The sequence below is a fragment of the Sporosarcina sp. BP05 genome, assembly GCF_014282005.1.
GTDB lineage: Bacteria > Bacillota > Bacilli > Bacillales_A > Planococcaceae > Sporosarcina.
Genome location: NZ_JACFTD010000002.1, coordinates 1 through 230,686, shown reverse-complemented (window position 1 = coordinate 230,686; position 230,686 = coordinate 1). Strand labels below are relative to the sequence as shown.

General features: G+C 40.6%; 205 protein-coding genes, 1 other RNA gene, 2 pseudogenes and 3 other annotated features (1 of these 211 cut by a window edge). Of the genes and pseudogenes, 24 read left to right on the top strand and 184 right to left on the bottom strand.

Going from position 1 to position 230,686, the window contains the following annotated elements; genetic code table 11:
* The 16 genes from H2672_RS02940 to H2672_RS02865 all read right to left on the bottom strand — a co-directional run.
* Nucleotides 1-2,289, bottom strand: partial view of a CD3337/EF1877 family mobilome membrane protein gene (locus H2672_RS02940; RefSeq protein ID WP_370569586.1) — the 5' portion only. 201 nt of this gene lie to the left of the window's left edge; only the first 2,289 of its 2,490 coding nucleotides appear in the window; the start codon lies at nucleotides 2,287-2,289; the stop codon falls past the left edge of the window.
* 88 nt (nucleotides 2,290-2,377) lie between these two features.
* Nucleotides 2,378-2,929, bottom strand: a complete 552-nt coding sequence (locus H2672_RS02935) for a hypothetical protein (protein ID WP_186668752.1) — start codon at nucleotides 2,927-2,929, stop codon at nucleotides 2,378-2,380.
* A 32-nt stretch (nucleotides 2,930-2,961) separates the two neighbouring features.
* Entirely contained in the window at nucleotides 2,962-5,550 is a 2,589-nt protein-coding gene (locus H2672_RS02930) for an ATP-binding protein (protein WP_186668750.1), read from the bottom strand.
* A gap of 72 nt (nucleotides 5,551-5,622) precedes the next feature.
* Entirely contained in the window at nucleotides 5,623-6,936 is a 1,314-nt protein-coding gene (locus H2672_RS02925; protein ID WP_186668748.1) for a hypothetical protein, read from the bottom strand.
* 26 nt (nucleotides 6,937-6,962) lie between these two features.
* Nucleotides 6,963-8,282, bottom strand: coding sequence for a TcpE family conjugal transfer membrane protein (locus H2672_RS02920; RefSeq protein WP_186668746.1), 1,320 nt, complete (start codon nucleotides 8,280-8,282; stop codon nucleotides 6,963-6,965).
* Nucleotides 8,283-8,392: 110 nt separating this feature from the next.
* A complete protein-coding gene (locus H2672_RS02915; RefSeq protein ID WP_186668744.1) occupies nucleotides 8,393-8,614 on the bottom strand; it encodes a hypothetical protein in 222 nt (73 codons plus the stop codon).
* A 61-nt stretch (nucleotides 8,615-8,675) separates the two neighbouring features.
* On the bottom strand, nucleotides 8,676-9,881 hold the full coding sequence (locus H2672_RS02910) for a conjugal transfer protein (RefSeq protein WP_186668742.1): 1,206 nt from the start codon (nucleotides 9,879-9,881) through the stop codon (nucleotides 8,676-8,678).
* 49 nt (nucleotides 9,882-9,930) lie between these two features.
* Nucleotides 9,931-10,152, bottom strand: coding sequence for a hypothetical protein (locus H2672_RS02905; RefSeq protein ID WP_099630314.1), 222 nt, complete (start codon nucleotides 10,150-10,152; stop codon nucleotides 9,931-9,933).
* Between the two features lie 170 nt (nucleotides 10,153-10,322).
* Entirely contained in the window at nucleotides 10,323-10,910 is a 588-nt protein-coding gene (locus H2672_RS02900) for a hypothetical protein (protein WP_186668740.1), read from the bottom strand.
* Between the two features lie 18 nt (nucleotides 10,911-10,928).
* Entirely contained in the window at nucleotides 10,929-11,372 is a 444-nt protein-coding gene (locus H2672_RS02895; RefSeq protein WP_186668738.1) for a DUF5348 domain-containing protein, read from the bottom strand.
* A 15-nt stretch (nucleotides 11,373-11,387) separates the two neighbouring features.
* On the bottom strand, nucleotides 11,388-11,762 hold the full coding sequence (locus tag H2672_RS02890; protein ID WP_186668736.1) for a hypothetical protein: 375 nt from the start codon (nucleotides 11,760-11,762) through the stop codon (nucleotides 11,388-11,390).
* Between the two features lie 18 nt (nucleotides 11,763-11,780).
* Complete coding sequence (locus H2672_RS02885; protein WP_186668733.1) at nucleotides 11,781-12,149, bottom strand: hypothetical protein; 369 nt, start codon at nucleotides 12,147-12,149, stop codon at nucleotides 11,781-11,783.
* 1 nt (nucleotide 12,150) lies between these two features.
* Nucleotides 12,151-13,212 carry a ParM/StbA family protein gene (locus H2672_RS02880; RefSeq protein WP_186668732.1) on the bottom strand — a complete coding sequence of 354 codons (1,062 nt, stop codon included), beginning with the start codon at nucleotides 13,210-13,212 and terminating at the stop codon, nucleotides 12,151-12,153.
* A 19-nt stretch (nucleotides 13,213-13,231) separates the two neighbouring features.
* Nucleotides 13,232-13,684 (bottom strand): metal-dependent hydrolase, encoded by a 453-nt coding sequence (locus tag H2672_RS02875; RefSeq protein ID WP_186668730.1) that lies wholly within the window; start codon nucleotides 13,682-13,684, stop codon nucleotides 13,232-13,234.
* Between the two features lie 660 nt (nucleotides 13,685-14,344).
* Entirely contained in the window at nucleotides 14,345-14,740 is a 396-nt protein-coding gene (locus tag H2672_RS02870) for a hypothetical protein (protein WP_186668728.1), read from the bottom strand.
* A 777-nt stretch (nucleotides 14,741-15,517) separates the two neighbouring features.
* Nucleotides 15,518-16,165 carry a MarR family transcriptional regulator gene (locus H2672_RS02865; protein WP_186668726.1) on the bottom strand — a complete coding sequence of 216 codons (648 nt, stop codon included), beginning with the start codon at nucleotides 16,163-16,165 and terminating at the stop codon, nucleotides 15,518-15,520.
* Between the two features lie 710 nt (nucleotides 16,166-16,875).
* On the opposite strand from H2672_RS02865, the gene H2672_RS02860 reads away from it, so the two are divergent.
* Complete coding sequence (locus H2672_RS02860) at nucleotides 16,876-17,076, top strand: hypothetical protein (protein WP_186668724.1); 201 nt, start codon at nucleotides 16,876-16,878, stop codon at nucleotides 17,074-17,076.
* Nucleotides 17,077-17,648: 572 nt separating this feature from the next.
* Here H2672_RS02860 and recD2 (H2672_RS02855) read toward each other — a convergent pair.
* From recD2 (H2672_RS02855) to H2672_RS02840, 4 genes are all read right to left on the bottom strand, one after another.
* Nucleotides 17,649-19,868, bottom strand: coding sequence for an SF1B family DNA helicase RecD2 (gene recD2 / locus H2672_RS02855; RefSeq protein ID WP_186668722.1), 2,220 nt, complete (start codon nucleotides 19,866-19,868; stop codon nucleotides 17,649-17,651).
* Nucleotides 19,865-20,794, bottom strand: a complete 930-nt coding sequence (locus tag H2672_RS02850) for a transcription termination/antitermination NusG family protein (protein WP_186668720.1) — start codon at nucleotides 20,792-20,794, stop codon at nucleotides 19,865-19,867. The genes recD2 (H2672_RS02855) and H2672_RS02850 overlap by 4 nt, the downstream gene beginning before the upstream one ends.
* 117 nt (nucleotides 20,795-20,911) lie before the next feature.
* Complete coding sequence (locus H2672_RS02845; protein WP_186668718.1) at nucleotides 20,912-21,079, bottom strand: hypothetical protein; 168 nt, start codon at nucleotides 21,077-21,079, stop codon at nucleotides 20,912-20,914.
* Nucleotides 21,080-21,287: 208 nt separating this feature from the next.
* Nucleotides 21,288-21,488 (bottom strand): helix-turn-helix domain-containing protein, encoded by a 201-nt coding sequence (locus H2672_RS02840; RefSeq protein WP_186668716.1) that lies wholly within the window; start codon nucleotides 21,486-21,488, stop codon nucleotides 21,288-21,290.
* Between the two features lie 172 nt (nucleotides 21,489-21,660).
* Between H2672_RS02840 and H2672_RS02835 the strand changes: the two genes are divergently transcribed.
* The 3 genes from H2672_RS02835 to H2672_RS02825 all read left to right on the top strand — a co-directional run bounded on the left by H2672_RS02835 (nucleotide 21,661) and on the right by H2672_RS02825 (nucleotide 24,768).
* Nucleotides 21,661-22,014, top strand: coding sequence for a helix-turn-helix domain-containing protein (locus tag H2672_RS02835; RefSeq protein WP_186668714.1), 354 nt, complete (start codon nucleotides 21,661-21,663; stop codon nucleotides 22,012-22,014).
* Between the two features lie 112 nt (nucleotides 22,015-22,126).
* Complete coding sequence (locus tag H2672_RS02830) at nucleotides 22,127-22,630, top strand: ImmA/IrrE family metallo-endopeptidase (RefSeq protein WP_186668712.1); 504 nt, start codon at nucleotides 22,127-22,129, stop codon at nucleotides 22,628-22,630.
* Between the two features lie 227 nt (nucleotides 22,631-22,857).
* On the top strand, nucleotides 22,858-24,768 hold the full coding sequence (locus tag H2672_RS02825; protein WP_186668710.1) for a recombinase family protein: 1,911 nt from the start codon (nucleotides 22,858-22,860) through the stop codon (nucleotides 24,766-24,768).
* A 135-nt stretch (nucleotides 24,769-24,903) separates the two neighbouring features.
* Here H2672_RS02825 and H2672_RS02820 read toward each other — a convergent pair whose 3' ends face one another.
* From H2672_RS02820 to hemW, 7 genes are all read right to left on the bottom strand, one after another.
* Nucleotides 24,904-25,644, bottom strand: coding sequence for a 16S rRNA (uracil(1498)-N(3))-methyltransferase (locus H2672_RS02820; protein ID WP_186668708.1), 741 nt, complete (start codon nucleotides 25,642-25,644; stop codon nucleotides 24,904-24,906).
* Between the two features lie 4 nt (nucleotides 25,645-25,648).
* Nucleotides 25,649-26,593: a 50S ribosomal protein L11 methyltransferase gene (gene prmA / locus H2672_RS02815; protein ID WP_186668706.1), complete on the bottom strand. Its 945-nt coding sequence runs from the start codon at nucleotides 26,591-26,593 to the stop codon at nucleotides 25,649-25,651.
* 15 nt (nucleotides 26,594-26,608) lie between these two features.
* On the bottom strand, nucleotides 26,609-27,724 hold the full coding sequence (gene dnaJ / locus H2672_RS02810) for a molecular chaperone DnaJ (protein ID WP_186668704.1): 1,116 nt from the start codon (nucleotides 27,722-27,724) through the stop codon (nucleotides 26,609-26,611).
* Nucleotides 27,725-27,981: 257 nt separating this feature from the next.
* On the bottom strand, nucleotides 27,982-29,808 hold the full coding sequence (gene dnaK, locus H2672_RS02805) for a molecular chaperone DnaK (protein ID WP_186668702.1): 1,827 nt from the start codon (nucleotides 29,806-29,808) through the stop codon (nucleotides 27,982-27,984).
* A 35-nt stretch (nucleotides 29,809-29,843) separates the two neighbouring features.
* Nucleotides 29,844-30,422: a nucleotide exchange factor GrpE gene (gene grpE / locus H2672_RS02800; RefSeq protein ID WP_186668700.1), complete on the bottom strand. Its 579-nt coding sequence runs from the start codon at nucleotides 30,420-30,422 to the stop codon at nucleotides 29,844-29,846.
* Nucleotides 30,422-31,471 carry a heat-inducible transcriptional repressor HrcA gene (hrcA, locus tag H2672_RS02795; RefSeq protein WP_186668698.1) on the bottom strand — a complete coding sequence of 350 codons (1,050 nt, stop codon included), beginning with the start codon at nucleotides 31,469-31,471 and terminating at the stop codon, nucleotides 30,422-30,424. Before hrcA ends, grpE begins: the two co-directional genes overlap by 1 nt.
* 95 nt (nucleotides 31,472-31,566) lie before the next feature.
* Nucleotides 31,567-32,700: a radical SAM family heme chaperone HemW gene (gene hemW, locus H2672_RS02790; protein ID WP_186668696.1), complete on the bottom strand. Its 1,134-nt coding sequence runs from the start codon at nucleotides 32,698-32,700 to the stop codon at nucleotides 31,567-31,569.
* A gap of 331 nt (nucleotides 32,701-33,031) precedes the next feature.
* Between hemW and norA the strand changes: the two genes are divergently transcribed.
* Nucleotides 33,032-34,195 (top strand): multidrug efflux MFS transporter NorA, encoded by a 1,164-nt coding sequence (gene norA, locus H2672_RS02785; protein ID WP_186668693.1) that lies wholly within the window; start codon nucleotides 33,032-33,034, stop codon nucleotides 34,193-34,195.
* A gap of 673 nt (nucleotides 34,196-34,868) precedes the next feature.
* Here norA and lepA read toward each other — a convergent pair.
* The 3 genes from lepA to gpr are packed head-to-tail and all read right to left on the bottom strand — an operon-like array spanning nucleotide 34,869 to nucleotide 38,659.
* Nucleotides 34,869-36,692, bottom strand: a complete 1,824-nt coding sequence (lepA, locus tag H2672_RS02780; protein WP_186668691.1) for a translation elongation factor 4 — start codon at nucleotides 36,690-36,692, stop codon at nucleotides 34,869-34,871.
* A gap of 55 nt (nucleotides 36,693-36,747) precedes the next feature.
* Nucleotides 36,748-37,572: a stage II sporulation protein P gene (gene spoIIP, locus H2672_RS02775; protein ID WP_186668689.1), complete on the bottom strand. Its 825-nt coding sequence runs from the start codon at nucleotides 37,570-37,572 to the stop codon at nucleotides 36,748-36,750.
* Nucleotides 37,573-37,615: 43 nt separating this feature from the next.
* Nucleotides 37,616-38,659: a GPR endopeptidase gene (gpr, locus tag H2672_RS02770; RefSeq protein WP_186668687.1), complete on the bottom strand. Its 1,044-nt coding sequence runs from the start codon at nucleotides 38,657-38,659 to the stop codon at nucleotides 37,616-37,618.
* A 350-nt stretch (nucleotides 38,660-39,009) separates the two neighbouring features.
* On the opposite strand from gpr, the gene rpsT reads away from it, so the two are divergent.
* Complete coding sequence (gene rpsT / locus H2672_RS02765) at nucleotides 39,010-39,261, top strand: 30S ribosomal protein S20 (RefSeq protein ID WP_186668685.1); 252 nt, start codon at nucleotides 39,010-39,012, stop codon at nucleotides 39,259-39,261.
* Between the two features lie 45 nt (nucleotides 39,262-39,306).
* On the opposite strand, the gene holA is transcribed toward rpsT, so the two are convergent.
* Nucleotides 39,307-40,323 carry a DNA polymerase III subunit delta gene (gene holA, locus H2672_RS02760; protein WP_186668683.1) on the bottom strand — a complete coding sequence of 339 codons (1,017 nt, stop codon included), beginning with the start codon at nucleotides 40,321-40,323 and terminating at the stop codon, nucleotides 39,307-39,309.
* Nucleotides 40,324-40,486: 163 nt separating this feature from the next.
* Between holA and H2672_RS02755 the strand changes: the two genes are divergently transcribed.
* Nucleotides 40,487-40,621: a YqzM family protein gene (locus H2672_RS02755; RefSeq protein ID WP_186668681.1), complete on the top strand. Its 135-nt coding sequence runs from the start codon at nucleotides 40,487-40,489 to the stop codon at nucleotides 40,619-40,621.
* A gap of 55 nt (nucleotides 40,622-40,676) precedes the next feature.
* Here the strand turns inward: H2672_RS02755 and H2672_RS02750 are convergent, their stop codons facing one another.
* From H2672_RS02750 to H2672_RS02700, 11 genes are all read right to left on the bottom strand, one after another.
* Nucleotides 40,677-42,968: a DNA internalization-related competence protein ComEC/Rec2 gene (locus H2672_RS02750; RefSeq protein ID WP_186668679.1), complete on the bottom strand. Its 2,292-nt coding sequence runs from the start codon at nucleotides 42,966-42,968 to the stop codon at nucleotides 40,677-40,679.
* On the bottom strand, nucleotides 42,965-43,528 hold the full coding sequence (locus H2672_RS02745; protein ID WP_186668677.1) for a ComE operon protein 2: 564 nt from the start codon (nucleotides 43,526-43,528) through the stop codon (nucleotides 42,965-42,967). The genes H2672_RS02750 and H2672_RS02745 overlap by 4 nt, the downstream gene beginning before the upstream one ends.
* Nucleotides 43,529-43,748: 220 nt before the next feature.
* Nucleotides 43,749-44,420 carry a helix-hairpin-helix domain-containing protein gene (locus H2672_RS02740; protein WP_222439288.1) on the bottom strand — a complete coding sequence of 224 codons (672 nt, stop codon included), beginning with the start codon at nucleotides 44,418-44,420 and terminating at the stop codon, nucleotides 43,749-43,751.
* A 46-nt stretch (nucleotides 44,421-44,466) separates the two neighbouring features.
* Nucleotides 44,467-45,207: a class I SAM-dependent DNA methyltransferase gene (locus H2672_RS02735; protein WP_186668675.1), complete on the bottom strand. Its 741-nt coding sequence runs from the start codon at nucleotides 45,205-45,207 to the stop codon at nucleotides 44,467-44,469.
* The gene (gene rsfS / locus H2672_RS02730) at nucleotides 45,204-45,551 is read right to left on the bottom strand and encodes a ribosome silencing factor (protein ID WP_186668673.1); all 348 of its coding nucleotides are present in this window, start codon (nucleotides 45,549-45,551) and stop codon (nucleotides 45,204-45,206) included. The genes H2672_RS02735 and rsfS overlap by 4 nt, the downstream gene beginning before the upstream one ends.
* Nucleotides 45,552-45,569: 18 nt before the next feature.
* Nucleotides 45,570-46,124 carry a bis(5'-nucleosyl)-tetraphosphatase (symmetrical) YqeK gene (gene yqeK, locus H2672_RS02725; RefSeq protein ID WP_186668671.1) on the bottom strand — a complete coding sequence of 185 codons (555 nt, stop codon included), beginning with the start codon at nucleotides 46,122-46,124 and terminating at the stop codon, nucleotides 45,570-45,572.
* Nucleotides 46,114-46,683 carry a nicotinate-nucleotide adenylyltransferase gene (locus tag H2672_RS02720; protein WP_186668669.1) on the bottom strand — a complete coding sequence of 190 codons (570 nt, stop codon included), beginning with the start codon at nucleotides 46,681-46,683 and terminating at the stop codon, nucleotides 46,114-46,116. The genes yqeK and H2672_RS02720 overlap by 11 nt, the downstream gene beginning before the upstream one ends.
* Nucleotides 46,684-46,698: 15 nt before the next feature.
* Nucleotides 46,699-46,989 (bottom strand): ribosome assembly RNA-binding protein YhbY, encoded by a 291-nt coding sequence (gene yhbY / locus H2672_RS02715; RefSeq protein ID WP_186668667.1) that lies wholly within the window; start codon nucleotides 46,987-46,989, stop codon nucleotides 46,699-46,701.
* Nucleotides 46,990-46,995: 6 nt separating this feature from the next.
* Entirely contained in the window at nucleotides 46,996-47,823 is an 828-nt protein-coding gene (aroE, locus tag H2672_RS02710; RefSeq protein WP_186668665.1) for a shikimate dehydrogenase, read from the bottom strand.
* Nucleotides 47,824-47,994: 171 nt separating this feature from the next.
* Nucleotides 47,995-49,095, bottom strand: a complete 1,101-nt coding sequence (gene yqeH, locus H2672_RS02705; RefSeq protein WP_186668663.1) for a ribosome biogenesis GTPase YqeH — start codon at nucleotides 49,093-49,095, stop codon at nucleotides 47,995-47,997.
* A gap of 2 nt (nucleotides 49,096-49,097) precedes the next feature.
* Nucleotides 49,098-49,616, bottom strand: coding sequence for a YqeG family HAD IIIA-type phosphatase (locus tag H2672_RS02700; RefSeq protein WP_186669560.1), 519 nt, complete (start codon nucleotides 49,614-49,616; stop codon nucleotides 49,098-49,100).
* A gap of 217 nt (nucleotides 49,617-49,833) precedes the next feature.
* Between H2672_RS02700 and sigK the strand changes: the two genes are divergently transcribed.
* Nucleotides 49,834-50,541 (top strand): RNA polymerase sporulation sigma factor SigK, encoded by a 708-nt coding sequence (sigK, locus tag H2672_RS02695; RefSeq protein ID WP_186668661.1) that lies wholly within the window; start codon nucleotides 49,834-49,836, stop codon nucleotides 50,539-50,541.
* 331 nt (nucleotides 50,542-50,872) lie between these two features.
* On the opposite strand, the gene mtnN is transcribed toward sigK, so the two are convergent.
* The 15 genes from mtnN to cymR form a co-directional block, all read right to left on the bottom strand.
* Complete coding sequence (gene mtnN / locus H2672_RS02690) at nucleotides 50,873-51,565, bottom strand: 5'-methylthioadenosine/S-adenosylhomocysteine nucleosidase (protein WP_186668659.1); 693 nt, start codon at nucleotides 51,563-51,565, stop codon at nucleotides 50,873-50,875.
* A gap of 33 nt (nucleotides 51,566-51,598) precedes the next feature.
* A complete protein-coding gene (locus H2672_RS02685) occupies nucleotides 51,599-52,369 on the bottom strand; it encodes a YrrS family protein (RefSeq protein ID WP_255485280.1) in 771 nt (256 codons plus the stop codon).
* Nucleotides 52,370-52,432: 63 nt separating this feature from the next.
* Nucleotides 52,433-52,909, bottom strand: coding sequence for a transcription elongation factor GreA (gene greA / locus H2672_RS02680; protein ID WP_186668657.1), 477 nt, complete (start codon nucleotides 52,907-52,909; stop codon nucleotides 52,433-52,435).
* Between the two features lie 105 nt (nucleotides 52,910-53,014).
* Nucleotides 53,015-53,653 (bottom strand): uridine kinase, encoded by a 639-nt coding sequence (udk, locus tag H2672_RS02675; protein WP_186668655.1) that lies wholly within the window; start codon nucleotides 53,651-53,653, stop codon nucleotides 53,015-53,017.
* Between the two features lie 62 nt (nucleotides 53,654-53,715).
* A complete protein-coding gene (locus H2672_RS02670; RefSeq protein ID WP_186668653.1) occupies nucleotides 53,716-54,351 on the bottom strand; it encodes an O-methyltransferase in 636 nt (211 codons plus the stop codon).
* Between the two features lie 25 nt (nucleotides 54,352-54,376).
* Complete coding sequence (gene mltG, locus H2672_RS02665) at nucleotides 54,377-55,501, bottom strand: endolytic transglycosylase MltG (protein ID WP_186668651.1); 1,125 nt, start codon at nucleotides 55,499-55,501, stop codon at nucleotides 54,377-54,379.
* A gap of 303 nt (nucleotides 55,502-55,804) precedes the next feature.
* The gene (locus H2672_RS02660; RefSeq protein WP_186668649.1) at nucleotides 55,805-56,110 is read right to left on the bottom strand and encodes a DUF1292 domain-containing protein; all 306 of its coding nucleotides are present in this window, start codon (nucleotides 56,108-56,110) and stop codon (nucleotides 55,805-55,807) included.
* A 10-nt stretch (nucleotides 56,111-56,120) separates the two neighbouring features.
* Nucleotides 56,121-56,540 (bottom strand): Holliday junction resolvase RuvX, encoded by a 420-nt coding sequence (gene ruvX / locus H2672_RS02655; RefSeq protein ID WP_186668647.1) that lies wholly within the window; start codon nucleotides 56,538-56,540, stop codon nucleotides 56,121-56,123.
* The gene (locus H2672_RS02650) at nucleotides 56,537-56,809 is read right to left on the bottom strand and encodes an IreB family regulatory phosphoprotein (protein ID WP_186668645.1); all 273 of its coding nucleotides are present in this window, start codon (nucleotides 56,807-56,809) and stop codon (nucleotides 56,537-56,539) included. The genes ruvX and H2672_RS02650 overlap by 4 nt, the downstream gene beginning before the upstream one ends.
* An 82-nt stretch (nucleotides 56,810-56,891) precedes the next feature.
* On the bottom strand, nucleotides 56,892-59,525 hold the full coding sequence (gene alaS, locus H2672_RS02645) for an alanine--tRNA ligase (RefSeq protein WP_186668643.1): 2,634 nt from the start codon (nucleotides 59,523-59,525) through the stop codon (nucleotides 56,892-56,894).
* A 479-nt stretch (nucleotides 59,526-60,004) separates the two neighbouring features.
* Nucleotides 60,005-62,455 (bottom strand): SF1B family DNA helicase RecD2, encoded by a 2,451-nt coding sequence (gene recD2, locus H2672_RS02640; protein WP_255485279.1) that lies wholly within the window; start codon nucleotides 62,453-62,455, stop codon nucleotides 60,005-60,007.
* A gap of 15 nt (nucleotides 62,456-62,470) precedes the next feature.
* Nucleotides 62,471-63,136: a tetratricopeptide repeat protein gene (locus H2672_RS02635; protein ID WP_186668641.1), complete on the bottom strand. Its 666-nt coding sequence runs from the start codon at nucleotides 63,134-63,136 to the stop codon at nucleotides 62,471-62,473.
* Between the two features lie 13 nt (nucleotides 63,137-63,149).
* The gene (gene mnmA, locus H2672_RS02630; protein WP_186668639.1) at nucleotides 63,150-64,271 is read right to left on the bottom strand and encodes a tRNA 2-thiouridine(34) synthase MnmA; all 1,122 of its coding nucleotides are present in this window, start codon (nucleotides 64,269-64,271) and stop codon (nucleotides 63,150-63,152) included.
* Between the two features lie 23 nt (nucleotides 64,272-64,294).
* Nucleotides 64,295-65,437 carry a cysteine desulfurase family protein gene (locus tag H2672_RS02625; protein ID WP_186668637.1) on the bottom strand — a complete coding sequence of 381 codons (1,143 nt, stop codon included), beginning with the start codon at nucleotides 65,435-65,437 and terminating at the stop codon, nucleotides 64,295-64,297.
* Between the two features lie 12 nt (nucleotides 65,438-65,449).
* On the bottom strand, nucleotides 65,450-65,869 hold the full coding sequence (gene cymR / locus H2672_RS02620; protein ID WP_186668635.1) for a cysteine metabolism transcriptional regulator CymR: 420 nt from the start codon (nucleotides 65,867-65,869) through the stop codon (nucleotides 65,450-65,452).
* A gap of 132 nt (nucleotides 65,870-66,001) precedes the next feature.
* On the opposite strand from cymR, the gene H2672_RS02615 reads away from it, so the two are divergent.
* Nucleotides 66,002-67,288 (top strand): replication-associated recombination protein A, encoded by a 1,287-nt coding sequence (locus H2672_RS02615; protein WP_186668633.1) that lies wholly within the window; start codon nucleotides 66,002-66,004, stop codon nucleotides 67,286-67,288.
* Nucleotides 67,289-67,551: 263 nt separating this feature from the next.
* Here the strand turns inward: H2672_RS02615 and H2672_RS19495 are convergent, their stop codons facing one another.
* From H2672_RS19495 to H2672_RS02600, 3 genes are all read right to left on the bottom strand, one after another.
* Nucleotides 67,552-67,785: a hypothetical protein gene (locus tag H2672_RS19495; protein WP_255485278.1), complete on the bottom strand. Its 234-nt coding sequence runs from the start codon at nucleotides 67,783-67,785 to the stop codon at nucleotides 67,552-67,554.
* 227 nt (nucleotides 67,786-68,012) lie between these two features.
* The gene (locus tag H2672_RS02605) at nucleotides 68,013-68,201 is read right to left on the bottom strand and encodes a hypothetical protein (RefSeq protein WP_186668631.1); all 189 of its coding nucleotides are present in this window, start codon (nucleotides 68,199-68,201) and stop codon (nucleotides 68,013-68,015) included.
* Nucleotides 68,202-69,120: 919 nt separating this feature from the next.
* On the bottom strand, nucleotides 69,121-69,858 hold the full coding sequence (locus tag H2672_RS02600) for a DUF4184 family protein (RefSeq protein ID WP_186668629.1): 738 nt from the start codon (nucleotides 69,856-69,858) through the stop codon (nucleotides 69,121-69,123).
* Nucleotides 69,859-70,053: 195 nt separating this feature from the next.
* Between H2672_RS02600 and tnpB the strand changes: the two are divergent.
* Nucleotides 70,054-71,204, top strand: a pseudogene (gene tnpB, locus H2672_RS02595) (IS200/IS605 family element RNA-guided endonuclease TnpB).
* A 393-nt stretch (nucleotides 71,205-71,597) separates the two neighbouring features.
* On the opposite strand, the gene H2672_RS02590 reads toward tnpB, so the two are convergent.
* From H2672_RS02590 to hisS, 5 genes are all read right to left on the bottom strand, one after another.
* A complete protein-coding gene (locus tag H2672_RS02590; protein ID WP_186668627.1) occupies nucleotides 71,598-72,419 on the bottom strand; it encodes a DUF6612 family protein in 822 nt (273 codons plus the stop codon).
* Nucleotides 72,420-72,560: 141 nt separating this feature from the next.
* Nucleotides 72,561-73,355 carry a tRNA threonylcarbamoyladenosine dehydratase gene (locus tag H2672_RS02585; RefSeq protein WP_186668624.1) on the bottom strand — a complete coding sequence of 265 codons (795 nt, stop codon included), beginning with the start codon at nucleotides 73,353-73,355 and terminating at the stop codon, nucleotides 72,561-72,563.
* A 95-nt stretch (nucleotides 73,356-73,450) separates the two neighbouring features.
* Nucleotides 73,451-73,631, bottom strand: a non-coding RNA gene (gene ssrS, locus H2672_RS02580) — 6S RNA.
* Between the two features lie 82 nt (nucleotides 73,632-73,713).
* Nucleotides 73,714-75,480: an aspartate--tRNA ligase gene (gene aspS, locus H2672_RS02575; protein ID WP_370569585.1), complete on the bottom strand. Its 1,767-nt coding sequence runs from the start codon at nucleotides 75,478-75,480 to the stop codon at nucleotides 73,714-73,716.
* 18 nt (nucleotides 75,481-75,498) lie between these two features.
* Nucleotides 75,499-76,773, bottom strand: coding sequence for a histidine--tRNA ligase (gene hisS / locus H2672_RS02570; RefSeq protein WP_186668620.1), 1,275 nt, complete (start codon nucleotides 76,771-76,773; stop codon nucleotides 75,499-75,501).
* A 244-nt stretch (nucleotides 76,774-77,017) separates the two neighbouring features.
* Nucleotides 77,018-77,253: a binding site (T-box leader), on the bottom strand.
* Nucleotides 77,254-77,402: 149 nt separating this feature from the next.
* On the opposite strand from hisS, the gene H2672_RS02565 reads away from it, so the two are divergent.
* Nucleotides 77,403-78,917: an N-acetylmuramoyl-L-alanine amidase family protein gene (locus tag H2672_RS02565; protein WP_186669552.1), complete on the top strand. Its 1,515-nt coding sequence runs from the start codon at nucleotides 77,403-77,405 to the stop codon at nucleotides 78,915-78,917.
* Nucleotides 78,918-79,195: 278 nt separating this feature from the next.
* Here the strand turns inward: H2672_RS02565 and dtd are convergent, their stop codons facing one another.
* The 7 genes from dtd to H2672_RS02530 form a co-directional block, all read right to left on the bottom strand.
* Nucleotides 79,196-79,636 (bottom strand): D-aminoacyl-tRNA deacylase, encoded by a 441-nt coding sequence (gene dtd / locus H2672_RS02560; RefSeq protein WP_186668618.1) that lies wholly within the window; start codon nucleotides 79,634-79,636, stop codon nucleotides 79,196-79,198.
* 16 nt (nucleotides 79,637-79,652) lie between these two features.
* Nucleotides 79,653-81,851, bottom strand: coding sequence for a RelA/SpoT family protein (locus H2672_RS02555; RefSeq protein WP_186668611.1), 2,199 nt, complete (start codon nucleotides 81,849-81,851; stop codon nucleotides 79,653-79,655).
* Nucleotides 81,852-82,010: 159 nt separating this feature from the next.
* A complete protein-coding gene (locus H2672_RS02550; protein WP_067208211.1) occupies nucleotides 82,011-82,523 on the bottom strand; it encodes an adenine phosphoribosyltransferase in 513 nt (170 codons plus the stop codon).
* A complete protein-coding gene (recJ, locus tag H2672_RS02545) occupies nucleotides 82,523-84,862 on the bottom strand; it encodes a single-stranded-DNA-specific exonuclease RecJ (RefSeq protein WP_186668609.1) in 2,340 nt (779 codons plus the stop codon). Before recJ ends, H2672_RS02550 begins: the two co-directional genes overlap by 1 nt.
* Nucleotides 84,863-85,013: 151 nt before the next feature.
* The gene (locus H2672_RS02540) at nucleotides 85,014-85,358 is read right to left on the bottom strand and encodes a LapA family protein (RefSeq protein ID WP_186668607.1); all 345 of its coding nucleotides are present in this window, start codon (nucleotides 85,356-85,358) and stop codon (nucleotides 85,014-85,016) included.
* Nucleotides 85,359-85,452: 94 nt separating this feature from the next.
* The gene (gene secDF, locus H2672_RS02535; protein WP_186668605.1) at nucleotides 85,453-87,723 is read right to left on the bottom strand and encodes a protein translocase subunit SecDF; all 2,271 of its coding nucleotides are present in this window, start codon (nucleotides 87,721-87,723) and stop codon (nucleotides 85,453-85,455) included.
* 181 nt (nucleotides 87,724-87,904) lie between these two features.
* The gene (locus H2672_RS02530; protein WP_186668603.1) at nucleotides 87,905-88,225 is read right to left on the bottom strand and encodes a post-transcriptional regulator; all 321 of its coding nucleotides are present in this window, start codon (nucleotides 88,223-88,225) and stop codon (nucleotides 87,905-87,907) included.
* A gap of 96 nt (nucleotides 88,226-88,321) precedes the next feature.
* Here H2672_RS02530 and H2672_RS02525 point away from each other — a divergent pair, with 96 nt between their 5' ends.
* Nucleotides 88,322-89,839, top strand: coding sequence for a putative polysaccharide biosynthesis protein (locus H2672_RS02525; RefSeq protein WP_186668601.1), 1,518 nt, complete (start codon nucleotides 88,322-88,324; stop codon nucleotides 89,837-89,839).
* Here the strand turns inward: H2672_RS02525 and H2672_RS02520 are convergent.
* The 39 genes from H2672_RS02520 to H2672_RS02330 all read right to left on the bottom strand — a co-directional run bounded on the left by H2672_RS02520 (nucleotide 89,833) and on the right by H2672_RS02330 (nucleotide 127,082).
* A complete protein-coding gene (locus H2672_RS02520; protein ID WP_186668599.1) occupies nucleotides 89,833-90,474 on the bottom strand; it encodes a DUF421 domain-containing protein in 642 nt (213 codons plus the stop codon). The genes H2672_RS02525 and H2672_RS02520 overlap by 7 nt on opposite strands.
* Nucleotides 90,475-90,611: 137 nt before the next feature.
* On the bottom strand, nucleotides 90,612-90,875 hold the full coding sequence (yajC, locus tag H2672_RS02515; RefSeq protein ID WP_186668597.1) for a preprotein translocase subunit YajC: 264 nt from the start codon (nucleotides 90,873-90,875) through the stop codon (nucleotides 90,612-90,614).
* A gap of 40 nt (nucleotides 90,876-90,915) precedes the next feature.
* Nucleotides 90,916-92,055: a tRNA guanosine(34) transglycosylase Tgt gene (gene tgt / locus H2672_RS02510; RefSeq protein ID WP_186668595.1), complete on the bottom strand. Its 1,140-nt coding sequence runs from the start codon at nucleotides 92,053-92,055 to the stop codon at nucleotides 90,916-90,918.
* A 1-nt stretch (nucleotide 92,056) separates the two neighbouring features.
* The gene (gene queA / locus H2672_RS02505) at nucleotides 92,057-93,106 is read right to left on the bottom strand and encodes a tRNA preQ1(34) S-adenosylmethionine ribosyltransferase-isomerase QueA (RefSeq protein WP_186668593.1); all 1,050 of its coding nucleotides are present in this window, start codon (nucleotides 93,104-93,106) and stop codon (nucleotides 92,057-92,059) included.
* A 29-nt stretch (nucleotides 93,107-93,135) separates the two neighbouring features.
* Complete coding sequence (ruvB, locus tag H2672_RS02500; protein WP_186668591.1) at nucleotides 93,136-94,146, bottom strand: Holliday junction branch migration DNA helicase RuvB; 1,011 nt, start codon at nucleotides 94,144-94,146, stop codon at nucleotides 93,136-93,138.
* Between the two features lie 247 nt (nucleotides 94,147-94,393).
* Nucleotides 94,394-94,999, bottom strand: coding sequence for a Holliday junction branch migration protein RuvA (ruvA, locus tag H2672_RS02495; RefSeq protein ID WP_186668588.1), 606 nt, complete (start codon nucleotides 94,997-94,999; stop codon nucleotides 94,394-94,396).
* Between the two features lie 215 nt (nucleotides 95,000-95,214).
* Nucleotides 95,215-96,450: an ATP-binding protein gene (locus tag H2672_RS02490; protein WP_186668586.1), complete on the bottom strand. Its 1,236-nt coding sequence runs from the start codon at nucleotides 96,448-96,450 to the stop codon at nucleotides 95,215-95,217.
* A 459-nt stretch (nucleotides 96,451-96,909) separates the two neighbouring features.
* Nucleotides 96,910-97,779: an aminoglycoside phosphotransferase family protein gene (locus H2672_RS02485; RefSeq protein ID WP_186668584.1), complete on the bottom strand. Its 870-nt coding sequence runs from the start codon at nucleotides 97,777-97,779 to the stop codon at nucleotides 96,910-96,912.
* A 7-nt stretch (nucleotides 97,780-97,786) separates the two neighbouring features.
* Nucleotides 97,787-98,974, bottom strand: a complete 1,188-nt coding sequence (locus tag H2672_RS19400; RefSeq protein WP_222439286.1) for a LysM peptidoglycan-binding domain-containing protein — start codon at nucleotides 98,972-98,974, stop codon at nucleotides 97,787-97,789.
* 579 nt (nucleotides 98,975-99,553) lie between these two features.
* The gene (pheA, locus tag H2672_RS02475) at nucleotides 99,554-100,444 is read right to left on the bottom strand and encodes a prephenate dehydratase (RefSeq protein WP_186668582.1); all 891 of its coding nucleotides are present in this window, start codon (nucleotides 100,442-100,444) and stop codon (nucleotides 99,554-99,556) included.
* A gap of 15 nt (nucleotides 100,445-100,459) precedes the next feature.
* The gene (locus H2672_RS02470) at nucleotides 100,460-100,915 is read right to left on the bottom strand and encodes an ACT domain-containing protein (RefSeq protein WP_067208168.1); all 456 of its coding nucleotides are present in this window, start codon (nucleotides 100,913-100,915) and stop codon (nucleotides 100,460-100,462) included.
* Nucleotides 100,916-100,972: 57 nt separating this feature from the next.
* Complete coding sequence (obgE, locus tag H2672_RS02465) at nucleotides 100,973-102,265, bottom strand: GTPase ObgE (protein WP_186668580.1); 1,293 nt, start codon at nucleotides 102,263-102,265, stop codon at nucleotides 100,973-100,975.
* A gap of 11 nt (nucleotides 102,266-102,276) precedes the next feature.
* Entirely contained in the window at nucleotides 102,277-102,795 is a 519-nt protein-coding gene (locus H2672_RS02460; RefSeq protein ID WP_186668577.1) for a Spo0B domain-containing protein, read from the bottom strand.
* A gap of 158 nt (nucleotides 102,796-102,953) precedes the next feature.
* The gene (gene rpmA / locus H2672_RS02455) at nucleotides 102,954-103,244 is read right to left on the bottom strand and encodes a 50S ribosomal protein L27 (RefSeq protein ID WP_186668575.1); all 291 of its coding nucleotides are present in this window, start codon (nucleotides 103,242-103,244) and stop codon (nucleotides 102,954-102,956) included.
* Nucleotides 103,245-103,259: 15 nt separating this feature from the next.
* Complete coding sequence (locus H2672_RS02450) at nucleotides 103,260-103,586, bottom strand: ribosomal-processing cysteine protease Prp (protein WP_186668573.1); 327 nt, start codon at nucleotides 103,584-103,586, stop codon at nucleotides 103,260-103,262.
* 6 nt (nucleotides 103,587-103,592) lie between these two features.
* Nucleotides 103,593-103,901 carry a 50S ribosomal protein L21 gene (gene rplU, locus H2672_RS02445; RefSeq protein WP_067208153.1) on the bottom strand — a complete coding sequence of 103 codons (309 nt, stop codon included), beginning with the start codon at nucleotides 103,899-103,901 and terminating at the stop codon, nucleotides 103,593-103,595.
* Between the two features lie 13 nt (nucleotides 103,902-103,914).
* Nucleotides 103,915-103,988 (bottom strand) — a sequence feature (ribosomal protein L21 leader region).
* A 42-nt stretch (nucleotides 103,989-104,030) separates the two neighbouring features.
* Complete coding sequence (locus H2672_RS02440) at nucleotides 104,031-104,642, bottom strand: M50 family metallopeptidase (RefSeq protein WP_186668571.1); 612 nt, start codon at nucleotides 104,640-104,642, stop codon at nucleotides 104,031-104,033.
* Nucleotides 104,639-105,190, bottom strand: coding sequence for a M23 family metallopeptidase (locus H2672_RS02435; RefSeq protein ID WP_186668569.1), 552 nt, complete (start codon nucleotides 105,188-105,190; stop codon nucleotides 104,639-104,641). Before H2672_RS02435 ends, H2672_RS02440 begins: the two co-directional genes overlap by 4 nt.
* 269 nt (nucleotides 105,191-105,459) lie before the next feature.
* Nucleotides 105,460-106,458: a nuclease-related domain-containing protein gene (locus tag H2672_RS02430; protein ID WP_186668567.1), complete on the bottom strand. Its 999-nt coding sequence runs from the start codon at nucleotides 106,456-106,458 to the stop codon at nucleotides 105,460-105,462.
* A 244-nt stretch (nucleotides 106,459-106,702) separates the two neighbouring features.
* Nucleotides 106,703-107,500 (bottom strand): septum site-determining protein MinD, encoded by a 798-nt coding sequence (gene minD / locus H2672_RS02425; RefSeq protein WP_186668565.1) that lies wholly within the window; start codon nucleotides 107,498-107,500, stop codon nucleotides 106,703-106,705.
* A 1-nt stretch (nucleotide 107,501) separates the two neighbouring features.
* The gene (minC, locus tag H2672_RS02420; protein WP_186668563.1) at nucleotides 107,502-108,173 is read right to left on the bottom strand and encodes a septum site-determining protein MinC; all 672 of its coding nucleotides are present in this window, start codon (nucleotides 108,171-108,173) and stop codon (nucleotides 107,502-107,504) included.
* Nucleotides 108,174-108,195: 22 nt separating this feature from the next.
* Entirely contained in the window at nucleotides 108,196-108,720 is a 525-nt protein-coding gene (mreD, locus tag H2672_RS02415; protein WP_186668561.1) for a rod shape-determining protein MreD, read from the bottom strand.
* Nucleotides 108,717-109,610, bottom strand: a complete 894-nt coding sequence (gene mreC, locus H2672_RS02410) for a rod shape-determining protein MreC (RefSeq protein WP_186668559.1) — start codon at nucleotides 109,608-109,610, stop codon at nucleotides 108,717-108,719. The genes mreD and mreC overlap by 4 nt, the downstream gene beginning before the upstream one ends.
* A 19-nt stretch (nucleotides 109,611-109,629) precedes the next feature.
* A complete protein-coding gene (locus H2672_RS02405) occupies nucleotides 109,630-110,646 on the bottom strand; it encodes a rod shape-determining protein (protein ID WP_067208132.1) in 1,017 nt (338 codons plus the stop codon).
* 146 nt (nucleotides 110,647-110,792) lie between these two features.
* Nucleotides 110,793-111,464, bottom strand: a complete 672-nt coding sequence (gene radC / locus H2672_RS02400) for a RadC family protein (protein WP_186669549.1) — start codon at nucleotides 111,462-111,464, stop codon at nucleotides 110,793-110,795.
* 16 nt (nucleotides 111,465-111,480) lie between these two features.
* The gene (locus tag H2672_RS02395; RefSeq protein ID WP_186668557.1) at nucleotides 111,481-112,095 is read right to left on the bottom strand and encodes a Maf family protein; all 615 of its coding nucleotides are present in this window, start codon (nucleotides 112,093-112,095) and stop codon (nucleotides 111,481-111,483) included.
* 95 nt (nucleotides 112,096-112,190) lie between these two features.
* Entirely contained in the window at nucleotides 112,191-112,838 is a 648-nt protein-coding gene (locus tag H2672_RS02390; RefSeq protein ID WP_186668555.1) for a hypothetical protein, read from the bottom strand.
* A 148-nt stretch (nucleotides 112,839-112,986) separates the two neighbouring features.
* Nucleotides 112,987-113,742, bottom strand: coding sequence for a prepilin peptidase (locus H2672_RS02385; RefSeq protein ID WP_186668553.1), 756 nt, complete (start codon nucleotides 113,740-113,742; stop codon nucleotides 112,987-112,989).
* Complete coding sequence (locus tag H2672_RS02380) at nucleotides 113,743-114,447, bottom strand: hypothetical protein (RefSeq protein WP_186668551.1); 705 nt, start codon at nucleotides 114,445-114,447, stop codon at nucleotides 113,743-113,745.
* Complete coding sequence (locus H2672_RS02375; protein ID WP_186668549.1) at nucleotides 114,444-115,028, bottom strand: PilN domain-containing protein; 585 nt, start codon at nucleotides 115,026-115,028, stop codon at nucleotides 114,444-114,446. The genes H2672_RS02380 and H2672_RS02375 overlap by 4 nt, the downstream gene beginning before the upstream one ends.
* Nucleotides 115,029-116,003 carry a type IV pilus biogenesis protein PilM gene (gene pilM, locus H2672_RS02370; RefSeq protein WP_186668547.1) on the bottom strand — a complete coding sequence of 325 codons (975 nt, stop codon included), beginning with the start codon at nucleotides 116,001-116,003 and terminating at the stop codon, nucleotides 115,029-115,031.
* A gap of 131 nt (nucleotides 116,004-116,134) precedes the next feature.
* Entirely contained in the window at nucleotides 116,135-116,578 is a 444-nt protein-coding gene (locus H2672_RS02365; RefSeq protein WP_186668545.1) for a prepilin-type N-terminal cleavage/methylation domain-containing protein, read from the bottom strand.
* A 143-nt stretch (nucleotides 116,579-116,721) separates the two neighbouring features.
* Entirely contained in the window at nucleotides 116,722-117,927 is a 1,206-nt protein-coding gene (locus H2672_RS02360) for a type II secretion system F family protein (protein WP_186668543.1), read from the bottom strand.
* Complete coding sequence (locus H2672_RS02355) at nucleotides 117,924-118,967, bottom strand: type IV pilus twitching motility protein PilT (RefSeq protein ID WP_186668541.1); 1,044 nt, start codon at nucleotides 118,965-118,967, stop codon at nucleotides 117,924-117,926. The genes H2672_RS02360 and H2672_RS02355 overlap by 4 nt, the downstream gene beginning before the upstream one ends.
* Nucleotides 118,968-118,990: 23 nt before the next feature.
* Complete coding sequence (locus H2672_RS02350; protein WP_186668539.1) at nucleotides 118,991-120,655, bottom strand: GspE/PulE family protein; 1,665 nt, start codon at nucleotides 120,653-120,655, stop codon at nucleotides 118,991-118,993.
* A gap of 19 nt (nucleotides 120,656-120,674) precedes the next feature.
* Complete coding sequence (locus H2672_RS02345; RefSeq protein ID WP_186668537.1) at nucleotides 120,675-122,012, bottom strand: VanW family protein; 1,338 nt, start codon at nucleotides 122,010-122,012, stop codon at nucleotides 120,675-120,677.
* Nucleotides 122,013-122,309: 297 nt separating this feature from the next.
* Nucleotides 122,310-124,034, bottom strand: a complete 1,725-nt coding sequence (locus tag H2672_RS02340) for a GGDEF domain-containing protein (RefSeq protein ID WP_186668535.1) — start codon at nucleotides 124,032-124,034, stop codon at nucleotides 122,310-122,312.
* A 26-nt stretch (nucleotides 124,035-124,060) separates the two neighbouring features.
* Complete coding sequence (locus tag H2672_RS02335; RefSeq protein WP_186668533.1) at nucleotides 124,061-125,764, bottom strand: sensor domain-containing diguanylate cyclase; 1,704 nt, start codon at nucleotides 125,762-125,764, stop codon at nucleotides 124,061-124,063.
* Nucleotides 125,765-125,876: 112 nt separating this feature from the next.
* A complete protein-coding gene (locus H2672_RS02330) occupies nucleotides 125,877-127,082 on the bottom strand; it encodes a bifunctional folylpolyglutamate synthase/dihydrofolate synthase (RefSeq protein ID WP_186668531.1) in 1,206 nt (401 codons plus the stop codon).
* Between the two features lie 62 nt (nucleotides 127,083-127,144).
* On the opposite strand from H2672_RS02330, the gene H2672_RS02325 reads away from it, so the two are divergent.
* Together H2672_RS02325 and H2672_RS02320 are read left to right on the top strand one after the other, a co-directional pair.
* On the top strand, nucleotides 127,145-128,011 hold the full coding sequence (locus H2672_RS02325; protein ID WP_186668529.1) for an ATP-grasp domain-containing protein: 867 nt from the start codon (nucleotides 127,145-127,147) through the stop codon (nucleotides 128,009-128,011).
* Nucleotides 128,008-128,805, top strand: a complete 798-nt coding sequence (locus tag H2672_RS02320; protein WP_186668527.1) for an ATP-grasp domain-containing protein — start codon at nucleotides 128,008-128,010, stop codon at nucleotides 128,803-128,805. Before H2672_RS02325 ends, H2672_RS02320 begins: the two co-directional genes overlap by 4 nt.
* A 360-nt stretch (nucleotides 128,806-129,165) precedes the next feature.
* On the opposite strand, the gene H2672_RS02315 is transcribed toward H2672_RS02320, so the two are convergent.
* From H2672_RS02315 to H2672_RS02140, 36 genes are all read right to left on the bottom strand, one after another.
* Complete coding sequence (locus tag H2672_RS02315) at nucleotides 129,166-131,004, bottom strand: autotransporter outer membrane beta-barrel domain-containing protein (protein WP_186668525.1); 1,839 nt, start codon at nucleotides 131,002-131,004, stop codon at nucleotides 129,166-129,168.
* A gap of 4 nt (nucleotides 131,005-131,008) precedes the next feature.
* Nucleotides 131,009-131,515, bottom strand: a complete 507-nt coding sequence (locus tag H2672_RS02310; RefSeq protein WP_186668523.1) for a PilW family protein — start codon at nucleotides 131,513-131,515, stop codon at nucleotides 131,009-131,011.
* A 13-nt stretch (nucleotides 131,516-131,528) separates the two neighbouring features.
* Entirely contained in the window at nucleotides 131,529-131,972 is a 444-nt protein-coding gene (locus H2672_RS02305) for a type IV pilus modification PilV family protein (RefSeq protein WP_186668521.1), read from the bottom strand.
* A 333-nt stretch (nucleotides 131,973-132,305) separates the two neighbouring features.
* Complete coding sequence (locus tag H2672_RS02300; RefSeq protein ID WP_186668519.1) at nucleotides 132,306-134,954, bottom strand: valine--tRNA ligase; 2,649 nt, start codon at nucleotides 134,952-134,954, stop codon at nucleotides 132,306-132,308.
* 139 nt (nucleotides 134,955-135,093) lie between these two features.
* Nucleotides 135,094-135,344: a binding site (T-box leader), on the bottom strand.
* Nucleotides 135,345-135,570: 226 nt separating this feature from the next.
* Nucleotides 135,571-136,146: a hypothetical protein gene (locus H2672_RS02295; RefSeq protein WP_186668517.1), complete on the bottom strand. Its 576-nt coding sequence runs from the start codon at nucleotides 136,144-136,146 to the stop codon at nucleotides 135,571-135,573.
* A 153-nt stretch (nucleotides 136,147-136,299) separates the two neighbouring features.
* On the bottom strand, nucleotides 136,300-137,592 hold the full coding sequence (hemL, locus tag H2672_RS02290) for a glutamate-1-semialdehyde 2,1-aminomutase (protein WP_186668515.1): 1,293 nt from the start codon (nucleotides 137,590-137,592) through the stop codon (nucleotides 136,300-136,302).
* Nucleotides 137,593-138,573, bottom strand: a complete 981-nt coding sequence (gene hemB / locus H2672_RS02285) for a porphobilinogen synthase (RefSeq protein ID WP_186668513.1) — start codon at nucleotides 138,571-138,573, stop codon at nucleotides 137,593-137,595.
* A gap of 2 nt (nucleotides 138,574-138,575) precedes the next feature.
* Nucleotides 138,576-139,334 (bottom strand): uroporphyrinogen-III synthase, encoded by a 759-nt coding sequence (locus tag H2672_RS02280; protein ID WP_186668511.1) that lies wholly within the window; start codon nucleotides 139,332-139,334, stop codon nucleotides 138,576-138,578.
* A complete protein-coding gene (gene hemC, locus H2672_RS02275) occupies nucleotides 139,327-140,256 on the bottom strand; it encodes a hydroxymethylbilane synthase (RefSeq protein WP_186668509.1) in 930 nt (309 codons plus the stop codon). The genes H2672_RS02280 and hemC overlap by 8 nt, the downstream gene beginning before the upstream one ends.
* 34 nt (nucleotides 140,257-140,290) lie before the next feature.
* Nucleotides 140,291-141,121, bottom strand: a complete 831-nt coding sequence (locus H2672_RS02270) for a cytochrome c biogenesis protein (RefSeq protein WP_186668507.1) — start codon at nucleotides 141,119-141,121, stop codon at nucleotides 140,291-140,293.
* A gap of 89 nt (nucleotides 141,122-141,210) precedes the next feature.
* Nucleotides 141,211-142,575, bottom strand: a complete 1,365-nt coding sequence (gene hemA / locus H2672_RS02265; protein WP_186668499.1) for a glutamyl-tRNA reductase — start codon at nucleotides 142,573-142,575, stop codon at nucleotides 141,211-141,213.
* A gap of 416 nt (nucleotides 142,576-142,991) precedes the next feature.
* Nucleotides 142,992-143,573 carry a ribosome biogenesis GTP-binding protein YihA/YsxC gene (gene yihA / locus H2672_RS02260; RefSeq protein ID WP_186668497.1) on the bottom strand — a complete coding sequence of 194 codons (582 nt, stop codon included), beginning with the start codon at nucleotides 143,571-143,573 and terminating at the stop codon, nucleotides 142,992-142,994.
* Nucleotides 143,570-145,894: an endopeptidase La gene (lon, locus tag H2672_RS02255; RefSeq protein WP_186668495.1), complete on the bottom strand. Its 2,325-nt coding sequence runs from the start codon at nucleotides 145,892-145,894 to the stop codon at nucleotides 143,570-143,572. Before lon ends, yihA begins: the two co-directional genes overlap by 4 nt.
* Nucleotides 145,895-146,018: 124 nt before the next feature.
* Nucleotides 146,019-147,284 (bottom strand): ATP-dependent protease ATP-binding subunit ClpX, encoded by a 1,266-nt coding sequence (clpX, locus tag H2672_RS02250; protein WP_186668492.1) that lies wholly within the window; start codon nucleotides 147,282-147,284, stop codon nucleotides 146,019-146,021.
* Between the two features lie 149 nt (nucleotides 147,285-147,433).
* Nucleotides 147,434-148,720: a trigger factor gene (gene tig, locus H2672_RS02245; RefSeq protein WP_186668490.1), complete on the bottom strand. Its 1,287-nt coding sequence runs from the start codon at nucleotides 148,718-148,720 to the stop codon at nucleotides 147,434-147,436.
* Nucleotides 148,721-148,833: 113 nt separating this feature from the next.
* Complete coding sequence (locus H2672_RS02240) at nucleotides 148,834-149,805, bottom strand: tetratricopeptide repeat protein (RefSeq protein ID WP_186668488.1); 972 nt, start codon at nucleotides 149,803-149,805, stop codon at nucleotides 148,834-148,836.
* Between the two features lie 399 nt (nucleotides 149,806-150,204).
* Nucleotides 150,205-150,468 (bottom strand): phosphocarrier protein HPr, encoded by a 264-nt coding sequence (locus tag H2672_RS02235; protein WP_186669547.1) that lies wholly within the window; start codon nucleotides 150,466-150,468, stop codon nucleotides 150,205-150,207.
* A gap of 34 nt (nucleotides 150,469-150,502) precedes the next feature.
* Complete coding sequence (locus H2672_RS02230; protein ID WP_186668486.1) at nucleotides 150,503-151,225, bottom strand: sugar isomerase domain-containing protein; 723 nt, start codon at nucleotides 151,223-151,225, stop codon at nucleotides 150,503-150,505.
* A 4-nt stretch (nucleotides 151,226-151,229) separates the two neighbouring features.
* The gene (locus H2672_RS02225) at nucleotides 151,230-151,949 is read right to left on the bottom strand and encodes a GntR family transcriptional regulator (RefSeq protein WP_186668484.1); all 720 of its coding nucleotides are present in this window, start codon (nucleotides 151,947-151,949) and stop codon (nucleotides 151,230-151,232) included.
* 14 nt (nucleotides 151,950-151,963) lie between these two features.
* Nucleotides 151,964-152,695 (bottom strand): glucosamine-6-phosphate deaminase, encoded by a 732-nt coding sequence (gene nagB, locus H2672_RS02220; protein ID WP_186668482.1) that lies wholly within the window; start codon nucleotides 152,693-152,695, stop codon nucleotides 151,964-151,966.
* A complete protein-coding gene (nagA, locus tag H2672_RS02215; RefSeq protein ID WP_186668480.1) occupies nucleotides 152,692-153,861 on the bottom strand; it encodes an N-acetylglucosamine-6-phosphate deacetylase in 1,170 nt (389 codons plus the stop codon). Before nagA ends, nagB begins: the two co-directional genes overlap by 4 nt.
* 400 nt (nucleotides 153,862-154,261) lie before the next feature.
* Nucleotides 154,262-155,590: an MATE family efflux transporter gene (locus tag H2672_RS02210; RefSeq protein WP_186668478.1), complete on the bottom strand. Its 1,329-nt coding sequence runs from the start codon at nucleotides 155,588-155,590 to the stop codon at nucleotides 154,262-154,264.
* A 115-nt stretch (nucleotides 155,591-155,705) separates the two neighbouring features.
* The gene (locus H2672_RS02205; protein ID WP_186668476.1) at nucleotides 155,706-156,260 is read right to left on the bottom strand and encodes a TetR/AcrR family transcriptional regulator; all 555 of its coding nucleotides are present in this window, start codon (nucleotides 156,258-156,260) and stop codon (nucleotides 155,706-155,708) included.
* A gap of 124 nt (nucleotides 156,261-156,384) precedes the next feature.
* A complete protein-coding gene (locus tag H2672_RS02200) occupies nucleotides 156,385-156,834 on the bottom strand; it encodes a GNAT family N-acetyltransferase (protein ID WP_186669545.1) in 450 nt (149 codons plus the stop codon).
* 907 nt (nucleotides 156,835-157,741) lie between these two features.
* Nucleotides 157,742-158,935 (bottom strand): chromate efflux transporter, encoded by a 1,194-nt coding sequence (gene chrA, locus H2672_RS02195; RefSeq protein WP_186668474.1) that lies wholly within the window; start codon nucleotides 158,933-158,935, stop codon nucleotides 157,742-157,744.
* 242 nt (nucleotides 158,936-159,177) lie between these two features.
* The gene (locus H2672_RS02190) at nucleotides 159,178-159,507 is read right to left on the bottom strand and encodes a YolD-like family protein (RefSeq protein WP_186668471.1); all 330 of its coding nucleotides are present in this window, start codon (nucleotides 159,505-159,507) and stop codon (nucleotides 159,178-159,180) included.
* Between the two features lie 10 nt (nucleotides 159,508-159,517).
* A complete protein-coding gene (locus tag H2672_RS02185; protein ID WP_186669543.1) occupies nucleotides 159,518-160,774 on the bottom strand; it encodes a Y-family DNA polymerase in 1,257 nt (418 codons plus the stop codon).
* Entirely contained in the window at nucleotides 160,774-160,995 is a 222-nt protein-coding gene (locus H2672_RS02180; protein ID WP_186668469.1) for a transcriptional regulator, read from the bottom strand. The genes H2672_RS02185 and H2672_RS02180 overlap by 1 nt, the downstream gene beginning before the upstream one ends.
* Nucleotides 160,996-161,112: 117 nt before the next feature.
* Entirely contained in the window at nucleotides 161,113-162,192 is a 1,080-nt protein-coding gene (xylF, locus tag H2672_RS02175) for a D-xylose ABC transporter substrate-binding protein (protein WP_370569584.1), read from the bottom strand.
* A gap of 5 nt (nucleotides 162,193-162,197) precedes the next feature.
* Nucleotides 162,198-163,745 (bottom strand): response regulator, encoded by a 1,548-nt coding sequence (locus H2672_RS02170; protein WP_186669541.1) that lies wholly within the window; start codon nucleotides 163,743-163,745, stop codon nucleotides 162,198-162,200.
* On the bottom strand, nucleotides 163,723-165,186 hold the full coding sequence (locus H2672_RS02165) for a sensor histidine kinase (protein ID WP_186668465.1): 1,464 nt from the start codon (nucleotides 165,184-165,186) through the stop codon (nucleotides 163,723-163,725). Before H2672_RS02165 ends, H2672_RS02170 begins: the two co-directional genes overlap by 23 nt.
* The gene (locus H2672_RS02160) at nucleotides 165,183-166,163 is read right to left on the bottom strand and encodes a substrate-binding domain-containing protein (RefSeq protein ID WP_186668463.1); all 981 of its coding nucleotides are present in this window, start codon (nucleotides 166,161-166,163) and stop codon (nucleotides 165,183-165,185) included. Before H2672_RS02160 ends, H2672_RS02165 begins: the two co-directional genes overlap by 4 nt.
* A gap of 122 nt (nucleotides 166,164-166,285) precedes the next feature.
* Nucleotides 166,286-167,461, bottom strand: a complete 1,176-nt coding sequence (locus tag H2672_RS02155) for a sugar ABC transporter permease (RefSeq protein ID WP_186668461.1) — start codon at nucleotides 167,459-167,461, stop codon at nucleotides 166,286-166,288.
* A gap of 11 nt (nucleotides 167,462-167,472) precedes the next feature.
* Nucleotides 167,473-168,993: a sugar ABC transporter ATP-binding protein gene (locus tag H2672_RS02150; protein WP_186668459.1), complete on the bottom strand. Its 1,521-nt coding sequence runs from the start codon at nucleotides 168,991-168,993 to the stop codon at nucleotides 167,473-167,475.
* 89 nt (nucleotides 168,994-169,082) lie between these two features.
* Nucleotides 169,083-170,189, bottom strand: a complete 1,107-nt coding sequence (locus H2672_RS02145; protein WP_186668457.1) for a sugar ABC transporter substrate-binding protein — start codon at nucleotides 170,187-170,189, stop codon at nucleotides 169,083-169,085.
* A 343-nt stretch (nucleotides 170,190-170,532) separates the two neighbouring features.
* The gene (locus H2672_RS02140; protein ID WP_186668455.1) at nucleotides 170,533-172,089 is read right to left on the bottom strand and encodes an ABC-F family ATP-binding cassette domain-containing protein; all 1,557 of its coding nucleotides are present in this window, start codon (nucleotides 172,087-172,089) and stop codon (nucleotides 170,533-170,535) included.
* A gap of 312 nt (nucleotides 172,090-172,401) precedes the next feature.
* Here H2672_RS02140 and H2672_RS02135 point away from each other — a divergent pair, with 312 nt between their 5' ends.
* Entirely contained in the window at nucleotides 172,402-172,908 is a 507-nt protein-coding gene (locus H2672_RS02135; RefSeq protein ID WP_186668453.1) for a YehS family protein, read from the top strand.
* A 226-nt stretch (nucleotides 172,909-173,134) separates the two neighbouring features.
* Here H2672_RS02135 and H2672_RS02130 read toward each other — a convergent pair whose 3' ends face one another.
* The 6 genes from H2672_RS02130 to H2672_RS02110 form a co-directional block, all read right to left on the bottom strand.
* On the bottom strand, nucleotides 173,135-174,574 hold the full coding sequence (locus H2672_RS02130; protein ID WP_186668451.1) for a cryptochrome/photolyase family protein: 1,440 nt from the start codon (nucleotides 174,572-174,574) through the stop codon (nucleotides 173,135-173,137).
* Nucleotides 174,575-174,739: 165 nt separating this feature from the next.
* Nucleotides 174,740-174,871 (bottom strand): hypothetical protein, encoded by a 132-nt coding sequence (locus H2672_RS19485; RefSeq protein WP_255485257.1) that lies wholly within the window; start codon nucleotides 174,869-174,871, stop codon nucleotides 174,740-174,742.
* Between the two features lie 399 nt (nucleotides 174,872-175,270).
* Nucleotides 175,271-176,320, bottom strand: a complete 1,050-nt coding sequence (locus H2672_RS02125) for an enoyl-CoA hydratase/isomerase family protein (RefSeq protein WP_186668449.1) — start codon at nucleotides 176,318-176,320, stop codon at nucleotides 175,271-175,273.
* A 90-nt stretch (nucleotides 176,321-176,410) separates the two neighbouring features.
* The gene (locus tag H2672_RS02120; protein ID WP_186668447.1) at nucleotides 176,411-177,868 is read right to left on the bottom strand and encodes a CoA-acylating methylmalonate-semialdehyde dehydrogenase; all 1,458 of its coding nucleotides are present in this window, start codon (nucleotides 177,866-177,868) and stop codon (nucleotides 176,411-176,413) included.
* A 26-nt stretch (nucleotides 177,869-177,894) separates the two neighbouring features.
* Nucleotides 177,895-179,091 carry an iron-containing alcohol dehydrogenase gene (locus tag H2672_RS02115; protein WP_186668446.1) on the bottom strand — a complete coding sequence of 399 codons (1,197 nt, stop codon included), beginning with the start codon at nucleotides 179,089-179,091 and terminating at the stop codon, nucleotides 177,895-177,897.
* A gap of 49 nt (nucleotides 179,092-179,140) precedes the next feature.
* Nucleotides 179,141-179,941 carry an enoyl-CoA hydratase gene (locus H2672_RS02110; protein ID WP_186668444.1) on the bottom strand — a complete coding sequence of 267 codons (801 nt, stop codon included), beginning with the start codon at nucleotides 179,939-179,941 and terminating at the stop codon, nucleotides 179,141-179,143.
* A gap of 472 nt (nucleotides 179,942-180,413) precedes the next feature.
* Here H2672_RS02110 and H2672_RS02105 point away from each other — a divergent pair, with 472 nt between their 5' ends.
* Together H2672_RS02105 and H2672_RS02100 are read left to right on the top strand one after the other, a co-directional pair.
* Complete coding sequence (locus tag H2672_RS02105; RefSeq protein ID WP_186668442.1) at nucleotides 180,414-181,010, top strand: TetR/AcrR family transcriptional regulator; 597 nt, start codon at nucleotides 180,414-180,416, stop codon at nucleotides 181,008-181,010.
* Nucleotides 181,011-181,253: 243 nt separating this feature from the next.
* The gene (locus H2672_RS02100; protein WP_186668440.1) at nucleotides 181,254-182,246 is read left to right on the top strand and encodes an NADPH:quinone oxidoreductase family protein; all 993 of its coding nucleotides are present in this window, start codon (nucleotides 181,254-181,256) and stop codon (nucleotides 182,244-182,246) included.
* 321 nt (nucleotides 182,247-182,567) lie between these two features.
* On the opposite strand, the gene H2672_RS02095 is transcribed toward H2672_RS02100, so the two are convergent.
* From H2672_RS02095 to H2672_RS02065, 8 genes are all read right to left on the bottom strand, one after another.
* Nucleotides 182,568-183,386, bottom strand: coding sequence for an enoyl-CoA hydratase/isomerase family protein (locus H2672_RS02095; protein ID WP_186668438.1), 819 nt, complete (start codon nucleotides 183,384-183,386; stop codon nucleotides 182,568-182,570).
* A gap of 39 nt (nucleotides 183,387-183,425) precedes the next feature.
* Nucleotides 183,426-185,042 (bottom strand): BCCT family transporter, encoded by a 1,617-nt coding sequence (locus tag H2672_RS02090; RefSeq protein WP_186668436.1) that lies wholly within the window; start codon nucleotides 185,040-185,042, stop codon nucleotides 183,426-183,428.
* A gap of 93 nt (nucleotides 185,043-185,135) precedes the next feature.
* On the bottom strand, nucleotides 185,136-187,250 hold the full coding sequence (locus H2672_RS02085) for an acetate--CoA ligase family protein (protein WP_186668434.1): 2,115 nt from the start codon (nucleotides 187,248-187,250) through the stop codon (nucleotides 185,136-185,138).
* Between the two features lie 201 nt (nucleotides 187,251-187,451).
* Nucleotides 187,452-188,414: an NAD(P)H-dependent flavin oxidoreductase gene (locus H2672_RS02080; RefSeq protein ID WP_186668432.1), complete on the bottom strand. Its 963-nt coding sequence runs from the start codon at nucleotides 188,412-188,414 to the stop codon at nucleotides 187,452-187,454.
* Between the two features lie 676 nt (nucleotides 188,415-189,090).
* Nucleotides 189,091-189,330 (bottom strand): hypothetical protein, encoded by a 240-nt coding sequence (locus H2672_RS19860; protein ID WP_370569583.1) that lies wholly within the window; start codon nucleotides 189,328-189,330, stop codon nucleotides 189,091-189,093.
* A gap of 578 nt (nucleotides 189,331-189,908) precedes the next feature.
* Entirely contained in the window at nucleotides 189,909-190,580 is a 672-nt protein-coding gene (locus H2672_RS02075) for an ABC transporter ATP-binding protein (RefSeq protein ID WP_186668430.1), read from the bottom strand.
* 3 nt (nucleotides 190,581-190,583) lie between these two features.
* Entirely contained in the window at nucleotides 190,584-191,651 is a 1,068-nt protein-coding gene (locus tag H2672_RS02070; RefSeq protein WP_186668428.1) for an ABC transporter permease, read from the bottom strand.
* A 30-nt stretch (nucleotides 191,652-191,681) separates the two neighbouring features.
* Complete coding sequence (locus H2672_RS02065; protein ID WP_186668426.1) at nucleotides 191,682-192,998, bottom strand: globin-coupled sensor protein; 1,317 nt, start codon at nucleotides 192,996-192,998, stop codon at nucleotides 191,682-191,684.
* A 173-nt stretch (nucleotides 192,999-193,171) separates the two neighbouring features.
* Between H2672_RS02065 and H2672_RS02060 the strand changes: the two genes are divergently transcribed.
* Both H2672_RS02060 and H2672_RS02055 read left to right on the top strand, forming a co-directional pair.
* On the top strand, nucleotides 193,172-194,170 hold the full coding sequence (locus tag H2672_RS02060) for an EAL domain-containing protein (RefSeq protein WP_186668424.1): 999 nt from the start codon (nucleotides 193,172-193,174) through the stop codon (nucleotides 194,168-194,170).
* A 112-nt stretch (nucleotides 194,171-194,282) separates the two neighbouring features.
* Nucleotides 194,283-195,200 carry a MerR family transcriptional regulator gene (locus H2672_RS02055; RefSeq protein WP_255485254.1) on the top strand — a complete coding sequence of 306 codons (918 nt, stop codon included), beginning with the start codon at nucleotides 194,283-194,285 and terminating at the stop codon, nucleotides 195,198-195,200.
* A 47-nt stretch (nucleotides 195,201-195,247) separates the two neighbouring features.
* On the opposite strand, the gene H2672_RS02050 is transcribed toward H2672_RS02055, so the two are convergent.
* Complete coding sequence (locus tag H2672_RS02050) at nucleotides 195,248-195,661, bottom strand: pyridoxamine 5'-phosphate oxidase family protein (protein ID WP_186668422.1); 414 nt, start codon at nucleotides 195,659-195,661, stop codon at nucleotides 195,248-195,250.
* A 104-nt stretch (nucleotides 195,662-195,765) separates the two neighbouring features.
* On the opposite strand from H2672_RS02050, the gene H2672_RS02045 reads away from it, so the two are divergent.
* From H2672_RS02045 to H2672_RS02035, 3 genes are all read left to right on the top strand, one after another.
* The gene (locus tag H2672_RS02045; protein WP_186668420.1) at nucleotides 195,766-196,227 is read left to right on the top strand and encodes a hypothetical protein; all 462 of its coding nucleotides are present in this window, start codon (nucleotides 195,766-195,768) and stop codon (nucleotides 196,225-196,227) included.
* A gap of 205 nt (nucleotides 196,228-196,432) precedes the next feature.
* Entirely contained in the window at nucleotides 196,433-197,572 is a 1,140-nt protein-coding gene (locus H2672_RS02040; protein ID WP_370569582.1) for a YibE/F family protein, read from the top strand.
* Entirely contained in the window at nucleotides 197,569-198,339 is a 771-nt protein-coding gene (locus H2672_RS02035) for a YibE/F family protein (RefSeq protein WP_186668418.1), read from the top strand. Before H2672_RS02040 ends, H2672_RS02035 begins: the two co-directional genes overlap by 4 nt.
* A 661-nt stretch (nucleotides 198,340-199,000) precedes the next feature.
* Here the strand turns inward: H2672_RS02035 and H2672_RS02030 are convergent.
* The 17 genes from H2672_RS02030 to H2672_RS01950 form a co-directional block, all read right to left on the bottom strand.
* Nucleotides 199,001-200,311, bottom strand: coding sequence for a vWA domain-containing protein (locus H2672_RS02030; RefSeq protein ID WP_255485252.1), 1,311 nt, complete (start codon nucleotides 200,309-200,311; stop codon nucleotides 199,001-199,003).
* A 147-nt stretch (nucleotides 200,312-200,458) separates the two neighbouring features.
* Nucleotides 200,459-201,634, bottom strand: a complete 1,176-nt coding sequence (locus H2672_RS02025; protein WP_186668417.1) for an AAA family ATPase — start codon at nucleotides 201,632-201,634, stop codon at nucleotides 200,459-200,461.
* Between the two features lie 448 nt (nucleotides 201,635-202,082).
* The gene (locus H2672_RS02020) at nucleotides 202,083-203,234 is read right to left on the bottom strand and encodes a thiolase family protein (RefSeq protein ID WP_186668414.1); all 1,152 of its coding nucleotides are present in this window, start codon (nucleotides 203,232-203,234) and stop codon (nucleotides 202,083-202,085) included.
* Between the two features lie 516 nt (nucleotides 203,235-203,750).
* Entirely contained in the window at nucleotides 203,751-203,900 is a 150-nt protein-coding gene (locus H2672_RS02015) for a hypothetical protein (protein ID WP_186668412.1), read from the bottom strand.
* 307 nt (nucleotides 203,901-204,207) lie between these two features.
* Nucleotides 204,208-205,535, bottom strand: a protein-coding gene (locus H2672_RS02010) for an IS3 family transposase (RefSeq protein WP_370569581.1) whose coding sequence is annotated in 2 segments (ribosomal slippage) — nucleotides 204,208-205,163 and nucleotides 205,163-205,535 — 1,329 coding nt in all. Because the reading frame shifts where the segments join, the coding sequence is not laid out codon by codon here.
* A 199-nt stretch (nucleotides 205,536-205,734) separates the two neighbouring features.
* Nucleotides 205,735-209,649, bottom strand: coding sequence for an S-layer homology domain-containing protein (locus H2672_RS02005; RefSeq protein ID WP_186668410.1), 3,915 nt, complete (start codon nucleotides 209,647-209,649; stop codon nucleotides 205,735-205,737).
* 103 nt (nucleotides 209,650-209,752) lie between these two features.
* A complete protein-coding gene (locus H2672_RS02000) occupies nucleotides 209,753-210,703 on the bottom strand; it encodes a GNAT family N-acetyltransferase (protein WP_186668409.1) in 951 nt (316 codons plus the stop codon).
* A 41-nt stretch (nucleotides 210,704-210,744) separates the two neighbouring features.
* Nucleotides 210,745-212,337: an FAD-dependent oxidoreductase gene (locus H2672_RS01995; protein ID WP_186668407.1), complete on the bottom strand. Its 1,593-nt coding sequence runs from the start codon at nucleotides 212,335-212,337 to the stop codon at nucleotides 210,745-210,747.
* A gap of 29 nt (nucleotides 212,338-212,366) precedes the next feature.
* Nucleotides 212,367-214,082, bottom strand: a complete 1,716-nt coding sequence (locus H2672_RS01990; protein WP_255485251.1) for an alpha-glucuronidase family glycosyl hydrolase — start codon at nucleotides 214,080-214,082, stop codon at nucleotides 212,367-212,369.
* 108 nt (nucleotides 214,083-214,190) lie between these two features.
* A complete protein-coding gene (locus H2672_RS01985; RefSeq protein WP_186668403.1) occupies nucleotides 214,191-215,165 on the bottom strand; it encodes a Gfo/Idh/MocA family protein in 975 nt (324 codons plus the stop codon).
* Nucleotides 215,162-215,884, bottom strand: coding sequence for a hypothetical protein (locus tag H2672_RS01980; protein WP_186668401.1), 723 nt, complete (start codon nucleotides 215,882-215,884; stop codon nucleotides 215,162-215,164). The genes H2672_RS01985 and H2672_RS01980 overlap by 4 nt, the downstream gene beginning before the upstream one ends.
* A gap of 13 nt (nucleotides 215,885-215,897) precedes the next feature.
* Complete coding sequence (locus tag H2672_RS01975) at nucleotides 215,898-216,740, bottom strand: sugar phosphate isomerase/epimerase family protein (RefSeq protein WP_186668399.1); 843 nt, start codon at nucleotides 216,738-216,740, stop codon at nucleotides 215,898-215,900.
* Nucleotides 216,741-216,764: 24 nt separating this feature from the next.
* A complete protein-coding gene (locus H2672_RS01970; protein ID WP_186668397.1) occupies nucleotides 216,765-218,327 on the bottom strand; it encodes an FAD-dependent oxidoreductase in 1,563 nt (520 codons plus the stop codon).
* Nucleotides 218,328-219,380, bottom strand: a complete 1,053-nt coding sequence (locus tag H2672_RS01965) for a Gfo/Idh/MocA family protein (protein WP_186668395.1) — start codon at nucleotides 219,378-219,380, stop codon at nucleotides 218,328-218,330.
* A 156-nt stretch (nucleotides 219,381-219,536) separates the two neighbouring features.
* Complete coding sequence (locus H2672_RS01960; RefSeq protein ID WP_186668393.1) at nucleotides 219,537-220,541, bottom strand: zinc-dependent alcohol dehydrogenase; 1,005 nt, start codon at nucleotides 220,539-220,541, stop codon at nucleotides 219,537-219,539.
* A gap of 12 nt (nucleotides 220,542-220,553) precedes the next feature.
* Nucleotides 220,554-221,609: a dihydrodipicolinate synthase family protein gene (locus tag H2672_RS01955; protein WP_186668391.1), complete on the bottom strand. Its 1,056-nt coding sequence runs from the start codon at nucleotides 221,607-221,609 to the stop codon at nucleotides 220,554-220,556.
* Nucleotides 221,610-222,626 carry an NAD-dependent epimerase/dehydratase family protein gene (locus tag H2672_RS01950; protein ID WP_186668389.1) on the bottom strand — a complete coding sequence of 339 codons (1,017 nt, stop codon included), beginning with the start codon at nucleotides 222,624-222,626 and terminating at the stop codon, nucleotides 221,610-221,612.
* A 264-nt stretch (nucleotides 222,627-222,890) separates the two neighbouring features.
* Between H2672_RS01950 and H2672_RS01945 the strand changes: the two genes are divergently transcribed.
* Nucleotides 222,891-224,246 (top strand): GGDEF domain-containing protein, encoded by a 1,356-nt coding sequence (locus H2672_RS01945; protein WP_186668388.1) that lies wholly within the window; start codon nucleotides 222,891-222,893, stop codon nucleotides 224,244-224,246.
* 67 nt (nucleotides 224,247-224,313) lie between these two features.
* Here the strand turns inward: H2672_RS01945 and H2672_RS01940 are convergent, their stop codons facing one another.
* The 4 genes from H2672_RS01940 to H2672_RS01925 all read right to left on the bottom strand — a co-directional run bounded on the left by H2672_RS01940 (nucleotide 224,314) and on the right by H2672_RS01925 (nucleotide 228,524).
* Nucleotides 224,314-225,105, bottom strand: coding sequence for a Gfo/Idh/MocA family oxidoreductase (locus tag H2672_RS01940; RefSeq protein WP_370569580.1), 792 nt, complete (start codon nucleotides 225,103-225,105; stop codon nucleotides 224,314-224,316).
* A gap of 132 nt (nucleotides 225,106-225,237) precedes the next feature.
* Nucleotides 225,238-226,044 carry a carbohydrate ABC transporter permease gene (locus tag H2672_RS01935; RefSeq protein ID WP_186668386.1) on the bottom strand — a complete coding sequence of 269 codons (807 nt, stop codon included), beginning with the start codon at nucleotides 226,042-226,044 and terminating at the stop codon, nucleotides 225,238-225,240.
* Between the two features lie 33 nt (nucleotides 226,045-226,077).
* Nucleotides 226,078-227,016 (bottom strand): carbohydrate ABC transporter permease, encoded by a 939-nt coding sequence (locus H2672_RS01930; protein WP_370569579.1) that lies wholly within the window; start codon nucleotides 227,014-227,016, stop codon nucleotides 226,078-226,080.
* A gap of 212 nt (nucleotides 227,017-227,228) precedes the next feature.
* Complete coding sequence (locus H2672_RS01925) at nucleotides 227,229-228,524, bottom strand: sugar ABC transporter substrate-binding protein (RefSeq protein ID WP_186668383.1); 1,296 nt, start codon at nucleotides 228,522-228,524, stop codon at nucleotides 227,229-227,231.
* 371 nt (nucleotides 228,525-228,895) lie between these two features.
* On the opposite strand from H2672_RS01925, the gene H2672_RS01920 reads away from it, so the two are divergent.
* Nucleotides 228,896-229,513 (top strand): YesL family protein, encoded by a 618-nt coding sequence (locus H2672_RS01920; protein WP_186668381.1) that lies wholly within the window; start codon nucleotides 228,896-228,898, stop codon nucleotides 229,511-229,513.
* 576 nt (nucleotides 229,514-230,089) lie between these two features.
* Here H2672_RS01920 and H2672_RS01915 read toward each other — a convergent pair.
* Nucleotides 230,090-230,503 (bottom strand): annotated as a pseudogene (locus H2672_RS01915) (group I intron-associated PD-(D/E)XK endonuclease).
* Between the last annotated feature and the right edge of the window lie 183 nt (nucleotides 230,504-230,686).

The window sequence follows — 230,686 nt, the reverse complement described above, 5'->3', positions numbered from 1 at the left end:
TAAACCGCGATCACCTAATGTATCCAGGGTTTGATTAATCATTTCGGTTGGCACACCTTTATTCGCAAGCTCATTTGTCACCATGGATTTATTCATATGAAGTTCATATTCCACTTCACCGTATACATCTTGCTTCTCTTTTTGTAGTTGAATCGTTTTTCTTTCATCCGCAATCCCTTTTGCAAATGTCGCAGCATAGTCATCATTCAATTCGCCTTGCGTCATCAATTTGTCGTGTTGCGAATGCAATTCTTTCGGACTTACATCGTGCAAACCTTGTTGATCTAAAGCAGTCATTGTTGCATCAACCATTTCTGAGGGGATTCCTTTGTCAGACAGAACTGATTTTGTTTGTTCACGTTTTTGTTCTCTTCCAGCAAATAATAAATCTTTTTCTTTTTCGATTGCATTGCTTCTTCGGTCATCTGAAATACCTTTAGCAAACGTTTGAGCAAAATTACCGTCCAAATCGCCTTTATTACTAATTTTCGTAAATTGTTCATTCAGTTCTTCATCACTTAAATTTGTTATTCCTTCTTTTTCAAGGGCTTCCTTCGTTTCCTCTTTCATTTCAGGGGTCAAGTTTTTGTCATCCATAAAACCGTCTAACTTACCCTTGTCAGTAGCAGAAAGCTTTGCAGCTTGTTGCGTTTTTGTCATCTTACTCAAGTGGGCAAGATGTTGGGCTTTCATCGCAGAGCCAGCAACGTCACTTATGCCACCTTCACCTGTTGCAACCTTACCAACAGATCCACCAATTGCCGCGCCTGTCATAGCACCAGCTGGACCTCCAACCGCAGCACCGGCAACAGCACCACCAACCGTAGCAACGTTTTGTACACCCTTTTTAAATGGAGCTGTGAACGTTCCAGAACTTTCTCTTAGGTCACGAATTGCATTCGATCCAGACGAGAATATATCTTTGATTCTGTTCCGTAGAATAAAAATTGTTCCGAACAATAATAAATTAAAGGTTGCTGCACCTACATAGCTATAAAATGGATTAGAAGCTCCATTTATCGATTTGAAATCACCAGCGTAAATAATATCTGAAATTACAAATACAATTAACGCAATGAATGAAACAAATATCTTCAAAGCTAATGGGATGCCTAACTCAATGAAATATCGTTTCAAAACATTAAATTGTCCTGGAATTGCACCAATCAGTAAAGCAAAGGGCGCAAGAGCTGCAATGACCATAAACCAGAACTGAAATAGAATTAAACAAAGTGACAATAAATAGATTGGTAGTGAGACTAACCCATTAATCATCATGTAGAAATATGAGAAAGCTAATCGGCTATTTACTGCGGAATACTTCATCATGTTGTTATCAAAGGTTATTTTGGAAGCTTCTTCTTCAATTACTTTTGTTTGCCGACCTTCGCCAATAGGTTCTTTTAAAATACTTTTAACTCGTTGAATTCCTCTACTTCGATCTCCATCACCCAGATCTGCCACGTCATGTGTACCATATTGCATATACAAGTAGGGTCTGTCGACAAACATTCCCCAAATACTATCTTTCATTTTTGTTTTTGGATCATTAATATTTGGTTCTGATTCATTAGATTGACTTGGAAGACTTACAACAAACCCACTTAAATCCGTGGTTATTTTGTTGGCTCCCGTTAAAAGCGTTGTGTAGTTAGCAAACATCAGGATTGCGATTGTCAACGCAATAATTGTTTGAAAAACCGTTGAAAACGATTCGAAGAAAGCTCGTTTTAGGATAAAAACATATAATGCATACATGCCAGTTATGATTGCTATAAGTTTTACAAGATTCCCAAAAAGACCATTTCCAATACTAAATCTCCCACCAGTAACACCTGTAATATTGGACATTAAAGAATCCAATTCCTCAATAATCTTTTCTGTGAAATCGGCAGTATAAGCTAAGTCATACATAACCAGCATCGTGTAGGTTAAAAACATATTTATATCAAAGACAATATTATTGATTAAATTAACCATTTCACTTAATTTGTTACCTACATTTTCTTTAACATCAGCCCACCCAAATAGTTTATCGTAAGTGTCAGCCCAGAACTTCTTACCTTCGTCAAAAGATTCTACATCCTTATCTGAAACCGCATCCAAGTGATAATAAGATTTTCCGTCATCTTTAAACTCACCATATTGATCCGTAATAATATCCATGATATCTGACATTTTATTAGTTCCTACACCGTCATCTGCTAATCCTGAATGAGTGACTCCCATACCGAAAAACAAAAATATCGTCATAAATACTAGAAATATTCTCAAGTTATTAGATTTCATATAATTTTAGGCAATAAAAATAACCCTATGCATAAAGCAAGGGTTACTTAAAGCCTGTTACCTCCTTCCGTACTTAACTAGAAAATGCCTATTGGACTTTCTCTTCTACTGGCAGTTCATGAAGCACTGTACCAGTTTCAGCATTTGAGTCATTGATTATTTCTGGTCTTGTATCAAAATATGATCTTACTTTCCAATCTTTTTCTTCATTCCGTGTCAAGATAATCCAATCGTTTACTAAGACCTCTCTATCATTAAATCTACTATATCTATAAAAGACTTCTCCGTTGTTATCATCATAAAAATTATCGTATCTTCTTAATTCATACATCCCATCAAGTTCTTCAAATTCATCGGGTAACCTATGTGTTTCAAGAAGGTAACTTGACTTTTCTTCTAATTCTTCAATTCCCTTTGTAGACATATATTTAAGAATTTCAGGATAATTTTGCTCTATCTTCAACTTTAAAAAATCATGCGCTATTTCATCAGTTTCTTTAAATACTTCTTCATATTTCTTCGCATTAGCATTTTCTCCTTTTTCTACCGTTTCACTTTCTTTCCCATCCGAATTACAGCCCGCAATTAGAAAAGTCATACCTAACACTGCTGCTAGGCTTAGGATACGTTTTTTATTCAATATGACACTTCCTTTCGTTGTGTTGTATATTATCATACTACTCTATCTTTTTCACGCTCTCTTTCCTCTTCGGATGATGTAGAAGAATCAAATGCATCTAATAACTCAACAAACACCGGATTAATTTTCACAACGGCAGAACGACCATAAATATCTTGAAATAAAGCTTCACCACGATCCAATGCTTTTAACGTTTCGATATTTGCATTTGTTTTGGGTAGGTTCAAGTAACTTAACATTTCTTCCGCTTCACTCGTTTTACGCAATCCAAAACTAAATTTCATCCCCATATTTGCAACATCATTACCGTGGTCAGAAGCATTTTGCGACCCCTTAATCAAAGTCGTATTATAGAAACGACCCATTCGGACGATAAAGTCCATTAATTCAGCTCCAATTGGACTTCGTTCGATTGCACTTGCTTCGTCTTGTAGAATGAACTTGTGTGTACCTCTATCGCTTTTAAACATGTATTGCTTTGTCCAAGCAGTGATTGAAATCATAATTGCTTCCGATATCTTGTGAATCGTTCTAGCGTTCTTCTTCTCACTAGATGATGGCAAGTTAAGGTTTTGAATCATAAGTACTTGAATCGGTTTGTCATGTTCTAGCACTTTAAAGTTTTGCCCCACTTCCCCAAATAGCAACATAGAGAGTTGATTGCGTTTCAATGTCTCTAGCGTACCTCTCAACCGTTCTAGTGCTTCATAGCGACTGTTCGACATACTTTCTGGACGACGGTCATACAACTCATGTAAATAGGTTAGAACCCTTCCAATACATGGATCATCTTCATTTGATACTTCTTCAACTGCTTCACTTAAAATATTGTAAGCATCTTCGTTCAAATTAATGTTTGCCAGATACGAAAGAATGTCCATAGTAATGTCTTTCGCTTCCTCAATACTTGTACTTGTTCTAAATGGGTCAAGTGAACCGGCATCGTCGGGGTCAGAACCGAGCGTCCAAACTTCTATGAACTCTTTCGGAATGAACGGGAGTCCCTTATCCCATCCTGTTCTATCTCCTTTAGGATCTATGATTAATCCTTTGGAGCCAGTAAGTGTTGCAAGGTAAATAAATAGATTCATAAAGAAAGATTTTCCTCGTCCTGTCATCCCAGCAACTAGAACTGATATTGAATCTACTACGTTACCAAGCCCATCAAATGCCTTGGCTGCTAAATCAGGCTGGATAAAGACTGGCTTTGAAAATTGCGAAGTATGTCCGATATAGAATCCTCGATTATCCCCAATGTTTGTTGTAGCACCGAACATCATTCCAGCTAAAACACCAGGAGCAACTTCCATCTTATAATCATCTTGATATTTTTTCGAACCAGGAATAGCTTCTAATAAGAAATGAACTTGCTCACCGTAAGGAGCGACAATTTTCAAACCGTACTTTGATAATTCATTTCTCAACAAACCAACCCTCGTCTTTAATTGTTCTTCAGATTCGGCAGTTACTTTAAAGACGAACGATACAGCAAACCCGGGAAATCCTGTTTGCTTAAAATAGTTTTCCATTTGAATCGTTCCACTTTGTGAAACATCGACACTCATATCAACATCTTGACCGCCCTTTTGAGCTTCATTACGTTGGTCTTTGAATTCCAACTTTGCATTACTTAATTTCTTCTTAATTATTTCATTCGGTTGATTTTCCGCACGAATCGAAACGGTTAACGGAAAAGGCATTCGCAATTGAATCCGGTATAGCCATTCACTACCCGGATGATGCTGAACATCGTCCATATATTCAATCGTTAAGTATTGGCAATACAAACTTTCAATCTCATTCGCGTCAGTAATCCGACTCAACATCAATGTCTTAGGACCAATTTCTTTGATATTCGTATTTTGCACATCAAAGAATTCCTTCTTATTATTACGAATCGCTTTATATTTCTTTCTTTGCTTATCTACCCCTTCAACTTCTTTACCAATTTCATACGAATTACGAAGCTGAACATCCGTATTATTATTTCTTGTACTGAAACTTTTTTCAATAATAAATACTAATTCCTCCGTCGTTACTTTTTGAATCCGTGAACCGAATGAGTTAGCTATTGTTGATTCGATTGACACGGCTTGGCTTTGAAAAGCTTTAATTTGGCTTTCTAAAATGTCATCGGGATACAATCCTACCGCTTGATATAACGGTGAACTGAATCCTTCAATAAACTTCTTAACAGATGTAAGGGCATTGATACCAGCATTACCTGAAGCATATTTATTTTTCTCGGGATCTAGTTGAATACCAATGTAGTGATGATACTCACTGGACTCATTCAATTCTCGTTCATTTTCTAAAGCTCTTTTTACTTGATTTATATACTGAATGCCATTTTCTTTCAACGGATAACTTTTCATATTCATTTCATTAATTGTAGCGTTCAAAATACCTGTAATATTCGTCGGATTAGGAACCACTAAATAATGTAAATCAAGACCGATGTTTGTTAGAAAAGACATCTGTTGTTGAAATGGGATTATTTTCTCATCGTCTTCTAAGAAGTCATAATTAAATCCGTCTATTTTGTAATATGCCCAAACTGTTCTATCATGGGCAAATATTAAATTATTTTCTATATGCTTAATCGGAAACTCGATTTTCAATGTGTACCACTTCCCTCATAGTTTTTTGAAAACAAAAGAAGCCGCAATTAAACACAGCTTCTTTCATTATCGTTATTCTGCATCTTCGTTCGGTCCGATAGAAATAACGGGTTCTTCTGGTTGTTCCGAATCAGTAGGGTTTGTCGGTTCTGCTGGTTCTGTATTTGGATTTCCAGGTTCTACTGGATCAGTTGGAAGTTCTGGTTCAATTGGGTCAATCGGTTCCATTGGGTCTTCTGTTTCTGTGGGAACTTCAGGATCGGTAGGTTCTACTGGAATAGTAGGTATTTCTGGTTCTGCCCGTTCCTCGGGATTAATTGGTTCAGTTGGATCCTCCGTTTCCTCTGGATCAGTCGGGTATTCGGGTTCAATAGGTTCTACTGGATTAGTTGGCTCTTCCGGGTCTGTCGGTTCTTCTGGTTCAGCAGGCTCTATTGGTTCCCCTGGTTCTGCTGGATTAACAGGAACTACTGGCTCCTCTGGCTCTTCTGGTTCCACAGGGTCCGTTGGGTCTTCTGGAATTATAGGCTCCTCGGGTTCTAACGGTACATCAGGTTCTACTGGATTCTCAGGCTCTGTTGGTACCACTGGATTTGTCGGAACTTCTGGTTCTTCAGGAATCACTGGTTTTATTGGATTTTCCGGCTCCACAGGATTCGTTGATTCTTCCGGAATTGTCGGTACTTCAGGTTCTGTTGGTTTTGCCGGAACTAGCGGTTTTTGCGGTACTGTTTGTTCTTCTGGATTCGCAGGTTCAGTTGGTTTTGTTGATTCTTCTTGCTCTACCGGTACCGAAATAACTGGATTAGATGGCTTCTCTTGCTCAATCGGCTTTTCCAAATCTACTGGTTTAGTTGATGGTACGGGTTCGATTGGCTTTTCAAAATCCGCGGGCTCCGTAGTTTCTTCTGGCGCAACGGAATCCTTTAGATTAGGTTCTATCATTGCTACATCGTCGGAAGCTATTTCAGTCATTTCATCTTTTGCAACAGCAATAATAGATTCATTCAGCTCTTTAAAGTCATCTTCCTCATCAAAGAAAGATATATTTTGCACATCATTTTTATGTGCATTCGCAATGGAATCGTCCAAATCCAAATATTCATCATCAAAGAATGTTACATCAGATTCTTTATTTTTAGTGGCCTGTGCAATCATCACTTCAAGGACATCTTCAGTTTCTGTTAATTCCTCGTCGAAAGTATAACTATCAACGACTTCACCATCATCTTTTTTCTTGATCTGTTCTTCATTTTTTTCTTCTGTGGTTTTTTCTTTCAATTTGTTATAACTGGTATATCCTACACCACTAGCTAAAACGGCTGACAAGGCAATTGCCCCAATCACCGTCACTTTCTTCTTCATATCTTTATTTTCAATTGACAAGTAAATTCCTCCTATGAAATGCTCATTTATGCTTTACCGTTAGATTCTTCAGCTTCTTTTTCTTTTTTCTCTTCTTCCAAGTCTTTGGCATCCGTTTTCTCCTCGATATATGAGTGTAATGAGTTGTCATCAATACTTTTCGCAAATTCAAGAGCCTCATCTTCACGTCCTAAAGCGATATAAGCATCAGCAATAATGTAAGCCCTTCTATCATCCATCTCCATTCTCTCTGCACTTTGAAATTCAATTACTTTTTCGTAATCGTTATTTAACGCAGCAACTTCAAATGTGATTAATGCCGACTCAGTTTGTAAATCTAGTAGTAACTTAAGGTCATTTTTTACGACATAGTAACCGACAATTGATTTATCAAATTCTGGAACATAATCTAATGCTTTTTGTGCATTACCTGACATTAAATACGTGAACAACACGGCATTTCTATCTGCTTTTTCCAACTCATCAAAGTTTAATTTATCGAAGTTTTTAACTGCATCACCGTATTTTTGAATGGCCGCAGCTCTTAAACCTAAAATGAGGTTTTCATCAATAGGCAAAACTATTTTTTCTGTACCATCCTTATTTGCCTCATGAGGCGAATCCAAATTGTTAGCGACGGCATTAGTTTCACCGAACTTAAAATCCGTCAATGTATAAAGGAAACCGAAAACCAATGCAACGCTTAGTACTATTGTGAAAAGAACAGTAATACCAGTTGTCACAAGTGGGCTCCGATTGATTCGCTTTCCGACTTTTTCCGGTTGCTTTCCTGTTTGTAATTGCTCCGTTTCTATTTCTGGTAGTTGTTCATCTGCCACCTTATCGACCACCTCTGTTTCATTATTTTTATGATTGTCTTGTTCCACACTAGCTATTTTTCCTTTATCTGAAATTCGCTTTATATATTCAATTGCGTTCTTTCGTATTTCATCAATCTCTGTTGCGATAGATATATCGTCACTTTTTGGATGTACAAGTTCATTAAAAGTAAAGTAGTTATGGAATTGATAATCCTTTTCTTTATCAACTTCTCTACCTCTATAAACCGAGCTGTCCTTTACCTTTCTTGCTTGATACAAAATAAACGAACGAAAGAAGTTTACGGGTGATCTACCTTCCGTTCCTACATCTGCGAGTAACCATGCCAATCCTATTGGTATAAGAATTAAGATCCCTACAGGTATCCAATTAATTAACCGCCCAATTACAGGGGTAAAATAGATAGTAGACTCCACTATTGCTATCACAAAGAAATACAAAACCGCTTTTAACCGGATTGGCCTGCCTAATTCTAACCCGAATATTTGATAGAGCTGACGTTCAAAACGAATGAAGTTATTCAGCACATATAACGGAATCTTGTTAATGTCTTTTCACCTCCAAGCTGTATCTTTCAAACTAAATAGCAAGAGGCACTTAATCTGTACAAGTCCTCTTGCATGTAGATCAAACAAATTTAGTTACCTAAATTCAACTTCTCAGCAATAAATTCAGATATGTTAATTAGAATGTCCGGTTGAACAATGAAGATTCCAATAAACGCAAGACCAAGAACTACCCCAATCATTGCAATCCATGCTCTCTTAAATGCTGTCACAATCAATGCAACAAAAAGAACGATGAATAATGCCCATTTGATTTCTTGTGAGAACCATGTAAATAATCCTTCTAAACTCATACAATTCACCTCCCTTTAAAATAAAAAAATACAGACACAATTGTCTGCACCTACATACTGCTTATTCATTTTCCGTATCATTTTTATCCACTTGATCACTTTCAGCATCGTGATTTTGATCCTGATTATCTTCCTCTACTTCTATAGCTTTTTCAATTTCTGCTTCTGCTTTTTTCTTATCCTTTAACTCATCAATGTATTGTTTATTGTTTATGAATAACACGGTGTAACGCATTTCCTTTTCAACCAACACAAGAATATAGGTAGATATAAATTCGATTCCTGTATTGGGTTCCGCCAATACAACCTCCGTTCTTACAATTTTCTCACTCACTTTCTTACCTTCAAATACTTCTGTATTCTTCAAGCTAACAAAATCCATTGTTTTATTAAGACCATTTTGATGTTTAGGGTCCTCAACGATGTAGGTTAACTTATCTTTTGCATCATTTGCATAGGCTTCAAAAAACGTCTCCATGAAGGCACGAATGTTTTGCATGCTTCCATTATTAATTGGTTTCAACCCCTCCGTTTCAGATTCAATACCTTTACCTACTATCTCTTCATTCATATACGTGAAGCTTGGAAGTTCATAAACTGCGAAACGACTTTCTTCACCGTCATATAAGATTGGAACAGATATATATTTTACTGCTTCAATTTTTTCAGGAACAACAGCTTCATTTTCTGTCGCTTTATCATTCTCCTTTTTTTCTTTACCGGTAGGATTTTCAAAACTTATTTTAACTTGAAAAATGACTCGTGCTCGGTTGTCCCCCAAATCTTCAACTTCTTTTAAAAGTATATTTTCCCGTAAAATCTTTGAACTCCACTTCTTATCACCTGTTGCGGCTAGATCACTTAACTTTTCGGGCAAATAAAAACTTAACTTCATTTTTCGTTGAGCACGATCTTCATTACCAATATTCCATGTGAAGTATTCTGCTACAAATCCTTTTGAAAACTCTACCCCCTCAGCTGCTAAAGCCTTATTCACCTGTAAATTTCCCGCCTCATTGCCGGCATTCGAACTCCCACTGGTTGAAAACACATTTACGAAAACAATAAAAAGCATAAACAAAAAAAGCATCCAGAAAGTAAATGCACCTAGCTTTTTGGCTCGATACCCTTTCGGTCTGCTTTTCTTTTCAAGTTTTCGCATATCTTTTTTACGTTTTTCATTTTCAGATGACTTTTTGAATACATCCATCGACTTTTTTACAATACCATCCTTTTTTCCATTGGATTTCCCTAACTTCTTCCGCAAGTTTTGTGGACCTCCTTCTTTTCTTTTTGTTCAAACTTTACACGACTCATCACATTCTTTTTGAACTTCCTACCATAATAAAAATAGCGACAATTAATAGCAGCGTTGTGATTGTCCCATATTTAACAAGGGATGATTCATAAAGAGTGCCGATGTGCATTTTCAGTTCCTCCCACAACGGGACTAAGGTTGGAAACTGTTCTAATAATAGACTACCGACAACAGCGATTAAGAATATCATTAGGATGATTCCGATAATTGTTTTAAACACGAATTCACCTCCCTTCAAGGAATTGCACGATGACTTGCCCTTTTATTAATATCAATTGTTTCCTATCTTTTAGGGGAGCCTGATCTATTTAGACTCTTTGCGATTAACGAAGCAAAAAATATCATGCTTATGAAACGACCAAAACGATTCAATTTCCTTGTTAGTCCTTCTTAATTTTCAAATCGTTTTTTTCGCTTAGTAGCATCTGGCTGGATATAGCTCGCATGTTCTTTCTTAAATAGTTTGATAGCGTCCTCTTCTGTTCTTACGCGCCCTTTCTTCATATACTCAATCATTTTCACCAACTTCTCTTTTGAATGATACAAAGGAATTAAAGTAGATTTAGTCATTAACGCATTTTCTACCGTCTTAATATTTGTTTGAAGCGCTGCTATATTTTGCTCAAAGAAAAGTGATGTTTCATTTGCTCCTGCTCTGGATTTGTTATATTTCCTAACAATAAAGTTGTAGGCGTAAATGAGCAAAACAATTATCGCTATATAAATTGCTGTATAGAACAGAAAAACAGGTGTGTAGATGAAAATAAATAGATCCACACCATTGCGAACGTAATTAACAAGCACCATGAAAATCGGCACCCATATGAAAAGGTGTTTTACCGTTTTACGTCCTGTTGCTTTACTTACGGTCCTTTCATCCATTGGATTCTTATAAGCTGTTTCCAATTCTACTAATTCATTTTCTAACATTTCTTTTAGTATCACAGTTCTATAGGTTTCTTCTATATTCAATAGCACGAGATTACTCCTTTCAATTTAAATTGATAATAATGATACTCTGTAACGCGCTTTCAATCCTTCTAATTTTACTTCTGGCATTTCTACGCAGTAATAATCTGTTCCGCGATGCTCAATCCTACAGAGCTTGTAATAGCCCCCTTCTTTCATTTCTAAATCCTCCTGCCAAAGATCAAGAAAAGCACCACTTGTTAATTCAAAGCTATTTAATTCATACCTGGCCCTACTGTTTTTCCGTAAATAGCCTTCAATTTGAATTTCCTTACTCAAATCAACAATTGATGTATATGCTTCTTCAAGTCCTAATTTAGCTTTATACAGCGTGAAATACCTTTGCACATCTTCCGAATTTAAATCGAAAATATTGATGTTATCCATCAGGTCATCCATTTCCTTCAAAAGCCGTTTTATTGTACTACCTGCTTTGCGGTAACTTTCTACGGTATCTTCTACTAATTTCATTTTAAAATCCCCCTCCTATTTATTCGAAATCGTTAATATGAACTCCCTAAATTCAATAACTGAGTGGAACCCTAATGCCTCTCTAATTTTCTTTTTTGTTACACCTTCTTCAAGCAGCGTTCGTATTTCTTGAATTGTAATCTCTTGTTTCTTTTCCAGAATCGCTTCAATATTCGTATCTGTATGCCATAGCTCGTCACCTACGCTCCGCATTCTTTTATAGTTGGGACAGCCACCACAAATTGTTTCGACAAGTGCCTTGATTTGTGAGCTATCCCCCGTCATTACTAAACTTCTATATTCACAGGAGTCACAAACTCTCAGCGTTTCAGATACTTTTAAAAACTTTTTCTTTTTTCTTGCACGCAATTCTTCTTTTGTCCTATCCATTTCAACACCTCCCTTTAATTAATCAAAATTAACACCAAAAGACGATAGCATCGCACTCGCGCTATCGTCAATCGCCTGTTCATTCATTTTATTGTCGTCAGGTTTGTTTACTTCTTCATTTTTAATTGCTACAGCATTCCCTATCTTCACTAGCAACTCTTGATGTTGCAATTCTTGATTTTCTTTTAATGACTTTATTTCAGCCAAAAGATCTTGGATTCCTTGCTCCGTTTTCTTTCCTTCCGACATCGTACGAAAGGCGAATCTCAGCATCTGCCGAATTGTTTCACTTCGCTTATTATCCGGAACTTGTTGAAGTAATTTATAAATTTCTTTATCCTCTTCTTGCAAACGAAAGCTATATCGCTTCTCCCAATTAACACTCATATCAAATCACTGAATTTCGACGCTCTAATTGATCAAATACTGATTTTCCTAATCTTAAATAACCGATGGTGTTTGCAAACTGGCTTTCAGTAATCTTTACCAATCGATTATCAAAGTGTGGCTGGATGAATGGCTCAAAGAGTTCTCCTCCACCACCGGCCAAGAATATCGCATCAAATAGATCAGATTCTTCAGCCCATACATTTTTTAATCGGTCAACAATATTAGTGGCTATGGATTTCTTACTAGACTGAATGATATTACTGAAATCAATTTTATTTCCTTTGTAAGTCAATTGTTCGTCTTTTAATATTCGGGAAATGTAATGTTCACTTAAATCCGCACCACCTGTTTTTGTTTTATAAGCTTGACGGATATCCCTATATAAATTGTTTACACCGTCGTCCACCGTTCCTGATAGCTTTGCTTTAGGAACAAATGAACCGTTCTGTTGAATCTCGACTACAACAAAGTCCGTTGTCCTAAATCCGATATCAACCAATCCGATAAGCGTTCCCTGATTCATTAGATGAGGATAGGTATATTTCCCGTCATGATTAATCAATGCTGAAAAGATAGCTGAAGCACCTTGTGGAAACACTAAGGCACGTTCAATATTTACTTGTTTAGCACCATCTATTAGTGGACCTGATTTCCATTCAATTTGGGATTGGATCCCCGTAATAGACGTTTGAAAATCCTTTGCCTGGGCTTGGTAGAAATCCAGTGGAAGTCCCGTTGACAAATTCACAGAACCCCCTCTTCCGTCGGTGACAAGTTGAATAGCCGTATTAAGTAGAATGTGTGTGTACATATGATTAAAGCGTTCACGTTCAAAGATACGAGATAAAGAACGTGATTCATTTGCTAGTTCTCCCACAAAATAATCTTCACCTTTGATTGATACATGTATATTCGCTAAGTCATTTGGCGTATCTCCGAGGATATTTGTAATTCCCCTGTCGTATCCTTTCCCAACCAACGAAGGAAAAATTATTCTCTTTCCTGATGATGAAATCGCTTTGACGTAGCCATAACCTAAATCCACTGCAACGTTTTCCAATTTTTGACCTCCTATAAATTCAAATTACTTTTTCAAGTACAACCCAACCTATCGCTATAACAAGCAACAGTCTCGTGATTCTGTCTATCCACATAAAACTGAATGAAGGAATTGCAATCCCGACAGATTTAGCTGACGGATAGAAGAGTTTCACTTTTCCGGTTAACATGTCTCCTGCAATATGGGCAAGTATCCCTGCACTTACTGACAAAGCTAGCCATAATTCTGTAAACGGGTATATAAAAATCCCTGCTAATAACGTAAATAGCAGGGAGTGTGTAAAAGTCCGATGACCAAATATAGAATTAAGTGGTATAGCTATAAAGAAGAACAACTTTCCAAACTTAGATTTCGGTTCATCAAGATCCGGTAGCACACCTGCAATTCCTCCTACCACCGCTCCTCGCCAATCACCCCCTGTAACTGTATATCCGGCTATCATTCCTGATAAAGCGTGTGTGGACCACTCCATGAATCAACCTCGATTCTAAATTATCGTTTACTTCTTTCATTTTTTCATATCCCAATTTATATCCCCTTCCTTCCAATTAGTGATTTTGTTCCTCTTAAAAACAACCGAAATATTTCGATTGCTTTTGACAGATACAAAAGTGGTTACGATTCGCATATGCCGTTCAGTTGTGTTGTACGAAATACTACTTAAGGAAAATTGAAGAGTGAAACATGGGATTTTTGCAACAAAAAAACACTGAAAATAATCAGCGTTTTTTGGTTATTATTTTATCGTGCTTCCTAAACAAACGCACCCTTGTGCTGAACATATACATCCATTTTCATGAATTCCTTCTGCCTAGCCCTTCGAGTAGAATACCAAAGCCAAACAAGATGATTCCTATTCCAAATGCATATTTAAAATAAATTGAGTCCGTTCCGCCAAGGGTATAATATAAACCAATCAAGCTTAAAATTATTCCCAATATGGTGCAAAAGCTCCCTATGAATTTCATACTTCCCCCCTCGAATGCTTGCTCATAGCTATTTAAAACATTCCTTGCTTGGTCAAGTTTTCATATAATTTAATTCCATTATCTGGCCCTATTGTTGAACGGGTGCAAATCCTTATTCCAGAATTGCACCCTATTATTTAACATCGGAACTTTTAGTCTAAGTATTATAGTCTATATGATTTTATTTCCATTACCTTTCCAGACTTTGCAGTGTTACTAAACATATATACATCGCAGAAATCAATTTTTGTTCCATTAGCTAATGAAATTACACCATTTATTGAAGCGAACTTCCCGTGAGTTATCACTTGATAAATTTCCAGGCAGTCAACGATGACTATATTTTTTTTTTGTAAAATAGTAATGAATGAACTCAGACCCTCTATTTTTTTATTATCTTTTAACTGATACCAAATGATAGCTTCATCCGCAAATTCCTTAATGATTTCATTTTGCTGTTTTAATATAGCTACTGTAAAATCAATAACTATTTGTTTCCTTGGAGCATTGTCACATCCCTTTGGAACGATAAGCTTCATTTCATTTGAAGAATTGTTCACTTAATCCAACCTCCTAAGAAAAATTTTCAGATTTACTTTCCTTAAACACGAAATAAGGCAATGTCATAAGGTCTACTTGCTACAGAATTTGGCCCGATTGTTGAACTTCAAGAACTTTTTTAATACTCAATATCATTATAGCAAAGATACCAAAAAAACCTTCCGAAAAAGGAAAAGTATTCCAGGTTCATGTAATTGAATCGTTACTTAAACTTTTATTCCACTCAACTGAACGGGTTTGATTCACATAAATATTCACTATAATAAATTTGGATCATGGCGTTGAATGCGTTAAAACAGGGGCTGAATAATTGAAGAGCTATAAGAGCAGACATCGCGATCCCTCACTTTTTTTCAGCCCAGGTTTTAATTCGTTCCAATTTCTATTTCCAAAACTACTGCAAAATAATAGGGTTTGCAATCTTTTATAAAACATACTGACATATCATACGCTTTAAATTACAACTACTTTCCTCCGAACTTTTCGCTCAAGATACAGGTGGAAATTCTAGTATGGCAGTTGTATATTTAAGAGTGAGATAGAGAGTCTTCCTGAAATTCCCCCAAAACCCTTTCACAACAACGTTTACACAGACTTTTACGTGTAGAGATTTATCTACACATGTGTAGAATTTTTTCGACACCCCTTTTTCATATTAATCCCTTTAATATGCGCATAGAAGGTGTAGATTTTTTTCGACACCCTCTAAAAGAAGTGTTGAAATTCTATATAAATCAACAATAATGGGTGTCGTATTTTCTCGACACCTCGCTAACTCATTTCAGTTTTTTGAATTCCAAATAACTTTTCCTGCTATACAACCTTCCGAACTCTTCTCCATTTTTTATCCATAACTTCCAGGAAAGCAATGCCTTCTTTCTTTCCAGTTTATCAAATTCGATAACCAATTTTGATAATGTAGCATTTATTCTATTTCGATCTCCGGCATAAATAATTTCGGGATTCATAAATAATGGTCTTCGAGTAACGCTTCTTTTATGTTCCTTAATCTCTTGTGAATCTACAAGTTCAAATAATATTCCTTTTACTAAAAGACTTTGGATTGTTGCACTAATTCCTGTTCGATCACGATTTAAATACTTTGCAATTTCTGAGACTGTCATAAATTGTCCGGATTCTCTATCGGTAATGCCATTTGAATGTAGTTGGACCAACGGCATCAATGAAAAAAGAAAACCTAATTCTGCATTTGTCAGGAATTCTTTCCTGATAAGCACATCGAGGTTTTCTTGAATTGTTTGAACAAATAATGCCTTGTTTTTATTTTTCAACTTGTAAAGAGCGTAACCTTGCACATTCGCTTTCTGTTCTTCTATTGCGACAGCAGCTACATCAACTAACTTCTCACCATCGCGAAGTCTAGCATGCTTCTCTGCTGCTTCTAAAGCGTTCTGCATGTCCATTTCTATATCACCCCCTCTCACCGCTTGCATTGCCCGTACTGAATCGGTTGTTATATTCGGTATAGTCTATTGATACATAATAAAATCCCTTTTTTAAAAGACTTCTCAATTTCTCATAAACTTGTATTAAAGATTGAAATGATTTTTGATGGAAAACTTGGAGGGGGAGGAAAAAAAAGATCCTGCTTTTCCTTGTGTCTCTGACGACTTTCAAAAGGTATTAAAAGCAGTAAATAAACTCTTATAAGTAGCGTTATGTCAACCTAGTGTGTATGGAGGAGACAAACCCACTCAGAAATCCATCTTGTTTCGGATGTTTGGGGAACAGTAGAGTTAAAAAACGAAGGGAAAAATAACAGCCCTTCGTTTTTTAATTATCCTAAGAAAAATATGCTATCGTCGCAATAGTAGAAACTAATAACACAACTAAAAAAATAACTAGGGATATTATTTTTAAAGCACCGTCCATTACTACATCTCCTTTAGATATTAGCATATCCAAATTGGAGAAAAATCAGGTGAAAAAAACGTGTTGAAAAAACTTCCAATAAGCCCGTTCAGCGATCGAATCGATGGGGTTTAGAAAGTAGACCGTTGAGTCTACAAATCTGGAGATGAAACACGGTAAAGCCCTTTCGACACAACTTTAAAAATTGATTCACAATGGTTTAAAAGTCCTGTATACTCTTTCAAAAGGGTGGGTGTTGTTAATGGATGATGAAGGAGTTTCTTTATACGATAGATTACCGTTAGAAATGTTAGCAGGATTTTATTATCATATAAACAAAAACATAGAGAATGGAATTTTAACTAATGCTATGTACCATGAAATAGATCTAATTAAACAAATTGCCACAAAAAAAGGTATCTCATTGACAGACCTGTATAATCAAGGATCACTTATGAAATGATATACATAAGTATCGTATACAAGCCCGTTCTGCGACCGAATCCATAAAATAAAAAACCACTGATTCAATCAGTGGTTTATATTACAGTCATCATGTAATATTTCGACAGTATTACCGTATGGACTATTTAATAAACACCTAATCCTACAATAATTTCCACTAACCTTTAACAGAGCCCACCACAAAAAGAGTGAACCAATAATTGGCTCGCTCTTTTTTATCGTCATCATTTTTCGTTTTACCATTCTTACTCATGTCTATTACACTGTCCACTGTATGATGGACTAAATCTCTAAGGAAAACTGCCGCACCTGTAAGGGGTACAGTCAGAGAAATGCGGATTTACAACGATAAGTAACTTACAGCAAAAAACCGATTCCCTTACAAACGTTAGGAATCGGTTTTTTCAAATTAGACTTATTAGGCAATCGTGCCCGTTTGTAGAATCATTTTTTTCCAAATTCTCTAATATAGAATATCAACATATACAACATAAAAAGTACATTAGCCAGGGCAGCAATCACGACGATAGAACCTGCTACAGTAAAGTTTGATAACATTATCTAACCACCTCATTCTGCAGTCTGGCCCGTTTGTTTAATTTTATCATCTCCCAATTCCAATAGAGTATACGAGGTGATACGATTTGATAAGCCGCTGTTTCTTTTTGTCAGTTTATTATTTCTTATGGAAATCTCCATCGCTTTTTCTGTACCAATCAAAACGATTCTTTCTTTTGCCCTAGTCATTCCTGTATACATTAAATTCCGCGCCAACATAACGTAGTGGCTTGTGGTAGCAGGGATTATGACAATAGGTGCTTCACCGCCTTGCGATTTGTGAATTGTGATTGCGTAACCTAATTCTAATTCTTTGGTTTCGCTTTTTTCGTATGATACTTTTATTCCCATGAAATCACATGTCATTTTCTCAACGGTCTCACTATTTTCAATTACTTCTTTTGAAATTTTAGTAATCACACCAATATCGCCATTAAAAACGCCTTTAGATTGATTATTTTTAATTTGAATAACTTTATCACCCAGCCTGAAAAGGTTTTTGCCTATCTTCCATTCATTTTTGGTCGAGTCAGCAGGATTTAAAGCATCTCTCAACTGATCATTCAATACAATTGTTCCAACAGGTCCCTTTTTCATGGGACTTAAAATCAAAATATCCGATATGGGATGACCTAATTCTTGAAAACGTAAAGCACTTCTTACAATATAGTCTGCGATTCGTTTTGGATCTTCTTGATGAATAAAATAAAAATCACCTTTATCGCTATCGATAAGAAGTGATTTACCTTGATTAACCCTATGAGCATTACTTATGATTTGGCTTTCTTGCGCTTGTCTAAATACTTCTGTAAGAGCCACTGCTGGTAATCCCGACTGAATCATGTCGCTAAGAACATTACCCGGATTAACCGATGGCAATTGATCCGTGTCACCTACAAAGAGAATTTTCGTATCATTTTCAAGTGCATCTATCAGTAAACTTGCTAACTGAACATCCACCATCGACATTTCATCAACGACTAACAAATCGCAAGAAAGTTTATCTTGCCAATTATAGGTAGGTATTTCACCTTGCTGATACCCAATGAGCCTATGGATTGTAGATGCGTCATGTCCAGCTACTTCTGACAATTGTCTACTCGCCTTTCCAGTCGGGGCCGCTAAGCATATAATCAATTCTGGATGCAACTCTTTATACATGTCAATCATGGCACGTATAACGGTTGTCTTACCTGTTCCAGGACCACCAGTGAGTATTAACATCTGTTCCTCAAATAACCGCCTAATCGCATCACGTTGCTTCTCAGCTAGGATGATTCCCTGCTTCTTTTGATAGTTGGTTATCCGTTTTTCTAACGAAGGCAATGCTACGCCATCCCGAGAACCCTTCATTTCTGAAAGTTTCCGAGCTAACCTGTCTTCATATGTGAATAAAAACTTTGGGTAAACGCAATTGTCTTCAATAACGATATGATTCTCTTCTAAACGGTAAATACTTTGTGCTAATTCATCCATCGAAACTTTGTTCTCTTCAATCGTATTATGGTTTAATGCACGTGCAGCTTCTGCAAGCAGACTTTCTTCCATCACATAACAATGGCCTGAATTGAAGCATGTTTCTTTTAGAACATAGTTCACACAAGCATCAATGCGGTATCCTGATAAGGGTGATATACCGATCTTTTGAGCAATTTCATCAGCCTTTAAGAACCCTATCAGGTTTAACTCTGTTAGCTTATATGGATTTTCTGTAACAACTGTTACCGTATTAGACTCATATTCTTTATACAGCCGCATCGCCATACGAGCGGATATGCCGAATACAAGTAGTTCCGAAATTATTTTCTGTACCTCAAACGTAGACCTGACGCTTTCTACAATGATACTAGCGCGTTTCTTCCCGATTCCTTTAATCCCTTGTAAACTTGCCTCACCTTGTTGGCTAATTAACATCAAAGCGTCTTCACCCAACTTTTCAGCAATGACCACTGACTGTTTCGGCCCACATCCCTTTATTAGAGGCGATGCTAGGAATGCAATCACTTGATCTTTCGTTTGCGGAATCGGCCTTTCCCAAAACTCTACAACAAACTGTTTCCCAAATTCCATATGATTTTCCCATGTCCCACGAACCTTTACTTCTTCACCTTTATTTACCCCGTAAATGCTTCCTTTAATTGTGAGTTCTTCATTATCCGTTTGCAATTTAGCAATCAGAAAATCCTCATTTCTATAAAGAACCTTTACAACTATTCCAATGAATTCATTCATTCCAAACTCACCATTTTATCGTCTCTATACAATATGGATCTAAAGCGTTTAAGAAATGCAAAAGAACTTTGGGCTGGGATAAGGTTTTGTACTTCAATATCATTATAAAGAGTCAAGAATAAATCCATAGGCATCACTACTGTTTGACGTTTACGACGAATAAACGCTTTACATCGTTCTACGTTTCTAATAACTGGGTTAGAGGAATTAATTTCATTTTTCATTTCATTTACAGAATCAACAACTTTAGTTGCAATAATATCAATTTTTTCGAGTAAAACTTTTTCTTCAACAGTACCAACTACTTTATTCGCTTCATGCAGGATTTCGTTTCTTGCTTCAACAAACTCTTCACTTGATAGAATTTCTTCAAATTGCATTTCCACTTCTGGTGTAATATCTACCTGTTGGAAGAAAGCATCGATTTCTTCTTGTGGAACATTGTACTTACTTGGAATTCCTGTTACGTTAGGCACCGATTTTACTAAGTGCCATAAATTATCTGGGAAGTAATAAAAATCTACATTTAACTCTACTAAAATATATCCGCTAATTACGCTACTTATTTTCTTCGTATTCTTTCGAACTTTCCTCAAGTCTTTGGAAAGTTCACGGATGCTGTCTTTGTATGTTTCAAGCAAGGCAAGAGAATTGGCATCATTGTATTCTTTCAGTTTGTCGCAAGCGATGCGAAGATTGTTCAAACCTGCTTGAATTCTCTTTACATACAAGTGTTCAGAAATGTCATTTGTGTTTAACCCAGAAAGATCAACAGCAGTATTGTTTTCACGAATGATTTCTGTGAATGTTTCCATTGCATAAATGGTTTTAACCATTGAATCCCCTGCTCTACTCAAAACAGTATTCAACATCTCTTTCACTTCAATTTCCGCTCCGCTACGAACCTGAACTACAAAGTAAGCCATTTCTACCTATCTCCCTTCTATTAATCCACTAATTGAGCGATTTGTCCCTATTCTGCCTGTCCTAGTCTTACAACTGCCACTGTCGAATATTGTGCCCTCCCTCTCGTTAAAAAAGATTCACTTTACCATCACAGTTTTTTCATTTCCAAATTTCTTTACCGGTGAAACCATGCATCCAATATTGAGGGGCTTCATCTGTTTAATCGCTGTATTCAGTTCTTCTTCTGTATGGATTCCATATTTAGACAATGCTTTCCAGATCTTTTGAAGCTCTTCCTGCTTCATCAGCTTCCCCATCCTTCCCGCCCTTATTGGGTTCTTTGTTTAACACCATTTGTCGCCGTTTTCGTAATACACTTGAAAGCTATTGTGACCAACACAATATTTTTCAACTGTTGGAAATGGGAATTGTAAGATTGACTGAAAGTTGTTGTACCATAATGATTCACCTCAATTTTAATTTTAATTTCATTATTATAAACTTTACGTTGAATCAATCTTCAAAAAAAATAGCAACAGGTACTTTTAATTGTTTTGCAATTACTTCTAATTCAGCAGTAGTAATTGGTCGTTGCCCCCTTTCCTTCATGCTGTAAGATTGTATCGTAATGCTAAGATTCTCTGCGATAACTGATTGATTTAAATTTAACTCCTTCCGGATAAACCTGAGTTTCTCATTTACGGACCTTGTCATTTATTCACCACCCAAACTTCATATTCAACGTAAAGTTTAATTTATATTCTAACCTTATTCAACTTTACGTTTATTGTCAAGTATATATTAAACTCTTGGTTGAAAAGACTTAACTTTACGTTGAGTTAGGGTATAATTACTTATAGAAAAGTAAAATGGAAATGGTGATCATATGAGTTTAGGCTTTCACTTAAAAAAGGAAAGAGAAAAAAGAAATTGGTCACAAGTAGAAGTAGCGAAGAAAGTCGGTATTACCAATGCTGTATTATCGAACTATGAAAGAGATTATCGAGATCCTGATACAGAGACATTAAAGAAGTTAGCGGATCTTTATAATGTTTCAACTGATTTCCTTCTTGGACGCACTGAAAACTCTTCTCCCATGAATAAGGATGAAGAGGCATTCCAAAAGGCTATTTCCGATCCCGATTTAAAACGTTGGTATTCCGAATTACCCAACTCTGATGAGGAAGACTTACAAAAGTTGAGAAAAATGTGGGATATTATTAAAAATGAGGACAAATGAAACACCTTTTAAAATATGAGTTACTAACCCTATCTTTTTATTCAAGATAGGGTATTATTATAAACAACTTGCGAACATATATTCCCTAAAATGTAAAGGTGTTGAATTAAATTTGAAAACATCATATCTATCTTCATTAGAAGAAAAGGTTTTTTCGATTTATGATTCTCTAAAGATATTAGAGCCATCACAGATTTATCATGTCAATCTTATCGAAGATCTTTCTACCATGTTAAAAATAAAAGTTTATTACTTTGATGAACCAAGTGAAGCAAATAATTTAGGTGGAGTTTATCGGATCTTTTTAAATGAAAACCAATCTAAACAGGCAATTTGGCAAGACTTTGCTCATGAACTGGCTCATATCTTGCGCCATGAAGGATATCAGTGGTCAATGAACAAGCCTTTCCGGGAGTATCAGGAATGGCAGGCAGAGCAATTTGCATTCCACTTCTGCATTCCAACGTTTATGTTGAATCATATAGAGTTACCAAGACTTAGATGCGAAGCTGTTGGATTTATTGCAACTTTATTCAATGTTGAACCTACTTTTGCAGATGCTAGATTGGAAAAGTGGTTACTGAATCAAGAAGTTTTTTATTTGGATAGGTTATAAAGTCATTTAATTTAAGGGAAAGTGTAAAAATGGTTGGATATTCCCCAAGTAAAAAATCAACCTCCTTCAACCTTATCAATCACAATGGAGCACATATCCATTGGGGGCTTCCCCCCGCCGTGTATTTCCATGCCATTATAAGAACGGTTGTTTCCTAAACTATCCTAATGTCTTAAAATCATATGACATCGCAGATACTTAAAATTTATTGTAAAGGAGAATTTGAAATGAAATTGAAAAAAGCAGCGTTATATGTCCGCGTAAGTACCCTGCACCAAATCGACAAAGATTCTTTGCCGTTTCAACGTCAGGAGCTTGAAAATTATGCGAAATACGTGCTTGGTATAAAGGACTTTGAAATATTCGAAGACGCGGGTTACTCCGCAAAGAATACAGACAGGCCAGAGTACCAAAAAATGATGAAGCGCATACGCGATGGTGAGTTTACGCATATGATCGTCTATAAGATTGATAGGATTTCTCGAAACCTTAAAGACTTTTCTGAAATGTACGAGGAATTGAAGGACTACAAAGTGACTTTCGTTTCAAGGAATGAACAATTTGACACTTCTAGTGCAATGGGTGAAGCAATGTTGAAAATCATTCTGGTGTTTGCCGAACTCGAACGAAAAATAACTGCTGAACGTGTATTTGCAATCATGCTCTCGCGTGCGGAAAAGGGCCTGTGGAACGGTGCGACTGTGCCCCTTGGTTACGTATGGTCAGATGAAATAAAATTCCCAGCCATTGATCCAGAGGAAGCAAAAGTTGTACAATACGTTTATAATTTGTACGAATCTTTACGATCGACGTTAAAGGTTGCGTATCGCTTGAACGATGAGGGGATTAATACCAAGCGTGGTGGTCGGTGGACGGCAAAAACGATCCGCGATATTCTAAGAAATCTGTTTTATATCGGTACATATCGTTACAACATGCGTGAGAGTGGTGGCAGTAGACGCCTGAAAAATAAAGACGAATGGGTAGTAGTGGAAGATAATCACCCAGCAATCATCGACAAGGAGCAGTCCAAACGCGTCAATCAGCTGCTGTCAGATAATTATCGAGGGTTAACGGATGTGCAACGTGCTGATATTCACAAACACATCTTTTCAAAAATGATCTACTGCGGTAAATGTAACGCGCTACTCACGTCTGGACTAGACTCAGCACGAAAAGACGGGTATCGTCCATCTCGCTACACTTGCATTACCTCCGGTGGCACGAAGCGATGTAGCAACTACGTGAGCGATATTATTATTGGACCATTTATCTTTAACTACGTTTCTAACTTGATTCGCTTACAAGAGAGAATGACGCCAAAACATTCAACGCGTGACATGGAGCGTGCACTTTTGCGCGGGAATACTTTTATTGATGTAGTGGGTGTAGATGACGCCGCATTAAAAGAAACGTATTTTGCGCTTACGAACGGTATGCCTGATCAAGAATACTTTTTGGTCACGGATGATGAAATAATTATGCCTAACTTAGAAGCCGAGCGATTGCAAAGAGAAGCGAAAAAATACGGAACTGCTTTATCTCGTTTGGAAGACTTATACTTATTCGGAGAGGACGGTATCAGTCAGAAGGATTATATTTTTAAGAAGCGTGATCTTCAGGAGCAATTGGAAGAAATCGAAACTGAGATTAATTCTTTACAACAAAAAGATGGCGATACAACAAGCGAGGTATTCGTTGATAACGCTCAACATTTTTTAATAACCAAAGAGATGCAGCAAGCTCGCCACGTAGATCATCGAGCCCTATCGGATATAGTCGGCCGCGAGGCATTATCTGATTTTGTTCACACGATAATTGATAATATCATTGTTTTGGATAAGCGTGTGCAATCCATTACTTTTAAAAACGGTATCACGCACACATTTGCGTATAGGTCTCTTTTGCAAAGTCAATCTACTGCACCAGCCAGGATGCAGTACAGGGATTATGAGGGAGCTATGCTGCAACACTTGAAGGTAAACGGACCAACTTCTCGAGTCAATTTGCAAAAGGCTACCAACATTTCTCGCGATGGAGTTTATAAACTATTGGCCGAATTAATCGAGCGTAGGCTTGTCGTAAAAACAGGTCAATCTACAATGACGCTCTATCGTTACAATGAAAAAACCACTTAAAATGTTAATTTTAAGTGGTTTTTGCCAAGCGCCTTAACCCTTACTGCCACAGGCTTCCGACGCAATCATATTTAAGTTTACTACCGCACAGCCCAACGTATGGAATGCGACCGAAGACACAACTGCTCACCACTTTCATTCAAATTCGTAAGACATTGTGGACAATAAATACAAAGGAGCCGTTTCCGTCCGCAATATGCGCGGACCTAATGCTATGGGTAAAAATCCTGCAGAACGTAGGGTTTCGGCTTCTGTCCTCGACAGCCCGCCCTCAGGTCCGAATACAGCAAGTACCGTTTGACCAGGTAAGACATTTTTTAGACGATCCGCAATTTTATGTGGATCTCCACTTTTCGCGTCTTCTTCATCAGCAAACAGAAGGACATCAAATTTTTCTGATTCAGCGATTAATTGCTTAACAGAGAATGGATTCCTTACTTCCGGGATAACTGTGCGATGACATTGCTCCGCAGCCTCTTTGGCAATTTTGCGAAGCCGTTCAACTTTTTTGTCACCTTTTTTGTCATCCCATTTAACTATAGATCTCTCGGCTTGAAATGGAAAAATCCCTGCCATACCGAGTTCCGTTCCTTTTTGAACGATTAAATCGAGTTTATCACCTTTTGGCAGACCACAAGCTACTGTTACTTTAACAGGCATTTCGTTTGACTGAAGTGGTTCTTCTTTGCGATGGATTACGACGCCGTCAGGTAAAATCACTGTAATTTGGGAAACGAAGGCTTCACCATTAGTAACAGCAATAATGTCATCATCAACAGTCATCCGCATGACACGCACGATATGTTTACCGTCATCACCAGTAATTAGTGCGTTTCCGTCTTCATCAAAAGGAGTTTGCAGAAAATAACGTTGCAATTCGTTACACGCTCCTTTTTTTAGCGATGATAGCAACCCAGTCTTCCATAAGAACAGATTCGACAATCTCAAATCCTTTGCTAATCAGATCGTCTTTAACTAAATCGCGTTTTTGGCCAATGATTCCCGAAACAATAAACAGGCCATTCTCCGGTAAAATTGAATACGCATCTTGTGAAAAGGACATGATCACTTCTGCCAGGATATTTGCGATGATGATGTCCGCGGGCTCTTTTACAGAGTCTAGAAGATTGCCATGCTTCACTTCTACCGTTTCTTCAACATGATTCAGCTCAATGTTTTCTTGTGCAGCTACAACTGCAACCTGATCCAAATCAAGTGCATGGACACGTGAAGCACCTAGAAGTGCCGCCCCGATAGATAACACACCAGAACCTGTTCCCACGTCTACAACTGTGTCTCCCGGCTTGACGTATTTCTCAAGCGCTTGTAGACACATAACCGTTGTAGGATGTGTTCCCGTTCCAAATGCCATCCCAGGATCTAGTTCGATAATCAATTCATCTGATTCGACAGGTTTATATTCTTCCCAGGTCGGTACAATTGTAAAGCGACCTGAAATTTTGACAGGATGATAGTACTTTTTCCAGGCAGTTGCCCAATCTTCTTCATCGACTTCATTTGTTTGAATGGCATTTTCCCCTGCATCTATTCCAAATTCCGATAAGCCGCTGATTGACTGACCTATATCTTTCACCGTTTCAATTAGAAAACTATTGACTGGTAAATAGGCTTTTAAGATAACGCCATCCACTGGGAAATCGTTCTTGTCAAGTGCCCATATTTCACCGAACCGGTCTTCGTGGACTCGATTTGGTTCTGCTGAATCTTCGATAACGACTCCACTTGCACCAGCTTCGTGTAAAATATTCGCTACTGCTTCAGTTGCTTCATGCGTCGTATGAATAGATATTTCCGACCATTTCAAATGAATTCATCCCTTTCAGTCGCCTTTAATTGACCGTTTGATTTTATCGAACAGTGAACTTGAATACTCATCGAGTGAATCTCCGCTAATTGCAGCAAATTCACGCATCAGTTCTTTCTGTTTTTCTGTCATTTTCTTAGGCGTCAACACTTTCACTACAACGTGCTGATCTCCAATTCCTCGGCCATGGACGTTTTTAACTCCTTTGCCTTTTAAGCGGAATCGCGTTCCTGTTTGCGTGCCTGCCGGAATTTTCAAGTTCACATTGCCTTGCACAGTCGGCACTTCGATTTCATCACCAAGTGAAGCTTGGGGGAAGGTTAGGTTAAGTTCCAAATAGATGTCGTCGTCTTCACGGATAAATTTCTCATGCGCCTTGACGCGGAATACGATATATAAATCGCCCGAAGGTCCACCTTTATGACCTGGTTCTCCCTGTCCTGATACACGAAGTTGTTGACCATCATCGACCCCCTCAGGAATCGTTACTTTAATTTTCTTCCTTTTGGTTACTTTACCTGCGCCGTGACAAGTTGAACATTTCTCAGGAATTATTTTACCAGTTCCTCGACAATGCTGACACGCTCGACGATTGACCATTTGGCCAAGTGGTGTGTTTTGCGTAACGCTGATTTGTCCCGAACCACCACAATGTGTACATGTCGTAGGTTTGGTCCCCTTTTTAGCGCCTGAACCATCACAAGTATCGCAGTCTTCCTCTCTCGGTATTTCAACTTCCGTTTCCTTCCCGAAAACAGCTTCCATGAAATCAATGTTCATCGAATACTGTAAATCGTCGCCTTTTCTAGGGGCATTCGGATCGCGTCGTCGTGTATTTCCTCCGAAAAATGAACTGAATATATCATCGAAGCCGAATCCGTCAGCTCCTCCACCACCACCAAATCCTTGGTTCGGATTGGTATGCCCGAATTGGTCGTAATTGGCTTTTTTCGAATCATCGCTCAGTATTTCAAATGCTTCAGTCACTTCTTTAAATTTATCAACTGCATCATCTGCTTTGTTCAAGTCTGGATGGAATTTTTTCGAAAGCGAACGATACGCTTTCCTGATTTCATCTTTTGAAGCCGATTTCGCTATACCAAGCACGTCATAATAATCTCTTTTACTCATTACTTCACTCTCCCGAAATACTTTGGATATTGCCTATTGTACCATTAAGAACTGAAAAGCGTAAGCGCCTGATCAGCCCTGAAAAGCGCTGAAAGACTTGAAGATAAAAGCGTTATTTGCCTTTATCAGCTAGACTGCATAACCAACTTCGTGTTGGCCTAGGGGCTAGGTGCTGAAATCAAGATCACCTAATAAAAATCGGAAAAGCCAAAGCCGGAATATCGGACTTTGACTTTTCCGTCAACGATCATTCTTATTTACTTTTTCTCGTCGATTACTTCTTCAAAATCTGCGTCGACGACATCGTCGTCTTTAGGTTCGCCTGCGTTTTCAGCGCCTTCAGCAGATTCAGCTGCTGCCTGTTCGTACATTTTCATAGTCATTTGTTGGATAATTTCATTCAACTTGTCTTTTTTAGTACGGATTTCGTCAAAATCAGCAGCTTCAAGCGCAGTTTTCAACTCTTCTTTTGCTTCTTCGACACTTTTCACTTCTTCTTCTGAAACTTTTCCTTCAAGATCTTTCAATGTCTTTTCAGCCATGAATACAAGTTGGTCAGCTTCGTTTTTCAAGTCTGCTTCTTCTTTACGCTTTTGGTCCGCTTCAGCATTTGCTTCAGCATCTTTCACCATGCGTTCAATTTCTTCGTCAGTTAGACCTGAGCTTGCTTGGATTGTAATATTATGCTCTTTTTGTGTTCCAAGATCTTTCGCTTTAACCGTAACAATACCGTTTTTATCGATATCGAATGTTACTTCGATTTGTGGAACACCACGTGGTGCTGGCGGAATGTCCGTCAATTGGAAACGACCAAGCGTTTTGTTGTCCACAGACATTGGACGCTCCCCTTGCAATACATGAATATCAACAGCTGGCTGGCTATCTGCCGCCGTTGAGAATACTTGTGATTTGCTAGTCGGGATTGTCGTGTTACGTTCGATTAGTTTAGTGAACACGTTACCCATTGTTTCAATACCTAGTGAAAGAGGTGTTACGTCTAGAAGTACAACGTCTGTAACGTCTCCGCTTAAGATTGATCCTTGAACAGCCGCACCAAGTGCAACTACTTCATCCGGGTTAACGCCTTTATATGGCTCTTTACCTGTTTCTTTTTTGATTGCTTCTTGGACTGCAGGAATACGAGTCGATCCACCAACAAGAATTACTTTGTCGATTTCAGATGCAGTAAGGCCAGCATCTTTCATTGCCTGACGAGTTGGTACCATTGAACGTTCAACAAGGTGAGCAGTCAATTCATCGAATTTCGCACGTGAAAGTGAAATTTCCAAGTGAAGCGGACCTGCATCGCCAGCTGTAATGAACGGCAATGAGATTTGTGAAGTTGTTACGCCTGAAAGGTCTTTTTTCGCTTTTTCAGCAGCATCTTTCAAACGTTGCATTGCCATTTTATCTTTCGACAAGTCAATGCCGTTGTCTTTTTTGAATTCTTGAACAAGGAAGTCGATGATAACATCATCAAAGTCGTCTCCGCCAAGCTTGTTATCACCCGCTGTTGATTTAACTTGGAATACTCCGTCGCCAAGTTCTAGGATTGATACGTCGAACGTACCGCCACCAAGGTCATAAACAAGAATCGTTTCGTCTTCATCCGTTTTGTCAAGACCGTATGCAAGTGCAGCCGCAGTTGGCTCGTTGATGATACGTTCTACTTCAAGGCCTGCAATTCTACCAGCATCTTGTGTTGCTTGACGCTGTGCATCACTGAAGTAAGCAGGAACTGTAATAACTGCTTTCGTTACTTTTTCTCCTAGGTACTCTTCTGCATAGCCCTTCAAATACTGAAGAATCATTGCAGAAACTTCTTGTGGTGTATATTCAGTGTCTTCCGCTTTCACTTTAAAGTCAGATCCCATATGACGTTTTACAGACATGATTGTGTTTGGGTTTGTGATTGATTGGCGTTTTGCTACTTCCCCTACTTGACGTTCGCCGTTCTTGAATGCAACAACGGATGGAGTTGTACGGTTACCTTCTGGATTTGGAATAACTTTCGGCTCTCCGCCTTCATAAATTGCTACTACTGAGTTTGTTGTCCCTAAGTCAATACCGATAATTTTACTCATAATCAAATTCCTCCTATATATATATGTTACATTTTTTATTCGTTTACTTTAACCATTGCTGGTCGCAATACACGATCTTTCAACATATAACCAGCTTGCATTTGTTCAAGTACGATGCCCGATGGTTTATCTTCATCTGAACCCGTCATAATTGCCTGATGGAAGTTCGGATCAAACTCCTGATCCAAGGCTTGAATTTCAACGAGACCTTCATCTTCAAGAGCTTGAACGAATGTACGGTAAATCATATCTAATCCCGTCATCATCGTTTGAGCCTCTTCAGTTTTTGCTTCCACAGTAAGTGCCCGTGCAAAGTTATCAAGAACTGGTATTAGATTCGTCACGACATTCTGTGCGCGATACTTCTGTAGCGCTTCTTTATCAAGCGAAGCACGTCTCTTGAAGTTTTCATAATCTGCAAGAAGTCTAAACCGCTTATTCTCTTCTTCTTGTAGCTTGTCAGTCAGTTCTTGCACAATCGTGTCTTCCCCGTTTTCAACGATTTCATTCTCCTCGGTATTTTCACCTGATTCGATTATGTCGTCTGTATTATCGGGCGTTTCAATTACTACTGCTTCTTCATTCTCTTTAAATTCATCGTTTACAGTTGTCATTAGTCGTTCCTCCCTGCTGTTCCGCCGATTGTCAGCCTCGCCAACTCTCTGGACAAATCACTGCTCATTAAATCAAGCATGGTGATGACTCTTGCATAATCCATCCGTTTTGGTCCGATGATTGCGATGGAACCCGTCATATTGTCGCCGGCCGAATATGTCGCTGTAATCACACTACAATCTTCCATCGCATTGTGATTGTTTTCAGAACCGATGCGGACATGAATACCTGTTATACCTTCCTGAAAAAACGTCATTGCTGGTGCGCCCTTGTCCATTAATTCAAAAATTGTTTTCATCTTGTGGATATCATTGAATTCGGGTTGCTTCATCATGTTCATTTTACCACCAAAAAACAGCCGTTCCTGCGGTTCGATTAAAATCGCCCGTTGGAATGAAGCAATCAAGTCGCCTGCATGATGAATATGACGTTCCAACACCGTTTTCGTCTCCTGAGCAAGTATCTTCTGAATATGGACAAGCGGAGTGCCAATAAGCCGCTCGTTCAGGATGTTAACCATTTTTTCAATATCAGACGCTGTAAAGCCTTCCGGTACATTGAAGAGCCTATTCTCAACACGTCCATTGTCCGTGACAATAATAGCGACAGCCGTCTTCTCATCTAATGGAACGATTGAAAAACGCTTCACTGCATGCAACGATGTATCGGGTCCAAGGAGAATCGAAGTATAATTTGTCAAATCGGACAATATTGTGGCCGACTTTCGTATTAACTCTTCAGTCTCCACAATTTTTTCCCGAAAAACCGAGCGCAGGTGAATGCTGTCTTCTGTGTTCAACTTTTCTTTTGTTAATAAATTATCTACATAAAACCTGTACCCTTTTTCAGATGGTATTCTGCCGGATGAAGAGTGGGTCTTTTCAAGATAACCCATCTCTTCTAGGTCAGCCATTTCGTTCCGTATTGTCGCTGGACTAAATGGGGCTTCCGGCTTTTTGGATAGCTGCCTCGATCCGACGGGTTGTGCGGATTCGATGAAATCGTCAACCGTCAGTTGCAATATAAGCAATTGTCTGTTCGTCAACATAGTCATCACTCCTGTTAGCACTCTATAACCGCGAGTGCTAATACTACTGATAATTTAACAAATGCAGATCGAAGTGTCAACGAATTGACTCAGAATTAGTTAAGAAATTGCTGAAATACATCGTTTCCTCTATAAACACCACGGTGCGTTAACTTAACCGTATCATCCAATCGCTCGACAAGCCCGTCTTTGATAAGCGAGTGCAATGTTTCCCCGTAAACCTCTTCAAGCGACTGTCCGAACTTCTCTTGGAATAAAGAGAGGGATACGCCATTTGATTTACGGAGTCCAAGGAACATTTCCTCTTCCATCGCTTCCGTTTCTGTCACTAGATGTGTCTGTTGGACAGGTCGTTCGCCCAATGCCGTTTTCTCCATATATTTCGCAATCGGTCCGATGTTCGAATACCGGATGCCATCTACATAGCCATGTGCACCTGCACCAACACCAGCGTACGTGGCATTTTCCCAATAGATGAGATTATGAATTGATTCGTGACCTGGAGTTGCAAAATTACTAATTTCGTAACGCTTGCGTCCTTTACTTTCCATTTGTTCAATCAACATCGTAAACATTTCCGTTTCGATGTCTTCACCCGGGAGCGGCAACTTGCCTTTATTCATCAAATTATAAAAGACCGTTTTTGGCTCAACAATAAGCGAGTACCCTGAATAATGGGGAAGATCGAGGGCAAGTGCTTTATCAAGAGTATCCTGCCATTGTGCAATTGTTTGCCCCGGCAACCCGTAAATCAAATCAATACTTAGGTTATCAAATCCAGCTTTTCTCGCTTCTCCAACAACACGTGCAGCATCGTCTGGACTATGCGTTCTACCAATTTTCTTCAATAAGTCCGCGTCGAATGACTGAACACCGATGCTCAATCGATCCACGCCGCCATTTTTCAGGACGATCAATTTGCCGTATGTTAGCTCGTCCGGATTTGCTTCCGTCGAAAACTCTTTCAATGAACTGACATCTACATATTCATGGATAATCTCAAGCAACCGTTCAAGCTGTTTTTCAGACAGTGAAGTCGGTGTGCCGCCTCCTAAGAAAACCGTTTCCACTTCTTTGAATGAAATACCTTCCTGCCGCATAATAGCCAATTCCTGACCCATTGATTCGATATACTCATCGACAGGCTGATTTTTGAAAAACACTTTATTAAAATCACAGTAATGACAAATTTGATGGCAAAACGGAATGTGGATATACATACCCCTCATACCGTCACTTCCTTCCTTTAATTAACACCTTGTTCAAGGCTTATGACCCCGAATTTCTAGGCGTTAGAGTCTATACATGGAAAAAAGAGGGCTCGACGCCCCCTTCTTCATTTATTAATTAATCCTCGTCCATCTCCAAGACAGCAATAAATACTTCTTGCTAATTGGATGTACTAACTTGTATCATACAGCATTATGGTGTATCGCACAAAGCTTAAATCCTGTTAACGACTACTCATTTCTTCAACATATTATAGTTATCAATTGTAAGCTTAATAAAATCAATTGAAAGAAGTGGTTTATAACAATTAAAATGTAAAGGAGTTTTTTTTTGAAAAATCAAAAAGTCACATTAGCCATTTTACTAATGAATTTATTTATCGCCTTTCTTGGTATCGGGCTTGTTATTCCCGTCCTCCCTACAATCATGAACGAGCTAAACATTAACGGTACGGTTGTCGGCTATATGATGGCGGCATTTGCGATTACACAACTTATCGTCTCACCGTTTGCCGGTAGATGGGCTGATAAATACGGTCGTAAAATTATGATCGTGCTCGGCCTGTTTGTATTCGGTTTCTCAGAGTTTTTGTTCGGATTTGGTAAAACAGTTGAGGTATTATTTATCTCACGCATGCTCGGTGGGGTCAGTGCAGCATTTATTATGCCTGCTGTAACAGCCTTTATCGCAGATATTACCACAAACGCCACTAGACCAAAAGCCATTGGCTATATGTCCGCCGCTATTAGCACAGGCTTTATTATAGGACCCGGGATTGGTGGGTTTTTAGCTGAGATTGGCACACGAGTACCCTTTTATTCGGCAGGTGTACTCGGAGCGGTTGCTGCGATTCTTTCACTTATTCTCTTAACAGAACCCGAACGCGTAGCTGAAGAAGCGCCTATCCCAGGACAAAAAACAGGCTTTCGTCGTCTTTTCATTCCGATGTATGCAATTGCGTTCATCTTAATTTTCGTATTGTCGTTTGGCCTCGCAGCGTTTGAATCGTTTTTCAGCTTATTCGTCGACCATAAATTCGGCTTTACTCCAAAAGATATCGCCATCGTCATTACGGGTAGCGGAATTGTAGGTGCTCTTGCGCAACTATTGTTGTTTGATCGCTTATCTAAAAGCATTGGTGAAATTAATCTTATTCGCTACAGCTTAGCCTTATCAGCGATTCTTGTCCTATTGATGACCTTCGTGAGCTCATACTTCACAATATTACTGACAACATTCTTCCTGTTTGTTGGATTCGATCTAATTCGTCCAGCCATTACATCGTATTTATCTAAAATTGCGGGCAATGAACAAGGCTTTATCGGCGGTATGAACTCAACCTTCACAAGTATTGGTAATATTTTCGGCCCGATTATCGGTGGTGTGTTATTCGATGTTAACTTAAACTATCCCTACTATTTTGCCGCAATCGTATTAGCAATCGGTACGATTATTGCACTGTTTTGGAAGAAGCCAAAGCATATAACATTATAAATTGATTTTCTTTTGGAAGAAATAAACGAAAAAAGGCGATTATTCCAGAATGGAATGGTCGCCTTTAATTTCATAGTTACCGCAAGCATTGCGATTTTTTCATTTTCCTCTTTTAAATTCCAATACGATTACCAGCCAAAATTACAAAAATTACAACGTCTACGACGATTCTCATTACAACGACCTCTTTCGTCGCGGTCGCGATTACAACGATTTCTATTATCAATGTCGCGATTACAATGACGTCTATTATCAATGTCGCGTTCAGACCTTACTTCCCGACACTTACAGACTAACTCTACCCGACGATTCCGATTCCGATTTTCAAAACACATACCCTATCCCCCCTTTGCTGTTCTTTAAAGCTGGCCAGCCTTCTACGTAGTATATGGACGAGTACGAGCAATGATTGGACGAACAGTCTGGTACAAGGGAGTATTTTATTTTTAGCACTTGTTAATTGTTATTGTAAAGGGGCATGTGTCTTGACTCAATCGAAAAAGCGTGATTAATTGTCTGTATCAGCTTTGTAGCTCACTCTATAGGACAATTTGACAAATTAAAAAGCACCGTATTAAGCTTATGAAAACAAGCTTAAATACGGTGCTTTTTATACTAAATCCAATCCTGAGTACAAGATTTGCAACAATCACAAACCCCATATCTGCAGCCTTTAATCCTCATCCATCTTCAAGACAGCCATAAATGCTTCTTGAGGTACTTCAACTGATCCTACTTGTTTCATACGTTTTTTACCTTCTTTTTGTTTATCAAGAAGTTTACGTTTACGGGAGATATCTCCTCCGTAACATTTAGCAAGAACGTTTTTACCCATTGACTTGATTGTCGAACGTGCAACAATTTTTTGTCCGATGGCAGCCTGTACAGGTACTTCAAACTGTTGTCTTGGGATTAGTTTACGTAACTTTTCAACGATCGCTTTTCCGCGCTCGTATGAGAAGTCTTTGTGGACGATGAAGCTGAATGCATCGACGTGCTCGCCATTCAAGAGGATGTCCATTTTGACGAGTTTCGATTGTTTGTAGCCAATCAGTTCATAGTCAAGTGATGCATACCCTTTTGTACCTGATTTCAATTGGTCAAAGAAGTCATAAACGATTTCTGCAAGAGGCAGTTCATAAATGATATTGACGCGTGTTGAATCTAGGTAATCCATTGTCATGAAGTTCCCGCGTTTTTGCTGGCACAGCTCCATAACAGAACCGACATATTCGTTAGGCACCATAATAGATGCTTTTACATATGGTTCTTCAACATAATCGACTTTTTGTGCATCCGGCATCATTGCAGGGTTGTCCACTTTCATTTCAGTACCATCAGTTAGAACTACATTGTAAATAACACTTGGCGCTGTTGTTATCAAGTCGATATTGAATTCACGTTCAATACGTTCCTGGATAATTTCCATATGCAATAAGCCTAGGAATCCGCAACGATAACCGAAACCAAGGGCTTGTGATGTCTCTGCCTCGTATTCAAGTGCAGAGTCATTCAACTCTAACTTTTCAAGTGCGTCACGCAGGTCATTGTATTTCGATGTATCGATTGGGTATAGTCCACAGAACACCATTGGATTCATTCGTCGATAACCAGCTAGTGGTTCACTTGCAGGGTTTTTCACGCTTGTAATCGTGTCCCCAACTCGTGTATCTCCAACATTCTTAATCGAAGCGGATAAATAGCCTACGTCTCCGACAGTCAATTCATCTCGGGGCGATATTTTTGGTGTGAAAACGCCTGTTTCAAGAACTTCGAAATTTTTACCAGTCGCCATCATATGAATCATATCGCCCGGCTTCACCGAACCTTGCATAATGCGGATATTAACAATAACCCCTTTGTACGGGTCATAGTGCGAGTCGAAAATTAGCGCTTGAAGCGGAGCATCTGGATCCCCTTGTGGAGCAGGAACCTTCTCAACAATCTGTTCCAAGATATCTATGATTCCAATACCCGCTTTTGCAGATGCAAGGACTGCTTCTGATGCATCCAGTCCGATAACATCTTCAATTTCTTTTCTCACACGTTCTGGGTCTGCTGCAGGTAAATCGATTTTATTGATAACCGGTAAAATTTCAAGTTCATTATCGATTGCCAAATAAACGTTTGCCAGCGTTTGCGCTTCGATTCCCTGTGCCGCATCGACAACAAGGATTGCACCTTCACAAGCTGCAAGGCTTCGAGACACTTCGTATGTAAAGTCGACGTGTCCTGGCGTATCGATCAGGTGGAATGTATATTCCTGCCCGTCTTTAGCTGCATACGTCAACTGCACCGCATTCAATTTAATTGTGATTCCGCGTTCCCTTTCAAGATCCATCGAATCCAACGTTTGCGTCTTCATTTCTCTTGCTGTTAACGTTTGGGTTTGTTCTAGAATACGATCCGCCAATGTTGATTTCCCGTGATCGATATGAGCGATGATGGAAAAGTTCCGGATATTCTTTTGACGTGCTGCTCTCTGTTCATGATTCATAGTCAGTTCACTCCTATTTTAGCTATATGAATTATAGCAGTGAACTGCGCATACTTCAATATTCGGCGCGATTTGAATTTTCAATGACAGTTGCAGCCGCCTTTGCTAAGACAGTAATTGTTCGATTTAGTTGATCTTCAGTGTTCCCGATTCCTCCAAGCTCCACGACAAGAAGAGACGGATCAAGGTCCTGATTGTACTTCCCATCGACGTTTGCTCCATGCTTCATGACTAGATTTCGTGTAATTCCAGGCACAAGCAGTTCCATTTCATTTTTCAGTAGCACTGCATTTGCTCGATTACGTTCAAAATTTTGGTGTTCCATGCCTATAACAAATGCTACTTTCGCATATTGTTCATCATTGAACGCAATAGTTGTTATATCCGGGCCAGCGGAATCCCTATGAAGATCGATTATCAAATCATACTTTTTTTCCTGCATTTTTTTTTTGACATGTGGTCTAATCGCATTATAGGCACCGGTATGGGGCACTTCTACAGCTAACATATCCGTTTCAATTCCATTGAATTGCAGTTGCGTTTTTAATTTTTCGCCAAACTTTGTAATGTTTTCAGTCTGGTGGGATACAGTGACTTTACCTTCTTTCGCTTGTGTCACCGGTTTAAAGGCTTCGTGGAAATGTGTAAAATAGAGTAGCGCTTTCCCTTCAGTTACTAAAGCTGGCTCTAGTGCTGGTTCTATTATTGTCTCTGGCACTGTTTCCTCTTCCAAAATATTCGCGGCGTATACCATGTAAGTAGACTCTTTCACGAGATTAGAAGATTTCGCCGACTGTCCCTTTGGAAATGTTGTTATAAGCATTGGAAACAGGAAGAGAAATAAGATAAGTGTGCCCCATATTTGCAGTGTTTTTTTCAAATGGCATCCCTCCGTGTTCCAACTATATGCGTTGGAACACGAGTTAATGACTGTTTTTTATAGTCGAAATCCAGTTCGTCAATGAATCGGCAAGTGTTTCCGCATAAAGAGAAACCCACGAATCAATCTCTTTCGGAGAAACGAATGTCCGTAATTCATGGTTCGTTAACACTTCTTCAAACAACTGGATACGATCTTCGTGTGGCCACGTCGCCCAATCGCCAAAAATCGGTAGCAGGTTGGCTCGGTCAGCATCTTTATTTTCAGTATGCAGCCAGGGAGTGACTGAAAGGCGCGATGAAGGGCTGTCCTTCTCCTCAATTTTCGAAGCAATATAACCAAACATTGAATTGATGGCATCCGCTATAAGTACAGGACCGTCAACTACAGTCGGAATTCCGATTGCGATTACAGGTATTCCAAGTACCTCTTTCGATATTTCTTTTCGGCTATTGCCTACGCCTGAGCCTGGATGGATACCCGTATCCGTCAACTGTATCGTTCGGCATAACCTGGAGCTATCTCTTGCCGCAAGTGCATCGATGACGATAAGTAGGTCTGGTTTTATTTCAGTAACAAGAGCTTTTACAAAGTCCGCTGTTTCCAAACCCGTCTGAATCGTCACACCGGGCGCATAGACGAATACTTCGCTGCCCTCTTCGGAATAATAGTCAGGAACAATATCACGCAGCCTGTCCATCGTCAGCGGGCCTACAGCATCGGGGGTGATGTCACGATTGCCAAGACCTATCAAAAGAATCTTTCCCGTATTGAGCGTTGTGATATCCACAAGGATCTCATCCAGTTTTTCAATTAACACACGCGCCATATCTGCAAGCCCTTCCCTATCATCCGCTGTTAGTGCTGGGACAGTCAGCGTAATATAGGTTCCTTGCTTCTTCCCGATTTTTTCCTCACCTTGCGCATCGACTTTTACAGAAGTCACGATGACCCGACCTAATCTTTTTTCACCAAACGAAACCCCATCCGATTCTTGTAACCTGTTTTTTTCATTTGCCGTTCGGTGACGGACCATTTCTTCACTCTCATCTAGAAGATCCGTTCGATAAAAATCATACTTCTCCATACAATCACCTCACCTTTAAGTTTGTGCGATGTGACTAGGAAATATTCTTTGTTCTTTGATTAATTATCCAGTATCCAGCGGCTATATGTTCAGAGGCCGGCAGAACGCCAGGAAATTAGGCCACCACTCCTTAAATTTTCTAGTCGCCAGGGAATTTATAAATCTCTTGACTTGTGGATATTTTCTAACATGGGGATTTCACGTCTAATACTTGGCGGCGCTGAACAGGTGCTTGCGCTTTTGTTCTTGCAATCTGGCGCTTGATTTGATAAAATAATGCTTGTTGTGAAAGTGATATCCTAAACTTCGTGGAAACACTCTTGCCTTACCTGAAATTGGAGGTGAATGAAATGCCAAACATTAAATCTGCAATCAAACGCGTAAAACAAAGCGCTGCTGCGAACGAGCAAAACTCGAATACAAAGCATGCGATGCGTACTGCTGTACGTAAAGCTGAAACTGCTCTTGACGCTAAAGACGAAAACGCTACTGGCCTACTAAGAGATGCGATCAAAAAAATGGATACAGCTGCACGTAAAGGCCTAATCCATAAAAACACTGCATCACGTCAAAAAGCACGTCTTACTAAAAAAGCACTTTAATTTTTAATCTAAGAAAGGCCGCCCGATTATCGGACGGCCTTTTTTTTATTTCCTTAAAGGCTCCATAAAGAACAACTCCAGAATTCGTTCCCTTTTTCCACTTGATGATTTCAATTTATAGTCAATGGCCGCGAGTTTACTTAAAATCAATAGTAAACGCTCAGAACTAGGCAGACTTCTATTCTCCATCATCAATTTCACACGGTACGGATGGACGCTTAACGTTTTTGCAATTTGATGTTGCTGGTATCCTTTTTTATGAAGTAAACCCACGTGTACCATGAGCCTTACCTGACTCGCAATTAATGAGGTCAACATGATTGGTTCCTCACCGTTACGTAATAAGTCATGGTAAATGGCTACAGTGTTCGACACTTTTCCAGAAACGTAGGCATCCGTTAATCGGAAGACATCCATTTCTGGTGTCCGTGGTACGAGCGACTCAATCACATCTGCCGTGATGTCCCCAAAACCATTCAAATATGTAGCCATTTTCCCAATTTCAGATGATAAAGTAAGCAAGTCATCCCCAGCCATTTTCACAAGAAACTCTGCGTCAGCGGATCCAATTCGTGACCCATTTGCGCCCGCTTCCTGCTGAATCCATGTGAACAGATCCTTCCCTTGCAGTCGTTTTGATTCAATGACAGTCGCATGTTCTTTAATTATTTTGGTAATCCGTTTTCGTGCATCCAGTTTTTCATAAGGTGCTATAAATACAACCGTTGCTGTCGGTGACGGATTTGCCAGCCATGCTTCCAACATCTCCAAATTATGTGTCACTTTTTCTCGGGTTTTATCCGACGCTTTTAAAAATGATGCGTTTCCAGCTATAATCAATTTACGGTCTTCGAGGAATGGTAGTGTATCTGCCTCTTCAATGACCACCTCTACAGGAGTCTCGTCCAAGTCAAACCGAATGACTGATGCAGCATCAATATCAGGTAATGCTTTTTTCAGCCGAGTAATTGTGGAGTCGAATAGATGTTGTTCGAGACCAGTCAATAAGTAGACCGGATCGATTTCCCCTGCGGCTATTTTCTTCCATATTGCATTCGCCACATTATCCACCTCTTTCGATTTAGTACATTCCAATTATACAGTATTGTAAAACGACTGTATGGACAAATTGTGTCAGTTCCAGCCAGACATGTTTAAAAAGTTGATTGCTATGGATTTTTGCTACGGAATCATCTATACTATAATGGAATCAGGAGGTGTAGCAATGAATGAGTTTGAACACGATGTACAGTCCAAACGTAATGATTTAATCGATTCAGGAATCGGCTTTATAGTCGCTTTCGTAGCATTCTCAGCTATTTTTGTTATTGCTACAATAATCGACGTAGTCGCTGGCTAATATGTTTTTAAAAAAACGGACAATACATCCTATCCAGGGTGTTGTGTCCGTTTTTTTACTTTTTCATGCTTGAGACTTCAAATTGATTTTTTTTAACAGTTACTGTAATCGATCCAAATTCGGCCGTTGACATCGTCGGTAACCCCTTTTTTTCAAACGTTTCAACTACCTCTGGATGAGGATGTCCGTATCTGCTGTTCCTGCCTGCTGAAAAGATGGTTAGCTCCGGTCGAAGCGCATCGACGAACGGCTCCGTACTCGATGTCCTGCTTCCATGATGCCCCGCCTTCAAAATGACGGGACCAAAATCAGAATGCCCATAGTCGCGAAGAAATTGAGCTTCTCCCTCTTTTTCCATATCTCCTGTCAATAAAAACGAAGGCCCCGATGTTTTCATGAATAAGACAAGTGAACTTGCATTCCCATCATATTTCCCTTCTTTAGGTGCCACATAATGAAAAGCCGAATTTCCTATTGTCCATGAGACTCCTTCTTTCATCGACAACATCGGAATGCGTTTGTCCCCTACAATCTGAATGATCTCTTTCATCGCTACTTCCAATTCACTTCCTGGTGAAATATGAATTTCAGCAACTTTCAGCTCTTCTAAAACCTCATCTACTCCTTCCATATGATCTGCATCTGCGTGAGAAATAATTAATTTGTCAATTGTTGTGATACCACGGCCTTTCAAATAAGGTACAACAATCTTCCTACCGACTTCAAACTGTTTTGAAGGTGTTTTCCAATTCGGCTCCCCGAATGTAATTGTGCCGCCTGTGTCTATCACATATACCGCTTGTCGAAAAGGTAATTCGATAACGATACTATCCCCTTGTCCGACATCCAGGAACGTTACCCTTAACGAGCTGTCCATATACGGTATGAAATGAATGACGAGTGCAGGCACGAGTACAATTGGCAACGATTTCAATACATTGCCACCTTCCTCACAGCGAATGAAAAACAGCAAGACTCCGGCTACAGCAAGAGAAGCCCAAAGCGCATCTGGTTTTCCAGGTGTCCATAGTTGATAGGGTAAAGATGAAATCCAACTGGTTACATCCCCTACGACCCCCCTGAAAGGCTCATATACCATGAATAATAGACCAGCTACCTTCGGCAACACTGATGTCATGATCAGTAAAACAATGTTTGCGGGTAAAATGATGAGCGAATACAGTGGAACATAAACAAGATTAACAACAAATGATGAAATAGACAGTTCATGAAAATGAACGAGTAAGACTGGATACAAAGATAGTTGGCTGATTGATGTGACGAGAAACGAAACTCCAATGGCAGTCTTTGCTTTAGCTAAAATACCAGAAGAGTAGATGAGTGAACAGGCTGCCAAATAAGAAAGTTGAAACCCTGGCTGAAATAGAACAAATGGTTGATAAAGGATAAAACAAGCCGCACTTATCGCCAGTGCATCATCCAGTCTCACTTTCACCCTTCCTGACGACGCAAGAAGGACGAGTATGGTCACCGATACCGCACGCCAGACAGAAGGTGCCCCTCCAGCCATAACGGCATACAGAGGTAACAGTGCCATAAGAAGTGTATCGATCGTTTCTTTCCTCATAGTTGCTCTAAGCAGCAATTCCCGCAACATGAATGTCAGCAGTCCGACATGCAACCCTGAAATCGCAAAGAGATGCGTAATGCCAAGCGTCCGATAATTTGACGCCATTCCTTCATCCATCCCGCTTCGATCACCAATGAGCAAAGCTTCTGCTTCTACTTTTAACGTTTCTGGGAATGTGGCCCCGATATGATTTTTCACTTTCCGTCTCTGTTCAGATAATCGTGTCAAGATGCCAGATTTTTTATCTGCATGAATAATCGTCTCAGATTCAAATAGCGCTGACGCCCCAAACATTCTCATATATTTCAACATGTCGAAAGAATAGTCATGTGAAGGGATATCCGGTTCGCGAAATGAACCAGACATCGTAAATGTCACGGACGGGATATTCATTTCAAGTAAACGAATTTTTTCTTGTTCACTGCTAATTGTATAGTTGGCATAAACAGTTTCGCCGGTGGAAGTTTTCGCAAATCCCTTCATCTTACTGCCGTCAATTTTCACATTATCTGTCCAAGTGAGGCTAAGAGTTGCTTTGCCGGTTTCTTCAATTATAGGAATGGTCGCTGAAATATAGAAAAAAGAGAAGAGAGCGGTCGCAACCGCGAGGATAGGTGTGAGGAAATCTTCTTTTTTGCTCAAGAAGATGGGAAGAAGAAACAGATTACAGAGTAGTAGATAAACCGGACCGTATGCAGCAAATGCTGATACGGCGACCGGAATTGCTAGATACATGAAACGTACACGTGAAATCATTTGTCGAATAAGCTATCCACCCTTTGTTTGTAAGGGGCGAGTTCTTCATTTCCAGCGCCTAATGCCTGCATTTTTAGCAGCATTTCATTGAAAAGTTCTAACTTACTCTCGCTGGAAAAGTCAACTTTCTTTTCATCAAACGGAATATGCAGAACGGAAACATCGGAATGCGCAAATAGCTTTAATGCATATTCGTCGTTTTTATAATCTGTTGCGTAGATGACATGCTTAATGCCTGCTTGAATAATTGCTTTCGAACATTGCAGACATGGAAAGTGCGTCACATACAGCGTTGATCCTGCAACAGGTATGCCATACTTCGAGCATTGCAGCAATGCGTTCATTTCCGCGTGGATAGTCCTCACACAGTGGTTCCCGACAACATAGCAACCGTGGTCGATACAGTGGTCTCCCCCTGATATGGAACCATTATAGCCGCCTGCAATGATTCGGTTATCCCTGACAATCGATGCACCGACGGAAAGTCTTGTACATGTACTTCGAACTGCTAATAGATGGCACTGGGCCATGAAAAACTGGTCCCACGTTATTCGCTCCATTGTGAATGCCTCCAATATTTATTTCGTTTATATATGTCAAAAATAAAGAACCCCAATGAATTCGCCGCGGCGCTCGGGGATGCCTCCTGCCATAAGCCAGACAGCTTCGCCGTCAGTCTTATGGCTTCGGCTACCCCTGTTAAGGCGCCTTCGCTTAGTTTATAGAGGTATTCACTTTTTCAACATATTTAGCACATTCTTATCCTAGATTGTACTTCAATCAATTCACTGTAATCTTAGGCTCTAGTTTTTCGAATGTTTTCTCGCCAATCCCAGACACTTCCATCAATGATTCAGGCGATTTGAAAGAACCTTTATCCGTCCGGTATTGAACAATTGCTGCCGCTTTTGACGGTCCTATACCAGGGATAGTCATCAATTCTTTTTCATCCGCGGTATTAATATTGACTTTTCCGTCATCTTGCGGCGCACTTGTCCCACTTATCGGGGTGAAGGAAATGGCTAGCACTTCTTCTCCCTCGACCGGGACATAGACGACAAATTCATCCGCCAGTTTCATAGCATGGTTCAGCATTCTGGAATCAGCGTTTGGCAAATAGCCTCCTGCTGCGTTAATAGCATCAATCAGGCGGTCTCCATCTTGCATCGCATAGACACCAGGGTGCCTAACAGCACCTTTCACATCGACAACGATGGGGGCTGGAGCAATTTGAACGCTATTTACAATTTCTTCTTCAATCTTTTCTTCAATCAATTCAGGGAATGGGTTTTGGTCGCTCATGACAAACGTATCATCGTCAGCCTGTCCTTTGGGGAAGAACAGAAAAGCGGATATGACAGCGATCGCTGCAATTGGGGTTATAATCTTACGCCATTTACCGGATACAAACGAAAGAAACAGTACAGTCACCCTTTCTTCGGCGGCATCCATATGGAGTTCATTCAATTATAAATGAATGCCGGCCAATTGAAAAGGTTTATTTTCTGACTTGAAAAAATATTCGTTCACTTTCTTCATGTGGCGCTTCATCTTCCCAATCTGCAAAAATCCGTTCAATCGAAAAACCTGTGTCCATAAGCATATCTGCGTAGTCACTTACTGGAAACGTTCGTTGCGTATGAACCTCATCAAAACGCCTATACAAACCACTTTCGCCCTTAACGAAAAAGGCCAGTTCAGAATAAACGGAGTGGTGTTCTTCGCCTTCTTCCGTTATCCATATGTATGTTATTCGACCATTATCAAACGTAAAAGGACCTTCCATGAAAATGACATCCGTTTTAAAAGTTGAATGGACATCAAAGATCAATTTTCCACCAACCGCAAGGGCCGAATGGATTTGACGAAATGTCGACAGCACATCTTCACGATTCGGTAAATAGTTTAATGAATCAATGGCGATGACAGCGACATCATAGTCCGCAAACCCCTCAAGCTGTTGCATAGGTTGTTCGATAAATTGCACAGGCAAAGAAAGCGACTTTGCACGTTCTTCTGCCACCACTAACATGTCGGCAGAAAGATCGATTCCAGTCACTTGTGCTCCTTGCTTAGCAAGTTTCATGGATAATAGGCCCGTTCCACATCCGATATCTAGTACACGTTTACCGTCAATCCCCCCTGCCGCTACATCAATAATATCAATGTAGGCGTCATAGGGAATGTCGGTCATTAGTTCATCGTAGACAGAAGCGAATTCGGAATAAGCCTGATTCATCTCTCTTCAGCCATGTCCAACATTGGTGCGTCTCCCCAAAGCTTTTCAAGGTTATAGTAACCACGTTCGTCTTTGTGGAATACGTGAACAACAACATCGCCTAGATCGACGAGTACCCATCTAGCCATGTCCATTCCTTCTATTCTTTTTGTGTTAAATCCAGCTTCAGAAGCTTTGTCAGCTACTTCTTTTGCAATTGCTTGAACTTGGCGTCCTGAATTCGCATGACAGATAATGAATTGGTCCGCGATAAGCGATACCCCTTCCATATTCAGTACTACGATGTCCTCGCCTTTTTTATCGTCGATTGCTTTATAAGCTGTTTCTAGTAATGTAGTAGTCATAATTTCACTGTTCCCTTCTTATTTAAGGTGCTCATTGTAACAGTCTATCGAGTCCGGAAAAACCGGTACTCTTTTATTCACAAGAAATTGCACTGACTGATAAATGCAAGCTTCCATTGCTGTATCTAGATTTTCTTCAGCTTTTTCTCTTAACTCATCCACTCCTGGAAAGCTGCGTCCAGGTTCAATCATATCAGAAACATAAATCAACTTTTCAAGCGGGGACATAGTTGCCCGACCGGTTGTATGATAGCGGATTGCGTTCAGGATATCCGCGTCGCTAATCCCAAATTCATCACGAGCGATAATTGCCCCGACTGGAGCATGCCACAACTCGTGATGAAATGACAAGAGCCGTGAATCTTCGTTTGCTGTGTTTAAAACGTGATGCAGGTCAGCCTTGTCCATGAATTTCGCAATATCATGGAATAGCGCCGCTTGCTCAGCTTTAACCACTGGAAGCTGGTACTTCTCAGCCAATCTTTTTGCCGTTTCCGTTACCCGTAAAACGTGTTCATAACGTCGTTTCGGCATACGTTTAGCAATTTCTATTTTCAGCTGTTCAACTTCCATACAAACCCTCCTTGCGAATAAAAGCTTCCACCGCAGGCGGGATAAGCAATTGGACGGCGCCATTGTCGGAAAAGCGTTGCCGAATCAATGTAGAAGACAACTCAATTTGTGGGATATCCACCATAATAATTGGGAAATCTGTTGTTCCGATAGTCCCTGGACGTCCAACACCTACGAAATTGACAAGCGTGACAAGTTCTTCAATACGGTGCCATTTAGGCAACAAATCAATCATATCACCGCCGATGATAAAGTAAAACTCACTTTGCGGTTCAATCTCTATCAATTGTTTCATCGTATCAAACGTATAGGAAACACCGCCGCGTTCCACTTCAAAAGCGGATACGGTCAAGCCATCAATAGCCTGAACAGCAAGTTCCACCATCTGCAATCGCTGTTCAGCAGTCGCATCACCAGGTGCAGTTTTATGCGGTGGAACCGCTGTCGGCATTAACCGAACTTCATCTAGACCGAGAGATTGCTTTACTTCATTCGCAACAATCAGATGTCCGATATGAGGCGGGTTGAATGTACCGCCAAGAATGCCAATCTTTTTCATATGGTGCTTACCTCCTTATGGAAGTTCGATCCGTTTTTTCTCAACTGATTCTTTATATAAAACAATGATTTTGCCGATAACTTGAACGACTTCAATTCCTACTTGTTCTTCAAGTTTCGCCGCAATTTCATTTTTGTCTTGGTCACAGTTTTGTAGAATTGTTACTTTAATAATTTCTTTTGCTTCAAGCGCTTCTTCAATCTGCGTGATAACCGATTCTGTCAATCCGCTTTTACCAATATGGACAAGTGGTTGTAGACGATTTGATTCGCCACGAAGAAAGCTTTTTTGTTTATTAGTTAACATAGTAATTTATCCTCCAAGAGTTGTCGTTATTTTGTCAATCATAAATCCTGTTTCAGGGCGTACTTCTGTCCAAGTCTCGAACGCAAGCGCTCCTTGATGGACGAACATGCCGACCCCGTTCAATGTGTGCGCTCCCCTTTTACGGGATTCTGAAAGGAATTCCGTTTCAAGGGGATTGTAGATAATATCAGCCACAACAGTTCCTTCAGAAACATTTCCCGGATTTAAAGGCATTCCTAGTTGCGAAAAGTTCATACCGACCGATGTCGTCTGGACGATCAAACCGAATTCAGATAGAGATAATTCTGCATCCGATACCGATAATACCGCCGAATTGGAAAGGTCATCTGCTAGTTGTATGGCTTTTTCAAGTGTACGGTTCGTGAAAAAGATAGGGCCATATCCCGCGGACTGAAGTGCAAAGGCGATACCGCGTGCAGCACCGCCCGCTCCGATAACGAGAACTTTTTTATCCTTACACTGCTCACCATAAGCTTCTTCCAACGAACGGACAAATCCCTTACCGTCTGTATTGGAGCCAACGAGCGTGCCATCCTCGAGTACATGGACAGTATTCACTGCGTTCATTTGTCGCGCGGAAGGATCTAACTGATTAAGAAACGGGATGATAGCACTTTTATGCGGAACTGTTACGTTCCAGCCTGAACAGCCCAAATTCTTCAAGCCCTCTACCGCTTCCCGCAGTCTGTCTGCTGTTACATGTATGGGAATATAGGATGCGTCAATACTTTCTTCATTAAACCAAGCTTCGTGCATACCCGGAGACATTGATTGTTTGATTGGATCTCCGATAACTGCATACCACTTTTTCATAATGAGTCCCTCCTTAGGTAAGGGTTCAAAAAGGAGGATGAAAAGAGCCGGGGAGTACTAGGTAGCGCAGCAACGGGCAGCGCAGCGTATGCACTCAATACGTGAGCAGCGAAGTAGCAAGCTGACAACGTAATCTGAAGACTTATTTTCACCGGACTTTTTGAACTTCCTCTAAATTAATGAAGGGCGTAGTACAACATCGACCCCACGAGGTGCATGTATTGCGACGACTACATTAGGATGCTGAATCGTGATCCAACCTAGCCCCGAAATAACAATGTCCGTTTTCGCTTTTTTTATCGAAAATTCATGACGCACAAATGGCGGTAGCGTTTCAAGCGATTCACCAGATGGCGGTGATAGCATTCCACCAAGGTGTTCTTTGTACAAATGATCCGCATTGGAAAGCTTTGTCCGGTGAATCGATAATTCATTCGAAACATGAATTGTAAACGACGAACGGGCACCAGAAATAAAATCAAAACGCGCAAGACCAGCGATGTATAATGTCTGTTCAGCGTTCAGCTGGAATACTGACGGTTTCAATTCCTTTTTAGGTGTGATTGCTTTCAAATCATTTGCATTTAAATGATGTGCTATCTGATGGTGATTAATAATCCCCGGTGTATCATAGATAGCTTTTCCATCCTCAAATGGAATTTCAACAAGATCTAAAGTTGTTCCCGGGAAATGGGAAGTCGTAATTACTTCTCCGATACCAGTCGCTCCTTTAATGATGCGATTGATGAACGTTGATTTCCCGACGTTTGTGCAGCCGACTACGTACACGTCTTTCCCACGGCGATGTTTATCAATCGCTGTGAGTGCTTCTTCCATCCCTTTTCCTTTATGAGCAGAAACAAGCAAAACATCAACAGGTTTCAAGCCAAGTTTAGCCGCTTCAGCTTTCATCCAGTTGATAAGACGGTTCGGGTTAATTGATTTCGGTAAAATATCTGCTTTATTACCAATCAATAAAATATCTTTAGCACCAACAAAGCGATGCAGACCGTTTATCCAGCTACCATTAAAATCGAAAATATCGACGATTTTAACGACCAATCCGTCTTTTTGACCAATACCATTTAAAATAGCAAGGAAATCATCGCCGGATAATGATACGGGTTGTAATTCATTATAATTGCGCAGTCGGAAACAACGCTTGCAAATAACGTCCTCTTTTTCTAAAGAAGCTGGCGGCGTAAAGCCTTCCAATTTCGGGTCTTCAGTCTGGATTGTTATTCCACAACCGATACATTTAATTTCTTCCAAGCTTATTCCTCCCACTTAATCAAGCCACGGCGTTTCAATCCCGCCATGATCCTTCTTTCAATCTTCCTGTTGAACTTCGTGATGGCGGCGTCTGACGTCGCAACTGGCACTACGAGTATCGTGTGTAATCCTTTTCTGTTACCGCCCAGTATATCGGTCAGTAACTGGTCACCGATGACGACGACTTCCTCTTTTTTGACATTCATAGAGCTAAGTGCCTTTTGGAATGATTTCCGCATTGGTTTGCGTGCATCATTTATAAATGGAATGCCGAGAGGTTCGCAAAAGGCTTTGACACGCATTTCATTGTTGTTCGAAACGATGGTAACCTGTATGCCAGCATCTTGCATTGATGTTATCCATTCGATGATTTCAGGTGTTGCATCAGGCCTGTCCCACGCGACTAGCGTATTGTCCAGGTCCGTGATTACCCCTTTGATTCCTTTATTTTTAAGTGCTTCAGGTTGAATATGAAAAATGTCTTTCACATACTCATCTGGTAAAAAATACTTATACACGATATCCACTCCGATATAGTACTTAATCTGAAACGATTATAACATAATAACGTAACTTACATGCATTGATACGGATGAAGCTCAATCTATCTCCGCTACATGACTCATATTAAGTTGGCCTAAACAAGGACATCCTTTATCGCCTGTCCGACTAAAAAAACGGTGATACGGCAAGACCCGACCGCATATGCTGTCATACAACGACACAGGAGGTGGCCCGATGAGCGGGTTTGTCATGGCGATTGTCCAGCTATGGCTCGAAATTCCTGCAGTGATTGGCTATATTAGAGGGCAGGCTTTCCAGCGCCCTCTATCCAAAGAGGAAGAAGCAGCTTGCCTGCAACGTCTTGCAGAAGGTGACGAGGATGCTAGGGATGAATTGATTGAGCGTAATATGCGGCTCGTCGCCCACATCGTAAAAAAATTCCACCCAAAACACGAACTACTTGATGATTATATCTCAATTGGAACAATTGGACTTATGAAAGCGGTGAACAGTTTCACTCCGGATCGCAAAACGAAACTGGCCACGTACGCCGCCCGCTGTATTGAAAATGAAATACTCATGTATTTACGAACACAGAAAAAGGTACAAAAAGACGTCTCCCTCTTTGATCCAATCGGCATGGATAAAGATGGTCAATCCTTACAAATTGCTGATTTGCTTCAGACTGATGATGACTCCCCGGTAGATGCCGTCGAAGAGAAAGAAAGAAAAGAAAGGCTGTACAGACACCTTGGAAAGCTTGATGGCCGGGAACTTGAAATCATTCAAAGACGATATGGCCTGTTAGATGACCTGCCTATGACGCAAAAAGAAATTGCCGAGCAGCTCGACATTTCGAGAAGCTATGTCTCTCGTATCGAAAAACGCGCAATCGTTAAACTGTACCAGTTATTCAAACATGAATACAATGATTTAAATTAAGGAACAAAAGCACAAGTGCCTGTTCAGCCCTGACAAGCGCTGGTAGGCCTGGAGTCTAGACGTAAAATCTCTACGTTACAACTTATCCAAAGTACGATATTATATTATTCCCCATGCAATAAAGAAAAGGCGTTTCCACGCGGGAGTGATCCCAGCATAGGAAACGCCTCTTCTTATACAGCTCAGTCCGCGCTAACCTCACGGGAGATGACAACTGCAATGATTGTTGTTGCGATAAACACGCCTGCCATTAAAAATAACATAGTAAAATCCCTCCTCGAAAAAGAATATCTGCAAGATCTATTCGTATACCTATCTTACCACGAAATGCTTAAAGTTTCGAGATGACTTTTAAAACAATATCTGTGGAATGACGTGCCGCAACAGGAAGGAACTCATCGAAACTAATTGATGACTCTTTTCCTGCAATATCTGATAGTGCACGAATGACAACGAACGGGGTACCAAACTGATGACACACTTGAGCGACAGCCGATGCTTCCATATCCGCAGCAATCATCAGTGGGAATGTCTCCTTCACTTTTTTAACATGATCAGCATTGCTCATGAACGTGTCACCCGAAGCGATGAGTCCTGTCGCGTGTGCATGTGCTCCGATTTCTTCGACAGTAGCACGAGCTACCTCCACAAGTCCTAAGTCTGCTGGATACGCTGCAGGTTGTCCTGGAACTTGACCATGCTCGTAGCCGAATGCAGTTACATCGACATCGTGATGACGCACTTCATTGGAAATAACGACCGTGCCGACTTCAAGTGACTCATGGAATCCACCTGCTGAGCCGGTATTGAGAACAACATCAGGCTTGAAATTGCTTAGCAAAAGCGTCGTTGCAATCGCGGCGTTAACTTTACCAATTCCACTTTTCACGAGTACAACGTTATGCTCCCCGATTTTTCCTTCGATGAATTCACACCCCGCAATTGTTATCGCTAGACCTGAATCGATTTCTTTACGTAAAAGTGTTACTTCTTCTTCCATTGCACCGATTATTGCTATCTTCATAGTATTCCCTCCACTACACTGCTTCATGTCAATTTAATACTTAAAGTCCAATGTCGTCAATTTATCCATTTTTACAGGTTTCCAGCCTTCGCCATCCACCCATTCGAGGTAGACACGGTATTTCTGTGAGCTATCCCTTGATGAAACGATTCCAATAGACTTCTGCGGTCCACCGCCGTTTTTAATCTTCCAAAAGATCATTGAGTCTTGTGATAGACCGGTTGCATAGGCAAGTGCTTGTTTTTTCTCATTCCAATCAACTGATTTGACATCGTACAGAGACACATGCTCACCCGTTTGTGTCGTACCAATAGGTTTCCATGCCGTGTCAGTTACCGTCTCGGCAATGATTGCGTCGTCTGAAGGAACTGATGTAACCGAACTAGGCTCATCACTATCGTCGCCAGTAGTTGTTTCATCTGCTTTATCAGTTTCTATCGTGTTTGCTGGTTCAGACGTCTCTTCCTCCGAAGTTGGTTTACTATCTTCTATGCCGTTATCCTTATCGTCATCTTTAACGTCTTCTGCCACATCTTCATTGACAGGACTACCATTTGCCGTTTCTTCAATACCGCTCGGTTCTTTATCACTCTTGTTGCCAGAGAAAATTGCTACTGTAGCGACAACAATAAGTACGACAACAACAGCAATCATACTATTCAATACTTTATTTCGATTACGACCTTTTTTCCGTTCTACTCTCGAAAGATCAGGTTCTCGTTCCGTCATAAGCATATCAACTCCAATTAAGATTTTGACAACTGCCAGTATGTAGTTGACGAGTAGCAACGAAATTTGTTCCATAAAGTTCTTCTGACTTATTAAATATGATAGCCGCCCTCACAATAGAGGGCGGCTATCAGTAAGTCATTTTATATCAAGAATAGTAACTGACATTTCTCCACCCGGTGTAATTATTCTAACTTGATCACCTTTAGAACGACCGATAAGGCCTTTTGCAATTGGTGAATCATTTGAAATAAGACCTTCGATTGGATTCGCTTCTGCAGAACCAACAATCGTGTACGTCTCCTCATCTCCGTCTGGCAATTCTTTGAACGTGACAGTTGTTCCAAGGCGTACTTCGTCAGTATTTAGTTCGTCTGCTGTGATGATTACCGCATTGCGGATCATCGACTCAATCGACACAATTTTACCTTCAAGGAAACCTTGGTCCTCTTTCGCGGAATCGTATTCCGAGTTTTCCGAAAGATCCCCGTGACTACGCGCGATTTTTATGCGCTCGACAACTTCTTTTCGTTTAACCGATTTCAGATAGTCTAGCTCTTCTTCTAATTTTTGTTTACCTGCTGCAGTCATTGGAAATTTCTTTTCTGTAATCATTACAACACCACTCCCTAATATTCCTGTTCATAAAAATACTATGCCACTCCTACGACAGGTATGCGACATAGTGCTAAATCTGTATAGAATTCTGTCATTATCATATTACAATTCTGTTCCAGATTCAAGAATTGTTTTTATTTTTGTAACCATTAGGTCAATTGCGACTTCATTATGGCCGCCTTCTGGAATAATAATATCGGCATACCTCTTCGTTGGTTCGATGAATTGATTGTGCATTGGGCGTACGACGGACAAATATTGCTCGATAACCGATTCAATTGTTCTACCGCGTTCATTAATGTCACGCATAATTCGACGAATAATACGCAAATCTCCGTCTGTATCGACAAATAATTTGATATCCATCAGCTCACGTAACCTTTCGTCCTCAAGAACCAAAATCCCTTCTAGGATAATGACATCTTTCGGTTCGATAATAATCGTTTCTTCAGACCGCGTGTGTAATGAATAATTATACACGGGTTTTTCCACGAGCTTTCGGTCAATAAGCGTTTCAACATGATGAATTAGTAGATCTGTATCGAATGCCAGTGGATGATCATAATTCGTTTTCAAGCGTTCTTCAAATTCCAAGTGAGACTGGTCTTTATAATAATAATCCTGTTCGATAACGACCACAGAATGCTCTTTAAACACATCGTAGATTGAATTGGTAACACTTGTTTTACCCGATCCTGAGCCACCTGCAATACCGATGACGAGAGGTTTTCTAGATTTCATTTCAAACTCCCTTTACGCATCAGAATATCCCTTTAATCTAGAATATCCACATTAATGTCTTATTATTTTTTTACCGCAATTAATAGCCCGTCTCCAACCGGAAGCAAAGACGTTTCGTACTCCTGATTATTCATAACCCATTCAGTGAATTCTTTCAAGTTGCGTATCATCGTACGGTTTCGCCTTGGGATATCCTTATCTTCGAGCAGCACTATACCATGCATAAACATATTGTCGCAATAAATAACGCCCCCAGTATTGAGGGTAGACGCATACTTTTCAAAGAATCGTTTATACTGCCCTTTGGCAGCATCAATGAAAAGCGAATCGTAAGTCTTATCGAGAACGTCAGCACTGTCCGTTAACAACGCGTCCGCTTCAATAATAGCAATCCGTTGTTCAAAACCACTCCGCGCGATATAGTCAACCGCTTTCAAATACCGTTCAGTGTCTCTTTCAATAGTCACAATTGAAGCCTTAGGCAGTGCCCCAGCAATCCGGATTGCCGAATAGCCGATTGCACTGCCGATTTCAAGGATTCGTTCAGGATTTTGAAGTCGTAATAGGCTAATAAATAAATCTATACCGTCATTATCCATGATTGGAACATGATGTTCAACAGCGAACTGTTCCATTTCGACAATGAGCGGATTTTTTTCTTTCACGAAACTTGCAACATATGTCTTATAGTTATCCATTGCGTTCATCTCCAGTTCAATACCGTCAATCCCCTGACAAATGAAGTGCCTTGTTTTTCAAATGTTGATCATAAGTATCCGTAAAATGATTGACACCTTTTTTATCAGCTAAGAAAAATAGATAGTTCGTTTTAGAAGGGTCTATAACTGCTTCAATCGAAGACCTTCCTGCTCCCGCAATCGGTCCAGGTGGCAATCCTTTGACGACATACGTATTATATGGATCGTCAATTTCAAGATCCTTATAAAGCACTCTATCTTTGTGCTCGCCTAGTGCGTAGAGAACTGTTGGATCCGTTTGAAGCGGCATATCTATCTTCATGCGATTGTAAAATACACTGGCAATCGTTTCTCTATCTGATTGCGCTGTCGCCTCTTCTTCAAGCAGTGAAGCGAACGTCAATAACCAATGAACCGATTTCTCATTGCTTTGAAGATAATCAAGATAAGGTGTTACATTAAGCGCAGTCCCTTGAAGCATCGCATCGACTATTGTTTCAATTGATGGTTTTTCTTCAAAAAACGGATAAGTCGCTGGGAATAAATAACCTTCCAACGGATATTTAATGGTTTCTGCTTTAATATCTTCTGTCAGGATTTTTGAATATTTCCCCATCAACATATTGATGGTTGCTTCGTCATTTACATAGACAAGGAATTCTTTTTCAGGAATTCCGGTACTTTTTTCGACAATTTTAGCAATTTGTTTCAATGTCAGTCCTTCTGGAACAGTCATTGTAAAGACAGGTTCTCTATATACTTTTCCTGTTTTTAAACTTTCAATGATTTCATCAAGCGTCATCGATTTCGTTAAGCCATACGTCCCTGCTTGAAACTGAGAATTATTATTGAACTTCACGTAATATTTGAACAGACGAGCATCTTTAACGATTCCTTTTGCTTCAAGTTTCGCTGCAATCGTATCTACGCCAGACCCGATTGGTATTTCCACTTCAATTACTTCTTCGGAATCCGGGTCGATGGGTTGAAGGGCCCCTGTTATGTATTTATAGACGTAGCGGCCACCAATTAAGCCAATAAGCACTAGAACGAGTACAATTACTAGTACGATCCTTCTAACGATTTTCACTTCTTTCTTCTTTTCACGCATTCGCTCGAACATGATATCTTTTTTCGAACCATTATCCATGCGTAATCCACCTCTTTCGTTCGAAGCATAATAAGAAATGTGCAAGGCGCCTAAAAGGAACGCAGCTTAAGTGCGCCACTTCCTGTGGCAACAGCTGCATGACCTACATCCTGTAGGCCCGCGACGGGCATAAGTCAATCTAGCGACGTGGCGCTCTTTGCCACATAGCTGGATTGCTTATGACCCGAGCGGCTGGCGCCTGGAGTCTAGACACCGCTAAAGGTTCTAAACCTACACTTTCTTATCTCACAATGAAAAAACGGAACGGCCTGTACCGCACCGTCCCGTCCGTGCACATATAATTTACTCTTCTTCTTCGTCTTCTTCGTCCTCTTCTGCAAGGAACGTGTTCAACATTTCTTCAATCATTTCCCACTCAGCGTCGTCTTCGATTGGCATCAATTCGCCGTCTTCATTGTCTTCAGAAGGTACGAAAGCAGATGCATGAATTTCGACTTCGCCGTCTTCATCCTCTTCTTGTCCATCAAGTACATGATAAAGTACATATGACTTACCAAATTCCTCTGAATCAAATGTGAAGATTACTTCACATACGTGTTCCTCGCCGTTTTCATCTACAATCGTCATTGTTTCTTGTCCGTGTTCCATTACGATCACCTCATCTGTTTTTTGAATCAAGATACCCTTGGAGTATCATGATTGCTGCCATCTTATCGATAACAGTCTTTCTTTTCTTACGACTGACATCTGCATCGATTAGCACGCGTTCCGCTGCCATCGTCGTCAATCGCTCGTCCCACAACGCAACAGGAAAGCCGAATGTTTGTTTCAAAAGTTCAGCATACTCTTGAGATGCTACCCCTCTTGGTCCGACTGTATTATTCATGTTCTTAGGGAATCCTACCACAAATCCGCTTACTTCGTATTCTTTCACGAGTTCCTGGATTCTTTCCATGCCAAAGTGGCCAGCACCTTCATCGACCTTAACTGTTTCAATGCCCTGAGCAGTCCACCCAAGGGCATCACTGATCGCGATGCCAACCGTTTTGGATCCAACATCCAACCCCATTGTTCTCACTTTGTTTTCCCTCCGTTTTCACGAACGTAAAACTTCACAAGTTCTTCTAGGATCTCGTCCCGTTCCAACTTTCGGATCAAATTACGTGCATCGTCATGACGTGGTATATAAGCTGGATCGCCCGAAAGAAGATAACCTACAATCTGATTAATTGGACTGTAGCCCTTTTCGTCAAGTGCCTTGTGCACATGAAGCATAACCTGCTTCACTTCTTGCTCCATTGACTCTTCAGGAAAGTTAAATTTCATCGTCTTATCGTATGATTCCATAATCGACACCCCGCTTTCAGATCATCCGTTTTATGAATCGGATATAATTACATTTCTAATTATACCCGATTTGATTCACCAGTTAAACAGATTTGACATAATCATACACGGATTGAAGGGCATCATCAAGTTTAGACACATCTTTCGCACCTGCCATTGCCATATCTGGGCGACCTCCGCCTTTTCCATCGCACTGTGTAGCTACGTGATTGACGATCTTCCCTGCATGATAGTTCCCTGATTTCAAATCTTCAGTCACGCCTGATACTAACATAACTTTGCCGTCTGCGGCTGCACCTAGGACAATGATTCCTTTTGACAACTTCTGTTTCATTTCGTCCATCATCTGACGAAGGCCATTATTATCTTTCACATCCACACGTGCAGAGATAACTGTAACGTCATCGATTTGCTGTGCAGAAGCCATGATATCCGCCACTTGACTATTTCCAAGTTTAGCAGAAAGTGATTCATTTTCACGTTGAAGTTCTTTCATGTCAGCTAACACTGATCCAATTTTCGCCACAACGTCTTTTGGATTCGATTTTAAAAGGCTTGCAGCATTAACCAGTACTTCCTCTTCATCTTTGAATGAACGGTAGGCCATCTGCCCCGTAAGTGCTTCAATGCGTCGTGTGCCTGCACCGATTCCACTTTCAGATACAAGTTTGAACAAACCGATAACAGACGTTGAAGCGACGTGACAGCCTCCGCAAAGCTCCAATGAGTAATCTCCAACTGAAACAACGCGAACCACTTTGCCATATTTTTCACCGAAGAGCGCCATTGCACCAAGTTTTTTGGCTTCGTCAATCGGTCTTTCTGCAATATCGACAGCGATGTCTTCCCAGACTTTTTGATTGACAATCTGTTCGATTTTCTCAAGCTCTTCTTTCGTCACTTGACCAAAATGCGAGAAGTCGAAACGCAGACGGTCAGGACCGACGTAAGAACCTGCTTGGTTAACATGTTCCCCGAGTACTTCTTTCAATGCTTTGTGTAGAAGATGTGTCGCCGTGTGATTTCGAACCGTTAGTTTGCGGGCCGCTTGGTTCACTTCCGCTTGAACGGCTGCACCTTTATGCATTTCACCTGAACGAATGATTGCCGTATGCAAGTTTTGACCATTAGGTGCCTTCTGTACGTCTTTGATATCTGCAACAAATGTTTCGCCGCTAATTGTTCCAATATCTGCTACTTGTCCGCCACTTTCCGCGTAGAACGGAGTACGATCCAAGATGAATTGAATTTCGTCACCTTCCGATGCATTGTCAACTAATGCACCTGCCTGTAAAAGTGCGACAACTGTTGCATCGCATTGCTGTTGATTGTACCCAATGAATTCGCTTGAATCGTGAATTTCACCAAGCACGCCCGACTGAACATGCATAGAATCAACGTCTTGACGAGCTGCACGCGCACGCTTACGCTGGCTGTCCATTTCCGAATCGAACCCAGCCCGATCAACAGTAACCCCTGCTTCTTCAGCGAATTCTTCTGTCAACTCGAACGGGAAGCCATATGTGTCATAGAGACGGAATGCGATAGCTCCTGGAACGATAGGGGTTCCAGATGATTTTGCAGTGTCAATCACACCTGAAAGGATTGTCATTCCATCCGTTAACGTTTCATGGAAGCGTTCTTCTTCATTTTTAATAACTTTCATGATGAACTCTTTCTTGTCAGTCACTTCGGGATAGAAGTCTTGCATGATTTCTCCTACAACTGGTACAAGTTCGAACATAAACGGCTTGTTGATGCCAAGCTGTTTCGCAAAACGAACTGCTCTGCGCAGCAATCTTCTAAGCACATAACCACGGCCTTCATTGGACGGAAGTGCTCCGTCACCGATTGCGAAAGCAACTGTACGAATATGGTCAGCAATTACTTTGAATGCCATATCTTTTTGTACATCTGCACCATATTTCTCTTCGGAAAACTTTTCGATGGCATGCATGATTGGGATGAAAAGATCCGTATCGAAGTTGGTCGGAACGTTTTGGATGACGGATGCCATCCGCTCAAGACCCATCCCTGTATCGATGTTCTTTTTCGGCAGAGGTGTATATGTATTATCCGGATTATGGTTAAATTCCGAGAATACAAGGTTCCATATTTCTAGGTAACGTTCATTTTCCCCGCCTGGATATAGTTCGGGATCAGAGAAATCGTCGCCGTATGCCGGTCCGCGGTCGTAGAAAATCTCTGAGTTCGGACCACTAGGACCTTCCCCAATGTCCCAGAAGTTTCCTTCAAGACGAATGATACGATCTTCTGCAATACCAACCTTATCACGCCAAATCACATATGCTTCTTCATCTTCTGGGTGGATTGTGATGGATAGAAGTTCTGGATCAAAACCAATCCACTTTTCATCTGTTAGAAATTCCCACGCATGGACGATTGCTTCTTCTTTGAAATAATCCCCAATTGAGAAGTTGCCGAGCATTTCGAAAAATGTATGGTGACGTGCTGTTTTCCCAACGTTTTCAATATCATTTGTACGGATTGATTTTTGTGCATTGACGATACGCGGATTTGTCGGAACTACCCGTCCATCAAAGTATTTTTTCAGCGTTGCAACGCCGCTGTTAATCCAAAGAAGTGATGCATCATCGATTGGTACAAGTGGCGCAGATGGTTCAACACTGTGACCGTGTTCCTTGAAGTAGTCCAAAAACATGTCACGAATTTGTGACGTTGTTAGTTTTTTCATGAGTGAATCCTCCTTTTTAATTGAAAACGTGTTGATTTCGGGTGTTAGCTTCTTATTGCAACTTTTGATTTCTAATTGCAACTCGGGATTTCCAATCGCGACGCGTAGATGTAATTGAAATCTAAGGAAGGCAGCCTTAGTGCGCGACGTCCTGTCGCAAAGGCTGAACACCCGCGTCCTGCGGGCGCAAAAAAATCCCCGCCCCTAATGCAAGGGACGAAGATTTTAGTCTCGCGGTACCACCCTAATTACCGGACGAATTGAATCCGGCATCTCTGGTTGCCTTAACGCGGCGGACGGCAGGAATGAGCTGCACTCAGGAGTAGCTTTTCAACATTTTTTCTCGAGAACCCTTTCAGCCAAGGGGCTCCTTTCTGGACGAGTAAACTTGCCTACTTTCTCCGTCAACGTATTACATATGATTGGTTTGTCTCGAATCAGCATTTCTAATTGGATTATAGAAAAGTTCCGCCTTATTGTCAATCTGAAGCTTCAAGAAACTCATAAGGTGTTACCCCTTTCATACCAATCAGCGGATCGATTGTCAGGAAAGTATCCATCGTAAGTGCAAAAATAATCGATTTCGAATCCACCGAACTTACATTCGACTCATTAGAAACTTCAGCATTTTTGTGTTCTGAAGCCTCCACAGCCACCGGTTCAACGACATCGCCATTTAGCCGTTCTTTTAGCGTCGTCTGTCTTTCCAATTCGTCCGTTCGCGCGATACCCGCCCTGAACTCTTCAGGCTCGCCGCATAGGATGAGGAAGTTTTTCGCACGGGTGATGCCTGTATACAGCAAATTACGTCGTAGCATTTTACGATGACCACGGACGATCGGCATTATAACAATCGGGAACTCACTGCCCTGGGATTTATGAATCGAACAGCAATAAGCAAGTGTCAGCTGGTTGAGATCATTGCGTTCATAGGTGACTTCAATGCCATCGTACGAAACCACTAGCAATTCTTTTTTATCGATGGTTTCTTTCGCTTTGATAATCGCAATGACTTCACCCATATCACCGTTGAAAACATTACTCTCAGGTTGATTGACAAGCTGTAGCACTTTATCACCAATTCGGTAAATCGCTTCACCAAAAACAACTTCTTTGCGTTTCGGTCCTGGCGGATTGACCATTTCTTGAATCATTTTGTTTAAACCATCAATTCCCGCCGGTCCCCTATACATCGGTGCAAGTACTTGGATGTCTTTAATGGGGTGACCTTTGGCGATGGCATTTTTCACAACTTGCTGGACAACTTCGAGTATTCGATCGCTGCCCGCTTTGATAAATGAACGATCCGATGTTTTCTTCGTAATGTCGTCTGTCCATTCTGACCTTTTAATCATATGAGCCATTTCGATAATTGACGAACCTTCACTTTGCCGGAATACTTCAGTCAGCTCAATTACAGGAACTTTACCAGAATCTAGCATATCACGGAGAACTTGACCGGGTCCAACGGGCGGTAGCTGGTCTTGGTCCCCAACAAATAACAATTGGACATCATTGGCAAGTGCCTTTAATAGCTGATGAGCGAGCCAAGTGTCGACCATCGACATTTCATCGATAATAATGAGGCGACCTTCAATTTCTCGCTCAGTTTCTTCTTCCTTTTCCAACCCATTGAATCCGAGCAACCGGTGGATTGTCATCGCAGGCAATCCAGTGGATTCCGACATACGCTTAGCTGCACGTCCAGTAGGCGCGGCTAATACAATCGGGAAAGGTTCTTTCTTTTTGGCATACTCTTTCGGATCGAGCGATAATCCATGAAGTTCTGCATACACTTCGACAAAACCACGAATAACAGTCGTTTTCCCGGTTCCGGGACCTCCCGTTAAGATCATTAATGGCGAATGAAGTGCAGTTTCAATCGCTGCCACTTGCGTCTCCGCATAATTGACGCCGAGCCGCTCTTCCACTTCCCCAACCGCTTTTCTTATTTCAGACACAGGAAATTGATCCGCTGTGTCATTTTCCATAATCCGCTCTAGCTTCGCAGCGATGCCGATTTCTGAAAAGTATAGGGAAGGTATGTATAATCTTCGTTCTTCAGCAGATAGTTTCCCTTCCTCGACAAGCACAATAATTGCCTGGGAAATATCAGCAAATGGAATGTCAATGCGCTGGCTCATTTCAAGCAGGCGTTTGACATCAGGCATAACGGCTTCCGCTTCAACGTATACATGACCCGCTGATTGCACGGCCTGGTTCATCGAATGAAGAATGGCTGCTTTGATTCTTGAAGGATGGTTTCCTGTAATGCCTAGATTCTTACCGAGTTCGTCCGCACGCTGGAAGCCTACCCCTTCGATTTCTTCAATAAGCCGATACGGATTTTCAGTCAGCAATGAAACCGATTCTTCACGATACTTTTGATAAATACGCATAGCAATTTGCGGTCCGAATCCCCATTCATTCAATTGGATAATTGTCCGCTCAAGCCCCATATTCTGCTCCAAAACGGAAATCAATGTCTCTTTCTTGTCATCCGCTAGTTTCGGAATCGTACCAAGGACAGATGGATCGTCAAGGATCTTTTTAATAGCATCCTTGCCAAGCTTTTTGACAATTGTTTGAGCTGTTTTCATACCGATGCCCGGAAATAAATCACCTGACAAATAATGGACCAGCCCTGTTTCAGTTGCAGGCATCTCTTTCGAAAAAGTATGCACATCGAACTGCGCACCGTATGTCGGGTGAGTAACGAGCTTACCTGTGAATTTGTAGTCATCTTCCGGATTTAGCTGTGGAAAACTGCCTTTAACGATGATTTCTTTATCTTCATTCCCACTATTGGTTTCACGAACTTTTAATTTCGCGATTGTAAAAAGGCTGTCGGGGTTATGGAAGATTGTCACGACTGGTCGTCCAATCAAAAAGATTTCATCCGCATTTCCCGCCATGTTGTTCCCTTCCATCACCGCCACCCCTTCTTATTTTCCTTCTTCGCCCAGCTTGATCATGTCATATATATAGCGTGCCTGAATATGCTCTGGATCGATTGTGAATGCTTTTTCTAGATGATCAAGCGCATCTTGTTTCTGTTCTGTCGACACTGCATATAAAAAACCTAGGTTATAATGTGCATCGGCACTTGAGTCGTCCTGTTCGATGATGAATTTGAATTCATTCCCAGCTTCTTTAAATAACTCCAAATTAGCGAGAACAATCCCGTATGATAACCGGATTTCAAGATCATCCGGTGCCAGTTCTGTCGCCCGTTGCAAATAAGGTAACGCTAGTTTCTCATTACTCGAACGTTCGAGACTCTTCCCGAGCATGAAATATGCGTCCGCCTCTTCAACACCTTGACGGATTGCTTTTTCATATAACTTTGCCGCCTCTTCAAAACGATCTTTATTGTAATAAAGATTGGCAAGACCGTAAAACGCAGTGCCAGCTTCAGCATCAAGCGTAATCGCCTTTTGGAAAAACGGTTCTGCCCTTTCAGCATCTCCAAGTGAAGCAAAAACATTCCCTAAATTGATATAACCGACTGCATTTTCAGGGTCCTTTTCGACACCTTGCATAAATGATTCGACTGCTTTTTCATATTCGCCATTCTGTAATGCGGCGATTCCAACTTCATTGTATTCCATAGTTAACTTCCCCTTATCCAACATAGTCAAGTTGTTTGCCGTTTTTGAAAACTGTATCGATTGTTCCCCCACCAAGACATTCGTCTCCGTCATAGAAAACGACGGCTTGTCCAGGTGTAATTGCACGCACTGGTTGTGCAAAGCGGACGATTGCATGTCCGTCTTCAGTCAGTTCAACTGTAACGTTTGTATCCGGTTGACGGTAGCGGAATTTCGCTGTACAACTGAACGTTTTTGGCAGTTCACGTACAGTCGAAAAACTGACGTCAATTGCTGTCAAACTGTCGGAATAAAGTGCATCGTTATCGAAGTTTTGACCAACTAGAAGAACATTTTTTTTCAAGTCCTTGCCGATAACAAACCAAGGTTCTCCGGCTCCGCCAATACCAAGGCCGTGACGCTGACCAATTGTATAGTACATAAGCCCATCATGACGGCCTACAGTTTCGCCTTCCATCGTCGTCATATCCCCTGGTTGAGCAGGAAGATATTGACCAAGGAATTCCTTGAAATTCCGTTCTCCTATGAAACAAATGCCCGTGGAATCCTTTTTGGCTGCTGTCGAAAGTCCTGCTTCAACCGCTTTTTCACGTACAGCACTTTTTTCCATATTACCAATTGGGAACATTACTTTTTGTAGCTGATCTTGTGTTAATTGATTCAAGAAATAAGTTTGGTCTTTATTTGCATCTTTCCCGCGCAACATTGACACGCCACCATCTACTTCTACGACTTGTGCATAATGACCCGTCGCTAAATAATCTGCACCGAGACTCATTGCATGTTCAAGAAACGCTTTGAACTTGATTTCTTTATTACACATGACATCAGGATTCGGTGTACGCCCCGCTTTATATTCTTCAAGGAAATACGTAAATACTTTATCCCAATATTGTTTTTCGAAATTGACCGCGTAATACGGTATTCCGATATCATTACAAACACTGATAACATCTTCATAATCTTCAGTCGCGGTACAGACACCAAATTCGTCTGTGTCATCCCAGTTTTTCATAAAAATACCAATAACTTCATAGCCTTGTTCTTTCAGCAATAGTGCTGCAACGGACGAATCTACGCCGCCCGACATGCCGACTACGACGCGAGTTTCTGCTGGTGATTTAATTGTTTTCATTCTATTTTTCATCCTTTATAGTTTCATTTCACAGACCGTTTGACGATTTCAGCTATTAGTTCGGCTGCTTCCTTAATCGTTTCCTCTGTAAGACCGAGGCCAAAACTAAATCGGACCGAATTTCGTAATTTGGAAGAACCTTCACCGAACATGGCAGTCAAAACATGCGATGGATCGAGTGAACCCGCAGTGCATGCAGACCCGCTGGACACGGCAATACCTGCCATATCAAGATTCACTAGAAGTGATTCAATATCTGTCCCTGGGAAGCTTATGTTCATTATTTGCGGAAGTTTTTCCGCAGTTTTCACGTTCATTTCGTAAGTGACATCTTGTTGATCCAACACGTCAGTCATAATGGCCGCGTAGTTAGAATAATTCGCAGTGTTTTGTTCCATCCCCTGTTGCGCAATTAATACCGCTTCAGCAAAAGCAACAATTGCTGGAATATTTTCGGTTCCTGCTCGCCGTTTGCGTTCCTGTTCGCCCCCGAAAAGTACTGGTGTTGTATCAAGTCCTTTACGCTGATAAAGGAAACCTATTCCTTTTGGACCGTTTAATTTATGAGCTGAAACGGATAACAGATCAACGCCGAGTTCATTTACATGAAGTGGAACGATTCCATATGCTTGAACAGCGTCCGTGTGGAAAACGGCTTGGTGTTCTTTCAGCAATGCCCCAATTTCACGAATCGGCTGAATGGTACCCACTTCGTTATTGCCATACATAATCGAGACAAGAACCGTTTTGTCTGTCAGTGCATTTCTCACTTGTTCCGCAGTTATTTGTCCGTTGTCATCGACTTCCAAGTAGGTTACTTCGAAACCTAGCAGTTCTAGTTGTTTACATGGATTTAAAACAGCGTGATGCTCACTATTCGTCGTGATAATATGGTTACCTCTAGCTTTCATCGCCATAACAGCCCCAAAAACCGCGGTATTGTCTGCCTCTGTGCCGCCCGACGTGAAAATGATTTCCGACGGCTCTGCATGGATGGACAGTGCCAGCGTTTTCCGTGCGTCATCAAGACATTTTCGCGCTTCTCTTCCAAAACTATGGATGCTGGAAGGGTTACCGAAAGTAGATTCAAGTGTTTCTATATAAGTAGCGATTACTGCCGGGTGAACCGGTGTTGTCGCCGCGTGGTCAAGATAAATTTTCTTCATAATAAGACTCCTTTAAATGTAAAACATATAACTATCGCGATCATCTTTTTCACCAGATTTCATCAAATCTTCAATCGTTGTTGTATCGAGGACACTTCGGACCGCTTCACCGATTCGTTTCCAAAGTTCTTGTTGTGGAATATCGGATCCCTCTAGCCCCTCTACAACTTGGATAGGTCCTTCAAGAATCCGGATAACATCCCCCGCAGTTATTTCTGTCGGCGGCTTAGCCAGCATATATCCGCCATAAGCGCCGCGAACACTTTTCACGATTCCACTGTTACGTAGCGGTGGAATTAGTTGCTCAAGATATGCTTCAGACAATTTCTGTTCTTCCGCAATTTTCCGTAGCGGTACTGGACCTTCCCCGAATTTAGAGCCTAGCTCAACAACGATTGTCAGTCCATATCTACCTTTTGTAGAAATCTTCATATCTATCCCGTCCTTTTTACGATTGCTTCAAAATATTATAGCATAACTGACCTGCAAGCTTCCTTAATATGATTTGCGTTTGTCTAACGTGTATAATAGAGGAACGGATGTACTAGGTCAGGAGTGAATTTTTTGCATAATGAGCCATTGGCGTTTCGAATGCGCCCTAGGACTATAGATGAAATTGCTGGACAAAAGGATATTATCGGTGAAAAGACGGCGCTTTACCGGATGATAAAAAACGGACATGTTCCTTCTATGTTGTTATACGGGGAACCCGGAATCGGTAAAACGTCACTTGCACACGCAATTGCCGGTACTAGCAATCTGCCTTTCATCGCCATGAATGCGACAGTTTCAGGAAAGAAAGATGTCGAAGACGTTGTGGCAGAATCGCGAATTACAGGGAAAGTTCTACTATTCTTAGATGAAATTCATCGTTTCAATAAATTACAGCAAGATACATTATTGCCACACGTCGAAAGTGGCGCAATCGTCTTGATAGGAGCGACAACTGAAAATCCTTATCACGACGTCAACCCCGCCATACGTTCCAGATGCGGTGAAATCCGGCAATTATCCAGATTAGAACCTGAAGATTTAATGGAAGTACTCAAAAATGCCATATCGGATGAAGAACGCGGGCTTGGAAAAATGGTAATTGACATAACCCCTGATCAGCTTACGTTGATTGCAGAAGGCGTCAATGGAGATGCACGCAAAGCGTTAACTGTTCTTGAATCTGCTGTTTCTGCCAGTGATGAAGTCGATGGCAAAATGGTCATTGAAGACTGGCTACTTGAAAACTTACTTGGGCGCATCGGTTTATTCGGCGATAAAAAGGGGTCACACTTTTATAATTTATTGTCCGCGCTTCAAAAATCGGTCCGCGGGAGTGACGTCAATGCCGCTATCTATTATCTTGCACATCTTCTCGAGACTGGCGATTTAGTAGCTGTAAATAGGCGCTTGCTGGTGATGGCCTATGAGGATGTCGGGTTGGCTTCACCAGAGGTCGGGCCACATGTACTGGCGGCTACAGAAGCTGCGGTGAAGCTTGGCATGCCAGAAGCGCGTATCCCTCTCGCAAGCGCTGTTATCGAAATGTGCCTGGCCTCTAAATCGAATTCAGCCTATAAAGCATTCGACGCGGCTGTAAAAGCTATCAACGAGGGAAAAGTCGGAGATATACCATTACATTTACGGGACGCACATTATGCGGGGGCGGCAAAGCTCGGCCACGTCGGCTACAAATACCCGCATGACACACCGCTCGGTTCGTTCGGAGGCTGGACTAACCAGCAATATTTACCCGATAAATTAAAAAATACGGAGTTTTACAAGCCCGTTATGGCAGGCGAAGAAAAAAAGATGGCTGCAATTTATGATCGATTGAAAGAATTTCGAAAAGAGAAATGAGTTAGTAAAACCCATCTTAAATGAATTTCCCTAGCGATATGAGACGCATACAAAACACTAGTTAGGCAGCCTGTTCTCTATAATCTAATCGAGAATAGGCTGTCTGTTTTTCTTGAATTTGATATCCATAATTAAGTCTTCATGCTCATTTCTGTATTCTCTGCACAGAAGGAAAACATCTAAAAATGTACATTTTACCAAATTCCCAATTAAACTGCCATTTAGTAAAAATGAGTAGTGCCGTATATATAGTTGAGGAATTGTTATTTTTTTAAGCTGTCTAACAAAATATAACCAAATACAACTCCGGCTATTGATGTAAATGTAGTATCTCCTAACTGCATAAATTCTTTTGCGAATAACAAATTCATCCCGAAATAAATAGCCAGAATTGGTATCATTGCTAAATATAGAGACGGGATTCCAATTGCAGCAACCTTAATCCAATCGAACGACCATTGCTTTTTTTCTTTAATCTCTATAATCAATTTAGGCAATCGTAAAAGAAATCCAATAAAAACAGGGAAAATAGTTGCAAATAGTATATAAGGCATTAAATTATATGTTGTTGCCGACTCTTCTCTTAATCGGACTTGATAAGCCATTCCTAGATAAAGAATAAATCCCATAACTACAGCTGAAACGAGATAAAATAAAAACCTTTTAATTTAAGACTCCCCCCTTCAACTTTTCACTTAATTATACAACACAGGAATAGCACTTATTAAAACGGTCCATTTTGTTGGTCATGCCGCGCCACTTCTCGTAGAGTATCGGACCCCGCTGAGTTCTGATTCAATGACTTTTCCTGTTCTTTAAAATCATATTTTCGCCCAGTTAAAAAATCCACAAGATGGCAGCCTATAAGTAAAGTTACAATGAAACCCCAGAAAACCCACATCACCCAATGCATCACATCTTCTCCCTTTTACAATATATGCGTAGCCTTTTGCTAAAAGTTACGTTTAATGAGCGTCCCCGCTTGATTTAGAAACGCACCCGTTAGTGCAACATATTAAATACTAAAGCAATTAGATAAAGTGGAACTCCGACAATTAACATCCCAGCAATAAGATAACAAATACACATGAAAATAAACTTAAAGACATCATAGATAGACCCAACTAAATCGTCAATAAACCTTGCCATTGCTTTCCCTCCATAGCCTGACTCGTTAGTAAAAAGGCATATCCACTTGTTGTAGAAATACACCCGTTACTAGAATAAGGAGAAATCTTACATACCACCCATTACTGAATTAACAATCTTAAGTTTTGTCCGAGATCTGCTGTCACTTTTAACATTGTGTCTTTTAAAACTAATTTCCCCCGCCATTTAATTAAATCCTTGTATTACTAGTACGGTTATCATGACTGAATAGTTTCATATATTAATAATGAACACTCTTTTCACTTTAGTTTACTGGTACAAAAAATTGGTGTTAACTACTGATAATTCCGTACTTCCGCTCTATACTGTAAGTAGAAAAGAGATGACAATATGTTTAAAAACAAAAAATACTGGATTCTTATGCCACCTTTTTTGATTCTTGGTATAGCTTTAATTACCTACCTACCAAAAAGGTATTCACCTTATTCATTTTTAGTAGTATTAACTTTTTGGGTTATTTACTATCTTTGGGATTATCTCGAAAAGAAGAATCTTACTAAAAAATGATGCCGTTCAATTAAAGTGAATTGCAACAAAAAAAGTCGAATTCCTTACTAAACAGGAAATCGACTTTTCGATTTATTCATGTTCTATGATTAAATGAATAAAACTCTGCAGAATCTATACTTACCCTCATGTTCCTAAAATCCGGGAAATACCAATTACAGTCGAACATATTTTATCAACAAAGAAATTAGGAATAAACTCAGGAAAAAAGAATCTATAATTCTAACGACCAATATCCCGTAACTGATAATCGAAACAGGGGCAATCAAATACCATATGAATACAAATAGTCCTGTTAAAAGGACTATAGCAGACCAAAAAACAAGTTTATGCTCAGGGGAAACAGGAGTATCGTTATGTTTCTTTTGAGATAAAGCCCTATAATACATGTAAACTAAAATCATTGTTATTCCAAATAATGTACTCCCATGTTGCAAAAGTTTATACAGAGGTATAGTAAAACCATACATACTATGGCCGTGAGTGAATAAAGCAGGGAATTTCAATACCATATATCCATTTATATGAGTGAAAGAATCCCATATAACATGAGTTAACATACCAAATAGCGCAGAATAACAAAATACAACAACCTTTACTCCAAAAGTTGAATCTACTTTTTTTGCATACGGATCTCGTAGAAAATTGGGTAAATGATTGAATAGAATTTGGTGTACAAATAAATGGTAAATAAAATAAATGAATGTCACCAAGGGTAAATTAAACAAAACGAACCCAGTAAAGGTATGTCCAATTTCCCCCATTGGTCGACCTCTCAAAAAATATTCAAAATCGGGAGCCATACTACCGAATACGAGTGCGGAAAAGTTAATATATTTACTTTTTCTTGAGAACGGAAGTATGGCTGCGGGGTGGGCAAAAGTTAGCGGCATGATAAACGCTCCTAGTTGATTTGTTCAATTTTATCATTTTCCGAAAGAAGACTCCCACTTCAATCGTGTCAAGGGCATAGCCCAACGATAAGCGGAAGATGAATTTCGGTTAGGCATAAGCCTAAAAGAATCGCTTTCAGGGAACGTACATTCTATAATAAGGATAGAAACTATGCTGAAGCGAGGTGTATGTCCATGCCCGTCAATAAAGCGTATAAGTTCCGTATCTATCCTACAAAAGTACAAGAAATCCTCATTGCCAAAACGATTGGCTGTTCACGTTTTGTGTTCAATCACTTTTTAGCCAAATGGAATGAAACCTACAAATAAACCGGTAAAGGTCTTACCTATAACACCTGTTCATCCCAATTACCCCAGCTTAAAAGTGAGCTTGATTGGCTAAAAGAAGTCGACAGCATTGCCCTTCAATCCTCATTAAGAAATCTTGCCGATTCTTATTCCCGATTCTTTAAGAAACAAAATCAGGCACCTCGATTTAAAAGTAAGCAAAACAATGTCCAAACTTATACGACAAAACACACCAATGGTAATATTGCGATAGCTGGAAATCATCTCAAGCTCCCCAAACTTGGCCTCGTCAAATTATCGAAGAGCCTAGAAGTAAAAGGGAGAATTATGAATGCTACGATCAGACGCCAACCGAGTGGAAAGTATTTCGTATCCATCTTAGTGGAGACCGAGGTAAAGGAAAAACAGAAAACTGGGTCTGTTGTCGGGATCGATGTCGGATTAAAAGACTTCGCTATTCTTTCATCTGGAATGGTCTATGAAAATCCAATTTTTTTCGTTCACTTGAAAAGAAACTAGCAAAGGAACAACGGATTCTTTCAAGGCGCAAAGAACAAGCGCTAAAACAACATAAACCATTACATGAAGCGAAAAACTATCAAATACAACGAATCAAAGTTGCTTGTATCCAGGAAAGAATCGCTAATAAAAGAGCTGATTTCTTGCATAAACTCTCTACTGAAATCGTCAAAAGCCACGACGTCATCGGTATCGAGGACTTACAAATTGCAAATATGCTCAAAAATCATACATTAGCAAAGGCAATCAGTGAAGTCAGTTGGTCACAATTTCGGACACTACTTGAATACAAGGCGAAATGGTATGGAAAACAAGTTGTCGTGGTCGCAAAAAACTTTCCCTCCAGCCAGCTCTGTTCAAATTGTGGTTACCGAAACAAAGATGTGAAGCATCTCGCCTTGCGTGAATGGGAATGTCCAACATGTAGCACGCAACATAACCGAGACGTGAACGCAAGTATCAATCTGAAAAAAGAAGCAATAAGTCTACTAACCGCAGGAACTGTGGGGCTAGCCTAACCTATAACTGAAGGTTACGTCGGTGATTTTAGGAATCCACCACTTCAAGTGTAAACTAAGTGGTGGTAGTTCAATCCAATTAAAAGTCGATAATCTTAATCCATCATAATAAACGTCAGAATTAACAATGGAGTAATCCCGCAATATAATCACTTATTGTTCAGTAAATATAACTATATATGTTGAACTTATGATTTTCTCGTAATCTCCAGCGAAGGCGCTTACTGGGGTGGCCGAAGCGGTAAGACTGACAGTGAACTTCTGTCTGGCTTATCGCGGGAGGCATCCCCAAGCGCCGAGCGTTGTTAGTGAGATTCTTTAGTTCAACATATCTAGATATGCAAAACCCTCCCTAAAAGTTAAACTTTCGGGAGGGTTTTTACTTAGTGACTGTTAGTTAGCTGTAGCTTCCAATACGTCTGCTGGAACCTTTACATCATCCACAATATCGTAGTGGCTATAAACTGCATTGATCGTTTGTTTAACTCGGTGGGAATTACCATCAACTCGTAACATTGAGTACGTTGTTGTATCGAGTGTCATTTTGAAATCAGTTACATAGAATGTTTTGCTATCGATTCCAATCACAATTTCGGATTTATTAATAAGTGGGAACTCACCGTCCAATATATCCGGATCAGTTTCACTGCCGTTGTTAGACAGGAATAGTATTTTTTTTAGTTCTTTATATTGTTCTCTTGATAATGACAGTCTTAAGTTATAACCGTAGTCAATCGGTTCTAACACAAAATCGTTTTTGAATCCGTTAAAAAATGCCAAATCCAGTGTTGGCTGTACGTTTTCAATCATCGAACCGAACAATTCGGCAATCGAACCGGATTGCAACTCTTCCCATGACTGTTTTTGCGTATTTTTGATGAAAACTCGGCCATCTACTTTATATAATTCTGCATCCCATGGTTCCCCATTCAGCAGTTGCGGTAGCACTTTTATGTCCTGTTTAACTATTTCTGGTTGTAACATCGTATCCGAAGTCATCTCATACTTAACACTATATCTTTCTTCAGGTACTGTTGTTGCCCAAAAATCATCATAAGAAATTTGTGTACGCACACTTTTCAATTTAGCGGATGCTTCTTTCGCTTTTTCAAAGATGTCTTGTGCCGTAATACCTTGTTTCGCTTCTACATTGCCGCATGCTGTTAATAAAAGGGCAACTAACCCAAAAACAAATACCTTAAACACTTTATTCACACATAAACATCCTTTCTAGCAATCCAAGTTCACTTTCATAAGCAATCACCCTATTATAACCTTAGTAATATTTTGGTGACAACCAAAAAGGAACTGCATCCTAAGTTCGCCACGTCGTTTCGCAACAAGGAGGGATGAAGTTCAATCCCTCCCTACGGCGCTTTCCGTTATAACTTTATCTTTCACTCGCCGGATAGGAATATCCGCAACGATATCATTCATTACCCAACTAGCGCAAACGAGGCCAGCAACAGATGGGACGAATGCGTTCGATGCAGGTGGCATTTTTGCTTTGCGGATGAAGGCATCAGGTTTACCCACTGTGGAAACAACTTCCGGCCTGACGACAATCGGGCTTTCATCTGAAAAGACCACTGGTACTCCTTTATAAATACCTTCTTTTTTAAGTCTGCGACGGATTACTTTCGCAACTGGATCTGTATGCGTCTTTGCAATATCTGCAATTTGGAAACGCGTTGGATCCATCTTATTAGCAGCACCCATACTCGATATAATTTTAACGCTACGTGCAACACATTCTTTAATTAAATGAATTTTATAGATGATTGTATCAGATGCATCGATGACATAATCAGGTTTGTAACTGAAAAACTCTTCCGCTGTCTCTTCCGTATAAAACATATGGAGAGAAATGACTTCACACTCTGTATTAATATCAGCAATGCGCTCTTTCATCACTTCTGCTTTAGAACGGCCGACTGTCGACAAATTAGCAATGAGCTGTCTATTAATATTTGTGATGTCAATATCGTCCTTATCGACAAGGATAATACGGCCAATTCCGCTTCGCGCACATGCTTCTGCAGCAAATGAACCGACTCCTCCAACACCAAGTATCGCGACAGTCATGTCCCGCATACGATTTACACCTTCTGTACCTATGGCTAATTCATTTCGTGAAAATTGATGTAACAAGAAAAACTCCGCCCTTCATTTTATAAAATTATAATTTTCCCCAATAAAAAACCCCTCCGCACGTAAGTCAGAGGGGTGTATGATCATTGTAAGTAACGAATCCCAAATGTGCCGTCTTTGTAGTATCGCTTTGAACCCGCTATCAGCAGGTGGGTGTCCTATCCGATTCTTTTGAGGTCCCGACTAAAGGCATGTCATCCAACTCGAAATACGGACTCCCGACGAAAAAATGTTCGGTCAAAACTGATTGGCAAATAACGAACACTTCAGGATTCGTATTACTTGTATAATAACATACATCATTAGTCAGTTCAACGATTTAACAGAAATAGTTTTCTCACTTTTCTAACTCAACTGATTACCGTTTACTTTTTGGCATCACACGGATTCCAAGTTCAGCTAGTTGAGTATCATCAACGCTGTCAGGTGCTGACGTTAACAAGCAACTTGCACTCGCTGTTTTCGGAAATGCAATTGTATCCCGCAAGTTTGTTGAACCAGATAATAACATAACAATACGGTCAAGACCGAATGCAATTCCGCCATGCGGAGGTGTCCCATAGTCAAATGCTTCAAGAAGGAATCCGAATTGTTCGTTCGCCTGTTCCTTACTGAATCCAAGAGCCTCAAACATTTTTTCCTGGACATCACGTTTGTAAATTCGAAGTGATCCACCGCCAAGTTCATAACCATTTAAAACAAGGTCATAGGCTTGTGCTTTAACTGTCTCAGGGCTTGTTACTAGTTCTTCCACATCTGCTGGCATTGTAAATGGATGGTGTGCTGCCTGATAGCGACGGGCTTCTTCGTTATATTCGAACAAAGGCCATTCAGTCACCCAAAGGAAGTTGAACTTCGATTCGTCAATTAAGTTGTGATCTTTTCCGAGTTTAGTACGTAGTGCTCCTAATGTATCTGCGACAACTTTATTTTTGTCCGCTACAAACAACAATAAATCTCCCACTTCAGCATCCGCTGCAGCTTTTAGTCCTTCGCCCTCTTCTCCTTCGAAGAACTTCGCGATAGGTCCTTTCAGACCTTCAGCATCGACTTTCAACCAAGCAAGTCCTTTCGCACCGTAGACTGCTGCAAACTCGCCAAGTGCGTCGATGTCCTTACGAGAATAGCTATCTGCTACTCCTTTTACATTGATGAGCTTAACTTGACCGCCTGACTCAATTGCTGCTGTAAATACTTTGAATGAAGAATCTTTAACGACGTCAGAAACATCTGTCAGCTCCAAAGCGAATCGCGTATCCGGTTTATCTGAACCATAGCGTCCCATTGCTTCGTCATAAGGCAGACGTTGAAATGGAATTTGAACATCAATTCCTTTTACATCTTTCATTACCTTTTGCATCATTCGTTCATTTAACTCAATAATATCTTCAATTGACATGAAACTCATTTCCATATCGATTTGAGTGAACTCGGGCTGACGATCAGCACGAAGGTCTTCATCGCGGAAACAACGTGCAATTTGATAATAACGGTCGAATCCAGCTACCATCAGCATCTGTTTAAATAGTTGCGGTGATTGTGGCAGTGCGTAAAATTCGCCTTCGTGAACACGGCTCGGTACAAGATAATCGCGCGCGCCTTCAGGTGTAGATTTCGTTAAAATCGGCGTTTCTACTTCGAAAAACCCTTCATCGTCAAGGAAATTACGAACTGTTTTAGTGATATCTGAACGCATTTTGAACGTATTCGCAAGTTTTGGACGACGTAAATCAAGATATCTATATTTCAGTCTAATTTCTTCATTCACGTCTGTCTCATCTTCAATCATGAACGGCGGGTTTTTCGCTTCATTTACAATGTTCAATTCAGTAACTTGAATTTCAATCGAACCTGTTTTCAAAAGCGGGTTTTTCTGGCCATCTGCACGCTCAACAACTAAACCTGTAAGCTCAATTACGAACTCATTGCGCAGTTTGTCCGCCGTAACAATTGCTTCGCTTGAAAAACTTGGGTTAAATACTGCTTGAACGATTCCTGAACGGTCCCGTACGTCGACGAAAATTAGTCCCCCAAGATCTCTTCTTTTTTGAACCCATCCTTGTAAAGTAACCGCTTGTCCGATTACCTCTTCTGTCAATTCACCACTATAATGTGTACGTTTCATTACCATCATCCGCCTCTCTTAGCCAATCAATGCTTCTTTAAGTTTTTGAACCAATTCATTAACAGGAACTTTTACTTGCACACCGTCAGCCATATTTTTTAATAAAGCAACGCCTTCCGCTACTTCATCCTCACCAATTAGTACGACTGTCCGTGCATTTAGTCTATCAGCTGATTTCATTTGCGCTTTCATTTTTCGGTCCATATAATCCATATCCGACCGAATGCCAGCTTCTCGAAGTGCACCAAGCAATTTAAAGCCTGGACGACGTGCTGTTTCTCCAAGTGTAACGATGTAAACGTCAAGTACTGGCTCAGCTTCAAACGATTTTCCTTCAGCAGCCATCGCAAGAAGTAAACGCTCAATACTCATCGCAAAACCGATACCCGGTGAAGAAGGTCCCCCAATTTCCTCAGCGAGACCGTTGTACCTTCCACCGCCACACAAAGTGGTAATCGCTCCGAATCCTTCAGATGTGCTCATAATTTCAAATGCAGTGTGGTTATAATAATCAAGGCCGCGCACAAGATTGGCATCGACTTCATAAGCAATTCCAGCATCGTCGAGATAACCTTTTACATCCGCAAAGTATTGGGCAGATGCTTCATTCAAATAGTCAGCTAATGATGGAGCTGTAGCGATGAGCGGATTACCGCTATCGACTTTGCAGTCCAGTATGCGCAATGGATTCTTTTTCAATCTAGACTGGCAGTCAGAGCAGAATTCTTCAATATGTGGGTTGAAGTGTGCAATGAGCGCTTCGCGATGCGCAATTCTGCACTCCGTATCGCCTAGTGAGTTAATGACAAGTTTCAACTTTGTCAATCCCACACGTTTATAGACGTCCAGTGCCAAGGCAATCACTTCTGCGTCAATCGCAGGATCTGCACTGCCGATTGCTTCTGCTCCAAATTGAACGAATTGACGATAACGTCCTGCTTGCTGACGCTCATAACGGAACATTGGACCCGTGTAGAAAAGCTTTACAGGCTGATCTGGGTAACCGAACATTTTATTCTCCACGAAAGAGCGGACAACAGCAGCAGTTCCTTCTGGTCGCAGCGTCATTGAACGATCGCCTTTATCCATAAAGGTATACATCTCTTTTTGAACGACATCGGTTGTCTCACCTACAAGGCGTTGAAATAATTCCGTTTGTTCAAAAATCGGTGTACGGATTTCTTTATAACGATAGATATCGCATACTTCGTTAATGATTTTTTCTGCTTGTTGCCATTTCCATGTTTCAGATGGCAAAATGTCCTGAGTTCCTCTTGGCACTTTAAAATTCATGTAAATTCCCCTTTCTAATGAAAAGCGTAGGGCGCCGTCCAGACGCGACAGGCATAAGACGGGCCGGCGACGCGGCGTACTTTGCCGCATAGCTGGACTGACTATCAATGAACCCAGCCTAAGTGCGCCGCGTCCTGCGGCAACGGCTGCGTAACTCACATCCTGTAAGCCCCCGAGCTTCTGGCGCCCGAAGCCTAGACACGTTTAGTCGAGACACAAAAAAAGACCCCCATCCCTTGCCTATGCAAGGGACGAGAGCCTTTATAGCTTCCGCGGTTCCACCCAAATTGACGCAAAAGTTTGCGCCCACTTTAAAACCGGATAACGGCCGGTTCCGTCTGTACTTACTGAATTGAAATCGTTCAGCACAGAGCCTCTATGGTGTTATTCATTGTAAACCGCTGTAGGATGGATTTCAGCCACGTCCGTCCCTCTCTTGTCAGTCAATTATACAATTACTTTCCATGTCGTTGGCATAAATATAAAAAAATTATTGTGTGAGTTAAATTGTTAATTAATCATCATCTTAATGATTCTGCGTCATAGTGTCAACCTTTTTCGATTAATTGTAGTTTTTTGTGGTGAAAACTTCTACAATGGACTATAGGGGGTATGATATTTTGTCGAAAATGAGCAAATGGATGATTGTATTTATACTTTTATTCAGCGTATTCCACGACATTCCAACGGCTAACGCCAATACGGAATCTGTCGTCGTTGATGCGCCATCAGTGCACATCCGGTCTGGTGCCGGGCTTACCTATGCTGTAACAGGATCGTTAAAAAAAGGTGATCAGGTAGAAGTTATTGCTGTTTCTGGGGACTGGTACCAAATCCAGCACGGCAACAGTTCTGGATGGATTGCCTCTTGGCTAACTGCATCCGCAGATAAATCTACTGGGACAAGTACTGCAGTCGTTTCACGCGTCAATCAGCTAAATGTAAGATCCAGCCCTTCCACCAATTCAGCTGTACTCGGTCGGATGGCCGCTGGAGATGAAGCAATTGCCACTGGCAATGACGGTGAATGGACTTCTATTACATTTAACGGCATAAACGGTTGGGTACATACGGATTATATTACAGCGGTAGCAAATCAAACTGCACCACAGGCAACCAATCAAGCTGCATCACCCGAGTCATTTACCGTTTCAGTTGATGCACTCAATGTCAGAAAGAATGCAGACCTTTCTTCTAAACGGATTGGCCTCATTAATCAAGGTGAATCCTATGATGTTAAGGAAGTAAACGGCAATTGGGTCCATATATCATTAGGTAATAACGAATCGGGTTGGGTCTACTCATTCCACGGTACGCTGTCATCGAATGGCAAAAAGGCTTCCGAAAGCTCCAATTTAGGAACGGTTACCATCCTGTCAAACGGGACGAATATTCGTGAAGCAGCCACGACTTCTTCAAAGATTGCTGCCCTTGCGGATGCAGGTGAAAAATTTCCGATTGTCAAACAAGATGGTGATTGGTATGAAATTTCTTTACCGACAGGAACTTCTGCATTTGTTGCCACATGGGTCGTGTCTACGGGCGATGAATCATTATTGACAGAACCCGTTATTAAAGAATCTATACCACGCGTTGCCGGCACTTTAAAGGGGCTTACTATCGTGATTGACCCTGGTCATGGCGGTAATGACCGCGGCACGACAGGTACGCGAGGGACTGACGAGAAGGATATTACAATTCTCACTTCTGAATTGTTAGTAGCTAAATTAAAAGCTGCAGGCGCGAATGTGATTACAACTCGTGAAACAGACACATATGTATCATTAAGAAAACGCGTCGCTATCAGTAATCAGCATGCTGCGGATGCCTTCATCAGTCTCCATTATGATGCCAATCCCGATTCTAGCGTAGCAGGCTTTACGACGTATTACTCACACGCACATCAACAAGCGCTTGCTTCTTCCGTCAATGAAGGACTTGCTTCATCAGTAAACCTGCGTAACCGAGGATCACAGCCCGGCGATTTCTTAGTTCTTCGTGAGAACAGGCAAAATGCAATTTTGATTGAACTTGGTTTCCTATCAAATTCTGCTGAGGAACGGGCAGTCACTAGCGACATGTTCCGTGAACGTGCAACGCATGGTATCTATCAAGGGCTTCTTGACTACTTCAACACTAATTAACTAGAAATGTTGAAATATAGAACCACATTGAATCCGCTATGGCGCTAGGGGATGCCTCCCGACCTAAGCCAAGCAGCTTCGCTGCCAGTCTTAGGTCTTCGGCTACCCCTTGTAATGCGCCTTCGCTCAATCTATATAGAAACCCAATCACCAGTAGCATGGAGAAAAATGCATTGTGGCAGCAGCTGGTACCACACACTGAATAAAAAAGATCATATCAAACACTCACCACAAGCAAAAAGGACCTTCCCAGGTATTGAGGAAGGTCCTTTTCCATGTTATTTTGAGTCTAGAATAATCGTTACAGGTCCATCGTTAACTAGCTCGACATCCATCATTGCGCCAAAAACGCCTGTTTGAACTCTTAATCCTTCTTCCTCCAATTTACGGTTGAAGTATTCCCATAGCGGTTTTGCCTGTTCGGGTCTCGCCGCTTCGATGAAACTTGGGCGACGTCCCTTTTTCACGTCCCCAAACAAAGTAAACTGGGATACTGAAAGAATATCCCCTCCCACCTCAAGGATTGAGTGGTTCATCTTGCCCTCAGTATCTTCCCATAAACGGAGACCCGCGATTTTCTTCGCCAGATAAGCAGCGTCTTCTTCGCTATCTGCATGAGTTACACCAACGAGGAGCACGTAGCCCTTGTCGATTGAACCCGTTGTCTCCCCTTCGATGCAGACAGTAGCTGGACCCGATCGTTGCAACACAACTTTCATCTGTTACACCTTCCAATCAATTAATGACACGTTCCACAGAATAGATATCGCGGATTTGTTTAATCCGATCAACAATTCTTTGCAAATGTGCAATATCCGTAATTTTAATCGTCATATGAATGCGGGCGATTTTGTCACGGTCCGCTTTGCCACTTACCGCAACCATAGGCGTTTTCGTATCGGCGACAACCATCATCACTTCATTCAACAACCCTTGACGATCGAATGCGGACACTTCTATATCAACCAGGAACTCTTTCCTTGAACTAGAAGGTCCAATTGCCCATTCCACGTCGATAATCCGCTCATTCTCGTCATCCCCGACCACAATATTAGGGCAGTCGGTACGATGGACGGAAACACCGCGTCCTTTTGTGATGAATCCTACAATTTCATCTCCTGGAACTGGATTACAACATTTCGATAGCCTGATAAGTAGATTGTCAATCCCTTTAACGATAACACCCGATTCAGTCATTTTTTCCGGTTGAGGTGATTTCATATCTGAAACGATTTTATCAATTGTATCTTGCTGTTCACGTACTTTTCGTAATTTTTCAGCTAGACGATTAACGACCTGCTGAGCGGTTATGCCATTGAACCCAACGGCTCCATACATATCATCTTCAGATGTGAAGCTGAATTTTTCGATAGTACGTTTAATATTCTCATGTGAAAGCACTTCTTTCAGATCAAAATCTTGTGATTTTATTTCTTTTTCAATCATTTCCCGGCCTTTTAGGATGTTTTCTTCCCGAAGTTGCTTCTTGAAAAACTGGCGAATTTTATTTTTAGCCTGAGACGTATTGGCAATTTTCAACCAGTCACGGCTCGGTCCAAGCGATTGCTTCGAAGTCAAAATTTCAATAATATCTCCTGTAAACAATTCAGTATCCAGCGGGACCATCTTGCCATTCACTTTTGCACCAATCGTCCGATTTCCAATTTCCGAGTGGACACGGTAAGCAAAATCAATTGGGACCGAACTTGCCGGCAGTTCAATAACGTCTCCATCCGGTGTAAAGACATAGACCATATCCGAGAACAAGTCGAATTTCAGTGATTCCATGAATTCTTCAGCGTTAGAAGATTCGTTCTGGAATTCAAGTATTTCCCTGAACCAAGTCAATTTCGAATCTATATTACTTGGGATTTCGGCTATCGTTTTCCCTTCTTTATATGCCCAGTGTGCTGCAACTCCGAATTCTGCAATTTTATGCATCTCTTCAGTTCGAATCTGTACTTCAAGCGGATCGCCAGCCGGACCTACAACAGTTGTGTGCAACGACTGGTAAAGATTCTGTTTCGGCATCGCAATATAATCTTTGAACCTGCCAGGCATCGGTTTCCATAGTGTATGAATAATACCAAGGACCGCATAGCAATCTTTAATGCTTGAAACGATAATTCGAACTGCCAGAAGGTCATATATTTCATTGAACTCTTTCTTTTGGATAACCATCTTGCGATAAATCGAATAAAGATGTTTAGGACGACCTGAAAGATCAGCCTCAATTTCCATCTCTCCAATTTCCGTCTTGACTTGGTCCATAACATTTACTAAATAGTTTTCTCGTTCGACACGTTTGCGCTTCATCATATTGACAATTCGATAATATTGCTGAGGATTCAAATAACGTAAAGCTGTATCTTCAAGCTCCCATTTAATAGCTGATATCCCTAACCGATGGGCAAGCGGTGCAAAAATTTCCAACGTTTCAGCTGCAACACGCCGTTGTTTTTCTTCTGGGACATGTTTTAACGTTCGCATATTATGGAGCCGGTCAGCTAATTTAATAAGAATGACACGGATATCCTGTGCCATCGCTACGAACATTTTACGATGATTTTCTGCCTGTTTTTCTTCTTTGGATTTATATTGTAATTTCTCAAGTTTCGTCACACCGTCGACAAGCATTGCCACTTCTTCGCCAAAATCACGGATGATGTCGTCCCTGCTGATGTCCGTATCTTCCACAACATCGTGAAGGAACCCGGCTGCAACTGTCGAAGGGTCCATTTCCAATTCGGCAAGAATACCCGCAACTTGGACAGGGTGAATGATGTACACTTCACCTGAACTTCTGTGCTGTCCTTCGTGTGCAGTCTTCGCTGCCTCATATGCTTTTTTGACGAACGCAACGTGTTCTTCATTCATATAAGAGGCAACAAGTGTGAATATTTCTTCCGCCGTCATGTCACGATTTTTCGCCATAATATTACCCCTTTCGACTTTATCCGCAAAAATGATTGTATTCCCTATTGTATGTATAAATACATGCTCATGTAAAGGGTTAGTATATGGAAATGTGGTTAGCACCTTCGTTCTAGGCATATGAAAAGATCCCCCGCTTATTATGGCGGAGGACCTTTTTCAATAGGTAATCAGTGAACGCATGTCATAACCTTGCAATTTTTCACGGCCGCTTAAATACGACAGTTCTATGATAAACGCACAGCCTGCAACAACTCCGCCTAGTTTTTCAACTAGCTCGACTGTCGCACCTACTGTACCGCCTGTCGCAAGAAGATCATCGACAATTAGTACACGCTGACCTGGCTTTATGGCATCTTTGTGAATTGTTAATGTATCTTTTCCATATTCAAGATCATATTCGACCTCAATCGTTTCTCTTGGCAACTTGCCAGGTTTACGGACAGGAGCAAATCCGACTTCCAGTGCATAGGCAACTGGGCAGCCAATGATAAATCCACGGGCTTCAGGGCCTACAATAATATCCGTATTAACTTCTTTCGCAAACTTGACGATTTCGTCTGTTGCGAATTTATAAGCTTGCCCATTATCCATGATTGTTGAAATATCCTTAAAGCTAATTCCTTTTTTCGGATAATCCGGTACAATCGTCACATATTCTTTCAAATCCATTAGTGTTCCTCCCTGTCGACAATTCCATTTCGCACAGTATCGAACCATTGTTTCAATTCCATATAAGGCGCATATAGCAGTCTTTTCTCAAGCTCAATTTGACGTTCGCGCTCTTTGTAAGCGGGTGCTTCCGTCAAATCGCGTTTACCGGCCGTTTCCTGAACGAAAACAAAACCATCTTCAATCTTAACAAATCCAAGCTCAGAAAACACCTTTGACATGAAATAAACCGTATCTTTTTTCCACGCTTTATGTTTTGTGAGCTGGGCTCCGTTCGTAACGAAGTCAAATTTCTCGCGTTTTTTCAAGAAACTGTAATACCAGCCAAACTGTTCGCGATCAGGAATCCCATCAAAATACCTTGATTCGGATGCGTGGAAATGCGCATAGACGCGGTCTGGCTGGACAGAATTCACAAGTTCTTCAAGTTGGGTAACATCGTCCGGTATATCCAAAAGCACGAGATTTTTCGCCTTCGTTATTGTTTCTTGTCCGAATAGAGTAATAATAATTCCCTTCATGGATGATTGGAAATGTGCCACCGTTTGTTCATGGAAAGCTACAAATAATGTATCGTCTAGCGGAATGGTTGGAAGCCATCTTGTTGCTTCACGCACACCGCGCAAATCGAACAGCTGCCACTCATCAGAACGTATATCGCTGATTAATAACTGAGGCTTCTTATTGCCGTTCCATTCATTCACCTGCAAATCACCCGTAACCGACAACTTTACGCCTGGCGTCAGTTGGTCAGCAATAGGACCGAGCCCGAATCCGATGGCATCAAGTGAAACGCCATTATCTGCTACTTCCAGCTTCATGTGATTCTTTGCCGCACCAATTTTCCGCACACTTGTGGCTGTAATGTTCTCTAGCATGTAAACTGGCTTTTCAAAAGCCATTCCAAATGGACGTAGCAGTTCCAGCGATTCCAAAACGCTGACATCAATTTCACTAATCGACAGTGGAACATCGATACGAACTTCAGGTGTAAGCATTTCTTCCGTCAACACTTGAACTGCCTGTTTATTAAGATTTTCACGTAGCGTGACAACGTCTGTAACTGCAAGAGACATACCGGCCGCCATCTGATGACCCCCAAAGTGAGGTAGAAGCTGTGCATTTTTAGAAAGCTCGGCAAACAGATCAAAACCAGTAATACTTCTTGCAGACCCTTTCGCAATTCCTGTTTCCCTGTCAATCGACAAGACGATGGACGGACGATAATATTTCTCAGTTAATCTTGAAGCTACAATTCCCACAACACCAGAATTCCAGCCTTCTCCTCCGATAACGAAAACGAGCGGAACTGTATCACCGTACATTTGCATAATCATGTCTTCCGCTTCTTTAGCTATTTCAGCTACAATCGCTTGCCGTTCTTTATTCAGCGTGTCGAGTTCTTTTGCCAACGTCATAGCAAGCGTTGTATCTTCTGTCTTCAATAGTTGAACTGCCGGGGTAGCATCACCTAGACGCCCAGCCGCGTTCAGACGGGGCCCAATCATGAATCCAATTGACTCCTCTGAGAGTGTTGCTTGTTCGGTGCTAGCGATGCGTGCGAGCGCCTGGATTGCAGGGCGCTTTGACACACGCATCTGCCTAATGCCCTCTTTAACGAAATATCTGTTTTCATCACGAAGCGGAACTAAGTCTGCAACTGTCCCGATAGCAACTAGTTCAAATAAATCTTCCGGAACATCCTCAAGTAACGCACACGCTAGCTTGAAGGCCACACCAACTCCAGCAAGCTCTCCGAACGGATACGCTCCTTCTGGATGTCGAGGATGGATGATGGCATCTGCTGCTGGTAGCACTTCACCAATTTCATGGTGATCTGTAATGATGATGTCCATACCAAGTGATTTTGCATATGCAATTTCATCGACGCCGGAAATGCCATTGTCAACTGTAATAATAAGCGAAGCCCCTTTTTCGTATAGCTCCAAGAAAAGGTCTTTATTCGGTCCATAGCCATGCTTGAACCGGTTGGGTATCGTATAGAACACATCTGCACCCATTCGCTCCAAGGCCGTTGTCAGGACCGTTACACTCGTCACGCCATCACCGTCATAATCGCCATAAACAGCAATTTTCTTATCTGTTGCGATTGCCGTTGTTATGAGTGACACTGCTTTGTCCATATCATATAGTAAAAAAGGGTCATGCATACTTGATGCATCCATATGTAAAAAACCTTTTGCCACTTCGGAATCTATTATTCCCCTTGAAGCAAGTATTTTTGCCTGGACAGATGAAATACCGAGATCCTTTGTCAACATCGCTACAAGTTCTTCATCCGGCCGTTCCACTTTCCATCTTTTCATTGATTCGATCAAATTTCTTCACATCCTTACGTTCATTATAGCGGATGGGCTACGACTCTAAAAGAAAAGACTGCTTAAATTCCACGAAGTAGAAGAACAAATTGATTTCGCTAACAAAATAGAGCATCTTCCCCGGTATTAGTAGCTGGAAGATGCTCTTCGCTTATACATTTTTGTTTTCGATAAATACTTCGTCATTGGATGGTAAGGCAGTGTACTTTTGCAGTTCTGCAATTTCATTCTGCTGCGCTGCAATTGTTAGCTCTTTGAGAGTCATTTCTTTTTGAAGCTCCTTAATGCGACGGTTTGATTGAAAGGACAGGAACATTGCGACAAACCCACTGACCATGGCACCAAGAAGGGCTGCACCTAAAATAATAAGAATAAGTGGCCACTGTGCTTGTCCAAACACATAATTGACTTGTACCGCATCAACATTGACGACAGCGAAGATAGCGATAATAATAGCGAATAAAAGACCTAACAGCAAATTCCATTGAAATTTCATATAGCTTTCCCCTTTCCTTAAGAAAAAAATAGAACAGAGTATACATAAAGTATACCCCGTTCCATGAATAACCGAAACTTATCATAATAGGTTCTTAAACGATAGGTTCGTCTGAGCCCCATTGCTTCTTCGTATCTTCTACTTTAATCGCGCCTTTTTTCTTCATTTCACGTTTTTTCAGATCAAACCAAATTTGAGCTGATATGAAAATCGAAGAATAAGTTCCTGCAAACAATCCAATCAGAAGGGCGATTGAGAAGGTTTGAATCGATTCTGCTCCGAATAGCATTAAGGCTACTACAACAAATATTACTGTAAGCACCGTATTTACAGAGCGGCCAAGTGTCTGACGTAATGATCTGTTGACGATGTCTGCCAGTTCTGCTTCATCGTCAATCCGGCCTCGATGATTAATATTTTCCCGTATACGGTCAAATGTAACAATTGTGTCATTGATAGAATAACCAACAATGGTCAAGACAGCCGCAATAAACGTGATATCAACCTCTAAACGCAGAATACTGAATATCGCGACCATGAAGAATGCGTCGTGGAAGAGCCCAATAATCGAGGCAACACCCATTCGCCATTCAAAACGGAATGCAACGTATATGATGATTCCAAGCGCTGCGATAAGAAGGGCGTAAATTGCATTTTTCGCCAATTCCTTACCGACCGTTGGTGAAACTGTTGAGATATTCGGATCGGAACCATATTCGGCAGCAAGATCCGTTTTAAATTTATTGACTTCCTCTTGTTTGAAGTCTTCTTTAAAGCGTATGACACCGATATTTTTCGTATCGCCAGAGATGACGATATCGTCTGTCGGGTGCCCAATTTTATCAAGATAAGTAGAAAGTTCATCTTTCGTCAATGAATGGTCAGCAAGCACTTCAACACGCGTTCCTTGTGAGAAGTCTATGCCAAGATTTAACTTGAATACACCAAGCATAGCGACACCACTTATTAGTAACACTGCCGAAATGACATAGAACTTTTTACGCGCTCCTACGAAATCGAAACGGTCAAATTTCGTAGTTAGCTCCAGCGTTTCAATTTGTTCTTCAGCTGGATGAATCCTACTTTTCGAAACACCGAATAATGCTGTTTTCCCATCAAACACACCACTATTGACAAGAAGTCCCAAGAGTATGCGTGACCCCCATACAGCCGTCAAGAAGCTGGCTAGAATACTGATGATCAGTATCGTCGCGAACCCTTTAACTGAGCTTGTCCCGAAACTGAACAAGACAACTGCCGCAAGAAGTGTCGTGATATTGGCATCAAGAATGGCAGTGAATGATGATTTCGCTCCAGCCATAAACGACGTCTTAACAGATTTACCGACACGCAATTCTTCTCGTATCCGTTCATACATCAAGATATTCGCATCGACGGCCATACCGACCCCGAGCATAAGTGCCGCAATACCTGGTAGCGTCAACACACCGTTAATAAGCGTGAAGACGAGCAATATAATAAAAATATAGACCGACAATGTAATAACTGCCACAAAACCTGGCAAGCGATAATACACAAGCATGAATAAGAAGATAAGCGAGATACCAATAATCCCCGCAAAGATTGTCTTATTAAGCGCTTGTTCACCGAACTGCGCGCCGACCGATGTCGAATAAACTTCTTCAAGGTGAACAGGTAGTGCGCCTGCGTTCAAAATTCCCGCGAGGCTCTTCGTCTCTTCTAATGAAAATGACCCTGATATTTCAACGTTCGAAGAGTTAATTGGGTTTTTCACATAAGGAGCAGAAACGAATTTAGGTTTCTCTTTCGTTACTTCCGCCCTAAAAGAATCTTCACCTTCTACAAAGTCTAGCCAGATGACCATTACGTTCTCTGGTGCTTTTTGTGAGATCAATGTTGTAACTTCGCCAAATTTAGTCGGCGATTTCATTTCAAGCGTAACGACAGGGTTACCATTTTCGCCGAAGTTCGCTTTCGCTTTTCCTTCTTTCAAGTCGTTTCCGTCTAAAAGCAGATTGTCATCAGCATCCCTAAATGTCAGGTTTGCCTGAGTAGAAAGTAGCTCCCTAGCTGATTCTTGGTCCTCTACTCCCGCAAGTTGCACGCGAATTCGATTACCCGACTCGATTTGGATACTTGGTTCACTTACTCCAAGTACGTCAATCCGGCTTGTCAGCGCATTCGCTGTATCTTTAACCATTTCTTCTGTTATTTTTGGGCCGCCTTCTTTCAAAGGCTTAACTTGATAAAGGACTTCAAAGCCGCCCTGTAAATCTAGACCTAGTTTTACATCTTTCACTATCGGATTTGCAGTCGTCCCAATCGTCAAGCCAAACACGACGATTAATAATAGAAACGCTACGATCCGTCCTCTTCTTTTCATAATCCAATTTCCCCCTCTAAATATGGAGCGCAACTGTACGGCATTTATCTATGTACATACTCCGAGAATAGCGACAGCGCCCCCGTGAAAATTGGCACTGAATACTACACAATTATAAAAACACAATATGTCTATTATGAAACACAGTCATTCATGTGTCAAATGACCGTGTTTCACCAAATCATAACTCACTTTTCGATTTTTGTGGTGTCAGTAAGATTTGTAGTTCTTCGCTGTTCAAGTCGGTAAACCAGTTGGCACCTCTTTGTTCTTCAATCTGTGTAAACGTCATATATTCTGCTGGTGAGATTTTGAGGATTCCATTTGCAATTTCATGCATCCCCATCTCCTCGATATTTTTTTTACGCCATTTCTTCTGGACACAAAATGCCCAAATATCCTCTTCAGTTACTGTTGTATAACCGTACAGATGAAATTCAGTCTTTTTGCTTTCAATTGCAGGCAGCATATGGGTGAACAGTTGTCCGTATCGTATTGGCATCTTTTCCATCCCTTTCCTGGACAGTCGTAAGTACGGATATTTCTGCATAGGTTTAGTGTATATGAAATGACCGGACTTGAGAAGGAGTTGTTTAAATTGTCTTCATTCATCCGCGGAACTGTCGTCCTGATGGTTGCCGTCTTCCTAACCAAGCTTTTAGGATTCGTCTTCCGGATTCAATTCATGCGGATTGCAGGCGAAGAGGCGGTCGGCATCTACATGACTGCTTATCCCGCCTTTATCTTTTTCCTGTCACTTGTCCAGCTTGGTGTACCGATCGCCATAGCAAAAGTGATTGCCGAACTCGAAGCGAAAGGGCAATCCGTAAGAATCCCTTCCCTAATGAAGACAGCTTCCTTCATCACCATTTTGACAGCAGTCGTATTTATCCCAGCATCTATCTTATTCGTTCCCTATTTAGCCGAAACACTTCTTGGCAATTCTGCTTCGTCCACTACTTTGTACGTCGGAATTGCAATCGTGCCAATCGCTGCCATTGGGGGTTTGATCCGTGGATATTTCCAAGGTATCGCACGAATCGAAGAAACAGCATGGTCACAAATCATTGAACAAATATGCCGAATTACGCTAATCACATGGCTTTTGCCGTATCTTCTTGTAGCTGACAATACAGCACTGAGTGCCGCATACGCGATGGGTATTACGCTTCTTGCGGAAATGCTATCAGTCCTATATTTGCTGTTCAAATACAAGCAACAGAAAAAACGCGGACCAAAACAGCAAGGGAAACTCAAGCGCTATCCTATGGAACCTCTGCTAGCCATCGCATTGCCATCATCTGGCAGCCGCCTGTTCGGTACGTTTACTTGGTTCCTAGAGCCGATTATCTTTCTTCGGGCACTTGCGTTTTCGGGGGTTTCAGCTGTAGCTGGTACAACGTTATATGGCATTGTATCTGGTGTACTCGTGCCGTTACTCCTATTCCCAGCTTTCATCCCATACGCCTTGTCTGTTGTCCTGGTTCCTGCTGTAAGCGGAGCAGTCGCATCAAATAATACAAGCAAACTGAAAGAACGGATTCATCTGTCCTTGCGCTTATCCGCTCTAACAGGTACGTTTGCAGCAACTGTGTTTTTTATTCACGGTGAGGATTTGGCAGTAAAGTTATTCCATGTTACTCAGGGTGCTTCCTATATGGCCTTACTTGCTCCTGTTTTTTTCTTTTATTATATTCAAGGACCACTTTATTCAATTTTACAAGCCACTGGCGATGCCAAGGCAGGGATGATGAACTCCGTATACGGCGGTATTGCAAAACTGGGGGTCATGTTCATCCTCGCCTCTCAACCCGGTCTACAGGTGACAGGGGCAGTCCTTGCAATCGGCTTCGGTGTGCTCATTACGTCATTCCTTCATATAGCAACACTTCGGAAAAACAAATCGACTGCTTCCGGCTTCACCATATTCGCTTTGCCCTATGCTTCCTTTATCATGACTTGTATTATGCGGCCCATTTTCATCCCGATTGGGGACTTCGGATTATTTATGGAATGCGCGATTACATCAATTTTCCTTCTTGCGATTCTTATTTTAACGGGTCAAGTTAAAAAAAGTGACCTATTCCTATTCAAGAAACTTTTGAAAAATCATTGATACTCGTCTTTCAACTGAAACTTCAGTTCATTATTCTCATATGAACAATAGAAAATCTGTTTCACATCATTCACTCCCAGTTGCTGGAGTCCTTTTACAAGCCATTCATCTGTCTTACCGATGAGTTCTACATGACTAGATTGAATAAAACCGTCTGAAATTAGCGCAAGAACAGGTTGGACATCATCGTGTTTGAAAACAGACAGATTTCCAGACGGCTCTAAATAAGCGAATGATACCTCATGAACGGAGCCAATTTGTTGCTCACGAAGCTGTTGGAATAAATCATCCAGATTGTAGCGCTGTTTTCGCATTTCCTGTTCTAGTATTACTCCATTTCTAATAATAAGTGACGGTTCACCGTCAACGATATCTCTGAACTTTTTACTTTTTAATGAGAAATAAGAAGAAACGAGTTGGATAACGAGCAGAACAAGCATTGGCACAATAGAGTGCATCAGTTTCTTATCAGGGGAGTCGAGTGCAAATGCAGCAACTTCCGCCATAATTACAAAGACAACAACGTCGATAATTCCAAGCTCACCGACTTCACGTTTCCCCATAATTCGTAAGATGATCAAAATAAGAATATACAGAAATACAGTTCGGAAACTGATTATTAGTAAATCATTCATAACTAAAATCTCTCCCTTTAAAGAAAGGATGCCCTTTACCCTAATGCTTGTATACATGCTCATTATCGAAAAAAAGGCGATTGCCTGAACGGGAAATTTCCCACTCAGCCAATCGCCTCTTCATATTCTTACAATACTTAAATTGATTCCGTTACACGTCCAACAGCTTGTCTGTCGAACTGCAAAGTCGTACCTTCAGAAACTTTAAGGAAAACCGATGAATCATCTACAGCGTCGATCGTGCCGTGAATGCCGCCGATTGTGATAACCTTATCTCCGCGTTTTAAATCTCCTTGCATCTGCTTCGTCGCTTTCTGTTTCTTTTGCGCCGGTCTGATAAGCAAGAACCACATCACTGCGAACATCGCAACGAATGGTAATAGTTGTGCTACTGAACCCATTTATATATCCCCCCTTCAATCAAGATTCATTATACAAGATTTAAAAGTTTTTTGCATTCGGTTTATTAAATCCGTAGCTTTCAAAAAACTCTTCACGGAAATCACCGAGTCGATCTTGGCGAATTGCATCCCTAACTTGCTCCATTAAATTAAGAAGGAAGTGGAGATTATGATAAGACGTCAATCTGATTCCGAATGTTTCATCCGCTCTAATAAGATGGCGAATGTAAGCCCGGCTGTACGTTTTACAAACATGGCAGCTACATTTTTCATCAAGAGGACGGAAATCACGTTCGAATTTCGCATTACGGATATTCAAACGTCCTTCACTTGTCATAAGCGTACCGTTTCGCGCAATACGAGTTGGTAAAACACAGTCGAACATATCAATACCGCGGATAGCGCCGTCAATAAGTGAGTCCGGCGAACCGACACCCATCAAGTAACGCGGCTTGTCCTGTGGTAGAAGTGGAGTTGTATGTTCTAGAATACGGTTCATAATATCTTTCGGCTCTCCCACAGACAAGCCACCGATTGCATAGCCTGGGAAATCAAGTGACACAAGATCTTTTGCGCTTTGAGCGCGTAAATCCTCAAATTCGCCACCTTGTACAATGCCAAATAGGGCTTGATCTGCCGGACGTGCATGTGCTCCTAGGCATCTTTCGGCCCATCTAGATGTCCGCTCAACGCTGGCTTTCATGTATTCATGTGTTGCAGGGAACGGCGGACATTCATCGAAAGCCATCATAATGTCTGCGCCAAGTGTATTCTGGATTTCCATCGCTTTCTCAGGGCTAAGGAACAGTTTACTACCGTTCAGATGATGTCTGAAATGGACACCTTCCTCTTCGATTTTACGGAATTCACTAAGTGAAAACACTTGGAAACCGCCTGAGTCAGTCAGAATCGGTCTGTCCCAGTTCATGAACTTATGTAGTCCGCCTGCCTCTCCAATGATATCCTGACCCGGACGAAGCCATAGATGATAGGTATTACTTAAAATAATGCCTGCTCCGACTTCTTTCAACTCTTCAGGTGACAATGTTTTGACAGTCGCCTGTGTACCAACTGGCATAAATGCTGGCGTTTCGAATGAACCGTGCGGTGTATGGACGATTCCAAGACGTGCTCCGGTTTGTTTACATGTTTTGATATGTTCGTATGTGACTGCTGTCATTTTATGATTCCTTCCTTTGTGACGGTTTAATGAACATTGCATCTCCAAAGCTGAAGAAGCGATATTTTTCCGCAACCGCCCGGTTATATGCTGCTAGAATATGCTCTTTAGTTGTTAGTGCTGAAATAAGCATGATCAACGTCGATTTAGGTAAATGAAAATTGGTTAATAGTCCATCCAAAATACTGAATTCATAACCTGGATAAATGAAAATCGACGTCCAGCCACTAGAAGGCACTATTTTACCGCCATTTTCCGAAGCGATTGTCTCAAGTGTCCGCGCAGACGTCGTGCCGACCGCGATAACACGCCCACCTTGTGCTTTTGCTTCATTTATTGCATCCGCTGTTTGTTCAGTGACATGATAGTATTCAGAATGCATCGTATGATCCTCAATCGTATCTGCACTGACTGGACGGAATGTGCCAAGGCCAACATGCAGTGTGATAAATGCAATGTTGACGCCTTTATTCCGTATACTTTCCAGGATTTCATCGGTGAAATGAAGCCCTGCAGTCGGCGCTGCTGCCGAACCCCGTTCTTTCGCAAACACAGTCTGATAGCGCGCTTGATCCTCCAGCGTTTCAGTAATATAAGGCGGTAGTGGCATTTGCCCAAGTTCATCTAGGATTTCATAAAAAATCCCGTCATAGATGAATTTGAATGTACGTCCGCCTTGTTCCGAAATGCCTGTGCACTCTGCCTTCAGACGTCCGTCACCAAATGTGACAATCGTACCAAGCTTCACACGTTTCGCAGGTTTCGCGAGCGTTTCCCACTCATCATCTGCCGTTTGCTTTAATAGTAACACTTCAATCATTGCCCCAGTATCTTCCTTCACACCCATCAATCGCGCCGGCAAGACCCGCGTATCATTCAGTACGAGCATATCTCCCGACTCAAGTTCATCAAGAAGATTGCTAAAATGACGGTGCTCCACTTCCCCCGTCTCTGGGTCAAGGACCATAAGACGGCTTGCTGTGCGGTCTAGCAATGGCGTTTGTGCTATAAGATTATCTGGTAAATCGAAATCAAAATCTTTTACATCCATCGTCTATAAATTCTCCCTTTATAATTGAATTAGAAATCGTTGTGCTCGGGAACGGGATAGCCGAAATGGTCGTATGCAAGACGAGTCGCAATCCGCCCGCGCGGTGTCCGCTGGATAAAACCGATTTGAAGAAGGTAAGGTTCATAGACATCCTCGATCGTTACCGACTCTTCGCCAATACTTGCAGATATCGTATCAATTCCAACAGGTCCGCCACGAAAGCGTTCAATCATTCCTGTCATTAACTTATGGTCAATATGATCAAGACCATGTGAATCGACTTGCAACATTTCTAGTGCTTCATTTGCCATTTCAATTGTAATGCTTCCATTGCCTCTTACTTGTGCATAATCTCGCACACGGCGCAACAGGCGGTTTGCAATACGTGGCGTTCCACGAGACCGGCGGGCAATTTCAACCGCGGCCTGCCCATCGATTGCCACTTCAAAAAGGCCAGAGCTACGTACTACGATCTCCTTGAGTGGCGCAACATCGTAATATTCGAGCCGCAGTGGAACGCCGAACCTGTCTCTTAGTGGCGCTGATAATGCCCCCGCGCGGGTTGTTGCCCCAATCAGGGTGAATGGCGGCAAATCTAGCCGGATAGACCGTGCTGAAGGACCTTTCCCGACAACGATATCCAGACAAAAATCTTCCATTGCAGGATACAACACTTCTTCTATTGCCCGGTTCAACCTGTGGATTTCATCAATGAATAGCACATCTCCCGGTTCAAGAGATGATACGACCGCTGCGAGATCGCCAGGGCGTTCAATTGCAGGGCCGCTGGTCATTCGTATATTGACGTCCATCTCATTGGCAATGACGGTTGCGAGCGTTGTCTTCCCGAGACCCGGTGGACCGTACAATAAGACATGATCCAAACTTTCGCTACGGCCTTTTGCTGCTTCGATGAAAATGCCGAGGTTTTCCTTCACTTTTTCCTGTCCGATATACTGACTCAGAAATTGCGGTCTAAGCGATTGTTCAAACCGTTCATCGAAATCCGATACTTCTCCCGAAATAACACGTTCCTCCATTGTCCGTCCCCCTTTCTGCTGTTGTTATATAGGTTGAAATAAAGAATTCCATTGAATTCGCTACGGCGCTAGGGGATGCCTCCCGACCTAAGCCTGACAAGCTTCGCTGCCAGTCTTATGGCTTCGGCTATCCGGTGTCCAGTTACTGACACAATTCACGTACTTCGAATTGTGACAGCAACTGGCATCCAATAGCGCCTTCGCTTAGTTTAAACACGGGATTCAATACTTCAATTTACACATACAATTAACCCTGCTTCAATAATAACCGAAGTGCCATTTTCATGTATCCTTCTGTATCCAGTTCTTCTATTTCTAATTTCGGCTTCACTTTCGTCAACTCGCGCTGAGAGTAACCGAGTGCTTCTAGTGCAAGTATTGCCTCATCAAGGGCACCATTTTCCACCATTGTCAGAAGGTTGACATCCTCATCCGGCATGTCCATTGCATTAAACAGATCATACAACTTCCCTTTCAAATCGAGGATCATCTGCCGAGCCGTTTTTTTTCCAACTCCCGGAAATTGAACAAGGAACGTTTCGTCCTCCCGTTCGATTGCACCAATCACCTGGGAAGGAATGCCGCTAGCGAGTATAGCCAAAGCACCTTTTGGACCAATACCTGATACGGTGATCAGCTTTTTAAACAATTCTCGCTGTTCCAAAGATTTGAAACCAAGAAGCAACTGGATATCTTCACGGACATGTAGATAAGTGAACACTTGTTGAATATCTTCTGTTTTATGAAAAGCATACGGATTGGGCGTCATGATGAGCCAGCCAATCCCACCCTGTTCGAGTGTGATATGTTCAGGTGTCACACGTGTGACTTGCCCTTTTATGTAGTCGTACACGCTACTCTCCCCCTATATATGTAGAATTAATTATACCATACGAACGCACTTTCTACCTTCAACTTGAATCAACCACAATTACGCCAAGCCGTAACTGATCTGAGTTTATCCTGCAAAAGAAAAGATGACCGCTTTGTTGGCGGTCATCAGTCATTTACTCGCATCAGTCTAGATTACACTTATCATAACAATTACCGCACCATTTATCAATACAGTTAGACCGGTATGTATAACAGAAATGTTGTTCCCTTCCCTACTGTACTTTTCACTTTAATTTCACCTTTAATATTCCTGATTGTGCTATAAACCATGAACATTCCAAGGCCAGTCCCTTCTTGTTTTGTAGAGTAATAAGGTTTTCCCATTTGTGAAATCCCTTCTCTTGTCATCCCGCTTCCACTATCTTGAATCTTTATCAAGATGTTCTTCTTGCGTTCCGTTACATCAACATAAAGCATGCCGCCATGGTCTTGCATGGATTCAATACCGTTTTTAACTAAATTAATAAGGCATTGTTGCATTTGATTTTCATCATATGTTGTTTTCAGTGTATTTGTAAAACGAACTAGGATTTTAACTTGATTCATCTTTGCATACGGTTGCATAATATTCTCAACATACTTTACATCTTTTTCAAAATCAGAGAAAACCATATTTTCACTCTGCGGTTTCGAAAACGTTAAAAAGTCACTAACAATAGTTTTTGCTCGTTCTAATTCTTGCAACGAGAATTCAATATATATTCTTTCAGCAGCGGTAATCGTTTTGGACTCATTTAACAGTTGAAGAAACCCGCTCGTTACAGTCAGTGGATTTCTGATTTCATGGGCAATACTTGCCGAAAAATGGCTAACGTCTCTCATTCTTTCTGCTTGCACATACATTTCGCGTCTTTTGAGGTTAGAGTTAATTTTCTCAATTAAAGCCATTAGTATAAAAACTGCCATTAGGTAAGTACTAAGCGTATAAAATGCTAAGTCCCAAAATTCACTTGTCAGTTTAGAAAATTTAAAGCTCAACGTGAAAAAATAATACGACATAGTAAGAAAAGTGACGCATATCGCATAAAAAATTCGCCCTCGTGAGTTTTGTTGCAAAAATTTCGCACTTAATAACGGTACCAAAATAAGGACCATTGTCGAGAGAGTAAGTGATTGAAAAATCCCATCTCCACCGATAAAGAACCGATAAGCATTTAAAGTGAAATAAAGTGGAAAGGCCATTTTGTACCCGCCAAAAAGGGCGACAATAATAAATGGAATATATCTCAAATCAACGATATACCCTAACTCCAATCTAACTGGGAAAGCCATACAAAAAATGAGCGTCACAGAGGACAGTAAAATAAACAGATATTTATTGAAATTAGTCAATCCATTTTCAATGAATATTACAGCAATTAGAATCGGAAAGAGTAAGAACAAAAAGTTCAACAATAATGTTTCAATCAAAAGAAATCTCCTTCCTACGACTCTAATTACGTAATTATTATTTTGCTTTATATTCGGCACTACTTATTTCGAATTAACTAGGTGGTATACCTCACCCGTATAAGGAACAAATCTAGCGAAAGAGTAATAAGACCAAGGAGTAATGCAGTTCAATCTCTACCCAGTGATCTTCTGGCGGGGTTATTGCGCATAGCCATCACCAAGCGGCTAAGCGGTGTTGGAATAACATTCTATTTGTTAAGTGCCTATTATATAGATGTACACACACAATTAGATTGTACACTATTTCACGGATCTATATGTATATATTTTTCACTGTTAATCTATCACAATAAATATCCATCCACCATTCTTAAACGGTGGATGGATAGTAGAATAAATCCTATTTAGAGGGACTAATCTTAGTCTTCCGCTTCGAGTGTCTATATCACGCTAAAAGTCCGACGATTATCTTTTCCACTATCTGTTAATCCGCTCTACATCATACCATAATTTAGGCCAATGCGAGAGTGCGGACTCGGTAAAGGGGACCAGTTGCTTCGCCTGTCTTTCTCTTCTAGATGGTGACAATGAAAAGAAATGAAGCCATTCACGAAGTATTTCATTCGGAAATAGGAGCAGTGTCTTAGAAGCATAATCTAATCTTCGCAACGAAGGCTGTTCTTCAAACAGAAAATCAATGTCATAATCGATTTGTGGTAGCACCCGATGAATCCAGAGCGCAATTTCAGTGCCGGCCGGTCCCGTGCTCGCTAGATCGAAATCAATGAAACGGATGATGCCATCTCTATCACGCAAGATATTATGATGGACGACATCACCGTGAAGCAATGTACCATCCAGATTATCTTTATAGGTTTTCTTCACTGCGCTAATCGCGTTCAATGCATAAAACAGGATTTCATCGACAAGGCCTTTTTCAATATACGCCTCACAAGCCCCGCTAATTTCACGGAAACGACTTATCCGGTCTCCCCACTTCGCGATAAGTGGGTACGGATGTAAATAAGGTGAGGCGTGCCAGTCGAGTTGTGCTTTGGTTTCATGAAGGGCATGAAGAGCAGCAAGTGAATCCGTCCGATCTGCCCTTTTCTTGAAGTTGACCGCCTTCGCGCCATCCAACCACGGCTGAACAAACATAAGTTTATTGTCTTGAGGCACGACATCTACAATATGCGGGAAAGAAACAGAATGAAGGGCGTCATGTACTCGTTGTACTTTCATCGCGGTGGAGTTGGAATGATATCGCTTCACCGAAAAGCGTTTGCCATCTTTCTCTAATTTCCACACATTATCTTTTATTTTTTCTAATTTCCCATCCAGCGCCATATGCCGGTCAATACGCTCCGAACCAGTTGGAACCTTGATTAGGAGGCATTCCAGAATAAGGAGTTGCCTGTTGCATGCATGAAGGGCAATTGCACGGTTGACCGTAAAATATCGGTATCATCATTTGCTGACGATGGGGTTGGTGTTGTTGCGGCCCGTCGCAACCACATCCACATCCGCCGCAACCTGGATGATGAACCGGGTGTTGCATTGCAGGATAACCGAATTGTGCAGGATTCCACTGACCTTGCATAGCTGGTGATATAGCCTGCGGCATGTAACCCGGCCCAGGCGGACACGGAGCAGACGGTTGCAGGTCAAATTCTGGTGATGCTTCTTGCATAAATTCTGGTGAACACTCAGCAGCTGGTTTCATAATCATTTCGGCTGTTTCTTCAAACATGAAATCAGGGGATTCGAGCAACTGCCACCCTTCTACCATAGGAATTTCTAAGGGAGATGTTGCAGGGCCCTGCCCAGAAAAGATCGGTGATTCTTGTTCATACATCGGTGGTTCTGAACTTGGCATCGCCTGAATTTGTCCCGAGTGCATGAACGGGAAACAATCTGCGTCAAAAATCGGCATCCATCCACATGGAATACCTATCATCGGATGCATTGGCATTGGCATCGGCATTGGCATTGGCATTGGCATCGGTATTTGCGCCTGCGGAGGCGCTGGCATCGGTGTCGGCGTCGGTAATGGTATCGGAGCCGGTACTGGTGTTGGTTTAGATGGTGGTACTGGCGTTGGTGGTCTCGGTGTTGGCATTGGCGGTCTTGGCGCTGGTGGTCTTGGTACTGGTTTCACCGGCCCCTTCCCGTGTTCAGGATGCTTGATATGCTCTGGATGCTTAACGTGCTCAGGGTGCTTGACGTGTTCAGGTTGTTTGACGTGTTCCGGGTGCCTGACGTGCTCTGGATGCTTGGCGTGCTCCGGGTGCTTGACGTGCTCAGGGTGCTTGACATGCTCAGGGTGCTTGACATGCTCCGGGTGCTTGACGTGCTCAGGGTGCTTGACGTGCTCATTCGTTCCATGATGCTGTCTTTTCGGCAAGAAAATTTTCATTCCAGGTACGATATAATCTGGATTAGCAAGATGCGCATTCACCCGCTTTAACTCTTCAAACGGGATACCGTATTGACGCGCAATCTTCCAAAGCGTATCCCCTTTTACAACAATATGGACTTCCACTTAAAAATTTCCCCCTTCCGTCAATCCATCGTATGAACGGACGCCCGTCTGTGTGACGCTCATCTTTAACGAGATATCCTCTCTAGCCATGTATATGCGGGAGTGGGTAGTTTATTCTAAAGAAAAGCTGGGGGTGGACACTATATATGTTGAAATAAAGAATTTCATTGAATCCTATTCGGCGCTTGGGGATGTATCGCGCCTGTTGATTAACCATTTATTTGAATGAAATACTGGTGACAAGAGCTCGATGACCTTCATTTTCACTGGACTATTTTCGGCCCGCTTACGGCTAACTATTCATGACAGATTTACTAAGGGGTCCTAGTGTGGCTAGAAGTAATTCCGTTGTAAATAATTGCCTGTGGCCTTCCTACACTATTCAAGTGAAAAACGCAGTTGTTTTGGAAGAAAAGAGTAGATGACTTTCTATAAAGATTGCAGGTGCCCGAAGATACAAGCGACAAAGCGGTGTTGGAAGTACATTCTATTTGTTAAGCGCCGACTATATAGCCATTTATTCACTATTTACAAGAAATTACCGAAGTGATTTGTTGCCCAATTAAAAAACCATCACAGTCATATTGAATGACGTGATGGCAGTTGGTCGTATATGAAATATGAACCGAATGAGCGAGCAGTACAATTCAGTGCGGCGAGTTCTTCCATCGCACCTTTCATCATCGGGTGTTCTTCGGATTCCATTACGTCGATAATGAAGAAATAATTGCCCAGTCCTGTTTTTAAGGGCCTTGATTCAATTTTACTTAAATTGAGTCTACGCCATGCAAAAACGGATAAAACCTGGTGTAACACACCCGAACGATCATCTTCTGGCAGTTTCACCATTAATGTCGTTTTTAGTTTTGCAGAATGGCCATTTGTTTCCAAACTTTCTTTTCGCAGGGATAATACGACGAATCGCGTATGATTAAAATGAAAATCGTGAATATTCTCTTCTGCGATATGTAGACCATATTTTTCAGCCGCCAACTTGTTTCCGATTGCCGCAACCTTCACATCTGGGTTTTCGGAAATATATTTGGCAGCCGCCGCCGTGGAAGTCGTCTGGATAAGCGGGACACGACGGTAATGGTACTGCAAATATTTATGGCATTGGGCAAGGGCATGGGGATGGGAATTGATGGATTCCATTTCAGCTATAAAAGGCACTTGCTTTTTATGGACCATTAGATGCTGTTCGATTGGTATTGATATTTCAGCATTTATGAACAAATCTGCCCCATGAAACAGATAATCAATGGTCATCGGAACGGATCCTTCCAACGCGTTTTCAAGCGGAACAATCGCATAGGCGACTCGCCCTTCTACCACAGCCTCTACACAATCCGGTATTGTAGGTTGAGGTATCAAACCCGAAGTTCCAAAAAGAGTGCTTGCCGCGACGTGCGTGAATGATGCTTCCGGCCCCAAATAAGCGACAGTAGGCGTATACCTATCATTTCCCATACTAGTATCCTCCCATCAGAGTGCACCTGAACTGATTAAGACTACCGAATCGACAAAGTCAGGTGCTTTTAATCGTTGCAGGAACTCTTCCATTTTTATAATCATTTCTGTCACATCGAGTGACAAGGTAATATTGGCCCGTGCTTGAACAGGAATTGTTTGGTGAATTGTTAAAACGTTACATTTCGACTCTGAGACGATTTGCAACAATGTCGCAAGCGATCCTTTCCGGTCTTCAAGTTGAATGAAAATCGTCAGGATACGCTCACGCGCAATGGATTCGAACGGGTAAACAGTGTCGCGGTATTTATAAAATGCACTACGGGATAGTCCTACCCTTTTCGTGGCATCTTGTATCGTCGATTCCTCTCCGCTCGCTAAAAGCCTTTTCGCCTCTAACATTTTCAGCATCGATTCTGTCAGTACGTCTTCCCTTACAAGATAAAACTGACCTTCCCCCAACTGCTTCATAGGATATCCCCCTTCGTGCGTACCTTTAGTCATTTTTTAGTCATTCATTCCAACTAATTAATCTACGAATTCAAATTCGAAGTCAAGAAGTCGCACTGTATCCCCATCTTTCGCGCCACGTTTACGGAGTTCATCATCTACTCCCATACCACGCAATTGTCTCGCGAATTTACGAACGGATTGGTCAAAGTTAAAGTCCGTCATCCTGAACAGACGTTCAATTGTATAGCCCGACAATACGAATGCGCCGTCATCATCACGTTCAACTTTAAACAACTCTGCTTCTCCATCATATTTGTACAGAACTGAGTTCTCTTTGTCTTCGTCCTCAATTTCATGCATTGGGAATTCCGGTGTCGTTTCAAGTAAATTCGCAACCGCATGTAGAAGTCCGTCAAGTCCAGTTCTCGTGAGTGCTGAAGTTGGGAAGATGAGTGCATTGCTGTCATTCAGTTTCTCCTTGAAGATTTTGAGATTCTCTTCAGCTTCAGGCATGTCCATTTTATTTGCAACAATGATTTGCGGACGTTCTGTCAAACGCATATTGTATTGTTCTAATTCCTCATTGATTGTCAGGAAATCCTCGTATGGCTCACGTCCTTCTAGGCCGGACATATCAACCACATGGATGATGACGCGTGTCCGTTCGATGTGACGTAAGAACTGATGACCTAGACCGACACCTTGGTGCGCTCCTTCAATCAATCCTGGAAGGTCAGCTAGCACGAAGCCGCGGTGATCATCCGTTTCAACCATGCCCAAATTCGGAACAAGGGTAGTAAAATGATAATCTGCAATTTTTGGTTTTGCAGCGGAAACAACAGATAATAGCGTTGATTTACCAACACTTGGGAAGCCGACAAGTCCTGCATCCGCTAGCACTTTCAATTCCAAGTTAATTTCTTTATTAGCGCCCGGCTCACCTTTTTCAGATAATTCAGGTGCAGGGTTTGATGGTGTCGCGAATCGGCTATTCCCGCGTCCTCCACGGCCGCCTTTAGCAATGATTGCTGTCTGACCGTGCTCAACGAGGTCAGCGATGATTGCACCATCTTCCGCGTCTGTCACAATCGTACCAGGTGGTACTTTGACAACTACATCCGTTGCGTTTTTCCCGTGCATATTTTTACTCCCACCGTGCTCACCGCGTTGGGCCTTGAAATGGCGCTGGTAACGGAAATCCATTAGTGTCCGCAATCCTTCATCCACAATGAAAACAACGTTAGCACCTTGTCCTCCATCGCCACCGGCTGGGCCACCATATGCGATATACTTTTCCCGACGGAAAGCAACCATTCCGTCACCACCGTCGCCGCCTTTTACATAAATCTTAACGTGATCGACAAACATTTATTTTCCTCCTATTGTCCACTGATCGTGAACGTCCATTGATTTTGTGAAAGTGTCTCTTTAATAGTAAAGTTTCCATCCGCTATCGGTGCCGGAAGTCTATTTTCCATCTGACCATGCACAGAAATAGTAATTGACCAACTTGTCGCTGTTGCCTGCACATCGATTTGTGTTTCATATTCGGATGTCGGCTCTAGTGTTTTTTCGGCTTCGCTAAACATTCGTTCTAAATAAGTTACAACTTCCTTATCGTCGGCTTCCCGGATTCCGGACGCTATTGTACACGTCATCGTTTTAGTATACGCACCGTACAACCAGTCGAACGTAGTAAGCCATGTCTCAACGGCTGGAAGCCCAAGCCTTTCTAACAATGCCACTTCACGCATACGATCGGTTGCTTCCAAGATCTTTTGTTTTGCTTCCGGTAGTTTATCAAGATCGATATAGAGCAATACTAATTGAAGTTCATTTAAAAAATCATGTCTTGCAAATTTCAGCGCTTTCGCCGTGGTTAGTTTACTGTTCCCCATTCCCATTCACCGCCAACAATTTTCATGTATACAGTATAGCATCTATATAGCTTATTTCGCTATTTGTGGCAAGCGTAAATAGGTATGACTTCTTTCTGTGTCTAAAAAAAGAAAAAAGGACTGCACATTCGTATGCAGTCCTTTCTGTCGTACGTATATTAAGCTTCCTGAACTTCAGGGTATACGCTAACTTTCTTTTTGTCGCGACCAAAACGTTCGAAACGAACGACGCCGTCAACTTTTGCAAAAAGAGTATCGTCACCGCCGATACCGACGTTTTCACCTGGATGAATTTTCGTTCCGCGCTGACGATAAAGGATTGAGCCGCCAGTAACAAACTGTCCGTCCGCGCGTTTTGCGCCAAGACGTTTCGAGTGTGAGTCACGACCGTTCCGAGTAGAACCTACCCCTTTTTTCGATGCGAAAAACTGGAGATCTAAACGTAGCATGTATGCCACCTCCTACTATTTAAGAATAATTTTTATATGTTGCCCATAGTCATTTTCAATCGTCTGCAATGAAACAATCATTGCCTTCACAATCAACTGTGTATCGTGATCGTTTTCTTCAGTATCCGGAAATATGACTTTCAAATAACCACTCTCAGATCCTTGTTGAATCTCAGGGGTTTTGCCTGTAAGTGCAATGATTGCATTGACAGCACCAAATGATACTGCTGATGCAGCTGCACAGACAAGGTCTTTTCCGTATTCTGCGAAATTAGCGTGGCCTGACATCTCAAAAGAGTTGATCCGACCGGATGATTGTTTCTTGATGATGATTTTGATCATGCCGGCTTACAGATTGATACCGTCAATGACGATTTTCGTGTATGGCTGACGATGACCTTGTTTTTTGTGATAGTTCTTTTTCGGCTTGTATTTGAAAACAGTGATTTTTTTAGCACGTCCCTGTTTTACAACAGTTCCTGTAACTGTAGCACCTTCCACGAATGGAACGCCTACTTTCACGTCTTCTCCACCTACGAATAGAACTCTGTTGAAAGTGACAACTTCGTCAGCTTCTCCAGCTACTTTTTCAATGTAGATTTCCTGGCCTTTTTCAACTTTGATTTGTTTTCCACCAGTTTCAATAATTGCGTACATACTTGCACCTCCTCTATAATTACAGACTCGCCTTCAAAGGTGATCCGTACGGATACTTGTACCTTATCAGTGCGGTTGTAGCACGGGTGCTACAAACATTAACTCTTGAATGATACCACGTATATTTTATTACGTCAATCTATTTAATTTCATTTCGGCAAATGCTTTTTCATATTTTCGGAATCGAAAAGCGGAAATGTTTTGAAGCAGGAGGAACGTTGCCAGGAGAATGTAGGGCAATGTCTTAGGCAAATCAGCTGATAACAGGATAATGCCAGCGCAAAGAAAAAGAATGGAATGGAGTAAGAAAAGAGCACGTGTGCGATAAACGGAACCGTCTGTTTCGAGCAGCGCACATATTGCCTGTCCACCATCAAGCGGTAGAATGGGAAGTAAGTTAAGCACTAGCAATGCGACTTGAATCCGGATAACTTGGTCGTCACCCGGAAATGGAATCCATATTGCCATTAATAAAAGAAGCAACGTTGCTAAAGGGCCGCTAAGCGCGACAAGGAGACGATCTCTTCTTGGTGCCATGTGTTTATTCCAAATAACGATTTCGCCACCGTATGGCATGATTGTACAGGATCGTATGCGCATTCCAGTTAGATAGGCAGCAAGGAGATGACCGGCTTCATGGATCAGAAGCGAAATAAAAATAATGGCATAGATCGAAATGCTGCCGGTCATGATTAAAAATATAAAAAAAGGCAAAAGAACAGGATGGAGCTTAAATTTCATTGTTCCTCGCCCAAAAGATATGTCGGTAATAGTGATGCATCCATTTTCACCCCATCACGCTTCACCTTCAGATAAATCGCCCCCTCATTCATTAGCGCCAGCGTGTCCCCTTTTTTCACAGCAGTATACGGCAGTTTGACAACTTTTCCAACATAACCATACGTCACTTCATCTCCACTATCATATAATACCGTGATAGTCTTACCCGATTCGCGCGTAAAACCTGTGAATATCACTAGCCCGTTTTCTTGTGCATCAATCGGCAATGGTTGCGTATAAGATACAATTACTCCCTCTTTATAGGGTTGCATTGATTCATACGCCGAAAATGGATCTTCCCGATGTGGATCTGCCATGACCGCAATTTTGTCGGCCCCAGGATCTTTAATCATCGTCGCAACCCATTTCTTCATCGCCAAAAAGTCCTTTCCAGACGTCACATACTGTGTAACAGGTTCCTGAATAACACCCGCATCCTCCAACTTCGCCACACCAATCACACCGAGCGTCAACACAATTGCCATCATCCACTTCGTTCTCCATTTCAACCGGTCACACCACCCGTTTTTTTTAGTATATGACGGAGATGAGGGGAATAGTATGGGCGGTTGGTTTGAATTATTGAAAGTGGATTTCGTATAGTTCGATTTCTGCGAGAAAATTTGGGCGGCAAATACCAGCGCGTTCTCTTTTATTGCAACTTTCGGGTTCTAATTGCAACCCTTAAGTTTTAACTGCAACTTTTGGATTCTAATTGCAACTTTCGAATTCTAACTGCGACTAGTCAAATCTAATTGCAAACCCGCCATTTCAACAACTAGTTTTTCAACTCTGCCCAAATAAATTCCGATAATAGATGTTTTTCATCGCTAATTTGAAATAATCGATACCTTGCCTTCGCTTTTTTTATTTCAGCATTATTATTAAGAACACGTATCGCAAAGTAAATGGAATTGTGCTGCATGAATTCAATCGCACTTCTACTTGTAATTTCCGGCCCAAATAATAACCGATATTCCTTCAAGGTATTGAGGTGAGCATCACGCGATTCCTTTCCACATTTCTCACAATACCATCGCGAATGTTTTCTTAGCATTGGAATGGTACTGCACTCCGGACATCTGACCCCTTTTTTCACTTTATCAATTGAAACATTATAAAAGTCGACGATGCTAACTAGTTCTTCCGGCCTATCTTCAGCTAATAGCTCCAGCGCCAAACGCTTGCATTTTTCAGTTGGCATCACGCGTTTAGTTCTGTTTTCTAAAAACTCAATATACTCCACCAGTGAATCAAGCGGAATCGTTTCCCGCTTTTCTGATGCTTGCATAACAATACCCGCACGGCTAACGAATACGATAAGTCCATTGGCGGACATCTCAATCCCTTTACCACGAAGGAATGAATTGATAATAGTTGTAGACCGACTTAGCTGCGATTCCGGGTTCCTCATTCCTTCCTTTTTCCCTACGTCGCTCAACCTATAAAAATGTTTATTAACGGGATCAAAATAAAACTCCCCCCGCATATTTTTTATTTCTATTATCATAATGAAATTGGGATGGATAATCACTGTGTCAATCTGAACTTCCTTTTTTCCAACCCTGATATTCAGATTCTGCAAAACGTAATAGGGCATCTTCAGTTCAAGCTCTTCCAAAAAATTATCAACCTTTAATTCACCCGCAAATCCTGCACGACTATTTTTATAATCAGACTTGATTCTTTTAAATACTTCATCAGATTCCGATATACGTGAAACAAGCGATGCTAACCCTGCAAAAGCCCCTGGAATACCTCGTTTTTTAATAATCAATCAAAATCTCCTCCTTTTTTGACTTTCTCATTGAAAAAGTACCGATATCTAACCCCATCGCGGAATCTAATTCATTTACTATCGCTAATTGCAAATTTCCATGTTTAATTGCAACTATGGAAACGTAATTGCAACTTCGCACGTTTAATTGCAACTTTCGAATTGTAATTTCAACTCTTCCTCCCTCCAACCGAAATTCCACAAAAAACCCCCAACACAAAAAATATGTGTCAGGGGTTTGGGGTTATCTCACAAAAATCGATTTAAGTTTACCGAAGAATCCAGGTTTCCCAGCGGCAAGTGACATGAGCGGAACGGATTCGCCGAGAATGCGACGGGCAATGTTGCGATAGCCCAATGCTGCAGGGTTCGCTGGATCCATGACGACTGGCTCCCCTTTGTTAGAGGAAGTGATAACGCTTTCGTCGTCTAGGACGATTCCAAGCAAGTCGATAGACAAGTGTGTCGTAATATCGTTGACATCAAGTGCATCTCCGTTAGTCATGAGATGCCGCCTGATGCGGTTGATGATCAGTTTCGGCGGTTCTATGTCTTCCTGTTCAAGCAAACCAATGATTCGGTCTGCGTCTCGGACGGCCGAAATTTCAGGTGTCGTGACAACAATGGCACGGTCTGCGCCGGCAATGGCGTTTTTGAAACCTTGTTCGATACCAGCCGGACAGTCAATCAATATATAGTCATAATCTCGTTTTAGTTCATTGACCAATGTTTTCATCTGTTCCGGATTTATAGCATTTTTATCAGTAGTTTGAGCAGCCGGCAATAAAAAGAGACCGTCCTCAAAGCGTTTATCCTTCACAAGTGCCTGTTGAACTTTGCAGCGCCCTTCAATGACATCCACTAAATCGTAGATGATACGGTTTTCAAGGCCGAGAATGACGTCTAGGTTTCGGAGACCGATATCAGTGTCAATCAGACACACTTTTTTACCTTGGAGAGCCAATGCGGTTCCAAGGTTTGCAGTTGTCGTCGTCTTACCGACACCACCTTTACCAGATGTTATTACGATTGCTTCTCCCACACTAGCTTCCTCCTTTAAATGATGACAGACCAGGCCGAAGAATCCGGAGTTCCTGCAGACGATCGATGGCGATGAAGCCGTTCGGATGCAAATAGGCACATTCCATTTCCGGTTGTTCCGACAAAATCGTTAACTCATCCGTCATCGTTTCCATTTTGTCCGCGATTATAAGATGTGTTGCTTCAAGCCAAGAAGCCGCAATAACAGCCTTCGCATTGCCGCTCGAGCCTGCATGAGCGATTCCTTTCAGCCTACCAAGAACATAGATGCTGCCTGCAGCGACCACGCGGCCATTGGGATTCACGTCACCAATGACAACGAGATCCCCTACTGCCTGCACAACTTGACCCGATCGCACGATACCGACGTAGGTTTCGGATTGGTTTTCAAGCACTTTTCTATTGCATTCTTCCATCGTGATAACATCACTTTGGATTTTTGATACACGTAAATTTGGAGAATCATGAATCGTATTCATAATTTCCCGCAATTCTTCTTCATTGCAGTAGCGACTACCTGTATGAACCTGCACTTCCGCAAGTCCCTCCAAGCCGTCTTCCTCCACTTTTCTACGGAGTTCGGCAATCATGTCCGAATAAGCGCATTTGTCGTCAAGCCGAAGAACAAGACCGTCCTTTGTCCCTTTTATCGTTACATATTGCTGTTTCGTCATTTGCGTCACCCCGCATTTTCTTTTACAAAGTTTCGCCTTGTCGCTCTACTACTCTTTTATAGATAAGAGTTTTGAAAAACCAGCCAAACATACCAACAAAAATTGAATTCGCAATTATCGTCGGAATAAGTCTCCCAGTAATGAATTCATCTAAGCCTATTGATGTCAATGAAACTAGACTAGCGAAAAAGTATGATAGCACTTCAAGCACGATAATCAGAAGTAACGCCAGGAACATCACCGTTACAATATGGCGATGGATTTGGCGAATAATTAGTGTTGCAATAAAGCAGATCAAAGGATAGAGAAATGCATATAATCCAATAATATCAATATGGTACATATCATACAAGAGTCCAAGCACAATTCCGTAAATGATTGCACGTTGTCTACTGTAATAGACTGCTATAAAAATAAGGTACACGACCACAAACCGCGGAACAAGTGTATAACTAGTACCACCAATATTCACGGGTGAAAACAGGCTAAAAACAGGCTCTAGGAAAAATAGCAATACAGCAATAAGAGGGATAATGGACCGGATCATGATCCATCCTCCCCCTCAGTATTTGTAGTATCGTTCCCGTCCGTACCATTAACATCAGTAATTGATGAGCGCTTGGTAATGATGACATGATCCAACAACGAGAAATCTGCTGCTGGACGAATATACGCCAACTTCGTCAGTCCATAATCATCTGTCGACACTTCTGTTACTTCACCGATCAAAAGACCCTTTGGAAAAATACCACCAAGACCAGATGTTATAACTTTCTGACCGACTTTGACTTCGAAACTAGAGTCAATTCGTTTCATTATGAGCTCACTGCGTTTCCGGTCATACCCCTCGATCAGTCCGTAAGTCTTTTCACCCGCAACGACTGCGGCAACACGTAAATTTCGGTTTTCAGTTGACAATAGTTCCACCGTTGAAGTAAAAGGTGTGACAAGGACAACTTTCCCAACCAGGCCATTCGCTGTAATAACCGCCATATTCTTTTTAATGCCGTGTTCTTCGCCCTTGTCGATGATGATTTTCTCTTCCCACTGATCAGGGTTCCGTGAAATGACCGTTGCCTGAACCGGTTCATACACACGCAAATCATCCTTTTTACCTACAACTTCGAGCAAACGTTCATTTTCTGCTTTAACATCCGCCAACTCTGCTTGTCCAGAGGCGTATTCGCTTAATCTTACTTTTAAATGTTTGTTTTCTTCGTATGTATTCAAAATCCCATCAATATTCCCAATGACGTTTGTTATGTAAAGCGCCGGCTTCGAGAATAGTGATTGCCCGAAGCCGACTACATCTTTCACAACTTGTTCTGGAAGGGAGGCATTCTGCCGGTCTTTGAGGGAGAATGAAATTAATGCCACAAGGATAATGACGCCCACGAGCAGTAATATCAAACGTTTATTTGAAAAAAATCGCGGCATTGCCCATGTCCTCCCTTACTTATCTACCTTGCATTTTTTTGATCAATTCAAAATTATCAAGTGCTTTACCTGTTCCGATGGCAACACAATCGAGTGGATCTTCAGCTATGAAAACAGGCATTTGTGTTTCATCAGAAATGACTTTATCAAGATTCTGAAGCAACGCACCACCACCTGTTAGCACAATTCCGCGTTCCATAACATCCGAAGATAATTCTGGAGGCGTTGTTTCAAGCGTCTTTTTCACGCCATCAATGATTTGTGCAATTGACTCACGCAGTGCTTCTGCGATTTCATCCGAAGAGATTTCAATCGTTTTCGGTAGACCAGTCAAAAGATCGCGTCCGCGAATCTCCATTTTCTGTGTATCACCAATTACTTTTGCAGAACCAATTTCAATTTTAATAGCTTCTGCAGTCCGTTCACCGATAGTCAAATTATACATTTTGCGGATATAGCTAATGATTGCGCCGTCCATTGTGTCGCCACCGACACGAATCGACTCGCTTGTTACGATACCGCCAAGTGAAATGACTGCAACTTCTGTCGTTCCGCCACCAATATCGACGACCATGCTACCAGTAGGTTCCCAAACAGGTAGATTTGCGCCAATTGCAGCCGCAAACGGTTCTTCAATTGTGAAAGCTTCTTTTGCACCAGCTTGACGTGAAGCATCAATAACCGCGCGCTGTTCAACAGAAGTAATTCCGTAAGGCACACAAATTAGGACATTTGGCTTTTTCCATGCTCCACCTGACGTTTTCGTTGCTTCTTTCATGTAATGCTCAATCATTGCTGTCGTAATTTCAAAATCAGCAATGACTCCGTCTTTCATCGGGCGTGTTGCCACGATCGATCCAGGTGTACGACCAATCATATTTCTTGCAGCGCTACCGACTGCAACAATTTCACCTGTATGTGTATTTTTTGCTACTACTGAAGGCTCTCTAAGGACAATGCCTTTTCCTTTAATGAAAACTAATGTATTTGCTGTGCCGAGGTCAATCCCGACATCTCTAGATCCAAAACCAAACAAATTTGTTCTTCCTTTCTGCTAAACCGTTAATTACGGCATTCATGAAATCATACACCATAGTATAACGGATAGAAGAGCAAATTCACAGCGTCACATGTACCCTGATTCATTTTTCGTGCCATTCGAAGCATTATTTCAGAATATAGTCACATGTATCCCTTCTCTTTTAAGCTTAAAAACTGGTGATCTCCGATGATAACGTGGTCGAGTACTTCGATGCCCATAATTGAACCCGCTTCAATGAGTCTCTTAGTTACTTCAATATCTTCCGGAGATGGTGACGGATTTCCGCTCGGATGATTGTGCGAAACTACTATGGACGCAGCAGATCGCTTTACTGCTTCACGAAAAATTTCGCGTGGATGAACTATGCTTGAGTTCAGGCTACCGATAAAAATAGTCTGTTTATGAAGGACTTCATTTTTAACATTCAAAAAGAGCACAACGAAATGCTCTTGTTTGAGTGAGGCCATATCTGTCATTAAATAGGCAGCGGCATCCTCAGGGGACCTTATCGTGTAGCGCCCCTCTGAATGCTTACGATACATCCGCTTGCCAATCTCTGCGGCAGCAAGAAGTTGGACCGCCTTCGCTTTGCCGACCCCTTTTACCAGTATCATTTCTTCAATCGTAGCGTCTTTCAAGTCTTGGATTTTATCGAAAGAGGATAGAATTCGATTGGCAAGAACGAGAACAGATTCCTGTTTTGTACCCGTGCGTAACAATATTGCAATCAGCTCTTGATTGGATAAACTTTCCGCACCTTGCCTAATAAGTCGCTCGCGCGGCCTGTCCGCTATATGTACGTCTCGGATCATCATTCCCGGCTGAGTATCAATTGTCAATGAATGATACACCGCCTTTCAATTCCATAAGGGACAGCTTCCGCATATACTCCGTCAACATTGCAATGGGCAAACCCATAACATTGTAATAATCACCTTCAATTTTTTCTACCAATAGTGCACCAGCCGTCTGAATACCGTATCCGCCAGCCTTGTCCATCGGATCCCCGGATTCCACATATGCGTTAATCAACATATCGTCAAGTTCTCGGAAAGTAACTTTTGTCTGGACGGAAAATGTACATATCTCATCACCCATATATAAACCGACGCCTGTTATAACTGTATGTGATTCACCAGAAAGCTCTTTTAAAAATGTTCGCGCTTGTTCTTTACTTTCTGGTTTCGAATATATTTTTCCATTATGCACAACAATCGTATCCGCTCCAATTACGATAGAACCCTGCTCTTCATTCGCAACTGCTTGCGTTTTCATCGCAGCGAGTTGCCGTGCATAGCTTTCAAAATCATTATTTCCTAGAGCTAAATCCTCAGGCACATTGCTTGGCACAACTGCGAACGGGAAGCCAAGCAAACTTAGAATTTCTTTCCGACGCGGAGATGCTGAAGCTAGAATAACTGGTTTAACAACTGTAAATTTCATTAGTAATTCCCCCTTTAGCCCATCATACTGGATAAAAGGATTTGTGAAAATTGTCTTAAAATCCTCAAAACTCAAATTTGACCCCTTTTTAATCCTTAAAAAGTGATTTTAACGCAGTTTTCTGTATGTGAATAATGGGAAAGAAGATGCAATCTGACGATACGTAAATCCTTCGTAAACGCTGTAATGGCGGTGATATTCTTGTAAAACGCCTTCGTCTTATCATCATCTTTCCCTTCCTTTTTAGTTTCGTCCGAATAATTAATTTTGGCTATTTCCGTTTGCTTGAGGACCTCGCGCAATTTCCCTGCACCGATTGCCCCGCAAGATGAGGTATCCGCCCTGAACGTTTTCCGATACGTACCTTCAGATTCACTAGAGTTAATCTCATTTTCCGCCAACCCAACTGCAGTCCAAACTAAGTATTTATCGCCTGCCTTTATGACGGCCGCTTTCGATAGAGTTGGATCTTCTGCAATAAATAGAGTTGCAGATTCCGAGGACGAGAATGCCCCATGCTGTTTCGCAAATAATTGTAACGACTCTTCAGCAGGCTTTGCTGAATTTTCAACAGCTGCTGGACCCGATGTAGGTAACTCTTTGCCGCTCGTCTTGCTGTCGTCTTCCCCTTTAGTCCCCATAAGCAGTAGACCAATCACCGCAACAGCCGCGACACCAATGAGGACACCATGAAGCATCGCCATGAAGACTGTCCCTTTCGAGTAGCGTTTTCCGAATTTCATTGTTGACCACCCCGTTTAAGTTTATCTAGCGCCTAGGTGCTGAGGGCATAAGTCAGCCCTTACCAAGGTGCTTTTATAGTTAACGGTATCAGAATGGACGTGAAAAAGAACAAGACGTATGTCGCCTTGTTCCACTAAATTTATCGACTTAATAGAATAGATTTCCATACCAACCGACAAAATCGGCACCCCAGAAATAAGCAATGACAGCAGCCACTGCAATTGAAGGACCAAATGGGATAGGTGTTTTTCGTCCTTGCCCCGTCCGTTTCAACATGATAAGCCCAGCAATAGACCCGATGAACGCCGCTAAAAACAGCGTCAAAAGCGTATTCGCGGTACCCAACACAAGACCGATAACGAAAAACAATTTGATGTCCCCACCACCCATGCCACCTTTCGACACAACCGCGATAAGATAGAGGACTCCGAAGCCCACTAGAGCCCCGAGCAGGCTATCCCACCACGGCTCCAGGGGAATGAACAGCCGAACCCCAAGCAACACGACAGCGAACGGCAGCAGCACCTTATTAGGGATAAGCATATAGGCGATGTCCGACACCGTAATGATGACAAGAAGCGACATGAACAAAATGGCGACGATAAGTTCTGCGCTAAAACCTAGCATATAAAACGACAGCGCAAACAGGCACCCCGTCACAAACTCCATAAACGGATAAATGGCACTGATTTTCGACCCGCACCCCCGACATTTCCCCTTTAAGAAGATGTAAGAAAGGACCGGCACCAGGTCAGGAACCCCCAGTTTTCGGTCACAAGTTGTGCAGTGGGAAGGCGGTGACACGATGGACTCTTTTTTCGGAACGCGTAAGCCAACAACGTTGAAGAAAGAGCCGAATACGATGCCGTAGGTGAAGAATAATACGAGAAGAACCATATCCATTTAGTTCGTCACATCCTCTGCGTAAAACGTCGTCAATTGAACTGTCACAGGTATTTTTTTATTTGGGTTTAGCCGTGTCAATTCCAATTCACCTGGCACTTGATCAATTATCACACCATCAATACGTACAATCCGCTCTATAGCCTCTATCTCTTGTAAAAAAGTCATCAAATGCGCCTCATCTACTACTTCCATTTCTAGCTCAAGTGACATCAGTTTCAACTCTTTTGGCAATGCCTCAATATTAATCGGCGTAACAGGTTTCTCGCCTTCCACTACCTCTTCAGTCGTGCTAGCCTCTGTTTGATCGGCTCCTTCTGCATCAGTCTCTTCCTTAGACTTTAGACTCTCTGCTTGCGCAACTTCTTCATCATAATTATTAAATGTCATCCTTACTATTTTTGATTCACTCATCACTTCGATTTCATGAATAGTTCGCAGTAAATTGTCCAATTCACGCTGGACAGGTAGCTTTTTACGCAGCTCAAAATCATTCGTATCTTCAGTATCCACCGCACCCAGCACAGCCACCTGTTGCTCCAAAGTAGTCAACTCCGTTTGCAGTTGACTAATCGCTTGCTCGGTCTGTTTTTCTGTTTCTATCTTAGGATAAATAAAATAATAATAAAATGCGCCTAGCAATAGAACGACAACAACACCTAAGAGAATCGCCAACGACTTACTTTCATTTAAAGATTGCTTCATCGTACAGCACCTCCCGTACGTAAATAGGTTGGATCAATGGTCACTGTAAAACGATTTGCAAAATGATCAACAACATCAAATGATTCAACCGCTCTATCTCCCTCTACCGGGACAATTGTTTCGACTTCTTCCACTTTCACATCTGCAAAGTAAGCACTACCTGTCAAATCACCGACATAGGTTGCCGTTTCTGGCATCGTTTCAAAGTCCATAACAAACTCAATTTCATTGTCAGTCAATATAAATTCACGTAAATAGACATCCTCACTCCGATAGAGATTCATTTCCTCTAGCAATGGCGACACTGGATATGTAATAGTTTCCAACACCCCCACAATTGTAGCTAGGTCCATTTGCTCAGGCTGTTCCAACGTAGCAATTTCAGCTTCAATTGTTGCTTTATCCGCCAGCAAAGCTTGCTGATAAGCCTGTAACGTCTTGACACTTTTCGTCAACGTAAAATAGTGAAAGGCTAAAAATGAGACGATGACAATAAAAGCCACTCCTACAAGTAGAGCTCCCCATTTGTTGCCCGCAGATCTCCGTTCCATTTGCGGCAGCAGGTTAATTTCAGGAACCATTTAAGAGCCCCCTTTCAAGGCAAGCCCAATAAGTGCCGCATGTTTGGCTTCAAACTGAGGATATTTTTTTTGGACAAACACATCGTCAATAACCGTAATCGGCGTATCAATAGCTGAACGCATTTGCTCGACTATGAAATCCATTTCAGGATGGTCACTCATCATTACAATCTCGTCGACAGACTTTTCACCTTTATGTAAGGAAAAACGATAGAAATTCAAAATACGGTCAATCTCTAATACCTGATTCGCGAGTGACTGATGATAATCTTCTATATGCCCCTCATACGAAAAGACATTGCGCTCCTTGCCATCCGACTCATAATGCCAATTACGCGATGATGTTTCCGTTGGCTGATAGCGCAGAAAATCGACATTTCCATTGGAATAAATACTGACGGACACCGCATCAATTGACCAATCTGCAATCAAATATGTCTTGCCTGGCGAAAAGGATGATGTGCTATCCAAAAAGCGAATATTGGACAAGGTACGCACATCCAAAATCGTCGGATGCATATGTACATCCGCGTATATATGCATCAGTTTAAAGACTTCTTCAGAAGGTGCCGCAAAAATGACAGCCTCCCCGTCATCCACTTTCGGATCATAGACATCTATAAGTGGCTCGTCAAACGGTAAATGGAGTGTACGTCCTAATTCCATTTCCACATAGCCTTTTAATTTATCGGACGGAATATCTTTTGGATGCTCAAATGTTCGCATCATAACAGAATGATCCTGCGCAAAAAAACGCACATCATGCTTAGCAATCTGCCAATCTTTCGCAAGCTCTTTCAACAACTCAAAAAAAGCCAATTCATCTTGGACCGTTTCATCCACGACCAAGCCAGTTGGTAGCGGAGATTCATAGACAGTCGCGTTCACCACATCGCCATCGTTCACAATGAAGGCACGGATTAGAAAATCATTTAGTTCAAGTGATACAACCCGATTCTTTTTTCTACCAAACATTTGATGGGCTCCTTTCAATCAAAGACAAGTCATTTCGTTAACCATTCAGCGCAATGATGGGTCATTACGCTGGATCAAAAACGAAAAGATGAGACTACAGCAGCGGGTGGGCCACTGTAGAATGAGAAAGATTATTTATTAAGTGCTTCGGTTAATTTAGCGTCAGTAATAGCAGTAGCTTTATATCCAACATATTTTTTAGTTTTCAACTCATCTAATTTATTATAAGTTATCGTCCATACACCCGCAGCTGTTCTTGTAGCTGAGTAAGTAGCCCCTACTTTCATACCTTCAACGTAATCTTGTAATCCAGGTAAAGCAGCATCTGAAGATACCACACAAGAAATCGCACCTGATGTGTCAGTGCATGCCCCATCAACGAGAGCAATTTTAGCACCTGATAAAATATTCGATGCATCAGCAAGTATTGCTTTGTCTTTCGAGTTATTAATCACATTTCCAATCGCCGGAACCGCAATCGCCGCAATAATAGCCAAGATAACAATAACTGCCAATAGTTCAATAAGCGTTAAACCTTTTTCATTTTTCATTTGTTTTTTAAATTTGTTCAACATGATAATTCCTCCATTTGTTTTTTATTATTGGTGCGTCTTGCATCTGTTTCCTCCCGACACTTTCCCAGGGTACCAGGTACTCACGCAATTCGAATTTCATGAATTATGCAAGTACCCGGCACCCTATCCAGTATCCTTACAACCTAGACTTGCTCATACAAACTAAACATCGGCACCATAATCGCCAACACAATTGTGCCGACAATCGCTGCTAAAAACACAATCATCAACGGTTCAATCAAGCCTTTCAGCGTATCTACGGTTCTGTCGACATCATCCTCGTAAAAGTCCGCAATTTTTTCCAACATATAATCAAGTGAACCCGTCTTCTCTCCAATCGCCGTCATTTGCGTGACGAGCGGTGGGAACAGCCAGCTTTTTTGCAACGGAGCCGATAGCGTGCTGCCTTTTTCTAAACTGGCTCTCGATTGCAACACAACTTGTCCCATAACGGGATTACCAATTACTTTTTCAACGATTGACAGTGCTTGTAATATGGGCACGGAACTGCTGAACAGTGATGATAATGAGCGCGACATGCGGGCAATTGCCGCTTTTTGCAGCAACTTGCCAAATATCGGCATGCGCAGTAACAGATAATGCACTTGATAATGGAACTGTTTGTTGTTTTTAAACAAATAGTTAAAACCAACGACTAGCCCCACCACAATGATGAGCATCAGCCACCAAAATGCTTTGATAAAATCACTGAGCCCCATAACAAACAATGTAATGCCTGGCAGTTCAGCATCAAAGTCGGCGAACATCGACGTAAATGTTGGCACAATTGTCAACATCAGAAAGACCACAACAATTATCGTCATTATAAATAGGATAAGCGGGTACATCATTGTCGATTGGATTTTCTTTTTCAAATTATGTTGTTTCTCATAATAGATTGCTAGTCTTTCCAATGTCTCATCCAAGTTCCCCGTCGCTTCACCCGCGCGGATCATATTGACGAACATCGGCGGAAACACTTTGTCACTTTTTGCAGCAGCACTTGAAAATGTTGTTCCTGTTCGAATATCTTCTTCGACTGCAAACAATGCTTTTTTCAGTACCTTGCTTGTAGTTTGTTCTGCCAATATCTTGGTTGATTCAACGAGTGAAACACCCGCACGGATCAGTGTGGCGAACTGCCTGCAATAGACGACGAAATCTTCATTTTTCACTTTTCCTCCAACTGCTAATTCTTTATGAAGAATACTGTTGGATTCCGCTATTTCCCTCGGATTAATGCCTTGCTTGCGTAGTTTGGCAACAGCAGCTACCTGTGTTTCGGCATCGATGACCCCTTTTTTCATCGCACCTGTAGATGTCCGACCGCTATATTTAAATACCGTCAAATGAATTCACCTTCATTCAAAAAAGGTTTGGCATCGTCATAGTGCAACATTCCACTTGCCATTAATTGTTGGATGGACGTTTCTAATGTATGCATGCCCAATTTCCGGCTCGTTTGGATAACGTTTTGGATTTGATGCACCTTCTCAGAGCGTATTAGATTGGCAATAGATGCTGTCTGAACAAGCACTTCCGTTGCAGCCACGCGTCCCTGCCCATCCTTTTTCACGAACAACCGCTGAGAAATAATCCCTTGCAAGACGTTAGCCAGTTGAATTCGGATCTGGCTTTGCTGATGCGGTGGAAAAACGTCGATAATACGATCTATGGTCGTCGCCGCACTACTCGTATGTAGGGTAGCCAACACAAGGTGACCTGTCTCCGCTGCCGTGATAGCCGTTGAAATCGTTTCAAGGTCACGCATTTCACCAACAAGTATAATTTCAGGATCTTGCCGCAATGCAGCCCTTAGCCCACTGGCGAAACTTTGTGTATCAACGCCGATTTCACGTTGATTGACGACGGATTTCTTATGCTGATGCAAATATTCAATCGGATCTTCGAGCGTAATAATATGTTTGGCATAATTGTCATTGACGTAGTCAATCATCGCCGCTAGCGTCGTCGATTTCCCGGAACCTGTCGGGCCTGTCACAAGAATGAGTCCTTGCGGTTTTTCAGCCAACTCAATTAGGACATCAGGCATCCCCAATTGCTGAATCGTCGGTATGTCGGCCGAAATGAGACGAGCCGCAATCGAAACTTGGCCACGCTGATGATATGCATTTACACGAAAACGGCATAGCCCTTCAAATGCGTAGTTGAAATCGGCTTCCCCAACGGACTCGAATTCGTCTTTTTTATTGGCAGGAAGAATGTGCTCTACCATCTGTTGCAATTCTGACGATGTATACGCACGTTCGCCGAGTTGGCGCAATTGCCCATCCACCCGGAAAACGGCTGGAATCCCGAATGAAAGATGCAAATCTGACGCTTTTTCTTCATAGGCTTTCGTTAGTAGTTGTACGATTATATTCGACATTCCATCACATCCTAATCCCAATCCTAATCAGATGTTGCTACACGCAGCACTTCTTCCGACGTAGTAGCCCCTTCGACTACTTTTTGTAGCCCATCTTCCAACAACGTCTTAAAACCTTGGCTTCTGGCATATTTACGTATCTCTGACGGACTATTTACGCCCATAATTTGTGCCTTGATTGTATCATCGATTGGCAGTATTTCATGAAGTGCTATGCGGCCACGAAAACCTGTTTCATTACAAGACGGGCATCCTTTCCCATAGGTAATCACTGGTATCTTCAAGCCATATTGAGTAAACAGCTTTGTTTCATGTTCGTGCGGCTTACGTACTTCACTGCAATCTCGGCAGATGCGCCGCACAAGCCGCTGAGCCATAACACCGACGAGTGATGAGGACAGTAAATAGGGTTCAACCCCCATATCAGTCAACCTTGAAATCGAGTCAATCGCATTATTCGTATGCAACGTACTTAACACAAGATGCCCCGTCAACGATGAACGAATCGCAATTTGTGCCGTTTCCATATCCCGGATTTCACCGACCATGATAATATCCGGATCTTGCCGAAGAATAGAGCGCAGACCTGCCGCAAATGTCAAACCCACTTCATCGCGAACTTGAATTTGGTTGACCCCTTGTAGCTGATATTCGACTGGATCTTCAACCGTAATAATATTCACTTCTTCATTGTTTAGATAGTTCAATCCCGCATAAAGCGTTGACGATTTACCTGACCCCGTAGGACCCGTTATTAAAATAATACCATTTGGCTTTTCAAGCATTTTTTTGAACAGTTGAAGATTTCCAGGGGCAAATCCAAGTCCATCCAAATCGTTTAAAGCCCTGCTTAAATCAAGAATACGCATTACAATTTTTTCACCGTAAATGGTTGGCAATGTAGACAACCGAATATCAATCGGTCTGAAGTTGACGACAGATTTAATGCGTCCATCTTGCGGAATACGATTTTCTGTAATGTTTAAATTCCCCATAATTTTCACACGTGCAATGATAATATTTTGCATATTTTTTGGAAGGGCACGCTCTTCACGCAGAATGCCATCGACACGGTAACGGATTTTTAATTCCGCCTCCTGCGGGTCAAAGTGGATATCACTTGCCCGTTGCGCGACACCATTGGCAATTATTTGGTTGACAAGCCGAACAATCGGCGAATCTTCGTCTGTTATTTGATTTTCGGTATCCAATTCTGTCGGCATAATGTCATCGAGTGCATCATCCATAGATTCTTGCAGATCATAATACTTGGTGATTGTTCGATAGATATCATCTTTAGCTGCGATACTTGTCTCAATTTGGTAGCCCGTTGTCATCCGCAATTCTTCAATTGCGAAGTAATCCATCGGGTCTGCCATTGCGACCAATAACTTATTGCGATCTTTCCGTACGGGCATAATCTGCGCACGCTTTGCCAATTCTTTTGGTACAAGCTGGATCAGTTCCGGTTCGATGGAATATTGGTTCAAATGAATATGCGGAATGCCCAGTTGCAGTTCAAGTACTTCAATAAGTTGCTGTTCGGTAATATGCTGTAGCCTGATTAAACAATCCCCGAGCTTCTCCTCCCGGCTTTTTTCTACCAGTACCTCATCCAACAGTTGGTGACTGATGAGGTTTGCTTCGACTAATAAATCCCCAAGCCTTTTGCGCGTTTTGAATTTCACACCGTCACCCCCATTTATTTTAGTGCGGATCAGACGTTATTACGTTTCCGCCTTTATCATAAGTGGCGCCCTCAGGAATAAGGACCGCACCTTCATGCCTCACCGTATTGCCATCCTCATCTTCAGTTATTGGATTAGCTGGTTTCGTATTATTTGTGTCGACCTGGCTCGTCGCACTACCTGAACCAGCGTTTGGATTTTGAACGATAGGGCTAACAAGTGTTGGTATAGAAGAAACTAAGACCACTTTATTTTTAGGTGGATAAAAGTCTCGACTAATGACGACATCCTTGTCAAATGATCCACCTGAAATCTTTTTATTTACTTGCACACGTAGACCGTCTTTACCCTCTTCTAGCACCTTTTCCTGCCCCGGCGACAAAGTGGAAGTCAGTCGGTAAATCGTTCTTGGTTTAACGTTTTCTATATTCGACACATCGTACGTAACCACGTTATCCGATTTTAACGAATACAGTTCAATTAATAATCGCTCATCTTTAATGGTTGCATAAATAATGATCGGACGATTGGTGTTATTAACAAAAGAAAAATCCTGATTCCTATTCGCATCCACTTTCACTTCTACTCCTGGAACTAAATAATCTGGGATGCGATTTTGGGAATGCCGTTCCAAAATTTCGATTTCAGAATTCAAAACAGCGCTATACAATGTAGATGCGATAAAATTAGCAGTGTCATCATTGTAAACACTATCCGCCTCTTTTAGTTTTTGCAGAAACGAGAATTGTTCACCGTTTAAAAGCGTTGTCTCATTTAATGTATGACTAATTTGCGAGAGTCCGTTGACATTGGCCTTAACGTCTTGAATTTCAAATGCTATTCTCTCTAACAGTTTTTTTGAAAGCGCCACTTCTTTTGCTTGGACAGGCCCTTGTTTTAAGTAGCCTGCATGATCTTCGATTGCCTTAATGGTTTCATCTACAAAAAACAAGGGATTACCTTTCAATAGTTCATTTACTTCCTCATCTATTGTAATTTCGAGTGGCAACTGAATTTTGTTCGCACTTCCCAAAATATTGTACCAAGGTTTAGATGACGCACTTACGTAATGCTTGACTGTTTTCTTAATATCGAATTGCACATAGTTACTTGGAATAACGATTTTTGCAGTCGTCCCTTGCACAATAATGTCGTTTTCTTTCCACTTCGCCACTTCCAAAGCCAATAGCGATTCAATTTCGGATTTTTTCTTTCCGTCAAGATTGATTGTCGCAATTGAGCCGTTTTCCGCATTCCCTTTTGCAGATACTATAGAAGATGGTGTAAAGACTTGATACAAAACAAACATGATTAAAACAAAACATGTAACAATTGGAAAATAAAATTTTATTGTCAAATCAAAACCCCCTTCGTCTAGATATGTATAAGTACTATATACTTGTACTCAATTTTCATTTCTGAAATTCCCCTCAGTAAATCCTATTAGTCTAAAATTATACCGCACCCTTAGGAATTAGCAACTAGATTCCCGCATTTACATATACATTTTTGTCGAAAATTATCACTTCGTGGGTTTTTATACTTATATATCTCCCATAAAAAACACATTACTTTTTTTCCAACAAATACCTACCGCAAACCACAAGGTACAATGGCTCATTTCCCACAACAAAAAAGACCAGTTTCCTGGCCCCTAAACAGTTATAATCTCACCTTTTGAATATACCCCTACCCGGTTTCTTCCGGCCTGCTTGCCACCTATATAAAGTGCCTGATCCGCATTTCGCAAAAGCAATTTGGCATCTCCTGCATCCTCAGGTACAGTTGCCACGCCGATACTAACCGTCATGTGGACATTCACAGGTTTTCGACTTACAGATAGATCCGGGATTACACGGAACTGGCATAACTCCACTTCTTCCCTGACGTTCTCGGCAATCTTGATTGTTTCATCTTTCCCCCTATTCGGTAGGATGAAAACAAATTCCTCGCCTCCGTATCTAGCCAATGTAACATTTGGACCTACATACGCCTTAAGAATCGTTGCAAGCGCACACAACAGGTCATTCCCGCTCTGATGGCCATATGTATCATTAATCAATTTAAAGTGATCGATATCGATGATAATTGCGGAAAGCGAATCGATTTTACCTGTATGATAACGAATGACCTCTTCATTTAATTTCGTGTCAAGATAGCGGAAGTTATGCAGCTGAGTCAAACCACATTGTTCACTTTGTTTTATGGTTTTTTCATACAGGCGGGCTTTCACGAGTGAAATTGCAAAGTATCCCGTCAAAACATCAACGATTTTCAAATCGAGTGCTTGAAATATTTTCTTACGCTTGGACGTTAGTATAAGGAATCCTTCCGTTCTCTGATTCCGCCGGATTGGAGCGGTCATAACGCATTCCACCGATTGTATAAATTCGAAATTTATTAGTGTATTCATTTCTTTTTTCGTCGAAAACAGCTTTGACATATCGATATCCAATCCATCATATATAGACTTTTCAGGTTTAAATGACAGGTCATTTATCTTTTTAGAAAGAACATTATTTTCAGAACCCATTAGTGTAATCAGGTGTTCTCCAGCACGCAGGTCCAGAACATATGCATTATCATAAGGCACTACATCCTTCAATTTCTTGATGAACGTTCGGACTACATCGTCAAAACCTAGTCTCTCGGCTAGTTCATGCCCGATAATACCAGCCGAAGAAAGTTTGTCGTTCATATTATTGGAATGATTATACCTTCTTGCGATTGCTAAAACGAGAAGGAATGGAATACCCATTAACATGATTGCATGATTGCCAAGATGTTCATATAGAATATACAGAGATAGGCTGAACGGCAGCAACATCATAGTAGTGACAAAATCCCATACTACGAATTTCTCTTTTATAGAATCTTTGCCAATTTCAAGATACAAATAGAGTTGCATTAAAACACTATTGATAACTGTATAACTCGTCGCGTAAAGAAGCCCAAATAGGCAGATGGTTAAAAAGTCTGTGGTCCCTACCACCCCACCCGCAAAATGAAATAGGGCACCACTCGCTAATGAAACAAGGGTGAAAATCATTGAATTCACGGCAAAACGCTGTACAATTGGCAAATCTGATTTTCTACTAAATAGCAAGATAATCATTGCAATCTGTGTAAAAGCAAATTCCGCAAATAACCCGTATTGGAAAAATATAGTGAACGTAATCCACCGTTCCAACGATACCGTGATTGTTTTCACCCGTAAAGGCATCTTCATCGTCACGACTAATAGCACAAACAGAATAGCCAAATTTAACCAATCTATTTCTTTCGAAGGAAATAAAATGAATGCAAGAAAGGTGCCCGCTGGAACGATAACAAGCCATATTAGTATAGTGATAATCTGAAACCTTCTAGATATACCCATCCATCCGACACCCTCCTTGAATTAATTCACTTCACATATTCAGCGACTCTGTTTCGTCCCGCCTGTTTTGCCCCCAAATAAAGGGCACGATCCGCATTGCGAAGAAGCGTCATCGCTTCATCTGTGTCAGCTGGAGCTGATGAAACACCCATACTGGAAGTGATTGTGATGCGAAGCGGATGCTTACCTTCTACTAAATCCGGAGTAATTGTAAAATCATGTCCTGCAATTGCAACTCGAAGATTTTCCGCAAATTCAGCCGCTTCAGCTTTTGAAACTCCAGGCAAAATATAGACAAATTCTTCTCCGCCATAGCGGCCAACTATTCCGCCAGCAGGAAGTTCGGCTTCAAGTTTACGAGCAAGCATATAGAGAATGTCATTGCCGCTTTGATGTCCATAGGTATCATTCACTTGTTTAAAATAATCAATATCAAGCAACACGACTGAAAGATTGTTTATTTCCTCGTTTCTTAGCCTGTCCATTTCGTGCATTAGCCGTTCTTCAAGATACTTATAATTATAAAGCTTCGTTAACGCACAACGCTCATTCTTTATAACCGCTTCTTGCATGTATCGTGCTTTCTCCACTGACACAGTGAAATAGGAACACAGTATGTCTAATATTTTCAACTGGTATCCGTCAAAGGAAGATTTTTTGTCTGAAGCCAAAAACAAAACCGCTTCGATTTCTTTGTTTCGTGAAATGGGGACACAAAGTACACTTTGCATATCATCAGGCGTATAATCTCTCGAAACCGCTTCCCACTCTTTCCTTTCCGAATAGATAATTGGCTTATTCCTCTCAAGAACCAAGCCCGCAATCCCTTGTCCAGCAGATAAAAGAGCAAAGTCTATATCGATGAATTTTTCATGTTCATAAGTACGAACAAGCTCAAGCCAACCATCTTGGTGGTCAAATAGATATGTAAACTCAGCGTTAAACATGTCCGATACGTTCATGACAAACTTGTCGATTACATCCTTTTCTGTCAATAGTTCTGACAGACCGTGACCGATATCGCCCGCTTGCCGCAATTGGTTGTTAATTCTTTCCGAATTATTATAAAGGCGGTTAATTAACGTTATAAAGAAATAGGGGATTCCTAGCAACAGAAATGCACCCGTTCCGATAAATTGCAATAAGTAGTAGAACGTGAGCGACAAAGGCAGGATAGCCAGGATCATTATATAATTCACCAAAATATCTTTCGAATAGAATTTGGAATCGATACCTTTGTACACCGCAAATAATTTCAGCACGATATCGTTAAATACTGTATGAACGAAATGGTAGCAGAATGTTGCAATAATAACGGGCCATAAATTAACTGAACCTAATTCCCCGCCTGCTAAATAGAAAACCAGGGCGGCGATAATCGATAAGAAGAAAAAGAGCGTCGAGTTAATGAAAAAACGTCGTATCAATGGCTGTTTACCAGGAAATATTAGAGTGACTGCAATGACAGTAATTTGCATCACTACTAGTTCAATTAAGAGTCCATACATTAAAAATGCGGGCACTGTCACCCACAGAACTAGGAACATAGGCGTGCCGTTCCTCACTATTGGATAATAAGCTGTAAGTGATCCAAATAATATAAAAAGAGCTATATGCATCCAGTTCACTTGCACTGGCGAATAGTTAAAAAAAATATAAACTAATCCCGGTGGAACAGTCAATAACCACAATACCGAATAACGTATAGTGGACCTATTCGCAACCATCATTCATCCACTCCTAAACTAATAAGTCTAAAAAAACAGACGTCTTCAAAAGTCTATCAAACCGAAATGTGTCTGTCACTATTATCCAAAAACGCTTTAGACAAATAACTACGAATTAGTCCATTAGACCACCCAGTAAATACAACGAACCTGTGACTATTAGCTTTCTATTTTCTTCCGTTACTAGTATTATAGTATCACTTCCAGCTATTGTCACTCTTTTTCTTTGATGGTGGCAATGTTCCATCAATTGTTCTCCCGTCGCCGCTTGCGGATGGGGAAACGTTAGAAATGTGAATGAGGCCGCAACTGGTATCAGTTCATTCAACGTGTTCTCAATATCTTTCCCCTTCAACATTCCTACAACAAAGTCCACTTTCTCACCCGGAAATTCAAAGCGAATCGTATCTGCAAGTACTTTAGCGGCTGCGGGATTATGTGCCCCATCCATAAATACACCAGGTGAAATCTCTTGAAAACGATGTGCCAGTTGCGTTGTAGCGACCCCCTTAGAGGCTGCTTCTTCAGTAAGTTGTATGCCTGCAACAAGAAGTGATTGAATCGCAACTGCGGCATTAACACCTTGGTGAGGCCCTTTCATCTTTCGTTCGGTCAACAAGAAAGTGGAAGTTCCGTTAAACATGTTATTCTTCATACCAAACTGCTCACCGTACATGAAAAGCGGGCTCACTTGCCGACTTGAAATCGCATGAACAACCTTAAGTGCTTCTTCAGGCAATGGCCCTATTACGACAGGTATTCCCTTTTTTATAATACCCGCTTTCTGCTCCGCCACTTCCGCAATGGTTCCCCCGAGAAATGCAGTATGATCGAGCGCGATCGAGGTAATCACAGAAACGAGCGGCACCACGACATTCGTACTGTCCAGCAAGCCACCCATACCCGTTTCTAGTAATACATAATCCGGTGCAAGCCTTCCAAATGTCAGGAATGCTGCAACAGTAAGTAATTCGAAATCTGTCAGTAACCCGCTTAACCCGGCTTCTTTCATCGCCCGGAACGATTTATCTAGTTCCTCTTCTGTTATCTCATCGCCATTCATACGTATCTGATCATGTATATCGATAATTGCAGGCGATGAAAAGACACCCGTAGAAAACCCGTGCTCTTTTAAAATCGCTTCCATAAATGCAATTGTTGAACCTTTTCCATTAGTCCCCGCAACGTGGATAACTTGTAATTCCCTTTCTAGGTTTCCCATCTTAGACAACGCTTCGCGCACCGCATCCAGACCAGGTTTTATTGAATTGTCACTATCAATTCCCCATCGCTCTTTATAGACATTCATTTTTGGAATCAAAACTATCCCTCCGTATGTTAGAATCTAGTTATCAAAAGTATATCATTCCCGGAGGGTTCCACATGAAAAGTTGTTGGATTATTTATAATGGAAGTTTAACAAGCGATAAATTCAAAGACCAAGCTGAGTTAATTAAGGAAGCGGCAGAACGTGCAGGTGTACACACTGAGCTTAAGAAAAACTATGAAGTAATAATGAATTTGGCAACAAATTTAGAGATTCGCCCTAATTTCGTTGTCTTTCTAGATAAAGATATTCTTCTCGCGAATTTCCTGAAAAATTCGGGAATCCCCGTTTTCAACGATCCCGATGTTATTGAAACCTGTGATAACAAAGCCATACAATATCTTCAACTTTCGAAGCAAGGCATTCCAATGCCTGAAACAATTATTGCACCAAAAGTATATCCGAATTTCACGATCAAAGATTCAGGTTACTACGAACAAGTGTTAGAACACCTTGGCTTACCGATGGTTATTAAAGAGGGGCACGGTTCATTCGGTATGAAAGTGTATTTGATTGAAACGGAAGAGCAGTTTTATGAAAAGACAGATGAGTTACGCGGCATCGACTATGTATTTCAGAAATTTATCGCAACGAGTAGAGGTCGTGATATCCGGGTCAACATCGTCGGGGGTGAAATAGTAGCAGCAATGTACCGTCACTCTGAAACTGATTTTCGTGCGAACATTACAAATGGCGGTGTGGCGACGGTAATCGAACTAACAGAACCACAAAAAGCGTTAGCTGTACAAGCTGCCCATGCAGTCGGTGCAGAGTTTGCAGGTGTCGACTTACTGTTCGGCGACAATGAAGAACCACTTGTATGTGAAGTGAATGCAGCTGCCCACATTCGTAATATTTACAACGTCACTGGGATTAATGTAGCAGATGCGATGATTGCGTATATTCTAAGGAAGCTCGAATGAAGGGATACGTTTACTATTCAGAAGCTGAATCAGTGAGGAATCATGCGTTTATTGATGATTTGATGGTCGAATCTGAGAAACTTGGGATTGAACTTCGATTATTAACTGGGGATGGACGGCCCGATTCAGATACTGATTTCATTCTTTTCCGGGACCGCGATACTGGGCGAGCTGCAAAGTTTGAGATGGAGGGTTCAAGGCTATTCAATCGTGCTGAAGTAAATCGGATTGCGAATGATAAATTGCAGACATTTGAACTGGCTACCCTGCTCGGTATTCCTGCCGTTCCGACGAATAGGATTCGTTCTATCGATGAAATCAGTGCGTATCCTTGTGTGTTAAAAACGGTCGATGGCCATGGGGGGAACGAAGTTTTTCTTTGTAAATCGGCTGCAGACGCGGAGTTGTTTTTCACCAATTTCCACGACCGAAAACTAATTGTCCAACCCTTCATCGAATCCGGCGCCCGAGATATACGCGTATTTATGATTGGCAATGAAGTTATCGGGGCTGTAAAACGCACTGGCAACGGTTCTTTCAAATCAAATTACACGCTAGGTGGCTCCGTCGAAAAATACATACTTTCCAATTGGCAGGAAAATGTTGTGAAAACTATTTCCCAAGCAATAAAAAGTGATTATGTGGGGATTGACTTCATATTGTTACCCGACGGAAGATGGCTGTTGAATGAAATCGAGGATCCTGTCGGGGCACGATCGCTGTATATAACGCATGAGTTTTCGGTGGCTGGAGAATTGATGAAGTATATCAAGGGGACGCTTTCTAGGGAATAGTTAGTGGTAAGTATTTTGGGAAAACATAAAGACAAACTCCTTGAGTAAACATGCAAAAGATCAGACATCTACGTAGATGTCTGATCTTTATTTTAATTGTGTGAGAGGTAATAGGAATTGCATCCTAGTGACTGGCTCCTGAAATTTTAGAAGTTCGAATGGTATTGGAAATAGCATCCGAGTGCCTGTCGCCACTCCCCCCCCCCACGACAACGTTCTTCACGTTGTCAAAATACAAACTCAGTAACAGGGAATACGGTGATTGACACTCTCGAATCAAAAACCCAATGAATTGTGTCTAAATTTCGGGGGTGACTGCACCGAAGATTTAAAAACTTCACATTAGTACCCCCACAAATATTAATATGTGACCTTATCCAGGACAGGAGATTTCCATTCAATCTTCCCAGATTGTTTTGAGTCTTCAGGTGTTGTCGAACTATTCATACCGCAAGTTTTTTCAAAATCCACGGATGATAGTTTAATAATATTGTTCTTTGTATGATTAGAAGTATTTGAATAGTATATTTTACTATCATCATCCATCATCAAACTTCTTACATTTAAATCTTTTGCACACACTTTAGAATTATTGAGTGTCATAATATCAGATTGTAAATATCCAGCACTTACGACTGAACCGTTCAACACTAATGGTGTACTTGCAGTAATCCTGCCAGCGACCATTAAACTATTGTTCACCGTACCACCATTACTTAAAGAAAGATTACCCGCAATGTTTAAATTTGTCTTGGCTAATTTAAATGCCGTGCTAGAAACGTAGTCTCCTAAAACATTCATATTTACTTGCTCTAAATTTGTTCCATTTGTAGCCGTTAACTTGCCCCCTACAAAGATATCGGAGTTTTCAGCATCTAGTGGTTTGGATGTATGCAAGAAATAGCCACCAATGTTCAATACAGAGTTTTTAATTGTCGAACCGTTATTAGTTTGGGCGTTTCCAACAATTTTCACATTCGAACCTTCAACGTAGAAAAGACCACCACCTGTATCAAGGTATCCACCTACTTCTAGGTTAGAGTTTTTAAAACTCGCACCGCCCGAATTATAATTAGTTAGGACTTTTAAATCTGTTTTATTGAAATCGGCTTGATTATTGGCTTTGTATATATTAGTACTAATTATAGAATTTTCGATATTTGCTGTTTGAAATACTAGCGAAGTCGTAATGTTCATTTGTGAATTGGTTATTAAACCAGTACCACCACTGTTATTGTATTCATTTGCATGTATTTTAGATTTATTGATGACCACAGCTCTATAGGCTTCAATCTTACCTCCAACAACTAACTCTGTATCTTCAATTTTAGATTCTGCTGGTGTAAAGTTCTTGCCAATATTCAAAATAGAATTTTCTAAACTAACGTTGCCCCATGAGTTAAGTGTATTATCAATAAATACATTGGATTTACTGATAGCATAAATAGCTTCACTTATACCTAAAGTATTACATTTCTGGTTATCGATTTTAGTACTAGAAGATGCACAGTTCGTCGATTGCTTACTTATTGCTACTATTGCAACCGGGCTTGCTGGTTTTTTAGGTTCCTTTAACGCTGGCATCATGACAAGACTTCCACCCGGTGATGTTACACCACCTGGATCAACCGAAGTACTACCATCTGCTAGCTGAACTTTAGGAAATACAAAAATTAGTTCAAATTCTAACTCTTTCTTTTTTCTTTGTTGTTGATCATTTTTCGGTAGTTCCCCTTCTACAGTACCTTTCACTGTAAACCAAATGTCCCCATTTAATTCTGTCTGCTCAACATTTGCAGCAACTAATTTGTGTTTGTAGTCACTAAACAGATCTGTTGCTCCCTCACCTATTAATGAATCCGCTCGCTTCGTTAACTCAGGTTTAAAATCTGATGCGATTTTACGTTGAATCCTATCATAATCAATTGGCGACTCCTTTGCCGCAATCGCGTCATTTACTAACTTAGTAAATTTAACCTCTAATAAATCCTTATCATAAACTTGTTTTAATTCCCACGAATAATATTCTGTACCTGATTCAGCAGACACAACAACAAGATTGTTTTCATCGAGAGTTTTTTCTTGGATTGCGTTGCTCAGCGCACCACGCAAAAAAACGGCCGTTATCACGGTGATAAAGACAATGGCAAATAAAACAATAATCAACGCATAACCTTTTTCATTGCTTTGATCATTCATATAGTCAGCTCCCTTCTTGCGCTTTGTTTGACTGCATAACATCGGTTAGATAACGGGAGATTGTAGTAGGTACTTTGACAGCCTTTTCTTCTTTATTTCTTTTCACAGGATCGATGACCACAAAATCAAAAAGCTCTAAATTATCTTTAGGTGAGATATATAACTTATTAATATAAGGAGATTCTCCACTGTCTTCAAACCGGTATTTATATTTCCCACTGATTACCCCGTCATATTTAGGTATACTTGTTTCAGTATCATTTTTACATTCTGCGACTTTGACTTCATCTCTAATTATGGTCAATCTATAGGAGTAGCAATGCCGATGAACTTGTTGTAATTCAGCAATAATATAGTTTGCTTCCTGCTGTAATCGTAGAGCAGAAGTTTCTGAGACATTAAACTTGGTGGCAATTGAAAGGGTAGTCCAAATTATACCGGTGATTAATGTCATAAGGAGAAGAGTAGCAAGTACTTCCACTAAAGTCATTCCATCTTCATTTTTCAGCATGGCAATCCCTCCTCTACTTTAATTCTAGATAACCAAACGTTTCACTGTTTAATTTGCCGTCTTTTTCTACTTTGATATGAATTTTGTATAATTTAGGTTTTCTGGCAGTCTCGCCCGTTCCACTGCAAGTCTGGGACTCTGTATTATAGCAATCCACTAGGATTTTATAGTTACCATCAGACAAGTCATATGTTTCGAAAAAGTAAGGACTCATACTACTTTGAATCCTTTTATCAGGATTTACTCGAGAAGGTGGACCCTTTAACTTTGCTAATTCTTGCTTAGCGATGTTCATCGTCACCAGCTTTGTCTCTGTTCTATTATTAATATTATTCATCTGAGGGAATATCGACATGAACCCAATAAACACAATACCTAAAATAACAAGTGCAGCCAACACTTCAACAAGTGATAACCCACCTTCCCCCATACCCCTCTTCAGTTTAAACTTCCCCATATCTATCATCCTTTTCATTCGAGTTAATTAGACATTTAATAAAAAATCGAAATAATGAGTAACAAAGAATTCTCAACCATTCCATTACTCCTATAAAACCAACACATTCTTAGTCTTTCATAGACTCATATAAACCTATACTACCACATTCGGCGATTTTTAATCAAAATTAAATTAGCGGTTATTCAGTTTACTAACCAATATGTATAAGCTAAATGGTAAACCACACAGGTGTTTTTCGACAGCACAATGACCAATTAATTCTTCATGCCCCAGATCAAAATTTATCAAAACAAAAAGACCCAATCGCAATCGGGTCTTTTCGTTTTGAAATCAAATTTCCTTCAATTCCTGCATACGACGCTCAACTGCCGCGTATTTTTCTAGATAGTCACTTTCTTTAGCTCGCTCTTCTGCCACAACTGCTTCAGGTGCTTTTGACATGAAGCGTTCGTTTGCTAGTTTGCCTTGAACGCGTTTCACTTCACCTTGCCATTTCGCAAGTTCTTTTGTCAGACGTGCGAGTTCTTCGTCGATGTTCAGCAAACCTTCAAGAGGTAAGAACAGTTCTGCTCCTGTAACTACCGCTGACATCGATTTGCCAGGTGCTGTGATGTTGTTGCCTAGCGTTAACGTCTCAGGGTTACAGAAACGTTCGATGTAGCTACGATTCGCTTCCAGCACGGCTACAGTTGCATCGTCTTTAGCTGAAATATAAAGTGGAACTTTTTTGCTAAGTGGTGTATTTACTTCTGCACGGATATTCCGTACTGCGCGGATGATATCCATCAGCAGTTTCATATCTGTTGCACGCGTTTTATCAGTAAGCGCAGGATCTGCAACCGGCCATGCAGCGATTGTAATTGATTCGCCTTCATGCGGTAAGTTCTGCCAGATTTCTTCTGTGATGAACGGCATGAACGGGTGCAGCAGACGCATCGTATTATCAAGTACGTATGCCAGTACAGAACGCGTCATTTTCTTCGCTGTTTCGTCTTCACCGTAAAGTGGCAGTTTCGCCATTTCGATGTACCAGTCGCAGAAATCATCCCAGATGAAGTTATAAAGTGCACGGCCGACTTCACCGAACTCATAACGATCTGCAAGTTTCGTAACTTGGTCGATTGTTTCATTCAAACGTGTCAAGATCCATGCATCTGCAACGGATTTTTCACCCGTTAAATCGATTTCTTCGTAGGTCATGCCATCCATGTTCATTAGCGCGAAACGAGATGCATTCCAGATTTTATTGGCAAAGTTCCAGATGGCTTCAACTTTCTCAGTTGAGTAGCGAAGATCCTGCCCTGGCGACGAACCTGTCGACAAGAAGTAGCGCAGTGCATCCGCGCCGTATTTTTCAATAACATCCATCGGATCGACGCCGTTACCAAGTGATTTAGACATTTTCCGGCCATCTTCTGCGCGTACGAGTCCGTGAATTAAGACGTCTTTAAATGGACGTTGTTCTGTAAATTCAATCCCTTGGAAAATCATCCGTGATACCCAGAAGAAAATGATGTCATAGCCTGTTACGAGTGCATCAGTTGGGTAATAGCGTTTGAATTCTTCGTTGTCAAGATCCGGCCAGCCCATTGTCGAAAACGGCCATAGCGCAGATGAGAACCACGTATCAAGAACGTCATTGTCCTGACTCCAGTTTTCGCTATCTGCAGGCGCTTCATTGCCGACATGTATTTCACCCGTTTCGTTATGGTACCAAGCTGGGATGCGGTGGCCCCACCAAAGTTGACGCGAGATACACCAGTCATGAACATTTTCCATCCAAGTTAAATACGTTTTTTCAAAACGGTCCGGTACAAAGTTCACTTTGCCTTCCGCTTCTTGTAACTTAATCGCCTCATTAGCTAGCGGCTGCATTTTAACGAACCATTGTGTTGATAAATACGGTTCAACGACAGCACCACTACGTTCAGAGTGACCGACAGAATGATTATGTTCTTCAACGTTGAAGAGAATAGCCATCTCTTGCAAGTCTTTAACAATTTCTTTCCGGCATTCGAAGCGGTCCATTCCTTCGTATTTACCGGCAAGCTTGTTCATTGAACCATCTTCATTCATTACAAGGATACGTGGAAGATTGTGACGGTTTCCAATTTCAAAGTCATTCGGGTCATGTGCAGGTGTTATTTTCACGGCACCACTTCCGAATTCCATGTCGACGTAATCGTCTGCAATAATCGGAATTTCACGACCAACGATTGGTAATTTAACTGTTTTGCCGATTAAATGTTTGTAGCGCTCATCTTCAGGATGGACTGCAACCGCAGTGTCCCCAAGCATTGTTTCAGGTCGAGTTGTCGCAATTTCGATACTGCCTGTTCCGTCTGCCAGTGGGTAACGCATATGATAGAAAGCACCCTGTATGTCTTTATGAATGACTTCGATATCAGATATCGCCGTTTTCGTTGCCGGATCCCAGTTGATAATGTATTCGCCACGGTAGATAAGCCCTTTATTATAGAGTTTAACGAAAACTTCCTGTACAGCTTTCGAAAGTCCTTCATCCAGGGTAAATCGTTCGCGTGTGTAGTCAAGACCCAAACCAAGTTTCGCCCATTGCGCACGGATATGTCCCGCGTACTCGTCTTTCCATTTCCATGTTTCTTCAACGAATTTTTCACGGCCTAAATCATAACGTGTCGTTCCTTCTTCACGAAGTTTTGCTTCTACACGAGCCTGTGTCGCGATTCCCGCGTGGTCCATTCCTGGAAGCCATAATGCATCATAGCCTTGCATACGTTTCATGCGCGTCATGATATCTTGTAGCGTTGTATCCCATGCGTGTCCTAGGTGAAGTTTACCCGTCACGTTCGGCGGTGGAATAACTATTGTATAGGGCGTTTTATCGCTTTCAGGTTGTGCTTCAAAGTACTTTCCTTTTAACCACCATTCATAGCGGCCTGCTTCAATTGTCTGCGGATCATATTTCGTAGGCATCGACGTGTTGTTTTCAGTTGACATGTTGTTTCCTCCTTTATTAGTTACAAAAAAAAAGCCTTAGCGGCTAATTGCTTAAAGATGGCAGCCTAAGTGCGCCACATCCTGTGGCAATGGCTGCCTGACCCACTTCCTGTGGGCCCACAAAAAAACTCCTATCGCCTTAAAGGACGAAGGAGCTGTTCGCGGTACCACCTTTATTCGTGCACACAAAAGAACTGTGCACCTCAAACTTCGATAACGGCTTCAAACCGGCTTCCGCTACTACGTTCAAAAAATGTCTTTCTTTTTGAACACACTTTCACGAAAACTGCTCATGGGTTACATTCCGTAAATAATCGACAGGTCCTTTCAGCACTCGAACCCTCTCTTTAGTCTAATCCATTCACATACTATCCCAATCATCGCATCCATATGCAGTTACCTTGATTGTAACGGAATTGCTTATCAATCGTCAAGTACATTACGAAAGGATGATGTCATGCGAAAATGCTACAACCCTTACTTATTGCCACCTTGGCTCCGGAAATGCAGATTTTATTGCAGAGGAATCATTATCCCGATTTGCATCTTTCAATTGATCCGATTATTGATCGTGCCAACTACAGGCGATTTTCTTCTGTTATGTTTACTTTGCGGTTTAGCCTTCGTTCTTTACAAAAACATCATTTGAACGGTAGGCTGTCGTCGATACCCCATCCGTGAGCTCTGCAATGAACGACAGCACTTCGTCCAGCTCGTCTAACGGAGTGCTGTTAATTGCTACTAACGGCGTCGCGACTACTACTTGCACTTCCTCAGGTTGTTCCACTAGGACAACTGCTTCTGTGTACGTACATTCTACATTCCAGACAACTCCGTAAGTACCTTGTCCGTCCGATTTACCTGTTGCATGCGTTGTTACAATGTCTAGTGGGCTCTCCGCTATTGAAGGTAGATCGATATTGAGCGGCACGGCATATTCAAAATAACCGTCTTTGCCATCCACTTCGACATCGTCAATGAGGATAAATGAATCATCCCATTCCTCCGCCCGAAACCCTTCATCAAATTCGACATTCGCCGCAATATGATAAATGCCTGTCAGCCGGACCGCATCTTCCGTACGCTCTTCAGTATATCTTGGTGTCACTGTGACTGACTGCACCCCAGTCGGTACGCCGGCATGTTCCGGGAAATAAAAGTTTTCCTGCATTGACCACTGTTTTTTCTCCATACTTGTTCCCTCCTTCTATTCCTTCACAAACAATTGTATGCGCGGCGTGGTTACAATAGAAGAATAATTAGAACGAACGCAAATATCCTCCGACTGACTTACTAGCCGGAGGATATTATATTGGTCATTTAAACAAACGTTAATGTAACATCTTTACGCGCGGAGTTTAGCAAATACCGTATGGAACGCTTCAATTGTCTTCTCAATATGCGCTTCTGTATGCGCAGTTGATAGGAACATGCCTTCAAACTGTGATGGGGGAAGGAAAATACCCTCTTCGGCCATTAAGCGGTAGTAATCAGCGAACAGTACAAGATCAGCTGTTTTCGCTTTATCGTAATTTGACACTTTTTCGTCGGTGAAGAAAAAGCCAATCATAGAACCTGCACGGTTTACTGTATGCGGAATATCAAACTTTTTTGCCGCTGCACGGAAACCGGCTTCTAGCTGATCACCCAATTTAATGAAATGGTCATAGGATGCAGGCGTTAATTTTTTCAACGTCTCAATACCTGCAGTCATCGCCAGTGGATTACCTGATAAAGTTCCTGCCTGATAAATCGTTCCTGCAGGAGCCATGTTTTCCATAATTTCACGTTTACCGCCGTATGCGCCAACAGGAAGTCCGCCACCGATTACTTTTCCAAGACATGTAATATCCGGTGTCACACCATAATAACCTTGTGCGCAATTGTAGCCAACGCGGAAGCCAGTCATGACTTCATCAAAAATAAGAAGCGTGCCGTTGTTCTCTGTCAACTCACGCAGCCCTTCAAGGAAACCTGGTTCAGGTGGAACAACACCCATATTGCCTGCGACAGGCTCAACAATGATTGCTGCCAAATCGTCACCAAATTCTTGAATGGCGACTTTAATGCTCTCTAAGTCGTTATAAGGTACTGTAATTGTGTTTTTTGCAACGGATTCAGGTACACCCGGGCTATCAGGTAGACCAAGTGTCGCAACGCCAGAACCCGCCTTAATTAGCAGTGAGTCAGCGTGACCGTGGTAACAGCCTTCAAATTTCAAAATCTTATTACGGCCTGTGTAACCACGTGCTAAACGCAGTGCACTCATCGTTGCTTCCGTGCCAGAAGACACCATACGAATCATTTCAATCGAAGGAACACGTTCAATCACAAGTTTCGCAAGTTCATTTTCCGCCAATGTTGGTGCACCAAAGCTTGCCCCAGTTTCTGCAACGCGCTTAATGCCTTCAACTACGTCTGGATCAGAATGTCCGAGAATAAGCGGACCCCAAGATAGTACATAATCGATGTATTCATTGCCATCGATATCTGTAATGATAGCGCCTTTTCCACTTTGCATGAAAATCGGATCCATATTGACAGATTTAAATGCACGAACAGGAGAGTTTACTCCTCCTGGCATAAGATTTACAGCTTCTGCAAATGCTTGTTTCGATTTGTCATAATTTCTACCCAATTAGTTCTCCTCCAGCCAGCGTGCCGCATCTTTCGCATGGTACGTCATAATAAGATCCGCACCCGCACGCTTCATACTTGTCAACGTTTCAAGAACGATTGCTTTTTCATCAACCCAGTCATTTTGCGCTGCTGCTTTAACCATTGCATATTCGCCACTCACATTGTACGCGACTACTGGCAATGTAAAATTATCTTTGACGTCACGCATAATATCGAGATATGAAAGTGCCGGTTTAACGATGAGGAAGTCAGCACCTTCCGCAACATCTGATTCCGCTTCACGCATTGCTTCTAGGCGGTTTGCAGGATCCATTTGATACGTTTTGCGATCGCCTGATTTAGGTGTAGATTCTGCCGCGTCACGGAAAGGTCCGTAATAAGCAGAAGCATATTTCACCGCATAGGACATAATTGGAATATCTTCAAAACCAGCCTCATCTAATCCTTGGCGAATGGCTGCTACAAATCCATCCATCATATTCGATGGCGCAATAATGTCTGCTCCCGCCTTCGCCTGGCTTACTGCAGTACGCGTCAGTAGTTCCAGTGATCGGTCGTTGAGTACTTTACCACCTTCTAGAACGCCGCAATGGCCGTGGTCTGTATATTGGCACAGGCACGTATCTGCGATGACGATAAGTTCAGGATAACGTTCTTTTGCAAAACGAGTGGCTTTTTGAACAATCCCTTGATCAGAATAAGCTTCCGAACCCTTATCATCTTTCGTTGCTGGAAGACCAAATAAAATAATTGATGGAATTCCAAGTGAAACAACCTCATCAAGTTCAATTGCAAAATGGTCAAGTGATTTCTGGAACACGCCCGGCATAGAAGCAATTGGATTATTGATGTCTTCCCCATCTATGACAAAAATCGGATAGATGAAGTCCTCTTTCCGCAGAACAGTCTCTCTTACCATAGAACGTAATGTAGTAGATGTGCGCAAACGTCTGTTACGTCTGAATTGTAAAGTATCCAAAATTACCCTTCCTTTCGCCCCGCCAATTTCTCGACGAGATCCATAAGTGTGTATGTATCGGGTCTAACATGAACGGCAGCACCAGCTTCTAGCAACGCTTTTTCCGTCACATGTCCGATTGCCCCGATTGTAAAGCCGTTCCACCCTGTCCGCGGAACAACTTCTTCGGCAAAAATTTCAACTGCCGAAGGACTTGCGAATAAAACGGTCAACTGCTGTTGTTGTTGCACTAAATTAACGAGTGAATCGATGGAGTCATTTGCACGCTCCGTCGTATAAACTGTCCATTCATCCACTTCAAAAGGGATTTCCTCTTTGATGGTGACGCCCGCAATTGATCCACGTAGAAAAAGAATGCGTCGGATATCCGTTTCAGCAGGGTTAAATTCCTTTACGAAAGTATCTGCACTAAACACGGTCGGAATGAAATCGACTGTAAAACCGATTTTTTCAAGTGCTTCTGCAGTTCGAGTGCCCACCGCTGCTATTTTCGCCGGAATTGATTGCGAAGAAACGCCATGACGAATGAGTTTAGCACCAAACGCCGCAACCGCACTTTGACTTGTAAATATTAACCAATCATACATTGGACAAGCAGTCAAACGAAGTTCATCTGTCTGTTCCACTAACTCCGCCACTTGAATAAGTGGCAATGAAATAGGCGTCCCTCCGTAGCGCTTCACCAATTCAAAGACATCTTCAGATTTAGGTGTCCCTGTAAAAATGACTGTTTCAGCTAACAGCGGTTGACGATCACGCATCCATATCCGCCTTCACTTTCTCAATCACTTCTGAAGCCCCTTCGGCACGCAATGTTTTCGCAACCTCCAGACCCGCTTCAACGGGGTCCGCGCTCGAGAAAGTCTTTTTAAATATTTGTTTTGCATCAGGTGAAGCGATATAGCCCGTCAATTCGACTTCGCTACCGTTATATTGCGCAAATCCGGCAATCGGAACTTGGCATGAGCCGTCCATTTCAGTTAGGAAAGTACGCTCTGCTTCAACTTCTTTCCACGTTTTTTCATCCGTTAATTTCGCAAGTTCAGCAAGCAACTCTTTATCGTCAATACGGCATTCAATTGCCAGCGCCCCTTGTCCTACAGCTGGAATACAATCTTCGACGGACATATATTCCGTAGTCACATCCGCGCTCCAGCCCATTCGTTTCATACCGGCAGCCGCAAGGAGAATCGCATCGTATTCACCGTCAACCATTTTTTTCAGACGCGTATCGATATTGCCGCGTATCCATTGGATGTTAAGATCTGGACGCAGAAGTAGCAATTGTGAACTACGGCGTAAACTAGACGTCCCGACTTTAGCTCCTACCGGTAAGTCCATGAATTTCACATGACCATTTGAAATGAATGCATCGCGCGCATCTTCACGGGGAGGAATACAACCGATAACAAGCCCTTCAGGAAGAACAGCTGGCATGTCTTTCATGCTATGTACAGCGAAATCGATTTCTTTATCGAATAATGCTTGCTCAATTTCCTTTACGAAAAGCCCCTTACCGCCGACTTTCGATAACATGACATCTAAGATTTGATCGCCTTTCGTAACGATTTCTTTCACTTCAAATTCAAACGGAGCTCCTGCAGCTTTCAACTGTTCGATAAACCAGTTTGTTTGTGTCAATGCAAGTTTACTTCTTCTTGAACCTACGATAATTTTTCTCATATTAATTAATCCAACCTTTCATTTATAACAAGATTTATAACCAGAAATGAAACTCAGATAACTTACTGCCAAGGAAAAAGTTAATAATTACAAAAAGGAATGCGAATACATTCGCCCATGCAAAGTCATTACCTGTTAGCTTGCCACTCCGCTTCAAAATTAATACAGAACCATAAACAGCAAGCAAGATAAATGACCCAATAATTTTCATATCCAAAAATGACCATACATCAAGCGCAACAATTGCCCACTGCACGCCGAGAACTAGACTGACAAATAGGAATGGGATGCCAGTGTAAAGCGATGCCTTCATTCCAAGATCCGTTTGATGAAGAGAAGGAAGCCTACTAAACTGTTTCGTCCATTTCTTTTTCTTCAATACTTTATAGACGAGAAGATAAAGTATCGAAAATACGAATGACATTGCAAATGCCGCATAGGACAAAATTGCGAATGTAATATGGATGAATAACAGCTCTGAAATAAGCGCTTCCCCTATCGGCGACTGTTCAATTTGTACTGGTCCAAATGTGTGAATCGTCATAAAGATGAATCCAATCACATTTAAGAAAAAGACGGCGTGACTAACTTTGTAAAACAGATGCAAGATAATTGATAAAGTAATTAAAAGCCAAGCATAAAAATAAATCCCCTCAAAAAGGGTGAGTACAGGGAACCTTTTCCATTCGTATATATACATCACAAGGAAGAATGTTTGTAGAAAGTAGACGACGGTTAATATCCAAAAAGCGCTTCGGTGTGCAAACGAATCCTTATTCAAGTAATCTATAAAATAAAAAACGAGACTTACTGCATAGAGCACGACCATAACTTCATGCAGCCTCGCCATCACCATATCAGCCATGATAACTTCTCTGCCTTTCCGAACTAATAGAGGCGTTTCCGCATCTATAGTGTATCACACTGATGCGGAAACGCCCCATTGACAACCGTTCAAAATGTCAAATCCGGTTGTGCCGTCGCATGTCTTTCTGCTCTGACCTTTAACCGTTCTTTCGCTTGTTTTGCAAGCATTTCTTTCTCTTTCACAACGTCGTCATCGATGCCGAATATTTGTTGGAAGAGCTCCAGTTTTTCGACTGATTTTGAATCCATCGCAAGTTCTTTCGCTTGTAAAATGGGGTCTTTCAGTAATTGATTGACAATCGATTTCGTGTGTTTGCTTAAGACTTTTTTCTCACGGTCCGTCAACTCAGGCATTTTGTTTTCAATACTCGCCATCGTTTCCATTTGGATACGGTGTGCTTTTTGACGAAGTGCCGAAATGACAGGAACCACTCCAAGTTGGGCAACCCACTCCTTGAACACGACTATCTCTTGTTCAATCATCAGACCAATTTCTTCGGCAGCCCGCTTTCTTTCCGCAAGATTTGCTTCCACAATCCCCTGCAAATCATCGATATCATACAGGAACACATTCGGTAAATCGCCAATTCGCGGATCCAAATCACGCGGCACTGCGATATCAACCATAAATATCGGCCTTCCCTTACGTAATCGCTCTACTAACTGCATAAGTTCGAAGTCGATAACGAAGTCGTTTGCACCCGTTGAACTGATTAATACATCCGCTTCTAGCAGTGTACATTGCAGTTCTTGCATTGATTTCGCAATGCCTCCGAATTTATCGGCAAGTGCTTCTGCTTTTGACAGTGTTCTGTTAACAACTGTCACTTTACTCGCACCACTTCCATGCAAGTTCTTAACTGCAAGTTCACCCATTTCGCCCGCTCCGAGAATAGCCACATGCTTTTTATCCAATGTGCCAAAGATCTTTTTTCCGAGCTCTACAGCTGCATAGGAAACGGAGACTGCGTTATCACCAATTGCCGTTTCCGTATGCGCTTTTTTCGCAAGTGTTACCGCTTGTTTGAATAACTCATTGAAAAAAGTACCTGTTGTACCAATCGTTTGGCCTTCAAGGAAACTGTCCCGCACTTGACCTAAAATCTGCGTCTCACCAAGAACCATGGAATCGATCCCTGCTGATACACGCATCAGATGCTCAATTGCACCATCATTTTCCATGATAATAAGATGCGATGAAAATGACTCAAGGGGCATATCGAACCATTCAGCCAAGAAGTTTTTCACATAATATCGACCCGTGTGCAGCTGATCGACAACGGCATAAATTTCAGTTCGATTACATGTCGATATAATAATATTTTCTAATATACTTTTTTGCTGTTGCAATGTTTGCATCGCCTGTGGCAGTTCTGACTCAATAAAAGATAATTTCTCCCTTATTTCAACAGGTGCTGTCCGGTGATTGACACCGATTACGATTGTATGCATCAGGTGTTCACACCTCTCACGTTCTATTTCACGCTTCCCATTATACCATATAGCTATCACTTTTCTTACTGGAAATTGTGAACAACATATGACTACTAACGGTTAAACGTAACTATTTATAATGATTACAATCTAAGTCTAACAGCCTTAGAATTCACATGCAATTAATGTGCAAGCCCAACCCAAATTTAGTGGAACTATTTTTTACCGTATCCTAATACTATACGACAGTTTGACTAAACTATACGCCAGAATCAGAAAATTGTACGAAGAAATCATTATAGTGTACGACTGAATAACAACATATTTTGATTCCAGCAAATCCGTTTTGTTCATTGAGATTTTATGCGACAACATACACTAAAAAACCCGGAAGACGATTTATATCTCGTCTTCCAGGTTTCCCAATTCTGCAGTTACATTCTACTTTCGATTTCTTTCCATGCTTCGTCCATACCAATTCCCTTTTCAGATGAAAAGACAATTAACGCATCGTATGGTCGCATTGCGAGTGTTTCACGAACTACTTTTTTATGCTTTTCCCATTTCCCTTTTGGAATTTTATCCGCTTTCGTCGCAATGATGATTGCAGGCATATTATTCTCTACAAGGAAATCGTACATAGCACAATCATCAGCACTTGGAGCATGGCGTAAATCAACAATTAGAATGACAGCACGAAGTGGTTCTCGTTCAGTCATGTATTGTTGAATGAATTTCCCCCATGTTTCACGAGATGACTTCGCTACTTTCGCATAGCCGTATCCCGGTACGTCGACGAAGAATACTTGCTCTTCGATTTTATAAAAGTTTAATGTTTGTGTCTTACCTGGCTTCGAAGAAGTTCGGGCAAGGCTTTTTCTACCAATCATCTTGTTTATGAAAGATGATTTACCGACGTTGGACCGGCCTGCTAATGCAAATTCCGGATACCCTTCAGACGGATATTGGTCGGGTCGTACAGCACTCATTATCATTTCTACGTTATGGACTTTCATTCGGAAGTCTCCTCCAATGCAATTTCGAGGACCTCTTCTGCGTCAGAAACAAGTTTAAATGTCAGTTCCTCCCGGACGCTTTCTGGAATATCTTCGATGTCGTGCTCATTGTCTTTTGGCAAGATAATCGTCGTCAAGCCAGCTCGATGTGCACTTAATGTTTTTTCTTTCACGCCACCAATCGGTAAAACTCTACCGCGCAGTGTAATTTCACCAGTCATCCCGACTTCACGGCGTACTGGCCGTTTCGTCAATGCAGAGACCAGTGCTGTAGCAATCGTCACACCAGCTGATGGACCATCTTTAGGAATTGCGCCTTCAGGTACGTGGATATGAATATCACACTTTTCATGGAAGTCCGGATCAATTCCGAATTTCACCGTTTTCGAACGCACATAGGACAAGGCAGTTTGTGCAGACTCTTTCATAACATCTCCAAGTTTACCCGTCAGGATAAGTTTACCTTTTCCTGGCGATAAAGAAACCTCGATCTGCAATGTATCTCCACCAACTTGCGTATAAGCAAGTCCTGTCGCCACACCTATTTGATTCACTGTTTCTGCTTGGCCGTACCTGTATTTCTTCTTACCGACAAGTGATTCCAGTGTTCTTGGACTAACCGTGATACTTTTCTTCTCACCAGTGACAATCAGTTTCGCAGCTTTACGGCAAATACCTGCAATTTGTCGTTCTAGGCCACGTACACCTGCTTCACGCGTATAATACCTTACAATGTCCTGAATCGCTGGATCATTGATACGCACTTGCGACTTGGTCAATCCATGCTCTTTCAACTGTTTCGGTATCAAGTGATTTTTCGCAATAGAGCGCTTCTCAATTTCTGTGTAACCGGCAATTGAGATGATTTCCATGCGGTCACGAAGCGGTCCCGGAATAGCACTTAAATCATTGGCGGTTGCAATGAACAAGACATTCGATAGGTTATAAGGTTCCTCGATGTAATGATCACTGAATTTATTGTTTTGTTCGGGGTCAAGTACCTCAAGCATAGCGGACGATGGATCACCCCTGAAGTCATTCGACATCTTATCGATTTCATCCAGTAGGAACACAGGGTTAATCTTACCAGCTTTTTTCATCGCCTGTATAATTCTTCCTGGCATCGCACCGACATAAGTCCGTCTGTGACCGCGAATTTCCGACTCATCGCGGACTCCGCCAAGTGAGATTCGAACAAATTTCCTGCCAAGAGATTCTGCAATAGATCTGGCTAAGGATGTTTTTCCAACACCAGGTGGACCTTCCAGACAAAGAATGGGTCCCCGTAATGAATTCGTTAACTGACGAACTGCCAAATATTCAAGAATACGTTCTTTAACAGCTTCTAATCCATCGTGGTCGCGATTTAATATTTCTTCCGAGCGACTAATATCAAGCTGGTCTTTTGACGCATCGGACCACGGCAACGTTACGAGCCACTCGATATAATTGCGGATGATTCCACTTTCAGCTGCAGCAGATGGTAGTTTTTCATATCTGTCAAGCTCACGCAACGCAGTTTCCTTAACCCCTCCCGGCATACCGGAACTTTCAATCTGCTTAGTCAAGTCTATAACTTCCAGACCTTTACCGTCTTTATCACCCAGTTCAGTCTGAATTGCCTTCATCTGCTCCCGCAAATAAAACTCTTTTTGCGTTCGTTCCATGGCTTCCCTGACACGTTCATTAATTTTCTTTTCAAGGTTAAGCACTTCTTGTTCATTATAAAGTCTACTCATAAGCCATTCAAGGCGTTCATTGACATTTTTTATTTCAAGCACTTCTTGCTTTGCAACCAATTTAAGCGGTAAATGAGAAGCAATCGTATCTGCCAGTCTTCCAGGTTCTATAATTGAAGCTACAGAATCATATGTTTCTTCTGTCACTTTTTTCGAGATTTTTGAGTACTTTTTGAAATATGTAAGTAGCGTTCTCATTAGTGCCTCTGATTCTGCATCAATTTCCTCATCATCTGGATAACCAATTACTTTAACCACGGGATAAAGATCCGCTTCCTCATAATCCGACCATTCTGCACGTTCAATTCCTTCAATAAGTATGCGATACGTCCCGTTTGGTAAATGTATCATCGATTTAACAAACGCCAATGTCCCTACTTTATACAGATCCTCCGGTTCCGGATTTTCTATACTTAAATCTTTCTGCGCAGCGAGAAAAATAAGGTTATCTTGTGCGATTGCGTGTTCAATGGCAAATACGGAGCGCTCTCTTCCAACATCAATATGTAAAATCATCGTAGGGTATACAAGTAGCCCACGAAGCGGCAACAATGGTATATTGTTCAATTTATTAGTTGACATGCGGAAGTCACCTCCATTAATTATGTATATCCAACTTTCAGGTTGATCAAAGGTTTAAAAAAAGCTAACATCCGAAGAGCGCATTTTCACACGCGTCATCGGAGTCAGCTTCATCCTTCAGGCGTTACGCCGAGTCTTTCTCATTATCCAGACGAACCCGGGTACCATCCGCCGTTAAAAGAATTGGATTTGATTGCCCCAAGACGGAGTCTTTAGTAATGACACACTCAGTCACTTCTTCAAGAGAAGGCAGTTCATACATTACGTCGAGCATGATATTCTCGATAATTGAACGCAGACCACGAGCACCTGTTTTTCGTGTGATTGCCTCTTTTGCAATTTCAAGCAAGGCATCATCTTCGAATCGCAGTGCAACATTATCAAGTCCAAACATTTTTTGGTATTGTTTCACAATTGCATTTTTCGGAAGCGTCAAAATCTGATACAGCGTATCTTCGCTTAACTGTTCCAAACTTGCAAGAACAGGTAATCGACCTACGAATTCCGGTATCAAACCAAAACGTTGAAGATCTTCCGGAATCAGTTTAGCAAGGTAAGAATCCTCTTCAATAACCAAGTTCGGCTCAGCACCGAAACCAATTACTTTTTGCCCGATACGACGTTTAATAATTTCTTCGATTCCGTCGAATGCTCCCCCTACAATAAAGAGAATATTCGTCGTGTCGATTTGGATAAATTCTTGATGTGGATGTTTACGACCGCCTTGTGGTGGCACGCTCGCAACTGTTCCTTCAAGAATTTTAAGAAGTGCCTGTTGGACACCTTCACCTGATACGTCACGTGTAATCGACGCATTTTCGGATTTACGCGCGACTTTATCGATTTCATCAATATAGATGATCCCTTTTTCCGCACGCTCCACATCATAATCTGCAGCTTGAATCAGTTTCAGTAGAATATTTTCTACGTCTTCTCCAACATATCCCGCTTCTGTCAAAGAAGTAGCATCCGCAATTGCGAAAGGTACGTCGAGGATTCTAGCAAGTGTTTGAGCAAGTAATGTTTTACCGCTCCCTGTTGGACCGATTAAAACAATATTGGATTTCGATAGCTCGACATCATCAATCTTACTGTTTGAATTAACACGTTTATAGTGATTATAGACAGCAACTGAGAGTGATTTCTTTGCACGGTCCTGTCCAATAAGGTATTCATCGAGTATACTTTGTATTTCTTTTGGCTTAGGAACGTCTTTAAGCTCGAAACCTTCTTCAAGTCCGACTTCCTCTTCAACGATTTCAGCACAAAGTTCAACACATTCATCACAAATATAGACGCCTTGACCAGCGACTAACTTACGAACCTGTTCCTGGGATTTCCCGCAAAAAGAACAGTTCAAGTTATCTTTTTCATCGTTAAATTTGAACATTATGCTCACCCCTATTCAAGTGACAATCTTACAAGATTCCCCGATTTTTATCAACTAATTAGAATTCTTCCCTATTCAAGAAGGTTGTTCTATGTCTTTCTATGAAAAACAAGGTACGGTATTCCGTACCTTGTCCTTATTTCACGTTATTATTCAGTAATCTTTGCGTTTTCAACAAGGAATTCAACCGTTTTATTGAAACGAAGGTCGTTTTCAAGAACTGAAGTTCCACCAAGTGTTGTTTTGATTTGCTCAACATCCATACCGAATTGCGCGGACATTTTTTCTAGTTCTGCATTCATGTCTGCTTCTTCAACTACGATGTTTTCAGCTTTACCAATCGCTTCAAGTACTAGTGAAACACGAACACGGTTTTGTGCATCGTCTTTCATTTGTGCGCGAAGTGCCGCTTCATCTTGTCCAGAGAACTGGAAGTAAAGCTCAAGGTTCATACCTTGTGATTGAAGACGTTGTCCGAACTCTTCCATCATACGTTCGATTTCAGAATTGATCATTACGTCAGGAATTTCGACTTCCATATTTTTCGCAGCTGCTTCGACAAGATCGTCACGCAGGGCTACTTCAGATGCCGATTTTTTCTCTTCCAAAGTAGCTTCTTTTAGCTTCGTACGCAATGCTTCAAGACTTTCTACTTCTTCGTCAATTTCTTTTGCAAGTTCGTCATCTAGCGTTGGAATTTCTTTTGATTTGATTTCATGAAGTTTCACTTTGAAAATCGCTGGTTTACCTGCAAGTTCTGCTGCATGGTATTCTTCAGGGAAATTCACTTCGACGTCTTTTTCTTCGCCATTTTTCATGCCGATCAATTGCTCTTCGAATCCAGGGATAAATGAACCTGAACCGATTTCAAGGTCGTACCCCTCAGATTTTCCGCCATCGAAAACTTCTCCATCAACGGAACCTTCGAAATCGATTTTCACTGTGTCGCCATTTTCAACTGCGCCATCTTCTTTAATAGCTAATTCAGCGAATTTTTGTTGACGCTCTTTCAGTTGCACTTCGATTTCTTCGTCAGTAACTGTTGTTTCCTGACGTGTTACTTCAAGGCCTTTATATTCGCCAAGTTTCACTTCTGGCTTCAATGTAACTACCGCTTTGAAAATAAGTTCTTTCCCTTTTTCCATTTGCTCGATGTCGATTTCAGGACGATCGATTGGTTCAACGCCTGCTTCGTCAAGAGCATTTGAATAAGCTTCTGGAAGGATGAAATCAAGTGCTTCATTGTAAAGTGATTCTACGCCATACATTTTTTCAAACATTTGACGCGGCATTTTCCCTTTACGGAATCCTGGTGCTTGTATTGTTTTCACAACTTTCTTGAATGCTTTATCAAGACCCACCGTTACTACTTCTGCGGGTACTTCTACTGTTAGAATCCCTGTGTTTCCTTCTTGCTTTTCCCATTTAACTGACATAATTAATTACCTCCGAATCGTTTTGGCCAATATCTTTTGTTACGTATATACTCCATTGACAACCATTTCAGTATATCATAGTCTCTTCATCTTTCAACAGATTTCGCACTTTGTTAAAGGTCCGAATCGTTGTCAATCTGTTGAATAAATAAGTTCAGTGCTGTCTTAGGTAACTGCTCACCGGAAAACAGACTTTCTATGTAGTTTACATAGGCTGTTGCGACTTCTTCTGCTTGATACGTCCCCCAGCCGAAAGGGAATGCAGTAATTGCAAATTTCTCTATGAGACCTTGCGCCATTTCTAATCTAGATGGATCCTGTAGTAACAGACGATCCACTGCTTCAAGAACTTGTTTCGTTAAATCATCTTGCCCAGGTAATGTCATAACTACTGGAACAACACACTTCTCCCAGCCAAATTTCCGCACTGTCAGTTCATCAGAGTGCCCTGTTTGATGCAGTAGCGTCAATGCGAACGTAATGGCTAGCGGTGCCACATCGTCCCGCACTACGATTTTCTCAAGTAAAGGGACTAAGTCAGTTAGGTCACTACCCTCAAGCGAAGCCAGCGCATACTGTTGTGCTAATGCATCCATCTTCATGAATTCGTCCAGTGTGAATAATTCCATTCGATAGCTGGACTCGTCTTGTACATAGCGCTCAGACAATCGACCATTCAATTCCCGCAGATAATTGAATTTGTTCAGCATGTCAGGCGAAACGATTCCTTCATCAATTAGCGCATCAATTGTCATTTCAACTTCATCGTACTCCTGCAGTTGAATGCTAATTGTCAAATACAGCTCCATTGCATCGACGTAATCGGCGGTTCCGCTATGAAGGAGCATTGCTGCAATTTCTTTTGCACGTTGAAAGTCTTTTGTTTCGTAAAGGGCAACAGCGTATGGTGCCAGAAATTCCGGATTGTCAGGTTCATATACAATCGCCTGGTTAAATGCTTCCACCGCTACTTCGTAGTTCTCCTGTTCAACGGCTACATGGCCATTTTCAACAAGCTTTTCAAATGTTCCTGGAAAGACGATAACATTTTCTGTCTTCCTGAGTCTTCCGTATTTCTTTCTCAATACGCACACCTTCTTTCATCATTTCTCACTATATCACAGCGATTTCTGTTTTAACATTGATAGTTGGTCAATTAGGTAAAAAAAGTCGATTGGCTATCCCGTAAAACAGTAAAGCGTCACCCGGCTAAAACTCGGATGACGCTTTCACAAGGATTTGAAACACTTTTGTTGTCTATGATGAAAAAAAGAATGCCATTGAACTCGCTTCGGCGCTCGGGGATGCCTCCCGCCCTAAGCCAGACAGCTTCGCCGTCAGTCTTAGGACTTCGGCTACCCCTTGTAAGGCGCCTTTGCTTAGCTTATATAGATATTCTATTTTGTTGAATACCGATAGAAGACAGATAGAAGCATTCAAAATGCAAAAGACTTCCGGAAGTGTAATGCCTTAAATCGTCGCTATTACTGACCGATACCTTCTGATTTCATTACTTCATCCACTCTAGCCATGAGTGCTTCTTCATCCTCGCCATCAGCGATTACTTTAATATCGGCTCCAGCTGATATTCCTAGCGACATAACGCCCATAATCGATTTCAAGTTCACTGTCTTGTTCAAGTACGCAAGTTTCACATCTGACGTAAATGGTGTCACCGCTGAAACTAATACGGATGATGGACGGGCGTGAAGTCCCTCGTTGCTAGTAACCTTGTAATTTTTCTCAATCATTTTAAACTCTCCCTTTTAATAAAGTAGTCTGTTAAAATTTGATTCGATTGCCATAAGTAGTAATCAATTGCTCATTATGTGCTGAGCTCTTATCCAAATTTGCGCTTTTAAATATTGGAGGTTCTATACCACTTTCAATCATCATACCAATCACGCGACTGAATGTCGCATGAAGAAGCATATTCCCAATGACGCCTGAAGCCGGAGCGTAAGACATTCCTTCCGATATCAGAAGCCCATCTCCAACCGGTACATGCGTATTCAAAACAGCTTCCGCTACATCTTCAAGTCGATTTCCTGAATGGTGTTTAGACGGCTGCTCAGACGTACTATAGTAAAGAGACTGGAGAGAAACTACATAAGCCCCGGACTCTTTTGCAATATACGCTACATCTATTGGTACCACATTTCGTCCTGAAGTTGAAATAATAATAACTACATCTTCAGGACGAATATCTAGCTGACCCGCAAATATTTGGGTAAATTCAGGGTCTTTTTCATTCGCAGAAGCCTGGGAAGCCCCATTATGAAGCATTAGCGACTCGACAATAATAGGACGTACAGGTACTAAACCGCCCGCGCGAAAAAACGGCTCCTCCGCGATTAAGTGAGAATGACCTGAACCGAATAACTGAACAATACCACCAAGCGAAAGGCGTTTCGTCATCTCTTCCGCAATTTTTTCAACAGATTGCTGTTCTTCATGAATAACTTTTTTCATCAACGATTCGATTTCTTTGAAATACGCATTCATACTATCATCTCCGAATCTCACTGATAAATTTATAACGATCTGCCCGATATGTACTTCGAACAATTTCAATCGGAACATCGTTCGTTAAATAACTGATTCGTTCTATCATCAAAACTGCTGAAGGCATACTAATTTGAAGGAACTCTGCATCTTCCTTTTTCACTAGCACAGCTTCCATGCGTTGCGAGGCATGGCTAATTATCAGTCGTTTATCCTTTTCAATAAACGAATAAAGTGATCCTTCTATGTTATTCAATTCAAGATCCGGGACGAGCTTGACAGGAAGATACGACCTTTCAATCGCCATCGGTTTATCGTCTGCATACCTAATTCGCTTAACGATGAATACTTCCTCACCCTTAGCTAACTGTAACTCCTGCGCAATATCTATTTCAGGTATCATTTTCTCAAAACTAACAAGTTTATTACTAGGTTTCATCCCACGTGACAGCATATCTTCTGTAAAGCTTGTAAGGCTAAGAGGCTGTTCAATCTTGGGCGTCGCCACATATGTACCACGTCCCTTTTCACGATAAAGGAGCCCCTCATTTACTAGATTCGTAATGGATTGGCGAACGGTCATGCGACTTACGCCGAACGTATCCGTCAGTTCACGTTCGGAAGGGATTGCCACACCAATTACAAACCCTCCCTGCAGAATTTGATTTTTCAAATAATCCTCGATTTGGGCATACATGGGTACCGGTGACTGTTTATCTAGCATAGTACTCACTTCCCTTATGATTTAACCAATTCATATGCATCCCGATCAACAATAAGTGTAACATTATCGTGATTCCATAAAATTGATGCCGGAAAACTTTCATTCACATCTTTACTTAACAATGTTTTCACAGCTTCTGCTTTATTTTTTCCGGATGCCATCAAAATAATTTTCTTGCTTTTCAATATCGATTTGATGCCCATTGTAATCGCGTGTGTTGGAACTTCATCAATCGAAGGAAAGAAGCGTGCGTTGCTTTCTCGGGTAGATGCAACAAGTTCCACGACATGTGTCAGACTTTTTGAATCTGTTCCTGGTTCATTAAAACCGATATGCCCATTTTTACCAATGCCCAATATTTGCAGATCAATTGGCCCTACACTATCAATCACTTGTTCATAACGCAGACATTCTTCCTCCGTTGAACCAGAAGTCCCATCCGGAATATACGTATTTTCGGTTACAATGTCAATCTTATCAAATAAGTTATCAGACATAAATGTCCGATAGCTTTCCGAATGCCCTTTATCAAGACCTAGGTACTCGTCTAGATTAATAGTGCGTACATTTTTGTACGCTATTCCACGTGATGTAACGCCTTCAACCAAACATTCATAAAGCCCTAGTGGCGTTGATCCTGTCGCAAGTCCAAGTACCGAGTGATCATTTCCAACAATTTGTGCCTCTACCAATTGTGCCGCCTTTTCACTTACTTCATCATAATTATCGCATACGATTACCTTCATCCCATTACCTCCTTAGTATAAGCAATGTTTCCCCTACAGATAGTCATCTGGACATTCCAGTCCTCATCGACGATTGTAAGATCTGCATCTTTTCCAGGCTCAATTCTTCCTTTATTAGAAAGACCAAGTTGATCGGCGGCATTTGTTGAAGTCATTGCAACAAGTTCGGCCAGTGTGCAATTTGTAATCGACTTCATATTTTTCGCTGCATTTTCCATCGTTAAGATACTTCCCGCAAGCGTGCCATCAGGCAGCCGTGCATCCTTATTCGTTACCTCTACATCCTGCCCGCCTAGATCATACGTCCCAGGAGGGAGTCCTTTTGCACGCATTGCATCCGTAATAAGAATGATTCGATTTGAACCCTTTTGACGATAAGCAAGTTCAACCGATTTCGGATGGCTATGAATACAATCGACGATAATTTCAACCGTCATAGAATCCTCTAAAAAGGCAGCTCCAACAACCCCTGGTTCCCGATGATGAAAAGGACTCATCTGGTTGTATAAATGAGTCACATGAGTAGCCCCCACTTCAATCGCATTTCGAACGACATCCGATGTTGCATCCGTATGCCCAAGTGATGCAATCACACCACTCGCTGTCAACTCTTCGATGAACACAAGACCGTTTTCCACCTCAGGAGCAACAGTTACAATTTTAATGCGGTTACCACTCAGCTCTTGCCATTGTTCAAAAAGGGCAAAAGACGGTGTCGTAATATGTTCGACCGGTTGTGCACCTGCTCGTATAGCTGAAATAAAAGGACCTTCCAAATGAACTCCTACCATTTCGGCTTGCCTTTCATCCGCATTGAATAAACTTGTATTATGTAACGCCCCTGCTATCGCTTCATCCGACTGCGTCATTGTTGTTGCTAAAAAACTTGTCGTCCCTTCACGGGGAAGCGCGCTCGCCAAACCATTTAACGCTTCCGGCGTCGCATCCATTACATCAAAACCTGAAGAACCATGAATGTGAACGTCAATAAATCCAGGCACAACAATCCAATCCTTACCCGCCGCATCGATTCGTATATCTGCAACTTTATTTATAGCAGTAGCAACTTCTATAATTTCGCCGTTTTCTATATAAATGTCTCCAGCTATACTGTCTTTTTTTGGATCGGCAATTGTAATATTTGAAATCAACAATGTCTTCATCAAATTCCTCATCCCTTTTGAGTATCCTACTTTAAATTAAAATAAATAATCCATTCAAATTCGCTGTGGCGCTAGGGGGTGCCTCCCGCCTTAAGCCAAGCAGTTCCGCCGCCAGTCTTGGGCTCCAGCTACCCCTGTTAAGGCGCCTTCGCTCGGTTTGTATAAGCGTTCATGCGTTCAACATATAAAGTATTCTCAATTTTCACTATACACTTAGTTGGTATAGTTGTCTATACCAGTTTAGAAATCTCGAAAAATCAATTGTATGTGCTCGTTGGACTGATTTATCCTAAAGGCATTGTTTGTCCTATGGCAAAAAAGTAGTGCAAACCAATCGCTTTGGTCCGCACTAATACTGGTAAATTTATGATTATGTCCCTAACAAAATGCTCATACCGTCATATCAATTGTTCCATTTTCTATGATAATAATAAATCGTCACCAACACAATAAATTCCGATGTCGGTATTGCGAGCCAGACGCCCGTTAATCCAAATAGCCGTGGCATAATAGCAAGCAAAATGAGCAAAACAACAATTTCCCTTGCCGCGGTAATCCACGTTGCCATACGGATCTGTCCGATGGATTGATAATACGTCATCATGACAAAGTTTGTACCCATGAAAAGATACCCGATAAAGAATAATTTAATACCCGGAATAGCAAGCGCCATCACTTCCTCTGGGAAATCGCCGAACATACTCGCAATTGGAGCCGCTGCAAATTGACCGACAAGTAGGAAGAAGATGCCCGCCCCGAACGCTGTCCCAATCGCCATTCGAACAGTCTTTTTCATCTTGACTTCACTTCCAGCGCCACGGTAATAGCTAATCAGTGGTTGAATCGCCGCCCCCATGCCTAAAAATAACAGCAGCATGACACTGTGAACATAATTCAATATCGTAAATGCAGACACACCCGCGGTTCCAGCGAGGTATTCAAACGTGATATTATGTGAGATTGTAAAGACCGAAAACCCGACTTCCGCAAGAAAACTTGGAAATCCAATTACTAATATTAGCAGGAAAAGCTTTCGGTTAAACTTAAAGCGCACGAAACGCAAATTACTTTTCTTTCTAAAAAAATGCGTGCTCAATATGACAAGTCCGACAAATGCTCCAATAACTGTTGCCGCAGCAGCACCCTCTACACCATAATCAAGAACGAATAAAAATACATAATTTAAGCCGATATTGACGACTGCCGTAGCAACAAGTGCAATCATTGACAAATTTGGTCCACCATCATTTCGCACTAAAATACTGAATGTGTTTTCTACAGTGAAGATGAATCCAAACAGCAACATGACCTTCATATAGCCTGCAGTGTACTCAAACGTATCGGCATTCGCGCCTAACAAATACGCAAGTTCCGTCCTAAACAGAAAAGCAATAAGCCCAATCATTATTGTCAAAATAAATATAGCAACAATGGCATGTGAAAAAATAACACGTGCCTCATCGGGCCGTTTAGCACCCATCTTTGCGGAATAACGGGTCGCTGCACCGATTCCAATCCACAGTGACATCGCGACAAAAATTGTATAAACGGGCGCTGCAATACCTACCCCAGCAAGAGCGACTGGGCCTAAACGATTGCCGACCATAATTCCGTCGACCACAATATTGATAGCCATCAGTAGCATCCCAACCATCGACGGGATTAAATACCTCACAAAGGATTTTCCAACAGACTCCGTATCTAAACGATTTATTACTTGTTCCTTTTTCATTACCAATTCAATTCCTTATCTTTTATCGTTTCATAAAACATGAAAACGATTTTAGTTTTTATAGTTTCTTCAATCAAAAAATAGACTGGCAATTGAAATGCCAGTAAGCTCAACTTTAATTTTCCTTCACCATACCTGTTAATAACACATCCACAATCGTCCCGTACGCTTCCGCAACAGAAATACTATGTTCTAAAAAAAACTGTCGATCGAGCGTTGCATTCGAAGCCTCGATAATCAGTTTCATCAGTAAATCGATATTCCGATCCACAATGACACCCGCTCGGATCCCTTCTTCAAGAAGCCCCTTTAGATCATCCCACTGATGCAGCTCACGATTCACTCGTTCCCACTGTTCAGGATAGGTCCGTTTTAATTGATTCAAAATCCGGAGATCGTAAAACTCATTGTATTTTGGCATGACGACAATCGCCTTACGAATTTTTTCTAACAGTGTGAGTTCAGGATTGTCAATTATACGACTTGTTTGTTCATCAAACTCAACGAGCGTCATATCAATAATTGAGTCAAGGATGTCTACCTTAGAAGAGTAATTTTCATATAACGTCCGCTTGCTAATTCCAAGACGCCTTGCTAAATCATCCATCGTGAACTTAATGCCATTATTTCGTGTTTCTTCAATAAATGCATTGATGATTCTTGTTTTCAAATTTCGACCTCCCCAAAAACTAAAAATCCGAATGTGGTTTTAATAGTTTCATTATACAACGTCTATGCGATGAATGTCCACGGAGGTAGGAAGGTCAGGTTTTTAACGATAAAACCAAAAGACATTATAACTTTTTCACCATTAACTTTTCATTATTACTATCCACTTCACCAGTGAACTGAAAGGAAAATTTCTGATACAAATGAAGTGCTCCTTGGTTATCAGCAATGATGCTTAAATAGATTTCATTACAACTATACTCATGTTCTAACCGTTGAATTAATGCGCTTAACATGATGCTTCCTAATCCAAGACCTTGATGTTTAGAATCGATTAAAAATCGATCCAACCACACTCGACCATTTTCTCCTTCTTCCGGAAAAAATCCATACATAGCAAAACCAACTAAACTTTTCCCCCAATAAAGTCCTACTGGTTTAAAGTTGCTGCATGCCTTTGCCTCATCTAAACATTGTTGCGGCGTTTCAATAAAAGACTGTTGCTCTTCATTTATACGCAATTTTAAAATATCGTTTATATTGTCTTTCGTAACTTCATTTATAATTACTGTCATCATTTTACTGTTAGCTACTCCTTCTATTGAACCTGCTTTAGGACTAAGGGATGCCTAAAGCCCCGAAAACCACAAAACTATAAAACCAATTACAGTTTTAATGGTTTTATTGTACACCATTTGCGCGGTGAATGTCTATCGAGTCGGATTGTAAAGGATAAAATGACAATAATACACGTCTGTTTATTAACCATTTATTCACACAAGGTACTGGTGAGAAGGGCTTGATATCCTCCATTTTCACTGGACCATTTCTGGCTCGCTTTCGGCGAAATATTCATGACAGTTTTACCGAGGGCATGTGCGGCTAGAATCGACTTCGTCACTTCTAGCCTCACTTTTTTCGGTCATCCTGTTGTAAATAATTGCCTGTCGCTTCCCTACAATGTTCAAGTGAAAAATGCAGTTGCTTTAGATGAAGAGAATAGAAGACTTTCTATAAAGATTGTAAGTCCCCGAAGATACAATTTCGGGCACTCTAGTACTTTGTACAATGTGTTCCTTGCTTACTTTTAGCAAAGAGTATGCATCTAGTCATGTGATGTCTTATAGAAAGTGACACTTCCTTAAAAGTAAAATAGAAAATACCATAGAGAAAACATCTGCCGCCAAAATTGTATCTTTGGCGGCTTTTATCCAAATAAGGAGCCAACTATTCTTTCGCTCCAAAAAGCTTTAGCATTTCGTGTACTTATGACTTTGGAAAGCGACGGATGAACGACCACCATTCGATTACCCAAAAAGATCTATAGGGATGCGACTTCGTCGCATCCCTATAGATCAAGATATCTCGGTAATGGTATAGGAATCATTTAATCCATAGCGATTCAACGCAACTGTACTCGGATAGCCTAGTGTTTGATTAAGTTATTTACTGATTGTTTTTGGTTAATCAACACGTGTGATTTCATAACATTGTCAGTAATGAACCAGCGATAGCCCCTGTAATCACAATAATCCAAGGAGGAAGCTTCCAATAGGTAAGCATACTAAACAAAAGTGCCGCTAAAGCAAAATCAACAGGTGCTATAATTGAACTCGTCCAAATAGGGAAATAAAAGGCAGATATTAATATTCCTATAACTGCTGCATTCACACCCATGATTGCCCCTTTAACTTTAGGATTGCTTCGTAAACTATCCCAAAAAGGGAGTGCTCCGAGAATAAGCAGGAATGCAGGTAGAAATACTGCAAACGTAGCTACTAAACCCCCTTGCCAACCCTTCATAACCGTTCCTAAATAAGCTGCAAACGTAAATAAAGGACCTGGTACCGCTTGTGTAGCACCATAACCAGCTAAAAACGATTCTTCGCTTATCCATCCAGTTGGTACAAATTCCTGTTCTAATAAAGGTAAAACGACATGACCGCCACCAAAAACTAAAGCACCTGAGCGATAAAAACTATCGAACATAGCTACCCAGTAAGATCCAGTTACTTCCCTGATGACGGGTAGCAGAAAGAGTAAACCGAAAAATAGCAGTAAACAGAACACTGATACACGCTTAGAAATTGGAAATTGCGAACTCTTTTCATCATTTCCCTTGTGCTGCTTGAACAGAAGGAACCCCGCGAATGCAGCGAGTAAAATGACGCCTACTTGAGCAAAAGCTGTTTGCAAAAATAGAGTACCTATTAACGCGAAAAGGGCAATGGATTTCCTTGTTAAATCTGGCGTCAAATTTTTAGCCATTCCGATAATAGCATGCGCAACTACCGCCACCGCTACGATTTTCAAGCCATGTATCCATCCAGCATTTCCGACGTCGAACCCCGTGAGCAACAAGGCAAATAAAATAAGTGCAATAACTGAAGGCATTGTGAACCCAATGAAGGATACAATCCCACCCAAAACGCCCGCCCGCATAACACCTACACCAATACCTACCTGACTACTAGCTGGACCGGGTAGAAACTGAGCCAATGCAACTAAATCTGCATAACTTTTTTCATCCATCCATTTTCTTCTTCGTACATATTCTTCATGAAAATACCCCAAATGAGCTGTTGGCCCGCCAAAAGAGGTCAATCCAAGTCGTGTTGAGACTAAGAATATTTCTAAAAGTGATTTTAATCCTCTATTTGGTTTAACTTTTTTCATATTAACTCCTCTTCTTCAGTCTGTTATTCCTTGGAAAAGCTCAATTGCCTTTTTTCTTGCTTCAATTCAGAACTATGTTCTCTGGACTCTTTCAACAAGACAAATATACCATTTCAACTAATACATTCAAGCGTTTTTACACACTCTTAACATGTTTTCACGATTACTTTTAGCCAAAGCCACGCTCGGCATCATGTGATTCCCTATAGATCAAGATATCTTAGTAATGGTATAGGCGTCGTTCAATCCATGCTTTGCACATTTATAATATCAGCTACCCGCATTATTTGTGTACCGAACGGAATTTTAAGTACAATGCACATCCTTTTCAAATCAATATCCTCAACTATTCCATGGTATTGAGTAATTCGCCCACTACCCCATGTTTTAATTTGCGTTTCACATTGCCGCTTATACGCTAATTCAAGCTCTTCTTGAATCGATTGAAGATCCCACTCATTTAGTTCTGGTCTTTCAGTATAATTATCCTGATCCACCCATTTTCGTAGTTCCCTTACATGCTCCGACAGCATCATCGCTGTCCATTTAATATTTCCTCGGTCTCTAATCATAATACCCCTCCTATCCTTGATGACCGCCGACTAATGTAGACCGCTTAATAGCTGTTCCTGCATCAGTAAGCGACACTGCCCTTAATATAGCGGTGGTGCCATACCGGCTACGAATAGTATCCATTGTTGTACCCAATTTTCGAACTTGCCATTTTTTCGTGTCAAATAAACTTAATTGCATTGAACGCTCATCTTCTAACTTCGTAATCGAAACGGATACTTGCCGAACGGCTTGACCGTTATAGTTTTCATCCAACAATTCTTTGCAAACGTCGTACATTTTCATCGTGTCATTTGTTGCCTCTTCAATAGTACGAGAACGACGGAATCCACCTCCGAAAGCATTTTTACTATATCCGATACCGAGGGATACCGTGCGTCCGGCCTTGTATTCTTCTCTTACCCTTCTGGCGATATCCTCGCATATCTCTAAAAGGACCACGTTTACTTCTTCCCGCAAATTATAATCACGCATAAGAATTTGACTCTTCCCATAACTAATCTGACCTTCAAGGATTGGGGCACCCATCTCAGAGAGGTCTATCCCCCATGCATGATGGAATAACTGGTTGCCCATTACTCCAAATTTCTTCTCTAGACTTTGCAAGTCGGCATGAGCCAAGTCACCAATCGAAAATATCCCTATATTGTTCAGATTTTTTTCCGTTTGACGACCAATCCCCCACATTTTACTTAATGGAGAAACTGGCCATAGTTTCTCCGGTACATCCTCAAAGGTCCATTTCGCAAAACCTGTATTCTTTGCTTCTAAATCGAGTGCTAGCTTTGCCATTAACATGTTTGGTCCCATACCAGCCGTTGAAGGTAAGCCTAGCGTCGCAACTATTTCTTGTTGAATAACTTTAACGGTTTGCGCTGGATCGCCCCATAACTTTTCGGTGCCAGTTAGATCAATAAAGCTTTCATCAACACTGTAGACATGAATCGCTTCAGCCGGAACGTATTTATGAAGTAGGCGAGTAATAGCCATCGACATTTCGAGAAAATAGCTCATTTTCGGATTGAATAGCCTGATGTCAGGATGCTGTGGTATTTCATACATACGTGTACCTGTTTTTACACGAAATCGCTTTTTCATTGGAGGCGATGCTGCAAGCACAACAGATCCTTTTCTTTCAAGATTCCCAACGACCGCAATCGGCACCTTTTGAACATCTAAATTATGCAATGAAGCCATACAACTAGCGTAAAAACTCACCATATCAATACAAGCGATATTTCGGTTTGGAAATTTACCGTAATCCATCATATAACAATCCGCTCTTTTGAAGTAATGGGAACGAGTGCAAGTATATTGTCGATTTTAAATGTACGATTGGATTTTCGTAAATAGCAATAAGCCCTAAATGAGACATCCCCTACTTGTAGTATTTTAATGCTTCGCTTGCTTATTGCACCGTCTTTCGCCATGTATATCATATCTAAGACGTGATTCCATTCCATTGACTTTATCAACTCAATACGCACATTCGTTCCCTCCTCTTGTAATTAGTATACAGAATAGATGTTCGTATTACAACGACAAATAAACACTTAACAAGAGTTACCAAAAGTGGTCTCTTTGTTAAGTGTTGGGCATCCGATTTACTCCGATATTGCTTCATACACATCTTTAAATGAATGAAACCCATCGAAAATCACCGTACTTTCTAGATTGTATTCATTTACAGCAATTGGTGTAAGTAACACAGAAGGAACTTCAATTTTTCCGTTATTAACTTTCTGTTCAGCAGACACCTTCTCACCTTTTGCCATCGCAACTGCTAATTTCGCCATTTCTTGTGTGAGCATTTTTATTGGCTTATAGACTGTCATCGTTTGTGTTCCAGTAACAATTCGCTGCACTCCTGCCAAATCCGCATCCTGTCCTGCAACTGGCACTTGACCTGCAAGCCCTGCAGCAGCAAGTGCTTGAATGGCACCACCTGCTGTGGCATCATTCGCAGCAATCACTGCATCAATCTGCTTGTTCGTTGTCCGAAGAGCTTCTTCCATATTGGCCTGTGCATTCATTGGAGTCCAATCCTCCGTCCACTGATCGTAGATAATCTTAATATCACCTCGTTCAATATATGGACGCAGTACAGTGAACACACCTTTTTTCAATAAATGTGCATTGTTATCGGTAATCGCGCCACCAATAATGACGTAATTCCCCTTAGGTACGAGAGCAGTGATGGCTTTCGCCTGCATTTCACCCACTTGTTCATTATCAAAAGAAACATACAAATCGAGATTCGCATTTTTGACGAGTCTGTCATAGGCAATTACTTGGATACCTGCAAGATGCGCCTTGTGCACAATCGCAGCTGTTGCCTCAGCATTATGTGGGACGATTACCAAGAGGTCGATTCCGCTTTGAATGAGCGCCTCTGCCTGGGAAATCTGAAGCGCATCATCTCCATTGGCGGCGACAATCTCAATTTCTGCTCCTAGTGCTTCGACCGCCTCCTTAAACAAATCACGGTCTCTCAGCCATCGTTCTTCAAGTAATGTATCCATCGAAAATCCAATACGGATTGGGCTGTCGATTTTACTAAGAGGTATTATTTCTTCTGACTTAACGGGTTCCAATGTCTGCTTCGGCGCAGCTATACAAGCAACTAGCAGAAAAGTCATCCCCAAAAACCACACGACAATAGCCAGTTGTTTCATCCACTTCACCCCTATCAGACTTCTACTTTTTTACTCAATAACGTTTTTCGGTATTCCTTCGGGGACACCCCGCACATTTTCTTGAACACCTTGCTGAAATAATTTGGCTCATGATAACCGACCTCAAACGTAATTTCTTTTAGGCTTAACTCTAGATCATTCAAAAGCTTCTTTGCTTTCTCAATTCGGCACTCCGTCAAAAAATCGATGTAGTTAATGCCCAACTTCTCCTTGAACATCTTACTAATATAAATCGGGCTTAAATCAACCTTTTCTGCAAGAATATTCAGTGAAATTTCCTTATGTGAATGCTCACTGATAAATTGTTTAATTTGATGTATCTTATCAGCCTCGACTCGTTCGTAATGCGCCTCGTAGATAGCATTCATTCGCTCGAGTAGCAGGAGCGTCTCTGTCCGTAATTGACGGTAGTCCTGTGCTTGAAACGAAAAAAACGGTGCATTCGCTTCCATTCCCATTTCATCCATCACTCGGTTCGCAATCCAAAGCAACTCAAGCATTCGCTGCTGCGTGTAAATAAGTGAATTCCCCTCGTTCTCATGCTGTTGAATCAAATCCAATATACCAGAACGAATGGATACCCAGTCCCCTAAACGAATTTGGTCAAAAAAGTCTTTCTGCTGCCGCTTGATAACCTGATTATCTGTCTCTAGACTAAGAGCTGGAGCGTCGGCGTAAAATCGACTCTTGACCACTAGCGTTGTATCCATGGTCGCAATAAGCGCTTCTTGGTACGACTGACGAATCTCGTCTAATGGCTCGCAAACTTGACCAATCCCTATAAACCAGCCTAAGCTCGTTTGTTCTTTGGCCAACGATAAAATTGCTTTGGCTAATGTTGTTGCTTGCGAACGAAAGGACTTCTTTTGATCACGAAACACAATGATAGGAAGCTGCCGTCCATATAACGCACCTACCCAAGCATTTCCGGCTTCACGCACCTTTTCCTTGATCCGCACATAATAGTGTTCTGCTCCCTCTGGCAACAAAACGACTACAACAAACTTTTCATGGGTAGAGCGAATATCTAGCATCTCAACGAGCATATCAATATGAACTTCATGGACATGGTCAAATAATAGCTGTGTCACAATATCTGTTTCCACTAATGTCAACGCCTTTTGCCACTTTCCATGCTGCACTTGGTTTGTAGCCTCTGCAATACGCTCCAGCCTGCATTCCTCTAATACTTTCCCCACCGTTGCAACAATCTCACTTGCTCTACTAGGTTTCAGCAAGTAGTCCTTCACGCCGAGCTTGAGCGCTTGTCTCGCATAATCGAACATATCAAAGGCCGTCACCATCACAAATTTGATAGTAGAATGCTCATCTTGTATCTTTTCTATGGCTTCAAGCCCTGTCATGCCAGGCATCTTAATATCCATTAAGACCAAATCCGGTTGAATCGTATCTGCTAATTCTACTGCTACCTCCCCATTTCTCGCTTGGTAAATGGTAAGTTCAGGGAACGCTTTTTGTAAGATTGCCTGCATACCTTCTCGCTCAATCGGCTCATCATCAACGATAAGAAGCTTCATCATCATTCCCCTCTTCCCTTGCACTCGGAATTTGTATGACCACCTTTGTCCCCCGACCTTCACTACTATCAATCGTGACCAAATCCTCGATTCCATAAAATAAATGCAATCTTTTCACCACATTTTGAAAGCCTATTCCTGTAGAATGTCCTTCGATTGGTACGATGTGCCCCTTCAGCAGCTGTTCCATTTTCTCTCGGGACATCCCTTGTCCACTATCCTCGATTTCAATGATGACCCATGGACCATCCTTCTTGATCCTGAACCAAATAGTGCCCCCATCCTGCTCCGGCTCAATAGCATGGATTACTGCATTTTCAATAATGGGCTGAAGGGTAAGTCCCGGAATTTTCACATCTAAGCAAGATTTGTCGATGTCAGACTTAAATTGTAAACGGTCCGTAAAACGTGCCTTTTGGATTTCCATATACTGATTCAAAACAACCACTTCTTCAAACAACGTCACAGAGCGGTCAATCCGCTTCAAATTATAGCGTAACAAGCCTGCTACACTAACTATAAGATCGCTCGTCTCCTCCGCACCATCTAAATACGCCTTTTTCGACAATGTGTTCAACGTGTTGAATAAGAAATGTGGATTTATCTGATTCTGCAAGCTTCTAAATTGACTCTCCTTCAACAACAACTTACTTTGCTGAAGCTCATGCTCGAGCTGAGCCTTTTGTTGGATTTCTACTATTAAATCATTAATATTTATCCGCATCTCATCAAAGGTCTGTGCTAAAAAGGCAATCTCATCATTGGATTTCACTTCAATCTGTTGATTAAAACGACCTTGAGACAATGCGTTAGCGGCTTTCGTGAGCTGATGAATCGGCCGCGTAATACTAAGTGAAAACCAGTAGGTAGCCAAAAGTAACACGACAGTAATCAATAGCAATAGCCAGATTCCTAGTTTTTTCAACTCCTCCGACTGCTTGATAATACCTCGATAAAACCGGTTAGAGGTCTTCAACTCTCGGTCTAGAATCGTCAAGGTCATTTCAGATATGTACATAGAAATGCGATTTGCTTCATTAAATTCATTGGTCGACCCTTCTATTTCGTGCTTTTCTGAAAACATAACGGAGCGATTCGCCGTCTCGATAAGGCTATCGATTAAATGAATATAATTAGTTACTGAAAATGCATTTTCCACGTTTCGCAGCTCTGTTACATCCTGTTGCACCGCTTCAATTACGACTATGCTTTTCTCTATCTGTTGTTTATGATTAGCTGTTGGCTCGAGCAAATAGTTATTTAAATTGGTAATTATTTGTTGGCTAGCAGTTGTCACTTCATTCATCCGCAAATAGCGCTGTAAAATATCATTGGATTGTTCCTGGGTCTTCTGATTATAGTGTGTAAGCGCCAGCCAAATAATCCCCATAATCAGCAACACAACGGAAACGAGTATCCATATTTTTTTTTGAATCGTCATCATGGTTCTTCACCTTCCGCCTTAACCATGCGTGTTTCGGTGAGATAACCATTTGAATCGAGCGGGACAGTCTCGCCTGAAATCCATTGCATCAACCGCTTCACACTTTCACTGCCCATCTCTTCTGGCTTTTGCGCCAAAATCCCATCGAGCATGCCTTGCTCTAAGAGGGCAGTTGACCCAACCCCATCATCGAAGGTATAAATATAATACGGCTCTACTTGAGTGCGTCTTCCGATTTCTTGAATCATCGGCCCTGCATAATTTGCATTGATGGCTATAAATGCAGAAGCTCGCGGCACTTCATTCATCAACTGTTGTGTCGTCGCCATTACTTGTTCCTTTGCATCTGCCGTCCCTCTAATAATCATTTCAATGTCTGGGTACTTACTTAATACATCCTCAATACCAGCTAGACGTTCTTTTTGATAATACGCTTGCTCTTGATCACCAAGAATAATCACTTCTCCTGTCGTGCCCATTTCTTTTATCAATTGCCGAGCAACCATTTCTCCTGCCTCAAACTGATCTGAACCAACATATGTTTTTCGCAAGCTCTCTTCCACTGGCACATCATTCGCGACGGTAATGACAGGAATCCCATAAAAAGCTGCCTTAACCTTTGTCAGCTCTTTAAATTCTTCGTTATCTAGGCCCTGTACGATAATTCCATCCACCTTTGAATGAATCGCAACCTCCATTGTCTTCAAAAAATCATCTTGGTTGTTGCCATAGCTTCCCCACACTTCAAGCTGCACGTTTTCTTTTTGTGCCTGCTTCAATGCCCCCTGGCCGACCTTATTCCAAAATGGAGTATCAAGCTCTTGCGTAATGAGTACAAGACGAATAGTGTCCGAGACAAAGGGAAGGTTAGCAGGCCTATCACTAGTTGAACGAAGCGCCTTAGTTGCGGACGCAATAGTCAAATAGCTAAAAATCATAATGAGTACGACAAGTATAAATACAAATTTTTTCCGCATATTCCTTACCCTTTCCTTAAGCCTGTTCCTATCATCTTATCACCTGTCAAGGAATTAACAATGACTTACAAATACATCAGGCACCCTACAAATAGGATGCCTAGTTATGCTGCTATTCTCTTTTAAGCCCGTTGCTTACGTGTCATAACGTCAAAGATTACTGCTCCAGCTAAAACACCACCGCGGATCATATATTGATAGGAAATTCCGACACCAAGTAAGTTCATCCCACTCGATAACGAGGCCATCACGATGGCACCAATAATAGCACCTGTAACTTTACCGACACCACCTGCAGAAGATACTCCCCCCACATATGCCGCCGCAATCGCATCAAGCTCAAAGAGAGTTCCAGCTGTGGTCGTTGCCGATTGGAGTCGAGATGTAAATAGAATTCCAGATAACGCCGCGAGCATGCCCATGGAACCGAAGACGATATATGTAATCTTTTGTACATTGATCCCACTTAAATGCGCGGCCTCCGGATTACTACCGACTGCATAAATGTGACGACCAAGTACTGTTTTAGTCGTTAAGAAGTGATAAATTAGGACAACGATTATTATAATGACAACCGTCCAAGAAAATCCGTTATAGCCAGCTAAAATCCAAGTAATGTAAGCAATAATTGCTGATATTAAAACAAGCTTTACGCTAAAGATTCCCTTAGACATTACATCAAAGCCATACGTCAATTTGTTGCGACGATTGGAGATTTCATTGTAAATATAAAATAGAACTCCGACGAATCCTACTAATAACGTCAGTAGATGCAAGCCATTAATTTGCATAATCGATGGAATAAATCCATTTCCAATCGCATTGAATTGTTCATCCCTAACAATAATCGTTCCCGTTTTTTCTGTGACCTGAAGGAGCGCACCGCGGAAAATCAACATCCCTGCCAACGTAGCAACAAATGATGGAATTCCAATTTTAGCTACTAATATCCCGTTAAATAATCCAATAATGGCACCTAATAGTAAAATTACTGGAATAGTGATCCATACCGATATGCCCATTTGTGTCAAGAAAATAGCTGTAATTGCACCTAAAAATCCCGCTAAAAAGCCAACCGATAAGTCAATATGACGAATGACGATAACTAGGGTCATCCCAACTGCCAAAACCGCAATATAACCGGCAGAATCTAGTAAGTTACTAATGTTTCGAGACGACATAAACAAGCCGTTCGTCATAATCGTAAATGTTAACAAAATAACGATTAACGCAATATACATCCCGTAATCTCGAATATTGGCTTTGACGAGCGCTTTAGTTTCTTTATAAAATTCCATCTTTATCCCCCCTATTGCGTCGCAAGTTCCATAATTGTTTCTTGTGTCGCTTCCTTCATCGTCAATTCTCCTTTGATGGCACCGTTTGCCATAACATAGATACGATCACTCATCCCTAGTACCTCACCAAGTTCAGAGGAAATCATAATAATACTCATACCTTCGTCAATCAGCTGATTCATAATCGTATAAATTTCAAATTTCGCCCCAACATCAATTCCTCTTGTTGGTTCATCTAAAATCAAGATCTTAGGTCCAGTAAACAACCATTTCCCGAGCGATACTTTTTGCTGATTTCCACCACTCAGTTTGCCAACTATTTGCTCTAGTGAACTCGCTTTAATATACAACGAGTCTTTGTACTCTTTTCCGACCTTCACTTCTTCATTTAAATTGAGAATACCCTTCGTCGAAATACCTTTTAGATGTGCTGCCGAGACATTGCTCTTAATATCCTGCAATAAAAATAATCCGTCTCCTTTTCGATCCTCTGTCACATACGCAATACCAGCCTTAATCGCATCACTTGTATGCTTCAGCACTTTTGGTTCCCCTTGAATTTCCAGATTCCCATGTAGTTTATAGTTTTTCGGATTCCCAAAAATGCTAAGGGCAAGCTCTGTACGACCGGACCCCATCAGACCGGCGATACCAATAATTTCGCCTTTTTTCACGTGAAGATCGATGTTTTTCACAACATTTCTTCCTAATTGCGTGTCATACGCAGACCAATTAGCCAACTTAAGGACCGTATCCCCAATTTTCTTATCTGGATGTTTTGGGTAAATGTCTTCAATTTCACGCCCTACCATGTTTTTGATAATGACATTTTCCGCTACTTCCCCTTTACTTGCATCTAGCGTACAAATCGTCTTTCCGTCCCGTAAAATCGTTACTTTATCCGCTATCTCGATAACTTCCTTCAGCTTATGGGAAATCATAATGCAGCTAATCCCTTGGCTTTTTAGTTCCTTTAGGAGTTTTAATAGATTTTCACTATCATCTTCATTCAGTGCTGCTGTCGGCTCATCTAAAATAAGCAAATTCACATCTTTACTTAATGCTTTGGCAATTTCAACTAGCTGTTGTTTTCCTACACTTAATTCCCTGATCAGTGTTTCCGGTGTCACTTTCAGCTTTACTTTTTTCAGTATTTGCGTTGCTTGAACGATCGTTTGATTCCAATCAACGAAAGGACCTTTCTTCACTTCGTTGCCAGCAAATATATTTTCATAGACAGCCAAATCAGGAAAAAGTGCCAACTCTTGATAAATGATGCCAATTCCAGCTTTCACACTGTCGCTAATCTCTTTGAACTGTTGAACTTGATCTTCAAATACGATATCTCCATCGTATGTGCCATATGGATAGACTCCACTCAATACCTTCATCAGCGTCGATTTTCCTGCACCATTCTCACCGACCAAACAATGAATCTCTCCTTTTCTCACCTTGAAATTCACGTTCGATAGGGCCTTGACTCCCGGAAACTCTTTAGATATATCATTCATCTCTAAAATATAGTCGCTCATTCCATCGCCTCCCTAACCCAACAAAATAGAAATGGAGAAATAGTGATAGATTACACTATCACTACTTTTCCTTTCCCAATGTGAAACGTTTACTTTAAGCCTGTGAATTCACTTGCCTCGTAGTATTCAGAATCAATTAGCTCGGATTTCACGTTGTCTTTATTCACCACGATGACGTTCGTTTGTTTCGCTTTAACTTCAATTGAACCATTATCATAAGAACCTGTAGTTTCTGGTGTATTGCCATCTAAGATTTCAACTGCCATTCCCATCGCATCTTTTACCAAAGAACGAACGTCTTTGAACACCGTCATCGATTGTTTTTCGTCGATGATGTATTGGATAGATGCTTTCTCTGCATCTTGCCCTGTCACAAAGTAGTTTGAAATTGCACTGTCAGAGGCAAATACGTCTGCGATTGACCGAGCTGTTCCATCATTCGGAGCTAGAACTGCAACATCACCTTTTAGGTCGTCGCTCGCAGCTGTTAAGTGTGTTTGCACTTTGTTTTTCGCTTCGTTTGCATCCCAGTTCGTTGTAATTTGACCAATAATTTTCCCTAATTGGTCACGCGAAAGATCCGATGAACCTTTTAATGCCTCTGCTTCACTTGAGTTGGCAACTTTAAAGGTACCATCTGCAATTTTAGGTTGAAGCACTTTCCAAGCTCCCTCGAAGAATAAGAATGCGTTGTTATCTGAAGCCGCTCCAGCGTAAAGGTAAAGTGGAACGTCAGACCCCTGTGTATTGTCTACTAAATACTGTGCTTGTGCAGCACCTACTGCTAAACTATCGAATGTTACATAATAATCCACTGCATCTGTATCTGTAATTAAACGGTCATATGCAATAACAGTTACACCTTCTTTTTTCGCCGCTTCTACAGCAGATGCAGCAGCCGCACCATCATGAGGTGTGATAATTAATACTTTGATGCCTTTATTTAATAATGCCTCTACGTTTTCTTTCTCTTTCGCTGAAGACCCCTGACTAAATAGTATTTCCGTTGAATAATCTGAATCTGCTAATGCATCCTTGAAACGTTGCTCATCCTGTACCCATCGAGGTTCATCCTTCGTCGGTAATACAATTCCTACATCAACCGAACTACCTCCATCATTGTTACATCCAGCGGCTACGAGTGCGAACACCATTAAGATTGCCAAAAATGTTAACCCCTTGAATTTCTTAAGCATTTTTTTACCCCTCTCTTTTTGAATAACAAGTAGTTACTACTTAATCATAAACTCTGAAAATTCAATATGAAAGCGCTAACAATAGCACTATTTTAACATTTACTATACTTTTTTAGCTTTTCGGGAAAAGAGGTGATTTTCGGCAAGAGAAAGGTATGCAATGGAGTCAATCCGTTTACGTAGATTGATGTTAGTTTGCGACTTGTACTATTTTATCGGTGCAAGTGAAGAGGTTATCAAAAACAACTAAACAAAAACCTCTTACAATTCGCAAATTGTAAGAGGTTTTTGTTTAGTTCATTTTCTGTTTCGAATTAATTTCACGTGCCTAAGTTCAAGCCAATCAAAACATCTTAGTCGTCCAATTTTCCCCGTTCCAAACATCAGTTACAAGTCCTTCATAAAAATCAGGTTCATGCGAAATAAGTAGTACGCTACCTTTATATTCTTTTAAGGCACGTTTCAATTCTTCTTTCGCGTCTCTATCAAGGTGATTTGTCGGTTCATCAAGGACGAGCAAATTCGTTTCGCTGTTGATTAATTTACAAAGACGTACTTTTGCCTTTTCTCCACCACTTAACACTTTCACCTTGCTTTCAATATGTTTGGTTGTTAATCCACATCGTGCAAGGGCAGCACGTACTTCGTATTGGGTAAAATGCGGAAAAGCTTCCCATACTTCTTCGAGGCAAGTATTGTTGTTTTCCGACTTCGCTTCCTGTTCAAAGTACCCGATTTCCAAATGGTCACCACGGTTAACAGAACCGGCAAGTGCAGGGATTTCTCCGAGAATACTTTTTAAAAGAGTCGTTTTCCCAATACCATTTGCACCCGACAAAGCAATTTTCTGCCCGCGTTCCATCGTCAGATCCAAGGCCTTCGACAACGGTTCCTCATAGCCAATCACGAGTTCCTTTGTTTCGAACAAATATTTCCCCGGAGTCCGTGCCTGTTTAAAGGAGAATTGCGGCTTCGGTTTTTCGGCATCTAATTCGATAACATCCATCTTATCTAGCTTCTTCTGCCTAGACATGGCCATTTTACTAGTCGCGGCGTTCGCTTTGTTACGTGCTACGAAGTCCTTAAGGTTTGAAATTTCCTTCTGTTGCTTCTTATAGGCGGCTTCCACCTGTTGCTTCTTCATCTCATGAACGCGCAAAAATTCATCATAATCCCCAGAATATCGACTGATCTGCTGATTTTCCATGTGGTAGATAAGCTGAATAACGCTATTCAAGAACGGTATATCATGGGAAATCAAAATAAACGCATTCGCGTAATTCTGTAAATAATTGCGAAGCCAGTCAATATGCTCAACATCCAAATAGTTCGTCGGCTCATCAAGAAGGAGAATGTCTGGTTTTTCCAATAATAACTTACCAAGCAACACCTTTGTCCGCTGCCCCCCGCTCAAATCATGAACGTCCCGATCCAGACCAAATTCATTCAATCCCAGTCCATTCGCTACTTCATCGACTTTGGAATCGACGATATAAAAATCATTGTTCGTCAGTTCTTCCTGCATCTGACCCGTCTCCTCTAGAAGGGCCTCCAGTTCATCTGCATCGACCTCAGCCATCTTGGCAAAGAGCGCGTTCATTTCCGTCTCCTGGTCATAAAGATATTGAAAAGCGGTCCGCAGCACATCGCGAATGCTCATCCCTTGTTTCAACGCAACATGTTGATCCAAATACCCGACCCGCACCCGCTTCGCCCAACTTACCGTACCTGCGTCTGGTTCTAGCTTGCGGGTAATGATGTTCATGAACGTTGACTTTCCTTCGCCATTGGCACCGATTAACCCGATATGCTCTCCTTGCAATAAACGAAAAGAGACGTCTTCGAAAATCGCGCGATCCCCGAAGCCATGGCTCAAATTTGCTACAGTCAATAAACTCATATGTATACACCTTTTCCTTCACTAAGAATAATTACCACTAATTTAACGCTGTCCGCAACCGGTACCAGCATTGAAGTTTCTACTATATTATATAGGGATTTCATTGATGAGGAAAGGCACGATTTTACACTCGCCTTATCCTACATCATTAATGAAGACAGGAATTCGTCTTTTTTCAAAGTCTGATATAACAAAAAAAAGGTTAAACTGCTTTTATGTGCTATTATTAAGTTAAATTCAATTGCCTTTTTCTTCGTTAAAAATGATAAAGCTGTTGTGTAAATGCGGAAATTTTACAGGAGGTTTTTTTAGATGAATAATAATGATATATTAATTAGATTAAGATATGCTCTAGATATAAAAGACACGATTATGGTAGAGATATTTAAACTTGGCGGCGTTGAAGTAACGCAAGAAGAAGTGTCAATGTTGCTCATAAAATCAGATGACAATTACCATAATGAAGCTGAAAATGAAGGGGCTTTAAAATGCAGTAATAGTATGTTAGATTCATTTTTAAATGGCTTTATTATTTTTAAAAGAGGGCAACAAGATTCAAAACCGGGACAAGCAGAAAAACCGGCACTGGCTATAAAGAATTATGAAAGTGTTAATAATATCCTTCTAAAAAAAGTAAAAATAGCACTGGAATTGACAAGTGACGATATGCTTGAAATATTAGAAGAAGCTGGAATCACTATAACAAAAGGTGAATTAGGTGCTGTACTAAGAAAAGAAGGACACAAGAATTATAAAGAGTGCCTGGATAGATATGCTAGGAATTTCTTAAAAGGATTAGCTATAAGATATAGGGTATAAGGAATTATCAGCATATAAAACTGGATTTTGTTTAAGTTGGATTGACTTGCAATTCAACTGGACTAACTATTAATGAACTTACAAACCCTTTTCTACCAGCACTGCCTACACAGATCTTGATGTATCACTTACCAATAGAATAGAATTGACATTAAAAATAACACCACTCAGATTTGCATGGTGTTATTTTTTTATATTTGGATAGCTACAAGAAACCGGTGCATTTTCAGGATTTATTTTTGACTTGTGCATATGCTTCTAACGCACGGATTCTGGCAAAAGAATGATCAATGATAGGGAACGGATACGTCTTCCCAAGTACGATGCCGGATTCATGTAGTAAATTTGTGGGTGCTTTCCAGGGCTGATGAATATACTTGGAAGGGAATTCTGCAAGTTCTGGAACCCATTTCCGGATGTATAGGCCATCCGGATCGAACTTTTGACTTTGTAGAATCGGATTAAATATTCGGAAGTACGGCGCTGCATCAATTCCTGAGCCAGCCACCCATTGCCAGCCCATTGCATTGCTAGCCGCATCAAAATCAACAAGTGTTTCACTGAACCACTTGGATCCTTCGACCCAAGAAATGAGCAAGTGTTTGACTAAAAATGAAGCTACGACCATGCGAACCCGATTATGGATTACACCCGTCTCCCATAATTCTCGCATTCCTGCATCGACAAGCGGATAACCCGTCAAACCTTTTTTCCACTTTGCAAATTCTTCATTGGACCCTTGCCACGGAAATACTGAAAATTTTTCACGTATAGGTGCATGTAACATTGTAGGGAAATGATTAAGCTGGTAATAAGCGAACTCACGCCATATTAGTTGCCTCAAAAAGGCATCGATGGATGAATGCATATATTCTTCCGATTCTACTTCAATCATTCCCTTAGCTGAATGCCAAACTGATCTAACACTAATATCTCCCCATGCTAAATGAGGCGACAAAAATGAAACCGAATTTGCAGAAGGGATATCACGGTCCTTAGCGTATCGGCTGAGACCTTCGCCGGTAAATTGTTCCCATATAGTAATGGCACCCTTTTCACCCGGCTCCCAGTACGTATGGAACTTTTCATCCCAACGATTCGCTGACAACAAACCAAGTTCTTCTACTCGTAAAGACGAAAGAACTTGGTCGTAAGGTACAATATCAACTGGTATTGGAAGTGGACGATTGACCGATTCACGCATCGTTCTTTTCCAGAACGCCGTAAATACTTTATAAGGTTCATTTTTTTGATTCAATAAGTCACTAGGTGTGAAAAGCAGATTTGAGGGAAATGAACGAACTTCCGTCCCATTAGAAAGTAGGTTTTTAATAATCGTACCATCCCTTCTAATTATCGAAGGCTCATATCTCTCGCAAAAAAAGACTGCATTTGCTTTCGTTTGTTTACAAATTGAAGAAAGCTCTTCCAAACTGTTGCCCCGTCTTATAGTAAGTGACAAGCCAATCGATTCAAGCTTTTTTTCCAAGGCAATCAATGAATGATGAAGCCACCATTTCCCCGCTTCACTCGTTGCGTTTTCGCGCTCTTCTTTTTCTGGCCAGATAAAAACAGGAATAATAATTCCTTGCTGGGCCGCTTCCCACAACGCCGGGTTGTCATGCAAACGTAAATCTTTTCTGAACCAAACGACTATTTTTTTCAACTACATCTCATCCTTCATATCAGTTACCAGTAGTATGTCCCATTTAGTTAATATTCTTTGGAGGCATTGGTACAAATTTAGGGTGGCGATTTCCTCCCAAAGATTCATTGTTAAAGAATACTTCTACAAGTTGGGGGGCAAAACCTTGTTTAAATAGCGGTACTGTTAAATTTCACATGCGGAAGGTGTATGATAACGTTCGTGCATACGTAAATCCATATTTGTTTTCATTACTTCTTTTAATTCTTGGATGGCTTGGTCTTTTTTGCTATGTAGCACGCCTACTTGCACGCTCATATCTAATGCCTCCCTTTTCATAAATGTTACCATCTATTATACAGGGAAGATAGTGGTTGCTCGATTCATCTGACCCTAACTTTTTTGTGCCAAGTATATAGCTTAATGAAGGTAACATTGTCAATTCGTTATTTTTATACGGAAAATCAGAGGGGCATCAGGCTAATAAAATACCTACATTATCCTTCGCTTATCAAAACCATCTAGCCCCGCCTGCGAAACGTCGAAGAACGGCATGTGGATGAGATGTTTCGCGGGATATTTTCAAAAGTAGTAGAACAGTATTTTGGAAACGAGTGACAAGAAAATAAGGTTCTCAATTGTTCTTGACTTTTGAGAACCTTTTTTAGAACAGTAGTAGAATTATGTTAATCCTTTATAATGATGGTTATTAATACTTTACGTGTTAACTAAAGAAAAATACCGTTCTATATCCGTATCAGTCACGGTTTCCAACGTTTCAGGAAACCATTTAGGAGAATGATCTTTGTCTACTAGCACTGCGCGGATCCCTTCGTAAAAGTCAGCTGTTTCCATGAAATGTATAGCCATCTTCTTTTCCATTTGGAGGCATTCATTAAGAGACAGACCTTTTCCATTTATTAATTGTTGTAATGTTACTTTTAGGGAAGTTGGCGATTTTGAGAGAAGCGTGTTTACCGCTTGTGCTGCCCACTCATTTCCTTCAGACGCCTCGTTTTGAAGGGATTTTACGATTTCCTCTATTGTTCCATATTTAAAATGACGATCTATATCTTCTTGCACAATTGATAACTGTGAAATACTTTGCAAGGTTGTGCAATTTGATTGGATAAATTCATCTAGTTCCTGCTGGATTGAATCATATGACCAATTCTTTTCTAGCAATTTCATTTGAATAGTTTGCCAGTTGCTACTTTCCATATAGTAATCAGCTGCGCCCACATAAATTGTGTCATTCGCTTTAATCACTTGTGCAGTTAACGCAAGATAACGTCCCGTATGTCCAGGTAGTTGATTTAGAAAATAGCTTGCCCCAACATCCGGGAAAAATCCAATGTTCATTTCAGGCATTGCCCATTTTGTCTTTTCAGTCACGATTCGGTGTGTTGCTCCGATAGAAAGACCAACTCCCCCCCCCATAACTATACCGTTCAAATAAGCCACAACTGGTTTTGAATACTGATGAATTAATGCATCCAATTGATACTCCGCGGAGAAAAATTTCTCGGCATAAGATACAATGTCCTCATTTCTTAAATCGTAAAACTTTCGCATATCCCCCCCTGCACAAAAACCTTTTTCACCTTCACCGTATAAACAAATAAAAATCACACCGTCATCATTTCTCCACTTCTCCAAAACATTGGTTATTATTTCAACCACTTCAAGATTGATAGAGTTCAACACTTTGGGTCGATTTAATTTTATCCAACCAATCCCATTCTTCACCTCTGCTATAACAACCACTTGCTACACCCCTTTAATCATTTGAGTGAAATCTGTAAGATTGAATTAAACACCAAAAAAGTCTACACAGACCTTTTTTGGTGTACCATTCTAATATCTTGCCGTCAGCATTTTTCTTCTTGTATAGAAATTGACACCATCTTTTCCGTTAGCATGAAGATCACCGTAAAACGAGTTTTTATGTCCCGAGAATGGGAAGAAAGCCATTGGTGCTGGTACACCTAGGTTCACTCCTAGCATGCCCGCATCCATTTCTTCTCTAAATTGTCTCACGGCCTTAGCACTATCTGTATACAGGCATGCACCGTTTGCAAATTCTGATTCGTTTGAAAGTGCAATTGCCTCATCTAAACTGCTCACCCGAACGATTGATAACACAGGAGCAAAGATTTCTTCTTTCCATATCTTCATGTCTGAATTAACGTGATCGAAAATAGTCGGTCCAACGAAATAGCCGTCTTCTTTCACGCTATCTTTGCGTCCATCACGAATGAGGGTGGCCCCTTCTTCTTCGCCTATACGGATGAAGCTTTCTGTTCGTTCCTTGTGTGAATCACGAATGACTGGACCTAAAAAGACATCTTCATCTAGTCCATTTCCAATTTTTATTTCATTTGAGGCTTTTACAAGTCTATCAACTAATTCATCAGCAACATTACCAACTGCTACAACTACAGAACATGCCATACAACGCTCCCCAGCTGAACCGAATGCTGCTCCAATAATATTAGTGACAGCGTTATCAAGATCGGCATCTGGCATAACAATAGAATGATTCTTTGCACCCGCTAATGCTTGCACGCGCTTATTATTCGCAGCAGAAGTTCTATAAACATATTCCGCAACCGGTTGTGATCCGACGAATGAAATCGCTTTAACTTCCTTACTCTCCATTAATCCATTTACTACATCATGTGCACCATGCACAATATTCAATACTCCGTCCGGAAGACCAGCTTCTTTAAATAACTCAGCCAAACGATTAGCTAGAAGCGGTGTACGTTCAGAAGGTTTTAATATAAATGTATTGCCTAATGCAATAGCAAGAGGGAACATCCAACAAGGAACCATCATTGGAAAGTTAAATGGTGTGATCCCGCCAACAACCCCTAATGGGTAGCGATACATACCTGACTCCACTCCCGTAGCGATGTCGGGTAATTGCTCACCCATCATCAATGTTGGTGCCCCGGCAGCAAACTCTACACATTCAATCCCACGTAGCACTTCCCCATATGCTTCGGCGTAGCTTTTCCCGTTTTCAATCGTAATAATTTTTGCTAGTTCGTCCCAGTTTTCAACTAAAAGTTGTTGATATTTAAACAAAATACGTGACCTTCTCGGTACTGGCGTTGTGCTCCAGGTTTTAAATGTCTCTTTTGCGATAGCCACCGCTTGATCTACATCTTTTTGTGATGAAATAGGTACGGTTGCAATAATTTCTCCAGTCGCAGGATTGGGCACTTCTTCGTATCGATCAGTTTCCGCTTCCACCCATTTACCGTTAATAAAGTTCTTCACTTTTTCGACACTCGTTTTTACTACCATTATTAAATCCCTCCTAGGTTAGGCTATTAAACTAACTGCATTTTGGCACTAAAATCATAATCGTAACATCGTTCGTACAATGCTTTTATCTCTTCCATCGTAGGTATTTTCGGAGTGTTAGCCGGGCTACCACTTTCAATTGCATCAGCAGCCATCTTTGATAGAGATTGAGTAAATAGTTCCTCGTCGATTCCGTACTTTTTCATGTTCGGAATGTTAAGGTCAAAACAAAGTTGCTTCAATTCATTTATTACACATATCGCTAATTCTTCATCAGAATAGTTGCCTGCATTCGCTATAATTTTCCTTCCAATCTGTGCAAGTCTTTCGATTGAAGCCTCCATTGTGAATTCTAGGACCGCCGGAAGAAGCATGGCATTAGAAATTCCATGTGGCGTGTGGAATAAGGCTCCAATCGGGCGTGACATACCATGAACAAGCGTCACGGATGAATTAGAGAACGCTGCGCCAGCAAGCATTGAACCTATTGCCATTTGTGCGCGTGCGTCAATATTCCCACCATCTTCATAAGCTGTTCGAATACTTCCCATAATATGTTCGATTGCCGTTAATGCCAATGCATCGGTCACAGGATGCGCTTTTCTTGATATATAGGCCTCAACTGCATGGCATAATGCATCCACACCAGTCGCAGCAGTCACACTTTTCGGACACGACGCAGTCAGGTTGGGATCGACAATCGCAACTGCCGGTAATAGGCTCGCATCCGCCAGCATCATTTTAATATTTGTTACAACATCTGTAATAACTGTCACCTTAGTTACTTCTGATCCAGTCCCTGAAGTCGTTGGAATCGCAATGACTGGTAGCGGTTTTTCCGTAATTTTTTTTCCTGTCCCAAAGTAATCTGTCATCGTGCCACCATTCGTTATAAGGACCGACACAGCTTTCGCGGTATCAATACAACTCCCTCCACCAATCGCAATAATATGATCACACAATTCTTCCGAACAAATAGCCATTGCTTCACTCACATGAATATTAGTTGGTTCTGAATCTACATTTAAATAGGTTACACATGCTAATCCACTTTCTTTTAGATGTTGCTGACACTCTTCAACATAGCCTAATTTATTCATGATGGGGTCACTGATAATTAATGCTTTCTTACCTAACTTCATCGCTTGTTTCCCTACTTCTTTTGCAGATCCACTCCCATAAAGGACTGTACCAGGCATGAGCAACTCATAAATACCATTCATTATTCCCACCCCTTTTAACTATTTGATTGTGTACTTATCCGTTGAAGACTTAACCTTTAAATAGCGGTTTACGTTTTTCAATAAAAGCATTGACGCCTTCTACCATATCCTCTGTTGTAAATAACTGCGCCCACTGCTCTGCTTCAATTTCCAATCCTTTGTCGAGTGTTGTTGCCATACCATTATTCACAGCAGTAATCGTTGCTTTTATGGATTGCGAACTTTTATTTAGGACAATGGACTCGGCAAGTTTCTTCGCTTCATCCATTAACTCTGCAAGTGGTACGGACTTATTGACAAGGCCAATTCCCACTGCTTCTTCCCCACTAATGAATTGACCAGTCAGTATTATTTCAAGCGCTTTTGCCTTATTTGTTAAGCGCGGAAGCCTTTGTGTTCCCCCAAATCCAGGTATCAGACCCAAGTTCAACTCCGGCTGTCCTAATTTCGCTTCATTTGCAGCAATTCGGAGATGACAACTCATTGCAAGTTCTAACCCTCCACCTAGACAAGCACCATTAATAGCTGCAATGACAGGCTTTGTTAACTGCTCAATTTTATTAAACACGGCTTGCGCATCAACAGATAGCGACTTCCCTTTTTCCTTATCATGAAAAGCATCGATGAATTCCTTTATATCTGCGCCAGCAACAAACATTTTCCCCTCACCCGTTATAACAACCGCCTTAATACTTTGATTTGTTTCGATGTAATCCATACACGCGGACAATCCGCTAATTGTTTTAGTACTTAATGTATTTGCTGGCGGGCAATTAATGGATACATACCCTACACCATTTTCCACCTTCAAATCAATATTTGTAAATTCTATAGTTTTCACGATTTCCATTAATTTGTTCACTCCATTTCAATGTAATGATTTTACGTAGTTCATTTGACTAGCAATTATTTACTTCACAAGTACTTTGATCCATAAAACTGATCTCTCGCCCCCTTTTAAAATCCTCAACGGATAACGTATTTTTAATTATCATAATTAAAAGATATCTATGCATTATTAGTGTAATACGTTTAACTTGTAACGTCAATAAAAATTTGACCGGACAGAATAAAACTTTTCAGTGTTATTAGTTATATTATAAACTCGAAGTATTGCCTCTGTTTTTCGCATTCACACAAGCCTTGTTAATCATTACATTTTAGTGATATGATTTAAAAGAAGGATAGTTGTCCTTAAGAATCAGGTTATGTTGATAATAGACTTTCCTATAACAATTTACTGGGATACCCTTCCCTAGTTGTAGTCAAGTACAAGTTATTTAATAGTACATTAAGGGTATAACAAAGGTAGGTGAGGATTAATGAACAATCGAGCGGAAGAACGAAGAAAACAAGTATTACGCGCAACACTCCAAGCGATTTGTGATAAAGGTTTTAGCGCTGTTACTCTTCAAGATATTGCTGACTATGCTGACGTTAGCAAAGGCGTTATTAGTTATTATTTTAAAAACAAAGAAGATGTTTTTTACCACTTACTTGAATGGATGACAGATCGAATTTTCCAAAGTGAGTATGCCGCTATACAAAAGGAAAGCAATGCAATTGATAAAATGCGAGCATATGTTAACGCAGCATTCAAGAATCCTGAAGATAACCGGATATTTTACAGAGTCTATCTTGAATTCCTTGCCCAAGTGAACCAAAATGAACGTTTCCGTGAAGTAAATAATACGTTCTATAAAAATTGTTGGTTCATAGGAAGTGAAATTATACAAAAAGGTAAATCAGAGGGCATCTTTACCAATGTAGAGATTGAAAGTGGAAGTCATATGATTCGAGCTTTAATTGATGGCTGTCTACTTCAATGGTTGATGAGAGACGACGAAACCTTGCACAGTTATTACCGTGACAATTGCTATGAAACGATTATCACCTATTTAAATAATAAAAAATCCTGATTTATGAAACTCAACAATTCGCAAAAAAAGATTGACCGGTCACATATCTACTGTATAATAGTGACTATACTTTAAAAATGCAAATTTAATGAAAATTCAAACAATGTTTCCTAGTAAACTCGGAAACATTGTTCCTTATTTTCTAGGTACATGTAATGCTTAAAAATCAGAAAAAATTTTCAATCAAAAAAGTCTGTCCGGTCAACTTTATTGTAAATAGAATTTAAATTGGAGGGAAAACCTATGAACAATCTAGACTTTCGAGCATTAGTAGTAAACAAAGATGAAGATACCTTCACAGTAAATGTCACAAATTTGACAGTAAACGACTTACCAGAAGGAAATGTTTTGATTAAAGTTGCATATTCCAGCATTAACTATAAAGACGGGCTTGCGGCAACACCAAAAGGGAATATTGTGACTTCATATCCTCACGTACCAGGTATTGATCTGGTAGGAACAGTAGTTTCCTCCCAAGATTCTCGCTATAGAGAAGGCGATGAAGTAATAGCAACTAGTTATGAAATTGGTGTTTCCCATTATGGCGGATTTAGCGAATATGCTCGAATTTCCGCTGACTGGATCGTTCCCTTACCAAAAGGCTTGTCTATGAAAGAAGCCATGTCTTATGGAACAGCTGGTTTTACTGCAGCACTATCCATTCAGCGACTAGAGGAAAATGGTGTGACGCCTGATAAGGGGCCAGTTCTTGTATCCGGGGCCACTGGCGGTGTAGGCAGTTCTGCAGTCTCCTTGCTGGCGAAACTTGGTTATCAAGTTGTTGCCAGTACCGGAAAAGAATCTGAACACGACTTTTTATATGAAATTGGAGCCAATGAAATTATTTCACGCCAAGAGTTACAACCTGAAAAAATCAGACCTATTGATAAACAACTTTGGGCTGCGGCAATTGACCCTGTTGGCGGTAATACTCTTTCTTATATATTAAGTACAATGAAATATGGTGGATCTGTTGCTGTCAGCGGCTTAACAGGTGGAGTCAAAGTTCCAACAACTGTTTTCCCTTTCATATTAAGAGGTGTAAATTTGCTTGGAATAGATTCCGTATTCTGCCCAATGTCAACCCGAAGTGCGCTATGGGAACGAATGGCAAACGATATGAAACTCGACAATTTGGATATAATTACAACCGAAGTGACACTAGATGAGTTACCAACTACATTACCACTAATTTTAGATGGAAAAATGAAAGGTAGAACAGTACTGAAATTATGACGTGTAATTCTTCTTACGAAATAATTGTCTGATAATATTCCAACAAAAAATGAATGATTGTTTATTAATGAGTTTTTGCAATAGCTCTTAATTGCCACCACATAGATGGAGCCCGAATTTATTCTGGCTCCATCTATGTGGTTTTTATGATGAAAATATGTGCATTCACTTCGTTTTTCAAAAACTCAAGATAGATAGTTTAACAGCAACAAAAAGCCGCTATGAAGTCATTCTCATAGTGGCTTTCCTTACTACATCTGGCTAAGTTGTTATCTTATATACTCGAATATACTTGTATACTATCTATTATCGTTCCCACTCCTAGACTTTCTGTGCTCCCTTTAAAAAGGCGCTCAAACCTTCCTCACGAATAATTCGACCTGCCTCTGCAAATTCCTGCTCCTGGCTTAAAAAGAACATAGAAATAGCCGTTTCAACGTTATAGTCAAGTGATTGTTTCAAATTCATCATTTCATACGTCTTATTAATTGTCATTTTCGTAATTTTTAGTGCGGACGGCGGTATCTTAACCATTTTCTCCGCCATCTTCATGGCTTCTTTCATCAACTGTTCTTGGGGAACTACCCGATTGTAAATCCCTAGACGATGGCCTTCTTCCGCATCAACGGAATCACCGGTATAAAGCAGTTCTTTTGCTTTTCTCATACCCACAATCCATGGCATCATTAATGTGGCCGGAGCTGCACCAAAACGAATCTCTGGTTCTCCAATAATAGCTTTATCAGAAGCAATCGCAAGATCGGCAGAGAACACCCAGTCAGCTGATACCCCGTAGGCATAGCCATCTACTGCTGCTATAACAGGCTTTTTCAGATCCCATAATTTTAATCCTACCCGTAAAAAGGTCTCTAATTGAGCACGATAAACCTCTGATGGCTCATCGCCAATGGGAGAAGGTAAGTCCATAGATTCTTTAAGATCCGCGCCCGCAGAGAAATTCCCACCTGCTCCCGTCAGGATAACCACCTTTACATTCGAATCCTTTTCCGCTTGATCTAATGCATCCCATACATCTATCGTCATTTGCTCCGTTACGGCGTTTAATTTGTTGGGACGATTTAAAGCAATAATAGCAACATTGTTTGTAACTTCATATAGAACTGTTTGATATTCTTTCATGTTTCCCATCCTTTCAAGTCTCAAGTTTAATATTCACGATTATCTAACAGGTGTTTCCTCTTCAATTTCAGTAACTAAACCTCGGTTTTCTTCTGGCAAACTCATATCGACTTTATCCATGGTTTCTGTTTCTGTATCAGAATTCTGATTCAGGTGCGCTCCTGTTTTCAGCATTCTCATTAAGGAAAGAACCAACAGTAGTATAACAAATATAAACGGGAGTGCCGTCAAAATCGATGCCGTTTGCAGCGTCTTCAGATCTCCTCCAAGGATCATCAGTGTCCCTGGTAAAATAAACAGCGTAAGAGCCCAAAACAAACGATTCCATTTAGCTGGTTCTTCATTAATCTTAATTCTCGGTGTAGTTGCAGAAGCCATCATATAAGCTGCCGAGTCAAATGTCGTTGCTAAAAAGATTAATGCAACAAAACTGAATACTAATACGATCAATGAGCCGAAAGGAAGTGTACTAATTACTTGAATGATTGTTGCGGGTGCACCTATCTGTTCTAATAAACCAGTGACTGATAATATGTTTTTCAATTCCAAATGCATTGCATAATTTCCTAATACAGTAAAATAGGCGGCGCATCCTAACGAACCCCATGCTAAACCTCCCAAAATCACTTGACTAATTGTTCTTCCCTTGGAAATCTTGGCAATGAATAAACCCATGAATGGGGTATATACAATCCACCAAGCCCAATAAAAAACAGTCCAGCCTTCTACAAACCCTGTATTACCAACTGGATCTGTAAACGTATTCCAACGAATAAAGTTATTGAACAATAATCCAATACTATTTGTTCCCATTTTTAAAATGAATTCGGTTGGGCCAACTATTAGGATGAAACTCAATAGTAAGATGGAACAAACGATTGCTATATCACTTAATACTTTTAATCCTCGTTTTAATCCTGAATAGGCGCTCCATGTGAATAAAGCTGTACATAATATAAGTACAAACACATTCATTGGTAGTGAGGCCTCAATTCCTGTCAACTTACTAATTCCCGCAGCTACTAATGGCGTACCCAATCCCAGGGAAGTACCCGCAGCCCCTAGAATTCCGAACATGAAAATAATGTCGATTATCTTGCCTAGAAGTCCGTCTGCGTGTTTCCCTATTACAATCCGACAAATTTCACTTAATCTTAAAATAGGTACTTTTAAAATGTAATAGGAATAAGCAATAGGAATAGATGGTAAGACAAAAAATGCCCAAGCCGATGGTCCCCAATGGAAAATCCCATAAGCAGCTGCTATCTCAGCAGCATCAACCGATCTTGCTTCAATTCCGTATGGGGGTGCCATGAAATAATATGCCCATTCAATCGTACCCCAGTATACTAATCCAGACGCAACACCTGCACAAAAAACCATAGCCCCCCAACTGAAGTTTGAGAATTCCGGTTTTTCATCTTTTGCTCCAAATTTGATTTTACCATATTTACTGAATAGTAAGTAGATTAGAAAGCCAAATCCTGCTGTTCCAGCCCATAAAAATACCATTCCGAACTTTTTCGTCACAAATCCATTTGCTGCGCTAACTAGTTCACTTCCCTTTTCTGGATAAAAAACCAAGGGCAGGCAAATAGCAACAATTAAAACGAATGTAGAGATGAAGATGAACCAATCAATTTTATTTTTTCCCAACATAATTCCCCCTTGGGTTAAATGTTAATTACATTCCTTACATCTCTGACATAGTCTAGTAAACAAATAAATTCAATATATGGCATAATGTGCTTACTTTATTAACTCACCACACTTCTCAATACTTACATTTTTTACCGATGCGAGCACATCAAGGGCAACAACCCCTTTTTCACGAACTGCTAACGGATTAATTTCAAATTCTACGATTTCTTCATATTTCTCCATTGCCGTCTTGCCCATCTGCACAATCGAAAGAATAAGTGCATCTAAATCCAGTGGTGGATTTCCTCGATAGCCTTGAATGTTTTTCCAAAGCATCGGTATACTGCGAACCATTTGCTCCGCTTTCTCATTTGAAATCGGAGGAACCGCCAGGACGACTTCCTTAAATAACTCGGTATAGATGCCCCCTAATCCAAATACAACCATCGGGCCATAATGCACATCCGTTTTATAAGCAAGAATTGTTTCAAAGCCATCTGTGACCATTTCTTGGATTAAATAAAATGGAGAATTTAGATGCGTCATTCCCTCCCATGCTTTCTTAAGTTCGTCCGCATTTTTGAGATTAAGCGCAACACCGCCAACATCCGTTTTATGTGCTAGTCCTTGAGCTTTTAACACAACCGGGTATCTAATAGCTTCTGCGTATTCAATTGCCCCTTGAAGGCAGGTCACTACTTGTTCCCTTGGTGAAGGGAACCCATTCTCCTCAAGGAGCTCTCGTCCTTCATCGTCGTGAAGCAAGGTCGGTTCTTGCTGTATTGACGGATTATTTACCGAATATATCGGTGTTTGATCTTTTCTCGCCAAGAATTCTGTGTACTGAAACAATGCCCGACATGCAATTAAAGCATTGCGGCTACCTTGTATGACGGGAATGCCAGCATCCTCCAAAATCGACAAGACACGCGGATCAAACTCAGTCTGAATATGACTAAAATACAAAAATGGTTTATCAGAGCTTTTTCGTAACTCAGCAAGATCTTTAGCTGGTGTTCCAGTAAAATCAAATTCGTGATCTCCTTGGCCAATTGGTGCATCGATTGCTACCGTAACAACTCCAATATTAGAATCCTTCGTTAAAGTAGCTAAACAAGTATTTGATACCTCGGAGAACTCTTTACTGCTTTTCCCCCAAATGTCGAGAGGGTTGGACAATGCTCCCAATTCAGGTAATTCCCTTCCTAGCTTCCAGTTAGTTTCCTCAGTAAAGTCAGCGAATTCAACGCCATAATCTTCGGCTAGATCAAGTAGTATTCCCGCTTGGCCCCCTGATACAGTAATCGCGGACACTGTATTTTTGGTAGGAAGGTATGGTTGCGATAATAATTGAGCTACCGCAACAGCCTCATCAATATCATCTACAAAAATAACTCCATGTTCTTCAAGAACCAGTTTTTCTATCTTGTAATCACCGGCAAGTGCTCCTGAATGCGCATTAGCAACAGCAGCTGATTTTGTCGTTCTGCCAACTTTCATTGCAATGACCGGTTTTTTATTTGCACTACATAGATCAAGTGCCTTCAAGAAGCTTTCATGATTCCGTACCGCTTCAATGTACAAGATAATTACGGATGTTTCAGGATCTTCTGCTAGCAAATTTATATAATCGTCCATTTTAACGTCCGCTTCATTGCCAGTAGAATAAATTTTATTTATACCAAGTCTGGAAGCAACAAAAGCATCATTAACTGAACCACTTTGTGAGATAATAGAAACAGGTCCTTTTTTAATGGGACGTAGTGGTCTATGCAAAGTACCAATGTATGGAGTAAAATGATTATGCATATCAAAATATCCCATACAATTCGGTCCAATTACTCTCATACCCGTCTTCGAAGCGCTTTCAAGAATGGCGTTTTGTATTCCTTCACCCTCCAGTCCACTTTCTCCATACCCACCACCAGGGATTACGAGAAGTTTAGCGTTGATTTTACTTGCATCACTAGCAACCTCAACCATTAGCCGAGGATTTACGAGCCCGACGACAATATCAATCTGATCTTCAATTTCAAAAAGTGATTGATAGCTTCGTATACCATCAATATTTTCATATCTTGGGTTTACCAGATAAATAGTTCCTTTAAACCCCATTTTATCTAAATTATCCAACATTACACGAGTTGCAAAACGATAGTTTGCTCCAACAATAGCAATGGTTTGAACTGGTTTTACTAACATTCGAAGATTCTGTTCCCTCATTCTTACACCTCTATCATTATTTTTTATTTTTCATGCAAATTTAAATTATTTGTTCCACGATTAATAGCACTACTAATATTCAGATAATTTATACTTATTAATCATATACTCTACATTTTGACCAGTCAATATAAAATTATGCCTTTAGTAAATAAATATACACTTACACATTGCTTTCGAATATTATCCAAGACTATTAAACTAAAGTTGTATCGACTTTAGTTTTTCAATTGTAATATTGGCCTCATTAATAATACTTCCTACAACTTGTTCAGCACCTTCAATCGACTTAATTAACCCTACTCCCTGACCAGCATTAACCCAACCATTTAAGAGGTCTCCTTCAATTGCTGCTTTTTTGTTAATAGCGCCACTTATAAAAGGCAATACTGTTTCCGGGGAGGAATCTGTATGGAGTATCTCCTGAATATTTGTAACGTATTCAGATTTAATGACACGCATAACTCCACCCATACTTCTAGTTAAAATAGTCGTATCATCGTCCATCGATTGGATCAGAAGTTGCTTATAATTTTCATGAGCCACGCACTCTGTTGTAGCAACAAATCGTGTTCCCATTTGAACTCCGTCCGCCCCCAAACTCATAGCAGCAATCATTCCTTCTCCATTAGAAATACCACCTGCAGCTATAACTGGGATGTTAACCTTTTTTGTGATTTGTGGAACCAAAGCGAAAGTTGTTAATTCTGCACCACCGTTATATCCGCCCGCTTCATATCCCTCACAAACAATAATATCTCCTCCAGCCTTTTCGGCTTTTTCAGCATGTTTTACTGACGAAGTTAGAATCATTGTTATAATACCCATTTTGCGGAAAATCGGTATATATGGAATAGGGTTACCTGAACTTATACTTATCGCTTTAATTTTTTCTTTATGCTTTTCAATTACATTTATATAGGGATTGTTGTCTTTATGCTCGCTTATTGGCAGGTTTACGCCAAAGGGGAATTTGGTTTGTTTAGCTGCAATCAAAATCTCTTCTTCGAAACTTTCAGGTGTTCTTCCCGCTGATCCAATTTGACCGAATCCTCCACCATTCGAAACAGCGGCTGCTAAAGAGCCGTTTCCTACATATGCCATTCCACCTTCAATAATTGGATATTTAATGTCTAGCATCTTACAAATTCGATTATTTTTCATAGTATCGCCTCTATCTATCATTGTTTTGGTTTTCTAGTTTTTAAACTTTCAAACGTCATAAACTTCGACACTACTTCCTTCAAAATACTTTTTCCCTTTTAAGTGAATTCCCCCTTTTTAAATCCTTCTTAACAACAAATATCTTGTGTATTCGCTTTGTTGATCATTCTGTGTATTATTTTTACATTCTTGGGCTTTGCGTTGAAAATCCGGGTTACAAGTTTAATAAACATTGCCTTATATAATCCAGGAATTAATATTCTGAATATTACAACCTAATTGTATTACACTTTTATTGACCAGTCAATCTTTTTTATTGCTTGAATACACCAGCTTTCAGCAAATCAGAATAGGCTGTTTTAACTAATCCAAATCTCCCCAAATAGAATTAACCCAATAGAAAAAGTCCTTTTTAGTGGGTTTGAACAGGTAGTTCCTGTACAAACCCACTAAAAAGGACTGACGCATGGAAATGAATACACTAAAAAACTTCATTTGATAAATGGGTTGGACCTATTAATTCAGAAAAACTTAGAAAATCTGTCGAAGCTCTTTTCCAAACGAGTTACTAAAATAATTTTATGTTTCCTGTAATGAACAGATTCAAATTGTCTGATCACTTCATCTGATTTCTGTTGAATAATTTTCCAAACCCTTTTTATCTATCAAATAGTATCTAAGGGTGATTTGTCTGGGTATAAATTTTACCATTTATCGGACTTCCCGCAACAATCAGAGATTCTCCCAAATCCACTAGAGTATTTCTCAACATCTCCATATCTATCTGTTCGCCTTTCATAAGCGCCTTTGTACAATACCTATAACTTAGATCTCCATTCTCATTCAAATAGAGACTATTATCCTTATATTCGACATCTGCAGACAGATAATCTATTTCTTCAACCTTCTTTTCCACCAGCACCTACAACAGAAGCATCTATTAATACTTTAAGTTTTACTGGCGTAGATTTTAATAATTGCGTGGCGGCCTTAAGCGAATGGGAAATAGTTGAGTAAAGTAGGTAACACATTCTTCAAGTAAACTTAGAGAGTTACTCCAGTCTTTCATGTCCAAAATAATTGTTCCCTTTACAGGATTGGAGATTGTCTTATATGCATAGATTACCGCACTATTCACTGCTTCAGAAAAAGCTGTTAACGCTACATTTGAAATCGAACCTAGCGCTTGTTTAGCGAAGACTTCATTTGTGTTTCTTCAATGTTGCTTGCATCGTAAACACCAAGTTCGTACCGGTATCACTGTCTGCTACTGAAAACATATTTATTATTAAGCTCATTCCTTTGTTTCATAATCCTATTTGCGCCTGGGACAATAGCATAATGTAGTTTCTCACTGTCCAAGTGCCTACTGTTCATTTGTCCTCACCACTGTTCCAAATTGTTTTTTCTATCCAGTTCATTTTCTTTGTCGCTTTATGGATGCCTTCATTCATGGTTAGGCATCCATTCATTTTTCAAGCATAATAGTCATCTCTATTTTTCTTGAACAAGTACACCGTCCGTCATTTTGTAAACCTTGTCGCAATAGTCCACCAGACGTATATCATGTGTGACGACAATGGTCGTAGTGTTTTTATTCTTCGTTTCATTTTTCAGTAGTTCCATTACTTCATAGGCACGATCTGAGTCTAGAGATGCTGTTGGTTCATCAGCTAAAATAATGGAAGGATTGCTGTATAATGCTTTGGCAATTGCCACCCGCTGACGTTCACCGCCAGACAAATCTGACGGATATTTAGTTCGTAAGTCACCAATACCCAAGTCTTCATATAACTCTTCTAGTTGTTTTTTTGTCATATTCTCTTTCTTTACTTGGTCCAATAATTTCAACTGATTGGCGACCGTTAAGAATGGAATTAGATTCGAAGCTTGTAAAATGAAGCCAATTTCCTTCAACCGAATTTTTGAGCGCTCTTTCTCATTTAAATCCCCTAAATTCTTATCATTAATGATTACTTCGCCTGAAGTCGGTGTAAGAAGCCCCCCAACAATCGTAAGGAATGTACTTTTACCCGAACCAGACGGACCGATAATAGCAATTAGCTCCCCCCTGTCTGCCAAGAAGTTTGTTACCTTCATTGCTTCTACTTGTTTATGGCCACTACCAAATGTCTTTTTCACTTGTTTTAATTCTAAAACTGCCATCCTTTACCCTCCTATCGCTTTCAATGGATCGATTCTAACAATTGTAAGAACTGAGAACACCGCACCCATTATCGCAACTGCAATCAGAACAATTCCGTAGATGAGCATCGTCACAAGATCGAATGCTACAGGAACCGCACTTGGTAAAAACGCACCGGTGATTAAGGTCAACACGAAACCTACAGCTACACCAATTGCGGCTAATATGAATGTTTGTGCAATGACTGATCGTGACAGATAACTATTCGAGATACCTTGTGCTTTCATGACGCCGAACATGCTGATTTTCTGGACGGTCAAAACGTAAAGGAAGATTGCTACAATGACCGCTGAAATACCAAACAAGAAATAAATCATGAAGTTTAATGTCAAATTCTGTTCCGTGTACCCTGGTAGATTCCGTATGAATGTTTCAATTTCAATTGATTCCAGTGAATCATTCTTAGTGATAGCTGTTAGTTCATCAGCACGAACGACTATTCCATTTATGCTTTCTTTATTTGCTTCGGCCGCTTCACCGAATTTCACACGATGGAAAGTTGCTAAATCCCCATACAAAACTGGGGCTGCATTAAACCTTGCTTTGTCTGTAAAACCTACAATTTTTAAAACTTGGGCAGATGAAGATAAGTGCAATTCATCGCCTACTTTAAATCCATCTTCTTTTAATGCATCACTGGCGATGACTTCATTGTCATCAACAAAAACCCCGCCTTCCGTCACTTTCGGCATAATGAATTCATCTTTTTTTATCCCAAAAATGGATACGTTCGTCTTTTGATCACCATTGCCAGCGACAGCATTTATTTGACCGATTACGGCAATTTCTACGGCATCTATTTCATTTACCTCTTCAATAGTTAGAGATGATTGATACATGCTTTTATCCGATTCCTCTGTCAAAACGATAGCTGTTGCTTTCCATTTATCAACTGATTCCCGATTCAGATTTTCCAATCCAGTTGCTAGACCAGATAAAAAGAATACTAAATATGATACAAGCATTAAAACACCGATAATTAACGTAAAGCGTAATTTATTTTTCTTAATTTCATTCAAAGCTAAAAACATTTTTTCACATCCTTCTCTAGTTTTTCGATTTTATAATTGTACCGCTGTTTGATGAAGTCTCACTGCTGTAGTTGCTACTTTCTTTGTATCATTTCCAATTTCTTTAATTACCTGAACTAGTTCAGTCACATCTACTTCTACTTGATTTATATGATGATCATTCTCTTCAATTGACTGCAGGATTTTCTTGAACTTTGACTGAGTTTTGATGGAACCGCGTAGCCCAAGGGCTACACTTTCTTTTACTTCTGTAATTGTATTCACTGCCTGATCAGTCAATCCAGTGGAGATTTGAACAAGCCCGGTAATCTGCTCTACAGACTGTTTGGATTGTTCAGCTAACTTACGCACTTCCTGTGCAACTACTGCGAATCCTTTTCCAGCTTCCCCTGCACGCGCAGCTTCAATTGAAGCATTCAGCGCTAACAGGTTAGTTTGTTCTGCAATTTGTTTCACCATTTCAATAATGCTAATAATCTGGATAGAGGATTGTTTTAGTTGGCTGACGATTTCCCCCATATGTTCTGTTCCTCCAGTAATAAACCTCATTTGGGACTCCAATTGAAGCACCACTTCATTACCTGCGGTTGCATCCAATTGAATCCGCCTGACACTTTCCACGTTTGAATGAATGCTCTCACGAATTCCGCTTGCGTTTGCATCTACGTTCCCGATGGAAGTGCTAGTCTCCTCCGTCAAAGTTGCAAGATCTTCGCTAATGGAAGAGATTTGATTTTTCAGCTCTAACTTGACAACCTCGTACTGTGAAACACGTAACTTCATATTTTCCTTTTCATACTCTTCCAAAACAATTTGCATTTCAAAGTTAATAAGCCTCGATACAATTAACATTGCTTTTTCTCGCTGGTTAGCAGATTTTAAATCTTTTGCAATTAATCGTACAATCACTTCTTGAATTTGCTGAAATGCACCCATATACCATTTGGGTTCCAATCCAATTTTGAAATGCATTTGTGCTAATTTCATTTTTTTCTGAATCGACTCTTCGTTTATTTCCCCGTCGAACATTCCAATAATGTAGGTCTTTATCAATTGCTTTAGCCGATCTACCTTCGTTCGTTCTTCTATTATTAACTTAAGGGAAGGAACCTCTAATACTTTTTCATAAAAGACCGATGCAATTTCATCTATTCCATCTTTTATATAGGGCTGAAATGATTTTACAACCGCCATGTCTTGCGCTGTAAATCCTATTAATTCCATCTGCTTTTTTAATTCCGGATATGTATGCAAATCTATCTTCGGTATTGGTAGAGGCTGTTTAAGTAGATCTGAATCCTGTGATTCCTGTGCATTATTTTTTACCCATTTCATTAATCGATTCAAAACTGATTCCCCCGTTCGTTACTATTCAAATGCATTCTATTTCTTAACTCTATTATTAACAGAGTAACAAGCACTTGTCAAACCCTTGTATAACCGTCTCAACCCAACCTTATACAAGGAGTGAAAATTGATATATACTAGGTTTAGATAGTTATCAATTAGGGGGAAATTCTATGCACAAATGTACTTCATGTAACCCAACAGAGCTTTTTTACAAAATCCTTATTTCTGGAGAAAATAATTTAGCACATCTTCCTCAACTTCAGTCCTATCTTAAATCAAACGACTTATTGGTCAATACACATGAAAATATCATTGTTGTAAGAGAAACTGCAGTTGCAGGCCTATATGATTATTTCAGCGACTTAATGGAAATACAGTATATTTATTTCAAAGTGGATGGTGGTGAATGGAACCCAATCAATGAAGTAATTGAATTACTAGAAATAAAGTGGATTGACCAGGTCATACTCAAAAACAACATCATATTCCACATACAGCCAATTGTAACAGGGAGACAGGAAGTCTTTGCTTATGAAATGTTGGCGCGATTCCGGGATGATGACGGAAATTCCGTGGCTCCTTATGAAGTATTTAAAGCTGCGAAAAAAAGAAACCGTACCTATGCGCTAGATCGCGTTTGCAGAATGACTGCAGTTAGGAACGCCGCCGCTATTCGGGAGAAAGTATTCATAAACTTCATCCCAACTTCAATCTACTCGCCAGAACATTGTCTAAGAACAACAGTGCAACTTGCAACTCAGTTGGGTATCCCCTTTTCTCAATTAGTATTTGAAGTAGTTGAGACAGAAAGCGTAGATGATATAGAGCATTTGAAAAAAATATTGACATATTACAGAGAAAGAGGCTTACATTATGCGCTGGATGATGTAGGAGAAGGCTTTAGTACAATTGAAGTACTTGAACAATTAATGCCTAATTATATGAAGCTAGATATGAAATTTGTACAGGGGGTTTCTGATGACCCCACTAAACAGGCAGCTGCCAAAAAGTTTTTAACGGCCGCGTTACAAGTTGGTGCGATCCCTCTTGCTGAAGGTATTGAAAAGTGGGCAGACTTCGAATGGTTGAAAGAAGTTGGATACGAATTATTCCAAGGCTATTTGTTTGGCAAGCCCAGTCCAATACCTGCAGTCCTAGCTAAGAAGTAGATTAATGCGCTATCGAAAATCCCCGTTGTACAATGTTAATAACTCAACGTTGTACAAAATCTCGATAATCCTTATACTTACACAAGGACTCATAGTTTGTCGAAAGGATGTAATGAACATCATGACTCCATCAGACTTAATTGGAATGTATTTTATTCAACAAGTTTCAGACATGACAGGTTTATCAAAACAAGTCATCCGCAAATGGGAAGAACGTTATAAGCTTGTACAACCCAAACGATTAGAAAACGGTTATCGAATATATAGTCAAGTAGATATCAACTCCCTGTTAAGCGTGAAGACTCTTTCCGGGCAAGGACATGCCGTTAAGCGTGCCGTTGAGCTTACAAAAGAAAGAAATACGCTGTTAGATACTGTTCAAGATACTTCCCAGTCCATTCAACATCAAGAAGTTCTAAATGATTATGTCTTTCAACTTCTAGAAAAAGGATCCCACTGTGATGAATTAGAATTAAGTCTAGTATTGCAACAGGCCTATCATTCTTTCGGATTAGCAGACTTTTTGGCAACCGTTATCGTTCCATTTTTAAATGAGGTCGGGAACAAATGGAACAGGAAAGAATGGAGCGAATACCAAGAGGCTGTCTCAAGCCTTGTCGTTCGAGACTTTTTAGTGCAAATTCGTCGTAACTACCAATGCCGTGAGGACGCTCCTTTGGTCGTGGGAGCTTGCCTCCCTTATGAACGTCATGAAATTCCATTGCACATACTCTTATTGCAATTTATGATGAAAGGCTGGAAAACAATATTGGTAGGTGCCTCACCTGCTCCCGGTTCTATTGAATCACTGGTAGAAAAATTGAAACCAACAAAAGTACTGCTATCAGCAACTACTACAATCCCTTTTGAAAATGATCCGGACTTATTAACGAAGTTAGATCAGTTCGCTGCGGCTAATAAACATATTGATTTTTACCTAGGTGGCATAGGTGCACTTGACTATGCAAAAAACAAAACACTTCAGGCAATCCATGTTACCAGTTCAATTGAAGATACCTTACGCTACTAATAATAGTGTAAAAAAGGGTACCAGCACCTAACGCCAGTACCCTCTATTCACAGTGTAATCTCTATTGGTTCTTCACCTTTTTTATTCATCAAACGAATTGAAACGGGTGAAACTTTCATGATAACAAGATCTGGATCCTCGGGACCACTGAACCATGATTTCATATGCTTATTCCATACTTTCTCTTTTATACTTTCATCGTCAGAAATACTGACAGTACCTTCTATTTCAAGATATTCGTCACCCATACCCTTACCTTCATACCCGATTAAAATATGAGTATGTGGATTTCCTTCAAGTTCATCTACTTTTTGTGTTTGTTTTGATGTCGCGGTGTAAAGCGTGAATTCATCACTAAAAAACGTCATATAACGTGTGTGTGGCTTGTTCTGTTGAACTGTCGCCATCGTTCCAACAAAGCTCTCTTTCAGGATTTTCAGTGCTGCTTTTTTTTCATTCATCAATATCTACTCCCTTTTTTAACCTTGATGTAGTTTACCTCTCTAGGAAGGGAACTAAACATCATTCACTTAAATGGAAATAAATATGTGAAAGGAGTGAAAATATGCTATTAACAAAGCGGGGTTTACAAAAAGCTGTTTTATATGGACTGGTTTCAGGTTTATTCTTAGCTGCATTATTAAAAATTGTTGAGTACATTACTCATTTTAAAGTTTACACGCTATTACTAAACGTCGATTATATTCCTTACATCAACACATTTATTTTCCCAGAACTAGTTGAAGTAGGTTTTCATCTAATTGTCTCTTTTGCTTTAGCGATATGTTTGTATCTGTTGATTGTTTATAGAAAAGTTTCATCTCGTAAGAAAATCATTTTTTTATGTACATTCGTCTGTTTTATCATTGGCACCGCACTATTCCCTACGACCACATTTTCTGACAGAACACCTGCATTTTCTAGTATTCCCTCATTTTCATACTGGGTTGGGGGGCACATAATGTATGGTTACATACTTGGTATATTATTTGCTCGTTATTTCACAAGTGATAAAATAGACGATTGACTATTCCATTCATCCACAACTGTCTTTATAGTTTCAATAAATAAAAAATCCGACATCCCTCGTAAGGAATCCTCGCTATTATACTTTAACGTAGACCTTACAATATGGAACAGATCGAGTCCATATTCTAATGTAGCAAGTAATAATGGTATAATTAAATATATTGTACAGTCTATATACTACCTATTTAGTCGGAGGTTTTTCTTTGAAAGTTGCCATAAATAGATTAAATAAAATGCTAAGCAAAAACATTATTTTGTTCAGCATTGTAACGGTTTGTTTTGTTACTTCTATGCTGTTTGTTCAATTTAATTATTCGTTTTACGATCGACCAATTGCTAAAATTATCGAGATCAACCTTAAAGATTCAGTTCAAGTTGTTGATATGCATAACAATCGCGATGAGTTGTTCACACAGCATATCATCGCCCAGATAAAAAACGGGCAAGAAAAGGGACAACAAATTCATATATCGAACAATTATTCAACTTCCGGTGCTTATGACCATGCTTTTCGAGTAGGAAATGAATTATTTGTTTCAATTGATAAACAAACAAAGGATTCCCGTGATTTAACCGGAAGTATAAGTAATGTTAAACGTGATAAATACATTTTAATGATCATGTGGGTGTTTATCTTTGTTTTACTTCTAATTGGAAAAAAGCAAGGTTTTTTTTCGATTGTCAGTTTAGCAGTTAATGCCCTTTTACTATCTTTTGCACTAGATGTTTATGTAAACAATTCAACTATCAGTTTACTATGGATATGTGGGATAACTATTATTTTATTTACCGTCACCTCATTGTTACTCGTAAACGGTTTTAATGAAAAAGCTTATGCTGCGATTGTCGCAACACTTTTAGGAACATTTATTTCCTTACTTATTTCCTATCTGGTCATATGGATCACTGCAGGAAATGGGTTACGATATGAGGAAATGAACTTTCTGACACGCCCTTATGAAATGGTATTCATGGCTGGTCTGTTCGTCGGTTCTTTAGGTGCCGTGATGGATGTCGCCATTACAATGTCTTCTTCGATCTTTGGACTTTACGAGAAAGACAATAATATATCGACAAAAGCACTGACCAAGTCTGGTTTAGAAATTGGAAAAGATATTATGGGTACCATGACTAACATTTTGTTCTTTGCGTATATTAGTGGATCCATTCCAGCCATAATTTTATATATAAAAAACCACACCTCACTGTCATTTGCCCTTTCTATGAACCTTTCTTTGGAATTGGCGCGAGCGTTAGCAGGTGGCATTGGGATTGTATTAGCAATTCCGATCGGCTTATACACTTCTATTTTCTTTGTGAATCGAAAGAGGCATAAATTATGAATGTATTGGTGTGGCTAGCAGCCATTTTGTTTATATTGATGATTGTCATTGGTGGGAAGAAAGGAGCAAGGTCCTTCGTTTCCTTATTCCTAAACTTCGGTGTCATCCTTCTTATCATATTGTTCATGGCAGACCCGAATGCAAACCCCATTATACTTACAGTTATTGGGTGCACCGTTATAAGTTGTATTAACCTTTTTTTTATCAATAAAGTGAACAGTAAAACAAAAACTGCATTCCTTTCTACTGCCATCACAATTGTTATTTTATTGATTTTTATCAATCAAGTAACGAAAATAACGATGATTCAAGGGTTTGGTGAAGAGGAAATCGATGAACTGACCATATTTTCTCTTTATATTGGTGTGGATTTTGTTAAAATTGCAGCTTCAGTCATTATTATGAGTACAATCGGAGCTATTACGGATGTAGCCATTTCGATTACTTCCCCTATGCTTGAAATATTTATCCAACATCCAACAATTACTAGAAGAGACTTATTCAAATCTGGGATTAGTATTGGAAAGGATATTCTAGGGTCCAATACAAATACCTTGTTTTTCGCCTTTTTCGGTGGTTATATGGCGTTGCTTTTGTGGTTTAAAGACTTATCTTATACCATTGGAGAAATCGTAAATTCAAAGATATTCGGAAGTGAAATGATTACAATATTTAGTGCAGGTATTGGTATCGCATTGATTGTACCAATTGCTTCCTGGATTAATGCATATTATTTAGTGAGGTCAAGAGAAAAAAGTAATAAATAGACCTTAGTCAACTTCAACAAGTCCAATGACCCCTTCCCTTCCACTAAGCGCTCCTTGTATGGTTAATTTTGGATCACTTTGGACTGAACGACTTCTATACAATTACCGATATGTTTTGATGTATAGGGATGCGACGGAGTCGCATCCCTATACATTTTTTTCGTTAATTGTATGGTGGCCATTCGCCCGTCGCCCTCCAAAAGTGCAGATACACGAAATACTAAAGCTTTTATGGATGAATGAATAACCATTTTTCTATCCAGTGAGGAGCAGCCAAAGATGTAATTTTGGCTACTAACTCCTTCTTAATAGCATATCCTTCTCAATTTTAGGACGTGTTGTCACTTTCTATATGGCAAACACTCTATTACTTGTGAGATCTTTTCCAAAATAAGCAGGAAAAGCATTATTAAAAGAGGTGGTGTGCCCGAAATAGGAAGGTAGTTATTCTTTCATTGTCCAAAGCAATTGCATTATACACTTAAACGTTATAGGTACGGGGCGGACGAATATTTTCAAAAAGATTACTGTAAAAAGTGTGACTGGAAATGACAGAGTCATTTCCAGCCACACTTAACCCACGGTAAAGTTGACGTGATCATTTTGTCTAAAGCGAGCCGTAAAGAACAAGTGGAAATGGATAATCGACAAACTTGCATCTTTATATTTCAAAGGCAGTAAAACTGCCTGCATCATCGAAATCATAAATTTGAATAACCCTATCTGAAAATTGTTCTACTATTTTTGTACTGCTTCCTAGCACTAGAGAAAGAACATTGAAATCCTTTTCTTTCTTCTTTTTGTTGAATGCTAATAGAAACGAATCGTTTAAAGTGTCTTCACCATCCGTAACGAAAACTAAATCGGCTTGTTTAAACTGACTTTCGTTAATTACATTCATCGCTTGATCAAGCGGAAGGGCAAAATTCGTACCTCCACCTAAGAAGGTTCGAGCCAAACTAACCATATCAGACCCTTTAATTTTACCTTTTTCATATTTATGGATTTGTGTACGAGTGGAGAATAATATCAAGCAAAAGTCCCTTCGTTGCTTTCTTGCAATGGACATAAGGGTTAATATAAAACCTTTGGATTGGGTATCCAGGTGTGACATACTCCCTGACTGATCTAGACAAAGTACGATTGGCCCCTTCTCTAATACCTCACGCCCTTTCTGTTCATATTGCATGGTCTGGCCTTCCACAAAGCGACGAAGAAAATCGTTCTTCGTTATTGGATGCATGTATAAGCCAAATTCCAACGGAAGTATCCTCTCTATTTCGTTACCTAACGTAACTCCCCTTCTTTCCATAGAGTCCCTATGTAAGGATTTCTGTTTTTTACGGGCTATCTGTTTGAATCGGCCCGCCCATTCCGCTATTTCTTTCATCGTTTTATCAGTAGCCATTTTTTCAGCTAATACTAGTTGGTCGCGTAAAGGGATTTTTTTCAATTCTGCATCACCGCTACCTGCACCGTAGCCCCCTAGCAACGACTTCAGACCCGCTTTCACTTGTTTGGTTTCTTGCATGGCTTGAGCCAATGCTTGCGAAAAGCTCTGACTGTCGCTTTGAAGCATCTGGTTCAATTTCTTATCAAATTTAGTCATCGCTTCTGTAAAATCCTCTTTTGACACCTGACTATCATTTCCTGTCTCTTCTTGCCAATCCTGCTTTTGAAGTTGCCTATGCATTGCGTTAATTTCCTGCATCTGTTTATTAAAATCTTCATCTTCCTCTTTTTGGTCAGCCAGCCATTGGTTCGTCTTCTCTCCGAATTTCACCGTGCAGATAGCTGACAACAAATCATCCAATCGGGTGAAGCTTCGGTAGTTTACAAAGTATACATCCGCCATGATTTTTTCCATCAATGATTTATTAACCTCAAGAATACTGTCTACGTCTCTTGCCCTAATTTCAGGTTTCATCTTAAATAAGGAAGCCCAAATATCAGCCAGTAATGGTTCAAACATCGGTAAGGCGCCTTCGTCTCTTATTCGTTGAAGGCCCAAAGACATGTCGAAAATTTCTTTAAAACGTCTTTTATCGAATGCATCCGTATTCAATACTGAACGATTTTCATAGTGACTCGTAAGACTTTTCACAAAGAACACTCCCTTTCACATTTTGAAAAAGGTGCTAGTGGACCCCTTCTTTTCATTTTGAGCATCAAAATACCACGGTTCTAAAATACTATCCAGAATTTCATGTTCCATCAAGATCACTTTTTCAAGTAATGCGTCGATATCAACCTTCCGACTTTGATTGTTACTTTTGAGCTTAGTCAAATCAGCCACTAAGGCTTTCATTTTTTGAGTCGCTTCCATTCCAGCCTCTGGCGAATGATCCTGCTGTATACAGTAGAACACTTCATTTGCTTCGTTTCGTATGGAATCAAGTGCCTGAGTAACAATATCTAGTGAATGATTGCGAATAATGGCAGACACGGCATATTTTTGGTCCACTGTTTCCCACAGGGTATTTTCAAGGATGATAATATCTTCTACCTTCACAACTTGCCTTTGGTTTATCAACGCCTTCGCTTGAAGTACCGAAAGCGACTGTTTAAACCGCCTATCAGAAGGACGTATCCCTTCATCCCGCAATTCATTACGAATTTCCGAAAGTATTTCATACACTTCATCCGGAATTGTAACCATATCCGTAAAAAACTGAAGTTGAATCAATTCATCCATAGTCATGGAAGGCATTACCTGATTTTGACCGGTGCCCTTCATCATAGAAACAAAATTCGTTTCATCTGCAATATAATCTAGTTCGAACCGGAGTAAGAACCTGTCGAAAAGAGCTTCAAGTCCTTCTCCGTCTTCAGGATATTCGTTCGAGGCTCCAATTACTGACATCAAAGGAACCTTTACTGGCGTTGCGTTATTATAGTAAAGCCGTTCGTTTATAATCGTCAGCAAACTATTCAAGATCGCAGAGTTGGCTTTAAATATCTCATCCAAGAAAACAAGATTAGCTTCAGGCATTTTAGCTGCCGTATTACGCTTGTATACGCCTTGTTCGAGGTCTTTTAACGACAACGGGCCAAACACTTCTTCAGGTGTACTGAATCTTGTCAGCAACCACTGGAAGTACTCTGCTCCTTGTACGATTTTAGCTAATTCAACCGACAAAGCTGATTTTGCAGTTCCTGCAGGTCCAATCATGAGCATGTGTTGTCTAGAGAGCAGAGCTATAAGAATCCCTTCAACCTCATTCTCCCGTTCGAAAAACTTTGAATTGAGCGCTTGTCTGATTTCCTCTAACTTCTTGAAATTGGTAATTGTCATTTTGTTTAACTCCTTACTTTGTAATGTAACTAGTAATAGGAATCCGGTTTCTCATGTACCCCGCTTCCCTTTAAAAGGACTCGTCCAATTTCCCTTTGAAATATACGTTCTTTACATTACAGTTTGATGAATACTCAGCCATTTTAATCTTCCCATTACCATACTTTTATAACAGATGTCTTTGCACCAACTATTTTCACAGGTAAAGTCATACCACTTTTGAGAAATTCGTGCAGGGAGTTTTGGTAATGGTATGTGGATTAAGTCCGGTCATTGGATTTGGTTTTTCCTTATATCCAATGACAGATCGTTTTGTGGAAGAAATCAAGGGGGGCACTGAAACAGTAGTGAAAAAAACCACAATCTAAGTGATTGTGGCAGTCTTAAAACTTATACTTTCCTATCCTTTTAACAAAACACCTGGAATTCGAGTGACTTGCAAGTGAACTTACTCCAATCTTTCAATAACAGTGGCATTCGCCATCCCCATTCCCTCACAGATTGCTAGCAAACCTAATCGTTCATTTTTCCGTTCTAACCGATTTAACAACGTAACAAGTAATTTTGTTCCTGTCGCTCCGAGAGGATGTCCTAAAGCAATGGCTCCCCCGTCAACATTTAACTTTTCATATTCAGCACCAACATCTTTTAACCAAGCTAAAGGAACTTGAGCAAAAGCCTCATTCACTTCATAGGTATCGATGTCTTTTATAGATAGACCTGCTTTTTCCAATACTTTTCTGGTCGCTTCGATTGGACCTGTCAGCATAAGCGTCGGATCTGAACCGACAACGGAGCGTGCAACGATACGAGCGCGTGGTTTCAAACCTAATTGTTCCGCTTTTTCACGGGACATCAACAGGACAGCTGAGGCTCCGTCACTAATTTGACTTGCATTCCCTGCAGTAATTACGCCGTTTTCATCGAAGACTGTTTTCAATTTACCCAGAACCTCCAATGTCGTCCCTTCACGCGGCCCTTCATCTACTGCGAACATGGTCATTGTGCCATCTTCTTGCTCAACTTCCACAGGCACGATTTCATTTTCGAAATGCCCTTTTTCAATGGCGTCGAATGCCCGCAAATGGCTGTTCACGGAGTACTGATCCAACTCTTCTCGTGTTAAACTCCATTTTTTCGCCATTCTTTCAGATGAAATCCCTTGGTTTAATATTTCATATTGATTGGTCAATTTCTTACTTGGACCTTTACCAAGTCCACTTGAAAACATCGGCTCACGCGTCATGCTTTCAACGCCACCTGCAATGACGATGTCCATATCACCAGATGCAATCGCTTGTGCTGCAAAATGCAAAGCCTGTTGACTCGATCCGCATTGACGATCGATTGTCACGCCCGGTACATGGATCGGAAACCCAGCAATTAATAATGAAGTTCTCGCAACATTCATGGATTGCTCCCCCACTTGGGTTACGCAACCTAAAATGACATCTTCCACCTCGCCTTTATCAATCCCAGCACGCTTCACGACTTCATCTAATACAATCGCTGCCAAATCATCCGGCCGTACATTGGTCAAAGCCCCTTTTCTTCTCCCCACTGCAGTTCGAACACATTCAACGATGACTACTTCCCTCATAATAAAACTCCCCCTTGAATTAAAATAACTTTGTCTTTCTTAACTTAGAACAAAAGGTAGAATACGTTTCATTGTTGCGCTCATAAGGAGAAACAATGAAAGCAAGTCAAAGTCAAAGCATAGGAACGCTCACAGGATGTTCTCAGATGGCATTAGCTGTTTTAACAATACAAAATAAAAAAACGAGATAAACACTTGGTTACCTCGCCTCATTGCTACTCGTATTCTCTTGCTTCTCAACCGTCTGAACTTGTTCTATACGCTCTTTTGAACTCACCTGAGCAAAACTTATACATCTGCCTTCGTAGGGGCGCTCATAAGCTATTCTCTGACCTCGCACTTGCCCTATATCAATGCGCTACCTGCTCATGTAAAAGAATGACTTTACTTTAATCCTCTTTAAATATTCAAATTATAATATATTAAATACTTAAACAAGTGTTATACCCTCACTAATTCTAAAATAGCCTTTTGCCATTGGTCCATTTTTGATAACTTTGAAGATATATCTTCCTTTTATTTATCTGTTTGTTTTTGCTTCTTTTTCAAATACTCCGCACGTATTTTTTCAAGTTGCTGCTTTTTATCAAATTTGGCAGGCTTGTTTTTTTCATGATACTTTGTCACAACTGCCAGACCTTTTGTATCCAATTGATATTTCCCCACTTTGTTCACCTACTTTTCTTGTCTATAAAAAGAATCTATTCAATAAATATAATATACCTTATTTTACTGAAGTAAACCTTATTAGTGTACTGCTAACCATGCAAATATCAGTATAACATTAAAAACTCAGTAAAATAATTCATCGTCAATGGTATTCATAATATTTATCTATTCGATCTAGAATTTGCAAATTCATTTTAAAGTCGTCAATTAAATCGCAAATTTTGACCCAAACAAAAAGACCCCCTTATAGTTTAATGAACTGAGCCCCATTTAATGGACAGTTTAAAAAAAGCGACGTTTTAGCCTATGCTGCTATGAGATGACTTCGATATTGAGCCGGAGTCATCTTCTTTAAATCCCACTGCTTACGTCTACAGTTGTAGTGTTCCATGTATTCATCTACCATTGTTTTCAACTCTAACAGACTGGATGCTTCCTTGAAGTCTACATCATCTTTAAAATGACCGAAGAATGATTCTATCGGTGCGTTATCCAAACAATTTCCCCTTCGGGACATTGACTGTGTGAGTTGCATCGCTTTAACAAGTGACTGGTATTCTGGATGCGTATAATGAAACCCTTGATCAGAGTGAATCATCGCCTCTGGATGTACATTTCCCGCTAATGCTTCGCTAAGCTTCCTCAAAGTTCTGTACACAATACCCATACTTAAGCTTACCGAAAGTTCGTAAGCCACGATTTCACGGCTAGCTACGTCCTTCACACAGGAAAGATAAGCCGTCTGTCCAGTTTTCATTTGAAGATAAGTAATGTCCGTGACAAAAACTTTGCCAGGTTCATCTTGAGTGAATTGCCGATTCAAGAGGTTTGGAACCGTACGGTGTTCTTGGGTAGCCTTAGCTATATTCTTATAAGGATTTTTTCTTCGTATTTTCGCAAATAGATTAAATTTACGCATTAAACGTAGAATCTTCTTATGATTCATAGGGATTTCAAGTAATTCAACTAACGCCATGTAAAGTCCAAGATATCCGATTTTACCTTTGAACGCATCATAAACACACTTCAGTAAAAGATAGTCTTGATAATCATTTTCCTCACGGATGGCATGAATCTCTGATTTTTCGAGCCATGTATAGTAACCACTTCTATGTACTTTTGCGACTTTACACAGGTGAGCTGTGAATCTCTTTAATTGAAACCTGCGAATCACTTCATTAATCACCTGATATTTTTCGACTGCTGTTAGTATTCTATCTTCGCCTGCCTCTCTAGTTCCTCGAGCTTTTTTAACAATTCGACCTCAGCTTCAAGATATTTAATACGTGCTTCTGCTTTTTCAAGTTTTTTCTCAGGAGATAATCCTTTAGTTGATGGACGACCAGGACTTCCTTTTCCACGACGCTCCTCAAAGAATCCCTCTTCTCCATGAAGCTGATAGGATTTTCTCCAACGACCTAGTGATTCTTTAGCTTTCTTCTTACCAATCACTTCTAAGTCAAATCCATTTTCACTGAAAATTTGAGAAGGGCCTTTACCGCTCTGATTCACTTTGACAGCTAATACTTTAAATTCAGGTTTATATTGGATAGAGCGATCTGAAACGGAGTTCACATTAGGATTCTCTTCTAATAATCTAAGTTGGTGTTCATTGAAAAGTACTTTACTCATTGAAAACACTCCTGTCAGTATATTTATCTTCAGTATACCTAAGCTTTTAGACAGAAAAAACCCCAAATGGAGTCACTTTTTTAAAAGTGTCTACCATTTGGGGTTCAGTTCAATTACTCAGTTGTCGGGCTGTATTCCATGATGTTGTGCCTAGTTATCGGAGTTGTGTCCGAATTGTATGAGTGGCTGGCACCGGGAATTAAAATTCATTCAGTTTTTGCAATACACGGTATAACATAACTGCAGATTCTGCACGCGTTGCGTTCGATTTCGGTTTGAAGTTATTATCCGAACCGCCCATAACGATGCCAAGTGCTGCCGCATTTGCAACAGATGCTTTTGCAAATGCTCCGATTTTCGCATCATCTGCGAATGTTTTTGATACGTCTAAACCAGCAACTAGCGATGCATCTTGATACTCAACTGCACGAATAATCATCGTCGCAATTTCTTCACGTGTGATTAATGCGTCAGGATCGAAATGATCTGCTGATTTCCCTTTTACAATGCCTGCTTCGAATGCAGCTTCAACGCCTGCATACGCCCATGCTTTGCTTTGTGTTACATCTTTAAATGTGCCTTTGTAATTAGCTGTCGGTAAGTTAAGTGCGCGCGCAATGAGGACTGCAAATTCCGCACGTGTAATATCTCCGCCAGGATTAAATGTAGTATCTGTTTTTCCTGCAATGATTGAGCGTGAAGCTAACACTTCAATTTCATTTTGTGCCCAATACTTTTGGATATCTGTAAATGTTTTGTCATTTTCTACAATAACAAATTTAGAGAAGTGTTTCGTTTTAAATTCAACTTTTCCATTGGCCAATTTACCACCCATGTACTCCACTGCATTTGTTTTTTCATTTACATAATACGCTGCTACTTTACGTCCATCTTTTACTTTGGAAGCATCAACCGGTATAGAAATTACAACTGGTTGAGTGAATGTAGTAACATTTGACGTTTTACCGTCTTTCTCAACAGAAATTGTGAATTCATATACTGCGGATACTGAAGTTCCATTGCCCGGAGTTTCTGAATTTTTCACAAGTCCAACTGAAATCGTTACGTTTCCGGGTACCGATTGTGAAATTGATTTGAGTACTTCTGAAGGAACAGATACTTCCATATCTCCAGCTTTCACTACTAATGGTTTTGCAGAATCAGCGATGGCTTTTAAAGTTGCTGCTGAAACTTCTACTTTCACTTCAGGTGTTGCTTCAGTTGGAGCCGGAACTGTGACCTCAACATTTTTAGTCTTGGAATCATTCACTTGATTGGCAACATCTTTTTCATCTACAACAACAACAACTTTTCCAGGTTCAACTGGAGTCGGTGTTGTTGTATCGCCTCCACCTGTGCTTCCATACTCTGGTTTTTCAATTTCAATTTTCCAATCAATTTTGTATTCCAACATAGACTTTCCATCTGTTGCTGTAACTTTGATAGTTGTACTGTCCTCACTATCCACAATGTCAATTTGAGCTCCTGCCACATTCGCTTCAGCAACTAGCATCATTTTATGTGTCGAGGAAATCGTATATTTTGTTAGTCCCGGTGAAAAATCGCTCAATAATTTTCCATCCGCTGTAATGGATGATAATGTTGCATCGGTTTCTGGAATAGCAATTTTATGCAAATTACTACCTAATGCATAATAAATACTACCATCCACTCCGAGTGACATATTATTCATAAAATCTTCTACCAGAACTTGATAGGCTAATGTCTCCGGATCGATCGCAATCAGCTTCCGAGATAATGTTGTATATAACATTCCATCTGGGGCCCATTGCAGACGGTATGGGAACCATTTGCTACTATTATATAAGCTTGGTCGGATGACTTTACTTTTCACAATTTCTTTCGTTACTGGGTCCATTACGAAAATAGTTCCATCCACTGCTCCCCATAGATTACCATCAGGACCAAATGACAGCCCACCAATCATTCTTGGTGTTTCATCGATTCCTGGAATAGTTGGCGTGAATTCTTCAATCTTCTCGCCTGTTTCAACATCCCATACGAATATTTTTGCTTCTTTAGCTTTCGGGTCTGCTCCTAAGCCACCCCATACAGATGTACCGCCATATAGTTTTCCATCTTTATAAGCCAAAGCAATAATACTTTGGTCTTGTACGATATTTCGATGTTGCGACCACTTATTTGTTTTTTCATCATAGATGGCTAGAACGCCACCTAGAATGCCGTAATCTGGAACCGTACCAACGAATAATTTATCGTCCCCTGATGTAATAGCAAAAGGCCGGTCTTGCTGGTCAGTAATATCATACTCAAACTGTGGATTGCTATTTAAATCTACATCTTTTAGAGGGTCATAGCTGTACATCATCGCACCAACATAAGTTCCGTAGAACACTTTTCCATTTAAAAATCCTATGCCTTCTGGCTGTGCAAACGATGGAATACTTACTTCCAATTCTTTTTCAAATGGATTATAAATGCTCATCCCGCGCTGATAACCGCCCATATATAACTTCCCATCATGGCCAGTTTCAAGTGCTTGGATAGCTACTGCCTGAGAAGAGATATCTAGTTTGACAAATTTCATATCATTGTTGATTGGCTCATAATACATGAACTCTCCGTACTGCGTCACCATAGCCAAAACTGTTTCTCCGCTAGTTAATGTGATCCACTCCATATCCTTCACACGAACAGTGTCAGGGAGCAGCGGAATACCTTCGATCAATGTAGATTGATTGACACTAAAATCATATTGATACAAAAGATTTTTAAATTTATAGTAGATGAGATTAGCATTATGCGGCGATGGTTCAGAAATCATATTGCTATATTGAAATGTGTGAATAACCTCGTTCGTTTTCGGATCAATTACAAGCATAGTTATAGAACCAACCGAAACAAAAAGCATATCATTGACGACAAATATGTTTTCGATCATTCCATCTTCCCCGGAATGGCCTTCAAGGATTACTTCTTCTTTTTCACCAGTCACTCTATCTACTTTAAATAGATGCTTGGTCGTCCCGATGCCCACGTAAATATGCTCATCCGTTACGGCTATTCCTCTGGCATATTGCTGTCCCGCTTTTACATTCCCGTAATCTCTGAACTTTCCAGTTGCAATATCATACTCAAAAACACTAGCATGTGGATATGTTGATCCGTAAATCTTTCCATCTGCTGTAGCCTCTAAATCCCAGACCCAATCATCCGATGGATTTACGCCTAATTCTTCTATCTTTTTCAGTTCAGGTACATACCTATATAGTTTCCCATCGCCAGTCCCTGCAAAATACACATTCTTATCAGGTCCGACTGTCATTGCCCATAATGCTTCTGTTCCCTTTATCACTTCTGAAAATTTAAGTTTCCCGGTTTCTGCATCTATCACTGAAAATGTTCCTGGTAGACCATTCGAATGATAGTACACTTCATTTTCTCCCATTTTGTTTTCTTGGATGACAGATGCCTGTCCCAATTGTACTTGCACCATTTCCCCAAGTTTTGTGGGATTATTATAATCGCGTTCTAATAATTTGTCTTCCTCAGCTAACTCGAGCGTTACATCGTCGAAATATGCTTCGGTTAAACTAATTCCACCCGAGTAAAAAGCAAGCCTTGCATAGGATGCATTGGTCGGAACATCCGTGAAAACCTTTAACTCCGTCCATTGATTTCTCGGCAAATTTCCGAACAATTCCACTTTGATTTTATCGGATATCACCTTATTATTCCCGTCATAGTAGCGCACTTCAGAAACAATATTATGCGTCTGATTGACAACATTTATCATCACTTTTGACAAGTATGCTTTTCCTGGGATAACCGCAACCTTATCACTTAATACACGAAGGCCGGATTTGTCCGAGCCATCCTTAAAATGTAAGCTTTGACTGCCATTATTAAAAACCGATGGACTAATTGATATCCCTGGTGCTGCATTTTCTGGAATCCATCCAGGAATTGCTCCATCTGCATCTAAAGGCATTTCAAATCCTGGATTCACAACACCTACCGAAATTCCAGTATCTTCAGCAAAAACTGATGCAGGAATGGCTGGTAGTAAACTGAAAATCATGATCATGCAAAGTAAGAAAAAACCTGCTTTTCGAGACGAATTCTTCTTCATTTTTACACCCCTAGTTTCTTTTTTTTGCTTGCAAAGAGATTTCAAATTCAGTTGACCATGAAGTGAAATTATGACATTTTGCTCAACTCCTTTACGGAAATATTCACTTGACACCCTTCAAATAAATTCCATACTTTTTCCATGTTTTAAAGTCTAATTTCTCGTAGAACTCCACTAATATTGTCCAGTCAATGACAATTGTTTCGATATTTCGTTCTTGTATATAAGCCATTGCTGCTTGAACAATCGCTAATCCGTAGCCTTTTTTTTGTTCATTTGTATCAATTCCTAATGGACCAATTCCAGCAATTTCTTGGGCAAAAAGTGGACTCCAGTAAACGTTTTGCGCAATTGAAGGCGAGTGGGAATCATTGATTCTACAAAACCCGATAATCTGACCCTTCTTTTTAAGGACGACGAATTCTCGTCCTTCCCCGTTCATTTCAAAGTATTTAATTGTTTCATATTCCCATCTTCCCGGGAAACATCTTTCGAAGAATGAAATGAATTCTGCCTCTTCTTCTCTTTTAAGTATTGAAAATGTAACAGAATCAACCTCTGGGAAAGGATACTTTTTGTCCAAATGGTTTATTAAATCATAGGTGTCTAATTTTTTAACATAACCATTTTTCTCTGCCCATTTTTGTGCATCTTGATATTGGTCTGGAATGCCTGAGAAATAATGAAAAGGATCACCAGCCAATTGCATGGCCACAACCCCTTTTTCTTTTAATCCTGTTTCTGCACGTTCAAGTAACTCCGTTCCAATCCCTTTTCCACGGTGGTCACGATCTACTAACAGCACTTGAATCCAACCTTTTTTGTCATCCATTTTAACATCGATTTCTTCTTTCCAGCGTTTAGCGATAACGAAGCCGATGACGTGGTCTTGGTCATCTACTGCGATATGAGAATCTTCATAGGAAACGTTTTTATCATTAAAACTATTTTGCTCAAACAACTCTTTTCGCATTGGAAAGTCTGCGGCCAATTCCTTATTCCACAACTCAACTAGCTCATCCAAGCGATCATGATTCCAAGATAGTATCTTCATATGAATCCTCCATTAATTAAGTAGTCTTTCTTCACCACAATCTATTTACCAAACGTTTCTTCCATCCGTTTAATCGGATCATCTACCATATCAGTTCCCCATTCAACGACTTGATTGGCCTTTAGAAGCTCCTGCTTTAGCTCCTCGTAATTGACATCTTGAACAGTTGTTTGATGCTGAATAGCAAGAGCTGCAGCCACACCCGCCGACTGGCCTAGAATCATAAAGATGGGTTCCATTCGAATGGAACCATACGCAATATGAGAGCTTGATAAGCAAACCGGGACAAGTAAATTGGTACATTCCGTAGCTTTTGGACGAATGGAGCGATATGAAATTTCATAAGGGCCAATGGGAACTTGAACATCTCCCTCATTCACACTTCGGCCATCAATCACGACGCGTCTGCAATTATGAGAATCCATATGGAAGGATGCCAAACCGATTGGATCGTCGACAAACGTCTGTTGTAGGCAATTGCGATCGGACATGACATAATCAGAAATCATTCGTCTGCCTTCACGAATGTACAACTGATGTGGCCAGTTTCCCGTTTTTCCAAACTCGTCTTTCGGCAATCCCCACTCACTCACTTCCTGACGTATTGCATCTGGAACGCGCGAATCATTCGCTAAAAAGTACAACATTCCCATATCATAATTCACATGATCCTGAAAGATTTCCTCACGTCTTTGGTAACTTCCTTCTGGCCAATCGTAATTCATCCCGATATGATCCGTTGAAATCGCTCCATAATTATTTAAATCCGATTTCCCATTCGGCAACATCGTATGAAGTTTCATGGCATCCCAAACACCAGAGTGAATATAGCGCAGTAGAAGTTCGTATCGTTTGTCGTCATAATAAGCTGGCTTCGGGAACGAAATCTGATTCTCTGGATCTTTTGTCAAGCAAATCCGGAAATTATACGCTTGAATCCGGTGATCTCCTTGCCCTTGATAGCCCAATTGTTCACGGTCATCTTCTGCAATTCCTGGCAAAACGCCACTTTTAGGTTGTCCCTCAACAACATAAGGATCAATCCATTTTTCGAATTTATGATGCGGCGCACCAAACTGAATGCCATTATAAATTTCCTGATATGTTGCATTGGATTCGCGTCCAACAAAATAAGAAACACCTGACTTGGCGAGTAAATCACCTTCATAACTACAATCCAGAAAGACTTTCCCACTAAATCGGGTTCCATTTTCCATGACAATTTCAGTAATCTGCTGATTTTCTTTAGTCACTTCAGCTAAATGTTGGTTTAAATATACTGGAATATCATACGCTTTCATCCATTGATCGAACACAGATTGAGCGGCCTTAGGTTCGAATGTCCATTGCTTTTCTTTTTGATAATACTTTGCAATTTCTTGATAAAATTCACGCGAAAGACCACCAACTGCATCTTCCGCACCAAGATCTGTTGCACCCAATCCACTGGCAGTCATCCCGCCAATATTTTCACTAAACTCCACAATTGCAACCGTGATACCCATCCGTTTTGCTTGAATGGCTGCCGTTAACCCTGCTGGTGTACCCCCGTAAATAATAAGACTTTTTTCAATTACAGTTTGTTTGTCCACCTTTTGGGTGGGTACGTAATAATGCAGATTACTAAAACCCATTTTATAAACCTCCGCTTATCTTGCTTGTATTATTGTTCAACCTCTAATGTCCATGCCTCTGCATGAATTCCAGCTACCTCTTTTAGATAATAAAAATAAATTAACATCATTTCTTTCGTTGTAAACGATGTAAAGTTATCTTTTGTTTGAATCGCTAAAAATGATTCTGTCTCCGTGAAATCCCACTCAGCTAACCGATTATAAACTTCACGTAAATACGATGGAATTTGTGGATAGGTTATCCGGTCTTCTACTTTTTCCGGGTCAACAAGCCGCGCTGGAAATAGGGGAGCATTCCACTTCGTGTGCTGTGAAATAAGTGCTTCCAGTTCGACAAACATTTGTTGGAATGCCTCTTTGTCTTCATTCAACACTGTGAAATATTCTTCGACAATGACCTTGTATTCTTCGCCCCAGGCAATTCTAGCGTATATATAATTATTAAGATGGTGAATCCATTTCCATGGATAGTTTTTCTCTATCTCGGGATGTTTTCGTTTTTGATGCGTCGGAACAATTAAATTTAAAACGCCTTGTATATTCATTTCTTTGTAATCATGTAAATCCTGCTGAATTCTTGTCAGTAATGGAGGGAACAGTTCGGATAACATAAAATGGTCACTATAATACTCTAAAACAGTTAATGATCTGCCCTTTTTAATGGCTTGCTTATTCCAATCCTGCAATGTTTCATATGCTCTCTTTTGTTTTGGCTCGTTGGAGTCAATTGCGGTCGAATAATCCCTTCCCCAATAGGCATACAATACATCGACATGGTCCGAGGCTTCTGTTTGATCTTCTCTTTCTAACATGTTCCAAGACAAACCAGCATTGTAGACAATGTATTCCACAACTACTTGTGATTTGTTCTTCTGAAGCGCTTCCTTCAATTTTTCAGTAAATCGAATATATGTCGGTAAAAACCCGCTTGCATTTTTCTCATCAATTCCGATATCCTCTGGCCATAAAGAGACTCTGGTAATCACTTCATTTTCCATACAGATGTCTACTATTTTTTGAATAACCTTATCTTGAAGCTTCCTATTTTCAGCAAAAAACTTCAATTTCTCGTTCTGCTTAAGTTCATTATCACTTGTGTTTTCTTGTATTTCTTTCAGTAAATAGCTTAAGCTATGTCCACCTAATGTTACATGAACATTCCGTTTCCTTAACGCAGAGGACACGTATGATTTGATGTAATCCCATAAAAAGAATGTGAAAAAGTATTCATTTTGACCATTCTTAACTCCCCAATCAATAAGGGCGTTGACATAATTAGGATCATTAATGGTTTCGATAATATTTCCACGCCTAGCAAACATCGGCTCATGAATATATAGTTGTTCTTGCGTTAGTAATTCCTTTTTCACAATGCTCTCTTCATCCAACTGAGTCCACTCATAGCCAAATCGATTTTTACAATACATATAAACGCCATAAAGAATCGAACGTGCCTCATTCCCGATAATCCACAGATCATTGCCAGACCTAAATAACGCAAATCCATCATCATTAATGGTGACCATTTTGTCATTTTTACAAGTGGCATGATATTCATTGGTTGTGATTAAGTGAATTTTTCTATCACTATTTTCAATACTTTCGGAATATGTAGCGTGATCTGCTATCGTACTTTCATATCCAGCATTGCGCATCAACCTTCTTAACTCTTCAACAGCAAACAAAGTTGTTTCATGATGATTCCAATAAATAATTTCGTCCATGATTCTCAGCACCTTTTCCAATAGATGGTTTTCTATTTTACAATCGCCCTACCGCAAAGCAAAGAATAGAAAAAGGCACTTTCGTTTCCTATCAAAATTGATAATCACTAGTGCCCTATTTATCGACAATTATAAGTGAACCGTCTTATTCAACTTACTGGATTCATACCCCGCCAGTGAAACCTCTAATGACTTCAACCCGTCATAACCCGTGATCGACGGTTCTCTTCCCTCTTTCACACAGTTGACAAAATCTTGGATCAATCCAAAGTCCATATCATTTCCCCAAAAAACATATTCCAATGACTTTTTTTCATTGGTAAACATTCTTAAGTGTTCTTGAAATGCGTCAACTTTCACAGTTTGCTTCGTTCCAATGACTTCAATTGTTGCATCACCCCATGATGGGTATTCTGTAAAACGAGACCAGCTTGCATCATGCGAAGCGACTACTCCATTTGCGAATTCAAACGTCAAAAGTCCCGCATCATCGATATCTATTTCATGAAAATATGAATCGACAATAGCTTCCACTTCGGCGATTTCTTCATTTAAATACCAGCGCATAATATCAACCATATGCACCGTATGATCTAAGACAGCCCCACCACCTGATTGGTCCTCATCGATAAACCATCCACCCGGATTTTGTCCGCGATTTGTCGTCCGAAAGGCAATAATTTCACCTAGTTCATCGTTATCAATCATTTCTTTTAGTTGTTGAATTGGTGAACTGAATCTAACTGGATAAGCAATTTGTAAAATCACATGGTGATCTTTGCATGCTTGAATCATTTCTTGTGCATCTGCAAGATTCGTCGCAATTGGTTTTTCACATAAGATGTGCTTTTTAGCCTTTGCTGCATGCATAACCATTTCTTTGTGACGATTGTTTTCACTACAAATAATGACAGCATCCATGTCCAATGCTAGAAATCCAGCTTGGTCACTATAATGGGTTGTATGATACGTTTCGGCCGCTTCTTTTCCTCTATCGATATCGTCATCAAAGATGCCTACTAATTCAACGTCTGGCAATCTAGTTAATCCGTTAGCATAACTATATGCGTGCATATGTGCGAAACTCATTATCCCAATCTTCATGAATAGACACCTCCATTGATAAGCCTGCTAAAATCATTCAATCGGTCAATAAGTTCCTGATCTACTTTCCGCGCTGATGCTAAAATAGCGTCAACTGAATAGGCTAATGGTTGGGTCGGCTTTCTTGTTGACTGAATGGATACCATCTGATCACTATCAAACTCGATTATTTTTTTGATCCCACTCCACTCAAGTTCGATGCGCTCCCGATCACTTACCGTGTATTCAATATGGGCCATTGTTCCTCCACCAAAGTTCATCAAAATAATCGTATGGGATGGTGTAACAGATAGGTCTGTTTGTTTTACGCGAATATCTTGTGGCTTGCCAAGTAATGACGACAAGGTATATAAATCACCAGTGAGCAGCGAGTGATTTCGATTATGCTGTACAGTACGCCTAAAACGGAAAACACCTTTTGGTTTATCTTCTTTACTAATCATTTCTTTCACTTTTTGATAAAATGGATAGCTTTCCAAATCAAAATAAATGTGTAACCCTATCGATTGATGGCTTGCTAATAGGCTAGTTGCCGGAATATAAACGTGTTCTTGATTACGGACTACTGCATTAATATTTTCTTCTGTCTCAGTTAAAAAATATGTAATCTCTTCATTGTTTTTTTTCGATAATTGTTCTACTGATTCTACTACTCGTATATTTTCTACTGTTGCACGAAAGTCGAGTTTCTCCAAGCTGCCTAGTACAATTTTCATCATTATTGCAAGCCTCCTAATTCAATAGGTTTCTTAAACGATTAACCGCCTCTGCATTCGCTATCTTTGCGTCGTCATGTCCCTCATACTCAATCGATAACCAACCGTCGTAATGGATATTTTTTAAACCTTCTACAATATAATTCAGATCGACTTCACCATCACCAGGTATTACACCGATTAGTTCCATACCTTCTGTTGAAAGAAACCCACGAACAGATTCATTTGCCGTTTTTTCACGAAAGTCTTTAAAATGGACATGCACAATATCATTTTTCAACTGCTCAAACGCCTCTGTTGGCTTTTCATGTACAAGCAAGAAGTTTCCTGTATCAAATGTTGATTTTACATACGGACTATTCACTGCCTCAATAATCTCTTTTACTTGTTTACTCTTACCAGCCAATAATCCGTGATTTTCAATCGCTAAATATACTTGCTCTTTTTCAGCAGTTCGCGCACATTCTTTTAAACTTTCAATAATCCAAGCCAATCCTTTTTCAAAGGTTAAGTCTCCCTTGGTATCCCCACAAAATATACGAACAATATTTGTGCCCAGTTTTTTTGCAACCTGAATTGCATTCACAACGGCCGCTACTTCTTCAGCACGTTCTTCCCTTGTTTCTTTTACAAAGCTATTCATAATGTCATAGGCAGACACGCGTAAGTTATATTTTTTTAATGCAACTCTTACTCGCTCCAGTTCTTCAGTTATATCTGCTTTGTTTTCCCAATACACATCGAGTAGCTCTACACCATCGATTGCAATCATACTTGCATAATCAATAAATTCTTCAACCGACCAGTGTTCTTTTCTTATTGTTGTTGCCAAGCTATACATACTCACACTGATATTCATAATATCCCCCCACTGTAAAGGCTTTTAATCTTTGTAAAACTCTTTAGGCCACTCAAGTTCAAAGCCATCTGCTCTTAGCTTCGTTTGAAATTCCGTTAACAACTGACTATTTTCACGAACTTCTTTCGGTTTTACCTTCGCTTTCATACAAAAAGAAACTAATGCTCCACAAGCTTCTCCAATATTCCACTCTGTTGGATGAAGTCGATAGCAGCCATTCGTAATATGTGTTGTCCCTATGTTTTTACAACCTGCCAATAAATTGTCAGTATCCTTCGGGATTAGCGCACCTAATGGAATATGGTATGGTAAGGCATTAACATCAAAATAAGTTCTCCCTGTCATACTCGGATGTAAGTCGATACTATATGATCCGATTCCAATCCGATCTTCGTATAACTTGCCTGTTTTTCCATCATGAAAGTCAGGGGAAACATCTTGTTCCACAATTGTATATTCCGCATTGATTCGCCTTGACTCTCTTATATAAGCAGCTTTTGCCAAGCCATCTTCAGTTTCGAATAAATCTTTACGCAGTTTTAACCCTGGGTATCCTTTGCCACCATCGGGTCGTGGGGCGTCGGTTTGTAGCCAGTAGAGAAGGGATAAGCTTAGCTGTTTAGCTTGGTATATATTTCTTTCTTTTTCTTCTGCTGTGACATCATAAATATTCCCTAAAAAGTAATCACTTTGGGGCCAGTTCATTAAACTCACATCACCCGCATCGACAGGCGTTGTAAATTGTTGTCTATCAAAGCTACGTCGGTATTCCCAGAGTGGAAACCCCTGCTCTTCACGAAATAGCGTATACTCTCTTTTCTTTTTCGTAATCGGGTGTGGAGCAAAGAAGCTCAAATATTTTTCAGGCCATATGTCTGGATGATACTCTTTCCAAAATGGGTACATCTCCGGCTCAGGAATTGTGTGATCTTCACCTTCTCTATATTCCATTCCAAGTACATAGGTAAATGCTTGAATATCATTCGGATCCGAGATTTCTAATGCATGGATCTCATTTGTAACAGACTTCGCTTCTGCACCCGTTACAAAGTCGATATTGGCCAGTGGCAATAGGTCCCCAGCCTCCGTAGCATCGATGAAATACGGTGCAGCCAGCTTACCTTTTTTTCCCGTCAGTGTATTTTGGTAGGTTACGTTCATCACTGTTCTACCAGTTCTTTCAACCGATGTAACGATTGTATTCAACTGTATCGTTAGCTGATTTGTTAAGACATACGGCAGAAGCATTTCTTTTAATACATGCAAGCTAACTCTTGGATCATGGCAAATCTTACTCACTAAACCGTTCCCCGGATTAAAAGCTGTGTTATGAACCGAGACATCCATTGCTCGCAAATACGTTTCCCGAACTTTACCACGATATTCCCGGTATCTCCGTGTTGAGCCGAACTCTTCAATCCATTGATGTTCATCGGGTGGTACCCCTTGTGAAGTGACTTGACCACCAATCCAGTCAGTTTCTTCAGTCAACACGACATATAATCCATTAGCACAAGCCGATAATGCTGCTGCGCAACCGCCTAGACCAGCACCTATAATGACAAGATCTTTTTTCAACGTATCCATTTACAAATAAACTTCTTTGCCCGTTTTTGCTGACTCATAGACAGCATTTAGCATTTTCATAATTTGCACGCCGTCAGCAACAGGTGCTATCGTTTCTTTTCCTTCTATACAGCAGTCAACGAAATGGTTAATTTCATTCGCAAAGGCTTTTTCAAAATCAAAGCTAAGATTATCAATTTGTGGCGTAATGTTTAAGATGGTATTATTTTTTTCCGTCACCATCGCTAATTGTGGTTCGATTTCTGCGCCGCCTTTTTCCCCAAATAATTTAGCGTATAACTCGTCTTCTTTAGCATGTAGCGTAAAGCTAACATCTACAAATAAAGAAGCGCCATTGTCAAAACGAATGAGGGCATTTGCTAGATCTTCTACATTATTTAATGCTGCGTCATAGTCGGCCGCTTGATAGAATGTTAAGTTTTTTATATTGCTTCGGTTGCCCAGCTTTGAATAGGTATTGCCACTCACTGAGACAGGGCGCGGTTTGCCCATCAAATACCAGCATATATCAATCATATGAACGCCTAAATCGATAAGCGGTCCTCCACCCGATTTTGACTGATCACTAAACCAACCACCAGGATTGCCGAGCCTTCGTATACAGGAAGCCTTGGCATAATACATCTCCCCGAACTCACCTGAATCGATAAATTGTTTCAGTATTTTTGTATTATCCCCATGCCTTCTAACAAATCCAACCTGTAGAATTTTACCCGATTTCTTGACTGCCTCTTCAACAGCTAATGCTTGTTCGACGGTCATACTTAATGGCTTTTCAACCAAAACATGCTTTCCTGCTTCCAATGAAGCGATAGCAATCTCTGCATGGGTATTATTCCATGTACAAATACTAACGGCATCAATTTCTGGATTCCCTAATAAGTCTTCATAGTTGCTATACAATCCACTAACACCATACAGCTCGCCCGCACTCGCTAGACGTTCTGCATTTTTATCACATAACGCTACCAACTCTACTTCAACGTTCTCCACATATGGCTTAATGTGAAACGCTGAAATAGAACCCCCCCCAATAACTCCAACCTTTAACATATGAAGAGCCTCCTTTTAATTGACTAATGATTCTTTATAAAATCCAGAGAGGGCGATTACTTGGGTAGCCGAATCGATAAGACAAACAGTGGTATTTGTCCGGCTTATCGCGGTAGGCACCCCAAGCGCCAAGTGTTGTAGGTAGGATTCTTAATGTCAACGTATATAGTTAATAATTTTTGTTAATGTCACTGATTTTTTATTCATCAAATCATCGTATGCAGTAGGTCCGTCATTAAAATCGACTTCATCCATTAGGAAGGATTGAACATGGATGCGTTTCTCACTTACTAGACGTAAATATTCCGCTACGTTTCTACCTTCCGTCCATCGTACATAACCATATGGAAAATCGATAGCTTGCTTTTCATATACCGGATCATAGCGTCCTGGACCACCAGCTCTGGAAATAAGAATTTGTGCTTCCTTTGCAAACATCAATTCGCGAGGGAATTCCGGTTCAATATCTCCCACAATTACCACTTTTCCCTGATTTCGAATCCATTCTAAGCTTTGACTTGTTAGCGAGGAGCGCTTGCCACCTGCACATAATAGAACGGCATCTACTCCATAGCTTTGCGTACATTCCTTTATTTCTGCTTCCATCTCCGACAGAGTCGAAAACGAACGAATACCCGCTTCTCCATTGACCATTGCGGCCCGTTCTGATTGAACGTCGAAAGCAATTACATCATATGCGGCTGCAGCAGCGATTTTAGCAATCATTTGACCTAGTAATCCTAAACCAACGACTACAACCGTTTCGCCAAATCCAAGTTTTGCAACTCTAAGTGCATGAATCGCAATCGCGCCAATCCCTGCTAAAGCGGCTTCCTTTGGCTCAACGTTAGCTGGGACCTTTGCACATAATGTTGTTGGGACTAATAGAAACTCAGAATGACCAACATAGGGTGCTCCGTAACAGGCGACAATATCGCCTATTTGGAATGCCTCCACATTTTCTCCGCACTCTTCAACAATACCCACTGCACTATACCCTAATGATATTTCCCTATCCTTACTTATTCCGACCAAGCTAAGTTCCGTCCCAGGTGAAATAGCAGAATGTAATGTTTTCACCAATACGTAGGAAGGTTCGATAGTTGGCTTAGCACTTTCGATAATATGGACTTTTTGATGACTCGCAACAATAGATTTCATTTGATTTGCCCCTTACTCTTTGAACCATTTGGCCAAGTTCTCTTTCACAAATGCATCATCATGTAAATGTGGATATTCGGCATAGACACGATCTATTTCTTCCATTTGATTTGGACTCAATTTTCCCTTATCTAGTAGACACCAACGACCCTTCAGAAGTCCTTGTCTTGACAGCACCTCGTTGATACCTGCAATGCTTCCTGTAAATTGATTGCTTGGGTCGAAGAATGCAGCATTCGCATCTGTTATTTCTTGCCCCAATGTTAAGAGTTCACTTGGAATCTGACCTGTTGCTCGAATGTCTTTTATTGTATTGAAAATATCCACTGTTGTTTTCGTCCAAACTGACCAATGCCCAAGTAAACCGCCTACAACCTGTTTCTCTACCTTTTCACCGTTTACATTAATTCGATAGGTTGTTAACAAGTCATTAATGATATTGTCATCATTTCCTGTGTAAATTGCGATTTCTTCATTTCTTTCTGAGTGGCAAACCGCACGGACGACGTCAAAGGATTGATAGCGATTAAAAGGTGCAATTTTTATGCCATGAACATTCGGGATATCCGCAAGTTTTCTCCAAAAGTCATAAGAAAGTATGCGGCCGCCAACTGCCGTTTGTAAATAGAATCCAAAAACCGGGATGATCTCTGCAATTTTTTCAGTCCTATGTAGCAACTCTTCCTCGGTAGCGTTTTGTAACCCACCCATACTCAACAATCCAATGTCATAACCAATTGATTTGATAAACTTCGCTTCTTCAATGGCCTGTTCTAATGGTCCACTAATTCCACCGATCTTTATAAAAGAATCTGGAACCTGTGCTTTCTTCATCTCTTCAATCGCAATCGTTAGAACCTTTTCGAATAAATTGAACTGTGGATCTCGTATTTCAAACTGTGTTGTGTGGACGCCAACAGCAATCCCGCCTACTCCTGCATCAATATAATAACGAGTAAGTGCACGTTGACTGGCTTCGTCAAGCTGACGATTTTCTGTTAGCGCTAAAGGGTGTGCTGGAATAACTGCCCCTTTATGTAAACTTTCTTTAACCGCAGGATTCAACATTTAAAATTCTCCTTTGCGCTCTTGAAAATGAGTTGGCTTATTAAGCGTTTCTCCGTTGTTAACCAACCATTCTACTGTCAAATCAATCATTTGTTGTAGTGGTACCTTTGGATACCCAAATAATTGATGTGCTTTGGAGGAGTTATTTAATAATGCTGTCGACTGTTCTTCATTGATAAATTTCGCTTCTTTGTCAAATCGTTTTCCAAATTCCTCTGCCAACCAGCGAACTGAAATGGTCTCTGGCCCAGTCACATTCAATATTTTCGGAGGATTATCGCAGTGCAGTAAAGATCGTACGGCGTATTCGTTGGCATCTCCTTGCCAAATAACATTGACACTCCCCATTGTTAGATCAATGGCTTTACCTTCTAACACATGCTTAGCGATTTCCAATAATACCCCGTACCTCAAGTCTATTGCATAATTCAAACGGAAGATGAGCATTGGTGTGTCATTCGTTCGTGAAAAGTTTGTCAGAACACGCTCTCTTCCCAAACATGATTGTGCATATTCTCCAATCGGACCAGCGGGTGTATCTTCAGAACAATTACCATTCACGACATTTGTGAGTGGATACACATTCCCAGAAGAAAATGCAACAATTCGAGAGTTCTTAAATTTGTCTGCGATTCTACCAGGTAAATAAGCATTCATTGCCCATGTGAAATGTTCGTTGCCAGCAGTACCAAATTTATTGCCCGCCATAAAAATAACGTTTTTAACATCTGGTAGTGATTGCAATTGCTCATCATTCAACAAATCTACTGCAATCGTTTCAATGCCAAATTCCTCTAACTCTTTTTTTAAACTATCTGATGAAAATCGAGAAACCCCAATCACCTTTTTGTCCAAGCCAGCTTGATCAATTGCCCGTTTCGTCATTTTCGCTAGCGTTGGCCCCATTTTTCCACCCACACCCAAAATTAAAATATCACCGTCTACTAATTTAAGATCCTCAATCAACTCTAAGGATGGCTCTGTCATAAAATCCTCAAGTTCTGTAAGCGTCTTCATTTTATCACTCCTAATTGTTATTTCTGGTTTCTTGCCGGTAACCTAAATATTCAAACTTTTACTCTCTATAATTGTATGTACACTCTCATTAAAAGACAAGTCTTTATGTGGTCTTTTAATAGAGTAGAACAAAAACTATATTTCACCTTATATAGCCTCGTTTTTTGACAGACTAACTATTAGAAAGTATTATGAACTAAATATTATATAAAAGGACACTAGTTCAAAGTTTTATATGACTTTAATGATGAGGAGGATGATTTTATGCAAAGAGATCACTTTATTTCAGACAAATCAGAAATAAATATCGGAATAATAGGTCCAGAAGCGCTTGTCGATCAAACACGAGAAACCTTAAAAAACTTCCCGAATTTCAAACCCGTTTTCCGTGCAATCGATCCTGATAGTCTACTTTCTGATATCACAAGAGAACTAATGGATGTTGTTGAAGTTCTAATGTTTACCGAATATCACTCATACAATATCGCCAAACAAGCCGTAAAATTTATAATACCTGTACACCATATGCCGATTATGGGCACCGGATTATATAGATCGTTATTTATTATTAAAAATGGATATAGCTTAAAATCCTTGTCCATTGATACAGTTGAAGATAAGTATGTTGAACAAATATTAGTAGAGCTTGAAGAAGATAATTGTGAACTGCTTATTTATAAAAACCCTTCGGCAAATACCATAATTGAAGAAGTCGTTCAGTTTCATGTAAACAATTATCAAAAAAACAACGCCATTGCACTCACAGGAATTCAAGAAGTTTCTAAACATTTATCCGCTCGCGGTATTCCCAATGAATGGGTAACTCCGACTCAGCAAGATTTGACTATTTCGTTAGAAAGAGCTCTTTTAGCAACGACTACACGAAGAAACAAAGAATCTCAAATTGTTTTCGGCCTCATTAACATCGATAACTTTAAAGGGGTCACAGCAAATTATTCTTCTGAGCATGATGTACAATTATTTAAATTAAGTATCCAACAAATGCTTCTGGATTATATTAAACAGCTTGATGGACATCTACTCAATTTAGGTGGAGAAGAATATACATTCATTACGACTCGTGGTATTTTTGAACGTGAAACTAGAGGGTATAAATTTATCCCCTTACTGCAGGATGTCAAAAGTGAACTCGGCATTACAATAAGTCTGGGTGTTGGCTTTGGTCGTACTGCTGCCGAGGCAGGCAATCACGCTCGTTTAGCGCTTCGACAATCCAAAGAGTTAGGTGGCAACGTTTGTTATATCGTACGTGAAGATCGGAGTGTTTTGGGACCTGTCGATGTAATGACTGACAAACAATACGAAAGATATAATTTAGTAATTACCGATCCACAACTACTAGAAAAAGCTGAAAAAGCGGGTATGTCAGCTTCCTACATGACAAAGCTAATGGCACGCGTTTCCAGACATAAAAAAATTGAGTACACAGCTCAAGAATTAGCCTCAACACTAAACATAACGATTAGAAGTGCTAATAGAATCCTATTAAAATGGACGGATGCCGAATTGGTAACGATTATCGGTGAAGAGAAAGTATCGCATAAAGGAAGACCCCGCCGTATTTACCGACTAAGTTTTTTAGATGAAGAGCAAAGTTAACTTACATACGCCGATAGGGGTTGTTACCATCGGCTTTTTCTATTCACTTTATTCACTTCATTGTTCGTTATAAGATGACGGTTTTTCCAGATAGGCTACTTTCGTTGCATGCCTCAACAAAACGGATAATCTCTTTTGTTTCATTCAAAGGAACTCTTGGAATACCATCTTGAAAAAAATCCATAACCTGTTCCAATAAACTGGCATAATAAGGTTTTTCATTTAAACTAATATCAATATACTCGGTACCTAGCTCAAAATGAATCAATACCCCAAACTGATTATTCCCTGCTCGATTGCCTCTAATGGTCCCTATACGACCGTCCTCCCAGACGCCCGTAATTAAGTCATGCTCTGGATTCTTGATGGTCTTTATCGACTTGGAACCCCTACCTAATACAGTGAAAAGCATTTCGACCATATGAATGCCATACCAAAAGAAACCTTGCTCACTATCTTGAATCTCCATTGGCCCAAAACAATCTGCACCTATGATTTTTCCCATATTCGTATTGCTAATAGCTTTTGTTAAATTCTCCGCATAGCGAAGCGCTGATGTACTCATAATCGCCGTTTCATATTTCGCAGCTAGTTGTATCATGTCATTTGCCACTTTCGAACTTATACTAAAAGGTTTATCTATAAATATAGGTTTTTTGTACGCAACTATTTTTTGTAATTGCCCATGATGAACTGCCCCATTTACGGATTCTAAAAAAAGAGCATCACATACATGGGCAACTTGTTCAATCGAATCCACAATTTCCACATTAAACTGAGTCCTAAGCTCTTGTGTAAAGGCTTCCACACGAGAGATGCTCAGTTCAAAATCATGTGATCCACCAGGAAAAGCAATCACTACTTCTCCCCCTGGCACATGATATCTTTCATTCGGATTATTTAATAGTTTTGTAAAAGCTACTACATGTGATGTATCGAGCCCTATTATGCCAAGCTTCAGACTCCCCCACTCCTTTGCTGTTTACCTAAATTATTTCATCCCAGACATTTGAATACCTTCCGTGAAATAGCGCTGGAAGAACAAGAATATGAGGAATGTAGGTATAAATGACACGGCCGAACCAGCCATTTCAATCCCGAAATTCCCTTCTTTCCCTAGCATAGAGGCTAAACCAAGGGTAATCGGGAACATTTTCTCTTGCGTCAAATAAATTAGTGGTTGGAATAAATCATTCCAGTTTGAAATAAATGAAAACGTACCGACTGTCGCAACAACTGGTACAGCGAGTGGCAAAATAACTTTGAAAAATATCTGGATATCATTAGCCCCATCAATATAAGCGGCCTCTTCCAAATCATTTGGTATACTCTGAAGGAATTGTCTAACTAAAAATACCCCCATAATTCCCCACAATTCTGGAACAATTAACGCCCAATATGTATTGATCCAACCGAAATCAGAGAACATAATATACTTAGGAATAATCAATAGTTGTTGCGGAATCATAATAACCGCCATGAAAATCCAAAATATTATTTCTCGGCCTAGAAATTGTTTCTTTGCAAAAATATAACCGAGAACCGCACAAAATAGCATTTGAGTAGCTACCGGAATAACAGTAATAATCACAGAGTTGAGAATCCATCGTAAAAACATTCCGTCTCTCATAATATAGATATAGTTTTTCATTGTTGGAGGGTCAGGTATCCAAAACAGAGGATCTATCTGTGCAAATTGAACATCTTTAAAGGATCCTAAAATCATAATGGCAAAGGGCAACAGAAAACAGAATCCTAAAACAAATAACGCTATATACGTACTAATCTTTTTAAACATTTTGCAGTCTCCTTTCTACGTACATCTACCCTTTTAATAATGTTTTGAATCTTGCCCCAGAAATTTTCGTTGAATCAATGAAATGATCAAAATAATAGAAAATAATACATAGGATAATACAGCAGCATAGCTTAAATTTAGGCTAGTAAATCCTTGTTCATACAAATAATAAACAATCGTTGTCGTTGCGTAACTTGGGCCTCCACCTGTTAGTAAATAGGCCGAATCGAAAATTTGAAAGGAGCCTATCGTTGTTGTAATTGCTACATAAAAGTGAATCGGTTTTAATAATGGAAAAGTTATATTCCAAAATATTTTAAAAGATGAAGCACCATCTATCCGTGCCGCTTCATACAACCCACGATCAATTGACTGAAGTCCTGCGAAATAGTAAATCATCGTTGTTCCAGCCACTTTAAAAATACTAAGCCCTGCCAATACTGCTAGTGCTTGGCTAGAGTTCGATAAGAACAATTGTGGTTCAATACCGACGAAGCTTAGCATATAGTTAATCATCCCTGCTTCTGTACCGCCAAATAACCAGCCCCAAATCCCAGCGATGATGACAAATGACGTCACTACCGGCAAGAAAAATATTCCCTTGAAGAAGCCCGCGAGCTTTACACCCGAATTAATAATGACTGCAAGGAGTAATCCTAAAGCCATCGTTGGTAAAATATAATAGACCGAAAACACGACTGTATTCCAAATAGCCTTCCAAGCCAATTTATCGGTCAGCAAATACTTCCAATGCTTTAGCCCGACAAACTCTGGATCACCAATTACTTTCCAGTCCATAAAAGTTAGGTAAAAACTTAATAAAAATGGATAGATCTGAAAAACAATAAAATGAGCAATGACTGGAATTAAAACGATATAGACAATGGCATTACGCTTCCACTCACGCTTCAGTCTTTCCCCTAGGGGGAGCTTACTCTTTTTAGAAGTTAGTGTATTACTCAGTGTACTCACCCTTTCACTTGATTCAGCGGAAGTCCCCCACTTCTATAATTTAACTGGTTGAATGTCAAAAGATTTGAGGGAGGGGAATTGCGCTGAGAAGTATTTGATTCTGTCTGGTAGTAACAAAGAGCTTGATCGTTAACTGATCAAGCTCTTTGTTATACTAACTATTTTATCAATGGCACCTTGGTCTCATTGATGTGTAGCCGTAAAATGCTTTTTTATTTCATTTTTCCTTGAACGGCCTCGGCAGCTGCATCCGCTGCTTCTTGTGGTGTTTTCTTCCCTTCTAGCATTGCTTGAATTTCCGCTTGAATCAATGGCATAATAGTGCGTCCTTCTGGGTGGATCACACCAGGTAATGCATATTGCGTATAGCCTGCAAGCTGCTCAAGATACTTTTGTTCACCAAAGATATCTTTTGCAGATTCACGCGTTGGAATATATTGAGTAACCGTGTTAAATTTCTTTTGATTGTCTGTGTTTGTCATAACTTTTATGAATTCTGCAGCCGCAGCTGGATTATCCGTATTGATCGGTGCCACAAACATACCAGTTGTACCGTACGTCAATTGTTCTTTATGTTTCATCGGTGGTGCAATTACAAAATCAAAAAGGTCTTGACCCATTAAGCGGCTAACTGAAATACCTGAGCCTTGCACAGCTAACATTTTTCCGCTTTCCCATAGCCCATTGTGTTCCATTGCAGTAATTGAATCTGCTGGTATCCAGCCTTTTTCATACATATTATTGATAAACGTAAACGCTTCTATGCCAGCTTCGTTATTGATCAAAACTTCGTTATTCTCTGTTACAACATCACCGCCGGCTTGCCATAGGAATGGATATAACGTTCCATTCAATGATCCTCCACCTTGGAAGCTTGTTGCATAAAATCCTTTGTCTTTTGCTTTTTCAGCCCATTTTTCAAACTCTTCCCAAGTTGCAGGCAAGTTTTCTGGATCCTCACCAATTGCTTTAATTACGTCAACATTATAAATATAAGTATAAGCTTCTTGTAGAATTGGAAGTCCGTATAATTTATCCTTCCAAGTAGTAGACACCAATGCCGTATCTACAAAATCTTCAATATCGAAGCCTTCTAAATAGGGATCTAACTCTAAAAGCATACCTACATCAGCATACTGTGGCATTTGGTCAGGGATTACATAGAATACATCCGGACCATTGTTCGCCGCTAAGGCTGTCAATACTTTTTGGTCACGATTCGCCCATGGAATTTGTTCAAAGTTTACTTTAACACCTGTTTCCTGCTCATAAGTTGCAATGATTTCTTTCCACATTGCCCCTTCAATTTCTTGGTCTCCCGAAAATGGATGTGCCCAAACCGTTATTTCTCCAGAAAGTTCATCCTTACCTGATGTTTCAATTTCTCCTGCTTCTTCTTTTTTTGGATCTTCTGGTTCTTTATCCTTTATGTCTGCCTCGTTTGCGCTACAACCAACAATTAAAGCACCCATCAAAATTAATACTAGAAAAAATACAAACTTCTTCATCCAAATGACCCCTTTCGAATTTTAGTTCTTTCAATATCCTAATTAAACCGCGACTATATATTCTACACCTCCTTTAATAGCAGAATCCATGAAAGCGCTGACAATAACCTGAATTATTATCTAAGTAATCCAGCGGAGTCCATTAGAAAGATCTTCACTATTATTTCTAGTAAATCAAATATCCTGAAATGACTAAATTGCCTGTTAACCCGTCTTTAGATTACATGAATAATTAGTAAGAGACAAGTCCCTAAAGCGTCTTTAATTGCAATTACAAAAGTTTTACTCCGAGACTTTTCATTACTTACATATTGAAAATGGTTGCAATTTAGATAGTTTTCAACATATAGTTGCTTAAAGAGGTGAGGAATTTGGTTGGTTGGGATAAATTCAATAGAATCGCTTATAGAATGATTGAATTAGCTTACATTAATATTCTTTGGATCGTGTTTACACTGATTGGTTTAGTTGCTTTCGGTATTTTTCCGGCTACAACTGCTATGTTTGCAGTTGTTCGTAAATTGATTAAAGACGAGGAAAAGTTCAAGATATTCCCTACCTTTTGGAATTCATTTCGGGCGGACTTTTTGAAAGTAAATGGTTTAGGACTTGTTTTCTTAACTGTTAGTTACTTCTTCTATTTCGATTTTTATTTCTTACAACAAAATAGTGGTATGTTACAATTTTTATATCCAATATTAATCTTTATACTTATTTCTGGGATTGTTACGTTCCTATTCTTCTTTCCCGTCTATGCACATTTCAATTTAAAGTTCTTTCAATACATCAAACAGTCTTTCTTAATTGCCATTACATCCCCTATTGAAGTCATTGCGATTGGGGCTACAGCGATAGGGATCTACTTTGTTACTACTTTCATTCCCGGTATCATCCCCTTGTTTACCGGAAGTGTCTTTGCCTATGTAGCTACATTAATAAGTTTCCGGGCATTTGCACGAATAGAAAGACGAAACAACGTACAAATATGAAAAACTGACGATTCATACTGATTCGTCAGTCTTTTTTTAGATTGGATTTTTAAGATAGCCGAATGTTTTGATACATTAGCGACTTGTTCTTGAAGTCCTTATACCAAACAGATAGATCTATCTTTAATGTTATGCGTAAGGTACCTCATATCAAAATCTACTTTATTAACTAAGTCTTTCATTAGAAAATCAAGTGCGGTTAATGTGTGGATTTTTGCAACATTTATTAACTCACTAACTTCAATATATTCATCGGGTGCACCTAGATTATAAGGAGTGAGTCCACAATTCACTGTTGGCACACCTACAAGCCTATATAATCTAGCGTCTGCCCCTCCTACCCTCATTGCCAATTCATGTGACTGTTTCAGTATTGGCTTTTTCTCTCCGGATACCGAAGCTAAACTCGTTACTATAAATGAGAAATTCGAGTCTATTATTAGTAGCTTCTTAAAGTGCCCTTAGAGGGATTTGCCCCCACCAACGGCTACTTTCACTACTAGCGGAAACCGTAGTGAAATACTGTTTATTATCTGGACTATTACTTCACCATTTCAGGTACGACACGTTTAGCCTTTACGGAATCTCACGAAAATCTTTTGTAAACTTTACGTTGCTAGTCTGATTATTCTTATGTGTCTTTATTCTCAAGCGTAATGACTTATCAAATTGTTTAGGGTCATAGTAATAGCATTCATCGGTTTACGGACAATAAACACAGTACACATCAATTTCAATTTTGTCGACAACTGATGTAACCAAACCATTTGTATCGCAATAAGATGAACGAAATCTGACTTCTAGAATGACTTTTGAAGTCAACTCCCTATACTTAACTTAAACTCTTTTGAAATAGCCGTCTTTATAAACGGCGAGATCAAATGGAGAATGTTCAGTATGTGGTATCAATATTAAATAACCTTTTTGGTGTAAATCGCCTTGAGCCTTTAAAACTCCTTAATCTCCCTTATTCTTAGTATGATGATACAACGTTGCTCACCTCTGTCTTTTAAGGTACTAGCGTCTAAAGAAACATTACCATTTAGGGCATTGCATTAGGCATAAAACAAGGAAACTAACCTAGTCTGAAACAATCGGTCCCAATTCACCCCCTCTGTTAGGCTAGTTGTCGTATAGAACTCTCCTGTTATAATTTAATTAAAGATGGAGGTT

Excerpts from the sequence above, each read along its gene's own strand:
- H2672_RS02915 (WP_186668744.1), bottom strand. The coding sequence starts at position 8,614 with ATGAGTTTAGAAGGATTATTTACATGGTTCTCACAAGAAATCAAATGG.
- H2672_RS02895 (WP_186668738.1), bottom strand. The coding sequence starts at position 11,372 with ATGAAATTAGTAGAAGATACCGTAGAAAGTTACCGCAAAGCAGGTAGT.
- H2672_RS02890 (WP_186668736.1), bottom strand. The coding sequence starts at position 11,762 with ATGGATAGGACAAAAGAAGAATTGCGTGCAAGAAAAAAGAAAAAGTTT.
- H2672_RS02885 (WP_186668733.1), bottom strand. The coding sequence starts at position 12,149 with ATGAGTGTTAATTGGGAGAAGCGATATAGCTTTCGTTTGCAAGAAGAG.
- H2672_RS02875 (WP_186668730.1), bottom strand. The coding sequence starts at position 13,684 with ATGGAGTGGTCCACACACGCTTTATCAGGAATGATAGCCGGATATACA.
- H2672_RS02865 (WP_186668726.1), bottom strand. The coding sequence starts at position 16,165 with ATGGACATGCAGAACGCTTTAGAAGCAGCAGAGAAGCATGCTAGACTT.
- H2672_RS02860 (WP_186668724.1), top strand. The coding sequence starts at position 16,876 with ATGGATGATGAAGGAGTTTCTTTATACGATAGATTACCGTTAGAAATG.
- recD2 (WP_186668722.1), bottom strand. The coding sequence starts at position 19,868 with ATGAATGAATTCATTGGAATAGTTGTAAAGGTTCTTTATAGAAATGAG.
- H2672_RS02850 (WP_186668720.1), bottom strand. The coding sequence starts at position 20,794 with ATGGCTTACTTTGTAGTTCAGGTTCGTAGCGGAGCGGAAATTGAAGTG.
- H2672_RS02845 (WP_186668718.1), bottom strand. The coding sequence starts at position 21,079 with ATGAAGCAGGAAGAGCTTCAAAAGATCTGGAAAGCATTGTCTAAATAT.
- H2672_RS02840 (WP_186668716.1), bottom strand. The coding sequence starts at position 21,488 with ATGACAAGGTCCGTAAATGAGAAACTCAGGTTTATCCGGAAGGAGTTA.
- H2672_RS02835 (WP_186668714.1), top strand. The coding sequence starts at position 21,661 with ATGAGTTTAGGCTTTCACTTAAAAAAGGAAAGAGAAAAAAGAAATTGG.
- H2672_RS02825 (WP_186668710.1), top strand. The coding sequence starts at position 22,858 with ATGAAATTGAAAAAAGCAGCGTTATATGTCCGCGTAAGTACCCTGCAC.
- dnaJ (WP_186668704.1), bottom strand. The coding sequence starts at position 27,724 with ATGAGTAAAAGAGATTATTATGACGTGCTTGGTATAGCGAAATCGGCT.
- dnaK (WP_186668702.1), bottom strand. The coding sequence starts at position 29,808 with ATGAGTAAAATTATCGGTATTGACTTAGGGACAACAAACTCAGTAGTA.
- grpE (WP_186668700.1), bottom strand. The coding sequence starts at position 30,422 with ATGACAACTGTAAACGATGAATTTAAAGAGAATGAAGAAGCAGTAGTA.
- hrcA (WP_186668698.1), bottom strand. The coding sequence starts at position 31,471 with ATGTTGACGAACAGACAATTGCTTATATTGCAACTGACGGTTGACGAT.
- hemW (WP_186668696.1), bottom strand. The coding sequence starts at position 32,700 with ATGAGGGGTATGTATATCCACATTCCGTTTTGCCATCAAATTTGTCAT.
- lepA (WP_186668691.1), bottom strand. The coding sequence starts at position 36,692 with ATGAATCATGAACAGAGAGCAGCACGTCAAAAGAATATCCGGAACTTT.
- gpr (WP_186668687.1), bottom strand. The coding sequence starts at position 38,659 with ATGGAGAAGTATGATTTTTATCGAACGGATCTTCTAGATGAGAGTGAA.
- rpsT (WP_186668685.1), top strand. The coding sequence starts at position 39,010 with ATGCCAAACATTAAATCTGCAATCAAACGCGTAAAACAAAGCGCTGCT.
- H2672_RS02755 (WP_186668681.1), top strand. The coding sequence starts at position 40,487 with ATGAATGAGTTTGAACACGATGTACAGTCCAAACGTAATGATTTAATC.
- H2672_RS02750 (WP_186668679.1), bottom strand. The coding sequence starts at position 42,968 with ATGATTTCACGTGTACGTTTCATGTATCTAGCAATTCCGGTCGCCGTA.
- H2672_RS02745 (WP_186668677.1), bottom strand. The coding sequence starts at position 43,528 with ATGGAGCGAATAACGTGGGACCAGTTTTTCATGGCCCAGTGCCATCTA.
- H2672_RS02740 (WP_222439288.1), bottom strand. The coding sequence starts at position 44,420 with ATGGATGCCGCCGAAGAAAGGGTGACTGTACTGTTTCTTTCGTTTGTA.
- H2672_RS02735 (WP_186668675.1), bottom strand. The coding sequence starts at position 45,207 with ATGAATCAGGCTTATTCCGAATTCGCTTCTGTCTACGATGAACTAATG.
- rsfS (WP_186668673.1), bottom strand. The coding sequence starts at position 45,551 with ATGACTACTACATTACTAGAAACAGCTTATAAAGCAATCGACGATAAA.
- yqeK (WP_186668671.1), bottom strand. The coding sequence starts at position 46,124 with ATGGAAGTTGAACAGCTGAAAATAGAAATTGCTAAACGTATGCCGAAA.
- H2672_RS02720 (WP_186668669.1), bottom strand. The coding sequence starts at position 46,683 with ATGAAAAAGATTGGCATTCTTGGCGGTACATTCAACCCGCCTCATATC.
- yhbY (WP_186668667.1), bottom strand. The coding sequence starts at position 46,989 with ATGTTAACTAATAAACAAAAAAGCTTTCTTCGTGGCGAATCAAATCGT.
- aroE (WP_186668665.1), bottom strand. The coding sequence starts at position 47,823 with ATGAAAAAGTGGTATGCAGTTATCGGAGATCCAATCAAACAATCAATG.
- sigK (WP_186668661.1), top strand. The coding sequence starts at position 49,834 with ATGAGCGGGTTTGTCATGGCGATTGTCCAGCTATGGCTCGAAATTCCT.
- mtnN (WP_186668659.1), bottom strand. The coding sequence starts at position 51,565 with ATGAAGATAGCAATAATCGGTGCAATGGAAGAAGAAGTAACACTTTTA.
- H2672_RS02685 (WP_255485280.1), bottom strand. The coding sequence starts at position 52,369 with ATGGAACAAATTTCGTTGCTACTCGTCAACTACATACTGGCAGTTGTC.
- greA (WP_186668657.1), bottom strand. The coding sequence starts at position 52,909 with ATGATTACAGAAAAGAAATTTCCAATGACTGCAGCAGGTAAACAAAAA.
- udk (WP_186668655.1), bottom strand. The coding sequence starts at position 53,653 with ATGAAATCTAGAAAACCTCTCGTCATCGGTATTGCAGGTGGCTCAGGA.
- H2672_RS02670 (WP_186668653.1), bottom strand. The coding sequence starts at position 54,351 with ATGGATAACTATAAGACATATGTTGCAAGTTTCGTGAAAGAAAAAAAT.
- mltG (WP_186668651.1), bottom strand. The coding sequence starts at position 55,501 with ATGGATAATGGTTCGAAAAAAGATATCATGTTCGAGCGAATGCGTGAA.
- H2672_RS02660 (WP_186668649.1), bottom strand. The coding sequence starts at position 56,110 with ATGGAACACGGACAAGAAACAATGACGATTGTAGATGAAAACGGCGAG.
- H2672_RS02650 (WP_186668645.1), bottom strand. The coding sequence starts at position 56,809 with ATGGAATCATACGATAAGACGATGAAATTTAACTTTCCTGAAGAGTCA.
- alaS (WP_186668643.1), bottom strand. The coding sequence starts at position 59,525 with ATGAAAAAACTAACAACGTCACAAATTCGTGACATGTTTTTGGACTAC.
- recD2 (WP_255485279.1), bottom strand. The coding sequence starts at position 62,455 with ATGGAAGGGAACAACATGGCGGGAAATGCGGATGAAATCTTTTTGATT.
- H2672_RS02635 (WP_186668641.1), bottom strand. The coding sequence starts at position 63,136 with ATGGAATACAATGAAGTTGGAATCGCCGCATTACAGAATGGCGAATAT.
- mnmA (WP_186668639.1), bottom strand. The coding sequence starts at position 64,271 with ATGAAAACAATTAAATCACCAGCAGAAACTCGCGTCGTAGTCGGCATG.
- H2672_RS02625 (WP_186668637.1), bottom strand. The coding sequence starts at position 65,437 with ATGAAGAAAATTTATCTTGACCACGCGGCGACAACACCGGTTCACCCG.
- cymR (WP_186668635.1), bottom strand. The coding sequence starts at position 65,869 with ATGAAGATTTCTACAAAAGGTAGATATGGACTGACAATCGTTGTTGAG.
- H2672_RS02605 (WP_186668631.1), bottom strand. The coding sequence starts at position 68,201 with ATGCATTGGGTGATGTGGGTTTTCTGGGGTTTCATTGTAACTTTACTT.
- H2672_RS02600 (WP_186668629.1), bottom strand. The coding sequence starts at position 69,858 with ATGCCGCTAACTTTTGCCCACCCCGCAGCCATACTTCCGTTCTCAAGA.
- aspS (WP_370569585.1), bottom strand. The coding sequence starts at position 75,480 with ATGAAACGTACACATTATAGTGGTGAATTGACAGAAGAGGTAATCGGA.
- hisS (WP_186668620.1), bottom strand. The coding sequence starts at position 76,773 with ATGAATTTTAAAGTGCCAAGAGGAACTCAGGACATTTTGCCATCTGAA.
- H2672_RS02565 (WP_186669552.1), top strand. The coding sequence starts at position 77,403 with ATGAGCAAATGGATGATTGTATTTATACTTTTATTCAGCGTATTCCAC.
- dtd (WP_186668618.1), bottom strand. The coding sequence starts at position 79,636 with ATGAAAGTTGTGTTGCAACGATCGGGTCCAGCTACTGTCTGCATCGAA.
- H2672_RS02555 (WP_186668611.1), bottom strand. The coding sequence starts at position 81,851 with ATGGCGAAAAATCGTGACATGACGGCGGAAGAAATATTCACACTTGTT.
- H2672_RS02550 (WP_067208211.1), bottom strand. The coding sequence starts at position 82,523 with ATGGATTTGAAAGAATATGTGACGATTGTACCGGATTATCCGAAAAAA.
- H2672_RS02540 (WP_186668607.1), bottom strand. The coding sequence starts at position 85,358 with ATGAAATTTCAATGGAATTTGCTGTTAGGTCTTTTATTCGCTATTATT.
- secDF (WP_186668605.1), bottom strand. The coding sequence starts at position 87,723 with ATGAAAAGAAGAGGACGGATCGTAGCGTTTCTATTATTAATCGTCGTG.
- H2672_RS02530 (WP_186668603.1), bottom strand. The coding sequence starts at position 88,225 with ATGCCAATACGATACGGACAACTGTTCACCCATATGCTGCCTGCAATT.
- H2672_RS02520 (WP_186668599.1), bottom strand. The coding sequence starts at position 90,474 with ATGAATGATTTACTAATAATCAGTTTCCGAACTGTATTTCTGTATATT.
- yajC (WP_186668597.1), bottom strand. The coding sequence starts at position 90,875 with ATGGGTTCAGTAGCACAACTATTACCATTCGTTGCGATGTTCGCAGTG.
- tgt (WP_186668595.1), bottom strand. The coding sequence starts at position 92,055 with ATGACAGCAGTCACATACGAACATATCAAAACATGTAAACAAACCGGA.
- queA (WP_186668593.1), bottom strand. The coding sequence starts at position 93,106 with ATGGATGTAAAAGATTTTGATTTCGATTTACCAGATAATCTTATAGCA.
- ruvB (WP_186668591.1), bottom strand. The coding sequence starts at position 94,146 with ATGGAGGAACGTGTTATTTCGGGAGAAGTATCGGATTTCGATGAACGG.
- H2672_RS02485 (WP_186668584.1), bottom strand. The coding sequence starts at position 97,779 with ATGGCGCTGGATGGGAAATTAGAAAAAATAAAAGATAATGTGTGGAAA.
- pheA (WP_186668582.1), bottom strand. The coding sequence starts at position 100,444 with ATGGGAAATGATAGGTATACGCCTACTGTCGCTTATTTGGGGCCGGAA.
- H2672_RS02470 (WP_067208168.1), bottom strand. The coding sequence starts at position 100,915 with ATGAAGCAGTTGGGGGAAGGTCAGTTTTATCTTGTAAGGGAAGACGTA.
- obgE (WP_186668580.1), bottom strand. The coding sequence starts at position 102,265 with ATGTTTGTCGATCACGTTAAGATTTATGTAAAAGGCGGCGACGGTGGT.
- H2672_RS02460 (WP_186668577.1), bottom strand. The coding sequence starts at position 102,795 with ATGGGGAACAGTAAACTAACCACGGCGAAAGCGCTGAAATTTGCAAGA.
- rpmA (WP_186668575.1), bottom strand. The coding sequence starts at position 103,244 with ATGCTACGTTTAGATCTCCAGTTTTTCGCATCGAAAAAAGGGGTAGGT.
- H2672_RS02450 (WP_186668573.1), bottom strand. The coding sequence starts at position 103,586 with ATGATCAAAATCATCATCAAGAAACAATCATCCGGTCGGATCAACTCT.
- rplU (WP_067208153.1), bottom strand. The coding sequence starts at position 103,901 with ATGTACGCAATTATTGAAACTGGTGGAAAACAAATCAAAGTTGAAAAA.
- H2672_RS02440 (WP_186668571.1), bottom strand. The coding sequence starts at position 104,642 with ATGAAATTTAAGCTCCATCCTGTTCTTTTGCCTTTTTTTATATTTTTA.
- minC (WP_186668563.1), bottom strand. The coding sequence starts at position 108,173 with ATGACGAAACAGCAATATGTAACGATAAAAGGGACAAAGGACGGTCTT.
- mreD (WP_186668561.1), bottom strand. The coding sequence starts at position 108,720 with ATGATCCGGTCCATTATCCCTCTTATTGCTGTATTGCTATTTTTCCTA.
- mreC (WP_186668559.1), bottom strand. The coding sequence starts at position 109,610 with ATGCCGCGATTTTTTTCAAATAAACGTTTGATATTACTGCTCGTGGGC.
- radC (WP_186669549.1), bottom strand. The coding sequence starts at position 111,464 with ATGATCCGAGACGTACATATAGCGGACAGGCCGCGCGAGCGACTTATT.
- H2672_RS02395 (WP_186668557.1), bottom strand. The coding sequence starts at position 112,095 with ATGAAATTTACAGTTGTTAAACCAGTTATTCTAGCTTCAGCATCTCCG.
- H2672_RS02390 (WP_186668555.1), bottom strand. The coding sequence starts at position 112,838 with ATGAAATTCGGAAAACGCTACTCGAAAGGGACAGTCTTCATGGCGATG.
- H2672_RS02385 (WP_186668553.1), bottom strand. The coding sequence starts at position 113,742 with ATGGATATGGTTCTTCTCGTATTATTCTTCACCTACGGCATCGTATTC.
- H2672_RS02380 (WP_186668551.1), bottom strand. The coding sequence starts at position 114,447 with ATGAAGCAATCTTTAAATGAAAGTAAGTCGTTGGCGATTCTCTTAGGT.
- H2672_RS02375 (WP_186668549.1), bottom strand. The coding sequence starts at position 115,028 with ATGGTTCCTGAAATTAACCTGCTGCCGCAAATGGAACGGAGATCTGCG.
- pilM (WP_186668547.1), bottom strand. The coding sequence starts at position 116,003 with ATGTTTGGTAGAAAAAAGAATCGGGTTGTATCACTTGAACTAAATGAT.
- H2672_RS02365 (WP_186668545.1), bottom strand. The coding sequence starts at position 116,578 with ATGTTGAACAAATTTAAAAAACAAATGAAAAATGAAAAAGGTTTAACG.
- H2672_RS02355 (WP_186668541.1), bottom strand. The coding sequence starts at position 118,967 with ATGTCGAATATAATCGTACAACTACTAACGAAAGCCTATGAAGAAAAA.
- H2672_RS02340 (WP_186668535.1), bottom strand. The coding sequence starts at position 124,034 with ATGGGTATATCTAGAAGGTTTCAGATTATCACTATACTAATATGGCTT.
- H2672_RS02335 (WP_186668533.1), bottom strand. The coding sequence starts at position 125,764 with ATGATGGTTGCGAATAGGTCCACTATACGTTATTCGGTATTGTGGTTA.
- H2672_RS02325 (WP_186668529.1), top strand. The coding sequence starts at position 127,145 with ATGAAAAGTTGTTGGATTATTTATAATGGAAGTTTAACAAGCGATAAA.
- H2672_RS02320 (WP_186668527.1), top strand. The coding sequence starts at position 128,008 with ATGAAGGGATACGTTTACTATTCAGAAGCTGAATCAGTGAGGAATCAT.
- H2672_RS02315 (WP_186668525.1), bottom strand. The coding sequence starts at position 131,004 with ATGAATGATCAAAGCAATGAAAAAGGTTATGCGTTGATTATTGTTTTA.
- H2672_RS02310 (WP_186668523.1), bottom strand. The coding sequence starts at position 131,515 with ATGCTGAAAAATGAAGATGGAATGACTTTAGTGGAAGTACTTGCTACT.
- H2672_RS02305 (WP_186668521.1), bottom strand. The coding sequence starts at position 131,972 with ATGGGGAAGTTTAAACTGAAGAGGGGTATGGGGGAAGGTGGGTTATCA.
- H2672_RS02300 (WP_186668519.1), bottom strand. The coding sequence starts at position 134,954 with ATGTCAACTGAAAACAACACGTCGATGCCTACGAAATATGATCCGCAG.
- H2672_RS02295 (WP_186668517.1), bottom strand. The coding sequence starts at position 136,146 with ATGGAGAAAAAACAGTGGTCAATGCAGGAAAACTTTTATTTCCCGGAA.
- H2672_RS02280 (WP_186668511.1), bottom strand. The coding sequence starts at position 139,334 with ATGCGTGATCGTCAACCGCTGTTAGCTGAAACAGTCATTTTTACAGGG.
- hemC (WP_186668509.1), bottom strand. The coding sequence starts at position 140,256 with ATGAGAAAAATTATCGTAGGTTCAAGAAGAAGTAAACTTGCATTGACA.
- H2672_RS02270 (WP_186668507.1), bottom strand. The coding sequence starts at position 141,121 with ATGGCTGATATGGTGATGGCGAGGCTGCATGAAGTTATGGTCGTGCTC.
- hemA (WP_186668499.1), bottom strand. The coding sequence starts at position 142,575 with ATGCATACAATCGTAATCGGTGTCAATCACCGGACAGCACCTGTTGAA.
- yihA (WP_186668497.1), bottom strand. The coding sequence starts at position 143,573 with ATGAAAGTCCATAACGTAGAAATGATAATGAGTGCTGTACGACCCGAC.
- lon (WP_186668495.1), bottom strand. The coding sequence starts at position 145,894 with ATGTCAACTAATAAATTGAACAATATACCATTGTTGCCGCTTCGTGGG.
- clpX (WP_186668492.1), bottom strand. The coding sequence starts at position 147,284 with ATGTTCAAATTTAACGATGAAAAAGATAACTTGAACTGTTCTTTTTGC.
- tig (WP_186668490.1), bottom strand. The coding sequence starts at position 148,720 with ATGTCAGTTAAATGGGAAAAGCAAGAAGGAAACACAGGGATTCTAACA.
- H2672_RS02230 (WP_186668486.1), bottom strand. The coding sequence starts at position 151,225 with ATGAATGCGTATTTCAAAGAAATCGAATCGTTGATGAAAAAAGTTATT.
- H2672_RS02225 (WP_186668484.1), bottom strand. The coding sequence starts at position 151,949 with ATGCTAGATAAACAGTCACCGGTACCCATGTATGCCCAAATCGAGGAT.
- nagB (WP_186668482.1), bottom strand. The coding sequence starts at position 152,695 with ATGAAGGTAATCGTATGCGATAATTATGATGAAGTAAGTGAAAAGGCG.
- H2672_RS02210 (WP_186668478.1), bottom strand. The coding sequence starts at position 155,590 with ATGAAAAAGGAACAAGTAATAAATCGTTTAGATACGGAGTCTGTTGGA.
- H2672_RS02200 (WP_186669545.1), bottom strand. The coding sequence starts at position 156,834 with ATGACAGTAATTATAAATGAAGTTACGAAAGACAATATAAACGATATT.
- chrA (WP_186668474.1), bottom strand. The coding sequence starts at position 158,935 with ATGAAAAAAGTTAAACCAAATAGAGGATTAAAATCACTTTTAGAAATA.
- H2672_RS02190 (WP_186668471.1), bottom strand. The coding sequence starts at position 159,507 with ATGATTAGAGACCGAGGAAATATTAAATGGACAGCGATGATGCTGTCG.
- H2672_RS02185 (WP_186669543.1), bottom strand. The coding sequence starts at position 160,774 with ATGGATTACGGTAAATTTCCAAACCGAAATATCGCTTGTATTGATATG.
- H2672_RS02170 (WP_186669541.1), bottom strand. The coding sequence starts at position 163,745 with ATGATGAAGCTTCTTATCGTTGATGATGAGCCGATTGAGCGAGAAGGT.
- H2672_RS02165 (WP_186668465.1), bottom strand. The coding sequence starts at position 165,186 with ATGATGACGATTCAAAAAAAAATATGGATACTCGTTTCCGTTGTGTTG.
- H2672_RS02160 (WP_186668463.1), bottom strand. The coding sequence starts at position 166,163 with ATGCGGAAAAAATTTGTATTTATACTTGTCGTACTCATTATGATTTTT.
- H2672_RS02155 (WP_186668461.1), bottom strand. The coding sequence starts at position 167,461 with ATGGAATTTTATAAAGAAACTAAAGCGCTCGTCAAAGCCAATATTCGA.
- H2672_RS02150 (WP_186668459.1), bottom strand. The coding sequence starts at position 168,993 with ATGAGCGACTATATTTTAGAGATGAATGATATATCTAAAGAGTTTCCG.
- H2672_RS02145 (WP_186668457.1), bottom strand. The coding sequence starts at position 170,189 with ATGCTTAAGAAATTCAAGGGGTTAACATTTTTGGCAATCTTAATGGTG.
- H2672_RS02140 (WP_186668455.1), bottom strand. The coding sequence starts at position 172,089 with ATGAGTTTATTGACTGTAGCAAATTTGAGCCATGGCTTCGGGGATCGC.
- H2672_RS02135 (WP_186668453.1), top strand. The coding sequence starts at position 172,402 with ATGAATAATAATGATATATTAATTAGATTAAGATATGCTCTAGATATA.
- H2672_RS19485 (WP_255485257.1), bottom strand. The coding sequence starts at position 174,871 with ATGAGCGTGCAAGTAGGCGTGCTACATAGCAAAAAAGACCAAGCCATC.
- H2672_RS02120 (WP_186668447.1), bottom strand. The coding sequence starts at position 177,868 with ATGGTAGTAAAAACGAGTGTCGAAAAAGTGAAGAACTTTATTAACGGT.
- H2672_RS02115 (WP_186668446.1), bottom strand. The coding sequence starts at position 179,091 with ATGAATGGTATTTATGAGTTGCTCATGCCTGGTACAGTCCTTTATGGG.
- H2672_RS02110 (WP_186668444.1), bottom strand. The coding sequence starts at position 179,941 with ATGGAAATCGTGAAAACTATAGAATTTACAAATATTGATTTGAAGGTG.
- H2672_RS02105 (WP_186668442.1), top strand. The coding sequence starts at position 180,414 with ATGAACAATCGAGCGGAAGAACGAAGAAAACAAGTATTACGCGCAACA.
- H2672_RS02100 (WP_186668440.1), top strand. The coding sequence starts at position 181,254 with ATGAACAATCTAGACTTTCGAGCATTAGTAGTAAACAAAGATGAAGAT.
- H2672_RS02095 (WP_186668438.1), bottom strand. The coding sequence starts at position 183,386 with ATGAAAGAATATCAAACAGTTCTATATGAAGTTACAAACAATGTTGCT.
- H2672_RS02085 (WP_186668434.1), bottom strand. The coding sequence starts at position 187,250 with ATGAGGGAACAGAATCTTCGAATGTTAGTAAAACCAGTTCAAACCATT.
- H2672_RS02080 (WP_186668432.1), bottom strand. The coding sequence starts at position 188,414 with ATGAAAAATAATCGAATTTGTAAGATGCTAGACATTAAATATCCAATT.
- H2672_RS02075 (WP_186668430.1), bottom strand. The coding sequence starts at position 190,580 with ATGGCAGTTTTAGAATTAAAACAAGTGAAAAAGACATTTGGTAGTGGC.
- H2672_RS02070 (WP_186668428.1), bottom strand. The coding sequence starts at position 191,651 with ATGTTTTTAGCTTTGAATGAAATTAAGAAAAATAAATTACGCTTTACG.
- H2672_RS02060 (WP_186668424.1), top strand. The coding sequence starts at position 193,172 with ATGCACAAATGTACTTCATGTAACCCAACAGAGCTTTTTTACAAAATC.
- H2672_RS02055 (WP_255485254.1), top strand. The coding sequence starts at position 194,283 with ATGAACATCATGACTCCATCAGACTTAATTGGAATGTATTTTATTCAA.
- H2672_RS02050 (WP_186668422.1), bottom strand. The coding sequence starts at position 195,661 with ATGAATGAAAAAAAAGCAGCACTGAAAATCCTGAAAGAGAGCTTTGTT.
- H2672_RS02045 (WP_186668420.1), top strand. The coding sequence starts at position 195,766 with ATGCTATTAACAAAGCGGGGTTTACAAAAAGCTGTTTTATATGGACTG.
- H2672_RS02035 (WP_186668418.1), top strand. The coding sequence starts at position 197,569 with ATGAATGTATTGGTGTGGCTAGCAGCCATTTTGTTTATATTGATGATT.
- H2672_RS02030 (WP_255485252.1), bottom strand. The coding sequence starts at position 200,311 with ATGTTTGAACCATTACTGGCTGATATTTGGGCTTCCTTATTTAAGATG.
- H2672_RS02025 (WP_186668417.1), bottom strand. The coding sequence starts at position 201,634 with ATGACAATTACCAATTTCAAGAAGTTAGAGGAAATCAGACAAGCGCTC.
- H2672_RS02020 (WP_186668414.1), bottom strand. The coding sequence starts at position 203,234 with ATGAGGGAAGTAGTCATCGTTGAATGTGTTCGAACTGCAGTGGGGAGA.
- H2672_RS02005 (WP_186668410.1), bottom strand. The coding sequence starts at position 209,649 with ATGAAGAAGAATTCGTCTCGAAAAGCAGGTTTTTTCTTACTTTGCATG.
- H2672_RS02000 (WP_186668409.1), bottom strand. The coding sequence starts at position 210,703 with ATGAAGATACTATCTTGGAATCATGATCGCTTGGATGAGCTAGTTGAG.
- H2672_RS01995 (WP_186668407.1), bottom strand. The coding sequence starts at position 212,337 with ATGGGTTTTAGTAATCTGCATTATTACGTACCCACCCAAAAGGTGGAC.
- H2672_RS01985 (WP_186668403.1), bottom strand. The coding sequence starts at position 215,165 with ATGAAGATTGGGATAATGAGTTTCGCACATATGCACGCATATAGTTAT.
- H2672_RS01980 (WP_186668401.1), bottom strand. The coding sequence starts at position 215,884 with ATGATGAAAATTGTACTAGGCAGCTTGGAGAAACTCGACTTTCGTGCA.
- H2672_RS01975 (WP_186668399.1), bottom strand. The coding sequence starts at position 216,740 with ATGAATATCAGTGTGAGTATGTATAGCTTGGCAACAACAATAAGAAAA.
- H2672_RS01970 (WP_186668397.1), bottom strand. The coding sequence starts at position 218,327 with ATGGATACGTTGAAAAAAGATCTTGTCATTATAGGTGCTGGTCTAGGC.
- H2672_RS01965 (WP_186668395.1), bottom strand. The coding sequence starts at position 219,380 with ATGTTAAAGGTTGGAGTTATTGGGGGGGGTTCTATTTCAGCGTTTCAC.
- H2672_RS01960 (WP_186668393.1), bottom strand. The coding sequence starts at position 220,541 with ATGAAATCTATTGTTGCGAGTCATCAAAAAGTCCATATTATCGAAAGT.
- H2672_RS01955 (WP_186668391.1), bottom strand. The coding sequence starts at position 221,609 with ATGTTGAATCCTGCGGTTAAAGAAAGTTTACATAAAGGGGCAGTTATT.
- H2672_RS01950 (WP_186668389.1), bottom strand. The coding sequence starts at position 222,626 with ATGAAGACGCTTACAGAACTTGAGGATTTTATGACAGAGCCATCCTTA.
- H2672_RS01945 (WP_186668388.1), top strand. The coding sequence starts at position 222,891 with ATGCAAAGAGATCACTTTATTTCAGACAAATCAGAAATAAATATCGGA.
- H2672_RS01935 (WP_186668386.1), bottom strand. The coding sequence starts at position 226,044 with ATGTTTAAAAAGATTAGTACGTATATAGCGTTATTTGTTTTAGGATTC.
- H2672_RS01925 (WP_186668383.1), bottom strand. The coding sequence starts at position 228,524 with ATGAAGAAGTTTGTATTTTTTCTAGTATTAATTTTGATGGGTGCTTTA.